The organism is Rhodococcus sp. IEGM 1406 (genome assembly GCF_030056745.1).
Lineage (GTDB): Bacteria > Actinomycetota > Actinomycetes > Mycobacteriales > Mycobacteriaceae > Rhodococcus_F > Rhodococcus_F erythropolis.
In genome coordinates this window covers 426,926-657,611 of the sequence record NZ_JASHKO010000002.1, presented here as the reverse complement: position 1 = coordinate 657,611, position 230,686 = coordinate 426,926, and the positions used below count along the sequence as shown (strand labels likewise).

The window sequence follows — 230,686 nt, the reverse complement described above, 5'->3', positions numbered from 1 at the left end:
GCGCTGCCCGGTTACGAGAAGGTTGGCCTGCGGCGGACCCTGCTGGGTTGTTGGGGATCGTTCCAAGACCCCGAGTACTGCAATTTCTCGTACAAGGACATGACCGACTGGGGCCGGAAGATGTTTGTCACTCCCGGTGTGGTTGTCGACGGAAAGTTGGTCACCACGGATCTGGTGGACATCAACCTCGGTATCCGAATCATGCTGGGGTCCTCGTATTACGAGGACTGGAGTGATCAGGAGATGTTCGTCAAGACCGATCCGCTGGGTAACCCGGTCGATCGCCGGCACCCGTGGAATCAACACACCAACCCTCACCCGCAGAAGCGGAACCTCGAGGACAAGTACAGCTGGGTCATGTCACCGCGATGGTTCGACGGAAAAGACAACCTCGCTCTGGATACCGGCGGGGGAGCATTGGCTCGTCTGTGGAGCACCGCTCTTGCCGGCCTGGTCGACATCGGATACCTGGAGTCGACCGGACACAGTGTGAAGATCAATCTTCCGAAAACAGCACTGAAGGGTCCTGTCTCGCTCGAGTGGAAGATTCCAGAGCATGGCAGCAATACTCTCGAAAGGAACCGTGCGCGAACGTATTTCCAGGCATACGCAGCAGCGGCTGCCCTTCACTTCGCAGAGAAGGCGCTTGTCGAGATCCGGGCAGGCCGTACCAAGACGTGGGAGTCGTTCGAGGTTCCGGACGAGGGAATCGGTTGCGGATTCACCGAAGCCGTCCGCGGAGTTCTCTCACATCACATGGTGATTCGTGACGGCAAGATCGCGAACTATCACCCGTACCCACCGACCCCGTGGAATGCGAGCCCGCGCGACAGCTACGGAACCCCCGGTCCGTACGAGGATGCCGTGCAGGGTCAGCCGATCTTCGAGGAGAACGATCGAGACCACTTCAAGGGCATCGACATCATGCGGACCGTGCGTAGTTTCGATCCCTGTCTGCCGTGTGGTGTTCACATGTATCTCGGCGGCGGTAAGACCCTGGAGAAGTTGCACTCACCGACGCAGTCCGTGACCGGGGAGTGATCGATGGAGCATTCGGCCGACTACTGGCGCGGAGCAGGGGAGCGCATCGAGACGTTGTTGCAGGCCAATGCCGGTGCAGGCCCGGTGGCCAGGGATCGCGCCGAGCAACTGGTGCGCGAGGTCGTGCAGTTGTACGGCGCCGCACTCGAACGCACCGTCGCGCTGGCGGATCCGGCCATGATGGATGCGATGGTTCGCGACGATCTGGTGTCGAGCCTCCTACTGGTGCACGGACTTCACCCGCACGACGTCGAGACCCGCGTACGCACTGCGCTCGACAGCGTGCGTCCGTACCTCGGCTCGCACGGCGGGGACGTCGAACTGATCGAGGTGGCGGACGGCGTGGTGCGGCTACGGCTTCTCGGAAGCTGTAACAGTTGCCCTTCGTCGTCGGTGACCCTCGAAACCGCGGTCCAGGACGCGGTGCAGGCGGCGGCACCCGAGACCACCGGAATCGACGTCGAAACACCGGATTCGCACGAGCTGAAGTCGGGTGTGATCTCGGTCGAGTCCCTGTTCTCGCACGTACACGCCGACGGGGGAGGCGCGCACTGGGTGGAGGTCCCCGAATTTGCCGAAGTCGACGCGGGTGAGGTCGCGGGCTTCCGGGTATCGGATACCGATCTGTTGGTCTGCCGCTCCGGTGACGATCTGTACGCGTATCGCGACCATTGCCCCGTATGTGAGCATTCGATGGCGGGGGCTGTGCTCGAACGCATGATGGGCCTTCCTGTCCGAGACGCCGCCGTCCTTACCTGTCCGACGTGCTCTGCCCACTTCAGCGTGTACGGAGCGGGAGCGCGGGTCGGCACCGGCTCCGAGCACCTGGCGCCTCTGCCGGTGCTTATTCGCGACGGTGTGCTCTCGGTCGCGCTTGCCGACGATTCCGTGTTGCCGGTGACCTAGCCGTGGACGAAGCCTGGTCATGAAAACCACTGTGGGAGAGGTACTCACGCGAATCGCCTCGACGCGCGCCGTTCCGACCGGGCCGCTGTGTGAGATGTGCGCGGCGGGCATAGGTGACGAACACCAACACGTCGTGGACGTACAGGTCCGGAGCCTGATGTGCGTGTGCCGTCCCTGCTATCTGCTCTTTGCGCCGGTCGACGCGGATCTCCGATACAAAGCGGTTCCCGATCGGTATCTCGAATTTCCGGGCTTCGAACTCGCCCCTGGCCGGTGGGAGTCCCTGGAAATTCCCGTCGGCCTGGCATTCTTCTTTCGGAACTCACTCCTCGACAAGTACATAGTCTTCTATCCGGGACCTGCCGGAGCTACCGAATCCGAGCTGCCCATCGACTCGTTCGAGACTGTGCTCGCGGAGAATCCGGGGCTCTCGCAGATGCGGGCCGACGTCGAGGCGTTGATTGTCTCGGTGCCCGCGTCAGGACAATCGCCGAGATGCTTCGTTGTTCCGATCGACGCCTGCTACGAGCTGGTGGGCAGGCTGCGCACCGTGTGGCGCGGATTCGACGGGGGCCAGGATGCCGCGCGCGCGGTGGACGAGTTCTTCGGGCGCGTCGAGGCGCGAAGCAGGTCGGCATGACCGTCCTCGACTTCTCGGTCGACAACGTGGAGGTGGAACCGTATGCGGTTACACCAAATCTGACGGTGAGATTGAGGATGTCGGAGACTACCGGCGCGACCGTCCGAGCAGTCGCTCTACGCGCACAGGTTCGAATCGAACCGCACCGCCGGCCGTACTCCGACGAGGAAGGCGACGCCCTGCGCGATTTGTTCGGTCCGCGGGAGCGTTGGTCGAGTACGCTGCGAACCTTCTTGTGGATGGAGTGTTCCGCGGTCGTTCAGGGATTCACGGAAACAACGGTCGCGGCCTTACCCATGGCGTGTACGTACGACTTCTCGGTGACGGCGTCGAAGTACATGCACGCACTCCGTGACGGAACGATTCCGATCGTGGTTCTACTGAGCGGAACCGTATTCACCGACGGGCAGCGCGGTTTCTCGGTACAGCAGATCCCGTGGGACAGATCTGCTGCCTACGAATTGCCGGTCGACGTGTGGAAACAGCTGATGGCCACGCATTATCCGGCCTCTGGTTGGGTACGCCTCGACCATGAGACGATTGCCGATCTCGTGCGATTCAAGGCAGCGCACGGCTTCACGGACCTCGAATCAGCCGTGCGGCAGTTGCTCACGGCGAGCGAGGTGCCCCGATGACCCGAACTGAGATGGATCACGACGTTCGGGCCGTGGCCGACGCTGTCCTGTACGAGGGATATCTTCTCTATCCTTACCGGGCCGGCTCGGCGAAGAATCAATCCCGTTGGCAGTTCGGGGTTCTCGGGCCGCCCGGCGCCGCCGGTGACGGAGTCGGCGAGGAACCGTCGATGTCCGCCCAATGTCTACTCGGCGAACTCGAGCGGAACGGCGCCGAAGTAACGGCGACGGTGAGATTTTTGCACCACCAGTCGCGGACGGTTGAACGACTCGGCGCCGGCGGCGCGTGGATTCCGGTGGATCGGTTGGTCGTCGACGGGCACGAGGCGATCTCGTGGGACGAAGCCACCGAATCCGAGATCGTCTTGGGTCCGTGGGGTCTGGACGAACTCGAGGCCGGCGTCGAAGAATCCTTCTGTGCGGCGGGAGTTGTCGACGGAGAGACTCTGGCGGATTCTCGGGGCCGGGTAGTCGGACGGGTCGTTCGGACACGGCTTCCGGTGACTGGCTGCTTGGAATTGAACGCCTCCGCAGGGGACAGACGCAGGGTGATCTCCGTGAGCATCATAAACGACACGAGCGTCGACATGAGGGACAAGGGCACGGCCACGGCGCAGTCGATGCTCGGCACTCACGTCATTTTGACCTGCGCAGGCTCGAGGTTCGTGTCGTTGTTCGACGAACCAGATCACTCGGAGCCGCTGCGCCAAAATCGCTGTTATCCAGTGCTTGCGGGGACCGAGGATCCGACTCACCCCGGTACATCGCCCACCGTTCTGGTGTCACCGATCATCTTGTACGACTTTCCCGAGATTGCGCCGCAGAGCGAAGGATCCCTGTTCGACTCGACGGAGATCGACGAAATTCTCACGCTGAGAATTCTGGCCATGACCGAAGAGGAAAAGGCGCGGGCGCGGGCGACCGACTCGAAAGCTGCCGACATCATCGACCGATGTGAAAGCTTGACGGCCGACGATCTAGCCGGCCTGCACGGCGTGCTGCGAGATTCGAATGCCGGTTCTGATCTGATACCCGAGGTGCCTGACGGCGTGGACTGGTGGACGCCGGAAGCCGACACCAGTGTTCAACCACGCACCGACGCAGTTTTGATCAACGGCGTCCGCGTCTGCGGTGGAAGTACGGTTCGGCTTCACCCCTCACGTCGCGCTGATGCTCAGGACCTGTTCTTCGACGGCCGGATCGCCCACGTCGCCACCATTCATGAAGACGTGGACGGCGACATTCATGTTGGGGTGACGCTCTTGGACGACCCGGCCGCCGATCTACATAACTGGTACGGCCGCTACCTGTACTTCGCGCCGGACGAGATAGAGCCGGTGCCGCGAGACGGCGCGAGTTGACGTACTTCACGCCGTCGGACTTCACAGCTGTCGGACTTCACAGCTATCGGACTTCACTGCTATCGAGAGGAGAACCCGCCATGAGGAGCATGGGATTGCTGTCGACGGCACTTCTCGGCGCCACCGCGATCGCAGCCGCGATCGTTCTGGTGGTGTCGATGCCGGACATCCAGCGCTATCTGCGAATGCGAAAGATGTAAAGCACTGTGCGCGTGCTGATTGCAGGCGTCGGAAACATATTTCTCGAAGACGACGGATTCGGCCCCGAAGTTGTTCGAGCGTTGCAGCATGAGAATCTCCCGACGGGGGTTCGCCTGGTCGACTACGGGATTCGTGGTGTGCATCTGGCATACGACTTGTTGGAGTCGTGGGACGCGCTGGTGCTGATCGACGCATTACCGGTGACCGGAGTGCCGGGGAAGCTTGCGATCATCGAAGTGGATCCCGAAAGTGAAGGTCCGCAAGGAGGTTTCGACGCACACTCGATGCATCCGAGTTCGGTGTTTGCCAGCCTCCAGGCCCTCGGCGGAGCACTCCCGCGGACGTTCGTGGTGGGGGCACACGCGAAATCGGTCGGCGACGGAATCGGATTGAGCACAGAGATGCGTGATTCGGTCAGGCAAGCCGCCTCTGCGGTGATGGCACTCGTCCGGTCGATCGACGTGGATTGTGATGCCACCACATTGGGGCCGGAGGTGTGAGTCATGTGTCTGGGGATTCCGGGACGGGTACGCGAACTACTGGACGGATACGGCGGTCAACTCGCCCTCGTCGACGTGGAAGGTGCACCGCGCAAGGTCAACATCGGGATGCTCGACGAAAGCACCGTCACGGCAGGTGACTGGGTGGTGATCCACATGGGCTTTGCAGTCGAGAAGGTCGACGAACAGGGAGCACAGCGCGCCCGGGCCGGCCTCGAACTGATGGGCCGTGGTCAAGACGGTGAGATCGACGAGTCCGATACTCGTACCGGCGAGGTCGGGACATGATGATCGCCAGCCGTGTCATCGTTCGTGGCGTAGTCCAGGGTGTGGGATTCCGGCCGTTCGTTCACGCGACTGCGACCGAACTGGGACTGTCGGGTTCGGTGGGAAATTCTGCTCTCGGGGTCGTGATCGACATCGAAGGCGACGGAGAGGCAATCGATGCGTTTGTCGCTCGGGTGCGAAACCGCCCCCCACCGCTGGCACGAGTGGAGTCGATAGAGCGCGAGGACTCGCCGCCGCTAGGTCGTCAGGGGTTTTGCATCATCGAGACGGATGCGGGGGCGGTCGGGCGAACCTTGGCGCCGGCCGATGTCGGGATCTGCGACGACTGCCTGCGGGAGCTGACTGATCCGAGCGATCGGCGATTTCGTCATCCCTTCATCACCTGCACCAATTGTGGTCCACGATTCACGATCATCGAGTCGATGCCCTACGACCGGGCCGCTACGACGATGAAGCGGTTCCCGTTGTGCGCGAACTGTGCGGCAGAGTACGTGGATCCCTCCGACCGCCGGTTTCATGCGCAACCGATTGCCTGCCCGGAGTGCGGTCCAACGCTTTCGTTCGTGGAAGGCGACGCGCCCGCGGTGACCGGCGAGGGCGCACTGCTACGAGCCCGATCGCTGCTACGAGACGGGAAGATTCTTGCTGTCAAGGGAATTGGAGGATTCCACTTGGCCTGCGATGCGCGTGATGATCGCGTGGTTCACGAATTGCGTGAACGCAAGCATCGACCGAGCAAGCCGTTGGCGGTGATGGTGCGCGATGTGAGAGAAGCCAGAGCGCTGGGTGTGGTCGGGGATGCCGAGGCTGATGCCATGTCCTCGCGCGAGCGTCCGATAGTGTTGGTTGCCAAAGCGTCTGGATACGCGCTGTCTCCCTCGATTGCCCCAGGCGTTCCGGACATCGGAATCATGCTGGCCTACAACCCGATTCAGCATCTCCTGCTCGGGTTGGCGGGAGACGCTGCGGGCCCGGCGGCGTTGGTGATGACGTCGGCGAACATCGGTGGCGAGCCAATTCTGTACTCCGACGACGATCTCGAACGGGTGGGTGACCTGGCCGACGGGGTGTTGACCCACAACCGTCCGATCTTGATGCCGTGTGACGACTCGGTGATGCGAATAGTCGGCAGTGGACGACAGTTGCTTCGTCGCTCGCGCGGATATGCACCGCTGCCCGTTGCGGCGCCGTTCGATCTACCGCCCACCTTGGCGGTCGGGGCCGATCTGAAGAACACCTTCTGTCTTGCCGAGGGTGCGTATGTCTGGCCGAGTCAGCACATCGGAGACATGGGCGACCTCGCTGTCATCGACAGTTTTGCTGCATCGGAGAGTCACTTCGAGTCGATCACCGGAGTAGTGCCGCACCAGATTGCCTGTGACGAGCATCCTCGGTATCGCTCGTCCTCGTGGGCTCGCAGTCGTAGTGGCGACCGACCGGTGCGCGTCGTCGGGCATCACCACGCACATGTGGCTTCCGTGATGGGGGAGAACGGCCGGGACGGGAGCGAACCGGTTCTCGGAATAGCGTTCGACGGCACCGGCTACGGGGCGGACGGCGCAGTGTGGGGAGGGGAATTGCTGCTGGCGACGTACAAGGGTTATCGCCGTCTCGCGAATCTGGGATACGTACCGCTGCCAGGGGGCGATGCCGGAGTGGAACGACCGTACCGAATGGCGCTCGCCCACCTCTGGCATGCCGGGTTGGACTGGGAATCCGACCTCGCGCCGGTGGCGGCCTGTCCGCCACGAGAGCAGTCGGTCCTACTTCACCAGTTGGAAACCGGTTTCGGGTGTGTGGACACCTCGAGCATGGGGCGGTTGTTCGACGCAGTCTCCTCGCTGACCGGGGTTCGTCAGAGCGTCGACTACGAAGCGCAGGCCGCCATCGAGTTGGAGGGCATTTCGAGGGGAGTCGACTGCGCCCCGTCGCGGTACACCTTCGACTGGGTGCAGTCGGACGACGATTCATGGACAGCTGATCCACGGTCGGTCATTCGGGCCGTTGTCCGTGATCTCCGGGCGAAGGTGCCCGCCGACGTGATCGGCGCGCGCTTCCACGAGTCTGTCGCTTACCTCGTAGTCGAGTGGGCAATCCGTGGCCGCGACCTGGCGGGAGTGGACGAGGTAGTTCTCACCGGAGGCGTCTTTCAGAACCCCCTCCTGCTCGTCCGGGCGTGTGCCCTGCTCGGAGAAGCCGGATTCACGCCGTTGACAGGACTGCAGTTACCACCGAACGACGGTGGTCTCGCCTACGGCCAAGTGCTGGTCGGGAGTTCGTCATGAGGTCAGGAGTTGTGCCATGTGCCTAGCCGTACCAGGACGTATCGAGTCCTTGGAGGAACGCGACGGAACGACGATGTCGGTGGTGAACTTCGGTGGCGTCCGAAAAGAAGTGTGCCTCGAATACATTCCGGGCGCCCGAGTCGGCGAGTACGTCGTGGTGCACGTCGGATTTGCCATCCAACGACTCGACGAGGAATCCGCACGCAGCACGCTGGCGGAATTCGAACACCTCGGCGTACTCGAAGAGGAGTTCGGTGACGGGTTCGCCAGGGCTGCCCGGGCCGCCGGGATCGAACCGAAGGAGACGGAATCATGAAGTATCTGGACGAGTTCTCCGATCCGGAACTGGCCGGCAAACTGCTGGATCAGATCCGCGCGCTGGCCACGCGCCGATGGGCGATCATGGAAGTGTGTGGTGGTCAGACACATTCGATCATCAGGCACGGCATCGATCAACTACTCCCAGAGCAGATCGAGATGATTCACGGACCTGGTTGCCCGGTCTGCGTCACGCCGCTCGAGATCATCGACAAAGCTCTCGAAATCGCGGCAAAGCCCGATGTCATTTTCTGTTCATTCGGGGACATGTTGCGAGTTCCGGGGAGTTCGTCGGATCTGTTCCGGATCAAGAGCGCCGGCGGCGACGTTCGCGTGGTGTACTCACCGTTGGATGCACTGACTATTGCCAAGGAGAATCCGGACCGGCAAGTCGTGTTCTTCGGGATCGGATTCGAGACCACAGCGCCGGCCAACGCCATGACCGTCTATCAGGCCAATCGCCTGGGTATCAAGAACTTCTCGCTGCTCGTCTCGCACGTTCTGGTCCCGCCGGCAATGGCCGCGATAATGGACTCGCCAGAGTGCCGCGTGCAGGCATTTCTGGCGGCCGGGCATGTGTGCAGTGTGATGGGAACGTCGGAGTACCCGGCCCTCGCCGAGAAGTACAAGGTCCCGATCGTCGTCACCGGATTCGAGCCGCTGGATCTCCTGGAGGGCATCAGAAAGACTGTGCTGCAGTTGGAATCGGGTCGACACGAGGTCGAAAATGCCTACGCCCGTGCTGTCACGGCGGAGGGCAACACCGCAGCGAAAGCGATGCTCGAGGATGTGTTCGCGGTGTCGGACCGGACGTGGCGCGGCATCGGATCGATCCCGGACAGTGGTTGGCAGCTGGCGCCGAAGTATGCGTATTTTGATGCGGAAGAACGTTTTTCGGTGACCGATATCCACACCGACGAGTCGAGTGTCTGCCGGTCCGGTGAAGTATTGCAAGGCTTGATCAAGCCACACGAGTGCAGTGCCTTTGGGAAGGAATGTACTCCGCGGAATCCACTCGGTGCCACGATGGTGTCGTCCGAGGGGGCGTGCGCTGCGTACTACCTGTACCGACGCCTGGAACTGCAGGAGGCGGGTCATGCCGGCTGAGGAGACCGCGGTCGTGGACCTGTCGGCATGGGTGTGCCCACTGCCGCTGCGTGATTCGCCGAACATCGTCATGGGACACGGCGGTGGGGGAGCGATGTCCGCCGAGCTCATCGAGCATCTGTTCCTGCCCTCGTTCGGAAGCGCTGCCGATGCCGAGCTCGGCGACTCGGCTGTATTCGACGTCGGCGGGGTGCGGCTCGCCTTCTCGACGGACTCGTACGTCGTGAAACCCATGGTGTTTCCCGGCGGAACGATCGGCGATCTTGCGGTCAACGGAACGGTGAACGACCTGGCGATGGCGGGAGCGCAACCCTTGGTGATGTCGACGGCATTCATCCTCGAAGAAGGGACCGCGTTGACCGACATCGCGGGGATCGCGAAGGCACTCGGGCGGGCTGCGCACGTTGCCGGCGTTCGACTGGTGACGGGTGATACCAAGGTTGTCGATGCCGGTCACGGCGACGGAGTCTTCATCAACACCGCGGGAATCGGGATTGTCGCCGACGGTGTGGACATCAACCCCACTCGCGCACAAGTGGGTGACGTCGTGATCGTCAGCGGCGACATCGGTGTTCACGGGGTGGCCGTGATGAGTTGTCGCGAAGGTCTCGAATTCGGGACCGAGGTGCGCAGTGATTGCGCGTCGCTCAACAGCGTGGTCGCCGACATGATTGCCACCGGCGTCGACATCCATGTCTTGCGCGACCCTACCCGGGGCGGAGTTGCCGCCACCCTCAACGAGATCGCTCAAGCGTCGAACATCGGTGTTGCGCTGGTGGAACGAGATCTGCCGATTCCCGCTGACGTGCGCGACGCCTGTGGGCTACTCGGTTTGGATCCTTTGTACGTCGCCAACGAGGGTAAGTTGATCGCCTTCGTTTCGCGAGAAGACTCCGACCGAATTCTGGAAGCGATGCGCGGTAATCCACTGAGTGCGGGAGCTGCCGTGATCGGGGAGTGCGTGGCCGAACATCGCGGAATGGTGGTGGCGCGTACGGCGTTGGGAGGCAATCGGGTAGTGGATTTGCCGGCAGGTGAACAACTTCCGCGGATCTGCTGATGACTGCCGTCGGTATGAACGGGCCGGCGTTGTTTGCCCGCTACGCGTATCCGCCGAACGAGTTGGGTTACTGCGGACCCGACGATCCTTCAATGCTGCTTCGTCTGGCCAGCGGCAACTCGGGCAGCGGCGACCGTGATCGCGCTCGTCAATTCGACGGTGCGTGGCCGTACCTCGAGGCATTGGCCGCAAGTGCGGGCATCGACGATCCTCTCGATCCGCGAGTGATCGAAGCCTATTGGGTAGGAGGTGATCTCCTCGACTCGCTTGATTCGGGGGCGTTGTTGCAGCACTTGAGGGGGGCATTCGGTGAACGCGAAAACACCGGGTTTCTCCCTGCCCTCGGGGATCGGGACCGCGCGCTCGCGCACCACAGTTTTCACGTATTTCTGGTGTATCCGTGGGTCAAGCTTCTTCGGAAGCGCGGTGCGGTCCCACTGTCCGTCCTCCAGAACTGCCGGATCAGATGGGGAGTGGTCGAGGACGTGAGTGAGGAGCACGCGTTGGTGGTTTCGTCCCCGCTCGAGTTCGACGGTGAGCAACTCGTACGCGGCACGCCGGTGACGCAGCGAGTGCGATGGAGCGTTGACGGCCGCTCACTCGCACCGACGCCAGTCCAGGGCGCCTTGGTGACGATGCACTGGGATTGGCTGTGTGACAACATCACGTCAGAGCAATCACGGGCATTGGATGCCGCGGAAGACTCGGCATTGCGGATCGCGACCCGGATGCTGTCGACGTGACAGGCCCTGTCAGAGCAGGGACCACGGTCTGGAGGATACGCAGGTGTCAGGGCACGAAAAAGGTTCCGAGGCCCGGTGTTCCGATCGCCTGGGGATCGACGTATGCGACGACCTGACCCGAGCCCGGACGAATCGTGACGGGTTGTGCATCCAGTGTCGGAAATGATGCGGATCCGTACGCTCCGGTGCCGAGACTGAGCCAGTGGACGACCGCGGAGTGGGGGTTTCCGTCTCCGGGTGCGCGTTGCACTTTCAGCACGGCGACGCCCGGTTCTTCGCCGACGATCGCTGCAAGGTGGGGAGTGGGCAAGTCGACGAGCGGGACGTAAGGGTCGACCTGGAACGGAACCGTGCTCGGCGCCGCTGCCGCGGTACCCGGCATCATCACGCCGGAGATCGCAAGGGCCGCAAAGACCGCGGCACCGGTACGTGCAAAAGCGTTGAGTGCAGTCATACGATTCGACGCTAGTCGCTTGACCGGCGATTCGGTGCCGTTTCGCGTTTCAATCGGTGGCGGGGTGACGTCGACGCCACCGCCCAGTGGTACGCGAAGGTATTCGGAATGACGATCGAGATATTCGGCCCCACGGCACGCACTGCACTGAAGTTCGGAGATCAGAAGATCGATCTGAGGCCTCTCGGATCGGCGGAGCAAGACCCGGCCTGGACCACCGGCGCCGTCGAGGCAGCAGGTTTCGAGGATTTGTGCTTATTGTCGCGACCCCGACGGAAACCTCATCGAGATCGCCGTCTACCCGTGAACCAACCACTCCGAGGAGAAATTACTCCAGATTCAATGTCGTTCAGTGCTGCCTCCTCCGGCTGTCGACATCTTTCCCGGCCGTGCACTTGGAATCCTCGTTCGTCACCGGACTTTGCGGGTCCCGCTTTCTCTGATCGTCGCCCGCGGTCCGCGTTCGTCGGACTCTTCTCTTCCAGATCGCTGATCGAACTGGTTTCGAGAAGGTGTCGGATCGGCGTCCGATGGCTTTCGAGGGGATCTAGCTACTTCCGCCGTCTATCGAGTGAGCGAGGGTGGAGACGGTGCGCTTTCGGTGGGTTGTTGCCGGTTGCACTGTGTCGGGCCAGTCAGCAGTTTCTTCCAGCGCCCAGTCGGCCCATTCTGCGATGTGGTTGAAGTGGCCGATCATGAACCGGTTGGCCAGTGCCATCAGATGATTCTGCTGGGGGAGTGTGCCGGCTTCGGGGGCCGAAATCCGTTGTGCGTGTGAGACGAACAGACTTCGGGACCGAGTTGCCTGTTCGCGCATGGTGGTCAGGTTGGTCCGCAGGTCGGCGATCGTGCCTTGGTTGGCGAAGATCACGCGGATCATGCCTTCGAACTGCAAGGCGGGGGGTGTGGCCTGGGTGGCGAGCCAGTCACTCAGCGCTGTGCGACCTTCGTCGGTGATGGAGTAGACCGTGCGCGAGCGCTGAGTGCCTTTCGTTACCGTGCTTGCCGTGACCAGACCGCGTTCAAGCAGTATTTTGGGGGCGTTGTATCGCTGTCGGTCGGCGCTGGGCCACAACTCGGCGACCCCGCGTCCGACCTGTTCGGCGATCTCGTATGCCGACCAGTCCTTGACCGTCAGCAGTCCCAGGATCATGTACGAGGTAGGTGTGAGATCACGCTGAGCCACATGGCTCCCTTCGTTCCGCGGTTACATCCGAGCCTACAAGTGCTACTTCCCTTCACCGTTTGCATCCTCGGTGTCGGCGATGTCGTCGGATGTGTCCTGAGCGGGCTTGCCGTAGATGAAGGGGACGAGCGCTGCAGCGACGGCAGAGGCCGGGGCGAAACCATCGGCCGTGGGGGCCAGATTTCCCCACACCACCAAGGTTACGTCGTTGACCGGGTCGTACCCCATGAACGAGTTGTAGCCGGGCAGTTCGCCGATGTGGCCGTACATCGGACCCATTTGAGCGATACCGTATCCGTATCCTGCGGATCCTTCGCCATCTGTGGGTTGCACACTGTTCAAACGCAACTCTTGTGTGGCGGGACTCAGGAGCGAACCGGTTCCCAGAGCTTTGACCCATGTCGCCATGTCGTTTGCAGTCGAAATTCCCTGACCTGCAGACCATGTCCACGAGGGATTGTGCCTAGTGGTGTTGGTCGGTTTTTCGGTGCCTGCGGCGATCGCGTCGAGGCGAGATTGTGGGAGAGCCTCTTTGCCTTCGCCGAGCGTTTCGACGTTGCCACTGTAGGTGTAGCCGTCTGCAAACGGAGTCGGGATGCTGGTGTCGGTGTTCGCAGGAAACGACGTCCCTGCGAGTGCGAGTGGCCCGAAGAATCGGTCCGCGAAGATCTGCTGAATCGGCTTGCCGTCCAGCTGCTCGGCGATCAAGCCGAGGAGAACGGTATTGGTGTTGGAGTAGTGATAACCGGTGTCGGGCGCGAAATACGGCGGCTGGCTCAGCCCCATTGCCAGCAGTTCCTCGGGTGTCCACACTCGCTCCGGTTGCTCGTCGAGCGCCCGGTTGAGTTCGAGGGTTTCGGTGTAGTTGTACAGGCCGCTACGCATGTCGAGTAGGTCGCCGATGGTGATGTTGTCGCCGTTGGGGACATCTGGGCGGAACTTGCTGACCGGATCGGTCACCGCAACCTTGCCTTCGTCGACCAACTGCAGGATGGCCGTACCGGTCCAGGTCTTGGTGTTCGAGCCCACGCGAACCTTGGTGTCCAGAGTGGGAGGCTCGTTCACGCCTTCCCTGACCGAACCCCATGTATTGACGTACTTCTGCGTCGGCGTCGTGATCATGACCACCATTGCGATCTCACGGAACTCTTCTGCCTTCTCGGAGACGACGGAATCCATTGCGGCGCTGTCGAAAGACAAGACGGCGCTGTCCGCAGACCCGGCGGAGGTCGGCGGGGACGACGAGGGGGACTCGGAATCGGTTGCGGACGAACAGGCTGAGAGCAGCAATGCCGTAGCGATGCAGGCCACAGCCACTTTGCTGGTCTTGACGTTGTGAAAGGACGTCGACTTCCCAAAAGGGTTCATAGAGGGACTTTAAGCGATACTGCACTCTGCATGCTGCACTTTGCAGTAAATTACGACAAATCAGTCATGCATCCTCAGGAGCGTCCATGCCGCACACCACATCAGTTCGCGCCGTCGCTGCGTTGATCAGCGTCGGAGTAGTCCTCACCGCATGTTCGGCGAAGCCGTCGAATTCCGATTCCGCATCGGCTCCGGCGCAACAGGTTCCCGAGGAGGCAGCCCGCATCATGGCCACCGATCCGTACGCTATGGCTCGGTGGTCCTATCTCTTGGTCGACCCCGCCACCGACGAGGTGGTTTACAGCAACAATGCTGATAGCTCTATGTTTTTGGCTTCCCAGACCAAACATTTCACCGTCGGCACCGCCTACGACACCCTTGGTGTAGACCACACTGTCACCACCCCCGTTTATGCCACTTCTCTCCCCGTCGAGGGCACCCTTACCGGTGATCTGGTGCTGGTCGGCTCCGGTGACCTCGCGCTCGGTGGGCGCAACGCCGCACAAGGCCGATTCGATTTCGCCACCGACGGCATCGACCACGTCTACGCCGATGCCCTGCCAGGAGCCGTTCTCGCGCCCGGTGATCCGCTGGCAGGCCTGAACGATCTCGCACGACAAGTAGCCGACGCCGGCATCACTCGGGTAAACGGCGACGTTCTGGTGGACCCTCGTCTGTGGGACACATACTCGACAGTCGAAGGCCTGGTCCCGTCGATTTTCGTCAACGACAACCTCGTCGATATCCAGGCGAGTCCGGGTGCGGTAGGTGAGCCCGCCGCCATCGACATGCTTCCCGGTAACGGCCTGTTCCGCGTCGATGCTCAGGTCACCACGGGTGAGGAAGGTAGCGACTCGACTCTGAAGGTTGCGGCCGATCCGTCCGATCCCACCCAGCTAGACGTAACCGGGTCGGTACCGGCTGGAAAGACATCACTGACTGTCTATCGCATTACCGACGCGCCGACGTGGGCGCGTCAGCTGTTCGTAGAAGCACTGCGACGCAATGGAATCGAGGTTGCATCGGTATCTCGTACGAACAGCACGGCTGCCCTGCCTGTCGATCGGACATATTCAGGAAGTCGACAGGTTGCGAGCCTGCAATCGGCACCAATTTCGGAGTCGGGAGGGATGATTCTCGCGACAAGCTACAACACGGGCGCGAACACTTTCTTGTGTCTGTTGGCAGTAGCGACAGGATCGTCGTCGTGCAGCGACGGTCTGCCCACCGTGCGGGCACTCGCCGAGAAGGCTGGTATTGCAGCATCCGACCTGGTGGTCATGGACGGTCAGGGCGGAGACCCGTCACAATCGACGCCCGCAGCCGTCCTCCAGTGGCTCGACTGGGTGGACCAGCAGCCATGGGCCGATACGTTCTGGGCAGGTCAACCCGTACTCGGTGAGCGAGGCTCGTTGTCGGGCGTGGGAACCGACAGTCCGGCAAAGGGGAAGGTCATCGGTAAGACGGGAACATCCGCCGACGTCGAATCTGACACCGGCAGGTTGATAGTCACTCTTCAAGCGTTGTCGGGTTACATGATCACCCCCGACGATCGCCGACTTCTGTTTGTCGTCGCCGTCAGCGATGCAGTGTTTCCCGACCTGCCTAGGGGCGTGTTCCAAGTCGGGGGAGACGTCGGTGGTGTTGCCGCTGCATTCCAACAAGCACAGACGAATTGACGGGGCGAGACGGAGGTCCGGCGTTCGGGCGCTCATCCCTTTCGAATGAGGCACGAACGAAGTAGGCGCACAGAGTGTCAGCATTGGCGCGCAGCGGTATCGACTGCGTCCCGATGAGAAACGAGTTTTGACATGGGTTCCGTTATCGGAGATCTCCTCCCCATAGCTGTCGGTGTCGCCGTGTCTCCGGTAGCCGTCATCGCCACGATCTTGATGTTGCTCTCCAAGCGCGCGGGTAGCACCAGCATCGGGTTCGCGTTGGGTTGGCTGCTCGGAATCTTCATTGCCACAGTTCTTTTTGTCACCCTGTCCAGTGCCCTCAGCACCTCGGACAATGGACCGTCTGCCACGGTATCGTGGATCAAACTCGCTCTCGGTGTCCTCCTGTTGGCCTTCGGGGTCAAGCAGTGGCGAGGGCGCAGCGGCGAACACGAAACACCGAAGTGGATGCAAGCCATCGACGAGATGACCGCGGTCAAGGGGTTGGGCCTAGGATTCGCGCTCGCCGCGATCAACCCGAAGAATCTGCTGATGTGCATCGCGGCGGGAGTGTCGATCGGCTCGGCGTCGCTGGCGACCAGTGGAGTGATCGCCTCTGTCCTTGTCTTCACGATCATCGCCAGTTCAACGGTCGCGATCCCGGTCATCGGATACCTGGTGTCTGCTGATCGTCTGCGCGAGCCGTTGGCCAAGCTCAAGGTCTGGCTCCAAGACAACAACACCACGGTGATGAGCGTGTTGATCTTGGTCGTCGGAGTTGTTCTGATCGGCAAAGGAATCGGCGGAATCTTCTGACAAGCCCTCTTTCACGTGGTGTGAACGCGGACCGCCGAGGTGGGTGTCCTATCAGGCCAAGTTCACCGCGTAGTCGCCATCGGCGTGGCTGATCAGTTGCCAGCCGCCCTCTATCGGGGACAGTCGGACGTCGGAGAGATTCGTGGTCTCGAGCTGTGGCCGGTCGGTGCCGGGGTACCAGGCTTCGACCTGTCCGGTACCCGTCCCGGTAAACCCGTTGCGCGACAACTCCGTCAGTGTGCCGGGCGCTGCTCGCGGATAAGCACGCGAGAGAGGCCCGGCAAATCCCTCTACGAGCCCGAGTGATTCGCCGGAAGGGCAGTCGATGCGATTCAAATTTCCTTGCGGCTGGTGGGTATTGCCGTCTCGAACCGGGTGGGGGTCACCGCACGCTTGTGTCCACGACCACCACGCGCCGCCCATCCGGTACTTGTCGGTGGCGTCGACGAAGCGGTCGACGTCTGCTCCCTGCTCGCCGGCATCCCCGAACCAACCCCATTCACCCGTCCACAACGGGGCGTCGTACCAGGCGGCAGCGCGGTCGGCGATCTTGAACCCGTCTTCGATTCCGGGGAATTCGCCACTGACTGTTATCGATTCGCTGTAGAGATGTGGCGAGAAGACCACCAGAGGATCGGTCAGGTACTGGCGTGGGGGCAGCGCGTCGAAGCCGAATGCCGACCAGATCGCGCTGGGCTCGAAGAACACGAGGTGCGGAAATCCGCCTGATTCGGCCTGTCTGATGGCGTCGGTGGCCCGCTTGTAGAACTGCCCGATCTGATCAGCGGCGGTGAATGGATCGCGCAGGCCGGGATTCGGTTCGTTCAACAGGTCGTATCCGGCCACCGCCGGTTCGTCTCTGAACTCGGCGGCCAACCGCGCCCACGTAGCCACGAGGCGACTCTGGATTCCTTGCTCGTCGTCGTAAAACGCCTGGAAGGCATGGGCGATCGCCGGTGCGGCTTCCCGGAGTCCACCGATGTTGCAGGTCGTCCATCCGCCGGTCAGGGTTGCCCACTCCGGTGCGCCGTCCCAGCCGACTCCCGGCTCCATGAAAGACGGGCACGACTGGTCACTCGGGGTGCCGACGTACGGGCCCCATGCGTCCTGATGCATGTCGAGAACGGTGTAGATGCCGTGGTCTTTCGCGTTCTGGACTGCGCCTCGAATCCGGTCGACATACGCAGTGTCGAATGCACCGCGGGTCGGTTCGAGGAGGGACCACGCGACGTTGAGTCGGACAACGTTGAAGCCCAGCGCGGCCATCTGTGCGAAGTCCGTTCTTCCCAGCGGCGTAACGGTGGGTAGACCGGTGCCGTTGGTTGCGTAGTCATTGAGACCGTTGGCGTTCACGCCGCGGAGCAACACCGTTCGTCCGTCGACGTCCTTGATCGTTCGATCTGCGACGGTCAGTTGGGGGAGAGTCCAGCCCGGATCCGGAGGTGAAGCGTTTGCCGCCGGGGCTGCAATCTGGATAGCCAGGATTGCAAGGGTGGCAAGCAACAGCGCACGCATCCGTCGACCTTTCTAGACAAACGTCCAATTCGGAGATGAGGGTAGCGTGAGAACGCCTTATTGCGGCGCGATTCGCACATACCCGTCACGTCTTCACTGCCTGGAATGCCCCGGCTCGAGGCTGCTGTACGGGGTGCGAGAATTGTCGACAAGTCGCGACCCGAGGGAGCATTTGTGAAGCTTGCACTGACTGATCTGGTCGAACAACTACCCGGCGACGATGTGACGATCACGCGAGCGTTCTATGCGTCGCGGCTTGCCGGTGTCGGTCCGAGTTCGCTGCAGGAACTGCTTGTGGCGCGAGCATCCAGGGTGGTTGAGCCCACGGCGACCCGGGCTGTTGAACACACACTCGACATCGAGGGTCGATCCGTTTCAGTGCGCGTAGTCACGCCGAAAGACGGCGTTGTCAACGGGGTCTATCTGTATCTTCCGGGTGGTGGTTTCTACATGAGTTCAGCGGCCAGCGCTGACGCCCGAAGTACGAGACTTGCCGACGCGGTCGGGGTGGCAGTGGTTACCGTCGATTACCGGCTTGCACCGGAATTCCCTTGGCCGGCAGCGCCGGACGATTGCGAGGCAGTCGCTTTGTGGCTACTTGATGTCGCTGCCGAACGGTTCGGGACAGCCAGGCTCGCCATCGGTGGCATGTCGGCGGGAGCAACCTTGGTGACGACGACATTGCTGCGCCTTCGTGATCGAGGTCTGGCCCACTCGTTTTCCGGTGCCGTGTTGGAAGCGGGCACGTACGACGTCAGTGCTCAGACTCCCGCGGGCCGCACCATCAGCGACGAATACTTCATCGAAGCCTATGTCGGGCATGTCGATGATCGCACTCTCCCGGATATTTCTCCGACATTCGGCGACCTCAGCGGCCTGCCGCCTACCCTGGTGGTGGTCGGGTCAGAAGACGTGGTTCTGGCTGAGAACCTCTCCATGGTGGCGCGGCTGTCGGCGGCCGGTAACGACGTCGACTTGCGTCTCTATCCTGTTGTCCCGCATGGATTTACAAACCATCCAACGCCTGTTGCCCGGCGCGCTGCGCTCGATATGGGTGCTTGGCTTCGGAATCGACTCGACTCCAACCCCGCGTGACAAGCACGGGCGCGGTTCAGTGTGCCGAGGAAAAGCGGACTGTGTTCGGTGTCAGATCTTGGCGAGCGTTTTACGATGAAACAATTCGAGGCTCACCATGGATTTCATCAGGCCGTCGAGGGTTCGCGCATCCCATCCAGTCAGATGCTGCCAGCGGTCGAGTCGATAGGTGACAGAGTTCGCATGTAGGTGGATGTCACGGGCGGCGGCGCTGACAGAGAACCCGCTTCGCGCGAAGGCGCGGACGGCGTCCATCAGATGTGAGTGCTCTTCGGCCACAGATGCCCCGGCCTGTAGAAGCGGCAGCAGCTCGTCCTGGTGGGTGGCAAGCGTGGCGATGAGCCATTCGTCGGCAAAACTGACCGTCGTGCCCGGCGCTGTCGCCAACTGCAATGTGCGCTCGGCGTCGGTGATGCTTTGAGCTGCGCCGACGAGCCCGACCCGGGGCATCCCGATACCTAGTGACGTTCGTGGATGATCTCGCATGATTGCGTGGATGACTTCGGTTGGTTCGCCCTGACACATCACGATTACTCGGGAGCCATGTCGACTGCAATGCGCGACAACATGCACGGAATCCAGGGTTCGTTGCAGGTGTTCGACTTGTGCTTCTGACCATTCGTCCTCGACGGCCGACAGTGCTTGGAACGATTTCTGTGTATCGAATCCGAGGGTTTGTGCCAGCTCTCGGGCGTTGCTCAGTTCCATATCCGTTGCACTGTGCAGTGTTTCGAAGAATCGGTATCGAACGCCGGCGCGGATGGCCTGCTCGCTGCGCGTTGCCTCGGAGTGTCCGACTGCGACTGCGCTCGTCGCGGCGTGAACGAGGTCCCAGAGTTTGCCGCCTGCTTGCAGCAGCTCGTGTGTTGGTTTCGTGGACCGCTGGACCATCGTGTCCCAGAGCTCACGAGATGCAATGTGATAGGTCTCGATGACATCGGAGAGGGGGAGCCCTTGCATCGCGCGACGGCGCCCGAGTTCGCGGTTTCGGTCGGTGTCTTCTGTGGTGATCGTTTCGTTCTCGGCGACGGCACACAGCATTGCGGACAACTGTTTGCGGATGTAGTTGCCTTGCTCGGCCACTGGTACCGCGGAGTAGGCCGGGAGTTCGCTGCGAATCTGTTGTACCGCGCGCTCGGTGAGCGCTTCGAGTTCGTCGGAAACCTCGCGACACAACCGTCGGATCGTGTCTTCTTCTTCGACGTCGATTACGTCCACGGGGTTACTCCTTTGTGCGTGCTTGGTCTTGCGTCCCGTGAATTTCACGAACGAGCGTCGTGGATTCCGGGGTTCACCCATGGTCCCGCCATAGTGACGGGAGGCACACTCAACGCTAGACCGGACGACGATTCGACGGCAAAACGCCCCTCGCCTCATCTGCTCCGGATCGATCAACGGCTAAGGAGCCACAATCATGTCCAACGAGGCGAAGAGTGCCTTGCTCGCAATCGGAGTTCCGTTCGTCGGGGTGCTGGGCGGGATAGTTGCGCTCTCCGGATCCGAACTGACTGTTCTCGGATTTCCCATTTTGTTCGCGTGGCTTTTCCTGTGGATGCCGCTGACCTCGTTGTGTCTCCACTTGGCATGGAAGTTCTTTGACCGCAAGGACTTCGAGGAAGCGGAACGAAACGAACTGGCTCAGGCCAAGACCGAGATCGGGGATCCGACATGATCGCTGCAACATTTACGCTCGTGCTACTCCTCGCGCTCGGCGCCGGAGTGCTTTCACGCCGTGGAAGCAAAAAAGAGATCTCCGACTACCTGGTGGGCGGGCGATCTTTCGGTCCCGTGCTGGTTTTCATCCTGGGAGCAGGTGAGGCCTACAGCATCGGCACGCTCATCGGATTTCCCGGGGGTGTGTACGCCCACGGGGCAAGCTACGGCGTCTGGTTCATCGGATACATCTTGCTTGCCTACCCGATCGGATACTTCTTTGCGCCCTATCTCTGGCGGGCAGGCAAGCGGTATAACGCGATGACTCTGCCCGATGTGGCAGGGCGGCACTTTCGGTCGCGCGGGTTGGAACTGACAATCGCGATTGCATCGGTAGTCTTCCTCATTCCCTGGGGTCAGTTGCAGCTTGCCGGCCTCCAGGTCGCACTGAGCGGACTTGGCATCACCATCAACCCGACGGTGGCGGTTTTTGTCGGCGCTGCGCTTGCTCTGCTCTTCCTCCTGCTTTCGGGTGTGCGTGCACCGGCGTTCGTGTCTTACGTCAAGGACGCAGCTCTGCTGTTGGGAGCGATCCTGATCGGACTGGCCGCCACGGCCAAATCGGGCGGTATCACGAAGCTCTTTGCCGATGCGGCATCCCATGGGGCCGGGCAGGCCTCGCAATCCACCGTCACCGGTTCGTCGCTGACCTTCGTTCTCACCACAATTGTGTTCCAGTCACTCGGTTTTTTCGTTTTCCCCTTCATCGTGCAAGCGGTGCTATCGGCGAAGTCCGAGGCAACCCTCAAGCGAGTCGCCCGATTCAACCCGCTGTACATGCTCATGTATCCCTTCCTCGTCGCTGCTGCCTTCGGCGCAATTTCATTGCTGCCCAACAAGCTCGAGGGCGCAGAGTCCAATGAGGTGCTCCTGCAACTGTCCCGTCTCGTGCTCCCGGACTGGCTGACCGGAGTGGTGGCGGGTGGTGCGGCACTGTGCGCGATCGTTGTTCTGTGTGGTTCGGCGCTGGGAATCGGCTCGATCGTCTCGCGAAACATCGTTCCGGGAATACCCGAATCACGTCAGAGAGTGTGGGTGCGCGGGGTCATCGTCGCCTACCTCGGCCTCTCGCTGATCCTCACCCTCGCCGCACCCCAATTGCTGCTGACGCTGGTGAATACCGCGTATTACGGGGTGACCCAGGCCGTGGTGGTATTCGCGACGATGATCTTCGGATGGAAGCTGCGACCGGCAGCGCTCGCGATGGGCGTGGTGCTCGGCGACGTGGTGGTGCTCTGGCTTTACCTCGACACACACGGCACGGTATCGATGTGGTTGGCGGATCAAGGCATAAACATCGGTGCCGCAGCCCTCGTTCTGAACGTGGTGTTCGTGTCCGCTACACGGGTGATGTGGCCTCCTGTCGAAGCGGTTTCGGGCCTCCGTGCAGAAAATCGATCGGCACCAGTGCCTTACCCCGCAGCCCCGACCGCGAAGGCGGATATCTGATGACCCGGACACTACTCACCGCAGATGCAATCCTCACCCAAGACATGGCGTCACCCCAGGTAGAGGCGCTCGTCCTTGACGGAGGCCTGGTTGTCGCCACCGGAAGTCGAAAGGACATGGCGGAGCACGCCGGACCGGAAACTCGTCGGCTCGATCTGGCTGGCGCAACTGTGATCCCGGGGCTGATCGAGTCGCACATTCACCCGACCTACGCCGGCTTGACTGGCGGATGGGCTGATTGCCGGACGCCACCGTGCGCCTCGATCACGGATATCCAAGGGGCTCTGCGGAACTCCACTCCCAGTCACGGCTGGATACGCGGATGGGGGTATGACGACACACAACTTCGAGAAGGTCGCCATCTCACACGCGATGACCTCGACGCAGTCTGCACCGACCGCCCGATCATCGTTCTGCACATCTCGGGGCACTTTGCGGTGGCAAACACTGTTGCGCTTGCAACTGCAGGCATCGACGAATCGACGGTGGATCCCGGGGACTCGCAGTTTCCGCGTGGGGCGGACGGGAGGCTCACAGGGATGGCCTGGGAAATCGACGCCGTGGCACGGTTGAGTGGCGCGATACCAGACCTGACACAGGCAGAGGTGCAGACCGCGTTGCTGCGTAGCTTGACCCTGGCGCGTTCGCGAGGAATCACGGCCGTCCACGATCTAGGGGTCGGCCTGTCGGCGGGCATGCAGGAGTTGGCCGCCTATCGTGCCCTGGACACCAAGGGCGAGATGCCCGTGCACACGGTTGGCTTCCTTCGGGGTGATCTCGCGATCGCAGAACTGGAGGAAGGGAACATTGCTTTCACGGCTGCACCGGCCCCAGGGTCACGCTTCCGCTTGGCCGGCGCCAAATTCTGGGCGGATGGGTCCATTCAAGGATTGTCTGCAGCCTTGCGAACTCCGTATACCTGCAGCCCGAACCATCACGGTGATCTGCTCTATCCGCAGGAGCAACTCGACGACATGGTTCTCCAGGTGCACCGCGAGGGAGGTCAGGTCGCGGTGCACGCCAACGGCGATGCGGCTGTAGCCGCCGCCATCGCGGCGCTGCGCAGTGCGCACCGCAGTGACGGACGTCGAGCGCGGCACCGTATCGAGCACTGCCAGGTGAGTAGGCCTGCGGATCTCGAGGCGATACGTGATGCCGAGATCGGGGTGAGCTTTTTCGTCAACCATGTTTTTCATTGGGGCGATCGTCACCGTGACCGTTTCCTCGGTCCTGAGAGAGCCGGCAACCTGGACCCGCTGGCGTGCGCCGATGACATCGGCTTGAAATTCGGGCTGCACTCGGATTGCCCGATAACGCCGATGGATCCCCTCCAGACGATTAGGACTGCTGTGAATCGGCTGACCATGGGCGGTGCCGTGCTTGGCGCCCACCAACGGATCGGAGTGCAGCGTGCAGTGCAGGCCATGACTGTGGACAGTGCGTACTTGGTCCATGACGAAGGACGGGTGGGGATCTTGGCGCCGGGTCGTCGTGCGGACCTTGTCGCCCTCGACGGCACTCTTGCTGCTCTCGCAGACGCTTCGTCCGACATTCCTCAGCCTGCACTGGTCATGGTCGACGGCCGGTAGCGCATGAGATTGATTTCGTCCCAACGGATACCAGCTCGAGGTGGAGATTCGTGCAGTTGCTCGACAGTGAAGTTGTTCGGCGCTGTGCAGTTACGGCTGCCGCCGCGGCCGCGGTCTGTCGTTCGAACGGGCCCGGCGTGGTCGATGGCGACGCAGTGACGGGCAAGAGTTTCTTCCTGCAGGATGGCGGCTGGCCGGGCACCTGAACACATGTCCGGTTTCTGGAGCAAAGTCGGGACGAGGAGCGCGCCACCCTTGTAATCTCGCACGGGAGTTTGCGGGGCGCGGGGTCTCCCGCACAGCGAATGAGAGGACGAAGGTGACAACTGCCTACACGCGCCGCCGAGGGGCGCGCCCTTTCGGAATCGCCCTCGCTGCGCTGGTCGCCATGGGTGCGGCCCTGACCGGCCCCACACTCGCCTCCGCCTCGAGCGGCGACCCGCAATCGGGTTCGAGCCAGCTCGGATCGTCCGGGGAGCAACCGCCGCTGCCGGAGATCCCACCGCCGTCCGCGGCCGAGATCAGGCTCGACGAGGCGCGGAACTTCCGCGACATCGGCGGCTATCGGACTACCGACGGCAGGACCGTCCGGACAGGCCTGGTGTTCCGTTCCAACAAGCTCAGCTCGCTCAATGAGACTGATCTGGCCAAACTCACCGCCGCGAACCTGACCCTCGACGTCGATCTGCGTAACACCTCCGAACGCACGGAGGATCCCGATCGGATCCCCGCCGGGGTCACCTACCAGGTCGCCGACGTCGTCAGCATCGACCATGGCATCGCGTTCCACGAGTTCGTTCCCCTGACCCTCGGTCGCGCGTTGATCGACGGCGCGGTCAACGGAACCTCGAACATCGGCCAGAGCATCGGCTACCCGTTCATGGTCAACTACCGTGGCTCCGATGTCGCCTTCCATGATCTGCTGACGGCGATCGCGAACAACTCCGACGGCGCAACCGTCTACCACTGCAGCGCAGGGAAGGATCGCACCGGTTGGGGTACCGCGATCCTGCTGACCATCCTCGGTGTCTCGCGTGAGGTCATCAGTGCCGACTTCATGGCGTCGAACACGTACCTGGGCCGGGACGACGCGGTGGACCTGTCGTGGCTCGATGCGGCGTACGCCCAGGTGGACCGACTCTACGGTGGTATGGATACTTACGTACGGGAGGGCCTCGGCGTCGACCAGGGCACTATCGACTCTCTGCGTGCCAAGCTTCTCCTCTAGGCGCGGCCCCAGACCTCGACTTCCTGCCCACTCGGACGCTCTGCTGTCCCAGTGCGACCAATGATTACGGGAACGCGCAATTGTGTGGCGCTGCTCCTGCGGTGGGCTAGAGGTTGCGGTCTCCATCATCAGGCCGCATGTCATCACCAAGTGGCGCAGGAACTTTGCTCACAAGAAGCACGCCTGATCATGCATTCGACGCTGGCCAATTGGTCAGCATCGAATCGAGAGCCTCGAGGATCCTGGACCAACTTTCGGCGCTGTCCGGTGCACTGTGGCTGAACGATCCACCTAACTCCAGGCTGGCATATCCATGGAAAACGCTGCCTAGCAACCGAACTGCGTGAGTCTGGTCGAGGTCGGTGAGGTTGTATCCGCGCAGAATCGATCGCATCATCTGCGAGTGTCTGAAGCCCGCGCTCGCTGCTGCGTCCTCCGGGGTGAGGCGCATCTGTGACGCGGCGTACCGGCCGGGGTGTGCCTTCGCGTAGTCGCGATAGACGTTCGCGAAGGCGGTCAAAGCGTCGCGGCCGGACCGACCGGCCACGGCGTCGGCAGCCTGGTCGGCCATCTCCTCCAAAGCGAGCAACGCGATTCTGGTTTTGAGGTCGTTCGAACTTTTCACGTGGGAGTACAGGCTTGCGACCTTGACGTCGAACTGCCTGGCGACTGCCGATACGGTCACGTGCTCGAAGCCGACCTCGTCGGCCAATTCCGCGCCCGCCATCGCGAGGCGGTCGGCTGTGAGTCCTGCGCGAGGCATGTCAATCGGTCCTGTTCGTTGGGAGGGTAAACCACTTGCCTAAAGAGTATAGGCAAATTACTATCAGCAGTAGCAAACTTCCGTAAACGATTTTCAGGTGAATGAAATGCACAGCCAGAGCAGCTGGATTACTACCGAAATTTCCGACGACATCGTGCGCGGAGCCCTCGAAATCGAACGGACCGAACGCGGTGTGCTGACGCACCGCCTACCTGCCAAGGCTCGCACGCAATTCGCTGACGGGCAGATGGCAATGGCGCAATCACAACCGTCCGGAGTGCGGCTAGTATTCCGAACCAGCGCCACGAGCATCGAACTCGATACTCTGCCCACGAAAATGATCTACACCGGCGCTCCGCCGAGGCCGCAAGGGGTGTACGACCTGCTCGTCGACGGCGAACTGGCCGGGCAAGCAAGCGCTACGGGCGGCAATACGGTGACGATCGACATGGCTACCGGTACCGCTCAGAGGCAGTCCGGACCTGTCAGTATCATCCGTTTCGCGGAGCTGCCCGCGCGATCCAAGACCGTCGAGATCTGGTTGCCACACAACGAGACCACCGAACTTGTCGCATTGCGAACCGACGCGCCACTCGAACTCGCGGTTGATACGAAGCGCCGCGTGTGGCTCCATCACGGAAGCTCGATCAGTCAAGGATCCGGCGCTGAAAGTCCCTCCGGCACTTGGCCTGCTCTTGCAGCCTCCGTCGGCGGCGTGGATCTGATCAACCTCGGGTTCAGTGGCAGTGCTCTGCTGGACCAGTACACCGCCCGCGCGATGCGCGACACTTCTGCTGACCTGATCAGCATCAAGATGGGCATCAATCTGGTCAACTCCGACGTGATGCGCCTACGGGCCTTCACATCTGCAATGCACGGCTTCCTCGACACGGTTCGCGACGGTCATCCAGTGGCTCCGCTGTTGGTCGTTTCGCCCGTCTATTGCCCGATCCACGAGGACACACCGGGGCCTGGTGCCTTCGACTTCGACGCTCTTGCCAGAGGCGAAATGCGATTCGTTGCCACCGGAGATCCCGCCGAGCGGGAATCCGGGAAGCTGACGCTGCGCTCGATTCGGGAAGAGTTGGCGCGCATCGTAACCCAGCGGTCAGTCGATGATCCCAATCTGCATTACATCGACGGGTGTGATCTCTACGGTGCCGCGGAGAACGAAGAGTTGCCGCTTCCCGATCAGCTCCATCCGGACGCTGCAACGCATCGTCTCATCGGCGAACGCTTTGCCCAACGTGTATTCGCAGACGGCGGTGTATTCGCCGGCGAGGTGTAATCGCGCAATCTGATTCGGCTCACACCACCACTCACATCACGGTGAGCCGAATCAGCGGGTACTTGCGATCGGACTTGCTCTGGTACTTGGCGATTCGGGGCTGGGCGGTGGCCACTTGGTGCCACGCTTGCTCGCGATCGTCGCCTTCGAGTTCGTGAGCTGTGACTGGTACGGCATTTCGGCCGGGCATCTCGATAGACACTCGATCGGGATGCGCCACCACATTCGAGTGCCAGTCCGGGTTTCGACCGCCGCCGCCCGAAGCCACGATCAACAGACCGCCCCTGCCGTCGGACAGGTGCATCAGCGGAGTCTCTCGGGGTTGCCCGCTGCGTCGGCCTACCGTGTGCAGGATGAGGACGTCCATTCCCATGAACGTGCCTTTCCCGCGCGGAATCTTGCGATTCGTGCAGGCGTTCGCGTTCCGCTGCATCCACCGTGACAGTGCGCCGGGACCGCCGGACTTCGGTTCGCAGTGATTCCCGATGGGATCTCTCGGTGTTGGATCCGTCTGTGCCATGGTCGGCTACCTCCAGTTTGTCGGCGTGAGCGTCGTTTCGACAAACCTATGAGGCTTCCGGGCTCGGTGCTTCTCGATTTCTGATCACTGTGTTTTCCGGTCACTGTGTTTTCTGATCGGAGTTCACACGATTTGACCCTGACGTAGCGTGAGGGCTCACGATGACTTCATGACCGACACCTACCCTGCATTCGACATCAGCCCTGTCCCTGTCCCTACGACCGATGCCGTGCCTCCGGAACAGTTCCGAGGTCTCTACGGTATGCCGATGTTCGTGTCTGTTCCGACTTCGGATCTGGCCGAATCGGCAGACTTCTGGATCCGCGGGCTCGGTTTCTTCGACCTCTTTTCGGTGCCTGATCGACTGACGCATCTGCGGCGCTGGGCATTTCAAGACGTTCTGCTCGTGCCCGGCGAGCGAGCAGATTCACCACCGTCCATCAGCGTGAGCTTTGCGTGTGTGCTGAGTCAGATCGACCAGATAGCAAAGGCGTGTGAGGAATTGCGGCCCGGATGCACCAGCGGTCCAGACCTGAAGCCGTGGAATTCACTGGAGTTGGAGATCGTGACACCGGAGAACGCGCGTGTGATCATGACGGCCGCTCGTCCGTACGACCCGAACAGTGCCGAGGCCGAGCATCTGCGAGGTATGGGAATTGACGGACCCGACGACTGAACAGAAGTCTGACGCGGTGGTCTCGCGCGCCGCGTCTGTCAAACTGGATGCCGTGACGGATCAACTCTTCGGAGACGAGGCAGACAATGCTCTTACCGTCGGTGCTGCCGCATCTCGGCTGGGCATAACTGTACGTACCCTTCATCATTGGGACGCAATCGGTTTGGTGTGCCCGTCCGGGCGCAGTGACGGAGGCTACCGGCTGTACACCGACGCCGACCTCGGCCGAATTGGTCGCGTACTTGTCTACCGCGACGTGGGCTTGTCGCTCGACGAGATCGGGATACTGCTCGAATCGCCCGCAGCCCACGTGGACGAAACACTGCGCGGGCAGCGCGCCGAGTTGCGACAACGGATTGCCGACTTGGAGCAACGGGGCGAGTCCTTGGATCGCATCATCGATGCCAGGAAGTCCGGTGTGCTGTTGCCGGCAGACGAGCAGGTGTCGATCTTCGGCCGACACTGGCAGCCGTCATGGGGACCGGAGGCGCACGAGCGTTGGGGTGACAGTGCGCAGTGGGCGCAGCACGCGGAACGGTCGGCAGGTAGGACCGCTGAGGATTGGCAGAAGATCGCCGACTGCGTCGAGACGCTCAACGAAGATCTGGCGTTGGCGTGCCGCGCGGGTGTCGAACCGGGAAGCGCCGAGGCGAATTCGCTGGCAGAACGCCACCGAGCGTCGATCGGGGTCTACTTCGACTGCACACACTCGATGCAGGTGTGTCTGGGACGGATGTACGTTGGCGATCCAGGCTTCTCCGAGTTCTACGACGCGCTGTTCTACGAGACGGTCGAGACCGTTCTGACCGTGTGGCTCCGCGCTGTCATCGATGCGAACGCTCTGGCCCATGGAGTTGTCCCCGAATCGGCGACATGGGTGTGAGTGAGCTGGTGGTCGCTCGTCAGTCCAAAGACGCGCAGGCAGTGCACCACGGTCGGCCGTCGACCCCGGGGGCACGATGGGGTACTGCGATGCGCGCGGCCAAAATGCAGCTTTCGTTGTCGTGATAGACGTCGAGGTCCGAAGGTTCCGTCGAGTGGAACGCCGGGACCTTCATGTCTACCTCCGTTGTCACTCGCCAGAGAGTTGGCTCGTTGCGGTAATCCTCCCACCCCAGCGATCATCTCGCCTGTCGGAAGAATTAGGAGTCCAGGCAGGGGCCGACACGGGCTGTCCTCGCCGCGCGATCATGGAGCCGCACAGCGGTTTACAGGTGTGAGAGCCTGATCACCCTTCCTGCCGAACCGATGCGCACTGCGCGCGCGGTGTGATCTTCGACGGCGCTCACCGCAGAGAATCGCACAGGGATAGGCTGGACGAATGCGTGGAGAGTACAAGGTTCCTGGTGGAAAACTGGTCGCGGTCGACGTCGAGGTGGCGGACGGTCGGCTGGCCGAAGTCGCAGTCTCGGGGGACTTCTTCCTCGAGCCCGACAGTGCGCTCGACGACATCAACGCGGCGTTGCGCGGAATGCCAGCCGACTCGGATGCAGAACAGTTGGCACAAGCTATCTCCAGCGCGCTCGACGAGTCCGTCTCGATGATCGGCTTCACGCCGCAGTCGGTCGGTATTGCGATCCGGCGCGCACTCGGTCACGCCACGAGTTGGGCGGATCACACGTTCGACCTCATCCCACCGGTGGTTCTGGACCCAGCGATGCACGTCGCGCTGGACGAGGTCATCGCGCGTGAGGTGGCATCGGGTGAGCGTCCGCCGACACTGCGATTCTGGGACTGGGACTCGCCCTTGGTCGTGATCGGATCGTTCCAATCCGTGCGTAACGAGGTCGACTCCGAGGCTGCTGCGCGGCACGGCATCGGCGTGGTGCGCCGAATCTCCGGTGGCGGCGCGATGTTCATGGAACCTGGCAACTGCATCACGTACTCGTTGGCAGTACCGGCGTCGTTGGTCGAAGGTTTGAGTTTCGAGCAGTCCTACGCGTTTCTCGATCAGTGGGTGATGGGAGCGCTGGCCGAGGTGGGTATCAACGCTCGGTACGTGCCGCTCAACGACATCGCCTCGGACAAGGGCAAGATAGCCGGCGCCGCTCAGAAGCGATTCGCGTCCGGCACCGTGCTCCATCACGTGACCATGGCCTACGACATCGATGCGGAGAAGATGACGCAGGTGCTGCGAATCGGGCGAGAGAAGATGTCGGACAAGGGAACCAAGAGCGCAGCCAAGCGGGTCGATCCGCTGCGTTCTCAAACCGGAATGACGCGTGCAGCGATCCTGGAGTCGTTTGCGCAGCACTTCCGCGGCCAGTACGACACCCGTGACAGCGACTACACGGACTCGGAGTTGGAGCAGGCGCGCAAGCTGGTGGACACGAAGTTCAGCACCGAAGCGTGGACTCACCGCGTCCCCTGACGCCGTTGTCTCGAGACACCGACAAACCGGGACGAGACCCGAGAGGTCTCGTCCCGGTCGACCTAGCTGGCCGGAGTCGTTGAGTTTGCCCCGAGAAGTTCAGCGTCGTCGTCGACGACGGAGTTCCTCTTCGGAATGGTGAAAGTTGCGCTCACACACAGGATTGCGATGACGAAGCACGCCAGTGTGTACCACAGGTTCCCGACTGGATCTCCAGCGCTGGTGGAACCGTCGACTGCGTCGAAGAAGTCCGGAAGCGCACTCGCCCACAGTACGGCCATGACAACCAGGTACACGACGCTGTAAATCTGGACGAACCTGTTGGTGTGTGCAAGAGCGTTCGATTCTGCCGAGCGCAGGTTTCTCCACTGGCGGACGAGAACCACGATCGCGACCACTGTGAGGACGGCGAGTTCCGCCGCATAGAGGAACCCACGAACGGTGTCACTGCCCATCCCGAAGACCGTCGCCGGGAGCGGGAGAATGAACGTACCCAGCGAGGCCAGCAGGCCGATCACGATGGTGCGCCAAACCAACTGAAGCCCGGAGAAGTGCTTGCCGGCATCGACATGCCGTCCGACGAAGTACTGGACGCAGAATGCCAACGACATCGGCCACAACGCGGCGAAGACGACCACGCTGGGGAGTGGAACCGCGTCGAACATGGGTTGGTTGATCGGGTTCGACGTCGACCACTCCCACCACCGCAACTGGGGTCCGAGGTGATCGAAGATTTCGTAGAATGCATGGTGGACGAAGCCGACGCAGACTGCGCCCAGCAGTGGACCGTATTTGCGGAAAACGCCGAGCATTCTGACTATTTCGAAGGCCAACGTCGCCATGAGCGGGTAGATGGCAATGATGTACAGCGGCAGTCGACCCCACATGAAGTCGACGGTGAACACGTTGTGCGCGAACATCGTGTCCACTTGTTCTTCGATGCCGAAGGCTGCCGGGAAGTACAGCGGAGGCTCGATGATGAACAGGTAGGCGGTGGCGCCGAACCAAAGGACCAGGTTGGTGGGGTCGCCGTTGCGGCGCAGTCGCACGATCGCCAAGACCAGTGCGAGTACCGAGCCGACGATGATCGTCCATTCGAGTACGGGCAGGGTCCAGTTCTCGAGGGCCGCCGGGTTACGGAACTCGACGAGTCCACCTGCTTCCTGACAGGAGAAACCGAGTTCTGTTGCCAGTTGGGCAAACGTGGGGGAGCAGTGCTCTGCCATCAGTTGGCCCCTGACGTGATCGATTCTTGTGCCTGAGATTCAGCGGTGTACCAGCGTGTGCAGTCGTAGCCGTCGTCGTAACGCTTGAACCACTGGTCGGCCAGTGCGGGGAGCTTCTCGTGGTCCGGGTTGTGATTGGGCATCTGGCTGCGGAAGACACCGCCGAGCGCGACGAGTTGTTCGCCGAGTTGTAGGTGATCGAAGGCGCGGGGCATGGTGCCCTTGGTCAGGTAGGGCGCAAACGACGTCAGAATCTTCTGCTTGGTGCGGTGCATGGCGAACATCGACAGTGAGTCGACTTGCCGTTCGGAGAGTGGAACGTGCTGGTTGAACCCTGCACAGGCGATGCGAATCACCTTCATGACGTGCGCGAAGATCGACGGCGCCATTCGCATCCGGTAAAGCTCGCTTCCGACAACGGAATTGAAGATGATCAGTGCCGAGCTGCGATGCTCGACCTCCTCGACGAAGTGCCAGATGAACAGTGATGCGACGCGGTCGTCTCCCGGACGGAACAAGGTCGCCTCGTTGTCGAGCATCAGTTTGAACACCGGTGTGAAGGTCGCCTCCAGATCTGCGGTGTACGCGAGCCGGTAGTTCAACGAGGTCGCCTCGGTGAGTAGATCGAATTCACCGATCACGGCGTCGAGGGTGTTCTGCAGTCCGGGGTATCGCCTGATCAGAGCTTTCACATGTTGGCGGTGGGCGGTCGAGTGGTGGCCTTCTTGACGCATGAATGCCACGGCTTCCTCGGCGACCTCCGGATCGCTGATCCGCGACTTGGTTTGCATGATCATCTTCACGATCATTTTCTCGAAACCGATGGCCAGGAACGAGACCGCGTTGGACATGCTCGACCAGGCCGGATTCTCCGGGTTCCACAGGAAGGGAACGTCATGATCCTCGAATCCGAAATCCATCTTTCGGGGCTGAAGGTTGGTCACTTGTCGAACCTCGTCTTTCGGAGGGGCTGGTCAGGTGGCCGCTCTGGCACTCGAAGCCACGTGTGGCGGTAATCATACATATTGGTGTGCAGTTGTATGTTCACTTTTCGATGACGGGAGTGGATTCGGGGAAAGCAGATGCAAAACCTGCCTGTGTTAGCCTGTGGCTCTTGGACTTCGAGCGCAAAGACATGGTTCGAGCCTCGTTCGAGCGAGGAAGTGGGCAGTGGCACGAAGGCGTGGGTGGGGCGGCAATCCACCGGACAACGACGAAGATGCGTCTCGTCGAATTGTCGAGGCCGCGGTCGAGCTGATCGGACGGACGAGTTCGGAAATCAGCATCGGCGACGTGGCGGAGTCACTGGGCGTGATCCGGCAGACCGTGTATCGATACTTCCCCAGCGCCGACGCTCTGATGCGGGCAGCGGCGATCGCGTCGGTGGACGGTTACCTCGATCGACTCACCACACACGTGAGCGGCATCGAAGATCCCGTCGAGGCGATGACCGAGGGTGTTCTCTACACACTGACTCAGGTCCACCGAACACCGCATCTCGGCATCCTTCTCACAAGCACGAATTCGAGTCTGCACCCGGAGGGTCTGACCTCTCAGGAGGCGCAAGCCTTCGGAATGGCGATGATCAACCGCTTCGACGTGGACTGGGTGCATTACGGCTACGACGACGCGTCACTTCAGGAACTGGTCGAATACGTCCTGCGGACGATGCAGTCGTTTTTCCTCGCGCCTGGCGACCCACCGCGGAGCGATGAGGAACTGCGGCGATACCTACGGCGCTGGATGGGTTCTGCGATCATCGCCCAGGCAAATTCTGTCAGCGATGACTCGATCAGCGCAGGACTATCGTCAAAGCAACGGCACTGACGCACGCGGCGATGACGACGGTCAGTGCGAACAGGTCGGCGAGCTGAGGGCGCTTGGGGTACGCCGCAATCAGTCCAGTGCCCCCGCGAGCGGAGATTGCTTCGCCCATTTCGGCAGACCGCCGAATTGCCACGGACATGGTTGTGGTGATCAGGTCGACTATCGAATTGTCGGCCGCGCTGTTCACCACAGCTTTCGGGCGCAGTCGTCGCGCCGCTACCAGGGTGAGCATCTCGTCGATCAACAGTGGAAGTGAACGAATGCAGAGGGCGGTCGCGATGGCCCACTCGTCGACCGGGATCTTGAATATTCGCAGCGGTCTACCGAGCGTTGCCAGTGCCGGCGCCACGTCGCTCATCGACGTGGTCCACGCCAACATCAGTGAGACGCAGAGCAATACAAGACCGAACGTCACAGCTTGCAGGTAGATGAACACCGCGTCGAGGCCGATCGGAAGGTTGATCAACGCGCCGAGCAGGATCAGCGCCCACAACCACCACGGAGGCCGGGGAACTGCAGTCGGGGGGATACGTCCGATCACCGCGGTCAGCAACAACAATCCCAGTACGACGCCGATCGCCGGCCAGGACGGCGCGGCCACGACCACGATGCTGACGAGAACGACGGCAACGATCTTCGTTCCGGCCCACAATCGGTGGATCGGCGATGAAGTCGGGACTTCGCGCAGAAGTGTTGTCACGTCGTCGATCCTTCCAAGGCACTGCTGGCGGCAGGGTCGAGGATGCGACCCTGCGACAGTCGAATTGTTCTGCTGCAGACGGCGTCCATGCCGTCGACATCGTGGGAGATGACGACTACTGCGGTTCCGTTCCGACGAATCCACCTGAGTACGTTCAGGATTTCGTGTCGGCCGGGTGGATCGAGACCGGCCAATGGTTCGTCGAGGATGAGTACTCGGGGTTGGCGGACGAGGAGACCGGCCAGTACGACGCGTCGCATCTGTCCGCCGCTCAACTCGTCGATACTGCGGCCGGCGATGTGACGGTCGAGTCCGACGGCGTCGAGCGCCCAGGAGACTTGCACCGATCCGATCTCCGGACCACCGGCGGCCTCGATGTCTTCGGCGACGGTTCGGCGTTGCAGCTGCAGCCTCGAGTGTTGGAACGTCAGACCGACAGTGCCGAGCTGACGCGAGACGGGTTTGCCGTCGAAGACCGCGGTTCCCCGGCTCGGTGCGATCAAGCCCGCCATGATCCAGGCCAGGGTCGATTTACCGGAACCGTTGCCGCCCAGGACCAGTAGTCCGTCCCCGTCTCCGATGGTCAGATTCACGTCCGAGAGTGCGCGCCGCGACCACGGAGTCCGGTCGTTGTAGGTGTGGGTGACATCGGTGAGTTGGAGGACAGTTCGAGTGCCGGCCGGCCACGGCGCAGACGGCGGACCCGCGAACGTCGACGTCATCCAACCGGGTTGGTGATCGATCTGCCGTCCGCGTTGTAGTTGAATCACCCGATCTGCGTTGCGGGTGTCGGCGTGGTGATGGGTGACCAGAACCACGGCCATCGGATGGCGCCGGGGCAGTTCGGCGAGGAGCGAGACCAATTCCTCCCGGCCGGCCTGATCGACCATCGCGGTGGCTTCGTCCGCGATCAGCAGAGCGGGGCGCCGCGCCAGCGCGGCAGCAACCGCCAGACGTTGCATCTCGCCGCCGGACAGCCCTGAGGTCTCGCGCATGCCCATGCCGGCGAGTCCCACCTCGGCCAGCAGTGCATCGACGTCGGGATGCGACTCGGGCGGAAGCCCCCAGACGACGTCATCGGCGACGCGGGTTCCGAGGATCTGGCTCTCGGGACGTTGGAGGACGACGGCGGTTCCTCCGTGTCGACCGAGACCGGCGGACCCGGGCCTCGTCAGGGTCCCGACGGTCGGTGCGCGACCGGCGAGCAACCGGGTGAGTGTGGACTTGCCCGAGCCGTTGTGGCCGACGACGGTGACGAACTCTCCTCGTCGGACCGTGAAGTTGACGTCGACGAGCGCAGGCGTCGATGCGCCCGGATAGGTGAAGCCCACGTGATCGAAAGTGACCGGTAGCGGATCGATCGGACGGTCGTCGGGTGCTGTCTGGAGCGGGTCGGCCGAGGGGAGTGCAGCCAATCGATCGAGGACGGCACCGAGGACAAAATAGGAGACGACGGTGCTGAGGACGATTCCGGAGATGATCGACACGCCGATCCACAACCACCAGTAGTCGATGATCGAGCCGATGCTGTTCTCGATCCATTCGGCTGCGCCGACCAGCGTGGGGGCACGCTTCAAGATTGCGGCCACGCCAAGCGCGGTGTTCTCCAGCGAGGTCAACAACAAGGTGCGCAGGGGCGCGAGAACAAGCAACAGGACTATGGAGAACAACGCCAGCGCGGGTCCGATGACAAGCGACGACAGCAACGCGGAGACGAAGCCGAGACCGCGCCGCTTGACCGTACCGATGATTCCGCCGAGGAGAGCGCTCAGCGCGACCGCCGCCGCAGATCCCGAACCCGCTGCGACGAAAGCGACCGCAGTAGCCGAGACGCCGGCCGTCATCACGGCGCGGACTCGAAAGCGCTGGGCAACAATTCCCATCGGAACGGCGGCCACGAGGTTGAGGGCGCTGGCCATGGGGATGACCGTGGCAATGACGGACAACGCGACCGTGAATCCGGCCATGACGGCACCCGTTGCCAACTCGAGTGGTCGAAGGTTGCCGGTTTCGCGGACTTGCGGACGGTTGCTCACTACGTCCAGTGTGCCAGTGGTGACATAACTCCTGCCCGACTGATGGTGAGCGCATCGGCACGATTGCGTAGGCTTCACCTCAAACAATGCATCGGACGGAGCGTGGAAGACGTGAGTGCAGCACCCATCAGGGTCGGGGTTCTGGGAGCCAAGGGCAAGGTCGGTCGAGCGATCTGCGAGGCAGTGGAAGCTGCTCCCGATCTGGAACTTGTCGCTCAGGTCGATACCGGTGATCGCATCGAGACGTTCGTCGACACCCGCACTCAGGTAGTCGTCGATTTCACGCACCCCGACGTCGTCATGGGAAATCTGGAATTCCTCGTGGCCAACGGAATTCACGCCGTGATCGGCACCACCGGTTTCGACGAGTCCAGGCTGGCGACTGTGCAGTCCTGGCTCGACGAGCAGCCTGCAACGGGTGTTCTGATCGCCCCGAACTTCGCCATCGGTGCCGTGTTGTTGATGCGCTTCTCGGCTGCCGCGGCGCGCTTCTTCGATTCCGTCGAGGTCATCGAACTTCACCACCCCAACAAGGCAGATGCTCCCTCGGGCACCGCATACCGAACGGCCGCCATGATCGCCGAGGCTCGCGCGGAAGCAGGCGTCGGACGCAGCCCTGACGCCACCACGACCGAGCTCGAGGGTGCGCGCGGCGCCGACGTCGACGGCGTCCGGGTTCACTCCGTGCGGATGGCCGGACTGGTCGCGCATCAGGAAGTGATTCTCGGAACTCAGGGCGAGACGCTGACCATTCGCCACGACTCGATCGACCGGAATTCGTTCGCGCCGGGCGTTCTGCTCGGTGTCCGCCAGATCGGGTCACGTCCGGGCCTGACGGTCGGTATCGATTCCTTCCTCGATCTATGAACAAGACCACCCGCACCCTCGCGCTGATCGTTGCGATCTGTATCGCGCTCGCGGTGTACTTCGTATTGCTCGGCCAGCGCGGAATCCAGCTCATCCAAGACGGAGGCGGCGCCGCGATCGGTCTCGGGATCGGCGTGCTGATCCTGCCGTTCCTGGGGCTGTGGCTCGTCATCGCCACCCTTCGTGCCGGCTTCACACACCAACGCCTCGCGCAGCAGATTCACGACGAGGGCCTCGCTGTCGATGCGTCTTCACTTCCGAAATTGCCTTCGGGCCGGATCGAGCGGGCGGCTGCCGACGAGTTGTTCGCTCAGATCAAGGTCGACTGGGAAGCAGACCCGGACAACTGGAAGCAGAACTTCCGACTCGCTCGCGCCTACGACTATGCCGGTGACCGAAGCCGGGCACGGGAAACCATGCGCCGCGCAGTGGAACTGGAACGTCGGTCGCGAGGTAAGTAGTTTCTCCCTGCTGTGAACAGGGGTCTGCTGGGATGCTACCGCTCCAGAACTGTTGCGGGAGAAGACGGATCCGGAGTGGTGGGGTCGAATGGCGGCGGGTTGTTCGGGTCGAAGCTAGTCATCGGCACCGAACACGTCGCGCCCACTTCGGGATACGTGTTCGGGTTGACTCGTAGCGCCGAGACGAATTGATCGATGCGAGCGTCCTCAGCGTTGTCGAGTTTGAGTTGACGGCCCCAGGACTGCAGCGAGATCGGCGAATCCAGGGTCGGATACGGCGACATCAAGGTGTAGCTCATGCCTTCGACTCGCTGTGCCAAGCGCGCCTGATCCTCACTCGAGACCAGGTCGGGGTTGTACGTGATCCACACTGCCCCGTGCTCGAGGGAATGGACCGCATTCTCGGTTCGAATGGCTTGCGGGTAGACAACTCCGGTGCAGTTTGCCCAGACCGAATCATGGCGACCACCGAAGGGCGGTGAATGTGTGTACGCCACACGTTCGTTCGGCCGTACGTGTTGAGCTGCCGGGTAGTCGACCGTGACAACTCCGTCGATGGATTCGGACGGATCCGGATTGTCTACGCTCGGAACAAACGCATCCGGTCGAGGTGTTCCTTCGAGAGAATTCGCGCACGAAGCCAGCGCGAGAACTGTCGAGATCGCCACTGTTGCTCGAAGTTGTTTGTTCACTCGGCCATGATAGCGGCGCCTGTCCGCTTTCCCGAGACGTGAATCGACTACGACCCGAGAGAGCTTGTGGTTCCGCCCGAGAGCGCGATGTCACTGGCGCCTCGAAGAATTCGGAGCGGAGGCAGCGGCCCTTGGTATGCCTCGGAGCCACTGATCAGATCACCGGCCGCGTCGAACGCGATCGCTTCACCTTGTGGCTCGTCGGGAAGGGGCACACGAATCGGCTTGGTGGTCAAGGCTTTCGCGAGATCACCGTCGGGAGCTGTGTAGAGGTAGACATCGGTGTAGGTGCGCAGCGCTACCACCGTGCCGTCTTTGCTCACGGCGCCTCCGGTGACAGCCATCGTTCCGGCGTGGGGGACCGGCCCACCGGAAGTGAGGGTGGGAGAAAATCTGAGCTGACCTACCTTGGCCAACATGGTCGGCGACGCCGCACTCAGATCCTGAACCTGCTGTCGCTCAGCGGTTGTGTAGACCACGCTTGCGCCCAGGTAATCCTTGGTGACGATGACGGGAAGCCCGTTGCTCTGGATCAGCAGTGTCTCGGCATCGTGCGCCCCGTCCGGATAAACCAGGGGGTAGGAGGTCGCGGCACCTGAAGTCGGATCGAGTTCGATCAGCCCGATCGACGTTCGTACCGCGTTGTTGTCGCCGATGTCTGCCAGCCACAGGTGGCCGTCGGGAGTCGACGAGAGATCCTCGACATCGACACGAGGGGTGCCCACGTTGATCCAGCGCTGAACGTGGCAGTTCGAATCGAGTTCGGCGACTCGATCATCGGAGCCGCTGTCGCCGATTGCGTATATCCCGGCCGCGGTGACGGTGAGTCCGGACAGCTCGGAAAGGCCTGCATCGGTGGGTGTGCACAGTACGTCGAAAACGCGCGGGGCCTGTTGCGCCGCCGCCGGAACAGTGTGAACGCCGACGACTGCGGCGGCGAGAAGAACCGATCCGGCAGCCGCAGCGACTGAATGGGCGAGCGGGCGATTCCACATCACGATGCAGTCCTCCGGGCCGAAGAATCGGGACTTAGTGCCCAGAGAATACTGGACGTCCGTCTCACTTTGTCCGAATTCCAAGAAATCGCGCTTGCCGAGACGTCGTGATGCGTCAGTGATTCGCTGAGTGAATGTTGGTGCAGGAGGGGATACTCGACTCACCGGAGATCGGCGGCAACGAGCAGGAAGTGACGAAGCGATGGCGAAGCGTGATTCCGAAAAGCAAGGCGCAGATTCCCCGTCTCAGTTGATCGACCAGCGAATCGAGGAACTCGGAGACTGGCGGGGCGAGATGCTCTCCCGGATACGAACTCTGATCAAAGAGGTGGATCCGGATGTGTTGGAGGAATGGAAGTGGCGAGGAGTTCCCGTGTGGTACCACGCCGGAATGATCTGTACCGGTGAGACTTACAAGAGTGCAGTGAAGGTGACTTTTGCCAAAGGCGCATCACTCGACGACGCCTCAGGTCTCTTCAACTCCAGCCTCGAGGGCAATACGAGACGGGCGATCGATTTTCACGAAGGTGAAGCCGTCGACGAAAAGGCGTTCAAGGCACTCGTTCACGCCGCGATTGCCCTGAACACCTCGAAGAAGTGGTGCCTGGTCAGAGCTGATGTTCAGCGAGGTCGAACGCACTGAGTAACGTGCGGAATTTTGTACTGGTCTCTCTCAGCTCGATTTCCGGATCGGAGGAAGCGACGATTCCGCCGCCGGCGTACGCCCGCGCCGAGAGGCCGTCTGCTGCGATCTCGGCGCAACGAATAGCCACCATCCACTCGCCGTCTCCGGTTCGGTCGCACCAGCCCACGGCACCGGCGTAGAACCCGCGGTCCCCTTCGGTCGCGGTGATGTGCTCGCGTGCGGCGCCCGTCGGTGTTCCGCAGATGGCGGGGGTCGGGTGCAGCGCCATTGCCAGCTCGAGCGAGGTCAGGCTCGGATCGGCCAGGACACCTTCGATCTTAGTCCCGAGGTGCCACAGTTGCGGTGTCCGAAGGAGTTCCGGTGCGCTGGGTGCATTGAATGATGTGCACAGTGGTCCGAGTATCGAGCTGATGGAGTCGACGACAAACGCGTGTTCGGCGAGATCTTTGGTCGACGCGCGGAGTTGCTCGGCATTCGCCTCGTCCTGATCCGAATTCGGGTGCCGTGCAATCGAGCCCGCCAACGGGTGGCAGGTGACGACGTCGCCTCGCCGTTCGATCAGAACCTCGGGCGTCGAGCCGACCAGCGAACGCCCGCGGTACTTTCCTCCGGCGGGGGACAAGTCGACGCAGAAACCGTTGTGCGCGTGATCGAGTGCAATCAGTTTCTCGGCCAGAGCGGCGGGAAAGATCGTGGACTCGGCCTCGATGGTCAGGGAGCGTGCGAGGACAACTTTGTCGAGTTCGCCTGCTCGAAGACGTTCGATGGCGCCGCGGACTCTGTCGGTGTGGATCTGCGCGCTGGGTTCGAATCCGGCTACCCGCGAAGTGGGTAGCGTCGGTACGTTCGAGTGATATAGATCACCGCGAACTCGTGTGAAACTCAGTGGCGCGGTGAGAGCGGACGGCGTCTCCGGGGAGAACGGCAGGGCGCCGACGACCGAGTCGATGCGGCCCGTTTTGAGGGCTTCAGCGGCGTCGAAGGCCGAGTCGAATTCTTCGACTACTCCCGAAGTGCGGATCGACGTTTGCCTACGTGAGAGCAGGAAAACGGATTCCGTTTCATCGTCAGTCCGGTTGTTGCGCAACGGGAATTCGGAGACTTCGGCGAGTGCTGACATGGACACCCTTCCAGTTCGACAGGATTACTTGCTATGTTGAGGCTAGCCTTAGTTCGGGTGAATTTGTGTCGTGAGCATCCGGGTTGTGTACTTCCGTACCGTTATGGTTAGGCTGGCCTAAAGTAAAGGCGTGCGGACGGGGTCGACACGAGGGGTGGGTTGGCTCGATCTGAGCGCGTCGACCACTACTCGAGGAGACCGATGAGCAACACCGTGGACCGTGACCAGATCGTGCGCGACGTCGCCGAGGTTCTGTCGATGAGGGCAGAACAACTCGGCGACGACGCGGACCTGGGTGACGAAGGACTGGACTCGGTTCGCTTGATGACGCTCGTCGAACGATGGCGAGGAGCGGGCGCGGATGCCGACTTCGCGGAGTTGGCAGAAGAACCGACGATCAATGCCTGGGTTCAGGTGCTGTGCCCGCAGTGAGCGATCGCCGAATTGCCGTGGTCACCGGTGCTGCGGCGGGGATCGGCGCCGCAGTTGCCCGGACTCTTGCGCGCGACGGGTATTCGCTGGCGCTTCTCGATCGCGACGACGTCGAACTGAAGCGGGCAACTGCGGAATTGGCAGAAACAATCGTCGAAGGCGCCGATATCGAGAGTCACGTCGTGGACGTGACCGATCGGCAGGCAGTCGACGCTGCAGTGGCCTCCACGATGGATACGTTCGGCCGGATCGACGCGCTCGCGCACGTCGCCGGAATTCTCGACACCGGATCGGTGCTTGACTCCGATCCAGACCAGTGGCGGAAGATATTCGGCGTCAACGTATTCGGATTGCTCAACGTGCTGCAAAGTGTGGGACTGGAAATGCGTCGCCGTCGGGCCGGGTCGATCGTGGTGGTCTCGTCCAACGCGGCCGGTGTCCCACGTATCGGGATGGGTGCTTACGGTTCGTCCAAAGCTGCTGCCACCATGTTGGTTCGAACCGCGGGCCTGGAGTTGGCTGTCGACGGGATTCGTGTCAACGTTGTCGCTCCGGGTTCCACAGACACAGCGATGCAGCGGTCATTGTGGTCGGACCCTTCCGACGATTCGGGTGCCGACGCGGTCATCGAAGGCAATCTGGCGGGCTATCGCCTGGGCATTCCGCTCGGAAAACTTGCCACCGCAGACGATATCGCGGACTCGGTGCACTTCCTGCTGTCCGACCGGGCGGCCCACATCACCATGCAGGCGCTGTACGTCGACGGCGGAGCGACGCTCAAAGCGTGAGATGTATTTGCTGACAGTACTTTCGAAGAGGAGTCACTTGCATGACATCGAGGATCGCTCGCGAGCCCTTGGCGCCCGTCGCACAGTATCCGCCCGAATTGGTGACGCATTATCGGGAACGAGGCTACTGGACTGACGAGACGCTGGCCGGATTCATCACAGCCGCGGCCGCACGGCATCCCGACAACGAAGCGGTAGTAGGCAGCGATGCCACCGGGGCACAAACACGGCTGACGTATTGCGACCTCGATCGTCGCAGCTCGGCAGTGGCCGGAGGCCTGTCCGGCTTGGGTGTTCGCGCCGGTGACCGGGTGCTTCTGCAGCTGCCGAACATCGTCGAATACGTCGAAGCATTGTTCGGTGTGTTGAAGCTCGGCGCCCTGCCGGTATTCGGGTTGCCGGCGCATCGCCGAACCGAAATCGGATACTTCTGCCAGTTCGCGGATGTCGCTGCCTATATCGTCGCCGACCGTCATGGCGGGTTCGACTACCGCGCGCTGGCGCGTGAGGTGAACGAAGGCCTCGAGACTCCGCCTTTTGTGATCGTGGCCGGTGACCCCGAAGAGTTTGTCGGTTTCGATTCGCTGCGCGGATACGAGATTCCCGTTCTTGCCGACGTCGATCCGTTGTCGGTCGCCTTTCTTCAGCTTTCCGGTGGCACGACCGGTGTTCCGAAGCTGATTCCGCGAACGCACGCCGACTACCTCTACTCGGTGCGGGCATCCAACCCGATCTGCGGCGTCGACGACTCGACGCGCATGTTGGTGGTTCTCCCTGCTGCGCACAATTTTCCGATGAGTTCGCCGGGCATCCTGGGTGTCTTCCACGCGGGCGGCACCGTGGTTCTGGCGCCGGACACCATGCCGTCCACAGCTTTCGGTCTGATCGAATCAGAGCGAGTCACGCACGCGTCGCTGGTTCCACCGATCGCATTGGCCTGGATGGCCGCCCCCAGCAAGGCAGATCACGACCTGTCGAGCTTGCGGGTTCTCGGCGTCGGCGGAGCGAAGTTCAGCGCCGAAGCTGCCGCACGCGTACCCAAGGAGCTGGGCTGCACCCTTCAGCAGGTGTTCGGCATGGCTGAGGGTCTGGTCAACTACACCCGCCTCGACGACACGCAAGAATTGATCGTCAGCACGCAGGGCCGGCCCATTTCACCGGACGACGAGGTTCGTGTAGTCGATGACGATGGCGCGCTCGTCGAGCCCGGAACCACGGGGCACTTACTGACTCGGGGGCCATACACGATCCGTGGCTATTACCGGGCGGATGCGCACAATGCCGAGGTCTTCGACGCCGAAGGTTTCTATCGCACCGGCGATCTGGTCAGCGTCACCGATACGGGACACCTGATTGTCGAGGGCCGCGCAAAGGACCAGATCAACCGCGGCGGCGAGAAGGTGGCCGCCGAGGAGATCGAGAACCACCTGCTCTCGCATCCTGCTGTCCACGATGCGGCCGTCGTCGCTGTTCCCGACGAGTACCTGGGCGAGCGAACCTGCGCCGTTCTGGTGATTTCCGGAGATGCACCGACCGTCGGCGAGATCAAGCGATACATACGAGGCCGAGGCGTTGCGGCGTACAAGGTTCCGGATCGAGTGGAGTTCGTGACCGAGTTCCCCGTCACCGGCGTCGGAAAGACCAGCAAGGCGGCCTTGCGCCGTGTTCTCAGCGAATCGATTGCCGCACAGACTCTGTCGAGTTGATCGGTTCCCACCCCCACATTTTCGAGGAGATTCATCATGGCGCTACCCACAGCAGTGCGATACGAGATGCCCACCGAGTTTCCGCAGAATCGGGTCGACTGGACTCTCGATCCTTCCCGAGCGGTGCTGCTTCTGCACGACATGCAGGAATATTTCGTGAACGCGTACGACCGAAGCGTCGACCCGCTCCAAACCGTGGTTCCGAACATCGACCGGCTTCGTTCGTCGGCGCGAGCTGCCGGAATCCCGATCGTCTACACCGCGCAACCCGGTGATCAGGATCCCGAGGAGCGTGCGTTGCTGTCGGATTTCTGGGGACCGGGTCTGAAGGCAGATCCCGCTCACACCGACGTGATCGCCGAGTTGGCTCCGCATCCGGACGACGTGATGCTCACAAAATGGCGCTACAGCGCCTTCATCAAAACGGATCTGCGTGAGCGGCTGCGCGAGAGCGGGCGTGACCAACTGATCATCACCGGAATCTATGCCCACATCGGTTGCCTGACTACCGCTTTGGACGGGTTCATGCAAGACGTGCAGATCTTCTTCGTGGGCGACGCGGTGGCCGACTTCTCCCTAGGCGAGCATGTCGGCGCCCTCGAGTACGCGGCCGGGCGCTGCGCCTCGGTCACCCGAACCGATGACCTGGTCAAGGCGATGAGCGCGGAAACGGTTTCGGCGTAGGCGTGAACGGCGACGGGTGCGCCACCCGTCGCCGTATTGTCAGGTGTGTGAAGACTTTGTTGGTGGTTCACCACTCGCCCTCGCCGACAACCCACGAATTGTTGGATGCAGTCCTTGCCGGTGCTCGCGATCCGGAGATCGAGGGCGTCGAGGTGAAGGTGGTGCCGGCGTTGGCGGCGACGGTGCCCGACGTACTCGCTGCTGACGGCTATCTTTTCGGTACCACCGCCAATTTCGGATACATGTCGGGTGCGCTCAAGTACTTCTTCGACACCACGTACTACCAATGTCTCGGTGCGGTGTCGGATCGGCCGTACGGCCTGTGGGTTCACGGCAACAACGACACTGCTGGTGCCGTGTCGTCGGTGCGCAAACTCGCGACAGGGCTCGGGTTGGTCGCGGTGGCGGATTCGCTCGAAGTGACTGTGAGCGTGGACAAATCTGTCCGCGATGGTTGTTATGAACTGGGCGGAACCGTCGCAGCAACGCTGATGGACTAGCCTTCCACTTTCTCGTTTCGGTTCACGAAAGAGACTGTCCCGCAAGTGGTTGTAGAAGCGCGTGTCCTCTGGTGAACGCGTCGGGAGCCGTCGGTTCTCGGGTCACCGGCGAGGCGGATTCCCCGATTCATCGACATTTAGTTTAGGCTACCCAAAACGACGTTAGGTCACCCTTGGGTGACGTGTGTCCACAGACGAGGGGATCAGTGTGAGCGTTCTTCCAGGTTCGAACTCCGGAGCGGCAAACGAAGCTACGTTTGCTCTCACAGGAGCTCAACTCGGGATTTGGAACGCACAGAGGCTTGATCCCGAATCTCGGAGCTATCTCGTCGGTGAGGTGCTCGAAATCTCGGGCGACGAACCGATCGACACCGAACGTCTGACGGCCGCCATCAGGGCGACGATCGGCGAAGCCGAAACCATGCGGCTGCGGATGATCGAGACGGCGGACGGCCCGCGTCAGTACATCTCCGACGAGCCGGTTGGCATCATCCCGATCACCGACGTCCGTGACGAGCGCGATCCCGTAGCCGTGGCGCACGCACTGGTCGACGCCGAGCGCAGCCGGGCGTCCGAGTACTGCCGCCTGATGGTGGAGCGCCCTCTGTACACGTACTCGCTGATCAGGCTGTCCGATCGCGAGATCTGGTGCATCCAGCTCTATCACCACCTGATCGTCGACGGATACAGCGCAGCAATGATTTCGCGTCGAGTCGCCGCGCACTACACGGCCGCGAAGAAGGGAACCGAGGTCGCGCCAACGCGATTCGGTTCTATGACAGATCTGGTCAGCGAGGACGAGGCGTACCGGGCTGGCGAGCAGTTCGCGGAAGATCGTGACTACTGGCGTGATGTCCTGACGCCGTTGCCCGCGTTGGACGGACGCGGCCGGCAGGTCACCGGTCCGGCGGAACGAACGATCCAGGTTCGCGAGGTCATTACCGCCGACGCCCTCAACCGCCTCAAAGAGGTGGCAGACGCGACGGGAACAACGTGGGCCGAGGCACTGATCGCCTGCTACGGCGCGTTTCTCCACCGGTTGCTCGGTGAGACGGATGTTGTCATCGCGATGCCACTCATGGCGCGCGTAGGCCGCACGGCACTCAAGACGCCGGCCATGGCAGTCAACGTTCTGCCTCTCCGGTTGACGATTCGCAGCCACGATCGACTCGGTGACCTGAGCAAGCAGGTGGCCGCCACGATGAAAAGCCTGCGCGCACACCAGCGCTACCGCGGTGAGAATCTTGCTCGGGACCTGGGCGTCGCCGGCACCGGCGCACTGCTTCACGGGATCGGAATCAATCTCAAGGCTTTCGACTTCGCCCTCGATTTCGCCGGCGCTGTGGGTGTACTACGTAACGTCGCCGGAGGTCCGCCCGAGGACCTGGGTTTGACGGTCACCCCCATCGCGGACGGCGAAGTTCTCCTCGGGTTCGAAGTGGACGCGCGCACCAACACTCGGGATTCGGTTCAGCGTCGCCTCGCTGGTTTCGTGAGCATCGTCATCGCGATGGTGGGGGAGGGAGACCCTGCCGTCGGACAGGTGCAGATGATGCCGGCACCCGAAGCTGCGCGGATCCTTGCCGGCCGTGAAATTGAACCTGTGCCTGGCTCCGTCGCCCTCGTCCCGGACGTCTTCGACCGCATCGTCGCCGATCATGCGGATGACACGGTCCTGGTGTGCGGTGAGGAACGTCTGACAGGCGCAGAACTCGGTGGCCGCGTCCACAAACTCGCCCGGTTGCTTCGGGCTCGCGATGTCGGCCCGGACGACATTGTCGGACTTGCGCTTCCGCGTACCTCCGAGATGGTGGTGGCTCTGCTCGCGACACTGAACGCGGGCGCAGCGTACGTGGCCCTGGATCCGCAGCACCCGGCCGAGCGGTTGCGGGATCTGATCGACGACGCGCAACCGAAGGTGGTGCTCACCACTTCCGCGCTGGCCGAGCAACTCGTCGGAGATTCTCGACCCGACCCGCTCGTACTCGATTCCGACGAAGTGCGCGAAGAACTCCGTGCCCATTCCGAGTTTCCACTCGAACTCGGTGAACTGGCGACGGCGCGGCATGGCGATCACCTGGCGTACGTCATCTACACCTCGGGATCGACAGGCAAGCCGAAGGGCGTGTTGGTCAGAAGCGGTGGATTGGCGCACCTGCTTCACCATCACCGCGCCACCATCTACCGGGACACGGCCGCGCGCGTCGGAAACCGGCAACTGCACACCGCGCATACGGCGTCGTTCGCCTTCGACGCGTCTCTCGATCAGCTGTTGTGGCTGCTGTGTGGTCATCGGGTGCACGTATACGACGAAGAACTGCAGAAGGACGCCGTTGCCCTGGTCGCGGCGTTCGAGCGAGATTGCGTCGACGTGGTCGACACGACGCCGTCGATGGCGGCAGCGATGGTGGACAACGGATTGCTGCGCACGCAGCGGCTGCACCTGCTTGTCGTGGGAGGCGAGGCGGCACCGCCCGCACTGTGGGACGCGATCATCGAATCCGGTGTTCCCGCTCGAAACCTGTACGGCCCCACCGAAACGACGGTCGACGCGATCGCGACCACGGTCGAAGGTGCCGGACCGCGTATCGGGTACCCGCTCGCGGGAACCCGCGCGTACCTGCTCGACAGCGCGCTCGAACCGGTCGCCGACGGCGAACGAGGTGAGCTCTATCTGGCCGGACCGCAATTGGCCAGGGGATACCTCGGTCGCGCCGGAGCGACCTCCGAGCGTTTTGTCGCAGATCCCTTCGGGGCTCCGGGAGATCTGATGTACCGCGCCGGGGACGTCGCGCGCTGGGTACCCGGGCGGGGATACGACTCCATCGGTCGTAGCGACAAGCAGGTGAAGATCCGCGGACATCGCGTCGAGTTGAGCGAGGTCGAGGCTGTTCTCGGATCGGTGCCCGGAATCGGCGCGGCCGCCGCGCTGATCCGTACGGATGGAGGACGGCCCAGCCTGGTCGGCTACGTTGTAGCCGCCGCCGGTACGACGCTTCCGCCGCAGGAAGAATTGCGCCGAGACCTCGCCGGTCGCGTACCGGATCATCTGGTTCCCGCCGCAATCGTCGTTCTGGACGAACTACCCGTCACGGTGAACGGAAAGCTCGATCGTGCGGCACTACCAGCCCCGGCCACCGAATCGGAAGGTCGCGCTGCATCCACACCACACGAGGAAATCCTCTGTGACGTGGTGGCCGAGGTGCTAGGCCGCGAGCGCGTCGGTGTGGACGAGGATTTCTTCGGCCTCGGTGGTGACAGCATCACGGCAATCAGTGTCAGCAGTCGCCTGCGGGTGCGCGGACTGGTCGTCGCTCCGAAAGAGCTACTGGCACAGCGAGATCTGGGAACCATCGCCGCTGCGGCGCGTGAGATTGCCGATGACGCCGACGCCGTAGCCTCGGTTGCGGACGTGGCGACCGGCACCGTGATCGCTCCGCCGATCGTTCGGGCACTGATCGACAAGAATCCGACAGACGAGGCAATTGCGGGCTACACGCAGTGGACCGCAGTGCGCATCGACGACGGCCTCTCGCTGGGCGACCTGCAGTCCGGCGTGCAGACGATCCTCGATCACCATGACGCTCTACGTCTGCTCCTGCGCCGTGACAACGACAGCGGCACTACCGAATTGATCGTCCGAGACGTCGGCGCGGTGCGCAGCGAGGGGCTCGTTCACGAGGTGTCCGACACCTCCGAGCCGTCCCGGATCAGAGAGCTCGCGGAGGCGTCGGCGGCGAGTCTCGACCCACGCGCCGGTGAACTCCTGCGAGTCGTACTGGTCAATACCGAGGCCGGTCGACCCGACCAATTGATCGTCGTGGCTCACCATTTGATCGTCGACGGTGTGTCCTGGCGAATTCTGCTTCCAGACCTCCACGAAGCTACCGATGCAGCGCGCGAGCGTAGGTCGGCCCGGCTGGGTGCTGGCGGAAGTTCGTGGCGCCGATACGCGGGGTTGCTCGCAGAATTCGGGACCTCGGGCAGCATGGCATCGGAGCTCGAGTACTGGAAGTCCGCGTCGGTACAGGCGGACGACGAGCCGATCGGCAGTCGTCGTCTCGACCCGAAAGTCGACCTCACCGCAACCGCCTCTCGCACGACAACTGTTGCACCCCCGGCTGTCACCGACGCGCTGTTGACCACGCTTCCGACGGCGTATCGAGCCAAGGCCGACGAAGTGCTTCTCGCGGGTTTGATGCTTGCCTTGCGCTCATGGCAGCACGGCCGCGGCCTCATCGGCCTGCCCGCGCAGACAGTCACCGTCGAAGGCCATGGCCGCGACGCGCTCACCAGCGACACCGACTTCGCCGGAACCATCGGGTGGTTCACCAGTGAGTTCCCCGTCCGGGTTCCCACCGATGCACTGCTCACCGCAGACGATCTTGCCGACGCACTGAGCGGCGGAGCAGCTGCCGGGCATCTGCTTCGTGCGGTGAAGGAAGCAAAACGCGCCGTACCCGGAGGTGGAGTCGGCTACGGAGTTCTGCGGCATCTGGATCGCGACACCGCACCTGACCTTTCCGCGTGCTCTACACCCGAACTGCTGCTCAACTATCTCGGCCGCTTCCCGTCCCTACCCGGAACCGGATGGCGATTGCCGGAGCAGGATCCATTCGCGGTCATCGAACCGGCGAGCAAGGCAATGTCGGAAGTGCTGGCGCTCAACGCATTTGTCCGAGAGGACGACTCGACGATGCTGGCAGTCGAATGGACTGCGGCGGGTTCAGTGCTCGACGCCGCGACGATCGTCGAGCTGCAAGAGCATTGGGAACGTGCGCTCGCTGCACTGACCGCGCATGCCGCGCTCTTCGAGGGTGGTTTGACGCCTTCCGATTGCTCGGCGACGATCTTCGGCCAGGGCGCGGTGGTCGATCAAGCCGGGATCAACGAACTCGAAGCCGTCCACGGACCGCTTGCCGATGTACTTCCGCTGTCGCCGCTACAAGAAGGCCTCCTGTTCCATGCGGTCCGTGACGGCGAAGCAGACGTCTACACACTTACTGCACGCTTCGACCTCTCCGGCCCGTTGGACGAGGTGAAGTTGGCCGACGCGTTCGAGACCGTGATCGACAGGCACCCGAACCTACGCGCAGCTTTCCACTACGAGCAGTTCGAACGGCCCGTTCAGATCATTCCGCGCGGTGCAAAAGTCGAGTGGCGTTCGGTCGACCTGACCTCCGTTCCAGCTGACACTGCATTCCGCTCTGCAGATCAGCTCGAGGACGAGGCCGCCGATTACGTCTTCGACGTCAGTACACCGCCTCTGCTGCGTGCGCTGCTGATTCGGCTGCCCGGCGGGGTGCACCGTTTGGTCCTCAATGCGCATCACCTGCTCACCGACGGGTGGTCGACTCCGATCGTCCTGCGCGAGCTGATGAACGTCTACCACGACGGCGATGCGCACCTTCCTGCGCCGACGCCGTATCGCGACTACTTGGCATGGATCGCCGGCCGTGATCAGGACTCTGCCCGCGCAGTGTGGAGTGAGCGTCTGCGTGGGCTCACCGCGCCGACTCTCGTTGCCGACGCAGGGGCGCCGCGAAGTGTGCCCGTCGCGCTCGAGGTTCCTCTCGCGACATCGGACGCCGAAGCGCTGATCGAACTCGGTCGTGCGCGAGCGCTGACGGTCAACACCCTGGTTCAGGGTGCGTGGGCAGCGGCGCTCGCCGAAGCGACGGGACAGTGGGAAGTCGTGTTCGGGGCCACGGTGTCCGGCCGACCTGCCGAACTCTCCGGGGTGGAGGGAATGGTCGGGTTGTTCAGCAACACGATTCCGGCCCGCCTCGACATCGTCGCGGATCAGCCCTTGCTGGATCAGTTCGTCGGTCTGCAGAACGCGCAGTTCGACATCGTGGACGTCGAGCACACCAGTTTGGCCGAGATCGAACGCATCGCCGGGATCGGTCAACTGTTCGACACGCTCCTGGTGTTCGAGAACTTCCCGAACTCCGGTGCGGGACAGCCTGCATCGCACACACTTCGAGTCGAGGGATTCACCAACCGCGGAGTCACGCACTATCCGATGACGTTGATGGCGCCGCCGAGCACCGGTCTGGATCTGGTCCTGTACCACGATCCGGCAGTTGTCTCCGAAGCCACGGCGCAGCGAATGGTCACACGGCTCGCGGAGATCCTGCGTGGGTTGCTGACCGAGCCGACAGCTCCCGCATCCGCGGTGCTCTCGGTTGTCCGACAGACCCGCCGCGTTGCCGATGCGGTGGCTGTCACAAAAATGGTGGCTGTCACGAAAAAGGCGGCCGCGTCTGATCAAGCGATCGATGTCGATCCAGCGGTCGTCGATGCAGTGTGCGCCTGTGTCGCAACGGTGTTGGAGATTCCCGACGTCGATCCGGGTGACAATTTCTTCACTCTCGGCGGTCACTCGCTCACAGCGATGCGGTTGGTGGGAAGTCTGCGGAAGCTGGGAATTCGCGTCGTCGTCTCGGATGTCTTCGACACCCCGACCCCCCTCGGTCTTGCCGTGGCCGCACGCGTCGATCAGAAGAAGTTCTCGCCGGATTCGGTTGCTGTCGTCGATCGACCCGCCGTGACCGTGGCGACGTTCCGCGCCCCGGCAGTGGCGGGAAATCCTGATCACGAGCGGTATTGGGTTCGCACGCTCGCGGGCTTGCCCCTCGAAACGGACCTTCCCTACGATCGCCCGCGCGGCGAAGAGTACCGCCCGCACACCTACGTTCGTCAGCTACGCGATGCTCGGTTCGGTGACGGATCAGGATTCGACGCGGTGCTGTTGGCCGCAGTGGCGGCGACGCTGAACGGCTTCGGTGGCGGTCGGGACCTTGCGGTCGGACTGTTCTCGGAAGGGACTGACAGCCTGATTCGGGTCGATCTGTCCGGTCGGCCGAGAATTGCCGATGTCGTTCGACGAGTCGAAAACGCTGTCTCTGAGGCACTTGCGCATTCCGATGTCAGCCTGGACCGAATCGCCGATCTACTCGGGCGTCCCACCAGCAGTCTGTTCGCTGCCCGTGTCGGTCACTCGCCCGGAGCGAGCGTCGACCTCGAATTCGTCCGAACCGCAACAGAACTTCGATTGACGGTTGATGCCGGGCTGTTCGACGCCGCGACTGCGGACGCATTGCTCGACGGTGTGATCGCGGTCCTCGGTCACGAAAACAGCACTGTCGTCGCGGATCTGCGACTGGCGGAAAACAAGTCGGATCGCGACCCGGGCCGACGCGCGACGCCGCCGTCGGGGATCTCGCAGTTGTTCGCTCGACACGTCAGCCGTCACCCCGACGACGTCGCGGTGATCTCCGGCGAGGTCGGAATTACCTATGGGGAACTGTCGGCGCGCGTCGACGAGCTGGCCCGCGAACTTCTCGCGACCGGCGCCGGACCCGAGAAGGTAGTCGCCGTCGCGCTCGATCGAGATGCGGATCTGGTGGCCGGACTGCTCGCGGTACTGCGTATTGGTGCGGCGTACCTGCCACTCGACGTCGACTACCCGAGTGAGCGGCTCGAGTTCATGATCGAGGACGCGGCCCCGGTGTGTGTCCTGACCAGTATCGACAGCGCCGGGCAACTTCCGTCGACGGTCGCCACGAGTGTCTTCGTGGACGGTGAGTTCACCAACTCGGGCGTTGTGCTTCCTTCACCGCCCGCGGCGGGTGATCACCTCGCCTACATGATCCACACCTCCGGTTCGACGGGTCGCCCCAAGGGAGTGATGGTCTCGACGGGCAACCTCGCGGCCTTCGCGGACACGGTACTCGAGGATTGCTGGATCAGGCCCGGCGATCGCATCGTCGCGGTGACAACGGTGTCGTTCGACATCGCCGCACTCGAGTTGCTGTGCCCGCTCGCAGCGGGCGCGACTGTCGTGATCGCAGACCGCAGGACGGTTCGCGATCCGGATGCGTTGTCGGCGTTGATCATCGCAAGCGATGCGACAGTGATGCAGGCAACGCCGGCTCTGTGGCGAGTGGTCACCGAACACGAGAACGCAGTCGGGCTCGCCATGGTGCGAGCCCTGGTGGGAGGGGAAGCCCTCCCGCAGGATCTGGCTGACGATCTGGTGGCCAACGCTGCTTCGGTCCGGAATGTCTACGGACCCACCGAGGCCACGGTGTGGGCGACATCTTCGGTCATCACGACCGGCGACCGAGTCACGATCGGTCAGCCCTGGACCGACGTGCACGTGCGAATCCTCGACGACGACCTGCGTGAGGTTCCGGAAGGCGTTGCGGGCGAGCTGTATCTGGGCGGTGCGCAGGTGGTCCGCGGATACCTGAATCGCCCCGATCTGACCGTAGCTCGGTTCGTTGCCGATCCTTCTCTGCCGGGGGCACGCCTCTACCGCACCGGCGATCTGGTCCGTCGCAGGCGAGGGGTTTTGCAGTTCCTTCGTCGTGCGGACGATCAGGTGAAGGTTCGCGGTTTCCGCATCGAGCTCGGCGAGGTCGAAGGCGCGCTCGGATCGGTGGCCGGTGTGTTCCGCGCGGCAGCCACCGTCCGTGTCGATGCGGCGGGTACCGGAAGTCTGCACGGATATGTGGTTCCCGAAGGTGGAACCACGCTCGATTCGGTACTGGTGCGCAAGGAGATTGCGCGGCTGCTCCCCGAGCACATGGTGCCGCAGAGCATCACGGTGCTCGAAGCACTCCCGCTCACCCTCAACGGCAAGGTGGACCGAAAGGCATTGCCCGACACCGCGCCGGATCGTGTGCCGAGCCCACTCGTAGCCGTCGATGCGGATCGTCGGGCACGGCTCGAGTCGCTGAGCCCGGGCTGGCAGGACGTGCTGCCACTCGGTCCCTTGCAGGAAGGCATGTACTTCCAGTCGGTTCTCGACGGCGCCGGCGGTACGGATGTCTATCACATGCAGCCGCGATTCGAGTTCTCCGCCGATGCTGCCGTCGACGTTCGCTCACTCCGAGCAGCGGGGGATGCGCTCTTGCGGCGCTATCCGAACCTGCGGGCCGGCTTCACACACGCCGGTTTCGATGCTCCGGTGCAGTTCGTGCCCAGGGCAGCCGAAATGCCTTTCCGCGAGATCGATCTGAGCGCAGTTGCGACCGAGGACATCGATCGCGAGGTTCGCGCCGTCGACGAGGCCGAATTCGGCACGCTCTTCGACTTGAGTGCACCACCACTCATTCGAATGGTGCTGGTCTGGTTACCGGGTGGGGGAGCGCATCTCGTCTTCACTCAGCACCACCTGCTGACCGACGGTTGGTCGCAGACCTTGATGTACGCGGAGTTGTTTGCGCTCTACGAGTTTGCTCGCACTCACGGCACGGACCCGGTTGGACTCGACGGCGCGCTCGACAAGCCTGCGGACTTCCGTGATCACCTGCGATGGATCGCCGAAGCGGATCGCACGGACGCCCTCTCGTCCTGGAAGGACTACCTCGCGGATCTCGAGCAACCCACACTCGTGGGTGGTACGGGATCAGGCGGACGCGCTCCGTTGCCGGTGTTCACCCGCGTTCAGCTCGAACAGAGCATCACCGAGCACGTTCGCGAGCTGGCCAGACGTAGCGGAGTGACGCTGTCCACCGTCGTCTCTGCGGCGTGGGGCCTGGCATTGCGCGCCGTGACGGGGCGTGACGACGTGGTCTTCGGATCGACGGTTTCGGGACGTTCACCCGAGGTCGAGGGCGCCGACCGCATGGTGGGCTTGGCGCTCAACACCATTCCCGTGCGTGTCCGGGTCCGGCCAGGCGAGGAGATCTCGGCGTTGCTCGGACGCCTGTTCCGTGAACAGGGTTCGCTGCTGGGGCATCACCATCTCGGGCTCGGCGACGTACAGCGAAGCGCTGGGTTCGCAACACTGTTCGACACGCTCTACGTCTTCCGCAACACGCCTCGTGACGAACAGGCACGTCGAGACACGTTCGGGCGCAGTGGAATCGTCGGGTTCGACGCAGTGGACGGCACCCACTATGCGCTCACGCTCGACGTGGATCCGGGGGTCGGGGATGCGCCGATGGCGCTCACTCTCGAAAATCGTCCCGACCTGATTCCCCACGACGTGGCTCGGGACGTTCTTTCACGCACCATCACGATCCTCGAAGTGATGGCGAATTCCGATACCGCCACGGTGGCGGACACGGCGGTTCCGCTTTCGCGCACCCCCGCGGAATTCGCTTCGGAGCACATTGTGATGCCGCGGCCGGACCAGGCCGGCGGTAGCGTGGACGCCTTGCTCCGCGAAAGGGCAGCGGCAACTCCGGACGAGACGGCGCTGGTCTTCGGAGACGTCACACTGAGCGCAGCCGAGATGAACACTCGAGTGGACAGGCTGGCACGGATACTCGCTTCGGCGCTGGGGCAGTCGGTGCCAGGCGCGGGATCGACCCGTGTTGTGGCGCTCGCACTTCCGCGTACCGCCGATCACGTCGTAGCGATCTTCGCGGTCATGAGAACCGGAGCGGCATACCTTCCCTTGGATCTGGCTCACCCGCCGGCACGCCTGCGCGAACTGATCCTCGACAGCGATGCGGCGCTGGTGATCACCACGACTCAGACGCGTGACCTTGTTGTTTCGGACGGACAGGTATGTCTGGTCCTCGACGACCCGGACGTAACCGGGGTACTCGACGGGCAGTCCCCGGCACCTGTAGTCGACGAGGCCGCGGTGTGCGGGCCGACCTCACCGGACCAGCCTGCCTACGTCATCTACACCTCGGGCAGTACCGGAAAACCCAAGGGCGTCGTGGTGGGTCACCGCGGGTTGACGACGATGTATCACAATCACAAGGCCGAGATCTTCACTCCGACCGAAAACAGTGTGGGTGGCCGACGTTTGCGCATCGCGCACACAGTCTCGTTCTCGTTCGACATGTCGTGGGAGGAACTGTTCTGGTTGCTCGCGGGGCATGAAGTTCACGTGATCGACGAGCAGGCGCGACTGGACCCCGCGTCTCTGGTGAAGCATTACCGCGAAGTCGGTATCGACGTCGTGAATGTAACCCCCTCGTATGCACGGGAACTGATGGCCGCCGGTCTCCTCGACGGGGAGCGGACGCCTGTGTTGGTGATGCTCGGAGGAGAAGCTGTACCTGCCGAACTGTGGTCGCGATTGCGCGATCAGGACGGTGTCGACGGGTACGACCTTTACGGGCCGACGGAGTTCACGATCAACGCGATGGGATCCCCGGTTCAGGGGAGCGAGACACCGTGCTTGGGTCGTCCGATTCTGAACGCGTCCGCGCGGGTACTCGATTCGGGGCTGCGGGAGGTTCCGATCGGAGCGGCGGGCGAGCTGTACATGTCCGGTGACGGAACGGCGATGGGTTACCTTCACCGGACCGCGCTGACATCTTCCGTATTCGTCGCTGATCCCTACTCGGTCGGTCACCGCATGTACCGCACGGGTGACGTCGTTCTGCGTCGCCGCGACGGCGAACTCGAATATCTGGGTCGCGCAGACCATCAGGTCAAGATCCGAGGCATTCGGATCGAATTGGGTGAAGTGGAATCCGCGCTGGCGTCGTTGCCGGGAGTGTTGAGAGCGGCAGCGTCAGTCCGTAGCGAAGGCGGTGGGCCGCCGCGACTGGTCGGGTACGTCATCGAAGAACCCGGCGCTGATTCAACCGATCTGCGAGCTGCGTTGCGGGAACGCGTACCGGCACACCTGGTTCCGTCGGACATCGTCGTCGTGGATTCGATTCCGCTGACGCCCAACGGAAAACTGGACCGCGGTGCGTTGCCGGCACCCCCCGCCCGAGCAGCGGCCCGAGCACCGCGAACCGAGATGGAAAGGCAACTGTGCCAGGTCTTTGCGCGGGTACTCGGCGTCGAGGCCGTCGATCCCGACGAGAGCTTCTTCGATCTCGGCGGCGACTCGCTTCGAGCCATGCGACTGGTGGGGGAGATGGAGCATGACCTGTCGGTGAGCGTCGGTGTGGGAACGCTGATGGCCCGTCCGACAGTTGCAGAACTTGCAGCACACCTTGGCGAGTCGGCGTCCGAAATCGATTTAAGTCGCGATCGCCTTCTGACACTCCGAGCCGAAGGCAGCGAAGAACCACTGTTCTGCGTGCATCCGGCCGGTGGATTCGCTTGGCCCTTTGCACCTTTGATCGGTGTCCTCGGGGCTGACCGTCCACTGTTCGGCCTGCAACTTCCCACAGTTGCCGGTGAGCCACTCGAACCGACGAACGTGGACCAACTGGCAGCGATGTACGTCGACACGATTCGGGGCGTTCAGCCGAGCGGGCCGTACCACCTGCTCGGCTACTCGTTCGGTGGCAACGTCGTTGCCGCGATGGCGGCTCAGCTGGTCGGTATCGGCGAGACGGTGGAGTTCGCCGGTCTGATCGATACTCATCCACTGGGAGATCGTGACGATCGCGGTCGCGACGATGCCGACGACCGAGATCTGGCCGCCGCCCTGCCACCCGAGATCCTCACTCAGGCACCGGGACTGGTCGAGGATGTTCGGGCGGGTTTTGATGCCACTCGTTTGCTCGTGGCCCGCTCGACTGACACAACCTACGACGGACCGGTTACTCTGATCACCGCCGACGCCGAGGCGTCCGGACAGCTGCTGGCCGATCGCTGGCGCAGAGCCCGCGGGGACCGGGACATGGCAGTACACCATCTGCCGTACGACCACGCCGGATTGGTGACCCCAGCCGGGTGGGCGGCAATTGCCCCGCTGCTCGACAGCCATTTGTCGAAACGCACGGCCACATAGTTTGAAAACCACACAGTTGAAACACAATGGGAGCTCAATGATGAAGTCCACACCGCCCCTCGCGATACGGAGTTGGCGACGATTCGTCGCCATCGCAGGGTTGCTGATCGTCGCACTCGTGGCGATGATCGGTTGCAGTAGCGATTCGAACGACGAACCGACCAAGGCTGCAGAGCCCACGACGCGCGTGATCGAAACCGAAAAGGGCTCGGTCACCGTGCCCGCGTCGGCGGAGCGCATCGTGGTTCTGAGCGGCGGTCTCGCCGGATACCTGTACGCCCTGGACGCACCGGTGGTTGCCACCGATACCCGCGTCCTCGGTGTCACGAACCTCGACGGTGGATTCCCGCCGGCATGGTCGGATGCCGCAAAGGCGCAGGGCACCAAGGAATTGCCGGCCGGCGAGCAGATCAACATCGAAGCCGTCGCGGCGGCTGAACCCGACCTGATCATCGGCGGTGGACAGGGCATCACCTCGGTTCAGGCCGAGGAACTCTACGACCAGCTGACTGCTATCGCACCCACCGTGTTGGTCCCCAAGACGGTTGCCAACTGGGACAAGCAGCTCGAGATCGTCGCCGATGCCGCAGGTCGTTCGGACAAGGTTCCGGCACTGATCAGCGCGTACGACGACAAGGTCAAAGAGGTCAAGGGCAAGATCAAGGTTCCCGAGGGCAACGTCGTCTACATTCTCTCGCTCGCCAACAACAAGCCGTACCTCGTGCCGCCGACGGCAGCGCTCCCCGCAATGCTCGCCGAGCTCGGTTTCAAGGCCGACGACGTCATGGCCAAGGCCGGCAACCCGCAGCTCTTCGGCTCGGGTGACTCGTTCGAGGTCAGCCCGGAACTGCTCTCGCAGGTCGCCGATGCTCCTGTCGCCTTTGTGATTCCGGTGTCCGGTCGCCCGATGGCCGAACTTGCCACCGATCCGCTCTACTCGCAGTTGCCGTCCTTCAAGGCAGGCACGACGTTCGAGCTCCCCGCCACCAGCTACCGTCCTGACTACGACGGCGCAATGGCTACGCTCGACCTGATCGGCCAGACCTTCGCATGACTCGATTCGGTGGGCTGCTGATCGATGTTTCACCGTTGCGGACCAGCCGTCCATTCAGGTACGCGTTTTCCGCGCGATTGATCTCGCTGCTCGGGATCGGACTGCTCGTCGTAGCCGTTCCCGCACAGACGTACCAGCTCACCGGCTCGACCTTGCAGGTTGCCGGAGTGTCCACGGCGATGGCCATCGCCATGTTCTTCGGCAGCCTGTTCGGCGGTGTGCTCGCTGATCGTTACGACCGGCGACGCACCATCCAGTTGGCCCGCAGTGCTGCGGGTCTCGGCTTTGTCATTCTCGGGTGCAATGCGCTCTTGCCACACCCGTCGATGTGGGTCATCTACGTCGCGGCAGCCGTCGACGGCTTGGCCGGCGGTGTCAGCAGCTCGGCCTTGATGGCTTTGATGCCGACGTTGTTGCCGCGCAACAAGATGGCTGCGGCCGGCGCTTTGGTAGCGCTGACCACCGACATCGGGACGATGATCTCGCCGGCAATCGCCGGCGTGATCATCGCCTCCGGCGGCATCCCCGCGACATACTTTGTTGCTGCGGTGGCCACCGCAGCAACTGTCACGTTGTTCCAAGCCATCGGCCCTTCCCCTGCACCGGGCACGAATCACGAAAGCCCAATGCGCGCGCTTGTGACCGGCGTGAAATTCGCCGGCACGCACACAGTCATTCGCGGCATCCTGATCAGCGGACTGTTGGTCATGTTCGTCAGCGGGCCTATGGTGTTGCTGCCTGCCTTCGTCGACCAGGTTCTCGGCGGCGGACCCACCATGCTCGGTCTGCTCTACGGCGCCCCCGCTGTCGGCGCTGTGGTCGGTTCCCTCACCAGCGGGTGGACGGGACGAGTCCACCGCAACGGCGCCGCGATGTTGATCTCTGTTGCGCTGATGCCTCTCGGCCTGGTGGTACTGGGTGCGTCGGGAGCAGCGATTGTCGCGTTCCTGGGCCTGGCCGGATTCGGCCTCGGCCGCGCACTCAACGACATTCTGAGATTTGCAGTCCTTCAACAGAACACGCCGGACGAATTGCGCGGACGCGTGTCCAGTCTGTGGATGGTGCAAGCCGTCACGGGTACGGCGATCGGTTCGATGGCAGCCGGGTTCCTCGGGCAGTGGCTCGAGCCTGGCGCCGCGCTACTGGTCTTGGGGCTCGCCGGTGTGACACTGGGCCTGGTGCTCCTGGCAGCATTGGGTTCGGTGCGCCGGGTAACTTCGGAGATCAACGAAGTCGATCTCTCCGAAAACACTGTGCCGGTGGGGAATGCTCCGCCGGAAAAGGAAGGTAGTTCATGAACCGAGGAGACCACCTCGCGACCATCGCCGAAGTTCTGGCGGGAACCACCGGCGCAAAAGTGCCGTACCCCATCGGCATTCGCGAACTCGAAGTTGTTCGCAGCGAAATGGTCGGGACCGGACTGTTGCGTCTGACCTTGGGTGGACCGGAGTTGGAGGGCTTCGAATCGCACGCTCCCGACGAGCATGTCCGCCTGGTGTACCCGGATGCAGACGGAACTTTGCGTCTACCCGAACGCGACGGATTCAGCCTGAAGTGGCCTCGTCCATTGCCGATCTCGCGTGAGTACACCGTCCGTCGATACGACGCCGAGGCGGGGGAGCTGGACCTCGACTTCGCGCTCCACGAAGGTGGGTACGCCTCTGATTGGGCTCAGGCGGCCACCGTCGGCACTCGGGTGCACGTGGCAGGTCCGCCCGGCGGCGTCGTAGTTCCATGGACTTACGACCGCTATCTGCTGGCCGGTGACATCACCGCCCTTCCTGCCATTGCTCGTTGGCTCGAGATGATGCCCGCTGCTGCCGCCGGGTGGGTGTTCGTCGAGATCACCGACCCTTCACAGGAAATCGAACTCACTGTTCCGGAAGGAGTCGAGGTGCGATGGCTGCACCGCGGTGACGTCCCAGCCGGTCACTCGGATCTGCTCGAGCAGGCAGTCCGGACGGTCACCGTGCCCGAAGGTGAGCGCGTCTACGCCTGGATCTCCGGTGAGGCCACCAGTCTCAAGCCGATTCGCAGATTCGTGCGCGACGAACTCGGCCTGAGTTCGGGCGACCACCTGATCACGGGCTACTGGAAGCGCGGAGTCGCAGACTTCGACGAGGACGACGACGACCACTGAACATCGGTTGACGCCGGTTTCGGCATCGTCACCGCGACAACGAGTCCGACAATCGCAACGATTGCCGCCACTCCGAAATCCGTGGCGAATGCCGAGTGCTGGGGAAGGCCGCCGGATGAAGTCGCGCTCGCGATGATCCCGGCGGCAATTTGGGTTCCCACAGCAGAACCCAGCGATCTGGCGATCGTGACTATTGCCGTCGTGACACCTACGCGGTCTGCCGGTGCGCTGTCGGCGGAGATGACGAACACTGCCGTCGACGCGGCGGCAACGCCGGTACCCGCAAGGATCAGCACCACAACGATCTGCCACATCGTGGTTGCAAAGACCCCGACGGCGCCGCTGAGGCCGAGAAAGGCAACTCCCGCTACTGCAATGGCTTTCGTGCCGACCCGTTGCGCGAGCTTTCCGGAGATCACCGACGCGATGACCGCTGCGCCGTAGCCGACGCACAGCAGGAAGCCGATGGCGCTGGTCGACGCACCGCGGCCGAATCCGCTCTCTGCCGGCACGGCGAGTTGCTGCGGAAGTAGATAGACAACAGCGCCGTAAGTGAACCCGAAAACCACGCCGACGACCACGGCGCTCCACATCGAACGATGCCGCATCATCGTCAGGTCGACCATCGGCTCGGTTGTCCGGCTCTGATACCTGGCCCAGATCGTGAACACGGCAGCGGAAGCGAGAAGCAGCAGCATCGACGTCGGTGCGCCCCACCCGTTGCTCGATGCGCTCGCCAGCCACGCCGTCAGCGTCAACAAGCCCAGGGCCAATCCGGCAGCTCCCGGCCAATCGAGTCGGCCGCCGACGTTCGACCTGTGATCTCGGGGTGTGCTCACGGCAAAAGCAATTGCGCCGAGCAAAACGAACGCGGTCGGAACTGCATACATCGCGGTGCGTGAGACGTTTTCCGCGACGGGTCCCGCCAGCACGACTCCCAGAGCGCCGCCGGCCACGACGACAGCCCCGAGCAAACCCGTGGCCGTCTTGAGTCGGTCCGAGGACAAAGTGCGTCGTAGGACCACGAAGCTCACGGGAAGCAACCCGAGCCCGAATCCCTGGAGAAACTGGCCGAGGACGAACAGCGGGAAGATCGTTGCAAGAGCGGACACGCTGCCGCCCAGGACGACGATTGTCGTGATCGCGAGCAAGGTGGGGCGGGCGCCGTACACGTCGGCTATTCGCCCGGCCATCGGCGTGACGAGAACAGTGCTCAACGTCAGAGCGACGGATGCGAGCGCTCCGACGTCGGCCGTCACTCCGAAGTCTCTCTGTATCAGGGGGAGTGCGGGGACGATGATGCTTTCGAGCGCGGCGACGGCAGCGATCAGCAGGGTCAGGCTTGCGATAGTTGCTACCGGTCGCGGCTGATTTCCGGAGATGCTCTCTGTGGTCATCGTGCTCTCTTTCGATCGGGGAGTGAGGGGCTTCTGGACACGACGAAGCGCCGCCCCAGCAAGAGTCCGGAAGGGTTGTGGCACTGGGTATATAGGTCAGTGCGGTAGAGCGTCTTGTTATTTCGTTACGCGTACCGTTATTGTGGAGAAATGTAATCGGATTCAGCGCACAAAGCAAGAGCCGGATGGGGCGGAATTGGCGCGAAGTATCGCGAGACCACAACCGGCAGACTTTCGCTGTTGTGGTCGGTCAGGGTCAGGTGATGTGACGATGAGGCGTATTTCTCGTCGAACATGACGCTGGTCACCAAAAGGGCTCTGCCAGCAGGGAGTTCATCTGCCGGACACATCCAAGGTCCCCGTTTGAATGCCGGGTTTGTTAGCTTTCTGCCTGTGACGCGACGTCACGGAAAGTTCACGAATCACGGAGGATCATCATGGGTTCTATTTCAACGATCATCGGCATCTTCGAGCTCTACAAGCTGCTCGAGCCGCTGCTGAGTTCGCTGAGCTGATTCAGGTGTGATTTCGCTGTCGAGCCGGGGCGCCGAGGGACTCGGCTCGGCAGCGGATCTCGAGGATCCGGCGCGATCAGGACCCGTGGAACGGATGTCGGCACCGGCAGAATTCCATCGCTCCGGTGTAGTGGTCCATCACCAGGATTTCTGCGCACCGAGCGGGCTGCGGTGCGAACCTGAGGCAGCGCTCGATCCAGCCGCGCTCGAGCGAAGGGGCCGGGTGCGCGCAGTTCCCGCATCGGCCGGGACGTTCGGCGACACGTACGGAACCGTGGTGCTCCGGGGGCATGCCAAACATCTTGGTGGTGCGATGTTTCCAGGGCAATGGTTCGGCTCGAGCGGAAGCTATGTCACGAAAGCGCGACGGCGATATGCGAGGACCGAACCCGATGAGGCTGCCCTACCTAGCTACCTGATAGATCCGATTGTCCATACTGAGTTTTTTGGTGCAAGCTGCGGCTACTGCGCTGACGCCCAGAAATTCTCGGACTATCTGGGCAACGATCATGTGGTGGTAACCGCGAACAGAATCCGATCCGGCTCGCGTTGCATACGGGTGATCGCGACGCGGCCCCCGATCCAAGCACCAAGTGCACCAATCGCAACAGCGACAGGGATGGCGAAATAGTTCACCGGGTTTGGTAGCAGCGCCCCGAGTAGAACGCCGGGCGCCGTTGTCGCGGCGAAGATGACGATGGCGAGGATGATCAGTCCGAAGGACGAGCCGTTGAAGGACCCGCGGGTGTTGAAGGAGAACGTCTTCTTCATCTCCGGAACCGGGTAGGGCGCTTTGGCGGATATCGCCACTACCAATCCTGCACCGACTCCCATCATCGAAATGCCGACGGCGATCGGCACGGCCAGTCGGTCGGTCCCGAGGTCCCCGAAGATCCGTACAGCAGCTGTTGCGACGACCACGAAGGGTGTCATCACGATTGCCCACGCGATTTGTCGGCCCCGGACATCAGCGGCAGCGGCTTCGGGGATCATCACCAGATGCCAGATCGATGCGCCGTCGAATCCGTACAGATTCGATCCGGCTGCCATTGCCAGGTAGATCAGGAACCAGGCACCCCATGCGGCGGAGAAGGGGATCGATGACGAGATCAGCGGTCCGAAGCCGGAGACCAAGGTCATGATGGCAACGGAGAGCAGTTGTGTTCGTCGGCGCATGTCTCCGTGCCAGAGCGAAAGCTCGCGAGAGATGACGGTGCCCAGTCGGGATGCGCGCCAACCGGTTCGAATGTCGCGGCCCTGGTTCTTCAATTGCACGGAAGTGGCGCCCGCTGATTCTGCGACCTTCCCGTTGAAGTAGCGAACGACCAGGCGTTGCCATGACCACAGCAGTGCGAGATCGACCAGCACCAGGGCGAGGACTGCTCCGGCGGCGAGGAGCCAGGCGCCTCCTGCTGCTGCGTCGACACTGGTGATTCCCCACGCGAACGGTATCGAATGCGCGACCGTGAGCGGCCACGTGACGTCGCCGTCCACGACCGTGCCGAGGCGACTCTGCAGCGGAAATTGCAGCAGATACAGTCCGCCGAAGAACGTGCCGAATACCAACAGTCCCAGTTCGCGGCTGCGACGACTCCGCAGGAGCTGCGACATCGCCAGCATCGCGACCCGTGAGGTGCCGACAATGAGCAGGACCGTTGCGGGCCAAGCGATAATGGCCAATGGCAGTGCGGCAGGGTGGTGTGTAGCGGCATAAATTGGAATCGCTGCTGCAGCCAACGCGGTAATCGGCACGGTCATACCGACCAGTGACGTCGAGAACAGTGCTCTGGCGAGTCGGACGGGTTCCAGGGGGAGTAGTTGGAACTGTCTGGGGTGAAGATTGTCATCTGACAGACCAGACATGATCGGCATCAAGATCCACATCACGCCGATAGCCGACAGTGCGAGACTGGTTGTGCCGCTGACGATTTCGGAAGAGCCCGCGCTCGTCCCCGAGGCTTGCAGGCACAGCAGAGCCGCCCCCAGAACCCCGAAGAGTGCTGCCACGACTTTGATGACGGCTCTGCCGCCGGTGAATTGACGTTTGTAGAGGGTCATGCGCATTCGAAGGACCGTGCGCCACACAGAGTCCGACGTGTTCCAGTGTGTCGGTGAAAAGCTGGTGGTGGTCATGCGCGCATCCATGACAGTCCGTCGGGATTGGGACTGCGGCTGCCGACAAGACGAACGAATGCCTCGTCGAGTGTGTTGCCTGCGCGCACCTCGTCGACCGTTCCTGAAGCCACGACGCGCCCGTCTGCGATGACTCCGATGTGAGTACACAGTTGTTCGACAAGGGCCATCACGTGACTGGAAAGAATGACCGAGCCACCTGAGTGGACGAACGAGAGCAGAATGCTCCGAATTCCGGCCGAAGAAATGGGGTCGACAGCTTCGAACGGCTCATCCAGTACCAGTAAGCGAGGGCCGTGCAACAAGGCCGAGGCCAACCCGATTTTCTTCGTCATACCCGCTGAATAGTCGGCGATGACCGTTCCACCTGCATCGGCGAGATCGAGCGCGGCCAACAGTTCGTCGCGTCGTGACGCGATGACGTCCTCTGGCATGCCGCGCAGTCGCCCGAAATAGGTGAGTAGTTCATGACCGGTGAACTGGGCGGGTAGCGCCAGACCGTCGGGTAGAACGCCGAGCAGACTCTTCGCTGCCACAGGGTCGTTCCACACGTCGTAGCCGTACACCAGGCTGCGACCGTAGTGCGGGCGAAGCAATCCGACAGCCATCGACAGTGTGGTCGTTTTTCCCGCACCGTTAGGGCCCACCAGGCCGAACAACGAACCTGAGGGCACCGCGAGGGAAAGGTCGTTCACAGCAACTTTCGCGCCGAACGCCATGCAGAGGTGTTCCACCTGTAAGGCCATCGGTCCGGGAGGCAACTGGCCTGTCTCGGGGAGAGGGTGCATCGATCGAGGGTAACTGTCCGGAGCCCTGTGCGCGGAGACAGAGCGGAGCGATGCAGGCTGCGTGCACCGAATGTCATTGGTAGGTGGTTGGTCGCGGCATGAGTCGCTGGTTCGCAAGCTGAGCGGATGGCAGGAGTCGAACCTGCGTGGACGGTTTTGCAGACCGCTGCCTTGCCGCTCGGCCACACCCGCATTGATCCAATTATGTTCGTAGTGAACAACAGTCGCCAGGATTGTGATCAGGGTGAATTGATCGCCATGTGACGGATTGTGGGGAAGGCGGTGAACTGGCGGGCTAGGCGCGGGAGAACACCGCGACCAGGAATTCGGAATTGTCCTTGAACGGGCGCAGGTCCCACGTGGACAGCAGCAGATCAGCCTCGAGGCCACTCGCGGCCGCGTCGGCGAGAAACTCGGGGAACTCGTAGCCACGGCCGGCACCGAATCCGATGACCACTCGGCCGCTCGGAGCGAGATGACGAGCAAATCCTGACAATACTGCGTGCCTGGTTGACGGAGCGAGAAACGCCATCACGTTGCCTGCCGACACGATGACGTCGAAATTCGCCTCGACACCGCGGGCCGGTAGATCGAGCTCGGAGAGATCGCCGACAAGCCACGTCGGGCCGGGGTGGTCCTCCTCCGCGGCAGCGATGAGAACCGGGTCAACGTCGACTCCGACAACCACATGCCCGACGTCGTGCAGATAACCGCCGAGTCGGCCCGGCCCGCACCCTGCATCGAGAACCCGGCCACCGCGTCCGAGCATCGCGTCGATCAAACGTGCTTCCCCGACAATGTCCTTGCCGTCCGCTCTCATGGAACGGAAACGCTCGACATATCGTGTGGAATGCGTCGAGTCGGCTGCAGTGATCTCTTCCCACTGGCTGGGGATGCGCTCGTTCGGGGCCTGTGCAGTCATCTTTCGAGGGTACCGACAGCTCACCGGGTGCCGACGACCGTCCCGTCTGCGGCATATCCGACGAGAGTTGGACGCGGGAAGGTGAGCGAGAGGGGAATCCATCCGTAGAAGCGGTCTTCGGCAAGAATTGTCGGATAGATTTGGCCGTCTGCGGTGTGAAGTTCGGCCCGAACGGCACCTCCCGCCCCTGCGTCGTAGGTCGCCTCGTGCGAACCGGCCTCGTACCCGGCGCCGCCCCCGAATGAATCTGCGCCGTACAAGTCGTCGTTCGATCTGCAGCCGTGTCCGAGGCTGATGAATTTCGACGGACCAACCTTGTCGGTCTCGGATGACGTCTCGAAAACCGGGGCGACGCACCTCCAGCCATCAGCGCCGTGGGCAACGAAGACGCTGAACACGGTTCCGTCAGGTCCGGGGATGGACCCGACCCGCTCGGCGGTGGACGGATCTATTCCGCCGTTGGTTCCCGGCATGGTCTGCCAACCCGAGTACATATCCGTAAACGGTTTAGGCATCATCGCCGTGGCAGCGGCGCAGCCCACCATTCCCGCTGCACAGAGCATCGCGACGAGAGCTACGGCGCCTACCCGGCGGCGTGGAACTCTGGGTGTTCCAATGTTGTTTTCGTCAGCGATGATTCGGATGCGAGCGGCAACCTGGACGTTCTCGGGCCAGAGTTCGGCGGAAAGAGAATCGGTCGGCCGCAGCTTCTCGAGGGTGGTCAGCAAATCTTTGCTCATGGAGTACTCCCGTGTTCGGCGGCAGCGCAAGGTCGGGCGGTGTTCATCGGGATCGCGGTGTCAGGTTCTGAAGCCAACCCGGTGCTCAATCGACGCCGAGCGCGAAAGAGTCGAACATGCATGGCTGGAACCGAACACCCGGCGACCCGCGCTGCTTCGGTGGCGGTCAATCCGTCCCAGGCAGTCAGGAGTAGGGCTTCACGCTCGGTGACGGTGAGTGTTGCCAGTGCTTCGAGCAGTTCTGTGCGGTCGGTGACAGTAACGTCGGCGCCCGGCGTCGATGCCGCGATCTGCTCGATTCGTCGCATCTTCTCGGTCAACGCATCATGGCGCCGAACGCTTCGACGGTTGTTGTTCACGGTGTTTCGAGCCACCACCAACAGCCATGGAAGTGCCTGTTCGGGCACGTCGTCCAAGCGTCGCCAGGCAACGAGGAACGTCTCGGAGACAACTTCCTGTGCGCTGTGATGATCGACGTGGCGGCAGGTATAGGCGAACACCCGACCGGCGTAGGCGTCCCACAGGACGGTGAAACGCTCTTCGTCGCTCGGTGGTGGCCCGTCCTCGGATTTCGGCGTCATAAGAAGAGATGTCCGGCTGGTTGCTGATCCTTACAGCGTGGGCGCCTATGGACGGTTTGCCGTGTTACTCCGGCCGAGGATTCCGACGGTCAGGAGCAACAACGCAAGGATGTACAGCGTCATGATCCAGATGCCGGCAGCGGCAGGCTGCCACTTGTTCGCCTGACCGAGCAGGATCAGGGCGTCAGAGGTGAGGAACAGTGCGCCGCCGATACCGGTGGTCGTGTTGTAGGCCAGTGCGGTGGACGCGGTTCCCACCAGGATTGCGGCGTACACAGGGACGGCAATCCGAAGTGCCGGTTCGAGACCGGTCCAGGCGTACGACACAAGGGCAATTCCGGCAACGGCGTACGCGCACAAAAACCATGGCCGCCTTCGTATCTCCCGAAGAGCGCCGTGCGAGAGAAAGAATCGGATGAAACAGACGTGACCGATCGCGAAGGCGGCCATCCCGATGACAAACGTGGAGTCCCAGATCAGGAACAGGTCTCCGACAGCGCAGGCAATCAGCGCAGCAGCAACAATCCTCGGTCCGCCTTGGTCGACAACCCAGGCAGCCAGAATCGGCGCGAGCATGACCTTGGTGATCCCGTCCCAGGGCGCAGCATCAGCGGCATTCAGGATCAGATGAAGAATCGCCACCGCGGAAAACCCGACAAACCATGGCGACCGGAAGGTACTCGGCAGTCCGGCGTCGCCAACAGATTCACGCATCGGCTCAGTGCACGAAGTCCGCTGCACGCTCGGCGAGATCGAGCGCCGGCTGGGGGAGTATGCCGAGGATGAGCGTTACACCGGCGCCGAGGCCGATCACACTGCTGGTCAGTGCACTTGGCACCACGACGGTCGGTGCGTCTTCCGCCGATTCGGTGAAGAACATCAACACGATCACTCGCACGTAGAAGTAGGCGGCGATCGCGCTACACAGGACGCCGACGATCACGAGAGGCGCGGCCCCACCCTCGGCGGCCGCGCTGAACACCGCGAACTTTCCGATGAACCCACTGGTCAACGGAATCCCGGCGAAAGCCAACAGGAAAAGTGCAAACACAACGCCGACCAATGGTGAGCGTCTGCCCAATCCGGCCCAGCGCGACAGTGCGGCGACCTCACCGTCAGCGTCCCGGACCACACTGACGACGGCGAACGCACCCACGGTGCTGAATCCGTAAGCCAGAAGATAGAACATCGACGAGGCGAGGCCGGCATCCGAGTCGGCCACCACGGCGGTCAGAATGAATCCGGTGTGCGCGATAGCCGAATAGGCCAGCATTCGCTTCATATCCGTCTGCGTCACGGCAACGATCGATCCGACAACCATCGTGAGAATCGCGACCGCCCACATCAGAGGGCGCCAGTTCACGTATTCATTGGGCAGGGCCACGTAGAAGACGCGAAGGATGGCGCCGAACGCGGCAATCTTGGTTGCAGTCGCCATGAAACTGGTGATCGGCGTCGGCGCCCCTTGATAGACGTCGGGAATCCACGAATGAAACGGCACTGCACCGACTTTGAACAGCAACCCCACTGCCACCAGGGCCGTTCCGAGCCAGAGGAAGGCGTCGGTGCCCGACCCGATGCGTGCTGCGTCGGCGATACCGGAGAGCGTGACCGTCCCGGCATAGCCGTACAGCAACGCAATTCCGAAAACGAAGAACGCCGACGAAAATGCCCCGAGCAGAAAGTACTTGAGCGCAGCTTCCTGAGAGAGCAGGCGACGTCTGCGTGCCAGACCGCACAGGAGATACAGAGGCAGTGAGAACACTTCGAGCGCAACGAACATCGTCAGTAGATCGTTCGAAGCCGGAAACAACAACATACCGCCGACCGCAAAGAGCGTGAGCGGAAAGACTTCGGTCTGGGCGATACCGACCTTCACTGCTTCTTGCTCCGCAACACTTCCCGGGACGCTCGACGCTTGAGGGGTGAAACTGCCGAGCGCGTCATGTTGCGCAATCACTTCGGCGGTGTTGCCCGAGCCTCGCTCGGCAATCAGCAGTACCGCGGGGATCGACACAAGAAGGATCGTGGCCTGCAAGAACAGCGTCGGTCCGTCGACCGCAACAGAACCCATCATCGCCGTCGACCGCGTGCCGGCGAGCAGAAGCACTGCCACGAACGCAGCCGCCAAACCTCCGACACCGAGAACGAGTTGCACTGGGTACCGAATACGCCGGGGTGCAAAGGCTTCGATGAGTACCCCGACCACCGCAACACCGAACACGATCAACATCGGCGCGAGCAGGCTGTATTCGATACTGGGTGATGCCGCGTCGGCCGAGCCGAGGATGGTCACGTCGTTGAAGGAACTCATTTGTGGGCACCTCCTTCGTGGTCGGCGACGAGCGGCGTTGGTGCCTCGTAGACGACCGTGTGGCTCACTGCAGGAGTGATGACGTCCAAGGCAGGCTTGGGGTAGATGCCGAGGAGCAGGAGGAGTGCGATCAGAGGGGCGACCACCACGAGTTCGCGTCGCGCGAGGTCGCGGATCGTTCCCTGCCCTTCCTTCACCGGTCCGCCCATCATGCGCTGATAGAGCCAGAGTATGTAGATCGCGGACAGTACAAGCGCGACAGTCGCCGCGATAGCGGCCACGTGGTAGCGCGAGTACGTTCCGATCAGCACCAGGAACTCACTGACGAACGGCGCGAGACCCGGCAGCGACAGTGTTGCCAACCCCGCAACGAGGAATGTGCCGGCCAGGACGGGTGCGACTTTCTGGACGCCGCCGTACGCCGAGATAGATCGTGTACCTCGCTGCGAGACCAGGAAGCCCGCAATCAAGAACAGCGCGGCGGTGGAGATTCCGTGATTGACCATGTACAGTGCGGAACCTGCCTGGCTCTGGCTGGTCATCGCGAAGATTCCGAGAATGATGAAGCCGAAGTGTGAAATCGACGTGTAGGCGATCAGTCGCATGACGTCTGTCTGCGCGATCGCCAGTATTGCGCCGTAGACGATCCCGATCACGGCGAGCGTGATGATCCACGGTGCAAAAGTCGACGACGACTCCGGGAACAGTTGCAGGCAGTAGCGAATCATCGCGAAGGTGCCTACCTTGTCCACGACCGCCATCATCAACACTGCTGTCGACGGAGTCGATTCCACTGCGGAGTCCGGCAACCAACTGTGTAGCGGCCAGAGCGGTGCCTTGACCGCGAACGCGAACATGAATCCGAGGAACAAGGCATTGAGCACCCCGGGTCCGACGCCGAGTTCACCGCTGCTCGCCGCGGACGCGATCGCTCGGAAGTCGAAAGTGCCGCTGGTGAAGGGACTCTCGTCGCGCGTGGTGACCACGTACAGGCCGATGACCGCAGCGAGCATAACCAGGCCGCCGAGGAGGTTGTAGAGCAGAAACTTCACGGCGGCCCGCGATCGGCCAACTCCACCGAACCCGCCGATGAGGAAATACATCGGTATCAGCATTGCCTCGAAGAAAATATAGAACAGGAGAATATCCAAGGCGCTGAACGAAATCATCACCATGGACTCGACAACAAGGATCAGCGCGAAATAGGTGTGCGGCATCCGCTTGGGTGATGCCGGGTCCGCGGGGACGTCGTTCCAGCCCGCGATCAGTAGTAATGGCACCAGCACTGCGGTGAGAAGAACCAGAACGAGTGCGATGCCGTCAAGTCCGAGTGTGTAGCTGGTACCGAAAGCCGGTATCCAGCTGTGGCTTTCGACGAACTGAAACTGCTCGCCGCCGCGGTCGAACGCAATTCCGAGACCGCCGGCGATCACCAGGACTGCCACGGACACTGCCAGTGCGAGAGATTTGGCAAATTGGTACGACCGTGCAGGCAGAGCGAGGACAACACCCGCTCCGATGAGCGGAAGCAGCCAGAGCGCCGTCAGTGCAGGGAAGCCGGCATTGGTCACAGAGTCGCTCACCGCCGCTTCGATCACCACAGTGTCACCGCCATCATTGTCGCGACCACGAGTGTTGCTCCGACAAACATCACCAGCGCGTACGAACGAACGAACCCGGTCTGCAGCTTCCGCGTGAGCGTGGACAACCCGGTGACGACCACCGCAAAGCTACCCACGACGCCGCCTATTCCCTTGGTGTCGACCACTTCCAGCGACTTGGTGAGTTGTTGTCCCGGCTTCATGAACACCGCCTCGTTGAAGGCGTCACCGTACAGATCACGGCGAGCCGCAACGGTCAACGGAGAAACCGGAGTCGGTGCCACCACGGGAATCTCCCGTGTGGCGTACTCGCGATAAGCAATCGCGACGCCGGCGGCGACTGCGAGCAGCGCCAGCGCGGTGATCGACCACGCGGGTATCGGCGGTTCGACGTGATGGGAGCCGACTACCGGTTCCAGCCAGTTCTGCAAGCTGGACCCGATGGTCAGGAGCATGCCGGCCCCGACGGATCCCACCGCCAGAATGATCATCGGAGACGTCATCACCGCCGGAGATTCGTGAGGTTTCTGGTTCTCCCAGCGGGCCTTCCCGAAGAAGGTCATCAGCATCACGCGGCTCATGTAGAAGGCAGTGAGCGCCGCACCCAAGAGCGTGACGATGCCAAGCACAACGCCCTTGACGCCGCCCTCGCCGATTGCAACCTCGATGATCTTGTCCTTGGAGAAGAACCCGGCAAACGGCGGAACACCGATGATGGCAAGATATCCGAGCCCGAACGTGACAAAAGTCAGTGGCATGAACGCTCGGAGTCCGCCGTAGCGCCGCATGTCGGTTTCGTCGTTCATCGCGTGCATCACGGAGCCGGCGCCGAGGAACAGGCCCGCCTTGAAGAATCCGTGGGTGATCAGATGAAGGATTGCGAAGGCGTATCCGGCTGGTCCGAGACCCGCGGCCAGGACCATGTATCCGATCTGACTCATGGTCGATGCGGCGAGCGCTTTCTTGATGTCGTCCTTCGCACAGCCGATGATCGCACCGAACAGGAGCGTCACGGCACCGACGATGACAACCACGAGTTGAGCGTCGGGCGCGAGATCGAAGATCGGATTGGAGCGCACGATCAGGTAGACGCCGGCGGTGACCATCGTGGCCGCGTGAATCAGAGCCGAAACGGGGGTGGGGCCCTCCATCGCGTCGCCGAGCCACGACTGCAGCGGCACTTGCGCCGACTTCGCGCACGCAGCGAGGAGGAGCATCAGACCGATCGCCGTCAGGACACCTTCGCTTGCGCCGGACGCGTCGCCGAAGACATTGCTGAACGAGAGCGAGCCGAATGTGCTGAACATCAACATCATTGCGATCATCAATCCGATGTCGCCCACCCGATTGACGACAAAAGCCTTCTTGGCAGCAGTCGCCGCCGACGGCTTGTGCTGCCAGAAGCCGATCAGCAGGTATGACGCCAACCCGACGCCTTCCCAGCCGACGTAGAGTCCGAGGAAGTTGTCGGCGAGCACCAGAAGCAGCATTGCAGCGAGGAAAAGATTGAGGTACGCGAAGAACTTACGACGCTCGGGGTCGTGCGCCATGTATCCGACCGAGTAGATGTGGATCAGCGAACCTACACCGGTGATGAGCAGAACGAAACACATCGACAGTTGGTCCAGTTGCAGTCCGAACTCGACCTGAAGACTGTCGACCGGGACCCAGCTGAACAGGTGCTCGGTGACGGTGCGGTCGGCGGTGTCACGGCCGAGCATGGCGATGAAAAACACCACTGCGACGACAAACGACGCGATAGCCATGACGCAGGCAAGCAGGTGGCCCCACGCGTTCGTGCGACGACCGGCCAGCAAAAGGACAGCGGAGCCGCACAGCGGCAGGGCGGGGAGCAACCAGATGGCGGACGTGATTCCTCCTGACATATCAGTACTTCAGCAGGTCTGCGTCGTCGACGGATACAGAACGCCGAGATCGGAAGATGATCATGATGATTGCCAGGCCGACGACTACTTCGGCCGCAGCGACCACCATCGTGAAGAAGGCGAAGATCTGGCCGTCCAGATTGCCGTGCATGCGCGCGAAGGTCACGAACGCCAGGTTGGCGGCGTTGAGCATCAATTCGATACACATGAACACCACGATGGCGTTGCGGCGCAGGAGGACTCCTGCAGCTCCGATCGTGAACAACAGGACGGACAGATACAGATAGTTCTCGGGATTCATCGCTGAGTCTCCTCACCGGTGCTCGGATCCGGGGAACGTGGAGTGAGCGCGCTGCTGACAGAGAGCGTCGAGAACGTTCCGTCCGGCAACAAGGCCGGCATGTCCACTGCGTTGTGACGTGCGTACACGCCGGGACTGGGGAGTGGAGTGGCCGAGCCCTTTTCGGGATTGTCTTCATCGCTGCCCAGGTACGCGAATCGTTGCTGCGAGAGTTCGCGTTGGCTGAGTGTGGCTCCGATCTTCTCCCGGTGTGCGAGCATCATTGCGCCGAGTGTCGCCGTGATCAGCAGTGCGCCGGTCAGTTCGAAGGCCCAGACGTAGCGGATGAAGATTAGATCGGCGAGTGCGTCGATGTTGCCCTGGTCGAGTCCGGTGAATCCGGTGAAGCCCGAGATCGACGCATTTCCGAGGCCGCCGATAAGGAGTAGCCCGAATCCGACGCCGATCACGATCGCGCTGACTTGTTGTCCGCGTAGCGTTTCGACCAGGGAGTCCGAAGAATCCACGCCCACCAGCATCAGGACGAACAAGAACAACATCATCACCGCGCCGGTATAGACGACGATCTGGACGACACCCAGGAAGAGTGCGCCCTGGACGATGTAGAACACGGCCAGAATGATCATCGTCATCGCAAGGAAGAGTGCAGAGTAGACGGCCTTGGGAGCGGCGACGACACCCAAAGCGCTGATCACCGCAAGGGTTCCGAGGATCCAGAACTGCACCGCCTCGCCGGTGGAGGTCGATGTCATCGTTCCCTCCGCCAGGATCGTGGTCGTGACCGCCGCGATCATTTCTCGGTCTCCGGGTTCGGCTCTCGCTCGGATACTGCTTGTTCGGGTGCTGCTTGTTCGGGTACTGCTGTGATGTCGCCGCGGTAGTAGTCGTCCTGAGTTGTGCCGGGACGCAGCGCGTGTGGTGGCGCTGTCATGTCGGGTTTCAGGGGCGCGAGCAGTCGGTCCTTCTCGTAGATCAATCCAGCTCGATTGTCGTCGACCATCTCGTACTCGTTGGTCATCGTGAGGGCCCGAGTGGGGCAGGCCTCGACGCAGAGGCCGCAGCCGATGCACCGCAGGTAGTTGATCTGATACACCTGCCCGTAGCGCTCTCCGGGGGAGAACCGTTCTTCTTCGGTGTTGTCAGCACCCTCGACATAGATCGCGTCGGCGGGGCAGGCCCAGGCACACAGTTCGCAACCGATGCACTTCTCGAGTCCGTCCGCATACCGGTTGAGTTGATGGCGACCGTGGTATCCGGGCGCGGTGGGGCGCTTCTCCTCCGGATAGAACTCGGTCTCGGGTTTCTTGAACATGGTCGAGAGCGTCACTCCGAAACCCGCGATAGGTCCGAGGAATTCAGGCATGGGAGTCCTCCGATGTGTCGGAAACATCTGTGCGTCGCGGCGGTGGCACGTTCTGACCAGGCAGTTTTTGACCAGGCAGTTTTTGACGAGGCAGTTTTTGACCAGGCAGCGGTGGAACCGGGAAGCCGCCCGACATTGCATCGAAAGGCAAGGTCCCCGAAGCGGTGACCAACGCGGCAGTTCGGCGTCGGCCGCGGTAAGTCCCGGCCAACACGATCAGGAGCGCAGCTCCGAGAACCAGTGCGACGCAGAGAAGTACGACCCAGGTGTTGTAGCCCTCGTTGCGGAACGCACGAACGGTCGCGATCACCATCACCCATACCAAAGCTGCTGGGATCAGAACCTTCCAGCCGAGATTCATGAACTGGTCGTAGCGCAATCGAGGAAGCGTGCTGCGCAACCAGATGAAGACGAAGAGGAAGCCCCACACTTTCGCGACAAACCACAGCACCGGCCACCAACCGGAATTGGCGCCGTCCCAAAGATTGAACGGGAACGGTGCGTGCCACCCGCCCAGAAACAGCGTGGTGGCCAGAGCGGACACCGTCACCATGTTCACGTACTCGGCCAGCATGAACATCGCGAACTTGAGGGAGGAGTACTCGGTGTGGAACCCACCTACCAGCTCACCTTCGGCCTCGGGAAGGTCGAAGGGAGCCCTGTTGGTTTCGCCGACCATGGCTGTCACGTAGATCAGGAAGGACGGCAGGAGGAGAAAGACGTACCAGGCTCCCTGTTGGGCGTCGACGATGCCGGACGTGGACATCGTGCCGGCGTAGAGGAAAACGGCAGCGAAAGACAGGCCCATCGCTACCTCGTACGAGATGACCTGCGCGGTCGATCGAAGTGCGCCCAGCAGGGGATACGTCGATCCCGAAGACCAGCCGGCAAGGACGATCCCGTACACACCAATAGAAGTGACGGCCAGGATGTACAGAACGCCGACCGGTAGATCGGTCAGTTGCAGGGGTGACCAGGTTCCGAAAATCGACACCTGTGGACCGAACGGGATGACAGCAAAAGCCATGAAGGCGGGCACGACCGCGATGACGGGCGCGAGGAGGTAAAGCGGTTTGTCGGCGCCGGTCGGTGTGATGCCCTCCTTGAGGGCGAGCTTGATTCCGTCAGCGAGGCTCTGGAGCATTCCACGGGGGCCGACGCGGTTCGGTCCGACACGCATCTGCATGCGTGCCATGACCTTTCGTTCCGCGTAGATCGCCACCAGCGGGGTGAGTACGAGGAACACGAAGATTGCGAGAGCCTTGCCGATCACCAACCACCACGGGTCGTGCCCGAACGCCGACAGGTCGACCGGAGCTGCGACCGTCCCGTACTCGTGGGTGTTCATTGCGCTCCCGCCTTCGCAATCTTCACCACGGACCCCGCGGTGACGCAGAGCGTTTCGTAGATCGTGCTACCCGGTGAATTGAGCGGGAGCCAGACTGTTCGAGGCGGGAGGTCGGTGATCTCCAACGGTAATGTGATGGAACCGGATTCAGTCGACACCGCAACGTGATCGCCGTTGTCGGCGCCGATCTCGGCAGCGGTCTCGGCCGACAAACGCACGAGCGACGGCCGTGCCGTACCCGCCAGGTTGGGCTCGCCGTCTTGCAATCGGCCGTTGTCGAGCAACATTCGCCAACTCGACAACACTGCCTCGCCCAGTGCCGGTGTGGGCATGGTGCCTGACGGGACCTGAGGCGAGGTGGGGCGCGATCCGGACCAAGCGCCGAGGCGGTGTATCTCCGAGCGTGCGGAATCTGCGTCGGGTAGGCCCAGATCGATGCCCATCTCGGCTGCGATCGCGTGGAGAACGCGCTGATCCGGCATTACTCCTGTCGTTCTCAACGCGGTGTCGAACACGCGCTCGCGGCCTTCCCAGTCGAGGAAGGTTCCGGGCTTCTCGGCGACCGGTGCCACCGGGAAGACGACGTCGGCGAGTTCGGTGACTCCGCTGTGACGGATCTCCAAACTCACAACGAACCCTGCGGCTTCGATCGCGGCCCTTGCCCTCGCCGGGTTCGGGAGATCACTCAACTCGACGCCGCCGACAAGAAGCGCAGCAGTCGTCTGCCCCGGATCCAGCAGACTCGCGGCGTCGCGACCGTCGGATGCCGGGATGGAGGCCCCCCACACTGATTCCACCTCCTGACGTGCTGCCGGGTCCGCAACGGGGCGTCCGCCGGGAAGCAATCCCGGTAGCGCGCCGGCCTCGACGGCGCCGCGATCACCAGCGCGGCGTGGTACCCAGGCCAAAGAAGCTCCCGTCGATTCGGCGAGTCGCAGCGCCGCGGCGAAGCCGCCTGCTACCGCACTCAGTCGCTCACCCAGCAGGATCACAGCACCGGGCTGCCGGAGGAGCTGACCCTCCTCACTGCCGGGGTGGGACAACGAATCCATCAGAGCTGCTTCACTTCCGGGTACGGTCCGAAGTAGACCACCGCCCATCTTCTGCAGGCCGCGCGTAGCGAATGGCGCGCTGGAGAGCACAGTCGTCTTGCCGAAACGTGCGGCCTTGCGCAGTCGCAGGAAGATGATCGGTGACTCCTCCTCAGGCTCGAGAGCTACCAGCAACGCGGTCGGGGCAGATTCGAGGTCCTGGTAAGTCACCGACTCTTCGAGTGTGCGGCCAGCGACGTGAGCTGAGAGGAAACCTTCCTCTTCGGCTGAGTGAGCGCGGATTCGGAAATCGATGTTGTTGGTAGCGAGAGCAATTCGCGCGAACTTACCGTAGGCGTAGGCGTCCTCCAAGGTAGAGCGTCCGCCGACGAGTACGGCTGCGTCACCGCGGGCCTGCGCGAAGGATCGCGCAACGAGGTCGAGTGCCATGGGCCACGACGCCGGAATCAATTCGCCGTCAGCGTTGCGGATCAGGGGAGTGGTGATCCGATCACCTTGGGTCGTGTACGTGAAAGCGAAGCGCCCCTTGTCGCAGTTCCATTCCTCGTTGACGTCGGGGTCGTCCCCGGCGAGACGACGGAGAACCTTTCCGCGACGGTGGTCGGTGCGCTGAGCACATCCGTCGGCGCAGTGTTCACACACGCTGGGGCTGGACACCAGATCGAACGGTCGCGCCCGGAATCGGTATGCCGTACTGGTGAGCGCGCCGACCGGGCAAACCTGGATCGTGTTGCCCGAGAAGTAGGACTCGAAGGGCTCGTTGGCGTAGATTCCGACCTGTTGAAGCGCGCCGCGCTCGAGGAGATCGATGAACGGGTCGCCGGCGATCTGACTCGAGAATCGCGTGCACCTGGCGCAGAGGACACAACGCTCGCGGTCGAGGAGGATCTCGGACGAGAGGGGGATGGGCTTGGGGTAGGTCCTTTTCTCCTCACCGAACCGGGATTCGGTGCGACCGGTCGACATCGCCTGGTTCTGGAGCGGACACTCGCCGCCCTTGTCGCACACGGGGCAGTCCAGAGGGTGGTTGATGAGCAGGAGTTCCATCACCCCGCGTTGCGCCTTCTCGGCCACAGGCGACGTGAGCTGTGTGGTGACGACCATTCCGTCCGCAACCGGTGTCGTGCAGGACGCCACCGGCTTGCGTTGACCTTCGACTTCCACGATGCACTGGCGGCAAGCACCGACCGGGTCCAGTAGAGGATGATCGCAGAACCGCGGAATCTGGGTGCCGATCATCTCCGCAGCGCGAATGATCAACGTGCCCTGGGGGACCTGGAGTTCCCGGCCGTCGATGGTGAGGTTGACGAGATCAATCGGCGGTGCCGCATCGGTTCCAGTGGTGGCGTCGGCTGCAGTCATGAGACGAACGCTCCTGTCGCGAGAACGGACCGGTGAGGATCGAACGGGCATCCGTTCCCGTCGAAATGCGCTACGTATTCCTCGCGGAAGTACTTCAAGGAAGACATGATCGGGCTGGTCGCTCCATCACCCAACGCGCAGAAGGACTTTCCGAGGATCGTGTCCGAGATATCGAGAAGTTTGGTGAGATCGGCCTCGGTTCCTGTTCCACCTTCGAGCCGACGCAGGATCTGCACCAGCCAGTACGTGCCCTCGCGGCACGGCGTGCATTTACCGCAGGATTCGTGAGCGTAGAACTCGGTCCATCGCAACACCGCACGCACGATGCAGGTTGTCTCGTCGAATATCTGCAAGGCCTTGGTACCGAGCATGGATCCCGCGGCGCCGACGCCCTCGTAGTCGAGTGGGACATCGAGATGTTCGTCGGTGAAGATCGGTGTCGAGGATCCGCCGGGAGTCCAGAATTTGAGGGTGTGTCCAGCGCGGACCCCGCCTGCGTATTCGAGCAGCTCGCGCAAGGTGATCCCGAGTTCAGCCTCGTACTGGCCGGGGGTGGTGACATGACCCGAGAGCGAATACAGCGTGAATCCCGGTGACTTCTCACTTCCCATCGACCGGAACCACTCCGGGCCGCCCAGGACGATCGACGGAACACTCGCGATGGACTCGACGTTGTTGACGACGGTCGGGCAGGCATAGAGACCGGCGACAGCGGGGAACGGCGGCCGCAGTCGAGGCTGACCGCGTCGTCCCTCCAACGAATCGAGGAGGGCCGTCTCTTCCCCACAGATATAGGCGCCGGCTCCGGCATGGACGACGAGATCCAGATCGAAACCCGAACCGAGGACGTTGCGGCCCAGATATCCGGCCGCGTAAGCCTCGGCGACAGCGGTCTGCAGGCGTCGCAGAACCGGGACAACCTCACCTCTGACGTAGATGAACGCCTTCGCTGCTCGAATTGCGTACGCCGCGATGATCACTCCCTCCACCAACGTGTGTGGGGTCGCCATCATCAACGGCATGTCCTTGCATGTGCCCGGTTCGGACTCGTCGGCATTGACGACGAGGTAGTGAGGCTTGCCGTCTCCTGGCTTGTCTTCGGAGACCTGGGGGATGAAGCTCCACTTGAGGCCTGTCGGGAAGCCCGCGCCGCCACGTCCGCGCAGGCCCGCGTCCTTGACGGTTTCGATCACGGCGTCGGGGGGCGTGGCCAGCGCTTTGCGCAGCGCCTGGTAGCCGTCGCGGCGAAGGTAGCTGTCGAGGGTCCATGAATTCGGTTGATCCCAGTATCGACTCAGGACGGGGGCGAGTGTCATGTCACTTCCCTTCGCCGGGAGCGTCGGCCGCGGAAGCCGAGCCGGGTGGATTGTCGTCGAGAGATCGGCTGATACGTAGTCCGGCAAGAGTTGCATCGCCGACGGTCTGCGCTTCGGCTGCCTCGATTCGCGTATCCGGAAAACCAGCCAGAGTGCGCGCAGTCTGCCGGAACGAGCACAGCGTGGCACCGCGATCGGGTGTCACGCGCTCTCCGGCGCGGAGCGCATCGACGAGTGAGCGCGCCGATTCCGGGGTCTGATTGTCGAAGAACTCCCAGTTGATCATCATGACGGGGGCGTAGTCGCACGCCGCATTGCACTCGATGTGTTCGAGGGTGATCTTACCGTCGGACGTCGAGATGGAGTGTCCACCTTCATCTCTGGAGCCTGTCGAGCCCAGATGCTCTTCGAGTGCCGCGAGGATGTCGTCGCCGCCCATGATCGCGCACAGCGTGTTGGTGCAGACTCCGACCAGATACTCACCCGTCGGCCCCCGGCGATACATGGAGTAGAAGGTGGAAACTGCGGCGACCTCGGCGCCCGTCAAACCCAGCTTGGCACTGCAGAAATCGATCCCGGCCGGGGTGATGTACCCGTCCTCGGATTGCACGAGATGAAGGAGCGGCAAGAGGGCGGATCGACTGGTGGTCGCGGCGGCGTCAGGCTCACGGTAGCGAGCGATGACGGTTTCGGCGTCGGCGTCGAGTCGGGCGAGTACGTCGGGTGGATAGCTCGATCGTGCGCCAGGGCGTACCAATTGCGTGGGCTCCTCCGGGCGCGGCCCGAGTTCGATGAACACGCGTGACGAGCCGTTCGGGCCGGTCATCGGTCCACTCCGCCCATGACGGGATCGATACTGGCAACCGAAGCGATCACGTCGGACACCATGCCTCCCTCACACATCGCGGCTACTGCCTGAAGGTTGGTGAACGACGGGTCCCGGAAATGGACGCGGTAGGGCCGGGTTCCCCCGTCGCTGACCATGTGCACCCCCAGTTCGCCACGCGGAGACTCGACGGCGACGTACACCTGACCTGGCGGCACGCGGATACCCTCGGTGACCAGTTTGAAATGGTGAATCAGACCTTCCATGGAGGACTCCATGATCTTGGCGATGTGCTTCTGCGAGTTGCCGAGGCCATCCGGTCCCACAGCGAGATCGGCAGGCCAGGCGATCTTCTTGTCGTCCACCATGACCGGGCCCGGTTGTAGCTTGTCGAGGCACTGCTCCACGATCTTGAGGGACTCCTTCATCTCCTCGACGCGGATGACGTACCTTCCGTAGCAATCGGATCCGTCGTGTGTCACTACGTCGAACTCGTAGTTCTCGTAGCCGCAGTACGGCTGCGCTCGACGCTGATCGTGGGGGAGACCTGTGGCGCGAAGGACCGGCCCCGTCACCCCGAGCGCCATACAGCCGGTGAGATCGAGATATCCGATTCCCTGGGTACGTGCTTTCCAGATGGAGTTGTCGCTGAGCATCAGTTCGACGTCACGTAACCGTTTCGGTAGGACCTTCAACAATTCCCGAACCTTCGCGACCGACCCGTCGGGTAGATCCTGAGCGAGACCACCAGGCCTGATGTAGGCGTGATTCATCCGCAGTCCGGTGATCGTCTCGAACACGTCCAGAATCAATTCGCGTTCGCGGAATCCGAACAGCATCGCCGTTACGGCGCCGAGTTCCATTCCGCCGGTCGCCAGGGCCACGAGATGTGAGGAGATCCGATTGAGTTCCATCATCATCACGCGAACGACGGTGGCTCGCTCGGGAATGTCGTCGGTGATGTCGAGAAGTTTCTCGACTCCGAGGCAGTACGCGGTTTCGTTGAAGAACGGTGACAGGTAGTCCATTCGAGTAACGAAAGTGACGCCCTGCGTCCAGTTCCGGAATTCGAGATTCTTCTCGATTCCGGTGTGCAGGTAGCCGATTCCACATCGAGCTTCCACGACCGTCTCACCCTCGATCTCGAGAATGAGGCGCAAGACCCCGTGAGTGGACGGATGCTGTGGGCCCATGTTGACCACGATCCGTTCCGCCTCGCCGGTGCGCTGGCGGGCGGCCGCGGTGACGATGTCGTCCCAGTCCTGACCCGATGCCGTGACGACGGTTTCCGTCGTGGCACCGGAGTTGCTTCCGGTCGTCTCGTTCATCAGTTGTACGACCTACGCTCGTCGGGAGGCGGAGTCTGGGCGCCCTTGTACTCGACCGGGATACCGCCGAGCGGATAGTCCTTCCGCTGGGGGTGGCCTTTCCAGTCGTCGGGCATCTCGATGCGGGTCAGGGCCGGATGACCGTCGAAGACGATCCCGAAGAAGTCGTACGTCTCGCGTTCATGCCAGTCATTGGTCGGGTAGATCCCGACGATCGACGGAATATGCGGATCGGAATCCGGCACAGATACTTCCAGCCTGATTCGGCGGTTGTGCGTAATCGAGGCAAGTGGATACACGGCGTGCAGTTCACGACCGGTGTCCTGCGGGTAGTGCACTCCGTCGACACCCAGGCAGAGCTCGAAGCGAAGGTCCGGTTCGTCGCGCAGTCTTCGCGCAACCTGCGGCAAGTGGGAGCGTTCGACGTGCAGCGTCATCTCGTCTCGAAAGATCACCACACGCTCGACTGCAGCGGTGAAAGTGCCACCCGCGCTGCTCAATGCCGCGTCCAACGAATCCGCGACTGCATCGAAATAACCGCCGAAGGGTCGAGAAGCCTTGTCCTCTAGAGAGATCGGAGGGGCAAGCCTGCTGTAGCCCGAGGTGTCGCCAGTGCCGCGGACCCCGAACATCCCTCTCGCGCCGGTGTTACCCGAGGTCATCGCAGCAGCCCCTTCATGTCGATGGTGGGGGTGGATGCCAGTGCGGCGCGCTCGGCTGCCGCGCGTGCCTCTTCGCGGTTCACGCCGAGGGGCATTTCCTGGATCTTTCGGTGCAGTTCGATGATCGCGTTCAGGAGCATCTCCGGCCGCGGCGGACAGCCGGGCAAGTAGATGTCGACCGGCACGATGTGGTCGACGCCCTGAACCACTGCGTAGTTGTTGAACATTCCGCCGGACGACGCGCATACACCCATGGCCAGAACCCATTTCGGCTCGGCCATCTGGTCGTAGACCTGACGAAGTACCGGGCCCATCTTTTGGCTGACCCGCCCGGCCACGATCAGAAGGTCTGCCTGTCGCGGCGACGCGCGGAATGCCTCCATACCGAACCGCGCCAGGTCGAAGCGACCCGACGTGGTTGCCATCATCTCGATGGCGCAGCACGCGAGCCCGAAGGTGGCAGGCCACAGTGATCCTTTGCGGGCATAACCTGCCAGGCCCTCGACCGTGGTCAGTAGAAATCCGCTGGGGAGCTTTTCTTCGAGACCCATATCCGACTCTTTTCAGTCGTAACAGCTGCGGTGTGACCGGTTTTGTCTGACTCGTGTGTGCTGTTCCTGTGTTCGCTGAGCTAGTCCCAACCGAGACCGCCTCGTCGCCATTCGTATGCGTATGCCACCGAGACGTTGACTATGAAAAGGCCCATCGCCGCGAGGCCGAACAAGCCGAGCGAATCGAAATGCACCGCCCACGGATAGAGGAAAACGATCTCGATGTCGAAGATGATGAACAGCATTGCCGTCAGATAGAACTTGACGGGAAACCGTCCGCCACCAGCGGTACGGGGTGCCGGTTCGATTCCGCATTCGTAGGCTTCGAGTTTCGCCCTGTTGTACCGCTTCGGGCCGACCACGGACGCGAGAACAACCGACACCACAGCGAAGGCCATCGCGATGACCCCGAGAACGAGAATGGGGATGTAAGCGTTCATCTCACCCGAACTCCTCTCCGCTGTGCGGATGTCCGCCTAGCCCGAAGGTGCCGTTAACCCGAAGGTGCCGTTAACCCGAAGGTGCCGTTCGATTTCGATACTGCCAGCAATTCGACACTTATGTGACCTGCGACACCCACACTAGGGGAGGCCTCCGACATTGGGTTGATTTTCGAGGTGCCGAGTTTCGCTCTCGAAAGTCCGAAGTAGTCGGCGCCGCAACGAATCACCGCTGCAACGGGTGCTCACCGGCTCAGTTGCCGACGCAGAAGCGCGATGACGGTGGAAGAGAGTTCCATCGGATCTATCGGCTGCGGCACTGAGGCTTCCGCTCGCGACCACGACGCCAGCCACGCATCGTCGGGTCGACCGGTCAGTACGAGGATCGGTGGACAGTCGACGATCTCGTCCTTGAGTTGTTTCGCGACGCCCATGCCGCCCGCCGGACTCGCCTCGCCGTCGAGGATGGCGAGATCGATTCCGCCGGCATCGAGCTTGTCGACGACGATCGGCGCGGTCGCGACCTCGACGTAGTCGATGGTGGGCATCGAAGGATGTGGGCGCTCTCCGAGAGCGAGCCGAACTTGCTCGCGGGTGTGTGCGTCGTCGCTGTAGACGAGGATGCGCACGGGTGCCATGGAGTTGGGCTCTGCGGTCTCGGCGGACACGCGGCCGACGTTACTCCGGGCGGTCCCCGGCTACCGGCGAATGTTCAACATCGGCAAGAACTTCCGAGAAATCGCAGCTGGGCTTCACGGCAAACGGCCCCTACCCGGCGATGAACGCCGAAGTAAGGGCCGCCTGAATTGCGTGTGCGCTCAGAAGTTTTCGACGAACTTCGTCAGGCCCTTGCTCGCTGTTTCCAGGGCCGTCTTCTGCGCCTTCTTCACCAGGAAGCCCGGCAGCGGGATCTTGGGATCGATGGTCAGTTCGAAGGTGACTTTGGTTCCACCGTCGGTGGGAGTCAAGACGTACGAGCCGTCCTGCTGGTTCTGCTGGCCGCTCTCGACGAGGGTCCAGGTCACCTTCTCGTCGCCCTCGAAGGTGTAGTCGACTACCTGCTCGTCGTTGATTCCCAGAATGGACACGGCCATGCGAACGCGATGGGGGCGACCGTCGTCGTGGGTGCTCTCGATGGTGATCTTCTTGTGCGCAGACGACCACTCCGGCAGCCGATCGACTGCAGCTACGGCCTTCATCACCGTCGCCGGATCAGCCTTGATCTCGAATTCCTTGACGCCCGAAACGGCCATGAACGTGCTCCTTCTCGCCTTGCGGCAACGGTTCGTGATTACTGCAGTTGCGCAATTAGATCATCGGCGATCAGGGTGGCGTCGAACTAGTCCATGCCGTTCTTGCGCATCTGGTCCCGCAATGCGCCCTGAACGGCTTGTGAAACCCACGAGTTGAGGGAGACTCCGTTCTGATTGGCTGCCTCCTCGGCGCGGGCTTTGATCTGCTCCATCATCCTCAACGTCACTCGGCTGATATCGCCGCTGACGTCGTCGAACGAGTAAGTGGAGTCCTTCTTCTCGTCGTCTGCCTTCTCGTTTCCGCCCTCGCCGCCGGTCGAATTCGTCGGGCGGACGACGTCGGTCACGATCTCGTTGCCGTCGAGATTGACCCTGACCTCGCGGCCGTCGAGTTTGGTCCCGATCTCCTTGGCCAACTCCGTCGCCGCGGCCAACAAGACCAGGCGGACCGAGGGTTCGATGGCGGCGGACAACGACGCCGCAATCCGGCGCGTGTGATCGTCGCCGAGTTCGGCTGCGGTGACGAGGTCATTCTGCAGCTTCGCGGTGTACTCCGAAATGTCCATGACACCAGAGTGACGTCAAAAGTGACGTCAGTCAAGGATGTGATGACGTCACTCGATCTCGGGGGTGGTTGACCGCTATAGAGTTGCCCAGCACCTGAGGCGAACGGCGCCCGGGTTTCGTGCTGGTCGTTTCGTGCTTGTCGAGGAGTGGGTTGTGCCGAACACGGTGTCGCTGAAAGTGCAGTTGGTGGCGAAGTCCGAGTTCTTCCCGCCCGAGGACATTCCGTGGGAGACGGACGCGGATGGCGGCGAAGCGCTCGTCGAGTTCTCCGGCCGAGCCTGTTACCAGAGTTGGTCCAAGCCGAATCCGCGAACCGCAACCAACGCCGGCTATCTGAGACATCTGCTCGAGGTCGGACACGTTTCGGTGCTCGAGCATGCGACGGTGAGCTTCTACATCACTGGTATCTCGCGCTCGTGCACTCACGAATTGATTCGTCACCGGCACTTCTCGTACTCGCAACTCTCGCAGCGATTCGTTCGCGAGAATGATGCGAACGTTGTCGTGCCTCCCGCGGTCGAAGGTGATCCCGAGCTCGAAGCACTGTTTCTGTCTGCCACCGACGAGAGCCGTCGCGCTTACGGCGAACTGCTGACCGCCCTCGAGGGGAAATTGCAATCAGTGCCCGGTGCCCCGATGCGTGGGAAGCAAGCCAGGCAAGCTGCGCGCTCGGTGCTGCCCAACGCAACCGAGACGCGCTTGGTCGTGACCGGGAACTATCGGGCCTGGCGGCACTTCGTCGAGATGCGCGCCACCGAACATGCCGACGTCGAGATCCGGCGAGTCGCGATCGAGTGCCTACGTCAGCTTCGTGACGTCGCCCCAAATGTGTTCGGGGACTACGAGATTCTCCGCGGAAGCGACGGATCGGAAATCGCCGTCAGTGCATTTGCGGCCGAGTCGTGACTCGTGTGCAGAAGTAAGAGCTGAACCGGGTAACCTTCTGACCATGACCTACGGTGATTCCGCTTCTCTTGTCGAGCGTCCGTTCGGCACCATTTCCGTTGCGATGGTGACCCCGTTCACTGCCGACGGGAAGTTGGACGTCGACGCGGGAGTGCGCCTCGCAGCCCATCTCGTCGACAACGGCTGCGACGGCCTCGTTCTTGCCGGCACGACCGGTGAGTCTCCCACCACCACCGAGTCCGAGAAGCTCGACCTGCTCCGCGCAGTGATCGACGCCGTCGGCAACCGCGCGAAGATCGTCGCAGGCGCCGGGAGCAACGACACCGCCCACAGTGTCGAACTCGCCCGTGACGCGGCTCGCGCCGGAGCGCACGGTCTGCTCGTCGTCACCCCGTACTACTCGCGTCCGCCCCAGGCCGGACTCTTTGCACACTTCACCGCCGTCGCCAACGCGACCGACCTGCCCGTCATGTTGTACGACATTCCGCCCCGCTCCGTCGTCCCCATCGAGACCGAGACGATCCGCCGACTCGCCGAGCACCCGCGGATCAAGGCCGTCAAGGATGCCAAGGGTGACCTCAACGCCGGCGCAGAGTTGATCGGCACCACCGAGCTTCAGTTCTTCTCCGGTGACGACCCGCTGAACCTGCCGTGGCTCGCTGTCGGTGCTACCGGCTTCGTCAGCGTCATCGGCCATCTCGTTCCGGGTCGCCTCCGCGACCTCCACACCGCGTTCGTGTCCGGCGACATCGCCCGCGCACGCGAAATAAACCTCAGTTTGATCCCTGTGATTCGTTCCGTTGCCCGCCTCGGCGGTGTCAGCGCTTCGAAGGCGGGTCTGCGACTCATCGGAATCGATGTCGGAGAACCACGCCTTCCGCAGGTTGCACCCACTAAAGAGCAGATCGACGGTCTTGCCGCCGATCTGCATGCGGCAGGAGTTTTGTAAATGACCCGTCCCCCCCGACGTCGTAGTGCCAGTCGTCAAGCCGGTCCGCCTTCGCCTCCGGCTCCCGAAACGGCCGCGAAGGCCGCACCGGTAGAGGCACCAGCTGCGCCGGCGGCAGAAGCGGCCCCCGCCGCAGCCGCCCCGCCCAAGAAGGCCGCAGCAGCCAAATCTGCAGCGACCAAGTCCGCAGCCACCAAATCTGCTGCACCCAAGAAATCGACCGAAGACAGGTCGCCACGCAAATCTGCCGGCGGCAACCGTCCGGCAGCGTCGAAGGCGGGCAACGGGCGCGGAAACAAGCGCCCCGAGAACCGTCCGGCCGTCGATCCCACCGGTCGCCTCGGAACACCCCCGAAGGCGCCGGCATCAGGTCTGCGCATCGTTGCTCTCGGCGGCATCGGCGAAATCGGTCGCAACATGACGGTATTCGAGCACCGCGGCAAGTTGCTGATCGTCGACTGCGGTGTGCTGTTCCCCGAGGACCAGCAGCCCGGCGTCGACCTGATCCTCCCGGACTTCCGCTACATCGAAGACCGTATGGACGACGTCGAAGCCGTCATCTTGACTCACGGCCACGAGGACCACATCGGTGCTCTGCCGTTCTTGCTGCGCCTGCGCGCGGACATTCCGGTCATCGGCGCGAAGTTCACTCTCGCCCTCGTTGCCGCCAAGTGCCGCGAGCATCGCCTGCGACCGAACCTCGTCGAGGTCGTCGAAGGAAACACCACCACTCACGGCCCGTTCGACTGCGAGTACTTCGCCGTCAACCACTCGATTCCCGACGCGCTCGCGATCGCGATTCGCACCGACGCCGGAGTTGTACTGCACACCGGTGACATCAAGCTCGACCAGCTGCCTCTCGACGGCCGCCTGACCGACCTCGCCGGTTTCTCCCGCCTGGGCGACGAGGGTGTCGACCTGTTCCTCGTGGACTCGACCAACGCCGAGGTCCCGGGATTCGTCACGCCCGAGCGTGAAATCGGGGGAGTGCTCGACAACGTCATCGGCAAGGCGAAGCAGCGCGTCATCGTGGCATCGTTCGCCAGCCACGTGCACCGCATCCAGCAGGTCGTCGACGTTGCCGCTCGATACAACCGTCGAATCGTCTTCGTCGGCCGCTCGATGGTCCGCAACATGCAGATCGCCCAGGATCTCGGCTACCTCACGGTGCCAGACGGCCTGGTCGTCGACATCGACACCGCCGCCACCCTTCCCGACGATCGCCTCGTTCTCATCTCCACGGGTTCGCAGGGTGAGCCGTTGGCAGCGCTCTCGAGGATGGCACGCGGCGAACACCGCCAGATCAACATCCGTGCCAACGACCTGGTCGTTCTTGCATCCTCGCTGATTCCGGGTAACGAGAACTCAGTTTTTGCCGTGGTCAACGGCTTGGCCAAGCGCGGTGCCACCGTCGTGACCCAGCAGAGCGCCAAGGTTCACGTCTCGGGCCACGCGTCCGCCGGTGAGTTGCTCTACCTGTACAACGCGGTTCGGCCCACCAACGCCATGCCCGTCCACGGTGAATGGCGGCACCTGCGTGCCAACGCCGCCCTTGCCAAGGCCACCGGCGTTCCGGAAGAGCGCATCGTGCTGGCCGAGGACGGCGTCGTGGTCGACATGGTCGACGGCCTCGCCGAGATCGTCGGACGCGTACCGGTCGGACACGTGTACGTCGACGGTCTGTCCGTCGGTGACGTCGGCGAGCCGACGCTCTCCGATCGACTCGTACTCGGTGAAGGTGGCTTCATCGCCATCACCATCGTCATCAACGAGTCGACAGGACGCGCAGTCAGCACTCCCGAGGTGTCCGGCCGCGGTTTCTCCGACGATCCGACGGCACTCAAGGCCGCCGCGGATCTCGTGGAATCGGACCTGGCCCGGTTGGCGAGCGAAGGCGTCATCGACGCTCATCGCATCGCGCAGTCCGTGCGCCGCGTCGTCGGACGCTGGGTCGCGGACAAGTACCGCCGCCGTCCGATGATCATTCCGACGGTCATCGCGGTTCCGTAGATTCGGCACAGCAGGTCGCTTCCGCTCGAACCCGGTCCGGTTCGAGTACTTTGGCGAAGGTGACCTTCGCTCATGACGAACGACTCGCCCTGGTGGACAGCATGGTCGAGTTCGGCCCCGATGCTCCGACACTGTGTGGGGAGTGGACCAATCGTGACCTGGCAGCACATCTGATTGTCCGGGAGCGGCGTCTCGACGCCGCTCCCGGAATCATGTTGAGCCCTCTTGCCGGTCACACCGAGAGCGTTCGAAAGGCCGCAGCGGCGCGTCCGTGGGAGGAGATCCTCGACGACGTTCGGAGCGGGCCGCCGCGATGGTCGCCGATGTACTGGCTCGACGCGCAGGTCAACACCACCGAGATGTTCGTTCACCACGAAGACGTACGCCGCGCACATCTGAACTGGGCGCCGCGACCGTTGTCGGAGGGTCGGCAGGCTCAGCTGTGGAAGTACGCACGCCAGATCGGCAAGATGGGCTACCGCAAGGCTGCTGTCGAGGTAATTTTCGAACTTCCCTCCGGCGAGAGTGCGGTCGTCCACAAATCCGGCTCTCGCAGTGTTGTCTTGCAGGGCGAACCCGCCGAGTTGCTGCTGCACGCATTCGGTCGCAACGAAGTGAAGATCGAAGCCAAAGGTGAACTGGCCGACGTCCAATCGGTGATGTCGCTCGATCGCAGTTTCTGATTGCCTTTTTCTACCTGAGTGGCGCTCGAACGACGGGTTGCGAAGATCACGTTTCGCACTCGCGACCAGTGTTGCTGGTGTTGCGGATGGTCCAGATGGGGTCGCACAGACTAGCCTGAACTCCATGGCAGGTAAGTCGAGCGCCCGGGGATCCAGTACAAGCACGTCCACGTCCAGGGCATCGACCAGGTCGTCAGCCTCCACTCCGAGTGCGCGCACGACCGCAAAACCTCGCACCTCGCGCACCACACGGACCGTGTCGACTCCTCGGAACGTCACGACTTCGGCCAGGGCTGGTGGGCGCCCGGCCTCGGGCAAAGGCTCCAAGCCAGCGCCCAAGAAGGCCTCCGGTACGTCGTCGGCCGCGCGCCGCCCGGTATCGAAAACGTCTCAGCGGGCCAGCCCGTTGGCGGCTGTCGGCAAGGGAATCGGAGCCGGGTGGTCCCTGGCTGCCCGCGGCGTCGGCGCCACCACACGCACCGTCGGTAAGGTCGGCGAGATCGAAGCCGGCCACCGCCGCGACGGAATAGCGCTCGGCCTGATCGCATTCAGCGTCGTCATCGCCGGCGGCGTCTGGTTCAAGGCCGGTGGTCCGATCGGCGGCGGCATCGACACCCTTGTGCGCGCTATCTTCGGCGCGGCCTCGGCCGTGCTCCCCATCGTCGGCGTCGGCCTCGCGATCCTGTTGATGCGCACAGAACCGAAACCTGAGATCCGCCCCCGACTGATCATGGGATCGTTGCTGGTCGGTCTGCCGGCGCTCGGCCTCTGGCACATCATCTCGGGTTCACCGACAGACTCCACCGGTCGCTCCAACGGAGCAGGGTTCGTCGGGTACGTCGTGGGCGGCCCGCTCACCAACGGGCTCACCGTCTGGCTGTCTGCGCCGCTGCTGGTCATCGCCGCCGGATTCGGAATCCTCCTTCTGACCGGAACCACGCTGCGTGAGGTGCCGAGCAAGTTCCAGTCCTTCTTCGGTGCCTCGTATCGCTCGGACGAATACGGCGACTACGGATCCGAATTCGACGAGGACGGCGAGCACCACTACGGCGAATCTGCTTACGATCCTTCACTGTTCGACGCCGACGGCTACCCGGTCGACACCTACGCCGAGCCACCGCTCAAGCCCGCCAAGCGGACCAGCCGACGCGCACCGATCGACAACTACCCGACGGACGAGTTCGAATCCGGCGACAAGAAGACCGAAGTACTCGGTCTGTGGAACGCCGACGACACCGCAGTACCCGACGAGCCCGTCGTGGCTGCTGCCGCGCCCGTCGTGGAGACTCCGGCGCCGCGCCCCAAGGTGCCGGCCCGTTCCGTCCCTATCGCCAAGCCTGTGCCGAAACCCGAACCGGAGCCGGAGGAGAAGGAACACTTCGTCACCGATCGGGTCACCGACGGCGACTACAACCTCCCTCCGACGACGTTGCTGATCGAAGGGGACCCGCCCAAGCTCCGCAGTTCTGCGAACGACGCGATGATCGAAGCGATCAGCGAGGTCCTCGAACAGTTCAAGATCGACGCCGCCGTTACCGGATTCACCCGAGGCCCGACAGTGACGCGGTACGAGGTCGAACTCGGCCCGGGCGTCAAGGTCGAGAAGATCACCGCGCTCGCCCGCAACATCGCCTATGCAGTGGCTACCGACAACGTCCGCCTCCTGGCCCCCATTCCGGGTAAGTCCGCGGTGGGCATCGAGGTACCGAACTCCGACCGCGAAATGGTTCGCCTCGCCGACGTGCTGAACGCGCCGAGCACCCGACGCGATCACCACCCACTGGTGATCGGTCTGGGCAAGGACATCGAAGGTGACTTCGTCAGTGCCAACCTCGCGAAGATGCCCCACCTTCTGGTGGCAGGTTCGACCGGCTCGGGTAAGTCGAGCTTCGTGAACTCGATGCTCGTCTCGTTGCTCACCCGAGCAACGCCGGAAGAAGTACGGATGATCCTCATCGACCCGAAGATGGTCGAGCTCACGCCGTACGAAGGTATTCCGCACCTGATCACGCCGATCATCACTCAGCCGAAGAAGGCCGCGGCAGCGCTGGCCTGGTTGGTCGAGGAGATGGAACAGCGTTACCAGGACATGCAGGCCAACCGGGTGCGTCATATCGACGACTTCAACTCCAAGGTCAAGTCCGGCGAAATCACCGCCCCGCTGGGCAGCGAGCGCGTCTACCGTCCGTACCCGTACATCCTGGCAATTGTGGACGAGCTGGCCGACCTCATGATGACCGCTCCCCGCGACGTCGAAGAAGCGATTGTCCGCATCACGCAGAAAGCCCGTGCTGCCGGTATCCACCTGGTGCTGGCAACGCAGCGCCCGTCCGTCGACGTCGTCACCGGCCTGATCAAGACCAACGTGCCGTCTCGTCTGGCGTTCGCGACGTCTTCACTGACGGACTCGCGAGTCATCCTCGATCAGCCAGGCGCCGAGAAGCTCATCGGTATGGGTGACGGCCTCTTCCTGCCCATGGGTGCGGGTAAGCCGACCCGTATGCAGGGCGCGTTCATCACCGACGAAGAAATCTCGGCGGTCGTCGACTTCGCGAAGAACCAGGCGGAGCCCGAGTACACCGAAGGTGTCACCGCGCAGAAGGCCGGGGAGAAGAAGGACGTCGACCCCGACATCGGCGACGACATGGATGTCCTCTTGCAGGCCGTGGAATTGGTGATCACCAGCCAGTTCGGTTCGACGTCGATGCTTCAGCGCAAGCTGCGAGTCGGGTTCGCCAAGGCCGGCCGACTGATGGACCTCATGGAAAATCGTGGCGTCGTCGGACCCAGCGAGGGCTCGAAGGCCCGCGAGGTACTCATGAAGCCTGAGGAACTCGACGGTCTGCTGTGGTCGATTCGCGGCGGCGACCCGGATGAGGCACCCGCAGACGAGTAGGGACACCTCGGCGGACAAGCCGTCGACAGACGACCGGAGGAACCCGTGCATGTGACGCCGTTGGCTTGGGGAATCACGATCGTGGTGATCCTCGGCCTGTTCGTCTTCGACTTCTTCGCCCACGTCCGCACTCCGCATGCGCCGACCTTCCGGGAGTCCGCATTCTGGTCGACGGTCTACATTTCGATCGCCATCGTCTTCGGCCTTGTTGTGATGTGGATCTGGGGCACCACGTACGGCGGTGAGTACTTCGCCGGCTATGTCACGGAAAAGGCGCTCTCGGTCGACAATCTGTTCGTCTTCGTGATCATCATGTCGACCTTCGCGGTGCCACGAGAGTTCCAGCAGAAGGTATTGCTGATCGGTATCGTCCTCGCGTTGGTGATGCGCGGAATCTTCATCGGTGTCGGTGCCGCCGCCATCAACGCATACAGCTGGGTGTTCTACCTCTTCGGTGCGTTCTTGATCTACACCGCGTACACCCTGATCCGCGATCACGGGCATGAGAAGGAAGCCGAGGAGAAGCGCGACAGTCGCATCATCTCGCTCGTGAAACGGGTGCTGCCGACTACCGAGGAATACGACGGCGACAAGTTGATTACCCGGATCGACGGCAAGCGCGTCGTGACTCCGTTGTTGTTGGCGCTCATCGCAATCGGCTTTGCCGACGTGCTCTTCGCGCTCGATTCGATTCCGGCGATCTACGGTCTGACCCAGGAACCGTATCTGGTGTTCACCGCCAACGCCTTCGCACTGATGGGCCTACGGCAGCTGTACTTCCTGATCGGTGGGTTGCTCGAACGGCTGGTCTATCTCTCGTACGGGCTCTCGATAATCTTGGCGTTCATCGGTGTGAAACTGGTACTTCACGCGTTGCACGAGAACACCCTCTCGTTCGTCAACGGAGGTGAACACGTCTCCGTGCCGGAAATCTCCACGGCACTCTCACTCGGAGTGATCATCGGAGTATTGGCGGTGACGACGGTCGCGAGCCTGTTGAAGACTCGCGACCGGGCCGGGGAGTAGGCCGACGCTCTCAGGCGCTGAACTGACCCAACACCGGAACCCACTCGGTGATCCGGACCTTCTCGATCAAATCGGCGATCGCGAACGGATCGTGGGTGAAGAGGAGTGAAACGGTGTCGGCGTCAGCGGCGTCGACGATGATCAGCGCGCCGTTTCCATCTGCAAACGGGCCAGATGACAGAACGATCGAGCGGGAAACCAGATCCGCGAGCCAGGCGCGGTGATCGCTGCGGACTTCGTCGCGCTGAGGGGTCTTCTCGGGTGCGTAGGTGTATTCGACGAGGAACAACGACATCGTGAACCGCTTTCGGAGGCTGGTGATCGAGACAGGTGTGTTTGAAGAGTCTGAACGGTTCAGAGAGTCAGGAGCATGCGAGTATTGCCGAGTGTGTTGGGTTTCACATAGCTCAGATCGAGGAACTCGGCGACGCCGGCGTCGTAGGACCGACACATTTCCGCATAGACCTCGGCGGTGACGGGAGTGCCGTCGATCTCCGCGAATCCGTGACGGTGGAAGAACTCGGTCTCGAACGTCAAAACGAACAACCGTTCCAACTCCAATTCCTTGGCGACCTCGATGAGTTTGTCGACGACGTGGAAACCTGCGCCCTGCCCTTTCGCAGTCGGATCGACTGCGACGGTGCGGATCTCACCCAGGTCCGCCCACAGCACATGCAGTGCGCCGCAAGCGATTACCTGGTCGCCCCGCTCGGCGACCCAGAACTCCTGGACTGCCTCGTACAGCGTCACGAGATTCTTCTCGAGCAGGATCTTGCCGGCGTAGATGTCGATCAGACGCTTGATTTCGGGGATGTCCGACGTTCGCGCGCGACGCACGATCAACTGGCTCTCGGTATAGGTCGGCGCGGTCGAAGTCATGTGGTGCACATTAGTCAATGGCCCTACCGATATTCTAAGTCGCGTGCCTGTCCGCCCCACGCAATTCCCGCGCCGCTCGGCTGTATCCCGGGTTCGGCTCACCGCCTGTGCGGTGATCCGATGAGTACCCCGCGCGATCAGACCGACGCCCATCGCGCCGCCGTCGGCCCGTCCGACGGCACACCTGTCGCGGACAACCCGGTTCCGTTGCTGAACATCGCGAACATTCTCACGATGATCCGAATGGTTCTCGTTCCGGTGTTTCTCGTTGTTCTGTTCGTCGACGGCGGACACTCGACGTGGTGGCGTCTCGGGGCGATGGGCGTGTTCATCGTCGCCGCGATCACGGATCGGATCGACGGCCAATTGGCTCGGAAGTACGGTCTGGTCACCGATTTCGGGAAACTCATGGACCCGATCGCGGACAAGGCGCTGATCGGAGCCGCGCTGATCGGGCTCTCGGTTCTCGGTGACCTGTCGTGGTGGGTGACCGGAGTGATCATCGCCAGGGAACTCGGAATCACGCTGCTGCGGTTCGCGGTTCTGCGGCACGCGGTCATCCCGGCGGGCAAGGGCGGCAAGCTCAAGACCCTCGTGCAGGCCGTTGCGATCGGGTTCTACCTCTGCCCGCTGCCGAGCAGTTGGGACATCGTCAGCGGGCTGCTGATGGCTGCTGCCGTCGTGCTGACGGTGGCGACGGGAATCGAATACATCGTGCAGGCGATCAGGCTTCGCGCCGGAGTTCGCGCAGTCGAGTCATGACCGACCCGCTGCTCGGACTCGGAGTGGTCGAACTTGTCGAGGCCCTCGGCGCCGCGAAGCAGACTGTCGCCGCCGCCGAATCTCTGACAGCAGGGTTGTTCACGGCTGCAGTCGCGTCGGTGCCGGGGTCGAGCGCGGTGCTGCGTGGGGGTCTGGTCGTGTACGCGACCGACCTGAAAGCAACACTGGCTGGTGTGGATCCAGGCCGCCTGGCAACGGACGGCCCCGTGTCCGAGAGCACGGCGGTGGCATTGGCGCTCGGTGCCCGGACGAAGTGCGGTGCGGACTGGGGTATCGGTCTGACCGGAGTCGCCGGTCCGAGTGAGCAGGACGGACACCCGGTCGGAACAGTGTTTCTCGGTATCGCCGGCCCTGACGGAACCGAATGCGAACCGCTCGCGCTCGGCGGCGAACGGTGGGAGATTCGGACAACCGCGGTCGCGACTGCCGTGTCGCGGTTGCGTGATCGTGTCGTAGAGCGTGCGGCACGATAGGCTCGGGAACCAATCGGATGTGTTCGGACGTTGACGATTGTGAAGACGTACGACCATGCACGATGAGGTCACGGATGAAGGAGGAGCGAGATGGCGCTGCTATTGCGTGAGGCAATCGGTGACAGTCTCCGGCGTACGCGCGTTTCGCAGAGCCGCACGCTACGTGAGGTGTCGAACAGCGCGCGTGTGAGCTTGGGCTATCTGTCCGAAGTGGAACGTGGACGTAAGGAAGCATCGAGCGAATTGTTGGCAGCGATCTGTGATGCGCTCGCAGTCCCACTGTCCGACGTGCTGGTCGACGTGAGCGAGACCCTGGCCACGAAGAAGAGCGCTCCGGTAGCTGGTCGGCAGGTTGCCGAACCTGCCGTGTCGGCTTCCGGCTCTGTCTCGGCTTCCGGTTCGCCGACTATCGCACGCGACACCCGCGTCGTGATTCCGGCACCGAACGCTCGAAGGTTGGCGGCGGCGTAGCCACTACCGGCCGTAACCGATAGATTTTGTACGTAACCGCCGGTTTCCAGCAGGTGGGGTCAGAGCAGATAGGGCGCAGCCCTTGTTTCGGTGCGCGACGGTCGCGCTCCGGGTCGCGTTCGGCGCGGCGCATCAGATGGAGGCAGGATCAAACCAATGGCTAATCCTTTCGTCAAGGGCTGGAAGTACCTGATGGCGCTCTTCAATTCGAAGATCGATGAGAAGGCAGATCCAAAGGTTCAGATTCAGCAGGCGATCGAGGACGCACAGCGCCAGCATCAGGCGTTGTCCCAGCAGGCTGCGTCGGTGATCGGTAATCAGCGTCAACTCGAGATGAAGCTCAGCCGTCAACTCGACGAGGTCGAAAAGCTCAACGCCAACGCGCGCCAGGCAGTCAACCTCGCCGATCAGGCCGCTGCTGCCGGCGACAACGACAAGGCGATTCAGTACACCAACGCTGCAGAAGCTTTTGCGGCCCAGTTGGTGACGGCCGAGCAGGGCGTCGAGGATCTGAAAGCACTGCACGACCAGTCCTTGCAGGCAGCCGCTCAGGCCAAGAAGGCCGTCGAGCAGAACGCGATGACACTGCAGGCAAAGGTTGCCGAGCGCACCAAGCTGCTCAGCCAGCTCGAGCAGGCCAAGATGCAGGAGCGCGTGAGCGAGTCCCTTCGTTCCATGGACAGCACGCTGTCGGCTCCGGGCAACACACCCAGCCTCGATGCTGTGCGCGACAAGATCGAACGTCGCTACGCTGACGCACTCGGCTCTGCCGAGCTCGCCCAGAACTCCGTTCAGGGCCGCATGATGGAGGTCCAGCAGGCCTCGGTCCAGATGGCAGGGCACAGTCGCCTCGAGCAGATTCGGGCATCCATGAAGGGCGAGGCGCTGCCGTCCGGCGGCGCAGCAGCCACTCCCGCGACTCCGTCCGTCGAGAAGCAGCCCCCGGCTGCCGGTCAGACCGGGCAGTAGCCGAATCCTCGATGTCGGCAGTGATGCTCTGATGTTTTCTTCACGAGACGGTCGATCTGGGCGTGAGCCCCGGTCGGCCGTTCCCGTTTCCGTATCCGGCGCTTTCGGAGCCTTGGGACGCACCGCGGATACATTGCGCGAGGTCGGGCTTTCGGCGGCGGATGCCGCTCGGCGATGGCAGGACCCGCGGGCCAAGTTCGAGCGCAAGCGTGCCCGTGCGCGCCGACGCGCTCAGCGTTGGGGTTTCATGTCCGGGGGATCCGTGGTCGGCACGGCCGGCCTCGCCGTCGCGTCGGCTCCAGAGTGGTCGGTGGTCGTGGCAGGCGGGGGAGCGGCACTGTTCGCGGTTCCCGCCGTGATCGCGGTCAGCCGCTACCGTTCGATGAGTTCCGGCCCACCGCCGTCAGCGCCGATTCGCCGGCGGTTGCCACCGTCGTCGTCTCGCGCGTTCATCCCGATGTCGCGCCTCATCGGCGCCGAGACTTCGCTGTTCGAGATCTTGAGTGTGCTCAGACGCGCCGACACCATCGACCCCGGTGAGTTGGACGAAATCACTGTTACCGCCGATTCGGCACTGAGAGCGATGTTCGCGGTGTCTTCGGATGTCGTCGCGATGGAACGCGCCGTGGCCGCGACGCCGAAGGTAACCGAACCTCTTGATCCCACCATCGACGGCGCAGTCCGTGAGTTGCAGTCGGGGTTGGATCAGTACGAGGATCTGGTGACTTCGGCAGCTGCTCTGACAGCGCCTCACAGCCCGTCGGCGCTCGTGGGATTCAACCGAGAGCTTTCGGCGCTGCACGCGGCCGCCGAGCGGCTCTCGGCGCTTGCCGACGCCATCGGCGAGGTGGACGACATCACCCGCAAGTACAACTGATCGGCCCTCGCGCCGATCAATGCTCCCTGTTCGACATCTCAGTCGTCGGCGCCGCGTGCCGCCAATGCTTCGCCCATTGCGTCCGCGGTCATCAGGGTGCCGACGATGACCGGCACTGCGAAGGATCGCAGCGAGAATCCGAGCCCTCGCGCCTTGCGTGCCTCGGACACCTGTGTGATGACCTCGAACATCAGCGGGATACACCGGATCGTCATTGCGAGGAGCAAGGCGATCCGTTCGGGATTGACGCCGAAGCGTCGCAAGGGTGTCAGAAATCTGGTGATCGCGTCGAGCATCTCGGAGATCCGTGTGGTCAGACCCATGATCGCCGCGAAGGCGATCGAAATGATCAGAACCCCGCAAACGACGGCCGCTCGCTGCCATCCCGCGACTACCAGCTGGAACGCCCCGATGAAGAGCAACATCCACAGCGCCGGACGCAGCTGCCGGATCGCAGTCATCGGAGGAATGCGCGCAATCGCGTACAGGGTCACAACGACGATCGTGGGAGCTGCCAGTTGCCACGGCTCACGCACGAAGATCGAGACGGCGAGAATGGCCACGACCAAGGCGAAGAGCTTGATCCCCGTCGGCATCCGGTGCAGGAGTGAGCAGCCCGGACGGTAGACGCCGAGAGTGGTCACGAGACCAACGACCGGTAGTGATCGATGGAGTCGGCGGGGGAGCCGTCAGCGACGACGCGTCCTTGGTCGACGACCAACACCCGTTCGAAGGATTCGAGGAGATCGAGTTGGTGGGTCACGACGATCAGTTGCTGATCGAGTGACTCGAATACCGAGCTGATCAGCCGAGAGTTGCGAAGGTCGAGGAGCGTGGTGGGTTCGTCGGCGACCAGTACGTTCGGTTCCGTCACCATGATGGCTGCGAGCGCGAGGAGCTGTTTCTGCCCGCCCGAAAGCTGGTGGGTGGGATGGTCGGCGTGCCCGGCGAGGCCGTAGCGTTCGAGCACCGAGGCCACCTTTGCGGCGCGCTCGGCTTTGCCCAATCCGCTACGGCGGAGCGAGAATTCGATGTCCTCTGCAACCGTCGGCATCACGATCTGGTGGTTGGGATCGGTGAAGACGAATCCGACCTGCTTGCGTACGTCGCGGCCCTTCTTCGCCGTGTCCAAGCCGTTGACGTGGACGTGTCCTTCCGTCGGAACGACCAGTCCGTTGATCATGCGAGCGAGGGTCGACTTTCCGCTTCCGTTCGCACCCACGATTCCGATTCGCTGCTCGCTCAGTCGCAGATTTATCTGCTGCAGGACCGTTCGTTCACCGAAGCTGTGTCCGACGTTCTCGAAGACGATCTCACTCATCGGAGATTAATTCGCCACCACGGTCTTGTTCGACGAGATCACCGAGTCGCGCAGCAGTGCTGGGTATGCCCGATGAACCTGGGACGCGACCAACGCGGTGACGACCGCTTTTGCGGCGTCGAGAGGAATGAAGGCGGCGTTGGCCGACCATGCGGCAACGAAGCTCATGTGTCCGCGGACCATCATTCCGACGATGCCGAACGCGTAGAGAATGACCACGCCGCCGAGAAGGTTGATGCCGATGCCCGCGATGATCCGGTACTTGGGCAGCATCTTGGCAGTCAGCCATCCGATGACAAACGCCGTCGGGATCCAACCGATGAGGAATCCGGCCGTCGGGCTGGAGAGAGACACGAGTGCGGTGCGACCGCCGGCAAGGACCGGTAGACCGACCAATCCCAGGGCAATGACCGTCAGGACGGCGAGAACACCCTTGCGCGGTCCGAGTAGAGCGCCGGCCATCATGACGCCCATGGACTGAAGTGTGATCGGTACACCGGAGATGCCGATGTTGATCGACCCGGGGAGGCCCAGCGCGATGATGAGTGCGGCGAAGACGGCTACATGCGCGAGATCGCGAGCGGGGAAACGGGTCGTAGACACTGCGGACGTGCTCCTTCGGCATACGGGATCGAACTTCGCGAGTTTACGCCAGGAGCAAGCTCCGATGGGTTGGACACCTGACCTGCGTGAGGGCCGGTCTCGGGGTGAACCCTGATCTTTACCTGAACTTGCCGCTGAGCTGCTGCTTTGTCACGCCAGACCTGTCAGGCTGGTTCTACGGACGACGCAGCACCTGTCCGATTCGACTGATTATTCAACGGCACGTTGGAGGCAAGCATGTTTTGGAAGATCGTTTTGGCCGTCGTACTGGTGTGGGTCGCACTCGCGGTGGTCGGTGCGCTGATCAAGGGGCTTTTCTGGGTTCTGGTGGTCGGCGCTGTCGGCTTCGGAATCTATTTCCTGGTGAAGGCGATGTCGGGAAGTGACGACAATTCGCCCGCTTCGCGGTTCTGACGGGCAAAATCTGCCCTATGGAAAACTTCCCCGAGGACTGGCAGCGCGCGATTGTCATCGTGGCGCATCCCGATGACATCGAATACGGCGCAGCCGCAGCAGTGGCGCAGTGGACCGATCGCGGCAAAGACGTGCGATATGTCCTGGCCACGCGCGGCGAGGCCGGAATCGCCGGTCTGTCGCCCGAGGAGTCCGGCCCGGTCCGCGAGGAAGAAGAGCGTCGCTCGGCCGCGATCGTCGGTGTCAGTGAGGTGGAGTTCCTGGGCCTGCCCGACGGTCGTCTCGTGGAAGGCTTGGAGTTGCGCTCGACTCTCGCCGCAGCAATTCGTCGTCACCGCCCGGAATTGGTGGTGACGATGAACTTCTCCCATACCTGGGGACCTGGCTACCTCAACAGCGCGGATCACCGAGCGCTCGGGATCAGCGTCCTGGACGCGACCGCTGATGCGGCGAACGAATGGATCTTTCCGTCATTGACGGCGCAGGGACTGGCGCCGTGGTCCGGCGTTCGGTGGGTTGCGGTCAACACGATGACTCCTACACACTGCGTCGACGTGACGTCGACGGTCGATCGCGCCGTGGATTCGCTCGCGGAACATGCGCGATATCTGGCGGCGTTGAGTTCCACGCCGATCCGGGAACAGGCGCGCGCACAGATCGACATGGTCAGCGGACCGAAGCCTGGATTCGACGCCGAGCGCGCAGTTGGTTTCGAGTTGTACTATTTCTGATGATCTCTGAGCGAGAGAACTCGCAAGTCCCGACGGGATTACCGGTGACTTGTCCGGTATTGTGTTACACACGATGGTAATCCGTAACGCAGATGGCCCAATTGTCCCTCGCAAGACAGACGGTCAGCGCATCCCCAGCCGCGAGATCGACGACGTGATTCTCGACGCAGCAAGGTCGTGTGTCCTCGATTTCGGAATGCAGCGAACCACACTTGCGGAGATTTCGCGTCGCGCCGGCGTGAGCCGGCCGACCGTCTACCGGCGATGGCCGGACACGCGAGCCGTCGTCGCGGATCTGCTCACCCGGGAGATTCGATCGGTGCTGCCCGAGGTGACCTTCACCGGGTCTGCGGCCACATTGCTCGTGGAAGCGATCGGGGACGTCGTCGGCCAGATTCGCGACCATCCGCTCTTCGTGAAGATTCGGCACGCTGATCAAGAGTTGCTCACCACCTACATCGTGGACCGACTCGGCGCGAGCCAGAAGTCGATTCTCGAACTGATCACTTCCGTCGTCGCTGCCGGTCAACAAGACGGTTCGATTCGCGAGGGAAGCGTCAACGCGATTGCGGCGATGGTTCTACTGATGGCTCAGTCCGTCGTCATCTCCGCACCGACTCTCGAGCCGGAACTTTCCGCCGACGCGTCGGTCGAGCAACTCAGACATGCGGTCGCTGCGTATCTGGCACCTGCAAAGAATTCGGGAGAATAGCTGTGGACCCTCGAGATTCAGCAGGCAGTGATTCAGCAGGCGGCGATTCAGCTCTCAATGCACAGCGGCGTACTCGTGAGCTCGAGCAGTTGGCGAACGGCGATTCGGTTGACGTCCTGGTCATCGGCGGCGGAATCACCGGTGTCGGTGTCGCTCTCGACGCCGTGACTCGTGGGCTCAGTGTTGCGCTGGTCGAAAAGCACGACCTCGCGTTCGGCACCAGCCGCTGGAGTTCGAAACTGGCACACGGCGGCCTTCGGTACCTGGCTTCCGGCAATGTCGGTATAGCGCGTGAAAGTGCGGTCGAGCGCGGCATTCTCATGACGCGCACCGCGCCGCACCTCGTTCGCGCCATGCCTCAACTCGTACCGCTGTTGCCCGAAACGTCGTTCTTCGGGAAGGCCCTGGTGCGTACCGGTTTCCTGGCCGGTGACGCTCTGCGCATGTCGGCGCGAACCCCGGCTTCGGTTTTACCCAGATCACGGACGGTCAGCGCTGCGCGGGCGCGCGAATTGGCTCCCGCGGTCAAGCAGGAGAACCTACGAGGCGCCTTGACCGCGTTCGACGGGCAGCTCATCGACGACGCCCGGCTCGTCGTCGGCATCGCCCGAACCGCAGCGTCCTACGGCGCGCGAATCCTGACCCGCGTCGGTGCATACGACGTATCCGGAACGTCGGCCACCTTGCGCGACGAGTTGACCGGGTCCGAGTTCTTGATGCGTGCCCGCGTCGTGGTCAATGCGACCGGTGTCTGGGCTGATCAGGTCGACTCCAGCATCACCCTGCGCCCCAGCCGCGGGACGCACCTGGTGCTCGATGCAGCGCGATTGGGGAACCCCACGGCAGCACTGACCGTGCCGATTCCCGGCGAGACCAACCGTTTCGTCTTCGCCCTGCCCGCGCAGCTCGGCCGGATCTACCTCGGGTTGACCGACGAAGCAGCGCCGGGGCCGGTACCCGACGTACCGACGGCGTCCGAGGACGAGATCGAGTTCCTGCTCGACACCGTGAACACGGCGTTGGAAGTTCCGCTGACCCGTGAGGACGTCTTGGGGACCTTCGCGGGTCTGCGTCCGCTGCTGGACACCGGTGAAGGCTCGACGGCCGACCTCTCGCGCAATCACGCTGTAGTCCGTTCGGACTCGGGCTTGGTCACGGTGGTGGGCGGAAAACTCACGACGTACCGCAAGATGGCCGAAGACGCCGTCGACGCCGCGGTCGAGGTCGGATCGCTGAGCGCCGGGGCGTGTCGGACACGCGCGTTGCCGCTGGTAGGCGCTGCATCACCGGTGGAATTGAAAAAGATCAAGGCACCGGCGTCGTTGGTGGCGCGATACGGCACAGAGGCCGAGGTCGTGGCCGCGGCGAGCAGCGATCGACTCCGATCGGTTGCGGACTTGGAGATCTGCGGCGCCGAGTTCGATTTCGCGGTATCGCATGAAGGCGCACTCGACGTCGACGACGTCCTTGATCGCAGGACGAGAATCGGATTGGTGGCTTCGGATCGCGAACGCGCACTGGGTGCGGCGGAACAGGCCTTTCACTCGGTGTGACACTCTGATCCGGTGCGTGTAGCCGTTGTTGCCGGGCCGGACCCGGGTCATGCTTTTCCCGCAATAGCGTTGTCGCTGGCGTTGATCCAGGCCGGCGACGACCCGATTCTGTACACGGGGACCCGGTGGGTCGAGGCAGCGCGAGCGGCCGGCGTGGAATCCGAGCCTCTCAAGGGCTTGGCCCCGCGGCCGGGAGACGACGATCTTGATGCAGGCGCTCGGATTCATTCGCGCGCCGCCTATATTTCCACCGAACTGCTTCCCGACCTGAAATCCGTCTCCCCGGATCTCGTCGTCTCCGACATCCTCACTGCCGGAGGCGGATTGGCCGCCGAACGACTCGGCATCCCCTGGGTGGAACTTTCGCCTCACCCGCTGTACTCACCGTCGCGGGGGTTACCGCCGATCGGCAGTGGGCTCGCGCCCGGCATCGGAATTCGTGGTCGACTTCGCGACACCCTGATGCGCGCCGCAACAGGACGTTCGATCAAGCAAGGGTTGGCGCAGCGCTCGCAGGCCCGTGTCGGCATCGGGCTACCCGCCCTGGATCCAGGCCCGCATGCTCGCCTGATCGCAACACTTCCGGCACTGGAAGTGCCACGTCCCGACTGGCCGGAGCACGCTCACGTCGTCGGCCCGCTTCTCTGGGAGCCGACCGAGGTGATTCTGGATCCACCGCCAGGTGACGAACCGCTGGTTATGGTGGCGCCCTCCACGGCGCACACCGGCGCAGTGGGAATGTTCGAGGGCACGGTCGAAGGACTCGGCGGAGCCGGTGTGCGGCTGATCGCGTCGATGCTCGACGGAGCCGAAGGCGAGCATCCCGATTGGGTTCGTGCAGGTCTCGGACGCCAGGACGCGATGCTGCGTGACGCGTCGGTGTTGGTGTGCGGCGGCGGGCACGGCATGTTAGCGAAGGCCTTGCTGGCCGGCGTGCCGACGGTCGTCGTTCCCGGGGGTGGGGACCAGTGGGAGTTGGCCAATCGCGCTGCGCGGGCAGGGACGTCGGTGATCGTGCGGCCCGCAGATGCCCGCTCGATTCGCGATGCCGTACTGCAGGTGCTCTCCGACAAACGATTCGCGGAAGCTGCGATGTCCGCTGCCGCGACTGCGTCGCAGGTCACCGATCCGGTGGCGGTGTGCCGACAGGTGGTCAACGGCGGTGTGACGGCGTGAGCATGTTGCGCCTGAATGCAGGTGCACCGTTCTGTGGACTACGGTGGCGGCTGTGCGGTTGACCGAATTTCATGAAATGGTGCGCGAAGAGTTCGGGCAGGTACGAGGCGACTCGATGCTGATCGACCATGTACTCCAGAGTCTCGACGGAATGACTGCTGCGGAGGCCGTCGAAGCAGGTTGGGAGCCTCGCGAAGTGTGGCGTGCGCTCTGTGTGGAGTTCGACGTACCGCCCGCCCGCCGCTGATTTTTTCGGCGTGTCGAACGTCTCCCATCTTCTGTTCGAACACGTGTTCGTCTATGCTGAAGCTGTTCGGTGGTGACGCTCCTTTCGTAACTGCGAACTTTCGGTTATCGACAAGCACGGTTATCGACAAGCACAGTGATCGACAAGCACAGTGATCGACAAGCGCGAAAGCAAGATCGAAAAGTCTGTCGGTGGCCGGATCTACTCTGATCGCAACACACCAACAGGGTCGGCTCAGGCAGGCGCTGAAGAGACGGAGTCTGCTCAGGCAGGCACTGAAGACTGAAACAAGGATGGGGATCACGATGGCACCACAGGCACCTGATCGGGACAAGGCACTCGACCTCGCGTTGGCGCAGATCGACAAGAACTTCGGCAAGGGTTCGGTGATGCGCCTGGGCGAGGGTGTTCGTCAGCCCATCGCCGTCATTCCCACCGGTTCCATCGCGCTCGACGTCGCGCTGGGTATCGGCGGACTGCCGCGTGGCCGCGTCATCGAGATCTACGGCCCGGAATCTTCGGGTAAGACCACCGTGGCACTGCACGCAGTTGCCAATGCTCAGGCCAACGGCGGCATCGCGGCGTTCATCGACGCGGAGCACGCACTCGATCCCGACTATGCAGCCAAGCTGGGCGTCGACACCGATGCACTCCTGGTCTCGCAGCCCGATACGGGTGAGCAGGCTCTCGAAATCACCGACATGCTGATCCGTTCGGGCGCCCTCGACATCGTCGTGATCGACTCCGTGGCCGCTCTTGTTCCTCGCGCCGAGATCGAAGGCGAGATGGGTGACAGCCACGTCGGTTTGCAGGCTCGACTGATGAGTCAGGCACTGCGCAAGATCACCGGTGCCATGAACAACTCGGGCACCACCGTCATCTTCATCAACCAGCTTCGCGAGAAGATCGGCGTGATGTTCGGTTCTCCCGAAACCACCACCGGTGGTAAGGCACTGAAGTTCTACGCTTCGGTCCGCCTCGACATCCGTCGTATCGAAACTCTCAAGGACGGTACCGACGCAGTCGGTAACCGCACTCGAGTCAAGGTCGTCAAGAACAAGGTCGCGCCGCCGTTCAAGCAGGCCGAGTTCGATATTCTCTACGGCCAGGGCATCAGCAAGGAAGGCTCGCTCATCGATATGGGTGTCGAGCACGGGTTCATCCGCAAGTCCGGCTCCTGGTACACCTACGAAGGTGACCAGTTGGGTCAGGGCAAGGAAAATGCTCGTAAGTTCTTGCTGGAGAACACCGATATCCGTGACGAGATCGAGAAGAAGATCAAGGAAAAGCTCGGTATCGGTGCTGACGTCACTGCAACCGACGAAGCTCCCGCCGACTTCTGAGTTCAGTCATGAGCTTCGACGACGGTGACAACGGCGAGAATGCTCGTGAAGAGTACGGCGCTCCTCGGCGTCGATCCCGTCAACGATCCGAGAAGCCGTCGCAACGCGCAGAAGGTGGGACAGAGGCGCAGGCCAAAGATGCTTGCCTGCGCCTTCTGACCGACCGGGCGCGCAGCCGCTCCGAACTGGAAACCAAGCTGAGCGGACGCGGCTTCGAACCCGAGATCATTACCAAGGTCCTCGATCGACTCCAGGAAATCGGGTTGATCGACGACGCGGACTTCGCGAACCAATGGGTTCATTCGCGGCATACGTACTCGGGCAAGGGAAAGCGTGCGCTTGCAGTCGAGTTGCGGCTCAAAGGAATCGACCAGGACGTCGCTTCCGAAGCGTTGTCGCAGATCGATCCGGAAGATGAGCGCGAGCGAGCAGCGGAGCTGGTTCGGCGGAAGCTGAAGAACAAGCCCGTCGATGATCGTGACAAGGTCACGCGTCGACTGGTCTCGATGCTGGCACGCAAGGGATATTCAGCTGGGATGTCGTACGAGGTGGTCAAAGCCGAGATGGCGGCGGTCACCGACTTGTAGCGAAGTGCAGCATTCAGAACAACAGGGCGGGGGTACCACCGAATTTCGGTGGTACCCCCGCCCTGTTGTGTATTCGCGCTAACGCGGCTGGATTCGACTCACGGCTCCATCTGATTCACGGCTTGGTCAGGTCCATGCCCGGAACCGAAACGGCTGGGTCGGCGGACGGAGCCGCGATGGGGCCCTTGCCCTTTCGCTTTCCGGAACGCAGGCGCTTCTCCACCTTGGTTGCCAGGAAGGTCAGAGCCGAGTTGAGAGCGATCATAATCGCGGCGACCACGATGAGCGCCGGCAGGAAGTTTCCGTAGAAGGTGCCGAGCTGTTGGGCCTGACGCACCAGCTCGACATACCCGATCAGGTAACCGAGGGCGGAGTCCTTCAACGCCACGACCATCTGTGAAATCAGTGCCGGGAGCATGGCGGTAACCGCCTGGGGGAGCAGGATCGTCACCATGATCTGCGTCTTGCGCATGCCCAGTGCCTTGGCGGCCTCACTTTGCCCTCGTGGGAGTGAGTTGATTCCGGCACGGACGATCTCGGCGATCACTGACCCGTTGTACAGAGTCAGACCCACGACGACTGCCGCGAGTGCGAGGTACTTGGACTTGAAGACCTCGTATTCGGCGAACACCTGATACGAGAAGATCATCAGAATCAGAACCGGTACTGCTCGGAACAATTCGACGATGACGCCGCAAATCTTCCGAATGATGTTGTGCTCGGAGAGTCGGCCGATACCCAGGGCAGAACCGAGGATGAGCGCGAAGACGATGGACATCGCAGCCGCGATCAGCGTTCCCCGGATGCCGGGTATCAGATACGTTGTCCACGACGTGGATTCGAGGAACGGATCCCACTTCGCTGCTGTCAGCTGGCCCTTTTCGTCGAGTGCGCGGTAGATGACGTAACCGATTGCGACCATGAGTGCAGCGACGACAAGGGATGCGAATCGGTAGAGATTTCGCGCTCTGGGACCTGGCGCGTCGTAGAGGACTGTTGCGCGGTTGCTCATCGTGAAACCTCGAATCGCTTGCTCAGCTTGCCGAAGATCAAGCCCATGGGAAGTGTCAGGATCACGAAACCGACAGCGAAGATTCCACCGACGACGAAGATCGCCGCTTCGTTTTCGATCATCTTCTTCATCAGCGCTGACGCTTCGGATACGCCGATCACCGCGGCGATGGTCGAGTTCTTGGTCAGTGCGATCAGCACGCTACCCAGCGGTGCTGTGACCGCGCGAAATGCCTGAGGCAGGACGATCAGCCGAAGATTTTGTGCAAACGACAGACCGAGTGATCGGCCCGCTTCGGCCTGGCCGACCGGAACGGTATTGATTCCCGATCGAAGTGACTCACACACGAACGCGGCGGTATAGACACTGAGGCCGAGTACTGCGAGTCGGAAGTTGTTGTCTGTCAAGAACGTCGGTGAGTCCGACTTGGCGAGATTGACTCCGAGCGTCTGCGACAGACCGAACAGACAGAACAGCAGAATCAGTGTCAGGGGGGTGTTGCGGAACACGGTCACGTACGCGGTACCCAGGAATCGGGCGACCGGAACCGGTGACACGCGCATGGCCGCGATCAGGACACCGATGATGACGGCGCCGATCGCGGAGAAGAACGTCAGCTGGATCGTGGTCCAGAAGGCTTCCAGAATCTGGTCGCCGTACTTGCTCAGAAGGTTCACTTGCCGTCTCCCCAGATCACGGGATCTCCGTTGGTGGCGTCACGCGCTGCGGCTCCCGAAGGGGGGAGCCGCAGCGAGATTGACGGTGAAAAAAGCAGGTCAGTAACGATCAACGGTGGGCGGGGCCGGGATGGGGTAGCCCGAAGCACCAACGGTGTTGTTGAAGGCTTCTTCCCACGCGCCGGTGGAGATCATCTTCTCGATGGCATCGTTGATCTTGCCGCGACCCTCGGAATCGTCCTTGGCCAGGCCGACACCGTACTTTTCGGTCGTGAACGGTTCTCCGACGACCTTCAGCTCGCCCGGGTACTGGGCAGCGTAGCCGGCGAGGATGATGTCGTCGGTGGTGACAGCGTCGACAGCGCCGTTGCGCAGAGCCTCGACACAAGCGGAGTAGGTGTCGAGCGGCTGGAGCTGGACGTCCTTGGCGTAGTTGTCCTGGATGTTCTGCGCCGGAGTCGAACCCGACACCGAGCAGAGCTTCTTGCCGCCGGTCAGGGAATCGGGGCCGGTGATGTCGGTGTTGTCGGAGCGAACGAGCAGCGACTGGCCTGCGATGAAGTACGGGCCGCCGAAGCTGACCTTTTCCTTGCGCGTGTCGGTGATCGAGTATGTCGCGACGATGTAGTCGACCTCGCCGTTCTGGATCAGGGTCTCGCGCTGGGCTGACGGAGATTCCTTGAAGGTGATGCCTTCGGGCTTTACGCCCAGTTCGTTTGCGATGTAACGGGCTACCTCGACGTCGAAGCCGGAGAAGGTGCCGTCAGGGTTGCGCTGACCGAGGCCGGGCTGATCGAACTTGATGCCGACGGTGAGAGTGCCGTCGGAAGCGCTCTCGGTGATCGACTTGTTCTCCTCGCCGCCGCCACAGGCCGTGGCAGCGAACGCGATGGCCATGATTCCGATTCCGAAACGGACGGAACGATTGATCTTCATGAAGATCCTCTCAGTTGTCGACACACGAACAGTGCAGTCGAGATGAACGGTGCAGCCGAGGTGAACGGTGCAGTCGAGCAAGTTGTCTTGTGGACGAGGACAGGACTGTCGGAGGGGAGACTGTAATCAGTGCGTGAGGATCTTGCCGAGGAAGTCCTTGGCCCGATCCGACTTGGGATGGGTGAAGAACTCTTCGGGCGTGGTGTCTTCGACGACCTGGCCGTCAGCCATGAACAGCACACGATCGCCGGCTTTGCGCGCGAAGCCCATCTCGTGCGTGACCACGAGCATGGTCATGCCTTCCTTCGCGAGGGAGGTCATGACGTCGAGGACTTCGTTGACCATCTCGGGGTCGAGAGCGGAGGTGGGCTCGTCGAACAACATCACCTTCGGCTGCATCGCAAGAGCGCGAGCAATGGCGACACGCTGTTGCTGACCGCCGGAAAGCTGCGCCGGGTACTTGTCGGCCTGATTGGCGATACCGACACGTTCGAGCAACGCCTGCGCGGTCTTCTTGGCTTCGTCCTTTTTTGCCTTGCGGACCTTCATCGGTGCGAGCATGACGTTCTCGAGGATCGTCTTGTGCGCGAACAGGTTGAAAGACTGAAAGACCATCCCGACGTCGGCACGAAGTGCGGCAAGTGCTTTGCCCTCTTCGGGGAGCGTCTTGCCGTCGACGGCGATGGTGCCGGAGTCGATGGGTTCGAGGCGATTGATGGTGCGGCACAGAGTCGACTTACCGGAGCCCGACGGACCGAGGACGATCACCACTTGGCCCTTGGGTACCTCGAGATTGACCTCTTGCAGGACGTGAAGTTCCCCGAAGTGTTTGTTCACCGAGGTCATCGAAATCATGGATGTGGAATCGCCGGAGGTGGTCGGCGTCGTCGCATCGTCGGCTTGGGTCATAAACGAGAACCTTAGGCGTAGTTTGCGTCGACGCCCGTGATTTCGCCATGGTTCTTGCCATATGTAATGGAAATTTTACTGTGACGACGTTTATGTCGCGTTTCGGCTGTTTATCAGGGCGTTATTACACGTCGTAGTGGACGTGAGCTAGGCTGAAGCGTGTCACTGATCGACGAAATGTCCCCTGCACTTCCGGAGCCGACTGCAGTTCCGGAGGCAACTGCTACGCCTGTTCGCACCTACGAGGTGCGGACGTACGGCTGTCAGATGAACGTCCACGATTCCGAGCGACTGTCCGGTCTGCTCGAGGACGCCGGGTATTCGAAGGCGGAGACCGGAACCGATCCTGATCTTGTCGTCTTCAATACGTGTGCGGTCCGCGAGAACGCGGACAACAAGTTGTACGGCAACCTCAGCCAGCTCGCCCCGAACAAGGAGGCGAACCCCGACATGCAGATCGCGGTCGGTGGGTGCCTGGCGCAGAAGGATCGTGACACCGTCGTCAAGAAGGCGCCGTTCGTCGATGTCGTCTTCGGCACTCACAACATCGGCTCGCTTCCCGCGCTGCTCGACCGTGCGCGCCACAATCAGCGCGCCGAAGTCGAAATCCTCGACGCGCTGGAGGCATTTCCGTCGACACTGCCCGCCAAGCGCGAATCCGCCTACGCGGGTTGGGTTTCCATCTCGGTGGGCTGTAACAACACGTGCACGTTCTGCATCGTTCCAGCTTTGCGTGGCAAGGAAGTGGATCGACGTCCCGGCGACATTCTGGCCGAGGTGCAGGCACTCGTCGACGAGGGTGTCTCGGAAGTGACCCTGCTCGGACAGAACGTCAACGCCTACGGCGTGTCGTTCGCCGATCCGGAACAACCGCGCGATCGCGGAGCCTTCGCCTCCCTCTTGAAGGCATGTGGACACATCGACGGCCTCGAACGGGTCAGGTTCACATCGCCGCACCCGGCAGAGTTCACCGATGACGTCATCGAAGCTATGGCAACCACTCCCAACGTCTGCCCGCAACTGCACATGCCGTTGCAGTCCGGTTCGGACAAGGTTCTCAAGGCGATGAAGCGCTCGTACCGCAAGTCGAAGTACCTCGGGATCATCGAGAAGGTGCGCGCCGCAATGCCGCACGCCGCCATCACCACGGACATCATCGTCGGGTTCCCGGGGGAGACGGAAGAGGATTTCGAGGAGACGCTGGACGTCGTGCGTAAGGCGCGATTCTCCAACGCCTACACCTTCCAGTACTCCAAGCGCCCGGGCACGCCGGCGGCGGAGATGGCTGATCAACTTCCCAAAGAGGTTGTCCAGGAACGCTACATGCGATTGCTCGCGGTTCAGGAAGAAGTGAACATCGAGGAAAATCGCAAACTCGTCGGCACCGAGGTAGAACTACTGGTGGCCGCGGGGGAGGGCCGCAAGAACGCAGCGACTCACCGTCTCAGTGGTCGCGCGCGAGACGGCCGCCTGGTGCATTTCCGACCCGAAGGAAACCTCGACGGCACAATCCGACCCGGCGACGTGGTGACGGTCGTCGTCACCCACGGAGCCCCCCATCACCTCGTGGCAGATGACGGAGTGCTCACACACCGTCGGACCCGCGCCGGTGATTCGTTCGAAAAGGGCATCACACCCAAGACCCCGCCCATCGGCGTAGGTCTCGGACTACCGAAGATCGGTGCCCCAGCCCCACAACCCGTCCAGATGGGATGCAACGCATGACCTCGCAACACGAGAACAAGACACCTCAGCCGGGCGACGACGCCTTCGAGGGCTACCGCAAGGACCTCGACGACGCGGAACGCAAGGTCGCGGGAGAAATCGATCCGGGTGCGCGCGCCATGGTTGTCGCGGTTGCGGTGCTCGTGCTGGTCGGCACCCTTGCACTGCCCCATGCGGGAGTGGCGAACGGTTGGGATGTGCTCGCGTACAACCAGGACGCCGAAAGTGAACGGATTGCACTGTTCTCACGCTTGTTCGTGTGGTTCGTTGTCATCTTCGGCATCGGATTCTCGATGCTCGCGCTCGTGACGCGGCGCTGGAGTCTGGCGTGGGTCGCGCTGGCCGGTAGTGCCGTGGCGAGTGCGCTGGGAATGATGGCCGTCTGGTCACGTCAGACCATTCCCGCCGGATTCAACGTGGCAGGACCGTCGATCGGGCTGGTCATCGGATGGTTTGCCGTCGTGTTCTTGACGTTCCATTGGCTCAAGGTGGTCTGGACGCGAACCAACATTCAGCTCGCCGCCGAGGAGCAACGCCGGATCGCTGCGGCTGAAGCCGAGAAGCATCAGGAATGGAACGTCGGCTGACACGGAAGTTCTCTTAGCCAATAGCGCAAGACAACGCCGGCTGACTCCTTTCGGAGTCAGCCGGCGTTGTTGTCAAAGCAGCTCGTCGTCGATTACTCGCTGACAGCGCTCTCGGCTGCTTCGGCCCACTCACGCCACTGCTTTGCCTGAGCGAGAGCCTTCTCGGCGTCCTTCGTCTTGCCGGCAGCCTGAGCCTTGGCGGCCTGCTCCTCGAACTGGCTGACCCGCTCCTTGAACTGCGCGACCCGGGCAAGTGCTTCCGGATCGGTACGACGCCACTCGGCGTCGACGGCGTCGCGCACCTTGGTTTCGATGGCCCGAAGCTTCGCTTCGAGTTCCTGCATCCGGTCGCGCGGCACCTTGCCGATCGCGTCCCACTTCTCCTGCAGGTCGCGCAGCGCTGCACGAGCGTTTTCGAGTCCGTGTGCCGGATCGATGTTCGCGTTCGCAGCGAGCAGCTCTTCCTTTGCAACCGCGTTCTGCTCGAATTCGGCGTCGCGCTCGGATGCAGCAGCGTTGCGTGCGGCGAAGAACACGTCCTGAGCGCCCTTGAAGCGCTTCCACAGGTTGTCGTCGGCCTCGCGCGGTGCGCGGCCGGCAGCCTTCCACTCGCTGAGTAGATCGCGGAATTCTCCAGCGGTCTGTCCCCATTCAGTGGAGGTCGACAGCTTCTCGGCGCGCTCGACCAGTTCTTCCTTCGTCGAACGGGCGCTCGCACGATCACGATCGAGTTCGGCGAAATGCGCTCCACGCCGTCGGTTGAAGGACTCGCGAGCCTTGGAGTACCGCTTCCACAGTGCGTCGTCGACCTTGCGGTCGATTCCGCGAATCGTCTTCCACTCGTCGAGAATCTCGCGCAGACGATCACCCGCGGTCTTCCACTGGGTCGACTCCGAACCGATCTGTTCGGCCTCGACTGCGAGGGCCTCCTTGCGGGCGGTGCTCGCGGCGCGAGACTGTTCCTTCTCTTCCTTCGCGTGCGCTGCGGCCTCGTCGGACCCGGCAACGATCACGTCGAGTCGGCGGGCCAAAGCGTCGAGGTCCCCGATCACGGCAGCGGTGGAGAGGGATTCGGATAGAGCGATGGCGGCAGCCTTGGTCTTCTTGGCGTCTCCGGCGCCCGACGTCAGACGAGCCTCGAGTAGTGAGACCTCGGTCGCGAGGTCGTCGTAGCGACGACCGAAATGGGCGAGGCCCTCGGTGGCGTCGCCGGCCTGCCACGAACCGATCTGGCGTTCACCGTCAGCGGTCTTCACCCAGGCGGTTCCGTCTTCCTCGACGCGGCCGAACTTGCTCGGGTCGCTGGCCGGCGCGGCGGTGACGGCATGCGAGGCTGCCGGGCCGGGGCGAGGTGCTCCGGGGCGGGGCGCACCGGGGCGTGGTCCACCAGGTTTGGGAGCACCGGGTTTGGGTGCTGCCGGGCTCGGGCTGGCCGAACTGCTGTCGGCGCCGGTGGTGGGTTCACTGTTCTCGGTCATCGGTCCTCGTCTCTGCCGCGCGTCACGGCTGCCTGATCGCATTCCTGGTTCCATTGAACCCGGTACTCACGTTCTCCGACTATTGAATCAGGTAAGAGGGTGTGAGGTCGCCACCTCGGGGTCGACTAGCGTGGCAACTGTGTTGACTTCCGCTGTTCTCGTCCCCTCGGCGCCGTTACTCGTGCCGGAATTGTCCGGTGATTCGGCCGAGTCTGCTCAGGTGCGCGCCGCGGCGACGGCCGCCGTGCGCCGGCTCTCTCACGAGGCGGTTCACTGGGTGGGCGTCGGTGTCGGCCCCGAGAATGCAGAACCCGAGAATGCAGCAGGCGAACGCTGGCGATCGGGCGTCGGACGTGGGCAGATCGGTACTTTCGCGGGATTCGGCGCCGATGTCCGGACGTCCCTGGACGCGGATGCGGCAGGTGAACCGATGCCATCTCTCGAACTGTGCGCCCTTGTTGCCGGCTGGCTGCGTGCCCGAGCGGACGTGGAGATCACCGTCGACATGCACGTCGTCAGTGCAGAGGCGTCGGCGAATGAATGTCGTGAATTCGGGCAGCAGTTGCGCAAGCAACTCGACAGCGACAACCGACCGCAAGGGCTTCTGATCGTGGCTGACGGTGCGTCCACGCTGACGGCAAAGGCGCCCGGAAGCTTCGACGAGCGCGCCGCTGGCGTGCAATCGGCCATCGACGATGCCCTGACCGCCGGTGACCCGGAGGCGCTTCTTGCTCTCGATCCGCAGCTCTGCCGGAGTGTCGGAGCCCAGGGACGCGCGGCGTGGCAGGTCCTGGCCGGTGTCTTCATGGACTCGTCTCGGTCAACCACGACACGTTCGGTGGTCGACTACAGTGATGCGCCGTTCGGCGTCGCTTACCACGTCGGGACGTGGCGGCCGTGAACGTCCCTGAAGAACTTCGCCCGATCGCAGTTGTCGGTCCGACCGCGTCGGGAAAGTCCGATCTCGCGTTGGCACTGGCCGAGGAATTCGGCGGTGAGATCATCAACATCGACGCGATGCAGCTCTATCGCGGCATGGATATCGGGACCGCCAAACTGACGCCGGCCGAGCGTCGTGGGATTCCGCATCACCTGCTCGACGTTCTCGACGTGAAGGAGACCGCCACCGTCGCGCGTTATCAAAGCGACGCGATCGCGATCGCCGAGAATCTGATCGCGGCGGGCAAGGTTCCGGTGATCGTCGGCGGATCCATGATGTACGTCCAGTCTCTACTCGACGAATGGTCCTTTCCGGCAACGGATCCCGAAGTTCGTGCAAAGTGGGAGGCAGTGCTGGCCGACGGCGGGGTCGGTGCGGTGCGTACGGCGCTTGTTGCTGCTGATCCGGTAGCGGCGGCGTCGATACTGCCGACGGACGGTCGGCGGATGGTTCGGGCGCTCGAGGTCGTCGAGCTGACAGGTCTGCCGTTCGCGGCCTCAGCTCCGCAGATCGGTGACCCTCGTTGGGGAACCCGCATTCTCGGCGTGGATCGGGATACGGAAGAACTTGACGCCCGGATTCGGTTGCGAACCGAGCTGATGTTTTCAGGCGGACTTGTCGACGAAGTTGCCGACCTCGTCGAGCAAGGATTGCGTGAGGGCGTCACAGCGCCGCGAGCCATCGGCTATGCGCAGGTGCTCGCACATTTCGACGGTGAATACGATCTGGCCGAGGCACTCGAACGGACGTTCATCGGGACGCGGCGCTACGTTCGCCGCCAACGATCATGGTTCCGTCGTGACGCACGCGTGCACTGGCTCGACGGTGCCGATCCGGAGCTGGCTCGCTCGGCCTTCGCTGCCCTTGCAGATCGCGGCCTGTAACACGATCGCGCCGATCAGCTATCTTACAGTTAGCTCTTTCGCGATCCATTCGTTTCGCGATCGACGGACTGGAGGACAACGAACATGGCGCAGACCGGGACACACGCGCGACCGAGAGGCCGACGCGCGGGTCGGCTGCCGCTTCTCCTACTGCTCGTCACATTTCTCGCGGTCGGCGGGGTGCTCGTCTATTTTGCGGTGAGTGCGGCCGGGAAGCCCATCAGCGCACCTGTTCCCGAAGCACCCTTCGACGTGGGAGCTCCAACCGATCCAGGGGCGAGTTGGGCGCCTGCGCCAACGGATCTACCGCCGAACACGCTCGCGATTCCCGATCTCGATGTGCGAGCCGACATCGTGACCAGTGGGTTCGGCGCCAACCGCGGAATGATCCTTCCGCATCCTGACAAGGTTTCGCATTTCACCAACGGTGTGCAGTTCGGATCTTCGGAGGGCACCAATCTTGTTGCCGGCCACGTCGACGACGGTGATCGCACGCACGGCGCCTTGTGGGCGCTGCACCAGATGAAGCCCGGAACACCGATCTACGTGAGCGACGACACCGGAACGATGTTCACCTATCACGCAGCGAGCCTGAAGCTGTACGAAAAGGTGGCTTTGCCGGCCGAGTTCTTTTCCGAAACGGGTGCGCCCAGGCTGGTCCTCGTGACCTGCGGCGGCGCAACCGTGCCCGACCCCTCGTTGCCGTCCGGATTCACGTACGAACAGAACGTCGTGGTCACCGCGTCACCTGCGTGAGTCGGTCGGTAGGTCCGGATAGGATGGCGACCATGGATTTCAGTAAGGGCCACGGCACGCAGAACGACTTCGTTGTTCTCCCTGACCTCGACGTTCGGGTCGATCTCGAGCCGGCGCGAGTTTCAGCGTTGTGTGATCGTCAGCGTGGCCTCGGCGCCGACGGCATCCTTCGTGTCGCCCGGGCAGGCGCACTTGCGGACGCGGGCGTGCTCGGTGCGCTGCCCGACGGCGTCGCTGCCGAAGACTGGTTCATGGACTACCGCAACAGCGACGGCTCCATCGCGGAGATGTGCGGAAACGGAGTTCGCGTATTCGCCCACTATCTCAAGGCCTCGGGCTTGGAGAGCAAGGACGAGTTCGTGGTCGGCAGTCGTGCCGGAGCGCGTCCGGTCGTGGTGCACGGCTACGACGCCACACATGGTGACGTGACCGTGGCGATGGGCCCGATCAAGGACCTCGGCACCAGTTCGGCAACAATCGACGGCCGCGTCTTCGCCGGCGTCGGCATCGACGTCGGTAATCCGCATTTGGCGTGTGTCGACGAGCACGTGACGGCAGAAGTTTTGAGTGCGCTCGATTTGAGTGTTTCTCCGGGCTTCGATCCCGGGTTCTTCCCGCACGGGGTCAACATCGAGATCGTGACGCCGATCCACGACGGTGGGGTCCACATGCGCGTACACGAGCGTGGTGTGGGCGAGACTCGTTCCTGCGGAACCGGAACGGTCGCAGCTGCGGCCGCGGCGCTGAAGTTCGACGGCCGCGACGAAGGCTCGGTGCTGGTGCGCGTGCTCGGCGGCGAAGTGCAGGTCACCGTCGAAGGCGGCGAAGGGTCGTTGCGGGGGCCCTCGGTTCTGGTGGCGAACGGGACGATCAGCGATGTCTGGTGGCAATCGCTCGTGTGATATCGCCCGCGGGAAATACGCCTGCAGGAAATACGGATGCACCGTGGCCAGGTTTCGTGGGACCATGGATCTTGTATGACGAACACACATGAAAACGAAGAGTCCACCGCTCACGAGCAGTCCGAGTACGCGCAAGCCGAATACACGGCAGCGTCCGCATCGGGCAACCCGTCGACCGGTGAGATGCAACTCGCAGATCGCGGCGCCCTGCGCCGCGTGGCCGGTCTGTCGACCGAGCTCGAGGACGTCACCGAAGTCGAGTACCGCCAGCTTCGACTCGAAAGAGTTGTCCTGGTCGGCGTCTGGACGCAGGGAACTGCCGAGCAGGCCGAGGCGAGCATGACCGAGCTGGCCGCACTGGCCGAGACGGCCGGCTCCGAGGTCCTCGAAGGACTGGTTCAGCGCCGCGACAAACCCGACGCTGCCACCTACATCGGTTCCGGCAAGGCCCAGGAACTGCGCGAAGTAGTCCTGGCGACCGGCGCCGACACCGTCGTCTGCGACGGTGAGCTGACGCCGGCGCAGCTCACGGCGCTGGAGAAGATCGTCAAGGTCAAGGTCATCGACCGGACGGCTCTGATTCTCGACATCTTTGCTCAGCACGCCACGTCTCGTGAGGGTAAAGCCCAGGTGGCTTTCGCTCAGATGGAGTACATGCTCCCGCGTCTGCGTGGTTGGGGCGAGTCGATGTCGCGCCAGGCCGGTGGTCGTGCCGGCAGTAACGGCGGTGTGGGCCTGCGTGGTCCCGGTGAGACGAAAATCGAGACGGACCGTCGCCGTATTCGTGAGCGCATGGCAAAACTGCGCCGCGAGATCAAGGGCATGAAGGCCGCCCGCGACACCAAGCGGACCCGTCGACTGCAGAGCGACATCCCGTCGATCGCCATCGTCGGATACACGAACGCGGGCAAATCGAGTCTTCTCAATTCGCTCACCGGATCCGGTGTGCTCGTGGAGAACGCGTTGTTCGCCACCTTGGACCCGACAACTCGCCGCGCCGCACTCGACGACGGCCGCGAGTACGTACTCACCGACACGGTCGGCTTCGTGCGACACCTTCCGACTCAGTTGGTCGAGGCATTCCGGTCGACTCTCGAGGAAGTGACCGACGCGGATCTGCTTCTGCACGTCGTCGACGGTTCGGATCCGTTGCCGACAGAACAGATCAAGGCTGTGCGGGAAGTCGTCACCGATGTTCTGCGCGAGACGGATTCGAAGGCTCCGCCGGAGTTGATCGTGGTCAACAAGATCGACGCGGCAGATCCGGTTACCTTGACGCAACTACGTGGTCTGTTGCCTGGTGCCGTGTTCGTCTCGGCGCGGACCGGTGAAGGAATCGCTGAACTACGAGCACATCTCAGCGAGGTGCTGGTTCGGCCGGAGGTCGAGGTCGACGTGCTGGTGCCGTACACGCGCGGTGATCTGATGGCTCGAATCCACTCGGACGGAACGATTTTGGAATCGACTCACGAAGAGGCGGGAACGCGGGTGCACGCACGCGTGCCACAGATGTTGGCCTCGGCATTGGTGGAGTACGCACCTAGTGCGTAGTTTCGGGGCCGTGGTCGCGGTGCTTGCTGCGACTACGGCAACCGCACTGCTTCCCGGAGCGCTCGCACAGGCGTTGTCGTTCGAACCGAGCGAGTTCGCCCCACTCTGTACACCTACCGATCCTGCGCTCCAGGAGTTGTCGGGGATGGTCGTCGTCGACGATCGGATCTACGCGATGGGTGACGGCGGCAGTGACGACTTCGTATTCGAAATGGACCTGAACTGTGTTGTCCAGAAACAGATTCCGGTCCCGATCGATCCATACGACGTCGAAGATCTTGCGGTGAGTGGTCGAACGCTCGTTCTGTCGGATACCGGCGACAACCTCCGAACCCGCGACACGGTGGCGTTCATCACGATGGACCTCGATTCCGGTAACGGTACGTTGCACCGCCTCACGTACCCGGACGGCGCGCACGACACCGAATCGATTCTGCTCGACCCTGACGGCCATGTGTTTGTCGTGACCAAGGAATTGTTCGGCTCCAGCAGTGTCTACACACCCGTCGGGGATCAGAAACTGAGTGACTTGGCGCAACCCGGCCCGACGCCGCTCGAGCGCGTCGGAGCCGTATCTCTCGGACCGGAGAAGCCCGTGTCGGTGATGTTCACCGGGGGAGCGGTGTCGTCGGACGGTTCGGCGATCGCGCTTCGGAGTTACTCCGATCTGTACCTGTACGAGGTCGTGGACGGCGGAATCGGCGCGACGCTCACCGATACCGAACCCCTGCGGATCCCGCTCCCGACGGAGCCTCAGGGCGAGGCCGTGGCATTCAACGACGCGGGCGATGTTCTGATCGGATCGGAATCTGCCGGCGGAGCTTTGCCGCCGGTTCACGTGATGCGCGCGCTCGTGGAAGCGACCGAATCGACGGCTGACTCGTCTGCCGGTTCAGTCGGCGTCGGGGTCGATCCATGGACATTCGTGTGGGCCGGATTGGTCGCGGCAGGATGCGCGCTCGGAGGCGCGGCGTTCGTGAGATCTCGACGACGCCGCTGATTCCCACCAATTCCACGAATTCGCAGACTGCCGGTAGATGTGGATACTGGAACGAATGCACGGGCATCAACTCCTGACGCGGCTCTCGCGTATGTCACTCGAGCACGGACACATCACCGCAGCGCTGCTCGTTGGTTCCGTCCTCGTCGGCGTCGGCACGCTGCTTTTGCTTCGTTGGTTGCCGCGTCGGGCCGTGCTTGTCGCACTGGGCTTGTCAGTGGTCGGGTCCGCCGGCGGCGCGATGTTCGTGTGGCTCAGTTATCGACCGTTGCCCGCGCAGCTACCCCTGTCGAGTTTTGTGTGGATAGCGTTGGCGATATTCGGAGTCATCGGCGCGGCGCTTGTTCTCCTTCGGCGTCCAGGACTGGCCCGCGGCCTTTCCGTGACGGTGTTGGCCGGTCTGGCCGCGATCGTCGCGGTGGGTCAGGTCAATGCCCAGACCGGCACTTACCCCACGCTCGGATCACTGGTCGGGCACTGGCCGGTCGGCTCGGTCGAGCACGTTGCTTTCGATTCGCTCCCCGGGGCCGAACCTTGGCTACAGCGGGGACTCCCCACCGAAACTCATTGGGAGGTTCCGGTGCGGATGCCGAGCAACGGCGTCGTGACGGAAGCGTCGATTCCGGGAAACATCTCGGGTTTCGACGCGAGGCCGGCGACGTTGTATCTCCCGCCTGCCTATCTTGCCGATCCGCGTGCCGAGTTGCCCGTACTGGTGTTGGTGGCGGGTGAGCCCGGCAGCCCCAGCGACTGGCTGGACAGTGGCCGTCTCGCGACCACAGTCGACGCCTATGCGTCGAGGCATTCCGGGCTTGCTCCCGTCGTGGTGGTGCCCGACGCGTTGGGGGACTACGACGCCAACCCCGGCTGCATGGATTCTGCGCTCGGCAACGTCGCGACGTATCTGGACCAGGACGTCCCGAACTGGATCGAATCGAACCTTCAAGTGAATCCGGACGCTGCGCAATGGGCTATCGGTGGGTTCTCCTACGGCGGGACGTGCGCGATCGAGATGGCCGTGAACTTCCCGGACCGATACCCGTCGTTCCTGGACTTCTCCGGGCAGGACGAACCGTCGACCGGTGATCACGAGGACACCGTGGCGGCCATGTTCGACGGTGACGAAAGCGCGTTCGACGCGGTCAACGCCCGAGACCTGATGGCGCAGAATCGGTATCCGCAGTTGTCTGGTGTATTTGTCGCGGGTGAAGACGACGACATCTACCGCCCTCAGCAGGAGATCATGTTCGAGGCTGCGCGCGCCGCCGACATGAACGTGGACTACTACACCCTTCCCGGCGGGCACTCGGGTGATGTGTGGGGCACTGCTGTGGAACTCGAAATGGACTGGCTGGGCCGGACACTCGCACTGACTCCGTGAGAGTGTCCGGCCCGCTACACAGCACCGACTGACATCAGGTCAGGCGTCGAGATCAGCGGCTACCAGTTCGGCGACCTTGGCGAGTGCGTCGGCGTCGTCGGACTCGATGGTGACTTCGGTGTCCTTGGCGGCTCCGAGCGTCATGATCATCAGTGCCGAACCTGCATCCACCGGTTCGCCGTCGGCGACTGCGAGGGTGACCGTGGCGCCGGAGGCTCCGACTGCTTCGGCGATGAGAGCGGCGGGGCGGGCGTGGAGGCCGACTGCGGAACCGACGGCAACTGTCTTGCTGGGCATGGGATCTCCTCGTTGTGAATCTATCGGTGCGGACGTTGTGGGGTCTTTGGGCGGATTTGGTGACAACAGTGGTGACTGCAGTGTTGCTTGCTGTCGATCATGCCGCAGCGGGCACGATTTCGGGGTCGAGTTCGGCATCGGACGGACCCTTGCGGAAGAACTCCTTGGCTCCGACGACGGCGAGCGCAGCTACCACGGTTCCCGCGGCGAGCGAGACCAGGAACCAGCCGATTCCGCCGACTGCGAAGAAGACGAAGATCCCGCCGTGCGGGGCGCTGAGAGTGACGTCGAAAGCCATGATCAGCGCACCGGTGACGGCGCCGCCCGCCATCATCGAGGGGATCACGCGAAGCGGGTCGGCAGCGGCGAACGGAATCGCGCCCTCGGAGATGAATGCCGAACCCAGCAACCAGGCAGCCTTTCCGTTCTCACGTTCGGCTTCGCTGAAGAGCTTGGGACGCAGCACCGTCGAGGCAAGTGCCATGGCCAGTGGCGGAACCATACCGGCAGCCATGACTGCCGCCATGATGCGCAAAGTGGCCGGGTCGTTGACGTTGAGTCCGGCTACAGCGAAGGCGTAAGCCGCCTTGTTGACCGGTCCGCCGAGGTCGAAGCACATCATCAGGCCGAGAATGATGCCGAGGAAGATGGCCGAGCTGCCGGACAATCCGTTGAGCCAGTCGGTGAGACCGGAGGTGATCGCGGCGAGCGGACGACCGAGGACGATGAACATCAGTGCTCCGACAACCAGCGTCGCGAACAGCGGAATGATCACCACCGGCATCAGGCCCCGCAGCCACTGCGGGACGGCGATCCGGCCGATGTAGAGCGCGACGACACCGGCGATGAGACCACCGACCAGGCCGCCGATGAATCCGGCACCGACAAACACGGCGACCGCGCCGGCTGTGAAGCCGGGAGCGATGCCAGGCCGGTCGGCGATAGCGAAGGCGATGTAGCCGGCCAACGCGGGCACCAGGAAGCTGAATGCCAACGAACCGATCTGGAACAGCACTGCGCCGAGATAGGTGGCCAGACCACCGTCGGGAAGGTTGGTGATCGAGTTGTTGAGAACGATGTCCTTGGCAGGACCGGAGATCTCGTACCCGCCGAGCAGGAAGCCGAGTGCGATCAGCAGACCGCCGGCCGCGACGAACGGGATCATGTAGCTGACACCGGTCAGGAGGACCTGACGGAGGTGGGTGCCGAACCCTACGGAACCGGCATCGGAATCCGCGGCCGCGGCGGCGGTGCCGTCCACGGTGGCGGCGGCGGGATTCTCGGAGGCGCGCAACGCTTCTGCAAGCATCTTGTCCGGCTCGTTGATCGCCCGCTTCACACCGGAAGCGACAACGGGTTTGCCGGCGAACCGTTCGCGGCCCTTCACTCCGACGTCGGTGGCGAAGATGACCGCGGCGGCTCCGGCGATGACCGAAGGGTCAAGGGGGGTGCTTCCGCTCGAGCCCTGCGTTTCGACGTGAACCTTGACCCCGGCGCGTTCACCCGCGGCGACGAGTGAGTCCGCAGCCATGTAGGTATGAGCGATTCCGGTCGGGCACGCGGTGACCGCGACGATGTGACGCTCCGCGGGCGTTGGGGCCTCCTCGGTGGAGTGTTTCCCAGTGGAAACAGGAGGAGTGGGTGTGGCTGCCGCAGCCTTTGCTGGAGCATCCTTCGGCGCGGGATTGAGTACCTCGTCGACCAGTCGCACGATCTCGTCCGGCGTCGACGCCTCACGAAGCGACGTGACAAACGCGGGTCGGACGAGCGCTCGGGCCAAGGACGAGAGCAGCTTCATGTGCTCGGCTCCGGCGCCTTCGGGTGCCGCGATCAGGAACACCAGATCGGCGGGGCCGTCGGGTGCCCCGAAATCGACCTTCGGATCCAGTCGAGCAAATCCCAGGGACGCGGACGAGACGGCCTCGGCGCGGCAGTGGGGAATGGCGATTCCGCCCGGCAGTCCGGTCGCGGACTGCGCTTCGCGAGCGAGTGCGGCAGCGACCAGCCCCGCGGCGTCGCTCGCCCGTCCCGCTGCAGTCAATCGCGCTGCGAGAGAACGAATGACATCTTCCTTGGTCGTACCCAGGTCGGTGTCGAGTGAGATCAGTTCGGGACTGATGATCTCGGGGCCGGAACCGCCGGCTGCGTTGGTATCGGACATGTCAGGTTCCTTAGGGCGTCAGGCGAGTTCGGTGGGGACGGGGATGGGAGAGGAGGCATCGGCTGCAGATACCGAAACCGCTGCCAGATCGATCTGTTCGGGCGTGGGAAGAGTTGTGCCGGGAAGGGAGGCAGCGGCGCTTCCGTAGGCGACCGCGTGACGTAACCGCTCGGATTCCGAGCCGCCTCCCGCTTCGGCGAGGATGTAGCCGGCCAGCGAAGAATCGCCTGCGCCGACGGTACTGACTGCGACAATCGGGGGAGCGGTGGCGATCCACGCGCCGTCGGCGGTGACGAGGACAGCACCTGCTGCGCCGAGCGTGGCGAGCACACTGCCGACGCCGCGGTCGACCAATCGCTGCGCCGCCGTGATCGCAGGCCCGGGATCACCGTTCTCGGCAGCACGTTCGAGGACGTGGCCGTCGACGCCGGTCAGTTGTGCGAGTTCCTCGCCGTTGGGTTTGAGCAGGTCGGGTGCCGAGTCGGGGAACGCTTCGGCGAGTGCCGTCAGCGGGGCGTCCGAGGTGTCGACCGCCACCTTGCACGGGTGATCGCGCAGTGCCGCGACGAGTTCGCCGTACCACCCGAGCGGAACGCCGGGGGGCAGTGAGCCGGACAGCGCGAACCACAGTGCGGTATCGGCGCGAACAATCAACTCCTGTGCCAGGGCGTCGAGCGTCGAACCGGACAGCGTTGCGCCGGGTTCGTTGATCTTCGTCGTTGTCCCGTCCGGTTCCGCAATGGTGATGTTGGTGCGAGCCAGACCCGTTGTGGCGACACCGATGTGGGGAATCCCACCGGCTGCCAGCGCCGAGAGCAGAGGGTCACCACCGTTTCCCGGTAGAACCGCGAGCACGTCGAGGTCGGCTGCGGCGAGAACACGCGCGACGTTGACCCCCTTGCCGCCGGGGTCGCTGCGAGTGGAGTGGGCGCGTAGGACGGAGCCTCGTTCGAGCCGTTGCTCGAGTTGCACGGTCCGATCGATACTCGGGTTGGCTGTCAGTGTGACGATCATGCGATCACCACCTCGATTCCGTGGTCGTGGAACTCGGATGTGTCTGTGGGACTGATCTCTTCGTCGGTGATGAGGACGTCGATGCTGTCGAGTGGGGCGAAGCTGATCAAGTGCTCGCGGCCGACTTTGGTGGAATCGGCCACCACCACAACGTGATTGGCGGCTTTGACCATTGCTCGTTTGACGGCGGCCTCTTCGCTGTCCGGAGTGGAGAGTCCGTGCCCGACGCTGATCGCGTTCGTTCCGATGAAGGCGACGTCGACTCGCAACGTGCTCAGCAGGCGTAGGGCGTCCTCGCCGACCACGGCTTGAGTCACCCCGCGTACTCGACCGCCGAGCAGTATCAGGGAAATCGAGTTCATCGATGCCAGGCGTGCGCCGATCGGGACGGAATTGGTGACGGCTGTGAAGTCGTTCTCGGTCGGCAGTTCGGGGATCATGCGGCCCGTGGTCGTGCCCGCGTCGAAGATCACGCTGCCGCCGGTGGGAGGGAGGTAGGTGACCGCGCAGCGGGCGATCCGGTCCTTCTGTTGCGCGCGGGTCTGATCGCGTTCCGCCATGCCCGGTTCGGTGACGTGGAGGGATCCGGTCGGAACGGCGCCGCCGTGTACACGCCTGATCTGTCCGATCCGCTCGAGGAAGGCCAGATCGCGACGCACGGTCTCGGTGGTCACACCGAAGGTCTCCGACAGAGCCGCCACGGACATGCGTCCGCGCTGCGACACCATGGTGCCGATCGCTTGTTGGCGTTCTTCCGCGTACACGTGCTCTCCGATTCCGAAGTGTGATCCGACGGTGCGTTGTGGATCACAGTGAATGTTGCTTTATGTTGTTTTACGCCCGAGTGTGTTGACATGTCAAGACTTGGGAGTAATCTTCGTCACAACGAAGGTGAGGGCTTTACGCGCTCGAGGTGATCCGGTGTGACACCGGGCCCATCGCTCAAGGAGGACAGATGACCGAACAGCTCAACCGAATCACCGTGCACGGCACCCCCGTGGTGCCTGGAATCGCCTACGGCCCGGCGATCTGGCCGTCCAGCCGACCAGAACTCGTCACCGATGCGCCGGCACTCGACGAGGCCGATCGAGAGGCCGCCGTGGACGCCTTCGTCGCAGCGGCGAAGGCTGTCGAGAACCGCCTTCTCGGACGGGCCGCCGAAGCTACGGGCGCGGCCGCAGAGGTTTTGCAGGCCAACGCGGCGATGGCAGCTGATCGTGGCTGGATCGGGGCGGCCAAGAAGTCGATCGCCGGCGGAGTGCCCCCGGTGCAGGCTGCGATCGCGGCGACGGAGCAGTTCGTGGTGCTGTTCACCAAGGTCGGCGGTTTGATGGCCGAGCGCGTCACCGACCTCGAGGACATCCGCGACCGCGTGATCGCCGAACTCTCCGGATTACCCGAACCTGGAGTTCCCATGCCAGAGACACCGTCGGTGCTGTGCGCGGACGATCTGGCTCCTGCAGACACCGCGGGCCTCGATGCATCCAAGATCATCGGACTCGTGACCATTTACGGCGGCCCGACCAGCCATACGGCAATCATCGCGAGGCAGTTGGGCATCCCGTGCATCGTCGCCGCGAAGGAATTGGAATCCATCTCGGCAGGAATACCGATTCTGATCGACGGAACAACCGGCGACGTGATCGCGGAGCCGGATCCCGGGCACGCGCGTGAACTGGTCGAACAATCCCGGATCGATCGCGAACGCGTCAGCACCTGGACCGGACCGGGCCAGACGGCGGACGGCCGGCCGGTAGACGTTCTCGCCAACGTTCAAGACGGCGCGGGCGCTCGCGCCGCGGCGTCGACTGCTGCGGGGGGCATCGGGCTCTTTCGGACCGAACTCTGCTTCCTCGGCCGTGAGACCGAACCGACCGTAGACGAGCAGGCGGCGATCTACGCCGAGGTTCTCGAGGCCTTCGCAGGAAAGAAGGTCATCATTCGCACGTTGGACGCGGGTTCGGACAAGCCGCTCAAATTCGCCAACCATCAAGAGGAAGCGAATCCGGCACTCGGCGTTCGTGGGGTCCGTATCGCCTGGCAGGACATGGGAATTCTCGACCGCCAGCTCGACGCGATCGCGGCAGCCGCGGCGTCGACCAACTCGTCCCCGTGGGTCATGGCACCGATGATCGCCACCCCGGCCGAGGCGAAACGTTTTGCCGATGCGGTGCGGGCACGCGATCTTGTTCCCGGTGTGATGGTGGAGATCCCGGCGGCGGCGCTGTTGGCCGACCAGATTCTCGAACACGTCGAATTCCTCTCGATCGGTACCAACGACCTCGCTCAGTACACGATGGCCGCTGATCGGATGTCCTCCGAACTCGCCGACCTGACCGATCCGTGGCAGCCCGCGGTGCTCGCCCTTGTCGCACGTACGGCCCAGGCCGGTCAGGCGGCAGGCAAGCGCGTCGGCGTCTGCGGTGAGGCGGCCGCCGATCCGCTGTTGGCCTGCGTGCTTGCCGGTCTCGGCGTTTCGTCGCTGTCGTGCGCTGCGGCGTCGGTCGCGGGTGTGGGAGCGAAGGTCGGATCCGTCACCATGGCGCAATGTGAGGCGGCTGCGGCGGCGGTGCTGGCAACCGGTGATCCGGTGGCAGCGCGCAAAGCGGCTGCCGACGCAATCAGCTGAACTGGTTTCGTTGGTCTCGGTCGGAGACCGAGCGCCTGACCTCTAGTATTTCGACCTGTGATCGAACGAGAAACAATGACCGGGGCCGGCGGAATCGGCTGGACTGTCCACGGAGACGGCAAGCGGATCGCCGACGGAGCCGTCGTGGCGCCGGACGAACGACTGAGTTGGCCGCGCACCATCGGAATCGGGATGCAACACGTCATCGCGATGTTCGGAGCGACACTGCTCGTTCCGACCATCACCGGCTTCCCCGTCACGACGACGCTGCTGTTCTCGGGTATCGGCACCGCGCTGTTCCTGCTCATCACCCGGGGCCGGATCCCCAGCTATCTCGGTTCGTCCTTCGCGTTCATCGCCCCGCTGACAGCGTCGGCAGGATCGGGCCCGGCCGCGCAACTCGGTGCCGTCATGGCCGTCGGCATCGTGTTGATGTTGATCGGCGTCGCCGTACGTCTGATCGGCAGCCGGGTCATCGACGCCGTCATGCCGCCGGTGGTGACGGGCGCTGTCGTCGCGCTGATCGGTCTCAACCTCGCTCCGACGGCGGTCGGCTCCTTCGAATCGCAGCCGCTGATCGCCACGGTGACGCTCGTTTCGATCCTGCTGGTCACGGTCGTCGGTCCCGGGTTGCTCGGCCGGCTGGGCATTCTGGTCGGCGTCGTGATCGGCTGGGTCTTCGCCGCGGTCATCGGCGGACTCGACAGTGAACGAGTGTCCGCTCTGCGCGAAGCGGACTGGTTCGGGCTGCCGAGTCTGCACGGACCGTCGTTCGACTGGTCGGTGATCGTGCTCGCGCTCCCCGTGGTGATCGTTCTGGTCGCCGAAAACGTCGGACATGTCAAAGCGGTGTCCGCTATGACGGGTAAGTCCCTCGACGATCTGGCCGGCAATGCACTGTTTGCCGACGGTCTCGCCACTACCTTGGCGGGCGCCGGTGGCGGATCCGGAACCACCACGTATGCCGAGAACATCGGTGTCATGGCAGCGACGCGTGTGTACTCGACCGCCGCGTACTGGGTAGCCGCCGCTACCGCTGTGATCCTGGCATTTTCGCCCAAATTCGGCGCACTGGTCTTCACGGTGCCGAACGGCGTCATCGGCGGCGCAACGATGGTTCTCTACGGCCTCATCGGCATTCTCGGTGTGCGCATCTGGATGGAAGCGAAGGTCGACTTCACCGATCCGGTCAACCTGACGGTCGCTGCGGCGGCGTTGGTCGCCGGCATCGGGAACTTGACGCTGACCATCGGTTCGGTCGAGTTGGGCGGCATCGCCTGGGGATCGATCGGCATCCTCGTCGCGTACCCGATCATGCGATATCTCGCCAAATTCCGTACTTCGAGTAACAGATAACCGCTACAGTCACGAATCGTGATCGTTCGGGTCATCGACGGGTATCGCAACAGGTTCTACCGTCGGAGGCAGTGACGTGGGCCCGCGCACTTCGGCGTGCCCAGTCTCAGCGAATACACCCCAGCGGGTATATCCCCAGCGGGTACATCACTGAAGTGCCATATATCGAATTGCAAGGAGTCGGCGTGGAGCGCACCCTGTTCGAACCGGAACATGAACTCTTCCGGGAGTCGTACCAGAAGTTCTTGGCACAGCACGTGGCACCGAACCACGAGAAGTGGGAAGAGCAGAACATCGTCGATCGTGACGTCTGGGTCGAGGCCGGAAAGCAGGGCTTCCTGGGAACTGCGGTCCCTGAGGAATTCGGCGGCGGCGGTGTCAAGGATTTCCGCTACAACGCGATCATCACCGAGGAAACCACCAAGGGTGGGTTCAGCGGTATCGGCTTCACGCTGCACAACGACGTCGTGGCACCGTACCTCCTGGAGTTGAGCAACGAGGAGCAGAAGCAGCGTTGGCTACCCGGATTCGCGTCGGGTGAGCTGATCTCGGCGATCGCGATGACCGAACCGGGTACCGGTAGCGACCTGCAGGGCATCAAGACGAAAGCGGTTCGCGACGGGGACCACTGGGTCCTCAACGGTTCGAAGACCTTCATCACCAACGGAATCAACGCCGACATCATCATCGTTGTCGCGTGCACCGACCCGGACAAGGGTGCTCAGGGCTTCAGCCTCCTCGTGGTCGAGCGGGACATGCCTGGCTTCGAGCGTGGACGCAACCTCGACAAGATCGGCATGAAGGCTCAGGACACCGCCGAACTCAGCTTCACCGACGTACGCGTTCCCGCTGCCAACCTGCTGGGCGAAGAGGGAATGGGCTTCTTCTACTTGATGAAGAACCTTCCCCAGGAACGACTCTCGATCGCCGTCGTTGCCGCTGCCGCAATGGAATCGGTTCTCGAGAGCACGATCCAGTACTGCCGCGACCGCAAGGCATTCGGCAAGTCGATCGGTAGCTTCCAGAACACCCGATTCGTACTGGCCGAATTGGCAACGGAGACCACGGCAGTGCGCATCCTGGTGGACAAGTTCATCGAGCAGCTCAATGCCGAGAAGCTGACCGTGCAGGAAGCTGCGATGGCGAAGTGGTGGACCACCGAAGCTCAGGTCAAGCTCATCGACCGCTGCCTCCAGCTGCACGGAGGCTACGGCTACATGAAGGAATACCCGGTTGCAAAGGCGTACATGGACTCTCGTGTGCAGACCATCTACGGTGGCACAACCGAGATCATGAAGGAGATCATCGGACGTTCGCTGAATCTCTGATTCGGGTGATGGACCGCTGATCGTCACGAAAAGACTCTGGGCCCCAGCTGATGCCGGGGCCCAGAGTTTTGTGATCGAGGTGCGAGCGAACTCAGATCTTCCGCATGACGGTGACAACCTTGCCCAGGATGACGGCGTTGTTGCCGGGAATCGGCTCGAAGAGTTCGTTGTGCGGCATCAGCCACACCTCCTTCTTCGTACGCTTGAACGTCTTCACGGTGGCTTCGCCGTCGATCATGGCGGCCACGATGTCACCGTTCTCCGCGACGTTCTGCTGACGGACGACAACCCAGTCGCCATCGCAGATCGCTGCATCGATCATCGACTCGCCGACAACCTTGAGCATGAAGAGCGAACCCTGGCCGACGAGTTCGCGGGGGAGTGGGAACACGTCCTCTACCGCTTCCTCGGCAAGGATCGGTCCGCCGGCAGCGATGCGACCCAGGATGGGGACGAACGCCGGCTCCGGTAGCGGGTCGGCACTGTTGTACTCGCCGGAATGCTTTGACACCGACGCGATGGCGGTATCGGCCGCAACCTCGTCGAGACCTCGAACATCGACTGCGCGAGGGCGATTGGGATCGCGTCGAAGGAAGCCCTTGCGCTCCAACGTTCGCAGTTGATGTGCGACCGACGACGTGGAGGTGAGCCCCACCGCATCACCGATCTCGCGAATGCTCGGCGGATACCCGCGCTCCGTCACCGAATCGCGGATGACTTCGAGAACGCGCCGCTGACGCTCGGTGAGCGTCTCGCTCGACGGAGACGGAACTGCAGAAGCTCCTGCCTCCGCGGCTGTGCTGGAGCGATCGTCCTTCATGGCCTGTTGCCTCCGTGTCTGAAGAAGTCGTGTCTGAAGAAGTCGTGTCTGAAGAAGTCGTGTCTGAAAAAGCTGTGTCTGAAAAAGTGCCTGGTGCAAATCGCGCAGAAACCTGTCGGTGCCTCCTGCCAACATTCGAGCTGTCGACAAACACGGAGGCTTTCGCAATTCCCGCTGTGTGGTCTGACACGAATCTAGCCGGATTTGCTCGCGGTTTCAAACATCTGTTCGATTCGTGTCGCTTGAAGTAGAGACATTGTCGGCCAGGCGTGGTAGAAATTCGAACATGCGTTCCATCGAACGCATGATCGAACACATCGATCGGTGTCGACCAGCGGAGGTCACGATGGGTAACGCAGCACTGAGAAGCAACAGGGTTTTCGACGACGCGATTGGTGATGACGCGATTGGTGATGACGCGATTGGTTTCGACGGCACGTCGGCGTTGAAGTACCACCCCTCGTTCTATGGGCCCGATGGTGGATCCGACGCTGACGGTGTGTCGTTCGAACGGCGCGGCACGGCCGAAATGCGGGGCGTGGCCAGGTATGTCGACAACGAACCGCAGGCGGCCGTCGTTCGTCGTGTTCCGGCGGTGGGCGCGGTTTCAGGTTCGCGTTCATTGCGTGAATCTCCTCGCCGGTGGGACGGCGAGCACGATTCGTCACGCCCGTACGGAGGAAGTTTCGCGCACCGAAACAGAGTCGGTGTCTCACGGGTCGAACATGAAGTGGCTGCCGAGGACGTCAGTTGGAAGACAGTGTTCCTTGGCGCCGTATTCACTGCACTGGCAGTGTTGGCGTTGGTGGGGATCGGCGCTTTGTCGAGTGGTGATGTCGCTGCGACAAACGGTGCGACCGAAGTGGTTCGTGTTGCTGCGGGTGAATCCCTCAGTGATATTGCTGCCAAGGTTGCGCCTGGCCAGGCTGTCGGCTCGGTGATCGAGCAGATCATGGATCTCAATGCGATGTCGAGTTCCGGACTGTCCGTTGGGCAAACGCTGATCGTGCCGGCCTCGGGCCGCTGACCGTACCCCGTGCCAGGCGGGGGCGTACCGAGCGTGAGAGCAGTCGGTTCACAGCGAGTAAGCTGTCCACTTGACAGTCCCACCACCTCGGGTGGTCGCGTTGAGTACGTGGATCTGCTCTGTAAATCGTCGGAGGATTTGCAGTCGGTAGTGAATCTGAGTTGCGGCCATTTCGGCGACAACGAAGGAACCCCGATGCATTGCCCGTTCTGCCGGCACCCTGATTCCCGAGTGGTCGATTCGCGCGAGGCCGACGAGGGCCAGGCGATCAGGCGGCGCCGTTCGTGCCCCGAGTGTGGCCGCCGATTCACCACGGTTGAGACGGCAGTTCTCTCGGTTGTGAAGCGCAGCGGCGTGACGGAGCCGTTCAGCCGAGAAAAGGTGGTCAAAGGAGTGCGTCGCGCATGCCAGGGCCGCCAAGTGGACAACGATTCGCTGAATTTGCTGGCCCAACAGGTCGAAGATGCCGTACGTGCTTCGGGTTCTGCCGAAATTCCCAGCAACGAGGTAGGGCTCGCGATTCTCGATCCGCTTCGAAATCTCGACGAGGTTGCATACCTGCGATTCGCATCGGTGTACAAGTCCTTCAGTTCTGCCGCGGATTTCGAACGTGAGATCACCGACATGCGCGAACATGCCGAGACCCGTGCTGCCGACAAGGCTTCCGGCGCCGAGACCGTTTCCGTCGACTGAGGCCTTTGCCTTAGATAACGCTGAGAGCACAAAGCGGCCGTAGGTAACGCTGAGAACACAAAGCGAACAATCGAACAAATCGGGCAAGTTATTCGCTTAGTGTCGACCAAGTACGTTCGTCCGCATCTCGGATCTTCACGGAGGCGTTATGAACTTAGTTGCAGTTCTCGGAGTCGTGAACAGCCTGGTAACCCTCGGGTTCGCCAACACTGTTGCCACCTTTGGTGGTTTCCTCACCAACGTCAACATTCAGACAATCTACTGATCGCGCAATTCTCGCCGAACGTCAACGCTTGATCGCTTCGATAGCTTTCAGGACTCGCTTTTCGGAAATCGGTGTGGGTGTACCGAGGGACTGCGCAAACAGGCTCACGCGCAGTTCTTCGATCATCCAGCTGATCGAGTCGACATCTCGAGCAGTGCGACGCTCTTCGGGAAGTGAACTCAACAACCGGTCGTACGCTGCGTACACCCGGTCGAGGACGTCCATCGCCTGCTGATCTCGTTGTGCACTTGCGGGTAGAGCTTCGAGACGGAATTTTGCTGCGGCAAGATACCGCGGCAAATCGCGTAGGCGGGCCGAGCCCAATTCGGCGACAAATCCCGGAAACAGCAGTGAGGTCAACTGTTCTCGGACGTCGTCTGCTGCTTCGCCGCGTGAGCGGTCCAGAACGACGCTCAGTTGGTGTGCTTGTTCGAGGATCGGAACAATCATGCGCAGGATCGCGGAGACGCGTCCGGCCAGTTCGGAGCGTGCGATCTTCACCAGGGCGTCGAACGCCTCAGGCGTGCGTACCGGTCCGCCGTGGGCAGCTATCACTTCGTTGGCAGCTGCCACCCGGCAATCTTCGACGAGTGCCTCCAAGCCGCCGTCCGGATTCTGGCCGAGAGCCAGACGCTGAGTGTTCGACAAGCCGGCGGTCACGGCCTTGAGCTGGGTGGGAACGGCCGCGAGAAGAAGCGCCCGAGTGCCTTCCCGCATCGCCTGCGCCTGCGCAGCCGGCGTACTCAGGACACGAACGGCAACTCCGCCGTTTTCCGGCACCAGTGCTGGGTACCCGGTTACCTGCTGTCCGCCGATGGAGCGAGTGATGGTCGGTTCCAGTGCGCCGAGCGTTTCGGATGTCCAGACGGTTGCCGCTGCCCGTTCGGTACCGGTTGCCGCCTTGGCCACTTCCTTCTGTACGCGCGGGGCGAGCGTGCGTCGTAGCTGCGCCAGATCCTTACCCTTCGCGAGAACCGTGCCCGATTCGTCCTCGACGACAAATGTCATCCGAAGATGGTCGGGCAGCGCGGCGGGATCGAAGTCCTTGGCGTCGATCTGGATCCCGCCCAAGTGCGAGAGTTCGCGGGCCATTGCGGTCATCAACGGCTCGGATCGAGGTTTGACTGCTGCCAATGCTGCGGCGGCGTAGTCAGGTGCGGGTACGACAGCGCGTCGGATGTTCTTGGGCAACGTCTTGATCAGAGCAGTAACCAGATCGACGCGCATACCGGGGACCAACCAGTCGAAGCCGACCGGCTGAAGTTGCGCTAGCAGGCCGACCGGGATGTGCGCGCTGACGCCGTCGTCGTCCTTTCCGGGCTCGAATTGGTAAGTGAGTGGAAACTGCATGTCGCCCTGGCGCCAGGCGTCCGGGTACTCGCCGCCCAGTACTGCAGCTGCGTCGGAGTTGACCACCGTTTCCGGTGTGAAAGTCAGCAGACTCGGATTCTTGCGCCGCTCGGTCTTCCACCACTGGTCGAAATGCTTGGCGGATACGGCTTCCTGGCCGATACGTTCGTCGTAGAACTCGTAGAGAGTTTCGTCGTCGACGAGGATGTCGCGTCGGCGCGCGCGGTTCTCGAGTTCCTCGACGTTGTCGAGGAGTGCGCGGTTCTCGTGGAAGAACTTGTGGTTCGTCTGCCATTCGCCCTGCACGAGCGCATGGCGGATGAAGAGATCGCGAGAGGCCTCGGGATCGATTCGTGAGTACGTCACTGCGCGGCCCGTCACCAGGGGAACTCCGTAGAGAGTGACCCGCTCGTATGCCATCGCCGAGCCGCGCTTGGAGGACCAGTGCGGTTCGGAATAGGTGCGTTTCACCAGGTGCGGGGCGAGTTTTTCAGCCCACTCAGGTTCGATGCGCGCGGACATGCGCGCCCACAGCCTCGACGTTTCCACGAGTTCGGCGGCCATGACCCAGCGTGGTGGCTTCTTGAAAAGTCCCGATCCGGGGAAAATCGCGAAGTGGCTGCCCCTGGCGCCCAGGTAGTCCCGCTTCTCGCCCTCGCGTAGCCCGATGTGTGAGAGCAAACCGGCGAGGAGTGACTGATGGATCGCGTTCTCGCTTGCGGGTGTCTCACCCACGGTCCAGCCGAGGCCGCGGGTGATCTGCCGGAGTTGCCCGTGCAGATCCTGCCATTCGCGGATGCGGAGCCAGTGCAGAAACTCGTTCCGGCACATCTTGCGAAACTGGTTGGAGGACAGGTCGTTACGTTGTTCGCGTAAGTAGTCCCACAGTTTCAGGTATGCCAGGAAGTCGGAGTTCTCGACATTGAACCTGGCGTGCTTTTCGTCGGCGGCCTGCTGGAACTCGGCGGGCCGTTCGCGAACGTCCTGGATGGACAACGCCGCGACGATGACAAGGGTTTCGTGAAGGCAACCGTTGTTCTTGGCTTCCACCAGCATTCGTGCCATCCGCGGATCCACCGGAATCTGGGCCAGCTCGCGGCCGACCGGCGTCAGTTCGGGGTGGCTTGCCTCGGAACCTCGCGCGATCGCGCCGAGTTCTTCGAGCAGTCCGATTCCGTCCTTGACGGCGCGCTGGTCCGGCGGTTCGACGAAGGGGAAGGCGGCGATGTCGCCCAGACCGAGGGCCGTCATCTGCAAGATGACGGATGCGAGATTGGTCCGCAGGATCTCCGGCTCGGTGAACGCCGGCCGTGACTCGAAGTCCTCCTCGGAATACAGGCGGATGCAGATTCCTTCGGCGACGCGGCCGCAACGCCCGGACCGCTGACGAGCTGACGCCTGCGAAATGGGTTCGATCGGCAACCGTTGTACCTTGGTGCGCACCGAATATCGCGAAATGCGCGCGGTTCCCGGATCGACGACGTACCGAATGCCGGGAACGGTCAACGAGGTCTCGGCCACGTTGGTGGCAAGGACGACGCGTCGGCCGGTGTGCGGCGAGAACACTTTGTGTTGCTCGGCAGCAGACAGCCGCGCGTACAGCGGGACGATTTCGGTGTTGCGAAGACGCCGATCGCGTAAAGCGTCTGCGGTGTCGCGAATTTCGCGTTCGCCGGAGAGGAAGACCAAGATGTCGCCTTCGCCCTCCGCGCTCAGCTCGTCGACCGCCTCGCAGACCGCGTCGACGGGATCACGGTCGAAGGTGATGTCGCCGGACTCGACGGTCAGCGGCCGGTAACGCATTTCGACGGGGAATGTTCGACCGGATACCTCCACGATCGGCGCGGGATTACCGTCGACAGCGAAGTGCTTGGCGAAGCGTTCGGGATCGATGGTCGCCGACGTGATGATGACCTTGAGGTCGGGTCGGCGGGGGAGCAGCTGAGCCAGGTAACCGAGGATGAAGTCGATGTTGAGGCTGCGTTCGTGCGCTTCGTCGATGATCAGCGTGTCGTAGCGTCGGAGCATACGGTCGCGCTGAATTTCGGCGAGGAGAATGCCGTCGGTCATGAGCTTGACGTAGGTGCGGTCCGAGACCTGGTCGGTGAACCGCACGGTGTATCCGACGGCGTCGCCGAGTTCGGTGTCGAGTTCTTCGGCGATACGTTCGGCAACGGTGCGTGCTGCCAGTCGGCGAGGCTGTGTATGTCCGATCAGGCCGCGGACGCCACGTCCGAGTTCGAGACAGATCTTCGGGATCTGAGTTGTCTTACCCGAGCCGGTCTCGCCGGCGACGATGACAACCTGATTCTCCGAGATCGCAGTCGCGATGTCGTCCTTGCGCTGACTGACGGGCAGAGCTTCCGGATACGAGACTGCGGGAACATTGGCGGAGCGTGCCGCCAACCGTGCGCGCGCCGTTTCAATTTCCTCGGCCAGCGCCACCAAAGCGTCTGGTGTGCGGGCACGGTCGAGTTTGCGACGGAGTCGACTCTCGTCGCGGAGTGAGACCTGCGCCAGCGCGCTCTTCAGGTCACTCCGCTTGGGGGAGAGTGGGGCCGGTGGTGTTGTAGACATGCTGATGACAGCCTATCGAACGCGTTCACAACTACCGCTCGCAGATCGTTTTGATGTGCAAATATCGACCAGTGACGACAAATACCGCAAATGAGGCAGCTACACCGGTCGCGTCGACGCCTGTTGCCGTGCGAGTACTTCGCTTGTTGTTCGCGATTTACGGACTCACGGCGCTGCTGTGGATTCCGATTCGAAACGCCGACGGATTCTCGTTGTCGAACTATCTGAGCTACTTCACCATCGAGAGCAACATCCTTGCGGTGATCGTATTGCTGGTCGGCGCCCTTCGGGATCCGCAGTCTCGGACATGGCAGTCGGTTCGCGGTGCGGTGACGCTCTACATGGTGATCACCGGAATCATCTACGCCGTTCTACTGGCGAATATCGACGTCAATTTGAACGACGCGTGGATCAACTCGGCGCTCCACCGCATTCTTCCGCTGGTGATGCTCCTCGACTGGGTGTTCTTCGCTTCGAGGCACAGGATCTCCGAAATCCGCTCGCTGCAGTGGCTGCTGTTTCCAGTGATCTACGCGGTGTACACGTTGATTCGAGGGCCGATCGTCCACTGGTATCCGTATCCGTTCATGGATCCTCGCCACCAGGGCTATGTGGCCCTGTTCATCGGATTTGTCGTACTGGGCATCGCGATGGCCCTGATGGCGTTGGCGGTCAATGCCGTCGGACGGCTGGGAGCCGGGCTACGCGGACGGAACGCTGCGAAGTCCTAGTGGATTGCCGGAGGCGAGCACCTGCTCGAGGCGGTCCACGTTCGGGTGCTTACCGGGGTTGGCCCGCGCGTCCTCGGTGTGTTCGGCAAAGATCGTCAGTCCTGCCGAGGCGGCTTCGGGTGTGAGCGCGCCGTAGACCTGAGCGAGATGGTTGTACACCTTGACCGAGCCGGACTTTCCGGGCTTGTTCTCGACGGTGTCGATGACGGTTCCGTCGGCGTCGAGTACCTCGATGGCGGCCAGATGATCGATGGTGGGCAGTGCGGCGAGATTGTCGGCAAAAGTCATGGTCGACAGATTACGTGTGTACCCGGAAATGCCGGTGCCCGGCGAGCGCCGTCGTCCGCCGATTCCCGGTGTCGATATAGTCGCAGCACATCGTTTGCACACCAGCATCGTTTGTATTCGAAGGGGACAATGATGGCTTCGGCATTGTGGCACGGGTTCGCGGACATGGGCGCTGTGGAGAAGAACGGCGCGTTTGTCGTCTCTCGCGGTGAGGGCGCGTACATCTGGGACCGCGAGGGCACTCGGTATCTGGATGCGACGGCGGGCCTGTGGTTCACCAATGTCGGGCACGGGCGCACGGAGATCGCGGATGCGGTGGCGGCTCAGTTGTCGAAGATCGCTCATTTCTCGAATTTCGGTGATTTTGTTCCCGAGACCACGCAGGTGTTGGCGGAGCGGTTGGCGACGATCGCGCCGGTTGCCGGGAGCAAGATCTTCTTCACTTCGGGTGGTTCGGATTCGGTGGACACTGCGGCGAAGCTCGCTCGCCGGTACTGGCACGAGGTGGGGCAGCCGGAGAAGGCGATCATCGTCGGTCGTCAGAAGGCGTACCACGGAATGCATGTTGCGGGAACGGCTCTGGCGGGTATTCCGGTGAACCGTGAGGGTTACGGCGAGCTGATGGCGGATGCGGCCACGGTCGGCTGGGATGATGCGAAGAGTCTGCTCGAGTTGATCGAGAGGATCGGTGCGAACAAGATCGCCGCGTTCTTCGCGGAGCCGATCATCGGTGCCGGTGGGGTGTATCTTCCGCCGGAGGGGTACCTGGCCGAGGTGCGCGACATCTGCCGCGAGCACGACATTCTGTTTGTCGTCGACGAGGTCGTGACCGGTTTCGGTCGTATCGGCGGCGAGTGGTTCGCGTCTACTCGTTTCGATTTGCAGCCCGACATGATGACCACGGCAAAGGGTTTGACGTCCGGTTACGTTCCGATGGGTGCGGTGTTCATCGCGCCGCGGGTGGCGGAGCCGTTCTATGCGGGTTCGTGGTGGCGTCATGGTTACACGTATGGCGGGCATGCCGGTGCTGCTGCGGCGGCGATGGCGAACCTCGACATTCTCGAGCGTGAGAATTTGCTTGGGGAGTCGAAGCGTCTGGAGGCGTCGTTGCATACGCATCTGCAGCCGTTGGCCGAGCATCCGCGGGTGGCGGAGGTTCGTAGTGGACTGGGTGCGGTCGCTGCGGTGCAGTTGGCTGATCCGGCGGAGGCGTTGCCGTTCGTGAAGACGTTGCGTGAGCACGGTATTTCGGGTCGCGCGGCGGGTCAGGGTGCGATGCAGATTTCGCCGACGTTCGTCATGACCGACGATCAGGTCGCGGAGATGGCAGCAGGGATCCTCGCAGCTCTCGGATGAGTTCAGTTGCGGCGCCGGAAGAGTTTCTCGATTCGGCGCCGCACAGCGTTGGGTGCAGGTTCGAGTTCCAGAACCTCTTGTTCCGACTGCTTGGCGTAGGCCTGGGTGTACCGCTCGTGCAGTACCGAGCGAATTTCGTCCGGAGAGTAGGCCCGACGCTGGCGTTCGCCGCGCGCAACGAGAACCCCGGTGGCGGCAACGCCCATTGCACCGGCGAGGCCGACCAGTTTCCAAACGTGCGAGGCGCGCAGAGGAGTAGGGAGTTTCATCCCTCTACGCTAGAGGCATGGACCGACGATTGCTTTCGCAGGTGAGTCTCGAGGAGGCCGCCGCGGCGACCCGCACGGGCGACATCTGGATCTTCCGCGGAGAGTCGACGGCGGACCGGGCCATCCAGACGCTGACCAACAGCCCGGTCAACCACGTCGGAATGTCGGTCGTGATCGACGACCTTCCGCCGCTGATGTGGCATGCGGAGCTCGGTCACTCGCTGCAGGACATGTGGACCGGACGCTTCCAGCGTGGTGTCCAACTGCACGATCTGCGATCGGCGGTTCAGGTCTGGGGCGCCAAGTACGGGCAGCGTGGATGGTTGCGCCAGCTCGACCACGAAGTCACCCGGGAGCAGGAAGACGCTCTGCTCAAGACGATCGCACGGCTGGACGGTACGCCGTTCCCGTCGACGGCGAAGCTTGCTTCACGCTGGTTCGGAGGCCGAATCCCGAAGCTGCGCAAGAAGTCCGACGTGTCCGCAGTGGCCGTCGAGAGCGCCTATTGCGCCGAAGTGGTTGCCAAGACCTATGAGGCGATGGGTCTGCTTGTCGGTAATCGTCGTATCAACTGGTTCGATCCGGGCAAGTTCTGGAGTGGAGATCAGTTGCCCCTCGCGCCGGGAGTTGCGCTCGGTGACGAGATCTCGGTGTCACTCAGCGCACGTGACCTCGAGGCCGGACGCAATCCCGCCGGGTACTCACAAGGTTCGTGACGGCTCGGCGACGACGCGGCCGCCGACTTCGAGCCACCCTTCCGGAGAGAAGGTGGTGTGAAGCACCGATCCGCGTCCCTGGGTGATGAGCAGTGATTTCCTCAACCGGTCCGTGATGCGCAGCGCTGCAGATCCGGTCGCCTCGTCCTCGGCGATTCCCATCACCGGTGCGAACATGCGTGCGCGGATGGCAGCTTCGAGCTTGTCCTGCCATGCCCACAGATACGAATGATCCGCCTCGTAGTCGGACGGATCTGCGTCGATGACGTCGTCGACCGTGTCCATCGGATAGATCGCGAATTCCGGTGCCCATTCGGCACGCGCGCGTACCCACGTCAAAGCGCCGGATTGGCGGACGTCGACACTGCCGGCAGGAACGTCGAGGGCGCTCACGCGACGGCCCTGTTCGCCCAGCCACCACGTGGCACCGACGGTCGGGTGTCCGGCGAAGGGGAGTTCTGCTGCCGGAGTGAAGATCTGGACCCGCGCACGTGAGGCGCCGTCATCCGGAACGTCGATGAAGATGGTCTCGCTGTAGTCGAGTTCCTTCGCGACGGCTTGTCGATCCGATTCTGCAACCGTGGACGCGTCGACGATTCCCAACGGATTCCCGTGCTTGCCGTTCTCGTCCGTGAAGACCCGGACCACACTCACCTCGATACCCATCGGTCCACCCTAGCGCGCGAAAAGCCCTCCCCACCTTCACGGTGGGGAGGGCTCGTCGAACTGCACTCAGGTCCGAGTGATCAGACCTGTGCGGCAGAGAGGATCTCGTTGGCTTCGACAGCCTGTGCGACGCCCGCGACGATGGAACCGGCGCGGATCGCTTCGAAGATGACCTCGCGGTCGACACCTTCCTGGCGGAGGGTGTTCTCGTGAGCTTCGAGGCAGTGGTTGCAGCCGTTGATCGCGGACACTGCAAGCGACCACAATTCGAAGTCGGCCTTGTCGACGCCCGGGTTGCCGATGATGTTCATCCGCAGGCCGGCACGAAGGTCGTCGTACTTACCGTCGAGGTAGCCCTTGGTGCGGTAGAAGACGTTGTTCATGCCCATGATCGACGCTGCGCCGAGAGCGGCGTTGTATGCCTCTGCCGACAGGTTGTCGGCAGCCTCGGAAGCAATCTCCTTGAGCGTGGACGCAGACTTGGTGGCTGCGGCCGTTGCGAGGAGCGTTCCCCACAACTGCTGCTCGTTCAGGACCGTCGTGCGCGCAATGGAACTCAGGTTGAGCTTGAGGTCCTTCGCGTACTCGGGAAGCGAGTTCTTGAGGTTCTCGACGCTCATACTCAGACGCTCGCAGTCAGAAGCTCGCCGGCGTTGATGGTCGGGTCGCCCTTCTTCCAGTTGCATGCGCACAGCTCGTCGCTCTGGAGAGCGTCGAGGACGCGGAGAACCTCGTCGACGTTACGGCCGACGGAACCGGCTGTGACGGAGACGAACTGGATCTCGTTGTTGGGGTCGACGATGAACGTCGCGCGGTCTGCAACGCCGTCGGCGTTGAGGACGCCGGTGGCCTCGGCAAGCTCACGCTTGAGGTCCGAGAGCATCGGGAAGGGGAGGGTCTTGAGCTCTTCGTGCTGTGCACGCCACTGGAAGTGCACGAACTCGTTGTCGACGGAAGCGCCGAGAACCTGAGCGTCACGGTCTGCGAACTCTTCGTTGAGCTTGCCGAATGCAGCAATCTCGGTGGGGCACACGAAGGTGAAGTCCTTGGGCCAGAAGAAGACGATGCGCCACTTGCCTGCGTAGTCGTCACTGGTGACGGTGGTGAAGTAGTCATCGGGCTGCTGGGCATCGACCTTGGACAGGTCGCCGCCGATGACAGCCGTGAGGTTGTAAGCGGGGAACTGGTCGCCGATTGTGAGCAGAGCCATGTGTCTCATTCTCCTACGTGTCTCGTGAACAGGAATTTCTTGCGCACACGATCCGGCTGTTCGGACTGTGACGGCCGAACGTGCTGGATCGAGAGGGTTTGTCACCGTCAGCGGGTCGGACGGTTTCGACTGGAGTGTCGAGGTTGTGACCGGCGCTTTTTGGTATGAGTCCATTCTGCATCAAACCGTTCAAAAGGTAAAGGTGATGGGTGGCACTACACTGATAGGCATGTCTGATCAGACTTATCAACCTTCCTTGTCACAGCTGCGTGCCTTTGTGTCGGTGGCCGAATACCGGCACTTCGGTACTGCCGCAGCACGTTCCGGTGTGAGCCAACCCACACTGTCGCAGGCGCTGGCGGCTCTCGAGGCGGGGCTAGGGGTCAAACTGATCGAACGAAGTACGCGGCGCGTGCTCGTGACCGCGGACGGACAGCGCTTGCTCGGTCAGGCGAAGCAAATCCTCGAGGCTGCCGACGGTTTCGTCGCGAGCGCGGCCGGCTCCGGCGACTCTCTGACCGGACCGCTACGCATCGGGTTGATCCCGACCGTTGCGCCGTACATTCTTCCGGGGTTGTTGCCGGAGCTGCGCGAGAAGCTGCCGTCGTTGGCGCCGCAAATAGTCGAGGATCAAACGGCGCGCTTGCTTGATGCCCTGCGATCGGGAGCGCTCGACGTCGCGGTGTTGGCGCTTCCTGCCGGAACACCTGGCCTGGTGGAAGTTCCTGTGTACGAAGAGGATTTTGTGATGGTCGTGCCGAACGATCATTCCTTGGCCGGACGTGTCGATCTCACGGCGGACGTGCTCGACGCGCTGCCGTTGCTCTTGCTCGACGACGGCCACTGCCTGCGTGACCAGACGTTGGATCTGTGCCGTTCGGTAGACGCCCATCCGCTTGCCGGTGACACGCGGGCTACCTCTCTCGCGACAGTCGTGCAATGTGTGGCCGGGGGACTCGGGGTGACTTTGGTCCCGGAATCGGCTGTTGCCGTGGAGGTTCGACGCGGGGACTTGTCGACGGCGCATTTCGCCGCGCCGGCTCCAGGTCGCACGATCGGCGTCGTGTTCCGCTCGTCGAGTGGCCGAGCAGAAGGATTCCGTCAGCTGGCCGAGCTGGTCCGTTCGGTCAGCCCGACAGTTCCTCGATGACGTAACTCGTTCGACGTCGACGTGAAAGCTAGTCGAGAGAGCCTTCTTTCACGGCAATGACGGCTCCGGGATTGAGAATTCCCAGCGGGTCGAGCGCATCCTTGACCTTGCGATTGAGGGCCATGACGTCTTCACCCAACTGTGACGGCAGCCAGTCGCGCTTGAGTCGACCGACCCCGTGTTCGCCGGTGATCGTGCCGCCGAGCGCGATGGCGAGATCCATCACCCGTCCGAATGCGATCTGTGCGCGTTCGGACATGTCCGGGTCTGCGGGGTCGAAGACGATGAGCGGGTGTGTGTTTCCGTCTCCGGCGTGCGCCACCGTGCAGATCAGGACGTCGAGGTCGTCGGCGATGGCTTCGACCCCGGTTACCAGCTGGGGGAGTGCGCGCATGGGAACGCCCACGTCTTCGAGAAGCAGACTTCCCATCGCGAGCACTGCCGGGAACACTGCCCGCCGTGCCGCCGCAAAAGCGTCACCTTCGGCCTGGTCATCGGTGGCGAATACTTCGGTGGCTCCGTTGTTTTCGCACGCCTGAACAATCGTCTCGATTTCCAGCACGCCTGCCGCGCCGGGTGCGTCGGACTGCGCGAGCAGCAGTGCGTGAGCCTTGCGGTTCAGACCCATGCGTACCGCATCCTCGACGGCATTGATGCTGGCATGATCCATGAACTCGAGCATCGCCGGACGCATGTTGCTGGTGATCGCCAAGACCGCGTCCGCAGCTTCTTGTACCGAGTCGAACGACGCGACGACGGTTGATGCGGGCGGCTGCGCGGGAATCAAACGCAACGTGATTTCGGTGATGATGCCGAGAGTTCCCTCACTGCCCACGAACAGTTTGGTGAGGGAGAGTCCGGCGACGTCCTTGAGAAGGGGACCTCCGAGGCTGACCGCTGTCCCGTCTGCCAGCACGACCCGGAGTCCGAGAACGTAGTCGGTGGTAACTCCGTACTTGACGCAGCAGAGTCCGCCGGCGTTGGTGGCTGCATTGCCGCCGATGGAACAGATCTCGAAGGACGACGGGTCAGGTGGGTACCAGAGTCCGTGCTCTGCGGCGGCTTTCTTGACCTCCGCATTCATCAAGCCGGGCTGAGTAACCGCCACACGGGCGACCGGGTCGATCGTGATCTGTCGCATTCGCTCGGTGCTGACCACTATGCAACCGTCGACGGCGCTGGATCCACCGGAAAGGCCCGAGCCTGCACCTCTGGGAACCACCGGCACGCGGTTGGCGGTTGCCCAGCGCATCACTGTTTGGATGTCTTCGGTGCACGTTGCGCGAACCACGGCAGCGGGGTGGCCTGCGGCCGGGTCGGCGGCCCAGTCCTGGCGGTAGCCCGCGGTCACATCCGGATCCAGCAGGACGGCTCCCTCGGGAAGCGCTGCTACAAGTTCGTCCAAGGCGTGCGAATTTTCGACCGTCATCACTCCATCATGCGTCCGGCAGCGCCGCTGAGGTCCTGACTTGGTCAGATTTGGGCGCGGCACCGTTGCCCTGGCCCCTACCGGGCCGCATCTTCTGGCCAGCCGGGGTAGTTGGGGAGGACGAGGGGTGGGGCGAAGTCGGTGCTCATCCGGAGTCGATTCCCGTCGTGACGCGATTTGAACCAGTCAGAGCAAGTCTCCTGTTGCACACGGTCGCTGGTGGAGCTGGTGAATTTGTCGACGATCCAGCCGCCGAAGACGTCCCCTTCCGGTGCATTGCGGGGCCCTTCGAATCGAGGGTAGGGGGTAGCTGTAGAAGCGGTGTTGTGCATCCAGATCTCGTAACTACTGCTCGGGAGTCGCGACGAATCCGGTTTGCGGCCGTCGTAATCGGTATCGTAGGCGTCGGAGCAGGCGTAAGCGACGACGGTCGAATCGCCAGGGTATCCGGCGGGAATTGTTTGAATACTCAAGATCCGGTTGATGCTGGTACCTCGGTAGACGCGTGGTGGTGTGTCTGCGGGTTCTCCGTAGCGGCGATCGCTCGAGACCGTTCCACGAGTGTTCGCAGTGATTCTCGAGAACCCGTGGTAGGCGTCGCTGCGATCGCCACCACTGTCAACGATGTAGTCGGATTCTATGAATGCTCGGATTATGGTGGCCTCTTCGCTGAAGAGGTCGATGCCGGGGTCTGCGAGCCATTGGTTGTGATAGTCGGTCATGTAGCTCGGTAGTACATAGACGTTTGACGCGGCGGGCGTGGTTGTGGCGCTGACGTTTTCGGTTGAGTTGGGTGCCGCGCAACCCGCGATACATGATCCCATGCTGAATGCCAGTGCAAGAGCGGTTGCGGCGCGGTGGTTTCGCCTTGTAAACGCAGGAAATCTATCCGACATCGTCGAGTCCGTCTCTCATGTTGGTCATGAACGTATCGCGATTGAATCCCCGAAACGTCAAATAGTCCTGCAGTGTGCTGTCGAATTTGCCGTTTAGACCCAGGGTCTCCAGATCGACTGGTCTGAGGGATTCGCTCGGATCGCCATTGACTCGAAAACCGTTCAGTTGCTCGAAGTGTTCTCTTCCGTAGGCGTTGTCGAGTGCCTGAACCAATCGGTAATCGAGAAGGGTCGTCGAAGCCGAACTCTGGTGTGTGAAGTTGAGTTGTGCCGGAGGAACTTCGACCGGGGAGCCCAGGACGTGATCTTTGAGTTCGACTCCCAGCATGCTGACTGCAACGCTGGTCGGTGGTCCGAAGCCTGGGATCATGGCGGCACCGCCGGAAATCAGCCAACCGAGTTCGTCGTATGTTTTCCCACGTCTGCTGATGATGTCCTGTTGCGCCGCCGCAGCGTCACCGGTTCGGTTGAGGGCTTCTTCCTCGAGAGCACCGTCCATCAGTGCCTGGACGCGTCCCGCATATATTGCATATTGCGAAGAACCCGCGGCGATGTCTCCGCTCATGCTGGTTTCGACGAAGGTCCCTTGGAGTTGGCCCGCGGCTCCGAGCATGTTCGCATTGAAACTTGCGGCTGCGTGGGGGTCGCTGTCGATGATCGCGATCACCGATTTTGCATTGGCGAATCTGTCGTCGTAGGCATCGAGATTTTCGAAACCGAGGGTACCGGTTTGATCGGGTTCCAATCCGACGAGATTCCCGATGTACGGGGTCACCGCGGAACCAATGGATTGCGTCAACGCGGGATTCACTTCTCCGATGGATCTGTTGTCCAGGCCGGCGATGTCGAGGTAGGCACCTTTGTTGCCGGCGAGATTGTGGGCGAGTGCAAGGGCAGAGGCGCCGGCCCGTTCGGCAACAGCTGGGTTGGAGTTGGTGGCGTCGGGTCCGATCCAATCGGTGAGGCCGCTGACGGCTCGTCCGTCATCGTTCCATTCGCGGGTGAACAGATTCACCACGTCGTCCTGATGAGCAGGGGTGGTGAGGAAGTCGGCGTTCGAAGGTATGTCCCGAGTGGCAACGTCGAGGGCTTTGGTGAGGCTGGAGTCGAGCTCATCGTTGCTGACGGGCTGGCCGTCGTCGTCGAAGACCAATCGCATCGGGGCGCTCGATGAAGTTTGCGATTGGAGAGGGGCGAGATCTGCGCTGCGATCGAGCAGTGCAGAACTCAAAGCGCTGCCGGATTGTGTCGCCGGGTCTGCATTTCGAAGTATGTCCGTGAGTGCATTCGAATCGTCGAAATGGTTGACGTTCACGGTGGTGGAGTACCCACCGGGTTGGAGTTGCGAGCTGTACGCGGGGTCGCTGAAGATTCTGCGGACGTCTGGCGGAAGGTTGTCGAGGCTGCCCGCGTTGCCGTTGCCGTCGGTGACGTTGGGATTGGAGACGGTGAACATGCCCGAGGCGAGGGCGCTGGGGATTCGCGCGTCGGCGGGGACATTCGCATCGGCGAAGTTGACCGTGCGGAATCCTTCGGCTCCTGCACCGATATTCTTCAGCTCGTCGAGGTTGGTATCGGCGTAGAACTCACGTAGGTAGGCGAGTTGTTCCGGGTCGACGACCACGGGCCCGCCGGCAGCAAGTTGCGCTTGTTGTTCCGGAGTGAAAGTCGTCGCGGCGATCAACCGTTGCTTGGCCGCCTCGCTCTCGGGTGTTGCGCCCGGGGACTGCGCGAGAATGTCGGAGTCGTGGGCTCCCTGACCATCGAACCGAACGTGATGTGAAGGGGTGGTCGACGCTGCATCGGGGATCCCGAAATCGGCCTTGCGGTCGATGAGCGAGGTGCCTGCGGCGGTGATCTCCGTAAGGATTCTGGCGGCGCTCGCGTCAGTCTCGTCGACGTCCGTGAGTGCCGTGCCGATGCGCCACGAGTGATATTCGAGGCGGGCTTCTACCCCGCGCGGATCTGTGCTCGCCAGAGTTGCGGGCGTCGCGGTGACGGAACCGTCGTCAGAGACGGTGAAACCGTCGGCGCTCGCGTCGTCGACGCGGCTGACCAGTGTTTCGCGGGTGTACCGGAGGTTTGCCGATTGCGCTGCGACACAGCGCCCGGCGTCTCCGACTATCGCGACGGCGTCTCGCCCGAAGGCATGCTGCTGGGTTGCCGAATCCCATGCTGCGGTCGCCGCGCTGCCGCTCCAATCGCTGGTTGCGGTGTCCATGATGCGGTGCGCGATGTCGACGTTGCTGTCGAATACGTCATGTCCGCGGCCCAGGGAGCCGGCGTAGTTGTCGAGGGCGTCCAGATTCCAGGATCGGATCTGCGAGATCGACAGTGTCATCGCACGTCTCCCGAATCCTCGATCCGTGCGCCGTTGGCGATGTCGACCCGGGCGAACACTCGTGCGGAGTTTTCCAGTTTCGTGCGGGTAGCAGTGATCCCCGCACCGATCGCGCGGCCGAGTTCGTCGACGGTGACGACGTTGTCGGCTATGGCTGCAGCGAACGCCGACCCGGCGGCTCCGGCCGATGCGGCGGTAGCGGCCTCCGAAGCCGAGAATCCACCGAGTTCCTCGGCAGATGCCGTCAGCCCCTCCGCAGCACTTGCCAATTCGGCTGGATCAGCTGAAAAAGTATCCACACCCATGAACGAATCCCCCCGAATTCATCTGCGAGATCACAGTGAATCGAGGATAGAGCATGCCAGATGACCCGACCTCGAGGGCTGCGTCATCGTCCTCGCGGTCGAGGGGGTTGTGTGAAAGCCCTAGCGGCCCTTCTGCTTTCCGGAGAACCGGCCACCCGAACTCTTGGTCCCACCGGACTTGCCGCTGCCTGATTTGCCGCCCGCCTTGGCCTTACCGGAACCGGCGTTGCGTCCGGATATGTTCTTTGCGGTGCCGGCGCCCTTAGCTTTCTGCCCGTTCTTGGCAGCTTCTGCGCGACGCTCGCGTGCCGCGATCTTGGCCTTGACGGAGCCCTTGATCTTCTCCGCCGGCTCACCGTTTCGGCCGCGGGAACTCTGCGCCGTTCGGCCCCGCACGATGCCGATAAGTTCCTCGACCAGATCTGTGGTCTTGGACTCCATCCATGCCAAAGCCACAGGAGCCTCGGGCGCACCGTCCACCGGACGGAAGGTCAGGTCCTTGCGATGGTGGAACCGCGCCAGCGAATGGGGAACCACGACAACTCCGACGCCGGCGGCCACCAACTCGATGGCGTCGGCGATGGTCGCGGGTCGCTCGGCGGCGGTCTTTCCGGGACGGGTCGGCCAGTCGAGTCTGTCGTCGAGCGGATCGAGCACTATCTCGTCGGCCAGATCGTCGACGGAAATCTGATCGACAGTAGTGAACACGTGATCTTTCGGCACCACCACCACCGGGGTTTCCGCATACAGCGAGATGGCGCTGATGCCGGTCCGGTCGATCGGCAGGCGAACCAACCCTGCATCTGCTTCACCTGCGCGAAGTGCAGCTTCGAGTTCGAGAACCGGGAACTGAACAAGTTCCAGACGCACCTCGGGGAGCCGCTCGTGCCACACCCGGACCCACTTGGTGGGCGTCACCCCCGGGGCGTACGCGAGTCGAAAAATTGCCTGACTATCCGCGTCTGTCACCAGGCAAGGCTACCGCCTTGGTAAAAGCACCCGTATCGGCTGGTTACTCTTGTTGCATGACGTCGAACAAAACTCCCCAGACGATGAAGCCGACGACGGCTGCCAAGAAGCTGGGTGTGTACCTGGAAGCAACACCTGCGCAGTTCCAGGAAGGCGACGTGACTCGTGACGAGCTGACCGCTCTGCAGACCGATCCGCCGGAGTGGCTGCTGGAGCTGCGACGCACCGGACCGCACCCTCGCCCGGTCATCGCCGCCAAGCTGGGTGTATCGATCGCCGGCCTGGCCCGCGGCGGCGTCGAAGAAGCACTCACCACGGATCAGATCGCCGCACTCCTCGAAGAGAAGCCTGATTGGCTCGAAAAGGAACGCGCTGTTCAGGCCGACGTGCGGGCCGAAAACGTTCGCATCAAGGAAAAGCGCGCTGCGCGTCGTAACCAGCCGCGGAAGGCTCGAAGGGGCTGACGCCCCCTGTGCGCCTTTCCGGTAGCGATGACTACCGGAAAGGCGCACAGGCGCTAGCCTTCTACGACGCTCAGCTCGTCGAACACGATTTCACCCGCGGCATCCGATTCCGGGATGTCGACGACGGCAAGCAGCGCCCATCCGTGATCGCCCTCCGGATCCTCGAGCACCTGCCGCACCCGCCAGAACTCTCCGTCCTCAGTGACCTGGAAGAGCGCCGGACCGCGCGCCGACGGCCCGGTTCCGATGGTTGCGTACTCCTCGAAGTACGGCAGTAGTTGCTCTTCCCACTCGGCGGCCTCGATACCGTCCTCGAGGTTTTCCAGCTCGTTCCACTGTCGACGCGACGCGAGATCGATGCGTCGGAACATCGCATTGCGCACCATGACGCGGAATGCGCGCGGGTTCGCCGAGATGGGACGGGGAATGTCGGCGCCGAACGCAACCTCTTCCGTGTCTGCCTCGGCTCCGGGGTCGGTGAGTGACTCCCACTCGTCGAGCAGGCTCGAGTCGACCTGACGGATCAGCTCGCCCAACCACTCGATGATGTCTTCGAGTTCCTCGGTGCGCGCTTCGGTCGGGACGGTTTGCCTCAGCGCGCGGTAGGCGTCGGCGAGGTAGCGCAGGACGAGGCCCTCGGACCGGGTAAGTCCGTAATGGCTGATCAATTCGGCAAACGTCATGGCGCGTTCGATCATGTCGCGCACCACGGACTTGGGGGAGAGGGCGAACTCGGTTATCCACGGGTGGCCACCCCGGTACATTTCGAAAGCCGGGAACAGCAAGTCCGACAACGGTTTCGGCCAGGTGACCTCTTCGAGAAGCTCCATACGCTCCTCGTACTCGATGCCGTCCGCCTTCATCTGCGCCACCGCTTCGCCGCGTGCGAAGTGCTGCTGCGCCATCAGAACCTGACGCGGATCGTCGAGCGTCGACTCGATGATCGAGACGACATCGAGTGCGTAACTGTCGGATTCGACGTCGAGCAGTTCGAATGCCGCCAAGGCGAACGGTGAGAGTGGCTGGTTCAAGGCGAAGTCGCGTTGCAGGTCCATGGTCAACCGAGCCATGCGGCCGTACTCGTCGGGTTCGTCGAGGCGTTCCACGATCCCGGCGCTGAGCAATCCGCGATACAGCGAGATCGCTTTGAGGATGTGCTTGCGTTGCGCCGGACGCGATTCGTGGTTGTCCTCCAACAGATGCCGCATCGCGTCGAAGCAGTTGCCCGGGCGGGCAATGACATTGAGCAGCATCGAGTTGCTGACCGAGAATCGCGATACCAACGGTTCGGGCGATGCCGCGACCAAGCGGTCGAACGTCGCTTCGCTCCAGGACACAAACCCCTCGGGAGCCTTCTTGCGTTGAATCTTCTTGATCTTCTTCGGATCGTCGCCGGCCTTGGCGACTGCCCGCAGATTCTCCACTTCGTGTTCCGGTGCCTGGACGACAACGGTGCCCATCGTGTCGTAGCCTGCACGACCCGCGCGGCCGGCGATCTGATGGAACTCGCGGGCCTTCAGATGCCGTGTGCGGACGCCGTCGTACTTGGCGAGACCGGTGAGCAGCACTGTGCGGATCGGGACGTTGATTCCGACGCCCAGAGTGTCGGTACCGCAGATCACCTTGAGAAGCCCGTCCTGCGCGAGAACTTCGATGAGCCGTCGGTACTTGGGCAACATGCCCGCATGGTGAACGCCGATGCCGTGCCGGACCAGGCGCGAGAGTGTCTTTCCGAACCCCGTGGTGAAGCGGAAACCGCCCAGCGCTTCGGCGATCGCTTCCTTCTCGGCCTTGGAACAGAAGTTGACGCTCGTCAGTGCCTGGGCGCGCTCGAGCGCGGCCGCCTGCGTGAAATGCACGATGTAGACGGGGGACTGGTTGGTGGTCACCAGATCTTCGATGGTTTCGCCGACCGGCGTGGTCGCGTAGGAGAACATCAAAGGCACAGGGCGTTCCGTGCCGGAGACGACGGTGGTGGGCTTCCCGGTGCGACGCGTCAGATCCTCGGAGAAGAAGTCGACCTCACCGAGAGTTGCCGACATCAAGAGGAACTGCGCGTGCGGCAACTCTATGAGCGGAACCTGCCACGCCCAACCTCGATCGGGTTCGGAGTAGAAATGGAACTCGTCCATCACGACTTGGCCGATATCGGAGTTCGGGCCCTCTCGCAGTGCGAGATTCGCGACGATCTCTGCCGTCGCACAAATGATCGGCGCCGACGAGTTCACGGCGGCGTCGCCGGTCATCATGCCGACGTTCTCGGCACCGAAGACCTCACACAGCGCAAAGAACTTCTCACTCACCAAGGCCTTGATCGGCGCTGTGTAATAGGTGCGCTTGCCGAGCGACATCGCATAGAAATGCGCGCCGATCGCTACCATCGATTTGCCGGACCCGGTCGGCGTCGCAAGGATCACGTTTGCACCCGAGACCAACTCCATGACGGCCTCTTCCTGGGCAGGATAGAGCGTCAAACCTCGTTCGAGGGTCCACGAAGAGAAGGCGTCGAAAACGGAATCAGGATCCGCGTTGTCGGGGAGAAGTTCCGTCAGCAGCACTCGTACAGGCTAGCCGCAACCGCGGATCAGGTTGCGCTTCGCTCGTCCGAGCCCATGGCGTCGAGCACTGCCATGCGGGTGGACGACGTTCCGGTGATGGTGTTCTCGCCGACGCCGGAGATCAGCATGTGACGCCAGCGGGCCTCGTCGAAGACGAGTGGTGCGGTGCTGGAAAGAAAATCTTCGACGATCTGCAGGAAACGCATCGGATCGTCGCGGAACGGGAAGTGGCCCGAGCCGCGGAAGATTTCGAGACGTGAGTTCGGCATCGCCGCATGCGCGAGGTGAGCGTGGGAGACGGGAATGACGGAGTCGTCGTCGCCCCAGATCAGTTGAACCGGCAGATTCTCGGTCAGATAACAGCGGTCGAGCATCGTGACGACCTGCCCGCGCCAGTCCACGACTGCCCGCAGCGTACGAAGGTAAGCCTCGTAGGCAGTGGGGTCGGGGAGATCAGCGAGCACTCGAATCAGGTCTGGCGTGTCGTGCAGCATGGTGCCGGGGCGCAGATTCGAACCGTGGACGACACCGGCAAGGTTTCCGGCCATCCGGACGAGCGGCATCGCGCCAGGTATCCGGAGCAGTTTGACGACCTCGTTGACCACCGGAACGGACATGAGCCGCAGCAGCGGGTGGACGTCCTTGGTGACGCCACCGGCCGAGACCAGCACGAGGCGATCGACCATGTGCGGGAACTGATACGAGAACTGCATCGCGACGCCGCCGCCGAGCGAATGCCCGATGACGGTGACGTGCTCGATACCGAGCGTCGACAGAAGATCACGCATGCCGTTGGCGTACGCGGCTACCGAGTAATCTGCGCGCGGCTTGTCGGAGCGGCCGTGACCCAACAGGTCAGGTGCGATGACGGTGTACTTCTTGGCGAGGTGGGGAATGATCTCGGTCCACGTCGACGAGTTGTCGCCGATTCCGTGCAGGAGCAGTACTGCCGGACCCTCGCCGGCTATCCGAAATGCGCGTCGGTAGCCGTGAATCGTCCGGAACATCATCCGCGGTTCCTCGTCGGGGACCGGTCGGAGCTGACGGTTCCGTGGTCTGCTCATGTCGCCTCCTGGCTCGGCGTGTGACCACGTTGACTGTCTGCTCCAGTTGTTGAGCCGTCAACGAAAATCACACAGAGTTTGAGGCTATCCGACGGATGTGTCCTGAACAACAGCCCAGGTAACGGAGGGGTTGCGGAATGCGCACAATGTCGAATTATGCGCCCCGCCTGTCACATTTTCGTCAGTTGTCGCCTCGATCGAGGTCTCCAGCTGAGCCGAAGTCGTCATTTCCTGCCTGTTCGGCCAGGAACTTTTCGAACTCTGCGCCGATCTCGTCACCGCTGGGAAGGTCGGCCTCGCCGGCCAGAAGGGACGACTGTTGTTCCTGAGCGGCGACAAAAGTGTCGTATTGACGCTCCAAAGCGTGGACTACAGTCTGAACTTCTTCGTTCCCGGCTATGTGCTCGTTAACCTGTTCCCGAACGCGCGCCGCGGCCTCACCCAGTGCAACCAAGGGCAATTCCAGATCCGAAACCTCGGAAACGTTTTCGAGCAAAGTCTCTGCGGCGCCCGGGTAGTCCGTTTGCGCGAGGTAGTGGGGGACATGCACCGAAAAGCCCATCGCCTCGTGCCCGTGCTGAGACATACGAAGCTCGAGGAGTGACGATGCGCTGCCGGGAACCTGCAGTTCACCTGACCAACGCTGATGGTCCTGGATCAGGTCCTTGTTGGTCGAATGTGCTGTCACACCCAGCGGTCGGGTGTGCGGGATTGCCATCGGAATCGCGTTGAGCCCGATGGTTCGACGCACTCCCAGCTGTTCGGACAACAGACGAACGGCTGTGGTGAACCGCTCCCACTTGAGGTCCGGTTCCATCCCTGCGAGCAGCAGGAACGGCGTGCCGGCCGTATCGCGCAGTGCGTACAGATTGAGCGCCGGAGCGTCGTAATCGGAGAAATGATCGGCCTTGAACGTCATCGTTGGTCGACGTGAGCGGTAGTCGATCAGCTCGTCGACAGCAAACGACGCGACAAGCTCGGTTTCCAGGCTTTCCCGCAGATGCGTCGTCGCCAACTTCACGGCGTGACCGGCGTCGGAGTAACCCTCGAGTCCGTGAATCAGGATCGGTCCCTGGCCGTCGGCAGCCGCCAACTGGGGCGCCGGAAATTCCAGCTCGTACATCCTCGACTGTTCGTCCATCGCAGTCCCCTTCGCTCTTCGGTCTTGATCTCAAGTGTCCACTATCGGCGCACGCTCGACAGCATCGGAGTCAGGTGCCCGACAGCACTGGATCAGACGTTCATCGGTAAGAACACCGAGTCGGTGACCGATCATTCCCGATCCGACGAGACGGACGTTCGCCGAGAGCGAAGCCGAGCGGTATCTTTCGACACTTGGCCTGGGCGTTCGCTAGATGTCGGGTGCGCGGCTTCGGACATGGCAGAGTGGAAGACAAGGTCGGCACGGCCGATTTGTCCGAAATGCATTGGTCGATTGTCGGGATCGGTCGAGGTCGAGTGCGGAGGCTTACATGCGGGTGTGTCCACGATCGTCCAGGCGAGTGGCCGCATGCTCCCTTGCTGCGGTGGCCGCCGTTGCACTACTCGCGGGCTGCTCCGGGTCGGTCCAAGGTGCACCCGTTCCGGACTCCGCGCCGGCGACTGCCGGTGCGACCGACAGCGGCTCGGCGGCGCCGAGTACGACGACTGCACCCAAATCCTCGACGCCGAAATCCACCTCTCCGAAAACGGCGGCACCGTTGTCCGAACTGCTGCTGACTCCCGAGGAATTTCCCGAGCCCTTCGGCGCTGTTGTGCTGCCCCCGCAGGCCGTTCCGATGGCAGCGCCGGATCTAGTCGGCGTCCCACGCGGTGCCACCGTCGATCCATCCGAATGTGAGCCACCGGAACAGGATTACGGTCCGAACGGGACCGTGATGGCGGTCGGGACCGACAATGCGACGAGGGCAACGATTTCGGTCGAACTCACGAAGGTCGATGCACCACTGGACGAGTTGGAAGCGCAAACGCGCCAGTGCCCGTCCATGACGGTCACTGCGAACGGCGTCACCACTACAGTGACGACGGAAATTCTTCCGCCGTCGCCGATCGATGCCGACAAGACGATGTCACTTCGCCGCACCGTCGTGTCCCCCAAAGCCGCAGCCGGCGATCAGACGATGCTGACATTGATCGCGCAGGTCGGCGACGTACGGGTAGCAACAACACTGATGACGTTCGGTTCTGCGACGCCCTCGACGGCACCTCTGGATCAAGCGTTCACCGCAGCCGTACAGAAGGTCAAAGCAGGCAAGTGATTTCGCAACACACGGGTCCGACACAGAGCGGACCTTTTCGGTGCGGCGCGATCATTCGTCCCCAACTGACTCGATAATCCACAGACGAATTCGGCGTCGCTGTTTTCCCTGGTCGAGCGGATGGCGGCATCGGGGCGATCGACGAGGGTCTGTGCATGACCACATCACCTCTTCCAGGAGAATTCGAATTCTCCGACGACGACCTGGCCCTTTTCGGACGCGTTGAACGTGTTTCCGATCCAGGCGAATTGATCGCGGCAATACCCGCCCTCCTGGGATTCCATCCGTCCAACTCCGTCGTTGCGCTGTCTTTGATGGGCGCTTCCGCCTCGACGCTCGGCCCGGTAATGCGACACGACTACTTTCCCAGCGTCAAGGGAAAGCCTGCGAGGCAGATGAGCGCGGCGCTGCGCCAGTTCGCCGCCGTGTGTGACGGGGAAGGGGCGCGTGCGGTCGTTCTCGTGGTGATCGCCGATTGCTCGACAGCTGAAACTCTCATCGACGAAACCATCGAGCTGGCCGAGGTATTCGAAGACATGCTCGGCGGAACCTGCGTCGAGCTGGCTGACGTATTGTGCACGGCCGCAATAGAATCTGGCCAGCCGTGGACGAGCGTCACGCGTTCGATTCACCGCGGCACCGTGCCAGACCCGGCATCTTCGTCGGTCGCGGCGGCGCAGGTGTTGGGCGGGAGGGTCATTCGCCGTTCGCGTGAGGAACTGGTCCGGTGGGTACACGGTGCCGCTCGCAATCACGACGCGATTGCCCGACTGATCGCGAGCCGCCGAGAATCGAGTGAGTACAGCGGGGGATCAGGCCGTGATGCCGCAGTTCAGCGCCGGGTCGATCTGGTGTTGGAACATGTCCGCCGTGTGGAGGCGGGCACTTACTACCCTGACCCGCAGGAATGCGCCGATCTGGTGGTCGCTTTGACGGACGTTCACGTGCGCGACGTGGTGTTGGGTCTGGCGATCACGTCGGTTGCCGCACATGCCGAGCACTTGTGGCTCGTACTTACCCATGAAGTACCGTCTCCCGAACGAGCTTGGCCGGCAACACTTCTCGGGTTCTTTGCATACGTGTGCGGCGACGGCCCCCTGGCAGGTGTTGCGCTGTCGGCCGCACTGTCGGCCGATTCGGAACACACCTTGGCCGGATTGCTGGATTTATCGCTGCAATCCGGTGTGCACCCCGATGGGATCCGTGAGCTTGCGGCCGTCGGATTGTCCATCGGGGAATCGCTCGGAATTGCCGGTTTGCCGCCGGCACTGCCGAGTGGAAGCTAGCGAGCAGCGTGTGAGCGGTCGCCCAGATCCTGGAGGAACTGCCATGCATCGGCGACTATGACGTCGAGATCGGTACGCGTGGGCGTCCAACCCAACTCGGCAATCGCCTTGTCGCTCGATGCGATCAGTACTGCCGGATCACCCAGCCGTCGTGACGCGTCTTCGGCGTTGATCGGCAGGCCGGTGACCCGCGCACAGGCAGCGATCACCTCGCGCACGCTGAAGCCGGCACCACTTCCGAGGTTGTAGATGCGGTGCTCGCCGGGAACCGAGGATTCGAGCGCCAGCAGATGCGCTTCGGCGAGGTCAAGCACGTGTATGTAGTCGCGTACCGCGGTGCCGTCCGGCGTGGGCCAGTCGGTTCCGAATACCGAGATCTTGTCTCGCTGCTCGAGTGCGACCTGAAGGACGAGCGGAATCAGGTGGGTTTCGATCACCCGGTTCTCGCCGGCGGACTTGTACGCACCCGCGACGTTGAAGTAGCGCAAGCTGGTAGCGCCGAGGCCGTGGGCGATCGAGTACGAGGTGATCGCATGATCGATCGCGAGCTTGGTCGCGCCGTACGGATTCGTAGGGCGGGTCGGAGCGGTTTCCACGATGGGGGACTGCTCCGGCTCGCCGTACGTCGCGGCGGTGGAAGAGAACACGAGCCGGGGAGTGCCGGAGACACGAATCGCCTCGAGCAGCTCGATGGTCGTGACGACGTTTCCGCGCCAGTACTTTTCGGGGTGCAGCACGGATTCGCCGACCAGCGACTGCGCAGCGAAGTGAAGTACGCCGTCGAAAACCGGAGAACCCGCATTGCCGAGGATGTCGGCGGCCAGCGCCCCCACATCCCCTTCGATGAACTCGGCACCGGCAGGCACCGCGTCGGCATTTCCGGTGGAGAGGTCGTCGATGACGACAACTTCGTGTCCACGCTCGAGCAACACAGTGCTGCACACACTGCCGACGTAACCGGCGCCGCCGGTGACCAGGAGTTTCATCTAGTTCCTCAGACCTGCTTGACCTGAACGGCGTGAGCCATTTCCTCGGACAGGTCGAACCCGCTGTGACCCGGCACGATGATGGTCACCGAGCCCGGACGGGTTTCGACCGTCACCCTGGCGTCGGGAACGACGCCGGCGTCACGCAGCTGCGCGATTACCTCGGGATCGGACTGCACGTGCTCGGCGAGTCGCCGAACGACCACAGCTGTCTGTGCGCCGTGCGGAATATCGGTCAGGCGCACCAACGTTTCGGTGGTGGCAACCGGGCCGTCGAGTCCCAACTGGTCCAAGCCCGGAATCGGGTTGCCGTATGGCGACGTCGTGGGGTTGTTCAGAACGACGACGAGCCGACGCTCGACCTCCTCGCTCATCACGTGCTCCCAACGGCATGCCTCGGCATGTACGTCTTCCCATTTGAGACCGATGACGTCCACCAGTAGGCGCTCTGCCAACCGGTGCTTACGCATGACAGAGATCGCGAGATCGCGACCCTTGTCGGTGAGTTCCAGATGTCGATCGCCGGCGACCATCAGCAAGCCGTCGCGCTCCATACGCGCAACTGTCTGGCTGACGGTGGGTCCGCTCTGTTCGAGCCGTTCGGCGATCCGCGCCCGGAGTGGGACTACGCCCTCTTCTTCCAAGTCGTAGATCGTCCGGAGATACATCTCCGTGGTGTCGACTAGATCCTTCACACTCAACCCCTTCGTCAGTTGATCATTCTACCGTTCAGTTCGTGGTTCCGGTGCCGCCTCCACTGCGGCGAGTCCAGCGCGTGTCCGAATTGGATTCGTGTCACTCGATCTCGGTCTCCGAAGCGGGCCGCGAGTGTGGTGTGCGGCACGAAACGAGAAGGAAGTAGCGTGATCCCATGACCGCGTCGATCAGATCTGACGGGGACCCCGCGGCGTCTCGAGCGAATCGAGTCGTGGTGTGGAGTCCGGAGTACCTGAGCTATCGGTGGAGCGCCGATCACCCGATGAATCCCACTCGCCTCGATCTCACGATGGCACTCTCGCGAAGCCTCGGACTTCTCGAGGGCATCGAATTTCTCGAACCGAGCGCCGCGTCCGATGCCGACCTCCTCAGAATCCACACACCGGCATATCTTGCAGCGGTCAAAGACGCGGGTAACTCTGCGAACAACGGTGTGAGCGGCCAGGATGTTCCCCACGGGCTCGGTACCGAGGACAACCCGGTCTTCCCGCACATGCACGAAGCCAGTGCGATCCTCGCCGGCGGCTCGCTGGCCGCAGCGCAGGAAATCGCTTCGGGACGTACGAGGCGCGCGGTCAGCATCGGCGGCGGCATGCACCATGCGATGGCGGATTGGGCCTCTGGATTCTGCGTCTACAACGATGCGGCGGTTGCGATTTCGTGGCTGCTCGACAACGGCTACGACCGCATCGCCTACATCGACGTCGACGCTCACCACGGCGACGGAGTGCAACATGCGTTCCTCGGGGACCCGCGGGTGCTCACGGTCTCGCTGCATCAGCACCCGGCAACCTTGTGGCCGAACACCGGATGGTCGAGCGAGGTCGGCGACGGGGCCGCCGAAGGCACTGCAGTGAACATCCCGGTGCTTCCCGGAACCGTCGACGCGTTGTGGCTGCGCGCATTTCACGCCGTCGTACCGGGGGCCATTGCTGCCTTCCGCCCGCAGATCATCATCAGCCAGTGTGGAGTCGACTCGCACCGCGAGGACCCGCTCGCGGACCTCGCTCTGACCGTCGACGGCCAGCGCGCAGCGTTCCTGGCAATGCGCGATCTTGCCGACCGCTACTCCGAGGGCCGGTGGCTGGCAGTCGGCGGCGGCGGATACGGACTGGTTCGCGTCGTGCCGAGGGCATGGACTCACCTGATCGCTGCCGCGCTCGATCGCGAGGTCGACGTCGACACAGCTGTGCCTGACGAGTGGAAGGAATCGACGAAGCTGCGAGCGCCGAGCGTCGACCTCCCGCCGACCATGGGCGACGGCGGAGATGTCGCATACACCCCGTGGGACGGCCCGGGTGGTACACCGGAGACAGGTGTCGCCTCGGTAGATCGTGCACTCACCCGAATCGACTCGGCGATCATCGCCACACGCCGCGCTTCGTTCCCGCTACTCGGACTCGACCCGGAGGATCCCCGTGACTGAACAGTCCGATACCGATGCCGGCGGCGCGAGCGACCAGGCGCCGAAGACCGACCCCGCTCACACCTATCCCCATTCGTGGGTAGTCGACGTTCTCGCCTCCGACGGCGGCGCGGTGGCGTTGCGACCCATCGTTCCCGAGGACGCGGACAAGCTCGTCGAATTCCACGGCAAACTCTCCGAGCGCACTCGGTACCTGCGCTACTTCGGCCCGTATCCCACGATGTCGGCGCGCGACGTGAAGAACTTCACGACGGTCGACCACCACAACCGCGTCGCCTTCGTGATGATGCTCGGAGACGAGATCATCGCGGTGGGTCGCTACGAGCGACTCCTCGACGTCGGTGACGGAAAGTCTGCCGAGGTCGCCTTCGTCGTCGCCGACGCACACCAGGGGCGCGGCCTCGGCCCGATCCTGCTCGAATACCTGGCAGCAGCAGCGGCTGAGAACGGCCTGACGATGTTCGTCGCCGAGGTCCTGTCCGAGAACCGCAACATGGTGACGGTGTTCCGTGAGGCGGGGTATCAGGTGAGCCGCTCGTTCGACGGTGGCGTGCTGCGACTCGAATTCGCGATCGACCCGACGGAAGCGCTTGTTTCAGTGCGTAATTCGCGTGAGCGGGCAGCTGAGGCCCGCAGCATGGGAAACGTGCTGAGTCCACGATCGGTGGCAGTGATCGGCGCATCAGCGGACCCCGCCAAGGTGGGTAACGCGGTGTTGACCAACCTGCTGCGCGGCGGATTCACCGGACCGGTCTACCCCGTCAACGCTGAGCATCGTTCGGTTCACGGGGTGCGGGCGTACCCAACTGTTCGTGACATTCCTGACGACGTCGATCTCGCCGTCGTGGCTGTACCTGCGGAATCGATCAATTCGGTACTCGACGACTGCCTCGACAAGGGCGTCAAAGCGCTGGTGGTGGTCTCGTCGGGCTTCAGTGAGAGCGGTCCGGACGGACGCTCGTCCGAACGCAAACTGGTCCATGCAGCACGCGCTCACGGAATGCGCCTCATCGGTCCGAATGCGCTGGGTGTCGCGAACAACGACCCCGCGATCTCGTTGAATGCGACTCTCGCGCCGGTCTTGCCGGTGGCAGGCAACGTGGGTTTCTTCTGTCAGTCCGGCGCGCTCGGTATCGCCATTCTCGACGAAGCCGCGCGCAGCCGAATCGGGTTGTCCGCCTTCGTTTCTGCCGGCAACCGTGCGGACGTCTCGGGCAACGACCTTCTGCAGTACTGGGATTCCGACCAGTCCACCGAAGTGGTCCTTCTCTACCTGGAGAGCTTCGGCAACCCGCGAAAGTTCTCCCGGATCGCCCGCCGAGTTGCGCGGAAGAAGCCGATCGTCGCGGTCAAGAGCGGTCGGCACGCGGTTCCGCCGGTTCTCGCCGCCACCGGAGTCGAGATCGACGATTCGATCGTCCGCGCCCTCTTCGAACAGGCGGGCGTCATCCAGGTCGGCTCCATTTCACAATTGTTCGACTGTGCCTTGCTCTTCGGATACCAGCCGTTGCCGGCGGGTCCGCGGCTTGCTGTCATCGGCAACTCGACCGCGCTCGGTGTCCTTGCCGCGGACGCCGCCCGCAGTGAAGGTTTGCAGGTCAGCGACCCGGTCGACCTTGGTGCCCAGGCGAGTCCGGAACTGTTCGCCGCTGCCGTGCGCGACGCGTTGGCGTCGTTCGACGTCGATGCCGTCATCGCCGTCTTCGTTCCTCCGGTTGCCATTCCGGTCGAGCCGTTCGCGAAAGCACTCAAAGACGCCGTCGCCGGCTCGGACAAGCCGATTCTCACGACGTTCCTCGCAGCCGAGGGTGTGCCGGACGTCCTGGCGGTCCGCGACGAAGTCGGAAACCCGACCCGCGGTTCGGTGCCGTCCTACCCAGGGCCGGAGCGCGCCGCACTGGCGTTGGCGAGGGCCTGGCGTTACGCGGAGTGGCGTAGCAAGCCTGCGTCGAAGGTTGTTCGCCCCGCGGGAATCGACTCCGAACGAGCCCAGAAGATGGTGGCCGCCTGGCTTGAAAACTCGCCTGGCCGTTGGCTTTCGGACGTCGAAGCAGCAGCTCTTCTCGAGTGCTACGGGGTTGCAGTCGTCGAATTCCGTTCGGTCCTGAGCGAAGACGAAGCTGTAGAGGCAGCGGATGCTGTCGGCTACCCGGTCGCGGTCAAGGCAACCGGCGAAATGTGGCGCCACCGACCGGATCTGGGCGGCGTCAGGCTGGATCTGAGTGGGCCGGAATCGGTGCGCCTCGCTTACCGAGATCTTGCGGCCGCATCGGGTGAACCGCTGCTGCACGTGCAGAAAATGGCAACCAAGGGCATCGGGTGTGTGGTTGGTGTCCAAGACGACCCGTCGTTCGGTTCGCTGATCTCATTCGGTCTCGCCGGTGTGATCTCCGATCTCCTCGGGGACCGTGCCTATCGCGTACTGCCGCTCACGGAAGACGCTGCTACGGAGTTGATCGACGCACCCAAGGCAGCGCCGCTGCTCTCCGGATATCGCAACGCCGTTCCGGTCAACAAGGGTGCCTTGGTCGATCTGGTCCAGCGGATCTCGGCGCTGGCCGACGACATTCCGGAAGTCCGCGAACTGGCCTGTGAGCCGGTACTTGCTTCGGCTACCGGCGCGGAGATCACCGATTCGCGAGTACGCATCGGGCCAGAGCCGAGCGCAATCGACCTGGGGCCCAGGCGTCTGCGGTAGGTACAACGAACAACGCCGGCCATCGCACATTCCCGAGGGGGAGGGAATAAGCGGTGGCCGGTGCTTTGTGCGGTGCGTCAGCGCGAGTGGTGTGGCGCGCTGACGCACGTGCTGTGTTGTTTGATCAGCTCGCGTAGGAACGCAGTTTCTCGGCGCGATCGCCGACGCGGAGCTTGCCCATGACCTCACGCTCGATCTGACGAACCCGCTCACGCGAGAGGCCGAAGAGCTTGCCGATCTGATCGAGGGTGCGAGGCTGGCCGTCGTCGAGACCGTAGCGAAGTCGGATGACCTGCTGCTCGCGCTCGTCGAGCGTCCCGAGCACGCTGCGCACATCGCTGTGCAGCAGACCGGCGATGACGGCGTTCTCCGCCGAAGTTGCCTCGGAATCTTCGATGAAGTCGCCCAAGGGAGCTTCTTCGTCGTTGCCGACTGGCATGTCCAGGCTTACCGGGTCGCGGCTGTGGTCGAGCAGGTCCGCGATCTTGTGGGCGGGAATGCCCGACTCTTCGGCCAACTCGTCGTCCGTCGCTTCGCGCCCGAGCTGCTGGTGCAGTTCACGCTTGATGCGGGCGAGCTTGTTGACCTGTTCCACGAGGTGGACTGGGAGCCGGATGGTGCGGCTCTGATCAGCCATTCCGCGGGTGATCGCCTGACGGATCCACCAGGTGGCGTACGTCGAGAACTTGAAGCCCTTGGCGTAGTCGAACTTCTCCATGGCACGGATGAGTCCGAGGTTGCCTTCTTGAATGAGATCGAGGAGCGGCATTCCACGGCCGGTGTAGCGCTTGGCCAGCGACACGACGAGTCGCAGGTTCGCTTCCAGGAGGTGGCTACGCGCCGACTGTCCCTCGCGAACGATCGTTGCGAGATCCCTCTTCTTGGCGACTGTCAGGCGCTTTCCCGTGGCAAGGACGTGGCTGGCGTACAGCCCCGCTTCGATTCGCTTCGCCAGTTCGACCTCGTCTGCTGCTGTCAGCAGTGCAGTACGACCGATCCCGTTCAGGTAGACGCGGACCAGGTCTGCGGCCGGGCTCTGGGCGTCCAGATCTGCGGCGCTCGGACGAATGCGAGTAGTGGTGCTGGGGCTTGTCATGACTTGCCTCCCTATCGGCGGTCTCTCACACAGTTCAACGTGTGAGAGTTCCGGGAAAGTTCCCGCGCCGATTTCCGCTAAAACGCCGTGACCTGCAGTTATTTCCCAGTCGTCCTGAGAAGTTGCTGAGAACACAAAAATCTGCAACTCACCGGGAACTCAGTTCGTGACGGGAAGCACCAACCCGTGCCGGACAAGCGAGACCAGCAATGTGACGACGGCCTCACGTAGCTGGTCCGGGTCTTCGCCGTTCGCCGCGGCGAGAAGTTCGACCAGTTCGTCGACCACCAGTCCGTCCGCTCGGAGCCCGGCCAGCAGCGCAGCACCGAGCTCGTCGATCTCGTGCTGCCAGTGCGGTCCGTTGCCGCGGTGCACACGCGTGACCACTTGCTGCCATCCCTCGTCGCCGGGGAGGTAGACGCGTTCGAGAGCCGTGTCCGGATCGAGGACGAATCGCTCCTCGAGGACGTCGTGTTCACGCAACCAGGCAAGACGGTCGAAGTAAGCGAGCGCCTCTGCCCCGAGCGGGTCCGAGAAGCCGTGCATGAGGTCCTCGGCCATCAGGTCGGTGGGGGAGTCGGTGCGGCGAAGGAACACGAAACCGAAGCCGACGCCCTCGACATCGGCTTCTTCGAGGTGATCCAGCCAGGCGTTAGCTCTCGATGCCGATTCCGGATCTCGCGGATCCTGCCCGCCGTCCTTGAGCCACGTGCCGACGTACAGAGCTGGGTCCGCCACGTCGCGCTGCACCACCCAGGCGTCGACGCCGTGCGCCGGCAGCCACGACGCGATCCGCGAACGCCAGTCCTGTCCTTCGATGTGCACCCACGAGGCCAACAGTGCTGCCGTGCCGCCGGGGTTCAGATAGTCAATCGAGCGCGAGATCATCAATTCGCTCGCACCGTCGAGATCGAGGCCGGAATCGCGGTACGTGTGATGGACGCGTGCCTCGCCGACGACAAACGGGGGATTGGCGACCACCTGGTCGAAGGTTCGACCCTCGACGGGTTCGAACCAGGACCCTTGAAGCAGTTCGACGTCCAGCCCGTTGAGCGCCATGGTTGCGGCCGTGAGGTCGACGGCGCGTTGATTGATGTCGGTTGCGGTGACCGAATCCGCGTATGTGTTCGCGTGCAGGGCTTGGATGCCGCATCCCGTACCGAGGTCGAGCACGCTGCCGACCTTCGCGGTGGGCGTGGCCTGCAGCAAGGACAGTGACGCATGTCCGACGCCCAGCACGTGATCGGCCGTGGCCTTCTTGGGACGGATTCCGCCGTCGAGATCCGAGATCACCCAACGGTCGCCGTCGCCGACGTCGATGGGGCGAAGATCGACCGCGGCCCGCACGAGCGGATTCTCACTGTCGAAGTTTTCACCTTCGAGCAGGCCGGCGTCGACGCACTGCGCAATTGTCAGCGGAGTCAACGCCGCGGCGACGTCGCCTGCCGGGCAATCATCGGCGAGAAGGAACAGTCTGATGAGAACGCCCAGGTCCCCGAGTTCTCGGGTGGCGCGGCGCACGGGTACCGGCTCACTTCGGCCGAGAGCGGCGTGAACTTCGGGACCCAATGCCTCGAGCATGGTTCCCGTGTCGAATCGATTGCGAAGCAGGGCCTCACGCAGCGCAGGGGTGATGGACAGGAGCGTTTCGCTTCTCACCCCGTCATTCTCGCAGGCGGAACTTGTCAGCCTTCGATGGTGTGGTGCGTCGCGGATTCGATCTCGCCTGCGGTCTTCTTTCGTCCGTCGTATCGGCTCGGTTCGTCCTTGGTGCGCGGTGGTCGGTCGTTGGCGATCAGGACGGCGATCCAGGGAAGCGGAATGGATGCACCGATGATGAGCATCGAAATCCAGGCGTTGGCCCAGATGCCGTACGCGATCGCCGCGAGGATCAACGCCGGGAACCGGAAGGACATGATGATCATGTACTTGCGCACTCGGGCTTTGTGCTGTTCTTCGACGGACTTCTGCGCTTCGGTGATCAGTACGGGATTATCGGGAGTCCCGGCCTCGTCGGACCTGCCGAACGCGCCATTTCGTGCCATGACTCCACTGTTCCACTCTCGGCCGACAATTGCACACGACCCGTGGGTCGCACCGCTGTGACGGAGACGGCATTATTGGAGGGGTGAGCACTCAAACCAAGGAACGTCCCGACGTCTCCACCGACGAAACGACCGACGACGACACCCCGAAGTTCTTCCACTACGTGAAGAAGAACAAGATCGCCGAGAGCGCCGTCATGGGAACCCATGTCGTCGCGCTGTGCGGCGAGGTGTTTCCCGTGACGAAGTCCGCCAAGCCGGGATCGCCGGTGTGCCCGGACTGCAAGAAGATTTACGAAGGACTCCGTAAGGGCGACTGACCTCGGGTCACGCGCGCGGGAGTACTTCCGGAGCTCGGCGGATCGACAGCCTCGACGCAGTCGGCCGCCGGGCTCTTCGCGTCTGCCTGCGGTTCATCGCAGGGATCTTGGTCGACGCACGAGTTCTGGCGCGACTCTGTTTGTCTGCTGCGGGGCCGCCCGTACGAGGGGACTGTGGCCGGATCCGCTTTGTCGCCCGAGATGCGGATCGGGCTGGTGGCCAGGTGCCAGGTCAGGTTGGTGACCGGACCGGTCTCGTCGTCGGTGTTCTGAGCCGCAAGCCACTCTCGCATCTGCTCCATCCGAGTGGCACGAGCCGGCCAGAACTCCTGAACCGTCGCGTTGAACTCGGCGCCCAGGACGACGGCAAAACCGAGGAAGAACGTGAAGAGCAGAAATGCGATCGGCGTTGCCAGTGCGCCGTACGTGTAGCCGGTGCTGGTGACAAATCCCAGGTACCAGCGCAATCCTGTGCTGGCGGCCATGAAGAACACACCGGCGACCAGCGCGCCCGCGAGCAGCCGATGCCACGGCAGCGACTTCGGCAGAGCGACCTTGTAGAGCGTCGTGAGGCCGATGATCACCAGCAGACCGACAGCGGGGTAGTAGAACGTGTCGACCAGATTCGATCCGACCACGTACCAGGAGGCCGGCAGTGCTCGCCCGACGAGCGTCGGTCCGAGAGCTACCAGCGGCAGGATGAACACCGCCATCACCAGGAACATCACGTAGAGCAGCAGGGCGAAGATGCGCTGCCAGATGGGATTGCGCGCATCCTGCTGACCGTGTGCTTCCACGATCGAGTCGACGAACGTACTGATCGCCGATGATCCCGCCCACAGGGAGAGCAGGAAGCCCACCGAGATGATCTCCGGTCGTCCGCGCTGAAGGACGTCCGTCACCGTCGGGCGGATGATCTGGTCGACGACGCTTTCGCTGAAGATCGTTCCGCTGAACGTGACGATCTTGGATTCGATGATCTCTACGGTGTTGGGTCCGAACCACCCACCGATGTAGCCGATCATTCCGAGAAGGCCCAGAAGCAGGGGAGCCAGTGACAGCGTTTGCCAGAACGCGGCCGTAGCCGCCTTTCCGAAGATGGAATCGTCCCAGGCCTTGCTCAGTGTGCGACCGATCAACTGCCCGGTGCGGCGTAGCGGATGCCATCTGCGGTGGTGCAGATCACTTCCGCTCGACTTCTCGCCTCGCGCTTCACTCATGATGTCTCCAGCATCCCTGACGACACACCCGGTTGCCCAACCATGGCGCCGACGTGTCGCACATTTCTGAGACAATTCGCGTGCAGGTCGGCAGGATGCGAGAACAGCGAAACCTCGCCGGCCGGAGTGAGAACGGCCATGAGTACGCGCTTCGAGTGCGGCTTTCGTCGGTGGCGGCGGCTAGGCTCGTCGCCGGACATTGATGAAAATTCGAGGAGCGCGAGACAACAGTGCGATTCCAGTGGAGGCGCGGCCTATGACGTCTGAGACCGTGGCAGCCGAGTTCGGCAATTCGCCCGAACCCGCCGGAGCTCAATCCGCGGGAACCCAACCTGGCGCCCCTACCGGTTCCCTTCGTGCATGGCAGCGCCGTGCACTGACCAAGTACCTTTCCAGCAGTCCGCGTGACTTCCTGGCGGTCGCAACGCCTGGAGCAGGTAAGACCACCTTCGCTCTGCGGGTAGCTTCGGAATTGCTCCGTGACCGGACGGTCGACCAGATAACCGTCGTGGCGCCGACCGAGCACCTCAAGCACCAGTGGGCGGAGTCCGCTCAGCGATCCGGCCTGGCATTGGACTCGCGGTTCTCCAACTCGACCGGCCAGACCTCGAGTGACTATCACGGCGTCGTGCTGACCTACGCCCAGGTTGCCTCGCACCCGTCGAAGCACCGTGTGCGCACCGAGGGCCGCAAGACGCTGGTCATCCTCGACGAGATCCACCACGGCGGCGACGCCAAGAGCTGGGGCGACGCCATTCGTGAGGCGTTCGGCGACGCGACCAGGCGTCTCGCACTGACCGGAACTCCGTTCCGCAGTGACGACAGTGCCATTCCTTTTGTCGAGTACGAGCCGGACAAGGAAGGTCTGCTCCGCTCGAAAGCCGATCACTCCTACGGATATTCGGATGCCCTCAAGGACGGCGTGGTTCGCCCCGTCGTGTTTCTCGCCTACTCGGGCGAGGCGCGGTGGCGAAACAACGCCGGCGAGGAATTCACCGCTCGGCTCGGCGAGCCGCTGAGCGCCGAGCAGACGACTCGGGCATGGCGTACGGCCTTGGACCCTGCCGGCGACTGGATTCCTGCCGTGCTGCAAGCAGCAGACACCCGTTTGGCGCAGCTGCGCAGTACGGGTATGCCCGATGCCGGCGGACTTGTCATCGCGACGGACCAGACAGTGGCCCGCGAGTACGCGAAGGCGTTGACAGCGATCACCGGCGAACAGCCGGCCGTCGTGCTGTCCGACGACCCCACCGCGTCCAAGCGAATCGCCGAATTCGGTGCGAGCGACCAGAAATGGATGGTCGCGGTGCGCATGGTGTCCGAGGGCGTCGACGTTCCCCGTCTGGCGGTCGGTGTGTACGCGACCAGCGCGTCGACCCCGCTGTACTTCGCTCAGGCGATCGGGCGCTTCGTGCGTTCGCGTCGTAAGGGCGAAACTGCCAGCGTCTTCCTGCCGTCGGTGCCGGTGCTTCTCGACCTTGCTGCACAGCTCGAGGCTCAGCGTGACCACGTACTCGGCAAGCCGCATCGTGAGAAGGACGGCCTCGAAGACGACCTGCTCGCCGATGCGAACAAGCAGAAGGACGAGCTGGGCGAGGAGGAGAAGGCGTTCACGTCCCTGGGCGCCGATGCCGAACTCGACCAGGTGATCTACGACGGATCGTCCTTCGGTACCGCGACATTCGCCGGAAGTGACGAGGAAGCCGACTACCTCGGTCTGCCAGGCCTACTCGACGCCGATCAGATGCGGGCATTGCTGCGTCAACGCCAGCAGACACAGGTCGAGGCCAACTCGGCCAAGGCCGCCGCACCGCAACCCACGGCGGCAGTGGTATCCGATCGAGCGGCCACGGCAGATCAGCTCGGAGCGCTCCGCAAGGAGCTGAACGGGTTGGTGGCGATGAACGTTCACCGCACCGGCAAACCACACGGCATCATTCACGCGGAACTTCGCCGAGTGTGCGGAGGCCCGCCGACGGCCATCGCGACTGTCGATCAGCTGACCGAGCGCATCGCGATCCTACGCAGCTGGTAGCAGCCGATACCGGTCCCGTACGCTTCGCGTGCTTGCGGCCCCGGAACGGCAGAACGGGCGATCACAGTAACTGTGATCGCCCGTTCTGGCGTTCATGGCGCGCCTCGTGAAGAGGCCACCCCCGGCTGACAGGTCAGATTGCGGGTTCGCTTTCGGAGACGACGGCATTCATCTCGCGAAGTCGATCCGCGTGTTCGGTTGCGTGGTGTCCGCAGAAGAGAAGCTCGCCGCCGGTGGGAAGCACGGCGCGTACGCGTGCTCCGGCACCGCACCGGTCGCACCGGTCGGCAGCGGTCAACTGTGGGCTGGTCAGTGTTCCGGGCATGACTCCTCCGTACTGGCTTTGCGGCATTCGGGCCGCGTGCCTGGGGCCTGGTCCGCCGCGTCGGAATGGCGCGGTAGATCCACTCTTACAGACGTTTGGGGTTTACGGGTTGTTCCCGAAGGCGTTTCTTAGTGTTGTGTCTCACTGGAAATGCGCTGGACAGGCATTCTCGGGTGAAGATTGTTCGCTGACAGCTGATTCGAATCGCCGACCTCAGCCCGATATTCTGGGCGGATGAACCCGGGACGCGAACCACTTGTCGACGAGAGCGTCGAGTTGCTCCACATGTGCACGCGCGAGGAATGGGCGCGGGCACAACAGCACGGCGAACGTATCCCCGACGGATTCGAGGCGGAGGGATTTGTTCACATGTCGACTCCGGCGCAAGTTCATCTCCCGGCGAATCGGATCTTCGCCGGCCGCGACGACATAGTCCTTCTCGCCATCGATCCGGCCCTGCTCGGTGGTCAGGTCAAGTACGAACCGGGCGTCCCTTCTGACCCGGAATCGATGCGATTCCCGCATCTGTACGCCCCGATTCCGGTCGCAGCCGTCACCGCTGTCGTCGAGTATCTTCCGGACGAGAACGGCGTGTTTTCGCCGGTTCGGTAGGTCGCCGGTTCGCTCGCCGCGAAGTGCTCCCGGCGGATTGTGGCCCTCACGCGATGCAGGTCGCCGATCGGCGCTACCGTTGGTATATGAACGTAGAAGTCACCCCACTACCGGGGATCGGGACGCGCAAGGATTTTGTTCTGTCTTCCGGTCGTCGCGTGGGTGTCGTCACCCATCGGGACGGTCATACCGACCTCATCGTGTCCAAGGCAGACGACCCTGACGCGTGTGCTGCCTCGCTGCCTCTGACCACAGAGGAAGCGGCAGCGCTCAGCAATCTCCTGGGTGCCCCACAGCTCGTTGCGCAGCTCGAAGAAGAGCACCGTGACCTTCCGGGCATTCGAACCAAACAGCTCTACATCAAGGACGGTTCGCGCTACGACGGGCAGACCCTCGGGGACACCGGCATGCGCACGCGTACCGGAGTCTCCATCGTCGCCGTCATGCGTGCCGGACAGGTCAGCCCGTCCCCGAACCCCGACTTCACCTTCACCGGGGGAGATCTTCTCGTAGCAGTCGGAACGCCGGACGGTTTGGCCGCAGCGGCAAAAATCTTGGCCAACGGCTGACTGGCGCGTGGACACAACCACCCTCGCACTGATCGAACTCGGCGCGGTCTTCTTCGCGCTCGGACTGCTCGGACGACTCGCTGCTCGCGTGGGGATGTCGCCGATCCCGTTCTACCTGATCGGCGGCCTGTGCTTCGGACAGGGCGGTTTCATCCAACTCGGAGACATCGGCGAGTTCTCCCATCTGGCAAGTGAGATCGGGATCGTCCTGCTCTTGTTGCTGTTGGGGCTCGAATACACCGCGGCCGAGCTCGTGACCGGTCTCAAACGCTCACGCGTAGCGGGCATCGTCGACATCGTCCTCAACGCGACTCCCGGCGCGTTGGTCGGCTTGATTCTCGGCTGGGGCGTCGTGGGGGCGACGGTCATGGCCGGCGTCACCTACATCTCGTCTTCGGGCATCATCGCCAAGGTGCTCAGCGACCTGGGGCGCCTCGGTAACCGCGAAACACCGGTCGTGCTGTCGATTCTGGTGTTCGAAGACCTGGCGATGGCGCTGTATCTGCCGATTCTGACCGCGATGCTTGCGGGCGTCAGCTTCATGGGCGGGCTCGAAGCGGTCGGGATCTCGTTGTTGGTCATCACCGTGGTTCTTGTTGTGGCCCTGCGATACGGGCGGTACGTCTCCGCGCTCCTGGACAGTCCCGACAGCGAGACGCTCCTGCTCAAGCTGCTCGGTGCCGCACTGTTGGTTGCCGGCATCAGTTCGGCGATGCAGGTGTCGGCGGCTGTGGGCGCGTTCCTCCTCGGGATCGCGATCTCGGGGTCGACGGCGCACAATGCCAGTCGCGTGCTCGAGCCCCTTCGAGATCTGTTCGCTGCAATGTTCTTCGTGGTCTTCGGTCTCAACACCGATCCCAGTTCCATTCCGCCCGTCCTCGGGTGGGCTGCGATCCTGGCCGTCGTCACCGCGATCACGAAGCTGATCACCGGCGCCTGGGCGGCCAGACGTCAGGGTGTCGCGCGAATGGGTCAAGCGCGCGCCGGTGCCGCCCTGATCGCCCGCGGTGAGTTCTCCATCATCATCGCCGGGCTGGCGGTGTCCGCGGGTGCGGTCGACGCCGAACTGGCGGCATTGGCAACGGCTTACGTGCTCCTGATGGCGGTCATCGGTCCAGTGGCGGCAAGAGTTATCGAACCGGTTGCCTCGTTGTACATCAAGGTTCGTACGAAGTCCTGATTGCGGCCCTATTCTGTCCGGATGTCGAACAGAATCGCCCGTCCCGCCGCGACAGTCCTGTGCGCGGTGATCCTCTCGTGCGGTCCGGTGCCGGCGCTCGCCGGGGGAATACCCGCGCTCGAACAAGCCGGACCTGCAGCTGCGCAGGTTGCCGCAGACCGATCGCTGCATCTCGAGGGTGCGTCGAACGCGCGTGACATCGGCGGTTACGTCACCGAGGAGGGGCGGACCGTTCGGTGGGGGAAGGTGTTTCGCTCGAATGCCCTCGACAAGCTGACGCCGTCGGATCTCGCGTCGTTGAGCGAACGCGGAGTGGAATCGGTGGACGACTTCCGCACGGTCGTCGAACGGACGCTCTCGCAGGACCGCATTCCGAACGGGGCACGAACCAACTGGTTCGACGTCATCGGAACCAACCCCGCCAACCTCCCGGCTCTGGTGGACATGCCCACGATGTACGCGTTGATGGCGACCGATCCGGGGGCGAGCCGCGCATTCCACGATGCTCTGGTGAACGTCGCGAACACCGAGGGTGCAGTCCTCTACCACTGCTCGGCGGGCAAGGACCGTACCGGCTGGATGACTGCGGTTCTTCTGACCCTCCTCGGCGTGAGCCGCGCCGACGTGAACGCCGACTACATGCTCAGCAACCAGTACCTCACCGGACCTCGCACCGGGAGTGCGTTCATCGACGGCGTCGAACAGTCGTGGCTGGACACGTCTTTCGCCACGGTGGATCGGGTGTACGGCAACTTCGACAACTACGTCCGGGACGGCCTGCAGTTGAGCGACGGGGACATCGCACAACTCCGGGACACACTCTTGGCCTGAGGCGGCAAACGAAGAAGAGCCGCTCTCCGGAAATCCGGAGAGCGGCTCTTCTGCGTATAGCTGGTGTGACTAGTCGAGGTAGTCGCGCAGAACCTGCGAACGCGACGGGTGGCGCAGCTTCGACATCGTCTTCGATTCGATCTGACGGATACGCTCACGCGTGACGCCGTAGACCTGTCCGATTTCGTCTAAAGTCCTCGGCTGGCCGTCGGTGAGGCCGAAGCGCAGGCGAACCACGCCGGCTTCGCGCTCGGACAGCGTCTCGAGTACCGACTGCAGCTGATCCTGCAGCAAAGTGAACGAGACGGCGTCGACTGCGACAACAGCTTCGGAGTCCTCGATGAAGTCACCGAGCTGGCTGTCGCCCTCGTCGCCGATGGTCTGGTCGAGAGAGATCGGCTCACGCGCGTACTGCTGGATTTCCAGCACCTTCTCCGGCGTGATGTCCATTTCCTTGGCAAGCTCTTCCGGCGTGGGCTCACGGCCCAGGTCCTGGAGCAGCTCACGCTGGATACGGCCGAGCTTGTTGATGACCTCGACCATGTGCACCGGGATGCGGATGGTGCGAGCCTGGTCGGCCATTGCGCGGGTGATGGCCTGTCGGATCCACCACGTGGCGTAGGTCGAGAACTTGTAACCCTTGGTGTAGTCGAACTTCTCGACTGCACGGATCAGACCGAGGTTGCCTTCCTGGATGAGGTCCAGGAACGCCATGCCGCGGCCCGTGTAGCGCTTGGCCAGCGAGACGACCAGGCGAAGGTTGGCCTCGAGGAGGTGGTTCTTGGCGCGGTTGCCGTCGCGGCAGATCCAGCTCATGTCGCGTCGCTGAGCTGCAGGCAACTTCTCGCCCTTGTCAGCAAGATCCTGCATGATCTGCACGGCGTAGAGGCCGGCCTCGATGCGCTTGGCCAGTTCGACTTCCTCTTCGGCGTTGAGGAGTGCGACCTTGCCGATCTGCTTGAGGTAAGCGCGAACCGAGTCGGCGGACGCCGTCAGTTCGGCGTCCTTGCGTGCCTGGCGAAGAGCCTCGGACTCTTCCTCGTCCCAGACGAAGTCGCCGGAAGCCTTGTCCTTCTCGGACGGCTCTGCAGCGGTCTCTTCGTCTTCGCCGACTGCTACGACCTCGACGACATCGGACTCGACCTCGGCAAGGTCGCCGTCCGTGATGTCGATGTCTTCCAACTCGACATCGCCGTCTTCGGCATCAGGATCGCCGGCCTTCTTGGGGCTGGCCTTCTTAGCTGCTGCCTTCTTGGCCGGAGCTTTCTTGGCCGGAGCCTTCTTTGCTGCTGCCTTCTTGGCGGGAGCCTTTTTCGCCGGAGCCTTCTTGGCTGCCGGAGCGGTGACGGTGGCCGCCTCCACGGCTGGAGATTGTGGCTCTGACTCTGATGGAGAATCAGCAGTCTGACGTGTATCGGTGGCTGCCACGTACGCCCTTTCGTGACGGTGTCGTGCGGCGTCACGCCAGAGTGGTGATCCGGCGGAGAGGTCAATGGTTGTTGGCCGGCGCGCAGCCGGACTTCACCATTGTAACGACTCTCAGGAAACTCTTACGTCACGGCGGGCCGTAACAGGTAGATTTTCCGCTTTTCACGTGCAGGTTTTCTCATCCGGCGACGGGGGCCGGCCTGGTCAGTCCGACCGACGCGAGCGCAGCTCCGGCGATTCCAGCGGTGTTGAGGAGGGTGGCGGGGACGACCTTCGTGCGGTTGGTCAGGTGCGGAATCCACTTCTCGTGCTTGCGGCTGATTCCGCCTCCGGCGATGAAGAGATCAGGCCACAGCAGGTTCTCGAAGGTGGTTAGAACTCGGGAGACCTCGACCGCCCACTCCTTGTAGCTCCAGTCCTTTTTTTCCTTCACCGACGACGCCGCTCGATGCTCGGCTTCCTTGCCGTCGACCTCGAGGTGGCCGAACTCGGTGTTGGGCAACAGAACTCCGTTGTGCAACACGGCAGATCCGATTCCGGTGCCGAAGGTCAAGAGGATCACGACGCCGGAGGTGTCCTTGCCCGCGCCGAACGAGTCCTCGGCAATTCCGGCGGCGTCGGCGTCGTTGAGGACGGTGACTTCGCGCCCGCCCAGGGCCTTGCCGAAGAGCGAGGCCGCGTCGGTGTCGATCCAGGACTTGTCGATGTTCGCGGCGCTGCGCGCGACGCCGCCGGTCACGACAGCGGGCAACGTGATGCCGACCGGCCCGGTCCACTTTGCTTGCTCGACGATCTCGGCCACAGTGCCCGCGATCGCATCGGGAGTGGACGGCTGCGGGGTCAGGATCTTGATGCGGTCACCGATCATTTCCCCGGTGCTCAGGTCGATCGTGCCGCCCTTGACGCCGCTGCCGCCGACGTCGATCCCGAAACCTGTGGTTGTCATCGTCCTGCGCTCCTGAGTGTCGAATTCGAGGTCACGATCTACCGTTGCAAACACTAACCCGAACAAGGACTCGGGCGCGTGCGACTCCAGGCGTTCGAGTGGTGCCCCTCGGTAGAGATGTGTTGCGATGGTCCGGTGCGCCCTTCAGAAAGAACGTTGCCCGACTTTTCCGCCGATTCTCTGGACCCCGCACAATTGCGGGCAGTTGCCGTAGCCGTCGCCGAACGCGCAGCCGAACACGTCCGCGTGCGTCGGCCCGAGGTATTCGGCCTGGTGGGTTCCGGTGCCTCCGAGGGTGGTTCGGTTGCTGCGAAGAGCACGCCGACCGATCCCGTCACGGTGGTCGATACCGAAACCGAACAGGTGATTCGCGACCTTCTGGCGCAATTGCGCCCTGCAGATTCGATCTTGGGTGAGGAAGGTGGCGGAGACACCGACGATTCCGCGGGAGTTCGATGGGTTGTCGATCCCATCGACGGCACGGTGAATTTTCTCTACGGAATCCCCGCATTCGCCATTTCGGTGGCCGTACAGATCGACGGGATCTCAGTGGCCGGGGCTGTCGTCGACGTGTCGCTGGAAACAACGTATTCCGCGCACCGGGGCGGCGGCGCAACCATGGCCACGGCCGACGGCGTCGTCAGCGAACTGCACGCCAATGAGGTGACCGAACTGTCAATGGCTCTGTTGGCCACCGGTTTCGGCTACGGAGCGGATCGCCGAAAGGTGCAGGGCACCTTGATCGGGCAGATCCTGCCGCAGGTTCGCGACATCCGACGCATAGGTTCGGCTGCTTTGGATCTGTGCATGGTTGCCACCGGCCGGGTCGACGCTCACTTCGAGCACGGGCTGAGTCCGTGGGACTGGGCCGCGGGCTCCCTGATCGCTTCCGAAGCGGGCGCCGTGATCAACGTCCCGGCGCCCAATTCCACGTCGGCCGACGGCGATGTCGTCTATGCGGTGGCTCCGGCGATCGCCGAGCAGTTCGCGCACATGCTCAGTTCGATCGGCGCAGATCAGCCGATTCCGAGCTGAGGCCGAACCGGGTTTGTCAGCAGCGCGCCGTGCGCGCTGCTTTGAGCAGTGCGATGTCCATCGGAGCGACTTCGGCGTTTGCGGGCTGCTCGGCCAGAGCATGCAGGATCGCGGTGGCGTCGGTGTTGGGGGTCAGGGCGCCCTTGTTGTAGGTGCCGAGAGCCAGGTCGACGGTGTCGTCGCCGCGGCCGTCCTGAACCAGTTCGGCGCAGGGGGCGACCAGCCAGACGGAACTGGCGGCGGCGAGGCCGTTCGCTCCGAAGCGGATCTGACCCTGGCACTCCATGTTCTGGTCGACGTAGACGGGGTCGTTTCCGACCTGGACGTCCGGCGCGCTGGAGAAGCCGAACTCGCTCAGTTGCGCTGCCACCTGGGCGGCCTGACCGTGTTCGCCGTTGGCGTTGAACACACGAACCTTGGTGGCCGCCAGGGGAGCGGGATCCACGTCGAGCAGCTTCGAGCGGTCGACGACGGTTCCCAGCGGTAGTGGCGCCGCTGCCGAGGGATCGGAGGAAGGCTGCGGGAGGTTGCAGGCGACGGTGTCACTGACTTCTGCCTCGGCGCTCAGGATGCGGACCCACAAGACACTGCCGATCAATGCGAGTACCGCGAACACGGCGATCACCGGCCACGCGCGCCGACGGCGGAACGGACGTCCCTGGTCATCGGTAGAGCTGCCTTCGGTGATCAGAGAAACCACGGTATCCCTCGACTTTCTTGACGAAACTTCTACTTCGCCATCGGGCCGAGCGGCGCCGGCATGACGTTCGGTGCCTACCTTAGAGGGCTTGTGTGACGACACAGCCGAGGCGCGGCTCGACGCGTCGACACGTTGTCGATCGCCCAACGGTAGTTGGGCAACTAGCGGGCAGTTTCTACCCGGATCCGGTCTGAAAATGTCGCCGAAAGGTCACAGCTTGCTCTTGCCTTGGTGACAATTCGCAGTCATTTTTCGGAAATTTCCGATTCGGTTACTACTTTCGTGCTCACGTCGGCTACTGTCTGGCGGCCCAGGTCGTTCAACTGGGCATCGGCCGGACGCCGAAATGACAACCAAATGAGGCGCAGATCACGTTCTCGGAAGGAACTTCCGGGCACTAATTCCAGTCCTGCAGCGTTATGCAGCGACAGGGAATGATCTGGATGCCACGGCGGTTTCCATGCGCATCAAGGATCTACCGGATTCTCGGCGCACACGGGACCGGGATACACGAAGAGGATGGGGTAGACGAGATGGCAACTGACTACGACGCACCGAGGCGTACAGAGTCCGACGAGGTTTCGGAGGACTCTCTCGAGGAGCTGAAGGCGCGACGCAACGAAGCGCAGTCAGCCGTCGTCGACATCGACGAGACGGACACCGCGGAGTCCTTCGAGCTGCCGGGTGCCGACCTTTCCGGCGAGGAACTCTCGGTTCGAGTTGTTCCGAAGCAGGCAGACGAGTTCACGTGTTCGAGCTGCTTCCTGGTTCATCACCGCAGCCGCCTGGCCAGTGATGCCAACGGACAGCTCGTATGCATGGACTGCGCTGCCTGATCTCCCTTCCCGGTGGTCGACCCGTCAGCTCGCGGGTCGACCAAGGGTCGGGAAGTACTGCTTTGGTGTGACCGCGCTGGTCAGCGATCCAGCGCAGCCAGCAGATCAGCGGGACGACGTGTGCTCACCAGCCAGTACGGCGTGGGATCCTCCGGGTCGTCGAGCACGATCAACACCATTGTCTTGACCCATGGGCGATGTTGGACGAACGCCGACGGATCGAGTTGGCGCCCCATCGCCGCACTCTTTGCGGAAGCCGGCACTGCTGCAGCCCGCGAAATCAGTTCGACCGGCAGGTGGGCTCGACCCACGTGCAGTTCTTTCACCCCTGCTGTCTCCACCACCTCGACGCGCATCCGGCTGAGCCAGAATGCCGCCCAGATCGGGATGGGGAGCAGCACGACGTACGCCAGGTACGAAAGAAGCCCCGGGCGGCCCATGTGGACCTCGGCCGCGAGGAGTCCGGCTACGGCCAGCCCGGCGATCCACCACCAGATCGGCACCCACAGGCGCTCGGAGAACAGCGTCGTGGACGGGGGCGTTGTGGTGGCGACGTCAGGTCGAGATGTTTCGGGCACCTGTCAAGGATAGTCCGTCGCTACGAGTAGTCTTGGCCCACGTGAGCGACCATCTCTCCATCGCCTTGAAGCGACTGGATCCAGACCTGCCCGTTCCACAGCGTGCGCATCCCGGAGATGCGGGTGTGGATCTGTGCTCCACCAGCGATGTCACCATCGAACCCGGCCACCGAACACTGGTCGGAACGGGGATCGCGATCGCTTTGCCGGTGGGCACCGTCGGGTTGATCCATCCGCGTTCCGGACTTGCCGCAAAATCGGGACTGTCGATCGTGAACGCGCCCGGAACCGTGGACGCGGGATACCGGGGCGAACTCAAGGTCTGCTTGATCAATCTCGATCCGGCCACAGCCATCGACATCCGCCGCGGTGACCGAATCGCTCAGCTCGTGGTTCAACGAGTCGAACTTCCGGTTTTCGAGGAAGTCGAGTCGCTGGACGACACGACCAGAGGAACCGGAGGCTACGGTTCCAGCGGCGGTCACGCGATACTCGATACCGATGCGCCTGGCGCGGTCGTCGGAGAGGGAGTCTGAATCATGTTCGGACGCAAGAAGAAGACAGACGTCGACGAGGAAACCACCAGCTTCTTCGGTGACGAGAACGACGAGTCGGTGGAGATCGACGAGGTCGAAGACGATCTCGACGTCGCCGGCGACGAGTTCGGTGACGAATCGGAAGGCCCTTACGACATCACGGAGATCGATTCCGACGATCCGACGGCAGGCCGTGACGGTCAGCGCCTCGATCTCGGTTCCGTTCTGGTGCCGATGCCGACCGGCGGACAGTTGCAGGTCGAGATGGCACCCAACGGTTCGCCGCAGGCCGTGCACCTGGTCACCGAATATGGCCGCATCACGGTTGCTGCATACGCCGCCCCGAAATCACCCGGTCAGTGGCGTGAGGTCGTTGCCGAGCTCGCGCAGTCGCTTCGCGACGACAATTCTGCGGTGAGCGTCGAGAACGGCCCTTGGGGCCGGGAACTGGCTGCCGTGACGGCCAACATGGACCTGCGGTTCATCGGCGCCGACGGTCCGCGGTGGATGGTCCGCTGCGTGGTTGCGGGTCCGAGCGGATCCACCGCCGCGAACACCCCTTTGGTGGCAATCGCACGCGACATCCTGCGCGACACCGTCGTCAACCGAGGATCAGAGCCGCATCCGGTGCGGACACCGCTGCCCGTCGTGCTCCCGCAGGTACTCGCCGAGCAGCTGGCGGCCGCACACGAGCAGCAGTTGGCAACAGCGCAGCAGCAACAAGTCGCCGCCCAGCAGCAACAGCAGTCAGCTCCGCCCGCTCCGCCGTCACCTCCAGCGCGACCGACCCCGCCGCCGCGTAGCGGCGAATCCGGTTCTGCCATGCAGCAATTGGGTCAATAGCAGGTTTTCTTTCAGGCGCTCGCGGTGGTATCGGATTCGATCGCCGCGAGCGCTTTGATGCAGGTGGACCCGAGAACCGCGGGGTCGCGCCCGATCATGTCGAGCGTCGTCGTGGCGACTGCGCCGCGGGGGAGTGCATTCGCCCAGGCCTGCGCCACTGCCGCGGGATGAACCGGATCGTCCACCGCCGAAGCGATGCCGACCGGAATGCCCACCGCCTGTAACGCGCTCTCGCTGAGCGAGTGGTACGACGCCGCCTCGTCGAGCGCGGCCGGGAGATCGGGCCATTGAGAGCGCCAGGAGCGCTCGAGTTCGGCTCCGAGCCACGCCGGACTCGACGCGAGCATCGCTGCGATCACCGCCTCCAATCCTTCGGAGCGCAGTTGTGCTGCGGTGAACCTCGCGCTCGCTGCAGCGGGTGCGTCGTCCGCCGACCCGATCCAGGCCGGAAGCGCTGCCAACACACTCACGGTTCTATCGGGGTTCTCGGCGGCCCACTGGAGCGCCACGGCGGCCCCGATCGAGACGCCCCCGACGATGATTCGGCCGTGCGTGTCCGCGGCTCGGTCCATCGCGTCCAGATAGCCGTCCACGACACGCCGAGGGTCCGGTTCAATTGCGACGATGCGCACACCCAGAGCCGCTAGCGGCGCCCGGAATGCGCGGTCTGCGAAGTGGGCGTCAGAGCCTGTACCTGGGAGAACGACGGCAACGGTCGCCGATTCTGAGTTCTGCATCTTTTGATCTTGCCCGGTGCCCCCGAGACGCGGACTGACCGGTGTGGTTACACGCTCGTAATGGGTCTACAGTGGCGATCACACAGCCCTTCACGTGACGCGAAACCCTTGCGTCATACATGTTCGCAGGAGCGCGCAATGGCACCCGCCGCCGCAGGATATTTTCGTCGACTGACCCAGCGTCTGACCGAGGACGTCGACCAGTTGGACGCCCAGGAGATGGCCGAGTCCAACAAGGCTTCCGGAGGTCAGAAGGCCTGCGATTGTCGTCGCGGTGAAGAAGTCACGATGGTGGGCCGACTCCGCAGCGTCGACGCGTGTCCCAAGTCGGGAAATGCCAGCATCGAGGCCGAGTTCTTCGACGGCACCGAGGTGATCAATCTCGTCTGGATCGGGCGTCGCCGGATCCCGGGAATCGAGACCGGTAAGACCCTGCTGATCCGCGGTCGTGTGGGCGAGCGTGACGGTCGCAAGGCGATCTTCAACCCTTACTACGAACTGCGCGGCGAATAGGCGCGTTTCCCGCATTTACCGTGCAACTCGGTGACTGTGGCACCCTCGACAGGTGACTGAAACACAACAGCGATCGGTAATCGACCAACTCGGCGGGCTGAGTGGTCTGATCTATTCGTCTTTGCCGATTCTGATTTTTGTCCCGGTCAACAGTATCTGGAACCTCACCGCGGCAATCTGGGCCGCATTGGGCGTCGCTGTCGCTATCGCGGCCTGGCGCCTTTTCCGCAAGGATTCCCTCCAACCCGCAATTTCCGGGTTTCTCGGAGTCGGAGTTTCCGCGTTCATCGCCTATCGCACCGGCGATGCCAAAGGATATTTCCTCTTCGGTATCTACACGAGCCTCGCCTACGGTGCGGTCTTCCTGATTTCCATCCTCGTGCGCTGGCCCCTCGTCGGAATCATCTGGGGTTATCTCAACGGGCACGGCAATCTCTGGCGCAAGCACAGCTCCGCCGTCCGGCTCTACGACATCGCGACGGCGGCGTGGGCGCTGGTCTTCGGTGCACGGTATCTCGTTCAGTCACAGCTCTACGACACCGACCACACTGGATGGCTCGCAGTCGCGCGTATCGGCATGGGTTGGCCATTGACCGGTTTGGTGCTGCTCGTGACGGTCTGGGCTGTGCGGAAGGCCGATCGCATCGTCGAGCCGGAACCGGTTGTGGAGCCCGAAAGCAGCGAGCCCACCGCAACGGACGCAGGGTCCGAAGAGGTGGGCTCGGTGAATTTGACGAAGCCGCGCGAAGACCGCGATCTCAGCTGATCAGGTCCTGGTACTCGGGGTGCTTGTCGAGAAACTTCACGACGTACGGGCAGACCGGGTGAACCTTGAGGCCACGGGCGCGTAGGTCGTCCAGAGCCTGGCGGACCAGAATCGCGGCCAGCCCGAAACCTTCGAAGGCCGGGTAGATCTCGGTGTGGTTGAACGAGACGACGTCACCGGACGTGGTGTAGTCCTCGATGCCGGCGAGGTCGCCGTCTGCATGGATCTCGTACCGGCTCTGGGCTGGATTGTCGGTGACTACGGTGTTTTCGGGTGCTTGTGCCATGTGATTCCCTTTCGTCGTCAGTGTGTTCGTCGGTCAATTCTCCAGGCGGAGTGCAACGCGCAACTGATCCTCGGCGTCGACGGCCGCGACGAACAGGAGTTCGTCTCCACCTTCGATGGGATCGTCCATCTGCGGGACGATCACACGCCCACCCCGCAGAATGGTGACCAGTGCGCAGTCCCGCGGAAGTTCGAGCTTCTTGACGGCTTTTCCGGCAAGAGGTGTGTTGTCGGGCAACGTGATCTCGACGAGATTGGCCTGCCCCTGCCGCAGTGTCATCAGTTTGACCAGGTCACCGACGGAGACGGCTTCTTCGACGAGCGAAGCGAGCATCCGCGGTGTCGAGACGGCGACGTCGACGCCCCACGACTCGTCGAAGAGCCATTCGTTGCGGGGATCATTGACGCGGGCGACAACTCGGCGAACGCCGAACTCGGTTTTCGCGAGCAGACTGAGGACCAGGTTGGCCTTGTCGTCTCCGGTTGCGGCGATCACGACCTCGTAGGACTCCATCGACGCGTCCTCGAGGCGGCTGAGTTCGCACGCGTCCGCGTGTACCCACTTCGCCTCGGGCACCGACTCCGGTTCGATGTGATCGAGTTTGCGCTCGATCAGCATGACGTCGTGTGAGCTTCGAATCAGCTCTCGCGCAATGGAGCGGCCTACGGCGCCGGCTCCGGCGATGGCGACCTTCATCGAGAACTTCCAATCACGTTGTAGTGCAACACAGTCGCAGGCTTGTTGTGAGGGGCGGCGTTCGGATCAGTCATCTGCGGCCTCCGTCAGTCGTCACTCGGCGGCGGGTTGCCGGCCAGTGCGATCGCTTCGGCGACAGTTCCCGATACCGCGGCGATGTAGACCTGGTCGTCGGCCTGGATGACGGTCTTGCGATCGGGGAGCACGCCGGTTCCGAATCGGATGATGAAGGCGACTCTCGAACTGGTCGCGCTCTCGAGTAGTGCGATCGGCTTGCCGGCCCAATCCTCGTGCAGGGCAAGTTCGGTAATCGCAACAGTGCCCGAAGGATCGCGCCACTTCGCGGTCTGACTTTCCTTGGTCAGCGTGTGCAGGAAGCGATCCGTCGACCACGGCACGGTCGCGACGGTGGGGATGCCGAGGCGCTCGTAAACGGCGGCACGCTTGGCGTCGTAAATACGCGCGACGACGCGTTCGACGCCGAAAGTCTCGCGTGCGACTCGCGCCGCGATGATGTTGGAGTTGTCTCCCGAGGACACCGCAGCGAAGGCGTCGGCCCGCTCGATGCCCGCCCGGACCAGCACGTCACGGTCGAACCCCATTCCCAGAACCTTGGTTCCCGGGAAGTCGAGATCGAGACGCAGAAACGCACTCTGATCGCGGTCGATGACGGCGACCTCGTGTCCGATCCTGGTCAGAGACGCGGCGAGGGAAGAACCCACTCGACCGCACCCCATGATGACGACATACACGCCCTACTCCGTTCATGGACCCTCATGGCGCGATTGCACGCCGAATCGAACGGTACAGCCCCTCACGGGAAGAGCAAGTACAACGGTCGCCTGCGTGCCGGGTGTCACGACAAAAGGTGAAGTTGGGGCTCTGATGACTCCGAATCGGGCGAGACGGCTTACGCTTTGCACGTGTCTAAGCTCTCGACCGCTACCAAGCGGCTCCTGCTCGGTCGGCCGTTCCGAAGCGACAAACTCGGGCACACGCTGCTACCCAAGCGAATTGCACTACCGGTCTTCGCGTCCGACGCGATGTCGTCCGTCGCGTATGCCCCCGAAGAAATCTTCCTGGTTCTCTCCGTCGCGGGTATTTCCGCGTATGCGTACACGCCCTGGATCGGATTGTCCGTCGCCATCGTCATGGCTGTGGTGGTGGCGAGCTACCGCCAGAACGTCCATGCATACCCGTCCGGTGGCGGCGACTACGAGGTTGCAACGGTCAACCTCGGCCCGACCGCCGGTCTCACCGTCGGTAGTGCGCTGATGGTCGACTACGTGCTGACGGTCGCCGTGTCGATCTCGTCGGCGGCGTCGAACATCGGCTCGGCTCTGCCGTTCGTCGCACAGCACAAGGTGTTGTTCGCGGTTGCGGCGATCGTGTTGCTGACCGCGGTCAACCTTCGCGGTATCCGTGAATCGGGGACCGCGTTCGCTATTCCGACCTATGCATTCATCGTCGGCATGTTCCTGATGCTCGGGTGGGGGTTCTTCCGGATCTACGTTCTCGGCGAGGACGTGCACGCGGAATCGTCGTCGTTCACGCTCAACGCCGAGGATTCGCATCTGTACGGAATTGCCTTCGCGTTCCTGATCGCGCGCGCCTTCTCCTCGGGCTGTGCTGCCTTGACCGGCGTCGAGGCCATCAGTAACGGCGTACCGGCGTTCCAGAAGCCGAAATCGCGCAACGCGGCCACGACCTTGCTGCTGCTCGGGTCGATCGCCATCGTCCTGTTGATGGGCATCATCATCCTGGCTCAGAAGATCGGCATCGTCTACGCACACAATCCGCAGGAACAGCTGGTCGGTGCGCCGGAGGGTTACCACCAGAAGACCTTGATCGCGCAGATCGCCGAAGCCGTGTTCAGTGGTTTCCCGATCGGATTCTTCTTCATGGCGATCGTCACGGCACTGATCTTGGTTCTGGCCGCGAACACCGCGTTCAACGGATTCCCGGTACTCGGATCGATCCTGGCGCAGGACCGGTACCTACCGCGTCAGCTGCACACGCGCGGCGACCGACTGGCATTCAGCAACGGAATCCTCTTCCTCTCCGGTGCTGCGATCGCATTCGTCGTGGTGTTCGGCGCCGAGGTCACCAAGCTCATCCAGCTGTACATCGTCGGCGTCTTCGTCTCGTTCGTGCTCAGCCAGACGGGCATGATCAAGCACTGGACTCGGCATCTGAAGTCCGAGACCGACAAGGCACAGCGGGCCCGGATGCAGCGCTCGCGAGTGATCAATTCGATCGGTCTCGCAATGACCGCCACCGTCCTGATCATCGTTCTGATCACCAAGTTCGCTGCCGGCGCCTGGATCGCCATCGTCGCGATGGTCGCGATCTTCATCGTGATGAAGATGATCCGCAAGCACTACGACAGCGTCGCAGCCGAGCTCGAGGAGCAGGAGTGGGACGGCGTACTTCCCAGCCGCACGCACTCGATCGTGCTCGTCTCGAAGTTGCACATGCCGACGATGCGAGCTCTCGCCTACGCGCGAGCCACGCGACCGGACACCCTCGAAGCCATCACGGTCAACGTCGACGAGCCCGACACCCGTGCACTCGTGCGTGAGTGGGAGAAGAGCGACGTGACGGTTCCGCTCAAGGTGATCGAGTCGCCGTACCGCGAAATCACCAAGCCGGTTCTCGATTACGTCAAGCGTGTACGACGCGATGCTCCGCGTGATGTCGTCACCGTCTTCATTCCCGAGTACGTCGTCGGACACTGGTGGGAGCAGATCCTGCACAATCAGAGCGCGCTTCGTCTGAAGAGTCGTCTGCTCTTCCAGCCCGGCGTGATGGTGACCAGCGTTCCGTGGCAGCTGAGTTCGTCGGCAAAGGCAAAGCCGCTGGACATCGAGAAGACCGCAGGCGCCACGCGTCGCGGTTACGACACCGGCGAGAAATGATCACCGGCGAAAAATGATCGGCAACATCGAAATGGCAGGCGTAGTTCGTTGAGTGAGAATTGGACCGGGCAGACCTTCGAGGTCGATCTGGGCAACCCCGGTCACGGCGGGTTCGTCGTCGCCCGGCACGAGGGACGGGTCGTGTTCGTCCGTCACGGTTTGCCGGGGGAGCGGGCGCTGGTCCGGGTGACGGAGGACAAGGGTGGATCGTTCTGCCGCGCCGACGCGATCACAGTTCTCGACGCATCTCCGCATCGCATCGATCCGACATGCCCGATCTCCGGCCCGGGCGGGGCGGGCTGCTGCGACTACTCGCATGCGGATCTGAGTGTCCAACGTGAGATGAAGACCTCGGTCGTGCGTGAGCAGCTTCTGCGACTCGCTCGTGTCGAATCGGACGTCGCGGTAGAGGAACTACCTGGAACCGGAGACGGAACGGGTTGGCGCACGCGAGTCCGGTTGGCGGTGGACGGGCACGGGGTCGCGGGATACCACGCGTACCGGAGCAACCGGATCGTCACGGACCTGCGCTGCACCCAGATCGATCAGAGCGCGTACGACGGTCTCGGCGGTGCGCAATGGGCGCCAGGGAGCGAGCTGCAGGTCGTTCTCGACGCTGCCGGTCAGCGGCACGTCGTGGAAATTGCCGCACCCGCGGTGTCCAAGACGGGACGGCGGACGCCGGGGCGTCGCGGCGCGATGGCACGCCGAGCGGCGAGCGGCGGCCCGCGAAAGACCCGAGTGGCCATCGGATCGGACACAGTGATCGAGCGCGTCGGCAATCGAGAATGGGCGCTGGCCGCGACCGGTTTCTGGCAGGCCCATCGCGGCGCTGCGAACGCGTACTCACAGGTGGTCGGGGAGTGGGCCGGAGCCGCTACCGCGGACACGGCGTGGGATCTCTACGGCGGAGTCGGGGTTTTCGCATCCGTGCTCGCCGACCTTGTCGGGCCGTCCGGCGTGGTGGAGTCAGTCGAATCTTCGGCGCGCGCAGTCGCGGACGGGCGGGCAGCTCTGTCCGATCTCGGTCAGGTGCGCTTCCACAGCGCCCGCGTCGAGAACGTCATCGCGGATCTGGAGCGTTCGCCTGCCGTCGTCGTGCTCGACCCGCCACGTGCGGGAGCCGGCCGTCCGGTCGTGGAAGCTCTCGCCGCAACGGGCGCCGAACGGATCGTGCACATCGGGTGCGACCCGGCGTCGTTCGGCCGCGATATCGGTCTCTACCTGGAGCAGGGCTTCAGAATCGGCGGCCTCCGAGCGTTCGACGCCTTCCCTCAGACACACCACATGGAGTGCATCGCGCTCCTCGAACGCTGACGCGTCCCGAAATCTTTCCCTGAAACGGTGTGACGCTTCTCGCGTTCAGAACAGTTGCTTGCATTACGCAACTAATCGTATAGTTTCGTTCTGCAAGTAGTTTTCCGTTTTCAAGTCACGGCTCGTTCGGGCCACTCGAATTCAGGGGTAGGCAATGTCGGTACAGCCGGAGACGGCCCAGGCGCTCGTCGACACGATCTTCATGTTCGGCAGATCGCTGCGAGCCGCGGTCACCACCGGTGCAGACAGCCTGCTGCCGCCTGCGCTGGTCAGTGTGTTGTTCATGCTGGCAGCGCGTGGGGAGTGCCGACAGAACGAATTGGCCGTCGATCTATGTGTCAGTCAGTCGTCGCTCAGCCGACAAATGTCGGATCTGGTCGACGCGGGGTATGTCGAGAGAAATCCCGATCCGGCTGACAAGCGGGCGTTCCGCATCCGAGTATCTGAAGAGGGACACGACGTTTTACGGAGAACCACGCAGCGGCGTGCGGCGCGTTTGCGCAACATGCTCGAAGACTGGAGCCAGGAAGAGGCCATGGCCGCAGTGACATCGCTGCAACGTCTCAACGAGACGTTCGGCGCATCGAATCGGCAGGCCTCGCCGGCAGTTCCGCACACGGGCGTAGAAAGTATTGGGAGATAAGGCACATGGCAGCAACAGTAGGAGAAACCCGGGCAAGTACCGGAGGTGACGGATCGGCTCGCGAAGCGGGCGCGATGACTCACCGCGAAATTCTCGAAGCACTCACCGGACTCATCGCAGCGCTGTTCACCGCGCTGCTCAGCAGCACCATCGTTTCGACAGCGCTTCCCACGATCATCGGTGAACTGCACGGAACTCAGACGCAGTACGCCTGGATCATCACCACGGCACTGCTCGCCACTGCGGCATCGACGCCGATCTGGGGCAAACTGGCCGACCTTTACAACAAGAAGGTCCTGGTCCAGACCGCGATCGTCATCTTCGTGATCGGCTCGGTCATCGCCGGCGCGGCGCACAATGTTCCGTTGCTGCTCGGTGCACGTGTCATCCAGGGCATCGGCATGGGCGGCCTGACCGCTCTCGTCGTAGCCATCATCGGCACGATCATCCCGCCGCGAGATCGCGGTCGCTACTCCGGATACATGGGTGCGGCAATGGCCGTCTCGATGTCCGGTGGACCGATCCTCGGCGGCGTCCTCGTGGACACTGCCGGCTGGCGCTGGTGCTTCTACGTGTGTGTTCCGTTGGCAGTCATCGCACTGTTCCTGCTTCAGCGCACACTGCACGTCGAGACCGTGAAGAAGGACAACGTCTCCATCGACTGGATGGGCGCCACCTTGCTCACCGCCGGTGTCAGCGTCCTGCTGATCTGGGTTTCGTTTGCCGGTCAGGACGACTACTACGCCTGGTTCTCGAAGGAGTCGGCCTTCTTCGTCATCGGTGGTCTGGCCCTGCTCGGCCTGACGATGTTCGTCGAATCCAAGGTCAAGGATCCGATCCTGCCGATCAAGATCATCACCGAGCGCACAACTGCTCTCGCGATCATCGCCTCGATCGCAGTCGGTGTCGGCCTCTTCGGTGCGACGACCTTCCTGACGCAGTACTTCCAGACCGCACGCGGATTCGATCCCACCGAAGCCGGATTGCTCACCATTCCGATGGTCGCAGGCATGCTCGTCGCCTCCGTCGGCTCGGGACAGCTGATCACCAAGTTCGGTCAGTGGAAGCCCTTCATCGTCGCCGGCGCAGTACTGCTGCTGGTCGGTTTCGGGCTGCTGTCGACGATCGACCACGCCACCAGCCTGTGGACCATCGGAATCTTCATCGCCATCGTCGGTCTGGGTACCGGCATGTTGATGCAGAACATCGTGCTCGCGGTGCAGAACACGGTCAGCGTCGAGAACATCGGTGCGGCCAGCAGTATCGTGGCGTTCTTCCGCACGTTCGGCGGCGCGATCGGCGTGTCGGTGCTCGGTTCGATTCTTGCGACCCGCGTCAAGACACTGACAGTCGATTCGGTCTCCACCTTGCCGCCCGAGCAGCAGGCAGTAGCTGGAAAGAGCCTCCAGGATGGCCTCGACCTGAGCAATATGCCTGACTTCGTCTCGCAGATCGTTCGGTTCGCCTACGGCGACGCAACAGGACGGATCTTCCTGGTCGCAGCCGTCGTCGCTGTGGTCACGCTCGTGTCGGTCATCTTCATCCCGAACCGTCCGCTGCGCACCACGATCGACATCGCGACTCCTGACGCCGAGCAGAAGTACGAAGAAGAGCGCGAAGAGAAGAACCTCACTCGCTGATCCGCATGCCCGGCTGGTCTACCGCAGGCCGCGTCTTCTGAACAGTTATGTCACGCCATAGCCCATCGAACGCGGACAGAGATCGATTCTTCGATCTCTCCGCGTTCGACGGCTATCGGGGCCGAATCCGCTTTCATCGCCGCGACACGTCCGCGCATCGGCACGATCTGGTCGAAGTCCTCGAGCACCTCGAGAACTTCGACCAGATCTTTGTCTGCCAGGTCCGCGAACTGTCTGGCTTTCGATTCGGCTGCCGTCCATGCCAATTCGCGTGCTTTTGTCGCCAGATCGCTGCGGTCGTCGAGGTCGAACTCGAGCCCGTCGAGCCGAATCGCGTCGCCGCCCACCGATACACACGCCGCGATGACGGCGGCGGGGGAGTTCGCCGCTTCCGGCTCCAGCTCTCGCAGTACGACTCGGAAAGTTGTCGATGCGGTGAATCCTGTTGTCTCCTGGCGGCCTCCGTCACTCCAGTGAGTCTGCGGATGGACGCTCAGCCCGGCGGTGGTGAGGTCCGCTCCGCGCACACCGCGCGCGTGCAGGGTCTCGGTCAGAGCAGTGGACAGACGCGCGACGGCGTCGAATGCGTCGGAAACGGCCGTCTGTGTCACCGATACTCCGATCGTCAGCCGCACGATGTCGGGAACAGCTGTTGCAGTGGCAGTTCCGGTCACCGTGACAGTGGACGGTTCCGAGGTGAGGGCGGTGGTCGGCATGTGTACTTCCTATCCGATTCGTCCGGCGGATATGACACTCCGCAACATCAGGTCCAATTGCTCGTAGGCGCCCGCAGCCAGTCGTTCGAGAAGCGCAAGTTTCAACTCGGGTGCCTGTGCGGTCAGTTCTGCATATCGCTCCGGAGTCAGCACGGCCACGGTGACCGTGGAATCGGCGCGGATGTCGTTGAGGAACGGAGTGTCGAGGAACATCGTCATCTCGCCGAACGTCATTCCGGCGGAGAGCGTCGTGATGCGGTGCTCGACCCCGTGCGCGTCGGTGAACATGGTGCTGACCTGGCCACTGAGAATCAGGTAGAAGCCAGACGCCGATTCACCTCGGCGGGCGATCTTCTCGCCGCGGGCATAGGTACGAGTCTCCAACTCTGCCGAGAATCCCTCGATCTGTGCCGCGGACAGAGCATCGAGAACTGGGTGGTCCTCGATCGAGATCGTCGACGCCTGCCGTTCGGCCTCACAATGCACCGCAAGCAACGTGTCTTCGCACCACTGCATGGCGGAATCGAGATCCGCAAAAACCCGACCACTTCTTCTGGCGGGGTCGATGCTCGAACTTCGTTGTCCCAGCAGTCCTTGCGGATCGACGACGGCCACCGCACAAGCCTGCTCGGCCAGTTGAACCTGCAGCGCAGTGATCATGCGTACTGCGACGTCGCTGGCGTCGTCGACACGGCGGACGTCGATGACGACAACTTCGAGGCCCTCGTCCACCGAGCCGATTTCGCGGACCGCCGATTCGGCACCGGTGAAGAGGAGATCGCCGTGCAGTTCGTAGACCCGGCTGCGCTTGCCGACGTCGTCGAGCACAGCCTGTTCGGTCGGGGTGCGTCGTACTCGCGACGGTGCTTCGATGACGCTGTATCTGGCCCGGATCGACGAGCGTGACGCCCGCGTCACGTGGAGGAAGTGCAGTTCGAGTTCCTTCGACAGTGCCCGGGCAGACGCAACTCCGCGAACGCTGTTTCCGTGAACGTCGAGCCTGGGGGAGTACACCGCGATGCCGATCTGGCCGGGCAGAACCGCCAGGACTCCGCCGCCGACGCCGCTCTTGGCCGGCAATCCGACCTCCACCAGCCACTTTCCGGCGCCGTCGTACATGCCGCACGTCGCCATGACGCTGAGGACCTGTTCGACGCCCGCGGGGGCCAGCGCGCGCTCGTGGGTGAGCGGATTGACACCGTTGTTCGCCATCGTCGCAGCCATCAGACTCAGGTCGCGGCAGGTCACGTCGATCGAGCATTGACGGAAATACAGGTCGACGGCCTCGTCGGGATTGCCGGTGATGACGTCGAAGGATCGCAGCATGTGTCCGATCGCGCGGTTGCGGTGACCGGTGCGCGCCTCGGAGGTGTAGACCGACTCGTTGAATGCCAGTTCGCGGCCCGCGTACCTCGAGTACGCCGAGCGGATGCGCTCGAAGCGGGCCTCGGGATTCGGGCCGGCGACCAGTGATGCAGCGGTGATCGCCCCGGCATTGATCATGGGGTTTCGTGGCCGTTCGGTGAGCGGGTCGAGGCTGATTTCGTTGAACGGCTCGCCGGATGGTTCGACGTCGATTTTCGCGGCAACCGCCTCGCTTCCCCGATCGGCGAGAGCCAAGGCGTAGGTGAAGGGTTTCGAGATCGACTGAATGGTGAACGGGATTCGCGAGTCGCCGATCTCGTAGACGTAACCGTCGACGGTGGCGATGCAGATTCCGAACGAATCGGGGGCGACCGCCGCGAGTTCGGGGATGTAGTCGGCCAACTCGCCCTCGTCGAGTGATCGGACTTCGTCGAACACTCGCGTTATCAGGTCTTCGACCACAGTTCCCATATGTCGACCTTAAGCCGACATGGCGGTCGTTTTGTGGAACAAGAGTTGTCGAGTCGATTGCGACGGATCCCATTTGTCTGTGATTGCGATCACGAGCGATCCGTGGGATTTCGCTGTTACGCGAAGTCACACCGGATTCGGGCCGAGTCCGCGTGTCGGTTCGCCGGAACGCTCCGTAGACTGGCAGCACTGTCGCGAAGACAGCCGCGGCGCGCACCGGTGCAGCTGTGAAGCACGGAGGGAGCGATCTCGTTGGGTGTTCTTGCCCGCATTCAGGGTCCTGACGATCTACGTCAGTTGAGCCACGCCGAGATGACGGAGTTGGCCGACGAGATTCGTGAGTTCCTCGTGCTGAAGGTCGCTGCGACCGGTGGTCACCTCGGGCCCAACTTGGGCGTCGTGGAGTTGACCCTCGCACTGCACCGAATTTTCGACTCGCCGCAGGACGCGATCATCTTCGACACGGGCCATCAGGCCTACGTGCACAAGATCCTCACCGGTCGTCAGGATCAGTTCGACACTCTGCGTAAGCAGGGCGGACTGTCCGGGTATCCGTGCCGCGCCGAGAGCGAACACGACTGGGTCGAGTCCTCTCACGCTTCCGCCGCGTTGTCCTATGCCGACGGCCTCGCGAAGGCCTTCGCGCTCACGGGCCAGAATCGCCACGTTGTCGCCGTCGTCGGTGACGGCGCCCTGACCGGCGGAATGTGTTGGGAAGCCCTCAACAACATCGCAGCCGGAAAAGACCGTTCGGTGGTGATCGTCGTCAACGACAACGGCCGCTCGTACGCGCCGACCATCGGCGGCCTCGCCGACCATCTTTCGGCACTGCGCACCGCGCCGAGTTACGAGCGCGCCCTCGACAGTGGCCGACGCATGGTCAAGAGACTGCCCTGGGTGGGGCGCACCGCGTACTCCGTCCTGCACGGAATGAAGGCGGGTCTCAAGGACGCTGTCAGCCCTCAGGTCATGTTCACCGATCTGGGTATCAAGTACCTCGGACCGGTCGACGGTCACGACGAAGCCGCCATGGAATCGGCGTTGCGCCGGGCGAAGGCCTACGGCGGACCGGTCATCGTTCATGCCGTCACTCGTAAGGGCAACGGTTACGCACACGCCGAGAACGACGTGGCCGACCAGATGCATGCCACCGGCGTCATCGATCCCGTCACCGGTCGCGGCACCAAGTCGTCCGCGCCGGACTGGACGTCGGTCTTCTCGGCCGCATTGATCGAGCAGGCTTCGCGTCGTGAGGACATCGTCGCCATCACCGCGGCGATGGCCGGGCCCACCGGCCTCGCGGCCTTCGGGGAGAAGTTCCCCGATCGGATTTTCGACGTCGGTATCGCCGAGCAGCATGCGATGACCTCGGCCGCCGGTCTTGCACTTGGCGGACTTCACCCCGTCGTTGCTATCTACTCGACCTTCCTCAATCGGGCTTTCGACCAGTTGTTGATGGACGTCGCACTGCTCAAACAACCGGTGACAGTCGTGCTCGACCGCGCCGGGGTCACCGGAGTCGACGGCGCCAGCCACAACGGCGTCTGGGATCTTTCGCTGCTCGGAATCATCCCGGGGATTCGCGTCGCGGCACCGCGTGATGCAGACACACTGCGGGAAGAACTGGACGAGGCGCTTCTCGTCGACGACGGCCCAACGGTCGTACGGTTCCCGAAGGGTGCTGTACCCGAAGCGATTCCGGCAGTGAAGCGACTCGACGGAATGGTCGACGTTCTCAAGGCCAGCGAGGGTGAGCGCGGCGACGTGCTCCTCGTCGCGGTGGGCCCGTTTGCATCCTTGGCACTGGAGATTGCCGAGCGGCTCGACAAGCAGGGCATCTCGGTTGCCGTCGTTGATCCGCGATGGGTTCTGCCGGTCGCGGATTCGCTGGTGAAGATGGCGGACAAGTACGCCCTTGTGGTCACCATCGAAGACGGCGGTCTGCACGGCGGCATCGGTTCGACGGTCTCGGCCGCGATGCGTGCCGCCGGAGTGCACACGTCGTGCCGCGACATGGGCGTTCCCCAGCAGTTCCTCGATCACGCCAGCCGCGAAGCCATCCACAAGGAACTCGGACTCACGGCTCAGGACCTCTCCCGCAAGATCACCGGCTGGGTGGCGGGGATGGGCAGCGTCGGCGTCCACGTCCAGGAAGACGCGTCGTCGGCTTCGGCTCAGGGCGAAGTCGCGCAAGGCTGACGGCTCGTCTCACGATAATCTCGAAAAGCGGTGGCCCTCGGATCAATCCGAGGGCCACCGCTTTTCGGTGTGAAACCGTGAGATCTCGCTACTGGACGGATTCGAGTGTGCTGCCTCGCGTTTCCTTCACGAATCGCAGGACGACGAACAGTGACAACGCTGCCATGACGGCGTAGCCGGCGTAGGTGTACGACAGATTCCAATCGGCCAGTGCCGGGAACGTCCAGGAGACCAGGAAGTTCGCGACCCAGTTGGTGGCGGTCGCAATTCCTACTGCAGCAGCACGCACGCGATTGGGGAACATTTCGGAGATCAACACCCAGACCACCGGGCCCCAGGACAGAGCGAAGAAGAACACGAATGCGTTCGCACCGATAAGTGCGATAGTCGCGTTGGCTCCGGTCAGCGTGGCCACCGATTCGCCGATCTCGTTCTTGGTCACTGTTGCCGAATGGAAACAGAATGCCGCGGTGCCCAGTGAGATGGCCATACCGGCGGAACCGACCAACAACAGCGGTTTTCGACCGACCCGGTCGATGACGGCGATGGCGACAAACGTACCGACGATGTTGACCAAGGCGCTCACGACGCTGATCAGAAGGGAGCGGTCGGCGCCGAATCCCACTGCCTGCCACAGGGTGCTGGAGTAGTAGAAGATCACATTGATACCGACCAGCTGCTGCAGTGCGGCCAACGCGATACCGACCCACACGAGGTGGGAGACGCCGAGCCGCTTCGAGAAGAGTTGGCGGACCGTGGTTTTGGCCTGCTTCTCGCTGAGCGAGTCGCGGATCTCGTTCATCCGCTCGGTGACGGCGTCGTGATCGCCGCCTTCCAGGTCGGAGATGATCTTGCGAGCGCGATCGTCCTTGCCCTGCGCTACGAGGAATCGCGGCGACTCGGGAATCGTGGTCGTCATGATCAGATACAGAACTGCGGGAACGGCTTCGAGCATCAACATCCACTGCCAGGCCTCGAGGCCCGCGATCTGATTGCGATCGCCACCGGCCGCGGCCTGGAGTGCGTAGTTGACCAACTGCGACACGGCGATTCCGAGAACGATCGCCAATTGGTACATCGAACCGAGACGGCCGCGAATCGCAGCGGGAGAGATCTCCGCGATGTACGCCGGAGCGATGACCGATGCGAAACCGACGGCCAGGCCGCCGACCACGCGCCAGAACGTGAGGTCGTAGACGCTGAACGGAACTGCGGAACCGACGGCGCCGATTATGAACAACACCGCGGCTATTTGCATGACGCGGATGCGGCCGAGGCGATCTGCGAGTGTGCCTGCGATCCAGGCGCCGAGTGCTGCGCCGAGCAGAGTCAGTGAGACCGTGAGCCCGGTGCCCGAGGCGCCGATGTCGTACTTGTCTCGGATCGCACCGACTGCCCCGTTGATGACGGCGGTGTCGTATCCGAACAGAAAACCGCCGAGCGCGGCGGCGCCGGCGAAGAGCACTGCATGTCCGACGTCGGCGCGAGTAGCGCCGGATCCACCGCCGGAGGCGGTTCCGCTGAATGCCATTCCTGCCCCCTCAAAGGCCCTACGGTCGACACCCCGATGCGTCGATCCATCCGCGAGCACTCTGCACGCTACGCCCACCGGACGAGATTTGGCGGGGACTCACGCGCCGTTATCCAGCTGAGTCCATTCCCAGGTCGAAACAACCGGACGCAGAGACAAGGTATTGATTGCAGTCATTATGCACACAATAATGTCGGTGCAGGTGAGGGTGGTTTACTTACCCGCGAGACTCTCGGCTTTGGCTGCGATGTCCTCGAAATCCTTTGCCATGAATTTCCGGGTCACCCGCGCGCCCAATCGACCGAATACCGCTGTGAAGATCTTCGAGATACGTGAAGTGGATTCGGATTCCCCGGAGAAGTGCATCTCGAGGATCATGCCTGTGGCGTCAGGCTTCAGAGTGAACCCACTCGTGTAGTTCCTGCCGTGGGAGTTGGCTTTGAGGGTGTCGTGAAAATCCCGTTTCTAGGCGGTCGCGCGCTTTGCGGCTTCACTCAACGTCGGTGTGATCTGGCCGAGGACCCAAGGCGTGCTCAGGACGTTGACGTTGCTCAGTCCGCCGATGACGCGGGTGTCGCTGAGGAATGCGGTGGATCCGCGTTTGACCGCGTCGAGTCCACCGACTGCGGGTATGCCGGACGGATCACCGGAGCCGTCGGTGAAGCCGACGATCACGTCGGCGTCGATGTCGGCGATGTTCTCGTAGGAGATCGTCTTGAAGAACGATCCACCTGCATTGTCCGCGGCGAGCTTCTCGACGCCCGGCGCGTTGACGAATCCGAGTTCCGTCAGCACCTGGACCCGCGGGTCGGTGGGCAGATAGACGTTGATGTTGCTCGAATCGGTGTCGAAGTTGACCACTGCCAATGTACTTCCGGCGAACTCCGGGTGGGCTGCGGCGGTATCGGCGAGAGTCGCGTCGAGGCCGTCGACGAGCTTCTCGGCCTCTTCGCTCTTGCCGACTGCCTTGCCGACGATGCGGGTCTGGTCCTGCCAGGACGTCTGCCACGCTGCGCCGGGATAAGCGGCCGTCGGTGCGATCTTGCTCAGTTGGTTGTAGACGGATTCCTCGAAGCCCTCGTACGGCGCCAGGATGACGTCGGGGGTCAACGATGCGATGGACTCGATCGGCGGTTCTCCGCTGGCCGGCATGTCGAAGAGCGTTGTCTTGTCCGCGTCGAAGTAGTCCTGGGCCCAGGGCATGACGCCGTTGTCGTCCGCACCGTAGGTGTACTTGGGCTGTCCGACCGGAGTCAGATCGAGTGCGTACAGGATGTCCTGCGCGTTCCATCCGAGGGTGACGAGGCGCTCGGGCTTCGAGTCGATGGTCGTGGTGCCGAAGGTGTTCTCGATGCTGACGGGGAATCCGTCCGTACCTTGGGATGCCGTGGATGTGCCTGAATCCGAGGAGCACGAGACAAGTGCGGTGACCGCGATTGCAGCCGCACCGAGGGCAGTGAAGCCCCGAACAGAAGTTTTCATGAAGGGCAGCCTAACCTACTGAATTTCGGCAGCCAAACGAAACCGATTGTGCCGTTTATGCAGGTGGGAGTCGGATCTGGACCGCGTTTCTCAGGGCGCCGTTTCGGTGGGCGATACTTTCCTCGTGCGATCACAGCAGAAGATTCTCGGCGCCGCCCTCGGACTGATCGAAGGTGGCGGATTCGAGGCTGTGAACATTGCCGCAGTTGCCACCGCGGCCGGTGTCTCGCGCCAGACGGTGTACTCGATTTTCGGTACACGTGAAGAGGTCGTCTCCCAGGCGATGGGCGGTCTCGCTGTCGAGGTTCTCGGGGAGATCACGGCACAGGTGGAGTCGGTTGACACGGCGTGCGACTACGTCGTCGAATTCATCGTTGCCGCGCGAACTGCCGTGCGTGCTCACCCGGTGCTCGCGACTCTGCTCCTCGCCGAGCGGGGAAACCCTGTCTTCGATCTCGAAATGATGAGTCGAGCAATACCTTTCGCTGGTCAGATGCTCGCCCCTATGGTCGAACGTGGCCTCGCCACGGAGGCGGAGTTGGATGAGATAGTGGAAATTGCCGTGCGACTGGGGCTTTCGGTTGTTGCATTCGACAGTGACCTCGTCCATTCCGATGACTCCTTGCGGGCCTTTCTCTCGAGGTGGCTCGGGCCCGCAATCCGGTCGACCTCGTAGTTCCTCGCCTGCTCCGCCAAAACCTTGACACTCGAGCGTCAGAGTGTCTAGTTTTGGCGTGCCCGGAATTCTCTGGCGACATTCTTCGAGGGAGCACCAGTCATGTCCGGAGTGAAACGTAGATCGTTCTTGGCCGGTACGGCCGCCGTGGGAGTCGCGATGATGGCGCCACGCACTGCCAAGGCTGCAACAGGGATTCCGCTGACACGTGAAGTGCACCGTGTCGTGGTTATCGGTTCGGGGTTCGGCGGAGGGGTGACGGCACTTCGCTTGGCCGAGGCCGGGGTTCCGGTCACCCTGCTGGAGAGAGGGATTCGGTGGCAGACCGGGCCGAATGCCGAAACTTTTCCGCATCCCGCCAGTCCGGACAAGCGTATCCTCTGGCATCAGTCCAACCCGACTCTGTTCGGCAGGCCGGCGATCTTCGAGCCATACGCGGGTTTGTTGGAGACGGTGACCGGTGAGAACATGACCGCGATCTGCGCAGCCGGGGTGGGCGGCGGATCGCTTGTGTACCAAGGGATGACGCTGCAACCGGAAGAAGCGGTCTTCAACACGCACTTTCCGGAGGAGCTCGATTACGCACGAATGGACCGCGTCCATTACCCGCGGGTGGCGCGGATGTTGCAAGTGGAAACTGCACCCGACGAACTGATTTTCAGCCCGAACTACGAGGCGGCACGTGTATTCGCGCGTAACGCAACGCGTTCCGGTCTACCGGTGTCGAAAATTCCGATGCCGATCGACTGGAACTACGCGTTGGCCGAACTGCGGGGTGAGATGAAGCCGTCGTACACCAACGGTGACGGCGCGCTCGGTGTCAACAACGGGGGCAAACATTCGGTGGATGTCACCTACATTGCGGCAGCGGAAGCGACCGGATTGGTGAATGTGGAGACTCTGCACCAGGTCACCGATGTCGAGCGGGCGGCCGACGGACGGTGGCGTGTGTACGTGGACCGGACCGACATTTCCGGCAACATTCTCGAGAACAAGATTTTGACGACGGATGCGCTCGTGATGGCTGCCGGCAGCATGAACACCACCAAACTCCTGGTCCGCGCCGCGGCAACGGGGCGGATCACGGATCTGCCCGACGAACTCGGCGCGGGGTGGGGGACCAATGCCGACCGGATCTACATCTGGTCGGATCTCGCGGAGAATTTCGGTGCGACGCAGGGCGGGCCGGTCGTCTACGGCAGCCGGAACTGGGACGACCCGCATAACGCGTTCACCGTCATTCAGGCGTCGTTCCCGCCGGTGGCGTTCGACGCTCACAGCACGGTGATGGTCGGATTCGGGGTCAGCAGCGACCGAGGTCGGTTCGTGTACGACTCAGCGCGAGGCGAGGCGGTGCTCCGTTGGCCGAGGGATGGCGACTCTGCGATCCAGCAAGGCCACATCGGACCTGCGGCCCAGCGGATCGCGGCAGGAGGACTGCTCACCGACACCAACGCGTTACTGCCGTCCACCTGGCATCCCCTTGGCGGTGCCTGCATGAACTCGGTGTGCGATCTTGATGGTCGGGTTCTGGGCCAGCGGGGGTTGTACGTGCTCGACGGCGCTCTGTTGCCGGGGAACTCCGCTGCGTGCAATCCGTCGATGACTATCGCCGCCGTCGCGGAGCGTGCGCTCGAGAACATCGTGAAAGACGATGTGGGAACCCTATTCTGAACCTGCCCAAACGCCACGGACGGCGTACCCGAAGGCACGCCTCCGTGACGGGTCGATCGACTGACTCAGACGCTGGCAACACCAGGCGCGAGGAAGCGCTTGCCGTTGACAGCCTCGGAGGTACCGGTCCGGTCCAGGTACGGCGTGATGCCGCCGTTCCAGAATCCGAACCCGCCGCCGAGCAGCAGGCAGAGGTCGATGTCCTCGGCTGCCGCTACGACGCCCTCGTCGAGCATGATCTGAATTTCCTCGGCAAATGCACGACGTGTGCGCTCGAGGACCTCTTCCGAAGTGGACACCTTGTCACCCTGCGGCCACAGTGCGGCGACCTCGGGGTCGACGGCCTGACCGTTCTCGCCCCAGGTCCACACGCCGGGCTTGCGGGCCTCGACGAGTGCTTCGAGTCCGGGTGAGCTCTTGAACCGGTCCGGGTACGACTCCTGCAGGGTCTCGCCGGTGTGCAGTGCCACTGCGGGTCCGACGAGTGCCAGCAAGGTGAACGGCGACATGGGCATGCCGAGTTCGGCGATGGCATTGTCCGCGACGTCGAAGGGGGTGCCTTCGTCGACGGCGGACATGACCTCACCCAAGGTGCGGGTGACGAGGCGGTTGAAGACGAAGCCTGCCTTGTCGCCGCAGAGGACGGCGGACTTCTTCAGGGATTTCGCGGTGGCGAAAGCCGTTGCGAGAGTGGCATCGTCGGTCTTGCTGCCCTTGATGATCTCGAGGAGGGGAAGAACGGCAACCGGGTTGAAGAAGTGGAAGCCGACCACACGCTCGGGATGCTCGAGGCCGGACGCCATCTCCGTGATGGAGAGCGAGGAGGTGTTGGTGGCCAGGATGGTTTCGGGAGCGATGAACTGCTCGAGTTCCGCGAAGACCTTCTTCTTGACGTCCATGTTCTCGAAGACGGCTTCGATGACGAAGTCGGTCTTGGCGAACGCGGCCTTGTCGAGGGAACCGGATACGAGCGCCTTGAGGCGGTTCGCAGCGTCGGGGGACAGGCGTCCCTTGCCCTGGAGCTTCTCGATCTCGGTGTGGACGTAGCCGACACCCTTGTCGATGCGCTCCTGGTCGATGTCAGTCAGGATGACCGGCACCTTGAGCTGGCGGACGAAGAGCAGCGCGAGCTGGCTGGCCATGAGACCGGCACCGACGATGCCGACGCCGCTGACCTTGCGAGCGAGCGAGCGGTCGGGTGCTCCGGCGGGGCGCTTGGCGCGCTTGTTCACCAGATCGAAGGCGTACAGACCTGCACGGAGTTCGTCGGTCAGGAGGAGATCGGCAAGAGCCTCGTCCTCGGCCGCGAAGCCCTTGTCGAGCGAAGCGGCATCGGTGATGTCGGTACTGCGAGCCAGTTCGAGCAGCTCGACGGCCTTGACGGCGCCGGGAGCGTTGCCCTTGGTCTTGCCGTCGACGATCGCCTTCGCACGAGCGATCGCGTCGTCCCAGCCCTGGCCACGGTCGATCTCGGGGCGAGCGGGGGTCACTGTGCCGGCGAGGACCTGCGACGCCCAGGCGAGGGACTGCTCGATGAAGTCGGCAGAATCGAGAACGACGTCGACGACGCCGAGTTCGAGTGCCTTCTTGGGGGAGAGAACCTTGTTCTGGTTCAGCGAGTTCTCGATCACCACGGTGACGGCGTTCGACGGGCCGACGAGGTTGGGGAGCAACTGCGTTCCGCCCCAACCGGGGACCAGACCGAGGAATGCTTCCGGAAGACCCAGTGCGCCCGCATTGGCGGCAACCGTGCGGTAGTGGCTGTGCAGGCCGACCTCGAGGCCGCCGCCCAGAGCGACACCGTTGATGAAGGCGAACGTGGGAACGGACGACTCACGCAGGCGTCGGAACACCTTGTGACCCAAGCGGCCCAGCTCGAGTCCCTGCTCGCGAGAGGTGATCGCGGGAACACCCTTGAGGTCCGCGCCGGCGGCGAAGATGAACGGCTTGCCGGTGACGGCGATGGCAACCGGGTTGGCTGCGAAGGCTTCGTCGAGGGCGGCGTCGAATGCTGCGAGTCCGCCGGGACCGAATGACGACGGCTTGGTGTGGTCGAAGCCGTTGTCGAGGGTGATCAGTGCAAACGGGCCCTCGATGCCGGGGACCGAGATGATCTTCGTGTAGGCGTTCGTCACGACCTCGTCGGCGAATGCTGTTGCAATATCAGACATTTAGTTAACCCCTGCCTGGTAGTCAGCGTGGTTCGGGTTCTCCCAGATGACGGTGCCGCCCATGCCGAGGCCGATGCACATGGTGGTCAAGCCGTAGCGCACGTCGGGACGCGTCGCGAACTGGCGGGAGAGCTGCGTCATCAGGCGAACGCCCGAGGAAGCGAGGGGGTGGCCACACGCGATGGCGCCGCCCCACTGGTTGACGCGCGGGTCGTCGTCGGCGATTCCGTAGTGCTCGAGGAACGCGAGGACCTGAACGGCGAACGCCTCGTTGATCTCGAAGAGTCCGATGTCCTCGATCTTCAGGCCGGTGCGTGCCAGGAGCTTCTCGGTGGCGGGAACCGGACCGATGCCCATGACGGCGGGGTCGACGCCCTGGTAGGCGAAGCCCACCATGCGCATGCCGACCGGCAGGCCGAGCTCGGCTGCGGTGTCCTCACCGGCGAGCAGTGCTGCGGTGGCACCGTCGTTGAGTCCGGCGGCGTTACCGGCGGTGATGCGTCCGGCCGGGCGGAACGGCGTCTTGAGCTTCGCGAGATCTTCGACGGTGGTTCCGGGGCGCGGCGGCTCGTCTTCGGTGGCCAGACCCCAGCCCGCGGAACTGCGGGTGGCGACGGGGACCAGGGTGTCGGCGATGAAGCCGGCCTTCTTGGCAGCGTCGTACTTGTTCTGGCTGTTGACGGCGTAGGCGTCCGTGCGGTCCTTGGTGATGGTCGGGAACCGGTCGTGCAGGTTCTCGGCGGTGTTACCCATCACGAGGGCGCTCGGGTCGACCAGGCGGTCGGCGAGGAAGCGCGGGTTGGGGTCTGCGCCCTCACCCATCGGGTGGTGGCCCATGTGCTCGACGCCACCGGCGATCACGACGTCGTACTGGCCGAAGCCGATGCCCGACGCGGTGGTGGTGACGGCGGTCATCGCGCCGGCGCACATGCGGTCGATGGCGAATCCGGGAACGGTTTCGGGGAGACCGGCGAGGATCGCAGCGGTGCGGCCGATGGTCAGGCCCTGGTCACCGGTCTGCGTGGTGGCTGCGACAGCCACTTCGTCGATCCGTGCGGGATCGAGCTGCGGGTTACGGCGAAGCAGCTCACGAATCGCCTTGACGACGAGATCGTCTGCGCGCGTGTCGGCGTACATGCCTTTCGGGCCGGCCTTGCCGAACGGGGTGCGAATGCCGTCGACGAAGACGACGTTGCGTTGGTTGTTTGTGGATGGAGCCACGCGAATTCCTCCTGATGGAGCTGCCCACCACTCCGAAGTGCGGTGAGACGTTGGTTCGGCGATCACGGCCAGGCGTCCGGCCTCGTATCGAGCGTACTACTGCCCATTACTGACCGGTAACTTAACGTGCCGAATTGCTCCAACCTCACACCGGGGTCAGGTCAGGATTCAGGCTCCTCCGCTTCGGGCTCGGCCGGGACCACGGAGTTCAGTGCCTCGGCGAGGACGGGAACCGTCAAAGTGCGTTGCCAGCCACGTGCGCCACCGGAAGTGAGCTTGGTCTCGATTGCGCTCTCGACCTCGGCGATGTCGGAGTCGGGTTCCAACTTCCAGTCCCAGCACAGGCGCCTGACCAGGTCGGGTTGGAGCAGATTCTCCACGGGCACCGACACTTCCTTGCTCAGGTCCGACAGTGCGGCCCGAGCCGCCGTCAGTCGGTCGGCCGCCGCCGGGTCCTGGCGAGCCCAGCGGCCGGCGGCAGGGGGTCCGACGATCGGCGGGGTCTTCGGCGGAAGCTCGCTGTCCGGGAGCCTGCGCGCAGCTTCCAGTGCGTCCATCCAAATACGCGAATACCGGCGTTGACGTGGTCCGCCGAAGACGGGAAGCGAGCGGAGCGCATCCAGCGACCGAGGATCTTTGAGAGCGGCATCGATGATCGCGGAGTCAGGAAGAACCCGACTCGGAGACACGTCGCGCTTGCGTGCGAGATCCTCGCGCGCCTGCCACAGCGCCCGTACTGCCGCCAACTGACGGGTGGTCTTGAGTGAGGTGATGTGCGACGTACGACGCCAGCGGTCCGGTTTGGGCTTGGGCGGGCCGGCCAGACGGATGTACTCGAACTCTTCCTTCGCCCACTCGAGCTTGCCTTGGGATTCGAGTTCGGCTTCCATTGCGTCGCGCAGTTCGAGAAGCACTTCGACGTCGAGGGCGGCGTAGTTCAACCAGGCGTCCGGCAGCGGACGTGTCGACCAGTCCGCAGCCCCGTGACCCTTGCGAAGTTCCACTCGCAGGGTTCGTTCCACGATCGCGGCGAGTCCGACTCGCTCGAACCCGGCCAGTCGACCGGCCAGTTCGGTGTCGAACAGCTCGGCCGGTGTCAGGCCCAGTTCGGCGAGGCCGGGGAGATCCTGATCGGCCGAGTGCAGCACCCATTGCAACGGGTTGATCGCCTCGGCCAACGGCTGCAGGTCCTGCGCTGTCGGGATCGGGTCGAGCAGGAACGATCCCGCTCCTTCGCGTCGGAGCTGGATCAGGTACGCCCGTGCCGAATAACGGAATCCGGATGCCCGCTCGGCGTCCACGGCGAGCGGGCCGTGGCCGGAGGCCAGCGCGGCCGCGGCGTCGGCGACACCGGCGGCAGTGGTGATGACGTCCGGAACTCCGTCACGCGGAACGAGCAGCGGAACTACGTCGGAGGTGGGCTCGGTTGCATCATCGGTGACTTCGGACATGGTCACTGACTCTACGTCGCAGTCGGGGCCGGGGTTGTCACCTCAGCGTCGAACAGTTCGTCGAGTGCGGCTCCGAAACCTTGCGCGAGCTGGTCCAATTCGGGTGCCAGATCGGAGCAACTGACGATGCCGACGTCGAGTTTTCCGTCGAGTGACATCACCGTCACGTTGAGTCCTGCCCCGTGAAAGATCGGGCCGAGCGGGAACATTCCCTTGATCTGGGCGCCGAGGAAGTAGAGCGGGACCGGCGGCCCGGGCACGTTCGAGACGACCAGGTTGGACACGACGGGGTGACGCTCGGCGAGTTTGAGCGACGAGTACACCCGCATGGCGGCGCCGAACACCGCTGGTGATGCGAACTGGGACCAGTCCTGGAGCATGTTCGCACCCAGAGCCTCGTTGTGGTTCTTCGAGGTGGCGTTGTAATCGCTGATCGCGTGCAGACGCTCGACCGGATCGCCGATCTGGGTGCCCAGCTGCGTGAACATGCCCGAGATCTGGTTTGTGCCCGGCCGATCGGATTTACCGTGGACCGATACGGGGACCATCGCGACGAGTGAGTCCTCCGGCAGTTCGTCGCGGTCCTCGAGGTAGGTCCGCAAAGCACCCGCGCACAGCGCGAGAACCACATCGTTGACCTTGACGCCGTGGCGATCTTTGACGGCCTTGACCTTCGCGAGATCGAGCTGGCTGAAGGCGACGTTGCGGTGACCGGTGATAGCGCCGTTGAACGAGGTCCGCGGCGCGGTGAACGGAGCAGGCATCGCTTCACCCTTTCGTGCACGCGTCACCCACTTGGGGAGCATGGCGATTCCGCCGGGGACCAGACGGGCAATTCTTGCGGGTCGGGCGATGACGGCCATGAGTCCGCCGATGGCGATGTCCAGCGTTCCCGCGTCGCCCGCACCCTGTGCGGTGGGATCCACGAGCGCCGGTGAATCCGGTTCGAGACTGCACAGCTGAGCAAGGATGTTCGCGCCGGTGACGCCGTCGGCAGCGCTGTGATGAATCTTCGACATGACGGCGATCTGTCCGTCGGCAAGTCCCTCGATGACCCACATCTCCCATAGTGGGCGGGAACGATCCAGCGGTTGGCTCGCGATGTGTCCGGCGAGTTCTGCCAGTTCCGCGTGTGTGCCCGGAGCAGGTACCGCGGTCCGGTGGCAGTGCCGCTCGATGTCGAAATCGTGATCGTCGACCCACACGGGGTAGTCGAGATTGAGGCGGGAATCCTTGAGTTTGCGCCGGAAGGTCGGCATCGTGGCCATCCGCGAGTCCAACTCGCGAAGCAGCTTCCGGTAGTCGTAACCGCCCGGAATGGTCGAGGGGTCGAGCAGTACGAGTCCACAAACGTGCAATAGCTGGGTCGGTGTTTCCAAGTAGAGGAAGGTCGCGTCGAGTCCGCTGAGACGTTGCATGACTCATTTTAGAACAGGTTCTAGTATTTTTCCGGGGGAATGCGTAAACGAGTAGTGGAGTTAGTCGCCCTGCCGCGACAGCGTGGTTATCCCGGCAGGCGGAAGTCCTGCCGCGTACGCGAGAACTTCACAGAAAGCCTCGACATGGTGAGCCAATTCTGATGACGTTGCAGTCCAGGATGCACGTAACTCGAGTTGGTGGGCTCGCGGCGGACCCGCGATGTCGCCGTATCGCACGGAAGTTGTGGCTGTGACCGTACCGCCCAGGGCCACAAAAGGTTCCGGTCCGGCTTCGAGTGCGTCCACCAGCCAACTCCAGGCTACTTCGGGAAGTAGTGGATCCGCGGCGACGGCTTCGTCGAGATCGGCCTGGATGTAGGCCACCAACCGCATGGTGCCGTTCCATGCCTCGTCGCCGTCCGGATCGAACAACAGGATCAGGCGGCCGAAAGCGTCGCCTTCGGACTGTTCGGCCACGACGTCGGAGTCCGGGTGCAGAACCTCGGCTCCCACTGCGTGGCTGTACGGAGCGAGACGCTGCGGCGGACGGATGGGACCGACCTCTATCTCGGGCCGAACCCGCGCAGCGGTCATCGCCTCCACGGCGGCACGGAACTCGGCCGGGTCGGCTGTCGATCCGGATGTCGTCACAGGTCAGGACGTTAGTCGGGGATAAGGGCGGGTAGGTGGAGGCGCGCCGACCGAGTGTGGTTCGGGTGTGTGGCCGCTCACGAACCGCTCGGGTGTCCGATCCCGAGTGTGGGACATGGCAGCATTGAGTCGATCGAAGACACACGTTGGCGGAGAGCGCGAGGACTGATGAGCGGGTTGGACAACATGAATTCAGGCATGACCGGGTCGGCGGAATACAGCGCTCGGCGAGTTTTGCCCGACGCACCGTTGCTCGCCGCGGCGACCGGACGCACTCCGAGTCGACGGCCGGTGTGGTTCATGCGCCAGGCCGGACGTTCGTTGCCGGAGTATCGCGAGATCCGCGCGGGGATCGGCATGTTGGAGTCGTGTTTCGATCCGGCGCTGGTCTGTGAGATCACGATGCAGCCGGTGCGCCGTCACGACGTGGACGCGGCAATCCTGTTCTCGGACATCGTTGTTCCGCTCAAGGCTGCGGGAATCGATCTCGACATCGTTGCCGGCGTCGGACCGGTGGTTGCCAATCCGATTCGCTCCATCGCCGACGTCGCAGCCCTCCCGCGGTTGGTCCCCGAAGAGGTCGGGGCGATCGCGCAGGCCGTTCGACTTCTCACCACCGAGTTGGGCTCGACTCCGCTGATCGGCTTTGCCGGAGCGCCGTTCACCTTGGCGTCGTATCTGGTCGAGGGTGGTCCGAGCCGGAACCACGAGAAGACCAAGGCGCTCATGCACTCCGATCCGAAGACCTGGCACGCGTTGCTGGGAAGCCTGGCAGACACCACGATCTGCTTCCTGCAGACGCAGCTCAAGGCGGGTGTCGACGCGGTTCAGCTGTTCGACTCGTGGGCCGGCGCGCTCTCGCTGGCCGATTACCGGGAATTTGTTCTCCCGCATTCCGAACGGGTGTTTGCCGAGGTTGCCGCTGCCGGCGTTCCGCGTATCCACTTCGGTGTCGGAACCGGTGAACTTCTCGGCGCGATGGGGGAGGCAGGTGCCGACGTCGTGGGTGTCGACTGGCGGATTCCGCTCGACCTCGCGGCCGGTCGTGTCGGTCCGGGCAAGGCGCTGCAAGGCAATCTCGATCCCGCTGTACTGTTCGCGGGCCCCGAGGTGATCGATCGTGAGGTGCGCCGGATCGCCGCTGAAGGTGACCGCGCGATCGAGGCCGGTGCCATCGGCCACATCTTCAACCTCGGCCATGGAGTTCTTCCCGACACCGATCCCACGGCGATCACCTCGGCGGTGGAGCTGGTGCACTCGCTGTGACAACCACTCGGCCGTCGGTCGCGGTGATCGGAGGCGGAATCTCCGGTCTGGTTGCCGCGTACCGGCTTCGGCGCAGTCTGGGCTCCGTTGCCGACATCACGGTCGTCGACGACTCTCCGCGACTGGGCGGGAAGCTGCGAACGATTGATCTGGGTGGTGGCCCGATCGACATCGGCGCCGAGGCGTTCATCGCCCGTCGGCCCGAAGTCCCTGCGCTTCTCGCCGAGCTGGGACTGACCGATCAGATCGTTTATCCAGCGGGGTTGAGCCCGTTGATCTGGTCCCAGGGCTCACTGAATCGACTTCCTGCCGGAACCCTGATGGGAATCCCGGCATCGTCCGAGTCGGTGAGAGATCTAGTCGACGAGCAGACGCTGTCGCGCATAGCTGCCGAACCAGGCGTCCCGTTCGAGTGGACCCGCGGTTCCGATTGCAGTGTTGCCGAACTGGTTTCAGGGCGATTCGGTGATCAGGTGGTCAGCCGATCGGTGGATCCCCTTCTCGGCGGGGTGTACTCGGGCCTGGCGGAGACCATCGGAGTGCGTGCAGCTTTGCCGACACTCGCTGCGGCGCTCGATGCGGGCGCTCAGAGCCTCACGGATGCAGTTGCAGCCGCAGTGCCGACACCTGCACCCGGACCAGTGTTCGGAGCGCTCAGGGACGGTTACGGCATCTTGCTCGATGCGCTGCGGCAGGCCGCCGACGCGACGTTCGTCCGCGGCGAGGCTTCCGGGTTACGCAGGGACGGGACGGGGTGGAACGTCGATCCGCTCGGCAGCGTCGACGCGGTGATTCTGGCTGTTCCGGCGCCGCGCGCAGCGGTGCTGTTGGCCGGCGTCGATGCGGATATTGCGCGTATCGCGTCGCGGATCGAACTGGCGTCGTCCGCGGTGGTGGCGCTCCGCTTGCCCGGTCAGGTCGACCTTCCGCAGAATTCGGGGATCCTGGTTGCCACCGACTCCGACCTGACCGCCAAGGCGTTCACGCTGTCGAGCCGAAAGTGGACGCACCTCGCTGATCGCGGCGAGCATCTCGTTCGGGTGTCGTTCGGTCGATTCGGTGCATCGGAGATCGTCGACCGGCCGGATGGTGAACTGATCGAACTTGCGCGCGCCGATCTCGAGACCGTGACCGGAATCACCGAGGAGCCAGGAGCGAGCTTCGTACAGCGGTGGCACGGCGGTCTTCCCCAGTACTCCCCAGGTCACACGGAAATCGTGGCTGAAATCGAGTCCGGGATGACGCAGTTCGACGGCCTCGAAGTGGCCGGGTCGTGGCTGCACGGCGTCGGGGTTCCGGCGTGTGTCGCAGTCGGCACGACGGCGGCTACACGGATATTCGAGCGAGTGGCACGATAGACCCATGGCACGCCTTGATTTCGACAAACTGAACTCTGAAATCCGTTACCTCATGTTCTCCGTGTTCCAGGTGGAACCCGGTGTGCTGGGCGATGATCGGGAAGCTGCGGTCAAGGACGCCCGCTTGTTCTTCGAGGGTCTCGAAGACAAGGGCGTCGTGGTTCGCGGCATCTACGACGTCGCCGGCTTGCGCGCCGACGCGGACTTCATGATCTGGACCCACGCGGCCAGCATCGAGGAACTTCAGGCCGCGTACGCGGATTTCCGCCGCACCACCGTCCTCGGACAGGCCAGTGCTCCCATCTGGAGCAACTCGGCGGTGCACCGCCCCGCGGAGTTCAACAAGAGCCACGTGCCCTCGTTCATCGCGGGTGAGGATCCGGGCGACTACATCTGCGTTTACCCGTTCGTCCGCTCGTACGAGTGGTACCTGCTCCCCGACGAGGAGCGTCGCAAGATGCTCGCCGATCACGGTATGGCTGCTCGTTCGTACAAGGACGTTCGCGCCAACACGGTCCCGGCCTTCGCTCTGGGGGACTACGAGTGGATTCTCGCGTTCGAAGCGCCTGAGCTCATCCGTATCGTCGATCTGATGCGCGATCTGCGTGCCACCGAAGCTCGCTTGCACGTTCGCGAAGAGGTGCCGTTCTTCACCGGGCCGCGCGTGGACATCGAGAAGCTGGTCCTTTCCCTACCCTGATCTACTTCGAAAGTAGTTTCTGTGACAACTGCACCGAACCGGCGTCGTCAACACATGTCCCATTGGGGAATGTTCACCGCCGAATCGGTCGCCGGCGAGGTGACCGCCGTGCATCCCTACGAGGGTGATTCGAATCCCTCGCCGATGCTCGGGAACCTCGCCGGTTCGGTGCGCAGTCGGGCTCGCGTTTCGGGCCCGGCGGTGCGCCGCGGTTGGCTCGAGACCGGACCTGGTCCCAGTGACCGACGTGGCGCGGACGAGTTCGTCTCGGTCTCGTGGGACGAACTGACCGAACTCCTCTCCCGCGAGTTGCGTCGCGTGGTCGACACGCACGGGAACAACGCGATCTTCGGCGGCTCGTACGGCTGGGCCAGCGCCGGTCGATTCCATCACGCGCAGAGCCAAGTTCACCGATTTCTGAATCAGCTGGGTGGATACACCAAGTCGGTCCACAGCTACTCGCTCGGTGCCACCGGTGTCATCATGCCGCGTGTGGTCGGAACTCACTGGAAGTTGTTCGCGCGCTCCACGTCGTGGGACGTCATCGCCAAGCGCTCCGATCTTCTCGTCTCGTTCGGGGGAGTGCCGATCAAGAACACCGGCGTCAATGCCGGTGGTACGAGCGATCATCCGACGCGCGGGGCGCTCGACGCATTTCGTACCCGCGGCGGAAAGATCGTCTCCTTCAGTCCGTTGCGCGACGACGTCGATGGTGACTGCGAGTGGATCGCACCCGTTCCGGGAACCGACGTGGCAATCATGCTTGCCCTGGCGTTTGTCCTGGCGTCGGAGGACCTGCACGATCGCGATTTCCTGAACCGCTTCTGCGTCGGCTACGAACGCTTCGAGGATTACCTGCTCGGACGTGCCGACGGTGTACCGAAGGATCCGCGCTGGGCGCAGAAGATCTCCGGGGTGCCGGCGGAGTTCATCACCGACCTGGCCCGGAGAATGGCGTCCGGCCGGACGCTAGTGACCGTCACGTGGTCGTTGCAACGCATCAAACACGGTGAACAGGCTCCGTGGATGGGCGTGACACTCGCCGCGATGCTCGGCCAATTCGGGCTTCCGGGTGGCGGTTTCGGCCACGGCTACGGTTCGATGAACGAGCCGGGTCTGGCTCCGGTGCCGTATCCGTTGCCGACCTTCTCACAAGGTGTGAATCCGGTGCCCGATTTCATTCCGGTGGCCGCGATCTCCGATCTCTTGCTCTCGCCCGGCGAGGAGTTCGACTACGACGGCAGGCGCCTGACCTATCCGGATATTCGGTTGGTCTACTGGGCCGGTGGCAATCCGTTTCATCACCACCAGGATCTCCCGAGGCTGCGACGGGCATTTGCGCGTCCGGACACGATCGTCGTTCACGATCCCTACTGGACGCCGATGGCTCGCAATGCCGACATCGTTGTCCCGTCGACAACGTCGCTCGAACGAAATGACCTGAGCTGCACACGAAATGATCCACTTCTGGTCGCGATGCAGCAAGTAGTTCCACCTTTCGCGAACTCGCGAGACGACTACGACACGTTTGCCGCTCTGGCTTCTGCGCTCGGATTCGGGGAGCAGTTCACCGAGGGGAGATCCTCACAGGAGTGGATCGAGCATCTCTACGGTCAATGGCGGCCGTTCGTCGATGCCGACGGCGGCAACACACCGACGTTCGAGGATTTCTGGTCGGACGGGCACTACCGGATGCGAACCGAAGACAACCTCGTGCTCTTCGGTGACTTCCGCGAGGACCCCGAGAAGTATCCGCTCTCGACTCCGAGTGGGAAGATCGAGATCTTCTCCGAGACCATCGAGTCTTTCGGCTACGACGACTGCGCCGGCCATCCGCGCTGGTACGAGCCCGACGAGTGGCTGGGTGGGCCCCGGGCCACGCAATTCCCGCTTCACTTGATCGCCAACCAGCCCAAGACGCGGCTGCACAGCCAACTCGATCACGGCGCTGCGAGCCAGGCATCGAAGATTCAGGGACGCGAGCCGATTCGTATGCACCCCGATGCAGCGGCCCAGCGCGGCGTGTCGGCTGGGGACGTGGTGCGCGTATTCAACGATCGCGGGGCGTGCCTGGCTGGTGTGATCGTCGATTCGGATTTGCGGAGCGATGTCGTCCAGTTGTCGACCGGGGCGTGGTACGACCCGCTCGATCCCGCCGATCCCGATTCGCTGTGTGTTCACGGAAATCCCAACGTTCTTACGCCGGACGACGGCACGTCTTCGCTTTCGCACGGGTGCACCGGCCAGCACGTTCTGGTGCAGATCGAGAAATTCGAAGGGGTTCTGCCGCCGGTCAAGGCGTTCGATCCGCCCGTGCTTCGTTCGCGCTGACGGAACCGATCGGCCACCTCCCGCGTCGAACCTCGTGAGCGCCTGAATCAGGTGTCACGATCTATCGGAGGTGGGGGCCATCGTGAGTGGGGCGGATGTTGGTTCGATGAGGGGACAGGTCGAAGTTCTTCGGGCTCAGATCGATTCGATGCAGGTTGATCTGTTGGAGCGAACGCGATCGCTGGCGGATATGCAGGAGAAGATCGCACGAGCGACGGCGAGCGCGCGCTCGAGTGATGGCAGTGTGGAAGTCGTCGTAGACGCTTCGGGGGCGACCGTGGGAGTCACCCTCTCCGGGAGCGCTTACGGCAAGCATTCGCCGGTAGCGTTGGGAAATCTGATCCTGGCCACGGCTACATCTGCGGCGGAGGACATGCGCCGACAGGTTGCCGAGATATCGAGGCCGTTCACCGAAGCGGCCAGGATCGATTTGCCCGACCTCGTTCCCGGTGTGCTCGGATTGCGTGAGATTCTCGCGCCTCGTCCGGCGTCGGTGCCGGTCGGCGGCGACGAGCACTGGGACCGCACCGTTCTGAGGAGCTCCGGCAATGTCTGAACTGGACGTGGACGTGGCCGCGATGGGAAGTGCTGCACCAGCATTCGAGGTGGTCGCTGCCGATCTCGACGAGGCGCGGAGTGCTCTGGAAACAGTGGCCGGCGCCGAAGAGGGGTGCTGGGGCGCTGACCAGTTCGGAACCGCATTCTCGGACGCGTATGTTCCCGGTGCGGAGTCAGCAGTCGGCGGGATGACACTGGTCGCGGGCGCGCTCCGCGAATTGACTGCCACGCTGATTGAGATCACCGATCGTTTCGAATCGATCGACACCTCGCTTGCCGACGACATGGCGGGTGGGCTCTGATGGGACTCGAGATTCCAGGCTGGTTACAGGCGGTTGCGTCGGTTGCGGTGGGCAGTGACTGGCCGCAAGGAGACGAAACGGCACTGTGGAGGTTGGGTGATGCCTGGTCAGGCGCGGCTGATCGGATCGAGGCTTCGGCCGCTGCCGGTGGTTACGGATTGCAAACAGTACTGGCATCGATCGACGGTCGAGCCGGCGACTCGTTGTCTCGGTATTGGTCGGAGGCCGGGGGAGTTGCGGAGGTCTTCGAGCGGTTGTCCTCTGCCGCGGCCGAACTGGGTCAGTCATGCACCGATACCGGCACGGACATCGAGTACACCAAACTGTCGATCCTCGCGGCGCTGGGCGCACTGGCGCTCGAGATTGCCGCCATGGTGGCGGCCGCTGTCCCGACACTGGGTGCGAGTACCGCCGGAATCGTGGCGGCTGAGGTGGCAACAACACTCACGGTCCGAATGCTGTTGCAGCAATTGTTGATACGAGTGATCGAGGCTGCAGCAGTGGAAGCTGCCGCTGCCGTCTTCTCCGGCCTCGCCATTCAACTCGGGCAGATGACGATGGATCATCGCCAGTCGATCGACGGTGGCAAGGTCGTGACCGAGGGCCGCGACGGTTTCATCAAGGGACTTGCGAACGGAGGGTTGAAGACGACGCCGGATCGTGTCGGGCCTGACCCGAACCCGCTCCCGACCGGTTCGAGATTGCAGCAGATCGCGCGGGGGGCTTTCGACGATGCGGTATCGGGAGCGTCCGCTGCGATCGTGACGAAGGAAGTCACGGGCGGCGATGCCTCGTTGACGGACATCACTTCCGGCGCGATCGGTGGTGGGATCGGGTCAGTCAAGGACGGTCTTGTCGCTCGAAACGAGGACCTGAACGCTGCTGGTCTGAGCCCGACTGCGCTGAACTGGGACTTCTGAGTTGAAGTCTCGAATCGTGGGCTACCAGTGACACGGGGTAGCCCACGACCTGGCTACTGAGCGACACGGGGCAGCCCACGACCTGGCTACTGAGCGGGCTTGAGAACCAGCGAGATCGAGTTGATGCAGTACCGCTGATCGGTCGGCGTCGGGTATCCCTCGCCCTCGAAGACGTGACCGAGGTGGCTGTGGCACTTCTTGCAGATGACCTCGACACGGCGCATCCCGAGTGAGCTGTCTTCCTTCAGGATCACGGCATCCGAATCCGCCGGATCGAAGAAGGACGGCCACCCGCAGTGCGATTCGAACTTTTCGGTGCTGCGGAACAGTTCGGCTCCGCACGCACGGCAGGAGTAAACGCCTTCCGTGGTGGTGTCGGTGTACTCGCCGACGAAGGGACGTTCGGTGCCGGCTTGGCGCAGGACGGCGAACTCCTCCGGAGTCAGCTTTTCGCGCCACTCGCTCTCGGTGTACGTGACCTCAGGTGTGCTGTCGATGCCATCGTGTGAAGAACTCATGCCTCCACGCTAATGCTTTGTCGCCGTTTCGGCTTCGTCGGCAGGTGAGACGGTATCGAGCGGGGGATCGAGGAGGTAGGCGGGATCGATTCCGCGATCCAAGCGGCCCTCGCGACGCGCGACCAGATACCGGTATCCGAGGACACAGAAGATCACGATCAGCAGAAGGCTCCAGCCGAGGGTGCTCTTGGTGTATTCGGCTGCCCGGCCGAAGGTCGGCCAGCGGTTCGACCACCAGCTGTCGAACGTCATGAAGCCGTAGACGGCGAGCCACGCCGGCCAGTTCCGCATGACCGAGTTCTTGAGCACCACGGACATCAACAGCGGCAACAGCATCATCGAGTAGTACATCTGGCCGAGCGATGGCAGCAGGAACGACGCGGTCATGATGACACCGGTCGCGGTGGTGAGGAAGAAGAGTTCGTCGTTGCGGTAATAGCGGAAAAGAAGCCACAGAGAGACGACGACCATGGCGGCCAACACGACGCGCAACAGCAGGATCAACCATTCGGGCAGACCGAAGTAAGCGCCGTTTCCGACAATCGAACTGTTGAAGTAGTCACGAGATTCGAGCAGGTACGGCACGGTGCGGCGGACGAAGTCCATCGGATCCGACGCAAGCGGCCATGCCACGACCGTGAGAATGAACGGGATGCCCAGGGCGGTGACGAGCACCTTCCACTGACCGCGAACGAGCGGCAGCAGGAGCAGTGGCGCGAGAGTGGGTTTCACTGCGATGGTGAGACCGATCGCGGCGCCGGCCCACAGATCCTTCTTGCGCATCAGCAGCAGGAGGAAGGCAACTTCGCCGAGTAGTACGAGGCCGTTGATGTTGGTGAACACCAACGTGTTGGTGACCGTCTCCGACATGAAAGCGCCGAGCACCAGAATCGGCGCCGCGATGGAACTGATCGTCAGGTCGAACAAGCGCAACAGCAGGTAGAGAGCCACGAGAATGGCGACGGCATTGACACCGATGAACAGCCACCGCGAGCGCTCGGGATCGAGGATCGCCAGGGGTGCCATCAACAAGGAACCCGATGGTGGGTACAGATAATGGGGGTCTACGGAGTTGAAATCTGCGGTGTAGACGTCGCGCCCGTTCCAGAACGCCAGCGCGGCGTTGTAGACCGGTCGGAAGTCATCGGTGATGGCGCCGTTGACTGCTGTGACGATGACACGATTGAGCACGGTCATCACGGCGATCGGCCACAAAACGAAGTTGACGACTTGTTGGGTTGTCCGCCCGGTACGCGGCTCGAGCTGTCGAAGGAACACTTCGGCACGGTACACCGGAGCAGGGTGTGATCGGGGGATGCACCCCTTTTCCGTCGTGGTGGACAAGCGCCCGAGTCAGGCCGGGCACACGCTTCCGTTGCTGGGCAGGGAGGCATCGGTGAGGTATGCCCTCATCGCCTGCTGCGCGCAGGTGGATTGTGCCGCGGGGTGACCCGCACCCTGCCAGTCCAGGGTTGCGAAGCGCGACCCCGCGTTGGTCACGACGCCGGTGACGGTCGAGAGTCCGGAGTTCCCGACGGCCGGGTCGCCCTGACCGCTCAGCACGAGGACGGCGGGCTTCAACTGATTCGGCAGGGGAGAGTTGGCGGTCGACGGCCAGCTGGCGCATGCGAGCAAACCGAGCGCGGCTTCTCGACCGAATACCGGATAGTTGGTGCCCCAGGTGTCCGCCAGTTCGCGGACGCGCCCGATCCCCGGCCACTGCATGCCGTCGGTGCATCGTCCGATGAACTGGCCGTCACCGTCCACCTCGTTCTCTGCCCGGGCGGCGCGCTCTCGAATCGGCGAAGCATTGCCGGTACCGAGCGCGGACAGAGCGTCTGAGAGCGAGCGGGTCTCCTGCTCACGGTTGGTTCCGGCAGTCCACAGGCTCGCCGAAATCGCGTTCGACACCGCAGCGGCGGACAGCGGCTGGAATTCATCGGCCCGAGCGCGCTCCATCAAGTCCGTGACCGCTTTCTTCGGATCAGGTCCGAGCGAGCACCCCAGCGCCACACATCGCTGAGCGAATGCGGTCAACGCCGCTTCCTCGCCCTGCACGCGGCTCTCTGCCTCGGTGGCAGCGTCCGTGGCCACCGGAGCGGGAGAATCGAGGATCAACCTCGCGAGGTTCTCGGGGTGGGCTGCCGCGTAGCTCAGCGCGATGTCCGAGCCGGACCCTGCCGACCACAGAGCGATGGTCTCGACGCCCCACCGCGTACGTAGAGCGTCGATGTCCTCGGCAGCGGAGTCCGCGCCGAACTTCAGTTCTTGAGGATCGAGATAGTCGGTACAGGCGATGGTTGCATCGTGACCGAGAGCGGCGACCGCGTCGGCGGCGTCGCCGGTGGAGTCCGCGTCGAACTGGCCCAGATCGTGAAGGCCGCGCCGAATCTCCGGCGTCATGCAGTCGATTGCGGTGGACCTGTCGATTCCGCGTCGATCCAGGGCAACGACGGGGTGATCCGCGAGTACCGTCGTCAAGCCGGACGTAGCGAGCATGGCCAGAGAGTTTCCCGACGAACGGTCGGTGCCGGACGTGAACACGATCGGATACGCGTTGGCAGGCGTCGACGACGTCCGAGCGCGGGTCAAGCCGGCAGTGAAGTTGCCGTCGATGGCGCCGGTCACGTCGATGGGGGCACTGAATTCCGCGCATTCGAGGATGACGCCGGCGCTCGACGCTGCGAGAGCCTGGTCGGCGAGTGACGTGCCGGTGCAGTCTCGCCACGGTATGTCGTCGGTCGGGACGCCGGGGTCGACCGGCGGCGCATCGGGTGACGGTCCCTCGCTCTGGGCAGGGCTGCCGTCGGTGCGGCCTTCGACCGCGACGGCGGGCCGAAGCGACGGCCCGGCGCCGCACGCACAACACGTCGCGAGGACGACGGCCATCAAAGCAACTCTGCGCATGCCGACCAGAGTGCCAGGTTCACCGACGTGGCTGCTGACGAACCCATCGAGTGAGGATCGTGCCGTCCGAGTCGCCGAGAATGTGAGCGGGACGCATCGACGTGGGCATTGCATTGGGGGAGAGCGAGATTCGGCCGACTTTGCTCCCCACCAGTTGAGGTGAAGTGGTGATGCAGAGTTCGTCGACGGCATTGTCCTCGATCAACTGCCCGAAAAGTGACGGCCCGCCCTCGCACAGCGCGCGACGGAGCTTGCGAGCCGACAAGGCCCTGTCGATGTCGCCGCTGCTGACATTCGGTGAGTCCGTCACCTCCACCTGCGCTCCGGCCGATCTCAGCGCTGCAATCGCTGCGCTGTCCGCGGCGCTACCGACAACAAGAATCGGCGGAATTTCGGTATCTCGTAGGAGCCGGCTTTCAGGGTCGATCGACGCGTGCGCCGAGACGACGAGGATCGGTGGGACCGGAGCGAGGCCGCCCGCCTTTCGTCGCGCCTGGCCTGCGTCCGAGATCTGCACACCCCCGTAGTTCTCGGCTCGCGCTGTGCCTGCGCCGACCACGACGACGTCACAAAGTTCGCGCAAGATCCCGAATACCGACTTGTCTGCAGGTGTGCCCAGTCCATGGCTCACTCCGTCGACGGAGACGCACCCGTCGATGCTGGAAACGAAGTTCACGCGCATCCAGGGTTGGGAGAGGTTCGCCGGATAGGCGTACATGCCGCGGAGTTCGTCTTCGTGGCCTGGTGTGAAGTAGGTCGCAATATCCATACGGTGCACATGAGAGATCACATCACGTAGATACCCTTGACGGATGCATGAACGTCTTGTCGATCGCAGCCCGGTGGTACCCGCCGATCAACTGGTAGCTCAAATGGTGCCTCCCGCAATGTTCGACGAGGTGAGTTTTGCGTCCTACATTCCTGATCCGAAGGAACCGAGCCAGGCAGCTGCTGTCGCCAAGGCCGAGGAATTCTCCAAGCGCGTAACCAAGATCCGTAGTGGTGGACGCCGCGGACTGTTCGGCAAGAAGACCCAGGCGACCGGCGCCGGCCTGTACCTCGACGGCGGGTTCGGTGTCGGTAAGACTCACTTGCTGGCGTCGATCTTCCACAGCGTTCCGTCGCCGAAGGCCTTCGGAACCTTCGTCGAGCTGACACACGTCGTCGGCGCTCTCGGCTTCAACAAAGCGGTCGAAGCGCTCGCCGACCACAGCGTTCTCTGCATCGACGAGTTCGAGCTCGACGATCCGGGCGACACCATGCTCGTCTCTCGCCTCCTTTCGGAGCTTTCCGCGCGCGGCGTGTCCATCGTCGCGACGTCGAACACGCTTCCCGGCCAGCTCGGTGAGGGTCGCTTCGCGGCTCAGGACTTCCTGCGTGAGATCAAGAAGCTCGGCTCGATCTTCGAGACGATTCGCGTCGACGGCCCCGACTACCGTCACCGCGATCTCCCGCCCGCACCGGAGCCCATCTCCTCGGAGGAATTGGTCTCTCGGGCCGAGGCGATCGACGGCGCCACGCTCGACAACTTCGACGAGCTGTGCAAGCACCTCAGCACACTGCATCCGTCGCGCTACAACAAGTTGGTCGAGGGGGTGAAGGCGGTCTTCATCGACGGCGTTCACCCGGCCACGGATCAGTCCGTTGCACTGCGCATCGTGGTTCTCGCCGACCGCCTGTACGACGCGAGCATCCCGGTCACCGTTTCCGGCGCACGCCTCGACGAGATCTTCACCCCCGAGATGCTTGCCGGTGGGTACAAGAAGAAGTACCTGCGCGCGACCTCGCGTCTGCTCGCACTTTCTCGTTTCGAGGTCGCGGCCGGCTGATCAGCAGGCCTGTCAGGTGACGGGACGCTCCATCACGAAATCGTGGTGGAGTTGTGCCCCCACGAGAAACGTCTTTGTGCCGACCTGGGTGAAGCCGTGTTTGGCGTAGAACTTCTGGGCGCGCAGATTTTCCTGATTGACACCCAGCCAGATCCCGGCACTTCCGCTGCGTCGTGCATGGTCGACAACCGCGTCCATCAGGGATGCTGCCGCGCCGGTTCCGTGGTTTCCCGGAAGCACGTACAACTTGCTCAGTTCCGTCGTCGGGCGAAGTGTCACAGCAGCTTTGACGTCCGGGTCGGCGGGCTCGTCGTCGACGAGCATCGCGTAGCCGACGATCGCGCCGTCGCGAATGACCTTGAGAACGGTTCGTGTCGGGTCCGTCAGATACTCGGAGAACTTGTCGACGGATAGGACGTTGTCGATGAAGGCACTGATGTCGTCGTCGGATGCGCCCGGCGGACAAGCCAGCGGAAACGTCACCGCTGCCACGTCGGCGATTGCTTCGGAATCCCAGATTCCGGCCCGGTCAACGGTGATCGTCACGTCAGTTTCTACCTCTCGCGCACATGATTCGGTTGATCAAGTACACCACCTTCGTCGAGCGTGATGCTCAAGCGGCGTTCTCGGCGACCGGCGTCGTGGCTCGTTTCGGTGCGAACGCGGGAGCAAGAACTATCAAGATCGCGCAGAACGCCAGCGGAATCAGGAACCCGATTCGAAGGTCACTGAAGGCAGCGACCGCGCCGACGATGCCGCCGCCGACCACCGTGCCGACGTAGTTGAAGAGATTGATGCGTGCGATCACCGCGTCGACCTGATCCGGGGGAGCCATCCGTCCGGCCGCGCTGAAGCAAATCGGGGCGATCACCGGTACGCCGAGGCCGACGATCAGGAAGCCGGCGATGGCAACGGCGGGAGATTGCGCTAGGACAACGATCGTCATGCCGACCACGCCGATGAGAGAGCCGATCCGCACGACGGTGGTCTCACCGAACTTGCCGACCCAGTAGTCGCCGGTCAGTCGTGCGACCAGTGCCGCGATTTGGTACGCCGCCACGGAAAGGGCGGCCGTCCCGGCGTCGGCGAGCAGTTCGTCCTTGACGTACAGCGTCGACCAGTTTCCGACGCTGAAGTCGACCGCATAGAACAATGCCATCGCGACGCCGAGGAGGACGAACGCGCGGGTGGGTACGGTGAATTTCGCGGTGCTCGTGATGTTTGCATCGGCAACCGGAGACTCGGAGCGATCGAGCAGTTGCGGGCCGAAGGCCAGAAGTATCAGTCCGACAACAACTCCCGCGATCACCTGTGTGATGCGGATCGAGATGTCGAGGCTTGCGGTAGCAGAGATGAACAGAGCGCCGACAATCGCTCCGACGCTCCAGGAAGCATGGAACGAGGAGAGGATGAAGCGGCCCTTGGCGTGTTGGATCGAGACTGCCTGCATGTTGGCGGCGGCGTCGACCATGCCGAGTCCGATGCCGTAGATCGCCAGGAAGACGAAAAACATCGCCGCGTTGGGCGCAATTCCGGTTGCCCCGCCGAAGACTGCGATGACGGCGAGTCCGGTTCGCAGAGTCATCTTGCTCGACGTTCTCACGGCCAGAATCTCGGCGAGCACGCTGCCGAGCCCGGCGATGACGGACACGGTGACAACCGCAACCACAACCAGTGTCTCGCTCAGCTCGAACAAATCCTTGTACTGCGGCAGCTGCGTCAGAATGGCGGCGAGCAGAAATCCTTGAAGTCCGAAGGCCACCGAAGTGGCGATCCGAGCCCTCGTCAGGGTGCGGGTGTTATCCGTCATCAAGCAGGGCCTTTGTCTCGTTCGTTCGGTTAGGCCGAACGGTACTGGATCTTGATACTGGTCGAGTGTCCAACAAAGCTGCGTGTTTTGCACGGTTCTTTGATTAACTGACCGACATGACTCGGCAGCCGACACCAGAATTTCCGTCTTCCTTCGTCTGGGGAACCGCCACCGCGGCCTACCAAATCGAAGGAGCTGTGGCCGAAGACGGTCGCGGACCGTCGATTTGGGACGAGTTCTGTGACCGCCCCGGTGTAGTCGTCGGGGGCGACACCGGAGCGGTTGCTGCCGATCATTATCACCGCTGGGAATCGGATATCGAGTTGATGAAAGACCTCGGGCTCGACGCTTATCGGCTGTCCCTGTCGTGGTCGCGAATTCTGCCCACCGGATCGGGAGCCGTGAATGCGAAAGGGCTCGACTTCTACGACCGCCTGATCGATCGACTGTGTTCGGTGGGAATTACTCCTGCCGTCACTCTCTTTCACTGGGATCTGCCCCTCGCACTGCAAGAGCAGGGCGGCTGGATGAACCGAGACACGTCGTACCGGCTGGGGGAGTACGCCCAGGTCGTCGGCGAACGGTTGTCCGATCGAGTCGGAATGTGGATGCCGCTCAACGAACCGGTAGTGCACACGCTCTACGGTCATGCCCTGGGAGTTCATGCCCCCGGCCTGGCCTTGGGGTTCGAGGCTTTCCAAGCCGCACATCACCAGCTGCTCGGGCACGGCCTCGCTGTCGAAGCGCTTCGGGCAACCGGATGCACGAACATCGGAATCGCCTCGAACCATGCACCGGTGCGGGCCGCTTCCGATTCCCCGGAAGACGGGATGGCTGCCGACATCTACGACCACGTCGTCAATTGGATGTTCGCCGACCCGGTATTGGTCGGAAAGTACCCCGCCGACGAATTCGCCCAGCTGCTCAGCGGTCCCGTCGACGAGGACTTGAAAATCATCGGGGCGCCGCTCGACTGGTACGGGATCAACTACTACGAGCCGACGATGATTGCCGCTCCGGTGGAAGGCCAGGGGACCGAAGGTGTGCTCGAGGTCGACCTACCGCCGGGCCTGCCCTTTGCGCCTGTCGCGATTACCGGTTATCCCACAACCGATTTCGGATGGCCGATCGTTCCCGAAGGGCTGGGTGAGATCCTGCGGACGTTCCAGGCTCGGTTCGGTGACGCACTGCCGCCGATCTACATCACGGAAAGCGGATGTTCATTCCACGACGCACCGGATGCCGCAGGCGTCGTCGAGGACGAAGCGCGAATCGACTACCACGATGCGCACCTTCGCGCCCTCCGATCGGCAATGGACGACGGTGTCGACGTCCGTGGCTATTTTGTGTGGTCACTCCTCGACAACTTCGAGTGGGCAGCCGGCTACCAGGAACGATTCGGCCTGGTCCACGTCGATTTCGATACCCAGAAGCGCACACCGAAGACCTCGTTCGAGTGGTATCGCGCCCTGATCGCCGGGCACAAATCGGCTCAGGTCTGACCTGTGCGGAGGCGGTCCGGGTTGCATTCTCGAACCGGGCCGCCTAGCCTCGTCTCTCATGAAGCGAATTCTCGTAGTAAGCCGCCGTAGCGGGGTCTGAATCGGACCGACCCCTCGCTGCGGGTCGTCTTGCTACCAGTTGGTCCTCCACTTCATTCCAGGAAGACCACGATCATGACTTACAACTTCGCCTTCGCTTCTGATTCTGCCTTCGCTTCTGATTCTTCTTCTACCGCTGCTGATCCTTTCGCGACGCGTCACGGAAAATCTCTGCCAGCCGGCCTGCGCGCCGAATGCTCAGCGATGTCTTGGACCGAGTTCGAGTCCACGTATGCGGCTATGAGCGGCCCGATCCGTTTGGGCGCGTGGTCCTCCGAGAAGATTGCGCCGGGTCGTTGGACTTTCGAAGCGACTCTCGGTCTGGGGGAGCGCATCCAGAAGGCTTCCGCCACCTCGACTGGCGCGATCTCGGCCATGACGTCGATGCTGCACGACGCGGGAATCTCGCTCGAGATCCTGTCTTTCCATCAGCACCAGATCGGCCACCGCACTGCGACGTTCATCTTCACCGAGTGCGACGGCCGTCGGAGCTGGGCGATGGGGATTGCGGAGTCGTCGACTGAGTCCTCGCTGCGCGCGATGACTTCGGCAGCGAACCGCTTCTCTCACTGATCAGTTACAACAATCTGATCAGCTACATCAACCGCAGTACTGACGTGGATTCCCGAGAGGGCTTGCGTCTGTACTGCGGTTGATGTGTTCGGCGCTCGAACGCAAAAAGCCGGAACCCTGAGGTTCCGGCTTCTTGCAATTTCAAATGGTGCGCGATACTGGGATTGAACCAGTGACCTCTTCCGTGTCAGGGAAGCGCTCTCCCGCTGAGCTAATCGCGCGGGTTCTGGAGAAAAATGGAGCGGACGACGGGATTCGAACCCGCGACCCCAACCTTGGCAAGGTTGTGCGCTACCAGCTGCGCCACGTCCGCATGAGCAATGAACTCCGTTACCGGAACTCAGTACTTTTCTAACTTATCAGACCTGCAAGCAGGTCTTGACCATCAGGCCCGAGGGCCTGACGTGGTGCGCGATACTGGGATTGAACCAGTGACCTCTTCCGTGTCAGGGAAGCGCTCTCCCGCTGAGCTAATCGCGCGAGGTGGAGACGGGAATCGAACCCGTGTGCACGGCTTTGCAGGCCGTTGCCTCACCACTCGGCCACTCCACCGTAAAAGGTTGAGTCACACCTCTCGAGCGGACGACGGGATTCGAACCCGCGACCCCAACCTTGGCAAGGTTGTGCGCTACCAGCTGCGCCACGTCCGCATCGCACCGTGTTGCTTGGGGAGCTGCTCGCTCTCCTCGGTGCGTTGGAAACATTAGCCGACCGTGTCGGATACACACAAATCACCAGCTCAGTGGCGTGTTCGGAGTCGAATCGGCCCGTCGCGCGCGTTGCAACTGTCCGTCTTGGCGATGAATACGGTCTGAAATCAGCTCGAATTCGTAGATTTCGGGGTCGCCTGGAGCAAAACGAATGCCAACCTGGTGATTCGTATTCATCGCGCAGCCGTGTTAATGTTCCAACTCGTTCGAGCGCATGCGTTCGGATGACTTACGGTCCCGTGGCTCAGTGGGAGAGCGTCCGCTTCACACGCGGAAGGTCGCTGGTTCGATCCCAGCCGGGACCACAGAAAACACTGAAGGCGTTCCCGATCATCGGGGACGCCTTCAGTCGTTTGAGAGCACAGCTGTTCGAGGGCACGGTTGTTTCGGCATGCAGACCGTCGTCGCAGGTCGCCGGCCGATGATTTCGGTAGCCTGGTCGAAGAGACATTTCGCGACCGAAAAGGTGACCGACTTGAGTACCGAAAAGGTCGATTCTCCCGTCGACGATTCAGACCTGTCCGTCTTCCAAGACGCAGAGTCCCGCTGGGAGCGGTGGCGCGCTGGAATCGCCGCGCGGCCCACCCTCAATCTTGCGTACCGCATCGGTGTGGGAGTCGTGGGCACGATCGTGTTCGCCGCAGGCATCGTGGCTATTCCGTACCCCGGGCCCGGTTGGCTCATCGTCTTCGCCGGCCTCGGCATACTGGCGTCGGAGTTCGCGTGGGCACATCGACTCCTTCATTTCGCGAAGGCTCGATACGACAGGTTCATGGAATGGTTCGGCAAGCAGTCGCTGTTCGTCAAGGGGTTGGGCGTTCTGTTCACCACATTGATCGTCCTGGCGACGTTGTGGGTGCTCGGCACCTTCGGCCTGATCGGGACATGGGTGGGCCTGGACTACTCGTGGCTCGAGTCGCCACTGTGAGCTGAACGCGGCCCGGTTTCCTTCACTCGGTTGTCTCACCATGTCGGTAGGGCCGATAACATGATCGTGCGCGTGCTCGCAGTGGGTACGACGCCTGTCTAACTTGTCGCAATACCTTTAGGAGCACATCGCCGTGACCAGTCCCGCGCCAGAGCACTCAGCCGCCCCACTTCGGGTGCCCGCGGGGACGACCGCCGGGACTGCAGTGCGCGAAGCCGGATACCCCACGAAGGGGCCCGACGTGATCGTCGTTGTCCGCGATGGCGAGGGAACGCTCAAGGATCTGTCGTGGACACCTGAGGTCGATGTCGACGTCGAGCCGGTGGCAGCATCCACCGAGGACGGCCGCAGCGTCATCCGGCACTCCGCGGCCCACGTCCTCGCGCAGGCGGTCCAGAAGGAATTCCCCGACGCGAAGCTCGGCATCGGTCCGCCGATCAAGGACGGCTTCTACTACGACTTCGCAGTGGATCGTCCGTTCACTCCGGAGGATCTGGCCAAGCTCGAAAAGCGTATGAAGCAGATCATCAAGGGATCGCAGCGTTTCTCGCGTCGAGTGGTCGATTCGATCGAGGACGCTCGGGTCGAGTTGGCCGACGAGCCCTTCAAGCTCGAACTGATCGACGACAAGTCCGGTATCGACGATCCCGAGATCATGGAGGTGGGCGGCAACGAGCTGACCATCTACGACAATCTCGATCCGCGCACTGGCGACAAGATATGGTCCGATCTGTGCCGCGGCCCGCATATTCCGACCACGAAGCACATTCCGGCCTTCAAGTTGACCCGAAGCTCCGCCGCCTACTGGCGTGGCAACCAGGACAACGCCGATCTTCAGCGTGTCTACGGCACCGCGTGGGAGTCCACCGAGGCTCAGGACGAGTACCTCGAACTGCTCGCCGAGGCCGAGCGTCGTGATCACCGCAAGCTCGGTACCGAACTGGACCTCTTCAGCTTCCCCGACGAGCTCGGTTCGGGTCTGCCGGTGTTCCACCCCAAGGGCGGCATCATCCGCACCGAGATGGAGAACTACTCGCGCAGCCGCCACATCGAGGCGGGCTACGAGTTCGTCAACACTCCGCACATCACCAAGGGACATCTGTACGAGGTTTCCGGTCACCTCGACTGGTACCGCGACGGCATGTTCCCGGCGATGCACGTCGACGAGGAACTGAACGAGGACGGCACCGTGCGCAAGCCGGGCCAGGACTACTACCTCAAGCCGATGAACTGCCCGATGCACAACCTGATCTTCCGTGCTCGCGGACGCTCGTACCGTGAATTGCCGTTGCGGCTCTTCGAATTCGGCTCGGTCTACCGCTACGAGAAGTCCGGCGTCATCCACGGCCTGACCCGCGTGCGCGGCATGACCCAGGACGACGCTCACATCTACTGCACCCGTGAGCAGATGCGCGACGAGCTGACCACCACCCTGCAGTTCGTTCTGAACCTGCTCAAGGACTACGGCCTCGACGACTTCTACCTCGAACTGTCCACCAAGAACCCGGACAAGTTCGTCGGTAGCGACGACGTCTGGGAAGAGGCGACCGCAACGCTCGCCGAGGTCGGCGAAGCTTCTGGCCTGACTCTGGTGCCGGATCCGGGTGGAGCCGCGTTCTACGGTCCCAAGATCTCCGTTCAGGTCAAGGACGCACTCGGCCGCACCTGGCAGATGTCGACCATCCAGCTCGACTTCAACCTGCCCGAGCGGTTCGAGCTCGAATACACCGGCAACGACGGCGTCAAGACTCGTCCGGTCATGATCCACCGCGCGCTGTTCGGCTCGATCGAGCGGTTCTTCGGTGTCCTGACCGAGCACTACGCGGGCGCTTTCCCGGCGTGGCTGGCGCCGGTGCAGGTCGTCGGAATCCCAGTGGCCGAGGCGTTCGCCGATCACCTGTTCGACGTCACGAAGAAGCTCAAGGCAGCCGGTGTTCGCGCCGAGGTCGATTTCAGTGACGACCGGATGCAGAAGAAGATCCGTAACCACACCACGCAAAAGGTCCCGTTCATGCTCCTCGCGGGCGAGCGTGACGTGGAGGCCGGCGCGGTCAGCTTCCGTTTCCGTGACGGCACCCAGATCAACGGAATTCCCGTCGACGACGCCGTCCGGATCATCACCGAGTGGATCGGCCGCCGCGAGAATGCCTCGCCGACAGCCGAACTGGTGCAGCCAAGTGTGGCGCAGTGAGCGCCCCCGGTGACGAGGGTCCGGGTTCGCTGATCGACCACGGCGTCGGCGATCCTGATCATTTGCAGCGTATTTGGTCGCCACATCGGATGTCGTACATCACCGAGGCGCCCAACACCCCGGGTACGACGGGTGAACCGTTCATCGACATTCCGAAAATGTCGGACGAGGAAGGGTTGATCGTCGCCCGCGGTGAACACGTCTACGCGGTCTTGAACCTGTACCCGTACAACCCGGGTCACCTGATGGTGGTGCCGTACCGAAAGGTCGCGGCCCTCGAAGACCTCACGCCGGAGGAGAGCGCCGAGTTGATGGCGTTCACCCAGCGTGCGTTGCGGGTGATCAAGAGCGTGTCGAATCCGCACGGATTCAACGTCGGTCTGAATCTCGGAGCTGCCGCGGGCGGTTCGCTGTCCGAGCACCTTCACCAACACGTAGTCCCACGTTGGGGCGGCGACGCCAACTTCATCACCGTGCTCGGTGGGGTCAAGGTGATGCCGCAATTGCTGCGGGAGACCAGGGGACTACTCGCCGGTGCCTGGCAACAATAGGTTGATGCATCCGGCTTCATGGCAGGATGCATTGCTGCAACGAGTTCCGAACCGGAACTCACGACGGGGAGGGTTCCTGCGGTGTTGAGCTTCTTCGGGCGCGCATCGGTGTCCAAGGTGACGGCACCTATGGGGAAGGCGCTGGTCAAGACCGGTCTGACGCCGGACTCGGTGACGGTGATCGGCACGGTGGCAAGCGTCGCCGGTGCGGTGACGCTGTTTCCGTCCGGACATCTGTTCTGGGGAACCTTGTTCATCTGGTTCTTCGTCATGTTCGACATGCTCGACGGCGCAATGGCTCGTGCTCGCGGCGGCGGAACGCGGTACGGGGCGGTACTGGACGCGACCTGCGACCGCGTGGCCGACGGCGCGATTTTTGCCGGCCTGGCCTGGTGGGCGGTCTACCACGAGAACAGCAAGTGGCTGCTCGTCGCGACGCTCATCTGCCTCGTCACCTCGCAGGTCATCTCGTACGCGAAGGCGCGCGCGGAGGCGAGCGGGCTGACTGCGGACGGCGGGTGGATCGAGCGCCCGGACCGACTGATCATCGTGTTGGTCGGATCTGGCCTGACAGGTATGGGTCTACCGTGGGCGATTCACATCGCGATGTGGGTACTTGCCGCCGGAAGTATCGTGACGGTCTTCCAACGAGTGCTCGCGGTGCGCAATTCGCCTGGCGCCCGGGAACTTCTGCCGATCGCCCCGGCGGCATCGACGGTCGAAGGCGCGCCGAACACCGACGGCGAGCCTAAAACGGACGGCGAGGCAGAGAAATGAGCTTTGCCGAGCGTGCAACCGATCTGGGGTACGCCGCGGGTTGGCGTCTGGTACGAAGCCTGCCGGAATCGGTGGCGGTCAAGCTGTTCGACGCCGGAGCGGATTTCGCGGTACGCAAGGGCGGACCCGAACAACTCAGGAAGAACCTCGCGAGAGTTCTGGGCACGACGCCGGCGGAAGTTCCGGATCAGTTGATCAAGGATTCGATGCGCTCGTACGCCCGGTACTGGCGTGAGGCATTCCGTCTACCGTCGATGGACCTGGTCGCGACAGGTAAGGCGTTGCATGCGCTGGTCGAGGGCCAGGAACATCTGGAAAAAGCAATGGCAGCAGGTCATGGCGCGGTATTGGCGCTGCCCCACAGCGGTAATTGGGACATGGCCGGCGTGTGGTGTGTTCAGCAATGGGGTGGGTTGACCTCCGTTGCCGAGCGACTCAAGCCCGAATCCCTGTACGAACGGTTTGTCGAATACCGCGAGAGTCTCGGTTTCGAGATCTTTCCGCTCAGCGGCGGGGAGCATCCTCCGTTCGTCGAACTGTCCAAGCATCTGCGCGAGAACAAGATCGTGTGCCTGCTGGGGGAGCGCGATCTGGCGAAGAAGGGTGTGCCCGTCACATTCTTCGGAGAACCCACTCGCATGCCCGCCGGCCCGGCGAAGCTCGCGATCGATACCGGCGCGCCGCTACTTCCGGTCCACTGCTGGTTCACTCCCGACGGTTGGGGTTTCAAGATCGACCCGCCGATCGACGTATCCGGCGGAGTCGGCCCGGCCACGCAGGCGCTTGCCGACCGTTTCGCGGTCAACATCGCAGCGCACCCCGCTGACTGGCACATGCTTCAGCCGCTGTGGCGCTCCGACCTCTCCGAATCGCGGCTCGCCCGCATGGAGGGTGAATGAAAATCGGCATGATCTGCCCGTACTCCTTCGACGTCCCCGGCGGCGTGCAGGCGCACGTGGTGGATCTGG

The 230,686-nt window shown here is 62.9% G+C and carries 214 protein-coding genes, 7 tRNA genes and 1 pseudogene (2 of these 222 cut by a window edge); 117 read left to right on the top strand and 105 right to left on the bottom strand.

The annotated features are described in order from the left end of the window. The 13 genes from QM596_RS12385 to QM596_RS12330 all read left to right on the top strand — a co-directional run. Positions 1–1,041, top strand: the 3' portion of a protein-coding gene (locus QM596_RS12385; protein WP_020907450.1) for a nickel-dependent hydrogenase large subunit. Its footprint begins 753 nt before the window's first position; only the last 1,041 of its 1,794 coding nucleotides appear in the window; its start codon lies beyond the left edge, outside the window; its stop codon occupies positions 1,039–1,041. Positions 1,042–1,044: 3 nt separating this feature from the next. After that, the gene (locus QM596_RS12380) at positions 1,045–1,947 is read left to right on the top strand and encodes a NifU family protein (RefSeq protein ID WP_283309147.1); all 903 of its coding nucleotides are present in this window, start codon (positions 1,045–1,047) and stop codon (positions 1,945–1,947) included. 19 nt (positions 1,948–1,966) lie between these two features. Continuing rightward, positions 1,967–2,587 carry a DUF5947 family protein gene (locus QM596_RS12375; RefSeq protein ID WP_166655195.1) on the top strand — a complete coding sequence of 207 codons (621 nt, stop codon included), beginning with the start codon at positions 1,967–1,969 and terminating at the stop codon, positions 2,585–2,587. After that, positions 2,584–3,222 (top strand): DUF6084 family protein, encoded by a 639-nt coding sequence (locus tag QM596_RS12370; RefSeq protein WP_021344000.1) that lies wholly within the window; start codon positions 2,584–2,586, stop codon positions 3,220–3,222. The genes QM596_RS12375 and QM596_RS12370 overlap by 4 nt, the downstream gene beginning before the upstream one ends. Continuing rightward, the gene (locus QM596_RS12365; protein ID WP_283309146.1) at positions 3,219–4,583 is read left to right on the top strand and encodes a hypothetical protein; all 1,365 of its coding nucleotides are present in this window, start codon (positions 3,219–3,221) and stop codon (positions 4,581–4,583) included. Before QM596_RS12370 ends, QM596_RS12365 begins: the two co-directional genes overlap by 4 nt. 80 nt (positions 4,584–4,663) lie before the next feature. Further along, a complete protein-coding gene (locus tag QM596_RS29790; RefSeq protein ID WP_003942178.1) occupies positions 4,664–4,783 on the top strand; it encodes a DUF6893 family small protein in 120 nt (39 codons plus the stop codon). Between the two features lie 6 nt (positions 4,784–4,789). After that, entirely contained in the window at positions 4,790–5,284 is a 495-nt protein-coding gene (locus tag QM596_RS12360) for a hydrogenase maturation protease (protein ID WP_070797177.1), read from the top strand. 3 nt (positions 5,285–5,287) lie between these two features. Then, positions 5,288–5,572, top strand: a complete 285-nt coding sequence (locus tag QM596_RS12355) for a HypC/HybG/HupF family hydrogenase formation chaperone (RefSeq protein ID WP_070797178.1) — start codon at positions 5,288–5,290, stop codon at positions 5,570–5,572. Beyond that, positions 5,569–7,857, top strand: a complete 2,289-nt coding sequence (gene hypF, locus QM596_RS12350) for a carbamoyltransferase HypF (RefSeq protein ID WP_283309145.1) — start codon at positions 5,569–5,571, stop codon at positions 7,855–7,857. Before QM596_RS12355 ends, hypF begins: the two co-directional genes overlap by 4 nt. 16 nt (positions 7,858–7,873) lie before the next feature. Continuing rightward, positions 7,874–8,173, top strand: coding sequence for a HypC/HybG/HupF family hydrogenase formation chaperone (locus tag QM596_RS12345; protein WP_020907459.1), 300 nt, complete (start codon positions 7,874–7,876; stop codon positions 8,171–8,173). Beyond that, positions 8,170–9,282: a hydrogenase formation protein HypD gene (hypD, locus tag QM596_RS12340; RefSeq protein ID WP_020969419.1), complete on the top strand. Its 1,113-nt coding sequence runs from the start codon at positions 8,170–8,172 to the stop codon at positions 9,280–9,282. The genes QM596_RS12345 and hypD overlap by 4 nt, the downstream gene beginning before the upstream one ends. Next, positions 9,272–10,342, top strand: coding sequence for a hydrogenase expression/formation protein HypE (hypE, locus tag QM596_RS12335; RefSeq protein WP_264614431.1), 1,071 nt, complete (start codon positions 9,272–9,274; stop codon positions 10,340–10,342). The genes hypD and hypE overlap by 11 nt, the downstream gene beginning before the upstream one ends. Then, the gene (locus tag QM596_RS12330; protein WP_264614432.1) at positions 10,342–11,085 is read left to right on the top strand and encodes a DUF6390 family protein; all 744 of its coding nucleotides are present in this window, start codon (positions 10,342–10,344) and stop codon (positions 11,083–11,085) included. The genes hypE and QM596_RS12330 overlap by 1 nt, the downstream gene beginning before the upstream one ends. A 46-nt stretch (positions 11,086–11,131) precedes the next feature. On the opposite strand, the gene QM596_RS12325 is transcribed toward QM596_RS12330, so the two are convergent. Beyond that, positions 11,132–11,539 carry a hypothetical protein gene (locus tag QM596_RS12325; RefSeq protein WP_264614433.1) on the bottom strand — a complete coding sequence of 136 codons (408 nt, stop codon included), beginning with the start codon at positions 11,537–11,539 and terminating at the stop codon, positions 11,132–11,134. 66 nt (positions 11,540–11,605) lie between these two features. Here QM596_RS12325 and QM596_RS12320 point away from each other — a divergent pair. Then, positions 11,606–11,846 (top strand): annotated as a pseudogene (locus QM596_RS12320) (VOC family protein); the annotation flags it as partial. Between the two features lie 240 nt (positions 11,847–12,086). On the opposite strand, the gene QM596_RS12315 reads toward QM596_RS12320, so the two are convergent. Further along, the gene (locus tag QM596_RS12315; RefSeq protein WP_021333542.1) at positions 12,087–12,725 is read right to left on the bottom strand and encodes a PadR family transcriptional regulator; all 639 of its coding nucleotides are present in this window, start codon (positions 12,723–12,725) and stop codon (positions 12,087–12,089) included. 42 nt (positions 12,726–12,767) lie between these two features. Beyond that, positions 12,768–14,093 carry a serine hydrolase domain-containing protein gene (locus QM596_RS12310; RefSeq protein WP_060939615.1) on the bottom strand — a complete coding sequence of 442 codons (1,326 nt, stop codon included), beginning with the start codon at positions 14,091–14,093 and terminating at the stop codon, positions 12,768–12,770. Between the two features lie 86 nt (positions 14,094–14,179). Between QM596_RS12310 and QM596_RS12305 the strand changes: the two genes are divergently transcribed. Together QM596_RS12305 and QM596_RS12300 are read left to right on the top strand one after the other, a co-directional pair. Continuing rightward, positions 14,180–15,772 carry a D-alanyl-D-alanine carboxypeptidase/D-alanyl-D-alanine-endopeptidase gene (locus QM596_RS12305; protein WP_153211273.1) on the top strand — a complete coding sequence of 531 codons (1,593 nt, stop codon included), beginning with the start codon at positions 14,180–14,182 and terminating at the stop codon, positions 15,770–15,772. A gap of 132 nt (positions 15,773–15,904) precedes the next feature. Beyond that, on the top strand, positions 15,905–16,567 hold the full coding sequence (locus QM596_RS12300; protein ID WP_019748097.1) for a GAP family protein: 663 nt from the start codon (positions 15,905–15,907) through the stop codon (positions 16,565–16,567). 51 nt (positions 16,568–16,618) lie between these two features. On the opposite strand, the gene QM596_RS12295 is transcribed toward QM596_RS12300, so the two are convergent. Further along, positions 16,619–18,082: a glycoside hydrolase family 5 protein gene (locus QM596_RS12295; protein WP_019748098.1), complete on the bottom strand. Its 1,464-nt coding sequence runs from the start codon at positions 18,080–18,082 to the stop codon at positions 16,619–16,621. Between the two features lie 174 nt (positions 18,083–18,256). Here QM596_RS12295 and QM596_RS12290 point away from each other — a divergent pair, with 174 nt between their 5' ends. Continuing rightward, positions 18,257–19,177 (top strand): alpha/beta hydrolase, encoded by a 921-nt coding sequence (locus tag QM596_RS12290; RefSeq protein ID WP_031331564.1) that lies wholly within the window; start codon positions 18,257–18,259, stop codon positions 19,175–19,177. Positions 19,178–19,228: 51 nt separating this feature from the next. On the opposite strand, the gene QM596_RS12285 is transcribed toward QM596_RS12290, so the two are convergent. After that, entirely contained in the window at positions 19,229–20,395 is a 1,167-nt protein-coding gene (locus QM596_RS12285; RefSeq protein ID WP_029538023.1) for a PucR family transcriptional regulator, read from the bottom strand. 196 nt (positions 20,396–20,591) lie between these two features. Here QM596_RS12285 and QM596_RS12280 point away from each other — a divergent pair, with 196 nt between their 5' ends. The 5 genes from QM596_RS12280 to QM596_RS12260 all read left to right on the top strand — a co-directional run bounded on the left by QM596_RS12280 (position 20,592) and on the right by QM596_RS12260 (position 25,156). Further along, positions 20,592–20,849 (top strand): DUF3311 domain-containing protein, encoded by a 258-nt coding sequence (locus QM596_RS12280; RefSeq protein ID WP_019748101.1) that lies wholly within the window; start codon positions 20,592–20,594, stop codon positions 20,847–20,849. Then, positions 20,846–22,339, top strand: a complete 1,494-nt coding sequence (locus tag QM596_RS12275) for a sodium:solute symporter family protein (RefSeq protein ID WP_021333546.1) — start codon at positions 20,846–20,848, stop codon at positions 22,337–22,339. The genes QM596_RS12280 and QM596_RS12275 overlap by 4 nt, the downstream gene beginning before the upstream one ends. Next, a complete protein-coding gene (locus QM596_RS12270) occupies positions 22,339–23,928 on the top strand; it encodes an amidohydrolase (protein WP_020907467.1) in 1,590 nt (529 codons plus the stop codon). Before QM596_RS12275 ends, QM596_RS12270 begins: the two co-directional genes overlap by 1 nt. Positions 23,929–23,978: 50 nt before the next feature. Continuing rightward, positions 23,979–24,134, top strand: a complete 156-nt coding sequence (locus QM596_RS12265; RefSeq protein WP_157770401.1) for a hypothetical protein — start codon at positions 23,979–23,981, stop codon at positions 24,132–24,134. A 113-nt stretch (positions 24,135–24,247) separates the two neighbouring features. Continuing rightward, positions 24,248–25,156 carry a tyrosine-protein phosphatase gene (locus QM596_RS12260; protein WP_283309144.1) on the top strand — a complete coding sequence of 303 codons (909 nt, stop codon included), beginning with the start codon at positions 24,248–24,250 and terminating at the stop codon, positions 25,154–25,156. 187 nt (positions 25,157–25,343) lie between these two features. On the opposite strand, the gene QM596_RS12255 is transcribed toward QM596_RS12260, so the two are convergent. Continuing rightward, positions 25,344–25,919 carry a TetR/AcrR family transcriptional regulator gene (locus QM596_RS12255; RefSeq protein ID WP_021333562.1) on the bottom strand — a complete coding sequence of 192 codons (576 nt, stop codon included), beginning with the start codon at positions 25,917–25,919 and terminating at the stop codon, positions 25,344–25,346. 106 nt (positions 25,920–26,025) lie between these two features. Between QM596_RS12255 and QM596_RS12250 the strand changes: the two genes are divergently transcribed. Next, positions 26,026–27,207 carry a GDSL-type esterase/lipase family protein gene (locus QM596_RS12250; protein ID WP_283309143.1) on the top strand — a complete coding sequence of 394 codons (1,182 nt, stop codon included), beginning with the start codon at positions 26,026–26,028 and terminating at the stop codon, positions 27,205–27,207. 31 nt (positions 27,208–27,238) lie between these two features. Here QM596_RS12250 and QM596_RS12245 read toward each other — a convergent pair whose 3' ends face one another. Further along, a complete protein-coding gene (locus QM596_RS12245) occupies positions 27,239–27,727 on the bottom strand; it encodes a nitroreductase family deazaflavin-dependent oxidoreductase (RefSeq protein ID WP_283309142.1) in 489 nt (162 codons plus the stop codon). 169 nt (positions 27,728–27,896) lie between these two features. Between QM596_RS12245 and QM596_RS12240 the strand changes: the two genes are divergently transcribed. Next, complete coding sequence (locus QM596_RS12240; RefSeq protein WP_070797188.1) at positions 27,897–28,403, top strand: VOC family protein; 507 nt, start codon at positions 27,897–27,899, stop codon at positions 28,401–28,403. Between the two features lie 52 nt (positions 28,404–28,455). Further along, complete coding sequence (locus QM596_RS12235) at positions 28,456–29,286, top strand: MerR family transcriptional regulator (protein ID WP_283309141.1); 831 nt, start codon at positions 28,456–28,458, stop codon at positions 29,284–29,286. 19 nt (positions 29,287–29,305) lie between these two features. Here QM596_RS12235 and QM596_RS12230 read toward each other — a convergent pair whose 3' ends face one another. Next, positions 29,306–29,479, bottom strand: a complete 174-nt coding sequence (locus tag QM596_RS12230; protein WP_155404261.1) for a hypothetical protein — start codon at positions 29,477–29,479, stop codon at positions 29,306–29,308. 245 nt (positions 29,480–29,724) lie between these two features. Between QM596_RS12230 and lplAB the strand changes: the two genes are divergently transcribed. Next, a complete protein-coding gene (gene lplAB / locus QM596_RS12225; RefSeq protein WP_019748138.1) occupies positions 29,725–30,774 on the top strand; it encodes a lipoate-protein ligase LplAB in 1,050 nt (349 codons plus the stop codon). A gap of 62 nt (positions 30,775–30,836) precedes the next feature. Here lplAB and QM596_RS12220 read toward each other — a convergent pair whose 3' ends face one another. After that, entirely contained in the window at positions 30,837–32,000 is a 1,164-nt protein-coding gene (locus QM596_RS12220; RefSeq protein ID WP_283309140.1) for a DUF7802 domain-containing protein, read from the bottom strand. Then, positions 32,000–32,944, bottom strand: coding sequence for a metal-dependent hydrolase (locus QM596_RS12215; RefSeq protein ID WP_029255210.1), 945 nt, complete (start codon positions 32,942–32,944; stop codon positions 32,000–32,002). The genes QM596_RS12220 and QM596_RS12215 overlap by 1 nt, the downstream gene beginning before the upstream one ends. Before the next feature lie 226 nt (positions 32,945–33,170). Between QM596_RS12215 and QM596_RS12210 the strand changes: the two genes are divergently transcribed. Continuing rightward, entirely contained in the window at positions 33,171–33,827 is a 657-nt protein-coding gene (locus tag QM596_RS12210; RefSeq protein ID WP_046378446.1) for a TetR/AcrR family transcriptional regulator, read from the top strand. Here the strand turns inward: QM596_RS12210 and QM596_RS12205 are convergent. Both QM596_RS12205 and QM596_RS12200 read right to left on the bottom strand, forming a co-directional pair. After that, entirely contained in the window at positions 33,793–34,527 is a 735-nt protein-coding gene (locus tag QM596_RS12205) for an energy-coupling factor transporter transmembrane component T family protein (protein WP_046378447.1), read from the bottom strand. The two genes, QM596_RS12210 and QM596_RS12205, sit on opposite strands and share 35 nt — an antisense overlap. Beyond that, positions 34,524–36,563 carry an ATP-binding cassette domain-containing protein gene (locus tag QM596_RS12200; RefSeq protein WP_084326598.1) on the bottom strand — a complete coding sequence of 680 codons (2,040 nt, stop codon included), beginning with the start codon at positions 36,561–36,563 and terminating at the stop codon, positions 34,524–34,526. The genes QM596_RS12205 and QM596_RS12200 overlap by 4 nt, the downstream gene beginning before the upstream one ends. Before the next feature lie 102 nt (positions 36,564–36,665). On the opposite strand from QM596_RS12200, the gene dapB reads away from it, so the two are divergent. Both dapB and QM596_RS12190 read left to right on the top strand, forming a co-directional pair. After that, a complete protein-coding gene (gene dapB / locus QM596_RS12195; protein ID WP_019748144.1) occupies positions 36,666–37,430 on the top strand; it encodes a 4-hydroxy-tetrahydrodipicolinate reductase in 765 nt (254 codons plus the stop codon). Further along, a complete protein-coding gene (locus tag QM596_RS12190) occupies positions 37,427–37,891 on the top strand; it encodes a hypothetical protein (RefSeq protein WP_020907483.1) in 465 nt (154 codons plus the stop codon). The genes dapB and QM596_RS12190 overlap by 4 nt, the downstream gene beginning before the upstream one ends. Positions 37,892–37,926: 35 nt before the next feature. Here QM596_RS12190 and QM596_RS12185 read toward each other — a convergent pair whose 3' ends face one another. Beyond that, complete coding sequence (locus tag QM596_RS12185) at positions 37,927–38,583, bottom strand: thioredoxin-like domain-containing protein (RefSeq protein ID WP_283309139.1); 657 nt, start codon at positions 38,581–38,583, stop codon at positions 37,927–37,929. A 47-nt stretch (positions 38,584–38,630) separates the two neighbouring features. Beyond that, a complete protein-coding gene (locus QM596_RS12180) occupies positions 38,631–39,578 on the bottom strand; it encodes a hypothetical protein (protein ID WP_283309311.1) in 948 nt (315 codons plus the stop codon). 202 nt (positions 39,579–39,780) lie between these two features. Between QM596_RS12180 and QM596_RS12175 the strand changes: the two genes are divergently transcribed. Beyond that, positions 39,781–40,221, top strand: coding sequence for a DUF1801 domain-containing protein (locus tag QM596_RS12175; RefSeq protein ID WP_283309138.1), 441 nt, complete (start codon positions 39,781–39,783; stop codon positions 40,219–40,221). Here QM596_RS12175 and QM596_RS12170 read toward each other — a convergent pair. Then, positions 40,187–41,344 (bottom strand): isochorismate synthase, encoded by a 1,158-nt coding sequence (locus QM596_RS12170; protein ID WP_283309137.1) that lies wholly within the window; start codon positions 41,342–41,344, stop codon positions 40,187–40,189. The two genes, QM596_RS12175 and QM596_RS12170, sit on opposite strands and share 35 nt — an antisense overlap. Before the next feature lie 201 nt (positions 41,345–41,545). Here QM596_RS12170 and QM596_RS12165 point away from each other — a divergent pair, with 201 nt between their 5' ends. The 9 genes from QM596_RS12165 (at position 41,546) to QM596_RS12125 (ending at position 61,318) form a co-directional block, all read left to right on the top strand. Continuing rightward, positions 41,546–41,776: a phosphopantetheine-binding protein gene (locus QM596_RS12165; RefSeq protein WP_003942230.1), complete on the top strand. Its 231-nt coding sequence runs from the start codon at positions 41,546–41,548 to the stop codon at positions 41,774–41,776. Continuing rightward, a complete protein-coding gene (locus tag QM596_RS12160) occupies positions 41,764–42,564 on the top strand; it encodes a 2,3-dihydro-2,3-dihydroxybenzoate dehydrogenase (RefSeq protein ID WP_019748150.1) in 801 nt (266 codons plus the stop codon). The genes QM596_RS12165 and QM596_RS12160 overlap by 13 nt, the downstream gene beginning before the upstream one ends. Positions 42,565–42,605: 41 nt before the next feature. Continuing rightward, positions 42,606–44,270, top strand: a complete 1,665-nt coding sequence (locus QM596_RS12155; protein WP_283309136.1) for a (2,3-dihydroxybenzoyl)adenylate synthase — start codon at positions 42,606–42,608, stop codon at positions 44,268–44,270. A gap of 36 nt (positions 44,271–44,306) precedes the next feature. Next, positions 44,307–44,954, top strand: a complete 648-nt coding sequence (locus tag QM596_RS12150) for an isochorismatase family protein (RefSeq protein WP_019748152.1) — start codon at positions 44,307–44,309, stop codon at positions 44,952–44,954. 47 nt (positions 44,955–45,001) lie between these two features. Beyond that, positions 45,002–45,454, top strand: a complete 453-nt coding sequence (locus QM596_RS12145) for a flavodoxin family protein (protein ID WP_283309135.1) — start codon at positions 45,002–45,004, stop codon at positions 45,452–45,454. A gap of 208 nt (positions 45,455–45,662) precedes the next feature. Then, positions 45,663–58,124: a non-ribosomal peptide synthetase gene (locus QM596_RS12140; protein ID WP_283309134.1), complete on the top strand. Its 12,462-nt coding sequence runs from the start codon at positions 45,663–45,665 to the stop codon at positions 58,122–58,124. A 40-nt stretch (positions 58,125–58,164) separates the two neighbouring features. Next, entirely contained in the window at positions 58,165–59,178 is a 1,014-nt protein-coding gene (locus QM596_RS12135) for a Fe2+-enterobactin ABC transporter substrate-binding protein (RefSeq protein WP_283309309.1), read from the top strand. Further along, a complete protein-coding gene (entS, locus tag QM596_RS12130) occupies positions 59,175–60,476 on the top strand; it encodes an enterobactin transporter EntS (RefSeq protein ID WP_283309133.1) in 1,302 nt (433 codons plus the stop codon). The genes QM596_RS12135 and entS overlap by 4 nt, the downstream gene beginning before the upstream one ends. Continuing rightward, on the top strand, positions 60,473–61,318 hold the full coding sequence (locus QM596_RS12125; RefSeq protein ID WP_070385277.1) for a siderophore-interacting protein: 846 nt from the start codon (positions 60,473–60,475) through the stop codon (positions 61,316–61,318). The genes entS and QM596_RS12125 overlap by 4 nt, the downstream gene beginning before the upstream one ends. On the opposite strand, the gene QM596_RS12120 is transcribed toward QM596_RS12125, so the two are convergent. From QM596_RS12120 to QM596_RS12000, 25 genes are all read right to left on the bottom strand, one after another. Next, positions 61,267–62,715 carry an MFS transporter gene (locus tag QM596_RS12120; RefSeq protein WP_283309132.1) on the bottom strand — a complete coding sequence of 483 codons (1,449 nt, stop codon included), beginning with the start codon at positions 62,713–62,715 and terminating at the stop codon, positions 61,267–61,269. The two genes, QM596_RS12125 and QM596_RS12120, sit on opposite strands and share 52 nt — an antisense overlap. Positions 62,716–63,737: 1,022 nt before the next feature. Then, complete coding sequence (locus QM596_RS12115; RefSeq protein ID WP_283309131.1) at positions 63,738–65,363, bottom strand: ABC transporter permease; 1,626 nt, start codon at positions 65,361–65,363, stop codon at positions 63,738–63,740. Beyond that, a complete protein-coding gene (locus QM596_RS12110; RefSeq protein ID WP_019748159.1) occupies positions 65,360–66,151 on the bottom strand; it encodes an ABC transporter ATP-binding protein in 792 nt (263 codons plus the stop codon). Before QM596_RS12110 ends, QM596_RS12115 begins: the two co-directional genes overlap by 4 nt. Positions 66,152–66,272: 121 nt before the next feature. Further along, positions 66,273–66,343 (bottom strand) — tRNA-Cys (locus tag QM596_RS12105). Positions 66,344–66,446: 103 nt separating this feature from the next. Then, complete coding sequence (locus QM596_RS12100) at positions 66,447–67,073, bottom strand: class I SAM-dependent methyltransferase (protein ID WP_133729298.1); 627 nt, start codon at positions 67,071–67,073, stop codon at positions 66,447–66,449. Between the two features lie 20 nt (positions 67,074–67,093). Next, positions 67,094–67,813: a hypothetical protein gene (locus QM596_RS12095; protein WP_080910511.1), complete on the bottom strand. Its 720-nt coding sequence runs from the start codon at positions 67,811–67,813 to the stop codon at positions 67,094–67,096. Next, the gene (locus QM596_RS12090) at positions 67,810–68,394 is read right to left on the bottom strand and encodes an RNA polymerase sigma factor (RefSeq protein ID WP_070385273.1); all 585 of its coding nucleotides are present in this window, start codon (positions 68,392–68,394) and stop codon (positions 67,810–67,812) included. Before QM596_RS12090 ends, QM596_RS12095 begins: the two co-directional genes overlap by 4 nt. A gap of 45 nt (positions 68,395–68,439) precedes the next feature. Further along, positions 68,440–69,108: a lysoplasmalogenase family protein gene (locus QM596_RS12085; protein ID WP_283309130.1), complete on the bottom strand. Its 669-nt coding sequence runs from the start codon at positions 69,106–69,108 to the stop codon at positions 68,440–68,442. A gap of 4 nt (positions 69,109–69,112) precedes the next feature. Beyond that, the gene (nuoN, locus tag QM596_RS12080) at positions 69,113–70,708 is read right to left on the bottom strand and encodes an NADH-quinone oxidoreductase subunit NuoN (protein WP_020969452.1); all 1,596 of its coding nucleotides are present in this window, start codon (positions 70,706–70,708) and stop codon (positions 69,113–69,115) included. Continuing rightward, entirely contained in the window at positions 70,705–72,309 is a 1,605-nt protein-coding gene (locus tag QM596_RS12075; protein WP_283309129.1) for an NADH-quinone oxidoreductase subunit M, read from the bottom strand. Before QM596_RS12075 ends, nuoN begins: the two co-directional genes overlap by 4 nt. Continuing rightward, complete coding sequence (nuoL, locus tag QM596_RS12070) at positions 72,303–74,195, bottom strand: NADH-quinone oxidoreductase subunit L (protein WP_283309128.1); 1,893 nt, start codon at positions 74,193–74,195, stop codon at positions 72,303–72,305. Before nuoL ends, QM596_RS12075 begins: the two co-directional genes overlap by 7 nt. Before the next feature lies 1 nt (position 74,196). Beyond that, on the bottom strand, positions 74,197–74,496 hold the full coding sequence (nuoK, locus tag QM596_RS12065) for an NADH-quinone oxidoreductase subunit NuoK (RefSeq protein ID WP_003942238.1): 300 nt from the start codon (positions 74,494–74,496) through the stop codon (positions 74,197–74,199). Continuing rightward, positions 74,493–75,290, bottom strand: coding sequence for an NADH-quinone oxidoreductase subunit J (locus tag QM596_RS12060; RefSeq protein ID WP_283309127.1), 798 nt, complete (start codon positions 75,288–75,290; stop codon positions 74,493–74,495). The genes nuoK and QM596_RS12060 overlap by 4 nt, the downstream gene beginning before the upstream one ends. Continuing rightward, positions 75,287–75,859, bottom strand: a complete 573-nt coding sequence (gene nuoI / locus QM596_RS12055) for an NADH-quinone oxidoreductase subunit NuoI (RefSeq protein WP_021333589.1) — start codon at positions 75,857–75,859, stop codon at positions 75,287–75,289. Before nuoI ends, QM596_RS12060 begins: the two co-directional genes overlap by 4 nt. Further along, complete coding sequence (gene nuoH / locus QM596_RS12050) at positions 75,852–77,207, bottom strand: NADH-quinone oxidoreductase subunit NuoH (RefSeq protein WP_283309126.1); 1,356 nt, start codon at positions 77,205–77,207, stop codon at positions 75,852–75,854. The genes nuoI and nuoH overlap by 8 nt, the downstream gene beginning before the upstream one ends. Beyond that, positions 77,204–79,621 carry an NADH-quinone oxidoreductase subunit G gene (locus QM596_RS12045; RefSeq protein ID WP_283309125.1) on the bottom strand — a complete coding sequence of 806 codons (2,418 nt, stop codon included), beginning with the start codon at positions 79,619–79,621 and terminating at the stop codon, positions 77,204–77,206. Before QM596_RS12045 ends, nuoH begins: the two co-directional genes overlap by 4 nt. Beyond that, the gene (nuoF, locus tag QM596_RS12040) at positions 79,618–80,937 is read right to left on the bottom strand and encodes an NADH-quinone oxidoreductase subunit NuoF (protein WP_019748171.1); all 1,320 of its coding nucleotides are present in this window, start codon (positions 80,935–80,937) and stop codon (positions 79,618–79,620) included. The genes QM596_RS12045 and nuoF overlap by 4 nt, the downstream gene beginning before the upstream one ends. A gap of 1 nt (position 80,938) precedes the next feature. Further along, a complete protein-coding gene (gene nuoE, locus QM596_RS12035) occupies positions 80,939–81,763 on the bottom strand; it encodes an NADH-quinone oxidoreductase subunit NuoE (protein WP_020969458.1) in 825 nt (274 codons plus the stop codon). Then, positions 81,760–83,091: an NADH dehydrogenase (quinone) subunit D gene (nuoD, locus tag QM596_RS12030; RefSeq protein ID WP_046378468.1), complete on the bottom strand. Its 1,332-nt coding sequence runs from the start codon at positions 83,089–83,091 to the stop codon at positions 81,760–81,762. The genes nuoE and nuoD overlap by 4 nt, the downstream gene beginning before the upstream one ends. Continuing rightward, positions 83,091–83,753 carry an NADH-quinone oxidoreductase subunit C gene (locus QM596_RS12025; RefSeq protein WP_019748174.1) on the bottom strand — a complete coding sequence of 221 codons (663 nt, stop codon included), beginning with the start codon at positions 83,751–83,753 and terminating at the stop codon, positions 83,091–83,093. Before QM596_RS12025 ends, nuoD begins: the two co-directional genes overlap by 1 nt. Further along, a complete protein-coding gene (locus QM596_RS12020) occupies positions 83,750–84,304 on the bottom strand; it encodes a NuoB/complex I 20 kDa subunit family protein (protein ID WP_003942234.1) in 555 nt (184 codons plus the stop codon). Before QM596_RS12020 ends, QM596_RS12025 begins: the two co-directional genes overlap by 4 nt. Positions 84,305–84,384: 80 nt before the next feature. Next, on the bottom strand, positions 84,385–84,744 hold the full coding sequence (locus QM596_RS12015) for an NADH-quinone oxidoreductase subunit A (protein WP_003942165.1): 360 nt from the start codon (positions 84,742–84,744) through the stop codon (positions 84,385–84,387). Positions 84,745–84,989: 245 nt separating this feature from the next. Next, entirely contained in the window at positions 84,990–85,382 is a 393-nt protein-coding gene (locus tag QM596_RS12010) for an Rv3143 family two-component system response regulator (RefSeq protein WP_044480360.1), read from the bottom strand. Positions 85,383–85,562: 180 nt separating this feature from the next. Continuing rightward, positions 85,563–85,997, bottom strand: coding sequence for an SRPBCC family protein (locus QM596_RS12005; RefSeq protein ID WP_046378469.1), 435 nt, complete (start codon positions 85,995–85,997; stop codon positions 85,563–85,565). 86 nt (positions 85,998–86,083) lie between these two features. Then, on the bottom strand, positions 86,084–86,563 hold the full coding sequence (locus tag QM596_RS12000; RefSeq protein WP_019748177.1) for a toxin-antitoxin system HicB family antitoxin: 480 nt from the start codon (positions 86,561–86,563) through the stop codon (positions 86,084–86,086). Positions 86,564–86,717: 154 nt separating this feature from the next. Here QM596_RS12000 and thyX point away from each other — a divergent pair, with 154 nt between their 5' ends. The 6 genes from thyX (at position 86,718) to QM596_RS11970 (ending at position 95,034) form a co-directional block, all read left to right on the top strand. Beyond that, positions 86,718–87,470, top strand: coding sequence for an FAD-dependent thymidylate synthase (gene thyX / locus QM596_RS11995; protein ID WP_020907513.1), 753 nt, complete (start codon positions 86,718–86,720; stop codon positions 87,468–87,470). A gap of 43 nt (positions 87,471–87,513) precedes the next feature. Continuing rightward, the gene (dapA, locus tag QM596_RS11990) at positions 87,514–88,419 is read left to right on the top strand and encodes a 4-hydroxy-tetrahydrodipicolinate synthase (RefSeq protein WP_003942142.1); all 906 of its coding nucleotides are present in this window, start codon (positions 87,514–87,516) and stop codon (positions 88,417–88,419) included. Continuing rightward, a complete protein-coding gene (locus QM596_RS11985) occupies positions 88,420–90,429 on the top strand; it encodes a ribonuclease J (RefSeq protein WP_019748179.1) in 2,010 nt (669 codons plus the stop codon). It begins immediately after the preceding gene. A gap of 59 nt (positions 90,430–90,488) precedes the next feature. Next, positions 90,489–91,112 carry a TIGR03085 family metal-binding protein gene (locus QM596_RS11980; RefSeq protein WP_211916829.1) on the top strand — a complete coding sequence of 208 codons (624 nt, stop codon included), beginning with the start codon at positions 90,489–90,491 and terminating at the stop codon, positions 91,110–91,112. 124 nt (positions 91,113–91,236) lie between these two features. Then, on the top strand, positions 91,237–94,008 hold the full coding sequence (locus QM596_RS11975; protein ID WP_283309124.1) for a DNA translocase FtsK: 2,772 nt from the start codon (positions 91,237–91,239) through the stop codon (positions 94,006–94,008). 45 nt (positions 94,009–94,053) lie between these two features. Then, the gene (locus QM596_RS11970) at positions 94,054–95,034 is read left to right on the top strand and encodes a TerC family protein (RefSeq protein WP_019748181.1); all 981 of its coding nucleotides are present in this window, start codon (positions 94,054–94,056) and stop codon (positions 95,032–95,034) included. A gap of 10 nt (positions 95,035–95,044) precedes the next feature. On the opposite strand, the gene QM596_RS11965 is transcribed toward QM596_RS11970, so the two are convergent. Both QM596_RS11965 and QM596_RS11960 read right to left on the bottom strand, forming a co-directional pair. Then, the gene (locus QM596_RS11965; RefSeq protein ID WP_019748182.1) at positions 95,045–95,329 is read right to left on the bottom strand and encodes a YciI family protein; all 285 of its coding nucleotides are present in this window, start codon (positions 95,327–95,329) and stop codon (positions 95,045–95,047) included. 59 nt (positions 95,330–95,388) lie between these two features. Continuing rightward, complete coding sequence (locus QM596_RS11960) at positions 95,389–95,913, bottom strand: amino-acid N-acetyltransferase (RefSeq protein WP_019748183.1); 525 nt, start codon at positions 95,911–95,913, stop codon at positions 95,389–95,391. A gap of 120 nt (positions 95,914–96,033) precedes the next feature. Here QM596_RS11960 and pgsA (QM596_RS11955) point away from each other — a divergent pair, with 120 nt between their 5' ends. The 5 genes from pgsA (QM596_RS11955) to pspM all read left to right on the top strand — a co-directional run bounded on the left by pgsA (QM596_RS11955) (position 96,034) and on the right by pspM (position 99,486). Beyond that, complete coding sequence (gene pgsA, locus QM596_RS11955) at positions 96,034–96,675, top strand: CDP-diacylglycerol--glycerol-3-phosphate 3-phosphatidyltransferase (RefSeq protein ID WP_019748184.1); 642 nt, start codon at positions 96,034–96,036, stop codon at positions 96,673–96,675. Continuing rightward, positions 96,672–97,169 carry a CinA family protein gene (locus QM596_RS11950; protein ID WP_019748185.1) on the top strand — a complete coding sequence of 166 codons (498 nt, stop codon included), beginning with the start codon at positions 96,672–96,674 and terminating at the stop codon, positions 97,167–97,169. Before pgsA (QM596_RS11955) ends, QM596_RS11950 begins: the two co-directional genes overlap by 4 nt. Before the next feature lie 90 nt (positions 97,170–97,259). Next, complete coding sequence (locus tag QM596_RS11945; RefSeq protein WP_003942191.1) at positions 97,260–97,640, top strand: helix-turn-helix domain-containing protein; 381 nt, start codon at positions 97,260–97,262, stop codon at positions 97,638–97,640. Between the two features lie 156 nt (positions 97,641–97,796). Next, on the top strand, positions 97,797–98,609 hold the full coding sequence (gene pspA, locus QM596_RS11940) for a phage shock protein PspA (RefSeq protein ID WP_003942098.1): 813 nt from the start codon (positions 97,797–97,799) through the stop codon (positions 98,607–98,609). Between the two features lie 31 nt (positions 98,610–98,640). After that, entirely contained in the window at positions 98,641–99,486 is an 846-nt protein-coding gene (gene pspM, locus QM596_RS11935; RefSeq protein WP_283309123.1) for a phage shock envelope stress response protein PspM, read from the top strand. Positions 99,487–99,524: 38 nt separating this feature from the next. On the opposite strand, the gene QM596_RS11930 is transcribed toward pspM, so the two are convergent. The 3 genes from QM596_RS11930 to QM596_RS11920 are packed head-to-tail and all read right to left on the bottom strand — an operon-like array spanning position 99,525 to position 101,410. Next, positions 99,525–100,130, bottom strand: coding sequence for an energy-coupling factor transporter transmembrane component T family protein (locus tag QM596_RS11930; RefSeq protein WP_283309121.1), 606 nt, complete (start codon positions 100,128–100,130; stop codon positions 99,525–99,527). Beyond that, positions 100,127–100,807: an energy-coupling factor ABC transporter ATP-binding protein gene (locus QM596_RS11925; protein ID WP_019748188.1), complete on the bottom strand. Its 681-nt coding sequence runs from the start codon at positions 100,805–100,807 to the stop codon at positions 100,127–100,129. The genes QM596_RS11930 and QM596_RS11925 overlap by 4 nt, the downstream gene beginning before the upstream one ends. A 6-nt stretch (positions 100,808–100,813) precedes the next feature. Beyond that, a complete protein-coding gene (locus QM596_RS11920; protein ID WP_019748189.1) occupies positions 100,814–101,410 on the bottom strand; it encodes a biotin transporter BioY in 597 nt (198 codons plus the stop codon). A gap of 225 nt (positions 101,411–101,635) precedes the next feature. Here QM596_RS11920 and QM596_RS11915 point away from each other — a divergent pair, with 225 nt between their 5' ends. From QM596_RS11915 to recX, 8 genes are all read left to right on the top strand, one after another. Beyond that, positions 101,636–101,824 carry a hypothetical protein gene (locus QM596_RS11915; protein ID WP_019748190.1) on the top strand — a complete coding sequence of 63 codons (189 nt, stop codon included), beginning with the start codon at positions 101,636–101,638 and terminating at the stop codon, positions 101,822–101,824. A 17-nt stretch (positions 101,825–101,841) separates the two neighbouring features. Next, positions 101,842–102,555 carry a PIG-L deacetylase family protein gene (locus QM596_RS11910; protein WP_019748191.1) on the top strand — a complete coding sequence of 238 codons (714 nt, stop codon included), beginning with the start codon at positions 101,842–101,844 and terminating at the stop codon, positions 102,553–102,555. A gap of 73 nt (positions 102,556–102,628) precedes the next feature. Next, positions 102,629–103,267, top strand: a complete 639-nt coding sequence (locus QM596_RS11905) for a TetR/AcrR family transcriptional regulator (RefSeq protein ID WP_283309117.1) — start codon at positions 102,629–102,631, stop codon at positions 103,265–103,267. Positions 103,268–103,269: 2 nt separating this feature from the next. Next, entirely contained in the window at positions 103,270–104,820 is a 1,551-nt protein-coding gene (locus tag QM596_RS11900; RefSeq protein WP_020907520.1) for a glycerol-3-phosphate dehydrogenase/oxidase, read from the top strand. Positions 104,821–104,832: 12 nt separating this feature from the next. After that, positions 104,833–105,996, top strand: a complete 1,164-nt coding sequence (locus QM596_RS11895; RefSeq protein WP_070797202.1) for a glycosyltransferase — start codon at positions 104,833–104,835, stop codon at positions 105,994–105,996. A 52-nt stretch (positions 105,997–106,048) separates the two neighbouring features. Next, positions 106,049–106,243, top strand: a complete 195-nt coding sequence (locus QM596_RS11890; RefSeq protein ID WP_003942185.1) for a DUF3046 domain-containing protein — start codon at positions 106,049–106,051, stop codon at positions 106,241–106,243. Positions 106,244–106,548: 305 nt separating this feature from the next. Then, positions 106,549–107,586: a recombinase RecA gene (gene recA / locus QM596_RS11885; protein ID WP_007735170.1), complete on the top strand. Its 1,038-nt coding sequence runs from the start codon at positions 106,549–106,551 to the stop codon at positions 107,584–107,586. 8 nt (positions 107,587–107,594) lie between these two features. Further along, positions 107,595–108,173 carry a recombination regulator RecX gene (gene recX / locus QM596_RS11880; protein WP_020969471.1) on the top strand — a complete coding sequence of 193 codons (579 nt, stop codon included), beginning with the start codon at positions 107,595–107,597 and terminating at the stop codon, positions 108,171–108,173. 115 nt (positions 108,174–108,288) lie between these two features. Here the strand turns inward: recX and QM596_RS11875 are convergent, their stop codons facing one another. From QM596_RS11875 to gluA, 4 genes are all read right to left on the bottom strand, one after another. Next, positions 108,289–109,185: an amino acid ABC transporter permease gene (locus QM596_RS11875; protein ID WP_007735172.1), complete on the bottom strand. Its 897-nt coding sequence runs from the start codon at positions 109,183–109,185 to the stop codon at positions 108,289–108,291. Continuing rightward, positions 109,182–109,862, bottom strand: coding sequence for an amino acid ABC transporter permease (locus QM596_RS11870; RefSeq protein ID WP_019748198.1), 681 nt, complete (start codon positions 109,860–109,862; stop codon positions 109,182–109,184). Before QM596_RS11870 ends, QM596_RS11875 begins: the two co-directional genes overlap by 4 nt. Before the next feature lie 99 nt (positions 109,863–109,961). Further along, positions 109,962–110,798, bottom strand: a complete 837-nt coding sequence (locus QM596_RS11865; RefSeq protein ID WP_020907523.1) for a glutamate ABC transporter substrate-binding protein — start codon at positions 110,796–110,798, stop codon at positions 109,962–109,964. A 126-nt stretch (positions 110,799–110,924) separates the two neighbouring features. Continuing rightward, positions 110,925–111,653 (bottom strand): glutamate ABC transporter ATP-binding protein GluA, encoded by a 729-nt coding sequence (gene gluA / locus QM596_RS11860; RefSeq protein WP_007735175.1) that lies wholly within the window; start codon positions 111,651–111,653, stop codon positions 110,925–110,927. A gap of 231 nt (positions 111,654–111,884) precedes the next feature. On the opposite strand from gluA, the gene miaB reads away from it, so the two are divergent. Together miaB and QM596_RS11850 are read left to right on the top strand one after the other, a co-directional pair. Continuing rightward, positions 111,885–113,432: a tRNA (N6-isopentenyl adenosine(37)-C2)-methylthiotransferase MiaB gene (gene miaB / locus QM596_RS11855; RefSeq protein WP_044480362.1), complete on the top strand. Its 1,548-nt coding sequence runs from the start codon at positions 111,885–111,887 to the stop codon at positions 113,430–113,432. Next, on the top strand, positions 113,429–114,019 hold the full coding sequence (locus tag QM596_RS11850; protein WP_020907525.1) for an Rv2732c family membrane protein: 591 nt from the start codon (positions 113,429–113,431) through the stop codon (positions 114,017–114,019). The genes miaB and QM596_RS11850 overlap by 4 nt, the downstream gene beginning before the upstream one ends. Before the next feature lie 92 nt (positions 114,020–114,111). On the opposite strand, the gene QM596_RS11845 is transcribed toward QM596_RS11850, so the two are convergent. Continuing rightward, on the bottom strand, positions 114,112–115,497 hold the full coding sequence (locus QM596_RS11845; RefSeq protein WP_019748202.1) for a DUF349 domain-containing protein: 1,386 nt from the start codon (positions 115,495–115,497) through the stop codon (positions 114,112–114,114). A 139-nt stretch (positions 115,498–115,636) separates the two neighbouring features. On the opposite strand from QM596_RS11845, the gene QM596_RS11840 reads away from it, so the two are divergent. The 7 genes from QM596_RS11840 to QM596_RS11810 all read left to right on the top strand — a co-directional run bounded on the left by QM596_RS11840 (position 115,637) and on the right by QM596_RS11810 (position 122,911). Next, a complete protein-coding gene (locus tag QM596_RS11840) occupies positions 115,637–116,398 on the top strand; it encodes a class III extradiol dioxygenase subunit B-like domain-containing protein (RefSeq protein ID WP_283309114.1) in 762 nt (253 codons plus the stop codon). Next, complete coding sequence (miaA, locus tag QM596_RS11835; protein ID WP_283309111.1) at positions 116,386–117,321, top strand: tRNA (adenosine(37)-N6)-dimethylallyltransferase MiaA; 936 nt, start codon at positions 116,386–116,388, stop codon at positions 117,319–117,321. The genes QM596_RS11840 and miaA overlap by 13 nt, the downstream gene beginning before the upstream one ends. A gap of 84 nt (positions 117,322–117,405) precedes the next feature. Then, a complete protein-coding gene (locus tag QM596_RS11830) occupies positions 117,406–118,077 on the top strand; it encodes a class F sortase (protein WP_020907529.1) in 672 nt (223 codons plus the stop codon). 32 nt (positions 118,078–118,109) lie between these two features. Then, positions 118,110–118,979 (top strand): diaminopimelate epimerase, encoded by an 870-nt coding sequence (gene dapF / locus QM596_RS11825; RefSeq protein ID WP_097388192.1) that lies wholly within the window; start codon positions 118,110–118,112, stop codon positions 118,977–118,979. Between the two features lie 75 nt (positions 118,980–119,054). Beyond that, entirely contained in the window at positions 119,055–120,530 is a 1,476-nt protein-coding gene (hflX, locus tag QM596_RS11820) for a GTPase HflX (RefSeq protein ID WP_003942213.1), read from the top strand. Further along, a complete protein-coding gene (locus QM596_RS11815; protein WP_029255243.1) occupies positions 120,523–121,530 on the top strand; it encodes a hypothetical protein in 1,008 nt (335 codons plus the stop codon). Before hflX ends, QM596_RS11815 begins: the two co-directional genes overlap by 8 nt. Positions 121,531–121,585: 55 nt before the next feature. Next, positions 121,586–122,911 (top strand): alpha/beta hydrolase, encoded by a 1,326-nt coding sequence (locus QM596_RS11810; RefSeq protein WP_283309105.1) that lies wholly within the window; start codon positions 121,586–121,588, stop codon positions 122,909–122,911. Between the two features lie 39 nt (positions 122,912–122,950). Here QM596_RS11810 and QM596_RS11805 read toward each other — a convergent pair whose 3' ends face one another. From QM596_RS11805 to QM596_RS11790, 4 genes are all read right to left on the bottom strand, one after another. Then, positions 122,951–123,208, bottom strand: coding sequence for an HPr family phosphocarrier protein (locus QM596_RS11805; protein WP_003942144.1), 258 nt, complete (start codon positions 123,206–123,208; stop codon positions 122,951–122,953). Positions 123,209–123,305: 97 nt separating this feature from the next. After that, positions 123,306–125,369 carry a PTS fructose transporter subunit IIABC gene (locus tag QM596_RS11800; protein WP_021344069.1) on the bottom strand — a complete coding sequence of 688 codons (2,064 nt, stop codon included), beginning with the start codon at positions 125,367–125,369 and terminating at the stop codon, positions 123,306–123,308. 18 nt (positions 125,370–125,387) lie between these two features. Continuing rightward, on the bottom strand, positions 125,388–126,383 hold the full coding sequence (locus QM596_RS11795; protein WP_021344070.1) for a 1-phosphofructokinase family hexose kinase: 996 nt from the start codon (positions 126,381–126,383) through the stop codon (positions 125,388–125,390). Next, positions 126,380–127,147 (bottom strand): DeoR/GlpR family DNA-binding transcription regulator, encoded by a 768-nt coding sequence (locus QM596_RS11790; RefSeq protein ID WP_020969481.1) that lies wholly within the window; start codon positions 127,145–127,147, stop codon positions 126,380–126,382. Before QM596_RS11790 ends, QM596_RS11795 begins: the two co-directional genes overlap by 4 nt. Before the next feature lie 191 nt (positions 127,148–127,338). Between QM596_RS11790 and QM596_RS11785 the strand changes: the two genes are divergently transcribed. From QM596_RS11785 to QM596_RS11775, 3 genes are all read left to right on the top strand, one after another. Further along, positions 127,339–129,012 (top strand): putative PEP-binding protein, encoded by a 1,674-nt coding sequence (locus QM596_RS11785; protein ID WP_019748212.1) that lies wholly within the window; start codon positions 127,339–127,341, stop codon positions 129,010–129,012. Between the two features lie 75 nt (positions 129,013–129,087). Further along, positions 129,088–130,368: a uracil-xanthine permease family protein gene (locus QM596_RS11780; protein WP_020907537.1), complete on the top strand. Its 1,281-nt coding sequence runs from the start codon at positions 129,088–129,090 to the stop codon at positions 130,366–130,368. Positions 130,369–130,553: 185 nt separating this feature from the next. Beyond that, positions 130,554–131,696 (top strand): acyl-CoA dehydrogenase family protein, encoded by a 1,143-nt coding sequence (locus QM596_RS11775; RefSeq protein ID WP_019748214.1) that lies wholly within the window; start codon positions 130,554–130,556, stop codon positions 131,694–131,696. 91 nt (positions 131,697–131,787) lie between these two features. Here QM596_RS11775 and lexA read toward each other — a convergent pair whose 3' ends face one another. Then, complete coding sequence (gene lexA, locus QM596_RS11770) at positions 131,788–132,516, bottom strand: transcriptional repressor LexA (protein WP_020723648.1); 729 nt, start codon at positions 132,514–132,516, stop codon at positions 131,788–131,790. A gap of 286 nt (positions 132,517–132,802) precedes the next feature. Between lexA and QM596_RS11765 the strand changes: the two genes are divergently transcribed. Both QM596_RS11765 and nrdR read left to right on the top strand, forming a co-directional pair. Next, positions 132,803–133,543 (top strand): LysM peptidoglycan-binding domain-containing protein, encoded by a 741-nt coding sequence (locus QM596_RS11765; protein ID WP_047889278.1) that lies wholly within the window; start codon positions 132,803–132,805, stop codon positions 133,541–133,543. Between the two features lie 195 nt (positions 133,544–133,738). Next, complete coding sequence (gene nrdR / locus QM596_RS11760) at positions 133,739–134,236, top strand: transcriptional regulator NrdR (protein WP_020907539.1); 498 nt, start codon at positions 133,739–133,741, stop codon at positions 134,234–134,236. 286 nt (positions 134,237–134,522) lie between these two features. Here nrdR and hrpA read toward each other — a convergent pair whose 3' ends face one another. Further along, positions 134,523–138,428 carry an ATP-dependent RNA helicase HrpA gene (gene hrpA / locus QM596_RS11755; protein WP_283309101.1) on the bottom strand — a complete coding sequence of 1,302 codons (3,906 nt, stop codon included), beginning with the start codon at positions 138,426–138,428 and terminating at the stop codon, positions 134,523–134,525. Positions 138,429–138,481: 53 nt separating this feature from the next. On the opposite strand from hrpA, the gene QM596_RS11750 reads away from it, so the two are divergent. Beyond that, positions 138,482–139,159 carry a Pr6Pr family membrane protein gene (locus tag QM596_RS11750; protein ID WP_283309099.1) on the top strand — a complete coding sequence of 226 codons (678 nt, stop codon included), beginning with the start codon at positions 138,482–138,484 and terminating at the stop codon, positions 139,157–139,159. On the opposite strand, the gene QM596_RS11745 is transcribed toward QM596_RS11750, so the two are convergent. Continuing rightward, entirely contained in the window at positions 139,130–139,447 is a 318-nt protein-coding gene (locus QM596_RS11745; protein ID WP_020907542.1) for a DUF2322 family protein, read from the bottom strand. The two genes, QM596_RS11750 and QM596_RS11745, sit on opposite strands and share 30 nt — an antisense overlap. Before the next feature lie 132 nt (positions 139,448–139,579). Here QM596_RS11745 and QM596_RS11740 point away from each other — a divergent pair, with 132 nt between their 5' ends. Beyond that, a complete protein-coding gene (locus QM596_RS11740) occupies positions 139,580–140,803 on the top strand; it encodes an aminotransferase family protein (protein ID WP_020907543.1) in 1,224 nt (407 codons plus the stop codon). Between the two features lie 2 nt (positions 140,804–140,805). On the opposite strand, the gene QM596_RS11735 is transcribed toward QM596_RS11740, so the two are convergent. Continuing rightward, the gene (locus QM596_RS11735; protein ID WP_007732799.1) at positions 140,806–141,072 is read right to left on the bottom strand and encodes a hypothetical protein; all 267 of its coding nucleotides are present in this window, start codon (positions 141,070–141,072) and stop codon (positions 140,806–140,808) included. Positions 141,073–141,089: 17 nt separating this feature from the next. On the opposite strand from QM596_RS11735, the gene QM596_RS11730 reads away from it, so the two are divergent. Further along, positions 141,090–141,788, top strand: coding sequence for a hypothetical protein (locus QM596_RS11730; RefSeq protein ID WP_019748222.1), 699 nt, complete (start codon positions 141,090–141,092; stop codon positions 141,786–141,788). On the opposite strand, the gene QM596_RS11725 is transcribed toward QM596_RS11730, so the two are convergent. The 3 genes from QM596_RS11725 to QM596_RS11715 form a co-directional block, all read right to left on the bottom strand. Next, on the bottom strand, positions 141,774–142,454 hold the full coding sequence (locus tag QM596_RS11725; RefSeq protein ID WP_003942237.1) for a PhzF family phenazine biosynthesis protein: 681 nt from the start codon (positions 142,452–142,454) through the stop codon (positions 141,774–141,776). The two genes, QM596_RS11730 and QM596_RS11725, sit on opposite strands and share 15 nt — an antisense overlap. Before the next feature lie 80 nt (positions 142,455–142,534). Next, complete coding sequence (gene ahpD / locus QM596_RS11720) at positions 142,535–143,074, bottom strand: alkylhydroperoxidase, AhpD family (RefSeq protein ID WP_003942122.1); 540 nt, start codon at positions 143,072–143,074, stop codon at positions 142,535–142,537. Positions 143,075–143,076: 2 nt separating this feature from the next. Continuing rightward, a complete protein-coding gene (locus QM596_RS11715) occupies positions 143,077–143,664 on the bottom strand; it encodes a peroxiredoxin (protein ID WP_003942119.1) in 588 nt (195 codons plus the stop codon). Positions 143,665–143,893: 229 nt separating this feature from the next. Between QM596_RS11715 and QM596_RS11710 the strand changes: the two genes are divergently transcribed. Continuing rightward, positions 143,894–144,814, top strand: coding sequence for a hydrogen peroxide-inducible genes activator (locus QM596_RS11710; protein ID WP_024487432.1), 921 nt, complete (start codon positions 143,894–143,896; stop codon positions 144,812–144,814). A gap of 28 nt (positions 144,815–144,842) precedes the next feature. Here the strand turns inward: QM596_RS11710 and QM596_RS11705 are convergent, their stop codons facing one another. From QM596_RS11705 to QM596_RS11685, 5 genes are all read right to left on the bottom strand, one after another. Further along, entirely contained in the window at positions 144,843–146,243 is a 1,401-nt protein-coding gene (locus tag QM596_RS11705) for an FAD-binding oxidoreductase (protein ID WP_024487431.1), read from the bottom strand. A 77-nt stretch (positions 146,244–146,320) separates the two neighbouring features. Beyond that, on the bottom strand, positions 146,321–146,965 hold the full coding sequence (locus QM596_RS11700) for a hypothetical protein (RefSeq protein WP_029255252.1): 645 nt from the start codon (positions 146,963–146,965) through the stop codon (positions 146,321–146,323). A gap of 163 nt (positions 146,966–147,128) precedes the next feature. Next, complete coding sequence (locus QM596_RS11695; RefSeq protein ID WP_283309094.1) at positions 147,129–149,480, bottom strand: TPR repeat domain-containing protein; 2,352 nt, start codon at positions 149,478–149,480, stop codon at positions 147,129–147,131. Continuing rightward, positions 149,477–149,785 (bottom strand): type VII secretion target, encoded by a 309-nt coding sequence (locus QM596_RS11690; RefSeq protein WP_021334291.1) that lies wholly within the window; start codon positions 149,783–149,785, stop codon positions 149,477–149,479. Before QM596_RS11690 ends, QM596_RS11695 begins: the two co-directional genes overlap by 4 nt. Positions 149,786–149,905: 120 nt before the next feature. Next, positions 149,906–150,754, bottom strand: a complete 849-nt coding sequence (locus tag QM596_RS11685; RefSeq protein WP_003942255.1) for a LysR substrate-binding domain-containing protein — start codon at positions 150,752–150,754, stop codon at positions 149,906–149,908. A gap of 56 nt (positions 150,755–150,810) precedes the next feature. Between QM596_RS11685 and QM596_RS11680 the strand changes: the two genes are divergently transcribed. Continuing rightward, positions 150,811–151,218 carry a DUF5997 family protein gene (locus tag QM596_RS11680; RefSeq protein ID WP_019748228.1) on the top strand — a complete coding sequence of 136 codons (408 nt, stop codon included), beginning with the start codon at positions 150,811–150,813 and terminating at the stop codon, positions 151,216–151,218. Between the two features lie 53 nt (positions 151,219–151,271). Here the strand turns inward: QM596_RS11680 and QM596_RS11675 are convergent, their stop codons facing one another. The 3 genes from QM596_RS11675 to QM596_RS11665 all read right to left on the bottom strand — a co-directional run bounded on the left by QM596_RS11675 (position 151,272) and on the right by QM596_RS11665 (position 155,981). Then, positions 151,272–153,776, bottom strand: coding sequence for a DEAD/DEAH box helicase (locus QM596_RS11675; RefSeq protein WP_020907550.1), 2,505 nt, complete (start codon positions 153,774–153,776; stop codon positions 151,272–151,274). A 26-nt stretch (positions 153,777–153,802) separates the two neighbouring features. Then, complete coding sequence (locus QM596_RS11670; protein ID WP_019748230.1) at positions 153,803–154,840, bottom strand: alpha/beta fold hydrolase; 1,038 nt, start codon at positions 154,838–154,840, stop codon at positions 153,803–153,805. 181 nt (positions 154,841–155,021) lie between these two features. After that, a complete protein-coding gene (locus tag QM596_RS11665; protein ID WP_003942198.1) occupies positions 155,022–155,981 on the bottom strand; it encodes a proteasome assembly chaperone family protein in 960 nt (319 codons plus the stop codon). A gap of 361 nt (positions 155,982–156,342) precedes the next feature. Between QM596_RS11665 and QM596_RS11660 the strand changes: the two genes are divergently transcribed. Both QM596_RS11660 and QM596_RS11655 read left to right on the top strand, forming a co-directional pair. After that, positions 156,343–157,098: a sensor domain-containing protein gene (locus tag QM596_RS11660; protein ID WP_029255254.1), complete on the top strand. Its 756-nt coding sequence runs from the start codon at positions 156,343–156,345 to the stop codon at positions 157,096–157,098. A 155-nt stretch (positions 157,099–157,253) separates the two neighbouring features. Continuing rightward, positions 157,254–158,384, top strand: a complete 1,131-nt coding sequence (locus QM596_RS11655; RefSeq protein ID WP_283309090.1) for a DUF4192 domain-containing protein — start codon at positions 157,254–157,256, stop codon at positions 158,382–158,384. Here QM596_RS11655 and galE read toward each other — a convergent pair. Together galE and QM596_RS11645 are read right to left on the bottom strand one after the other, a co-directional pair. Next, positions 158,381–159,370, bottom strand: a complete 990-nt coding sequence (gene galE, locus QM596_RS11650) for a UDP-glucose 4-epimerase GalE (RefSeq protein ID WP_283309088.1) — start codon at positions 159,368–159,370, stop codon at positions 158,381–158,383. The genes QM596_RS11655 and galE overlap by 4 nt on opposite strands. Before the next feature lie 8 nt (positions 159,371–159,378). Beyond that, positions 159,379–160,065 carry an iron-dependent transcriptional repressor DtxR gene (locus QM596_RS11645; protein ID WP_003942150.1) on the bottom strand — a complete coding sequence of 229 codons (687 nt, stop codon included), beginning with the start codon at positions 160,063–160,065 and terminating at the stop codon, positions 159,379–159,381. Between the two features lie 176 nt (positions 160,066–160,241). On the opposite strand from QM596_RS11645, the gene QM596_RS11640 reads away from it, so the two are divergent. Continuing rightward, on the top strand, positions 160,242–161,513 hold the full coding sequence (locus tag QM596_RS11640) for an acetoin utilization protein AcuC (RefSeq protein WP_019748234.1): 1,272 nt from the start codon (positions 160,242–160,244) through the stop codon (positions 161,511–161,513). Beyond that, positions 161,506–164,211: a bifunctional acetate--CoA ligase family protein/GNAT family N-acetyltransferase gene (locus QM596_RS11635; protein WP_020969494.1), complete on the top strand. Its 2,706-nt coding sequence runs from the start codon at positions 161,506–161,508 to the stop codon at positions 164,209–164,211. The genes QM596_RS11640 and QM596_RS11635 overlap by 8 nt, the downstream gene beginning before the upstream one ends. 124 nt (positions 164,212–164,335) lie before the next feature. Here QM596_RS11635 and QM596_RS11630 read toward each other — a convergent pair whose 3' ends face one another. From QM596_RS11630 to QM596_RS11620, 3 genes are all read right to left on the bottom strand, one after another. Continuing rightward, entirely contained in the window at positions 164,336–165,307 is a 972-nt protein-coding gene (locus QM596_RS11630) for a sigma-70 family RNA polymerase sigma factor (protein ID WP_003942639.1), read from the bottom strand. Positions 165,308–165,466: 159 nt separating this feature from the next. Continuing rightward, entirely contained in the window at positions 165,467–166,966 is a 1,500-nt protein-coding gene (locus tag QM596_RS11625; protein ID WP_019748236.1) for a DUF7782 domain-containing protein, read from the bottom strand. 26 nt (positions 166,967–166,992) lie between these two features. Further along, positions 166,993–167,352 carry a DUF3099 domain-containing protein gene (locus QM596_RS11620; protein ID WP_019748237.1) on the bottom strand — a complete coding sequence of 120 codons (360 nt, stop codon included), beginning with the start codon at positions 167,350–167,352 and terminating at the stop codon, positions 166,993–166,995. 83 nt (positions 167,353–167,435) lie between these two features. On the opposite strand from QM596_RS11620, the gene QM596_RS11615 reads away from it, so the two are divergent. Further along, complete coding sequence (locus QM596_RS11615) at positions 167,436–167,672, top strand: DUF3039 domain-containing protein (protein WP_003942602.1); 237 nt, start codon at positions 167,436–167,438, stop codon at positions 167,670–167,672. Here QM596_RS11615 and QM596_RS11610 read toward each other — a convergent pair. After that, complete coding sequence (locus tag QM596_RS11610; protein ID WP_021344113.1) at positions 167,645–168,892, bottom strand: YihY/virulence factor BrkB family protein; 1,248 nt, start codon at positions 168,890–168,892, stop codon at positions 167,645–167,647. The two genes, QM596_RS11615 and QM596_RS11610, sit on opposite strands and share 28 nt — an antisense overlap. A 256-nt stretch (positions 168,893–169,148) precedes the next feature. Between QM596_RS11610 and QM596_RS11605 the strand changes: the two genes are divergently transcribed. Next, positions 169,149–170,927, top strand: a complete 1,779-nt coding sequence (locus QM596_RS11605) for a DEAD/DEAH box helicase (protein ID WP_020907558.1) — start codon at positions 169,149–169,151, stop codon at positions 170,925–170,927. A 133-nt stretch (positions 170,928–171,060) separates the two neighbouring features. On the opposite strand, the gene QM596_RS11600 is transcribed toward QM596_RS11605, so the two are convergent. Beyond that, the gene (locus QM596_RS11600) at positions 171,061–171,252 is read right to left on the bottom strand and encodes a DUF7455 domain-containing protein (RefSeq protein ID WP_003942643.1); all 192 of its coding nucleotides are present in this window, start codon (positions 171,250–171,252) and stop codon (positions 171,061–171,063) included. A gap of 234 nt (positions 171,253–171,486) precedes the next feature. On the opposite strand from QM596_RS11600, the gene QM596_RS11595 reads away from it, so the two are divergent. The 4 genes from QM596_RS11595 (at position 171,487) to QM596_RS11580 (ending at position 174,444) form a co-directional block, all read left to right on the top strand. Further along, positions 171,487–171,864: a DUF952 domain-containing protein gene (locus QM596_RS11595; RefSeq protein WP_020969495.1), complete on the top strand. Its 378-nt coding sequence runs from the start codon at positions 171,487–171,489 to the stop codon at positions 171,862–171,864. 86 nt (positions 171,865–171,950) lie between these two features. Continuing rightward, positions 171,951–172,433, top strand: a complete 483-nt coding sequence (locus QM596_RS11590; protein ID WP_021344116.1) for a cation:proton antiporter regulatory subunit — start codon at positions 171,951–171,953, stop codon at positions 172,431–172,433. Between the two features lie 7 nt (positions 172,434–172,440). After that, complete coding sequence (locus QM596_RS11585) at positions 172,441–173,613, top strand: cation:proton antiporter (protein ID WP_283309083.1); 1,173 nt, start codon at positions 172,441–172,443, stop codon at positions 173,611–173,613. Positions 173,614–173,634: 21 nt separating this feature from the next. Continuing rightward, positions 173,635–174,444, top strand: a complete 810-nt coding sequence (locus QM596_RS11580) for a tyrosine-protein phosphatase (RefSeq protein ID WP_047888402.1) — start codon at positions 173,635–173,637, stop codon at positions 174,442–174,444. A gap of 69 nt (positions 174,445–174,513) precedes the next feature. On the opposite strand, the gene QM596_RS11575 is transcribed toward QM596_RS11580, so the two are convergent. Together QM596_RS11575 and ppgK are read right to left on the bottom strand one after the other, a co-directional pair. Continuing rightward, positions 174,514–175,938: an RNA polymerase sigma factor gene (locus tag QM596_RS11575; RefSeq protein WP_370333980.1), complete on the bottom strand. Its 1,425-nt coding sequence runs from the start codon at positions 175,936–175,938 to the stop codon at positions 174,514–174,516. Positions 175,939–176,050: 112 nt separating this feature from the next. Then, complete coding sequence (gene ppgK, locus QM596_RS11570; RefSeq protein WP_037120333.1) at positions 176,051–176,818, bottom strand: polyphosphate--glucose phosphotransferase; 768 nt, start codon at positions 176,816–176,818, stop codon at positions 176,051–176,053. Between the two features lie 156 nt (positions 176,819–176,974). Between ppgK and QM596_RS11565 the strand changes: the two genes are divergently transcribed. Further along, positions 176,975–177,853, top strand: coding sequence for an inositol monophosphatase family protein (locus QM596_RS11565; RefSeq protein WP_021344118.1), 879 nt, complete (start codon positions 176,975–176,977; stop codon positions 177,851–177,853). Positions 177,854–177,869: 16 nt separating this feature from the next. Here the strand turns inward: QM596_RS11565 and cei are convergent, their stop codons facing one another. Further along, positions 177,870–178,553: an envelope integrity protein Cei gene (cei, locus tag QM596_RS11560; protein WP_003942618.1), complete on the bottom strand. Its 684-nt coding sequence runs from the start codon at positions 178,551–178,553 to the stop codon at positions 177,870–177,872. 533 nt (positions 178,554–179,086) lie between these two features. Between cei and QM596_RS11555 the strand changes: the two genes are divergently transcribed. Continuing rightward, entirely contained in the window at positions 179,087–179,389 is a 303-nt protein-coding gene (locus QM596_RS11555) for a DUF4193 domain-containing protein (RefSeq protein WP_003942593.1), read from the top strand. Between the two features lie 80 nt (positions 179,390–179,469). Here QM596_RS11555 and QM596_RS11550 read toward each other — a convergent pair whose 3' ends face one another. Then, positions 179,470–179,967: a DUF3093 domain-containing protein gene (locus tag QM596_RS11550; protein WP_019748248.1), complete on the bottom strand. Its 498-nt coding sequence runs from the start codon at positions 179,965–179,967 to the stop codon at positions 179,470–179,472. A 41-nt stretch (positions 179,968–180,008) separates the two neighbouring features. Here QM596_RS11550 and dut point away from each other — a divergent pair, with 41 nt between their 5' ends. Beyond that, complete coding sequence (dut, locus tag QM596_RS11545) at positions 180,009–180,503, top strand: dUTP diphosphatase (protein ID WP_003942635.1); 495 nt, start codon at positions 180,009–180,011, stop codon at positions 180,501–180,503. Positions 180,504–180,506: 3 nt separating this feature from the next. Beyond that, entirely contained in the window at positions 180,507–181,346 is an 840-nt protein-coding gene (locus QM596_RS11540) for a DUF3710 domain-containing protein (protein WP_283309075.1), read from the top strand. 11 nt (positions 181,347–181,357) lie between these two features. On the opposite strand, the gene QM596_RS11535 is transcribed toward QM596_RS11540, so the two are convergent. After that, positions 181,358–182,083, bottom strand: a complete 726-nt coding sequence (locus QM596_RS11535; protein ID WP_042951781.1) for an alpha/beta fold hydrolase — start codon at positions 182,081–182,083, stop codon at positions 181,358–181,360. 138 nt (positions 182,084–182,221) lie between these two features. Here QM596_RS11535 and QM596_RS11530 point away from each other — a divergent pair, with 138 nt between their 5' ends. Together QM596_RS11530 and QM596_RS11525 are read left to right on the top strand one after the other, a co-directional pair. Next, a complete protein-coding gene (locus QM596_RS11530; protein WP_003942613.1) occupies positions 182,222–182,596 on the top strand; it encodes an OB-fold nucleic acid binding domain-containing protein in 375 nt (124 codons plus the stop codon). Positions 182,597–182,648: 52 nt separating this feature from the next. Continuing rightward, the gene (locus QM596_RS11525; protein WP_019748252.1) at positions 182,649–183,362 is read left to right on the top strand and encodes a DUF3159 domain-containing protein; all 714 of its coding nucleotides are present in this window, start codon (positions 182,649–182,651) and stop codon (positions 183,360–183,362) included. Here the strand turns inward: QM596_RS11525 and QM596_RS11520 are convergent. The 3 genes from QM596_RS11520 to QM596_RS11510 form a co-directional block, all read right to left on the bottom strand. Further along, entirely contained in the window at positions 183,355–183,648 is a 294-nt protein-coding gene (locus QM596_RS11520; protein WP_019748253.1) for a GNAT family N-acetyltransferase, read from the bottom strand. The two genes, QM596_RS11525 and QM596_RS11520, sit on opposite strands and share 8 nt — an antisense overlap. A 33-nt stretch (positions 183,649–183,681) precedes the next feature. Next, positions 183,682–184,344, bottom strand: coding sequence for a potassium channel family protein (locus QM596_RS11515; RefSeq protein WP_003942632.1), 663 nt, complete (start codon positions 184,342–184,344; stop codon positions 183,682–183,684). 86 nt (positions 184,345–184,430) lie between these two features. After that, positions 184,431–185,096 (bottom strand): potassium channel family protein, encoded by a 666-nt coding sequence (locus tag QM596_RS11510; RefSeq protein WP_019748254.1) that lies wholly within the window; start codon positions 185,094–185,096, stop codon positions 184,431–184,433. A gap of 171 nt (positions 185,097–185,267) precedes the next feature. Between QM596_RS11510 and QM596_RS11505 the strand changes: the two genes are divergently transcribed. The 4 genes from QM596_RS11505 (at position 185,268) to QM596_RS11490 (ending at position 190,862) form a co-directional block, all read left to right on the top strand. Continuing rightward, positions 185,268–187,262, top strand: coding sequence for an APC family permease (locus QM596_RS11505; protein WP_007732857.1), 1,995 nt, complete (start codon positions 185,268–185,270; stop codon positions 187,260–187,262). Positions 187,263–187,310: 48 nt separating this feature from the next. After that, on the top strand, positions 187,311–188,579 hold the full coding sequence (locus QM596_RS11500) for a class I SAM-dependent RNA methyltransferase (RefSeq protein ID WP_020907565.1): 1,269 nt from the start codon (positions 187,311–187,313) through the stop codon (positions 188,577–188,579). Between the two features lie 154 nt (positions 188,580–188,733). Then, complete coding sequence (locus tag QM596_RS11495) at positions 188,734–189,222, top strand: MarR family winged helix-turn-helix transcriptional regulator (protein WP_003942624.1); 489 nt, start codon at positions 188,734–188,736, stop codon at positions 189,220–189,222. A gap of 5 nt (positions 189,223–189,227) precedes the next feature. Then, a complete protein-coding gene (locus QM596_RS11490) occupies positions 189,228–190,862 on the top strand; it encodes an MDR family MFS transporter (protein ID WP_021334295.1) in 1,635 nt (544 codons plus the stop codon). Positions 190,863–190,912: 50 nt separating this feature from the next. Here the strand turns inward: QM596_RS11490 and QM596_RS11485 are convergent, their stop codons facing one another. Together QM596_RS11485 and glsA are read right to left on the bottom strand one after the other, a co-directional pair. Further along, on the bottom strand, positions 190,913–191,578 hold the full coding sequence (locus QM596_RS11485; RefSeq protein ID WP_019748257.1) for an SIMPL domain-containing protein: 666 nt from the start codon (positions 191,576–191,578) through the stop codon (positions 190,913–190,915). Between the two features lie 9 nt (positions 191,579–191,587). Then, complete coding sequence (gene glsA / locus QM596_RS11480; RefSeq protein ID WP_019748258.1) at positions 191,588–193,414, bottom strand: glutaminase A; 1,827 nt, start codon at positions 193,412–193,414, stop codon at positions 191,588–191,590. 252 nt (positions 193,415–193,666) lie between these two features. On the opposite strand from glsA, the gene dxs reads away from it, so the two are divergent. Then, the gene (dxs, locus tag QM596_RS11475; protein WP_019748259.1) at positions 193,667–195,613 is read left to right on the top strand and encodes a 1-deoxy-D-xylulose-5-phosphate synthase; all 1,947 of its coding nucleotides are present in this window, start codon (positions 193,667–193,669) and stop codon (positions 195,611–195,613) included. An 88-nt stretch (positions 195,614–195,701) separates the two neighbouring features. On the opposite strand, the gene QM596_RS11470 is transcribed toward dxs, so the two are convergent. The 3 genes from QM596_RS11470 to QM596_RS11460 form a co-directional block, all read right to left on the bottom strand. Next, positions 195,702–197,144 carry a sugar porter family MFS transporter gene (locus tag QM596_RS11470; RefSeq protein ID WP_020907569.1) on the bottom strand — a complete coding sequence of 481 codons (1,443 nt, stop codon included), beginning with the start codon at positions 197,142–197,144 and terminating at the stop codon, positions 195,702–195,704. 213 nt (positions 197,145–197,357) lie between these two features. Continuing rightward, positions 197,358–197,522 carry a hypothetical protein gene (locus QM596_RS11465; RefSeq protein WP_283309069.1) on the bottom strand — a complete coding sequence of 55 codons (165 nt, stop codon included), beginning with the start codon at positions 197,520–197,522 and terminating at the stop codon, positions 197,358–197,360. Between the two features lie 87 nt (positions 197,523–197,609). After that, entirely contained in the window at positions 197,610–198,626 is a 1,017-nt protein-coding gene (locus QM596_RS11460) for an iron-siderophore ABC transporter substrate-binding protein (RefSeq protein ID WP_283309068.1), read from the bottom strand. Between the two features lie 124 nt (positions 198,627–198,750). Between QM596_RS11460 and QM596_RS11455 the strand changes: the two genes are divergently transcribed. Both QM596_RS11455 and QM596_RS11450 read left to right on the top strand, forming a co-directional pair. Beyond that, on the top strand, positions 198,751–199,302 hold the full coding sequence (locus tag QM596_RS11455) for a TetR/AcrR family transcriptional regulator (protein ID WP_029255269.1): 552 nt from the start codon (positions 198,751–198,753) through the stop codon (positions 199,300–199,302). A gap of 102 nt (positions 199,303–199,404) precedes the next feature. Beyond that, positions 199,405–200,976: a GMC oxidoreductase gene (locus tag QM596_RS11450; protein ID WP_283309067.1), complete on the top strand. Its 1,572-nt coding sequence runs from the start codon at positions 199,405–199,407 to the stop codon at positions 200,974–200,976. A 65-nt stretch (positions 200,977–201,041) separates the two neighbouring features. On the opposite strand, the gene QM596_RS11445 is transcribed toward QM596_RS11450, so the two are convergent. The 5 genes from QM596_RS11445 to QM596_RS11425 form a co-directional block, all read right to left on the bottom strand. Further along, positions 201,042–203,147, bottom strand: coding sequence for a 3-hydroxyacyl-CoA dehydrogenase NAD-binding domain-containing protein (locus tag QM596_RS11445; RefSeq protein WP_007732875.1), 2,106 nt, complete (start codon positions 203,145–203,147; stop codon positions 201,042–201,044). Next, positions 203,148–204,368 carry a thiolase family protein gene (locus QM596_RS11440; RefSeq protein WP_003942598.1) on the bottom strand — a complete coding sequence of 407 codons (1,221 nt, stop codon included), beginning with the start codon at positions 204,366–204,368 and terminating at the stop codon, positions 203,148–203,150. Positions 204,369–204,529: 161 nt separating this feature from the next. Next, complete coding sequence (locus tag QM596_RS11435) at positions 204,530–205,819, bottom strand: HRDC domain-containing protein (protein WP_283309065.1); 1,290 nt, start codon at positions 205,817–205,819, stop codon at positions 204,530–204,532. Between the two features lie 11 nt (positions 205,820–205,830). After that, positions 205,831–207,237, bottom strand: coding sequence for a WS/DGAT/MGAT family O-acyltransferase (locus QM596_RS11430; protein WP_019748265.1), 1,407 nt, complete (start codon positions 207,235–207,237; stop codon positions 205,831–205,833). Positions 207,238–207,297: 60 nt separating this feature from the next. Beyond that, positions 207,298–207,888: a DUF3000 domain-containing protein gene (locus QM596_RS11425; protein WP_019748266.1), complete on the bottom strand. Its 591-nt coding sequence runs from the start codon at positions 207,886–207,888 to the stop codon at positions 207,298–207,300. A gap of 168 nt (positions 207,889–208,056) precedes the next feature. Between QM596_RS11425 and hemE the strand changes: the two genes are divergently transcribed. From hemE to QM596_RS11390, 7 genes are all read left to right on the top strand, one after another. After that, on the top strand, positions 208,057–209,154 hold the full coding sequence (gene hemE, locus QM596_RS11420) for a uroporphyrinogen decarboxylase (RefSeq protein WP_502943374.1): 1,098 nt from the start codon (positions 208,057–208,059) through the stop codon (positions 209,152–209,154). Then, on the top strand, positions 209,151–210,512 hold the full coding sequence (locus QM596_RS11415; protein ID WP_070796891.1) for a protoporphyrinogen oxidase: 1,362 nt from the start codon (positions 209,151–209,153) through the stop codon (positions 210,510–210,512). Before hemE ends, QM596_RS11415 begins: the two co-directional genes overlap by 4 nt. A gap of 4 nt (positions 210,513–210,516) precedes the next feature. After that, positions 210,517–211,212: a hydrogen peroxide-dependent heme synthase gene (gene hemQ, locus QM596_RS11410; RefSeq protein ID WP_019748269.1), complete on the top strand. Its 696-nt coding sequence runs from the start codon at positions 210,517–210,519 to the stop codon at positions 211,210–211,212. A gap of 54 nt (positions 211,213–211,266) precedes the next feature. Beyond that, positions 211,267–213,543, top strand: coding sequence for a molybdopterin guanine dinucleotide-containing S/N-oxide reductase (locus QM596_RS11405; RefSeq protein WP_283309304.1), 2,277 nt, complete (start codon positions 211,267–211,269; stop codon positions 213,541–213,543). A gap of 106 nt (positions 213,544–213,649) precedes the next feature. Further along, a complete protein-coding gene (locus QM596_RS11400; RefSeq protein WP_283309057.1) occupies positions 213,650–214,099 on the top strand; it encodes a YbaB/EbfC family nucleoid-associated protein in 450 nt (149 codons plus the stop codon). After that, complete coding sequence (locus QM596_RS11395; protein WP_019748272.1) at positions 214,092–214,403, top strand: hypothetical protein; 312 nt, start codon at positions 214,092–214,094, stop codon at positions 214,401–214,403. The genes QM596_RS11400 and QM596_RS11395 overlap by 8 nt, the downstream gene beginning before the upstream one ends. Then, positions 214,403–215,323: a WXG100-like domain-containing protein gene (locus QM596_RS11390; protein ID WP_019748273.1), complete on the top strand. Its 921-nt coding sequence runs from the start codon at positions 214,403–214,405 to the stop codon at positions 215,321–215,323. The genes QM596_RS11395 and QM596_RS11390 overlap by 1 nt, the downstream gene beginning before the upstream one ends. 86 nt (positions 215,324–215,409) lie before the next feature. On the opposite strand, the gene msrB is transcribed toward QM596_RS11390, so the two are convergent. The 4 genes from msrB to QM596_RS11370 are packed head-to-tail and all read right to left on the bottom strand — an operon-like array spanning position 215,410 to position 219,517. Next, positions 215,410–215,841, bottom strand: a complete 432-nt coding sequence (msrB, locus tag QM596_RS11385) for a peptide-methionine (R)-S-oxide reductase MsrB (protein WP_003942631.1) — start codon at positions 215,839–215,841, stop codon at positions 215,410–215,412. Between the two features lie 9 nt (positions 215,842–215,850). Further along, positions 215,851–217,134, bottom strand: a complete 1,284-nt coding sequence (locus QM596_RS11380) for a glycosyltransferase family 87 protein (protein WP_283309054.1) — start codon at positions 217,132–217,134, stop codon at positions 215,851–215,853. Between the two features lie 60 nt (positions 217,135–217,194). Further along, complete coding sequence (locus QM596_RS11375) at positions 217,195–218,748, bottom strand: alpha/beta fold hydrolase (protein WP_020907584.1); 1,554 nt, start codon at positions 218,746–218,748, stop codon at positions 217,195–217,197. A 19-nt stretch (positions 218,749–218,767) separates the two neighbouring features. Beyond that, entirely contained in the window at positions 218,768–219,517 is a 750-nt protein-coding gene (locus QM596_RS11370; protein WP_205907891.1) for a pyrimidine reductase family protein, read from the bottom strand. Positions 219,518–219,560: 43 nt separating this feature from the next. On the opposite strand from QM596_RS11370, the gene zapE reads away from it, so the two are divergent. Beyond that, complete coding sequence (gene zapE, locus QM596_RS11365) at positions 219,561–220,577, top strand: cell division protein ZapE (RefSeq protein ID WP_019748277.1); 1,017 nt, start codon at positions 219,561–219,563, stop codon at positions 220,575–220,577. Positions 220,578–220,589: 12 nt separating this feature from the next. Here zapE and QM596_RS11360 read toward each other — a convergent pair whose 3' ends face one another. Continuing rightward, positions 220,590–221,123 (bottom strand): GNAT family N-acetyltransferase, encoded by a 534-nt coding sequence (locus QM596_RS11360; protein WP_279219003.1) that lies wholly within the window; start codon positions 221,121–221,123, stop codon positions 220,590–220,592. Between the two features lie 67 nt (positions 221,124–221,190). After that, positions 221,191–222,387 (bottom strand): MFS transporter, encoded by a 1,197-nt coding sequence (locus QM596_RS11355; RefSeq protein WP_113683580.1) that lies wholly within the window; start codon positions 222,385–222,387, stop codon positions 221,191–221,193. Between the two features lie 116 nt (positions 222,388–222,503). Between QM596_RS11355 and QM596_RS11350 the strand changes: the two genes are divergently transcribed. Both QM596_RS11350 and QM596_RS11345 read left to right on the top strand, forming a co-directional pair. After that, on the top strand, positions 222,504–223,889 hold the full coding sequence (locus QM596_RS11350) for a GH1 family beta-glucosidase (RefSeq protein ID WP_283309015.1): 1,386 nt from the start codon (positions 222,504–222,506) through the stop codon (positions 223,887–223,889). A gap of 174 nt (positions 223,890–224,063) precedes the next feature. Beyond that, positions 224,064–224,561 (top strand): alpha-isopropylmalate synthase regulatory domain-containing protein, encoded by a 498-nt coding sequence (locus QM596_RS11345; RefSeq protein WP_070385159.1) that lies wholly within the window; start codon positions 224,064–224,066, stop codon positions 224,559–224,561. A gap of 146 nt (positions 224,562–224,707) precedes the next feature. Here QM596_RS11345 and QM596_RS11340 read toward each other — a convergent pair. The 5 genes from QM596_RS11340 to QM596_RS11320 form a co-directional block, all read right to left on the bottom strand. Beyond that, a tRNA-Val gene (locus QM596_RS11340) sits at positions 224,708–224,782 on the bottom strand. Positions 224,783–224,798: 16 nt separating this feature from the next. Then, positions 224,799–224,874 (bottom strand) — tRNA-Gly (locus tag QM596_RS11335). Positions 224,875–224,966: 92 nt separating this feature from the next. Continuing rightward, positions 224,967–225,041: transfer RNA gene (locus QM596_RS11330), tRNA-Val, on the bottom strand. A 1-nt stretch (position 225,042) separates the two neighbouring features. Then, positions 225,043–225,113 (bottom strand) — tRNA-Cys (locus QM596_RS11325). Positions 225,114–225,138: 25 nt separating this feature from the next. Then, a tRNA-Gly gene (locus QM596_RS11320) sits at positions 225,139–225,211 on the bottom strand. A gap of 293 nt (positions 225,212–225,504) precedes the next feature. On the opposite strand from QM596_RS11320, the gene QM596_RS11315 reads away from it, so the two are divergent. The 7 genes from QM596_RS11315 to QM596_RS11285 form a co-directional block, all read left to right on the top strand. After that, positions 225,505–225,576 (top strand) — tRNA-Val (locus tag QM596_RS11315). A gap of 170 nt (positions 225,577–225,746) precedes the next feature. After that, a complete protein-coding gene (locus QM596_RS11310; RefSeq protein WP_438473284.1) occupies positions 225,747–226,199 on the top strand; it encodes a TIGR02611 family protein in 453 nt (150 codons plus the stop codon). A 133-nt stretch (positions 226,200–226,332) separates the two neighbouring features. Next, positions 226,333–228,390: a threonine--tRNA ligase gene (gene thrS, locus QM596_RS11305; protein WP_007732914.1), complete on the top strand. Its 2,058-nt coding sequence runs from the start codon at positions 226,333–226,335 to the stop codon at positions 228,388–228,390. Further along, a complete protein-coding gene (locus tag QM596_RS11300) occupies positions 228,387–228,941 on the top strand; it encodes an ATP adenylyltransferase (RefSeq protein ID WP_264614478.1) in 555 nt (184 codons plus the stop codon). The genes thrS and QM596_RS11300 overlap by 4 nt, the downstream gene beginning before the upstream one ends. Before the next feature lie 81 nt (positions 228,942–229,022). Further along, positions 229,023–229,718, top strand: coding sequence for a phosphatidylinositol phosphate synthase (gene pgsA / locus QM596_RS11295; RefSeq protein ID WP_042951804.1), 696 nt, complete (start codon positions 229,023–229,025; stop codon positions 229,716–229,718). Further along, positions 229,715–230,617 (top strand): phosphatidylinositol mannoside acyltransferase, encoded by a 903-nt coding sequence (locus QM596_RS11290; RefSeq protein ID WP_283309012.1) that lies wholly within the window; start codon positions 229,715–229,717, stop codon positions 230,615–230,617. Before pgsA (QM596_RS11295) ends, QM596_RS11290 begins: the two co-directional genes overlap by 4 nt. After that, positions 230,614–230,686 carry the 5' portion of a glycosyltransferase family 4 protein gene (locus QM596_RS11285; protein WP_003943332.1) on the top strand. It continues 1,055 nt past the right edge of the window, so 73 of the gene's 1,128 nt are visible here — the first part of the coding sequence; it begins with the start codon at positions 230,614–230,616; the stop codon falls past the right edge of the window. The genes QM596_RS11290 and QM596_RS11285 overlap by 4 nt, the downstream gene beginning before the upstream one ends.

Bases quoted from the DNA above. Each gene is read 5' to 3' on its own strand.
- QM596_RS11665 (WP_003942198.1), bottom strand. From the start codon at position 155,981: ATGGACGAACAGTCGAGGATGTACGAGCTGGAATTTCCGGCGCCCCAG.
- QM596_RS12110 (WP_019748159.1), bottom strand. From the start codon at position 66,151: ATGCACCCTCTCCCCGAGACAGGCCAGTTGCCTCCCGGACCGATGGCC.
- nrdR (WP_020907539.1), top strand. From the start codon at position 133,739: ATGCATTGCCCGTTCTGCCGGCACCCTGATTCCCGAGTGGTCGATTCG.
- QM596_RS12175 (WP_283309138.1), top strand. From the start codon at position 39,781: ATGGCGAAGCGTGATTCCGAAAAGCAAGGCGCAGATTCCCCGTCTCAG.
- QM596_RS11580 (WP_047888402.1), top strand. From the start codon at position 173,635: ATGTCGAACAGAATCGCCCGTCCCGCCGCGACAGTCCTGTGCGCGGTG.
- QM596_RS12170 (WP_283309137.1), bottom strand. From the start codon at position 41,344: ATGTCAGCACTCGCCGAAGTCTCCGAATTCCCGTTGCGCAACAACCGG.
- QM596_RS11590 (WP_021344116.1), top strand. From the start codon at position 171,951: ATGAACGTAGAAGTCACCCCACTACCGGGGATCGGGACGCGCAAGGAT.
- nuoN (WP_020969452.1), bottom strand. From the start codon at position 70,708: ATGAGTTCCTTCAACGACGTGACCATCCTCGGCTCGGCCGACGCGGCA.
- QM596_RS12005 (WP_046378469.1), bottom strand. From the start codon at position 85,997: ATGGCCGTTTCGGGCGTCAAGGAATTCGAGATCAAGGCTGATCCGGCG.
- QM596_RS11845 (WP_019748202.1), bottom strand. From the start codon at position 115,497: ATGACCGAGAACAGTGAACCCACCACCGGCGCCGACAGCAGTTCGGCC.
- lplAB (WP_019748138.1), top strand. From the start codon at position 29,725: ATGCGTGGAGAGTACAAGGTTCCTGGTGGAAAACTGGTCGCGGTCGAC.
- QM596_RS11450 (WP_283309067.1), top strand. From the start codon at position 199,405: ATGTCCGGAGTGAAACGTAGATCGTTCTTGGCCGGTACGGCCGCCGTG.
- QM596_RS12155 (WP_283309136.1), top strand. From the start codon at position 42,606: ATGACATCGAGGATCGCTCGCGAGCCCTTGGCGCCCGTCGCACAGTAT.
- QM596_RS12305 (WP_153211273.1), top strand. From the start codon at position 14,180: ATGCCGCACACCACATCAGTTCGCGCCGTCGCTGCGTTGATCAGCGTC.
- QM596_RS12370 (WP_021344000.1), top strand. From the start codon at position 2,584: ATGACCGTCCTCGACTTCTCGGTCGACAACGTGGAGGTGGAACCGTAT.
- QM596_RS11690 (WP_021334291.1), bottom strand. From the start codon at position 149,785: ATGGGTGTGGATACTTTTTCAGCTGATCCAGCCGAATTGGCAAGTGCT.
- QM596_RS11805 (WP_003942144.1), bottom strand. From the start codon at position 123,208: ATGCCCAGCAAGACAGTTGCCGTCGGTTCCGCAGTCGGCCTCCACGCC.
- QM596_RS12190 (WP_020907483.1), top strand. From the start codon at position 37,427: ATGAACAAGACCACCCGCACCCTCGCGCTGATCGTTGCGATCTGTATC.
- glsA (WP_019748258.1), bottom strand. From the start codon at position 193,414: ATGGGAACTGTGGTCGAAGACCTGATAACGCGAGTGTTCGACGAAGTC.
- QM596_RS11715 (WP_003942119.1), bottom strand. From the start codon at position 143,664: ATGGCTCTGCTCACAATCGGCGACCAGTTCCCCGCTTACAACCTCACG.
- pgsA (WP_019748184.1), top strand. From the start codon at position 96,034: ATGAGTACCCCGCGCGATCAGACCGACGCCCATCGCGCCGCCGTCGGC.
- QM596_RS12270 (WP_020907467.1), top strand. From the start codon at position 22,339: ATGACCCGGACACTACTCACCGCAGATGCAATCCTCACCCAAGACATG.
- nuoD (WP_046378468.1), bottom strand. From the start codon at position 83,091: ATGAACGAGACGACCGGAAGCAACTCCGGTGCCACGACGGAAACCGTC.
- QM596_RS11435 (WP_283309065.1), bottom strand. From the start codon at position 205,819: ATGTCCGAAGTCACCGATGATGCAACCGAGCCCACCTCCGACGTAGTT.
- hrpA (WP_283309101.1), bottom strand. From the start codon at position 138,428: ATGTCTACAACACCACCGGCCCCACTCTCCCCCAAGCGGAGTGACCTG.
- QM596_RS12015 (WP_003942165.1), bottom strand. From the start codon at position 84,744: ATGAACGCTTACATCCCCATTCTCGTTCTCGGGGTCATCGCGATGGCC.
- QM596_RS11535 (WP_042951781.1), bottom strand. From the start codon at position 182,083: ATGCAGAACTCAGAATCGGCGACCGTTGCCGTCGTTCTCCCAGGTACA.
- entS (WP_283309133.1), top strand. From the start codon at position 59,175: ATGACTCGATTCGGTGGGCTGCTGATCGATGTTTCACCGTTGCGGACC.
- QM596_RS11725 (WP_003942237.1), bottom strand. From the start codon at position 142,454: ATGGGTATCGAGGTGAGTGTGGTCCGGGTCTTCACGGACGAGAACGGC.
- QM596_RS12025 (WP_019748174.1), bottom strand. From the start codon at position 83,753: ATGACCTCGGGTAACACCGGCGCGAGAGGGATGTTCGGGGTCCGCGGC.
- recX (WP_020969471.1), top strand. From the start codon at position 107,595: ATGAGCTTCGACGACGGTGACAACGGCGAGAATGCTCGTGAAGAGTAC.
- QM596_RS11515 (WP_003942632.1), bottom strand. From the start codon at position 184,344: ATGAAGGTCGCCATCGCCGGAGCCGGCGCCGTAGGCCGCTCCATTGCG.
- QM596_RS11395 (WP_019748272.1), top strand. From the start codon at position 214,092: ATGTCTGAACTGGACGTGGACGTGGCCGCGATGGGAAGTGCTGCACCA.
- QM596_RS12325 (WP_264614433.1), bottom strand. From the start codon at position 11,539: ATGACTGCACTCAACGCTTTTGCACGTACCGGTGCCGCGGTCTTTGCG.
- QM596_RS12355 (WP_070797178.1), top strand. From the start codon at position 5,288: ATGTGTCTGGGGATTCCGGGACGGGTACGCGAACTACTGGACGGATAC.
- QM596_RS12100 (WP_133729298.1), bottom strand. From the start codon at position 67,073: ATGACTGCACAGGCCCCGAACGAGCGCATCCCCAGCCAGTGGGAAGAG.
- QM596_RS12010 (WP_044480360.1), bottom strand. From the start codon at position 85,382: ATGGCACCCGTGCGCATCCTCGTCTACAGCGACGACGCACACACCCGC.
- hypE (WP_264614431.1), top strand. From the start codon at position 9,272: ATGCCGGCTGAGGAGACCGCGGTCGTGGACCTGTCGGCATGGGTGTGC.
- QM596_RS11405 (WP_283309304.1), top strand. From the start codon at position 211,267: ATGTCCCATTGGGGAATGTTCACCGCCGAATCGGTCGCCGGCGAGGTG.
- QM596_RS11945 (WP_003942191.1), top strand. From the start codon at position 97,260: ATGGCGCTGCTATTGCGTGAGGCAATCGGTGACAGTCTCCGGCGTACG.
- QM596_RS11740 (WP_020907543.1), top strand. From the start codon at position 139,580: ATGGCTTCGGCATTGTGGCACGGGTTCGCGGACATGGGCGCTGTGGAG.
- QM596_RS11390 (WP_019748273.1), top strand. From the start codon at position 214,403: ATGGGACTCGAGATTCCAGGCTGGTTACAGGCGGTTGCGTCGGTTGCG.
- QM596_RS12220 (WP_283309140.1), bottom strand. From the start codon at position 32,000: ATGGCAGAGCACTGCTCCCCCACGTTTGCCCAACTGGCAACAGAACTC.
- QM596_RS11345 (WP_070385159.1), top strand. From the start codon at position 224,064: ATGACTTACAACTTCGCCTTCGCTTCTGATTCTGCCTTCGCTTCTGAT.
- QM596_RS11965 (WP_019748182.1), bottom strand. From the start codon at position 95,329: ATGTCGTTGTTCCTCGTCGAATACACCTACGCACCCGAGAAGACCCCT.
- QM596_RS11465 (WP_283309069.1), bottom strand. From the start codon at position 197,522: ATGATCCTCGAGATGCACTTCTCCGGGGAATCCGAATCCACTTCACGT.
- QM596_RS11695 (WP_283309094.1), bottom strand. From the start codon at position 149,480: ATGACACTGTCGATCTCGCAGATCCGATCCTGGAATCTGGACGCCCTC.
- QM596_RS11430 (WP_019748265.1), bottom strand. From the start codon at position 207,237: ATGCAACGTCTCAGCGGACTCGACGCGACCTTCCTCTACTTGGAAACA.
- QM596_RS11910 (WP_019748191.1), top strand. From the start codon at position 101,842: ATGGAAAACTTCCCCGAGGACTGGCAGCGCGCGATTGTCATCGTGGCG.
- QM596_RS12255 (WP_021333562.1), bottom strand. From the start codon at position 25,919: ATGCCTCGCGCAGGACTCACAGCCGACCGCCTCGCGATGGCGGGCGCG.
- QM596_RS11710 (WP_024487432.1), top strand. From the start codon at position 143,894: ATGTCTGATCAGACTTATCAACCTTCCTTGTCACAGCTGCGTGCCTTT.
- QM596_RS11905 (WP_283309117.1), top strand. From the start codon at position 102,629: ATGGTAATCCGTAACGCAGATGGCCCAATTGTCCCTCGCAAGACAGAC.
- QM596_RS11290 (WP_283309012.1), top strand. From the start codon at position 229,715: ATGAGCTTTGCCGAGCGTGCAACCGATCTGGGGTACGCCGCGGGTTGG.
- QM596_RS11495 (WP_003942624.1), top strand. From the start codon at position 188,734: ATGTCGGTACAGCCGGAGACGGCCCAGGCGCTCGTCGACACGATCTTC.
- QM596_RS11765 (WP_047889278.1), top strand. From the start codon at position 132,803: ATGCGTTCCATCGAACGCATGATCGAACACATCGATCGGTGTCGACCA.
- QM596_RS11735 (WP_007732799.1), bottom strand. From the start codon at position 141,072: ATGAAACTCCCTACTCCTCTGCGCGCCTCGCACGTTTGGAAACTGGTC.
- nuoK (WP_003942238.1), bottom strand. From the start codon at position 74,496: ATGAATCCCGAGAACTATCTGTATCTGTCCGTCCTGTTGTTCACGATC.
- QM596_RS11375 (WP_020907584.1), bottom strand. From the start codon at position 218,748: ATGCGCAGAGTTGCTTTGATGGCCGTCGTCCTCGCGACGTGTTGTGCG.
- QM596_RS11595 (WP_020969495.1), top strand. From the start codon at position 171,487: ATGAACCCGGGACGCGAACCACTTGTCGACGAGAGCGTCGAGTTGCTC.
- QM596_RS12310 (WP_060939615.1), bottom strand. From the start codon at position 14,093: ATGAACCCTTTTGGGAAGTCGACGTCCTTTCACAACGTCAAGACCAGC.
- QM596_RS11400 (WP_283309057.1), top strand. From the start codon at position 213,650: ATGAGGGGACAGGTCGAAGTTCTTCGGGCTCAGATCGATTCGATGCAG.
- QM596_RS12300 (WP_019748097.1), top strand. From the start codon at position 15,905: ATGGGTTCCGTTATCGGAGATCTCCTCCCCATAGCTGTCGGTGTCGCC.
- QM596_RS11785 (WP_019748212.1), top strand. From the start codon at position 127,339: ATGACCGAACAGCTCAACCGAATCACCGTGCACGGCACCCCCGTGGTG.
- QM596_RS11600 (WP_003942643.1), bottom strand. From the start codon at position 171,252: ATGCCCGGAACACTGACCAGCCCACAGTTGACCGCTGCCGACCGGTGC.
- QM596_RS12275 (WP_021333546.1), top strand. From the start codon at position 20,846: ATGATCGCTGCAACATTTACGCTCGTGCTACTCCTCGCGCTCGGCGCC.
- QM596_RS11350 (WP_283309015.1), top strand. From the start codon at position 222,504: ATGACTCGGCAGCCGACACCAGAATTTCCGTCTTCCTTCGTCTGGGGA.
- QM596_RS11960 (WP_019748183.1), bottom strand. From the start codon at position 95,913: ATGACTTCGACCGCGCCGACCTATACCGAGAGCCAGTTGATCGTGCGT.
- QM596_RS11680 (WP_019748228.1), top strand. From the start codon at position 150,811: ATGACGTCGAACAAAACTCCCCAGACGATGAAGCCGACGACGGCTGCC.
- hemE (WP_502943374.1), top strand. From the start codon at position 208,057: ATGAGCGGGTTGGACAACATGAATTCAGGCATGACCGGGTCGGCGGAA.
- galE (WP_283309088.1), bottom strand. From the start codon at position 159,370: ATGAAACTCCTGGTCACCGGCGGCGCCGGTTACGTCGGCAGTGTGTGC.
- QM596_RS12165 (WP_003942230.1), top strand. From the start codon at position 41,546: ATGAGCAACACCGTGGACCGTGACCAGATCGTGCGCGACGTCGCCGAG.
- QM596_RS12345 (WP_020907459.1), top strand. From the start codon at position 7,874: ATGTGCCTAGCCGTACCAGGACGTATCGAGTCCTTGGAGGAACGCGAC.
- QM596_RS12280 (WP_019748101.1), top strand. From the start codon at position 20,592: ATGTCCAACGAGGCGAAGAGTGCCTTGCTCGCAATCGGAGTTCCGTTC.
- msrB (WP_003942631.1), bottom strand. From the start codon at position 215,841: ATGAGTTCTTCACACGATGGCATCGACAGCACACCTGAGGTCACGTAC.
- QM596_RS12375 (WP_166655195.1), top strand. From the start codon at position 1,967: ATGAAAACCACTGTGGGAGAGGTACTCACGCGAATCGCCTCGACGCGC.
- QM596_RS12120 (WP_283309132.1), bottom strand. From the start codon at position 62,715: ATGACCACAGAGAGCATCTCCGGAAATCAGCCGCGACCGGTAGCAACT.
- QM596_RS11730 (WP_019748222.1), top strand. From the start codon at position 141,090: ATGGACCGACGATTGCTTTCGCAGGTGAGTCTCGAGGAGGCCGCCGCG.
- dapA (WP_003942142.1), top strand. From the start codon at position 87,514: ATGACCTACGGTGATTCCGCTTCTCTTGTCGAGCGTCCGTTCGGCACC.
- hypF (WP_283309145.1), top strand. From the start codon at position 5,569: ATGATGATCGCCAGCCGTGTCATCGTTCGTGGCGTAGTCCAGGGTGTG.
- dapF (WP_097388192.1), top strand. From the start codon at position 118,110: ATGGATTTCAGTAAGGGCCACGGCACGCAGAACGACTTCGTTGTTCTC.
- QM596_RS12060 (WP_283309127.1), bottom strand. From the start codon at position 75,290: ATGATCGCGGCGGTCACGACCACGATCCTGGCGGAGGGAACGATGACA.
- QM596_RS11620 (WP_019748237.1), bottom strand. From the start codon at position 167,352: ATGGCACGAAATGGCGCGTTCGGCAGGTCCGACGAGGCCGGGACTCCC.
- QM596_RS11800 (WP_021344069.1), bottom strand. From the start codon at position 125,369: ATGTCCGATACCAACGCAGCCGGCGGTTCCGGCCCCGAGATCATCAGT.
- QM596_RS12000 (WP_019748177.1), bottom strand. From the start codon at position 86,563: ATGGACATTTCGGAGTACACCGCGAAGCTGCAGAATGACCTCGTCACC.
- ppgK (WP_037120333.1), bottom strand. From the start codon at position 176,818: ATGACAACCACAGGTTTCGGGATCGACGTCGGCGGCAGCGGCGTCAAG.
- QM596_RS12240 (WP_070797188.1), top strand. From the start codon at position 27,897: ATGACCGACACCTACCCTGCATTCGACATCAGCCCTGTCCCTGTCCCT.
- QM596_RS12020 (WP_003942234.1), bottom strand. From the start codon at position 84,304: ATGGGTCTCGAAGAAAAGCTCCCCAGCGGATTTCTACTGACCACGGTC.
- QM596_RS11605 (WP_020907558.1), top strand. From the start codon at position 169,149: ATGACGTCTGAGACCGTGGCAGCCGAGTTCGGCAATTCGCCCGAACCC.
- lexA (WP_020723648.1), bottom strand. From the start codon at position 132,516: ATGAAGGACGATCGCTCCAGCACAGCCGCGGAGGCAGGAGCTTCTGCA.
- QM596_RS11705 (WP_024487431.1), bottom strand. From the start codon at position 146,243: ATGACGGTCGAAAATTCGCACGCCTTGGACGAACTTGTAGCAGCGCTT.
- QM596_RS12180 (WP_283309311.1), bottom strand. From the start codon at position 39,578: ATGTGGAATCGCCCGCTCGCCCATTCAGTCGCTGCGGCTGCCGGATCG.
- nuoF (WP_019748171.1), bottom strand. From the start codon at position 80,937: ATGACACTCGCCCCCGTCCTGAGTCGATACTGGGATCAACCGAATTCA.
- hemQ (WP_019748269.1), top strand. From the start codon at position 210,517: ATGGCACGCCTTGATTTCGACAAACTGAACTCTGAAATCCGTTACCTC.
- QM596_RS11750 (WP_283309099.1), top strand. From the start codon at position 138,482: ATGTGCAAATATCGACCAGTGACGACAAATACCGCAAATGAGGCAGCT.
- QM596_RS11520 (WP_019748253.1), bottom strand. From the start codon at position 183,648: ATGGCACAAGCACCCGAAAACACCGTAGTCACCGACAATCCAGCCCAG.
- QM596_RS11865 (WP_020907523.1), bottom strand. From the start codon at position 110,798: ATGAAGATCAATCGTTCCGTCCGTTTCGGAATCGGAATCATGGCCATC.
- QM596_RS11555 (WP_003942593.1), top strand. From the start codon at position 179,087: ATGGCAACTGACTACGACGCACCGAGGCGTACAGAGTCCGACGAGGTT.
- QM596_RS12085 (WP_283309130.1), bottom strand. From the start codon at position 69,108: ATGCGTGAATCTGTTGGCGACGCCGGACTGCCGAGTACCTTCCGGTCG.
- QM596_RS11670 (WP_019748230.1), bottom strand. From the start codon at position 154,840: ATGAGCAGACCACGGAACCGTCAGCTCCGACCGGTCCCCGACGAGGAA.
- pspA (WP_003942098.1), top strand. From the start codon at position 97,797: ATGGCTAATCCTTTCGTCAAGGGCTGGAAGTACCTGATGGCGCTCTTC.
- gluA (WP_007735175.1), bottom strand. From the start codon at position 111,653: ATGATTTCGATGACCTCGGTGAACAAACACTTCGGGGAACTTCACGTC.
- QM596_RS11830 (WP_020907529.1), top strand. From the start codon at position 117,406: ATGGCGCAGACCGGGACACACGCGCGACCGAGAGGCCGACGCGCGGGT.
- QM596_RS12245 (WP_283309142.1), bottom strand. From the start codon at position 27,727: ATGGCACAGACGGATCCAACACCGAGAGATCCCATCGGGAATCACTGC.
- QM596_RS12045 (WP_283309125.1), bottom strand. From the start codon at position 79,621: ATGACTGCAGCCGACGCCACCACTGGAACCGATGCGGCACCGCCGATT.
- QM596_RS12250 (WP_283309143.1), top strand. From the start codon at position 26,026: ATGCACAGCCAGAGCAGCTGGATTACTACCGAAATTTCCGACGACATC.
- QM596_RS12115 (WP_283309131.1), bottom strand. From the start codon at position 65,363: ATGACCACCACCAGCTTTTCACCGACACACTGGAACACGTCGGACTCT.
- QM596_RS11460 (WP_283309068.1), bottom strand. From the start codon at position 198,626: ATGAAAACTTCTGTTCGGGGCTTCACTGCCCTCGGTGCGGCTGCAATC.
- QM596_RS11470 (WP_020907569.1), bottom strand. From the start codon at position 197,144: ATGGCATTCAGCGGAACCGCCTCCGGCGGTGGATCCGGCGCTACTCGC.
- pspM (WP_283309123.1), top strand. From the start codon at position 98,641: ATGTTTTCTTCACGAGACGGTCGATCTGGGCGTGAGCCCCGGTCGGCC.
- QM596_RS11850 (WP_020907525.1), top strand. From the start codon at position 113,429: ATGACCTCGCAACACGAGAACAAGACACCTCAGCCGGGCGACGACGCC.
- QM596_RS12095 (WP_080910511.1), bottom strand. From the start codon at position 67,813: ATGAGCAAAGATTTGCTGACCACCCTCGAGAAGCTGCGGCCGACCGAT.
- QM596_RS11975 (WP_283309124.1), top strand. From the start codon at position 91,237: ATGGCAGGTAAGTCGAGCGCCCGGGGATCCAGTACAAGCACGTCCACG.
- ahpD (WP_003942122.1), bottom strand. From the start codon at position 143,074: ATGAGCGTCGAGAACCTCAAGAACTCGCTTCCCGAGTACGCGAAGGAC.
- QM596_RS12365 (WP_283309146.1), top strand. From the start codon at position 3,219: ATGACCCGAACTGAGATGGATCACGACGTTCGGGCCGTGGCCGACGCT.
- QM596_RS11540 (WP_283309075.1), top strand. From the start codon at position 180,507: ATGTTCGGACGCAAGAAGAAGACAGACGTCGACGAGGAAACCACCAGC.
- zapE (WP_019748277.1), top strand. From the start codon at position 219,561: ATGCATGAACGTCTTGTCGATCGCAGCCCGGTGGTACCCGCCGATCAA.
- QM596_RS11795 (WP_021344070.1), bottom strand. From the start codon at position 126,383: ATGATCGTCACACTGACAGCCAACCCGAGTATCGATCGGACCGTGCAA.
- QM596_RS12090 (WP_070385273.1), bottom strand. From the start codon at position 68,394: ATGACGCCGAAATCCGAGGACGGGCCACCACCGAGCGACGAAGAGCGT.
- hypD (WP_020969419.1), top strand. From the start codon at position 8,170: ATGAAGTATCTGGACGAGTTCTCCGATCCGGAACTGGCCGGCAAACTG.
- nuoI (WP_021333589.1), bottom strand. From the start codon at position 75,859: ATGCCTGAATTCCTCGGACCTATCGCGGGTTTCGGAGTGACGCTCTCG.
- QM596_RS11530 (WP_003942613.1), top strand. From the start codon at position 182,222: ATGGCACCCGCCGCCGCAGGATATTTTCGTCGACTGACCCAGCGTCTG.
- QM596_RS11640 (WP_019748234.1), top strand. From the start codon at position 160,242: ATGACCGCGTCGATCAGATCTGACGGGGACCCCGCGGCGTCTCGAGCG.
- nuoL (WP_283309128.1), bottom strand. From the start codon at position 74,195: ATGTCAGGAGGAATCACGTCCGCCATCTGGTTGCTCCCCGCCCTGCCG.
- QM596_RS12150 (WP_019748152.1), top strand. From the start codon at position 44,307: ATGGCGCTACCCACAGCAGTGCGATACGAGATGCCCACCGAGTTTCCG.
- QM596_RS11985 (WP_019748179.1), top strand. From the start codon at position 88,420: ATGACCCGTCCCCCCCGACGTCGTAGTGCCAGTCGTCAAGCCGGTCCG.
- QM596_RS11925 (WP_019748188.1), bottom strand. From the start codon at position 100,807: ATGAGTGAGATCGTCTTCGAGAACGTCGGACACAGCTTCGGTGAACGA.
- QM596_RS11810 (WP_283309105.1), top strand. From the start codon at position 121,586: ATGCACGGGCATCAACTCCTGACGCGGCTCTCGCGTATGTCACTCGAG.
- QM596_RS11780 (WP_020907537.1), top strand. From the start codon at position 129,088: ATGACCGGGGCCGGCGGAATCGGCTGGACTGTCCACGGAGACGGCAAG.
- QM596_RS12380 (WP_283309147.1), top strand. From the start codon at position 1,045: ATGGAGCATTCGGCCGACTACTGGCGCGGAGCAGGGGAGCGCATCGAG.
- QM596_RS11700 (WP_029255252.1), bottom strand. From the start codon at position 146,965: ATGACCGACTATCACAACCAATGGCTCGCAGACCCCGGCATCGACCTC.
- QM596_RS11875 (WP_007735172.1), bottom strand. From the start codon at position 109,185: ATGAGCAACCGCGCAACAGTCCTCTACGACGCGCCAGGTCCCAGAGCG.
- nuoE (WP_020969458.1), bottom strand. From the start codon at position 81,763: ATGACCGGCCCGAACGGCTCGTCACGCGTGTTCATCGAACTCGGGCCG.
- QM596_RS29790 (WP_003942178.1), top strand. From the start codon at position 4,664: ATGAGGAGCATGGGATTGCTGTCGACGGCACTTCTCGGCGCCACCGCG.
- hflX (WP_003942213.1), top strand. From the start codon at position 119,055: ATGACGAACACACATGAAAACGAAGAGTCCACCGCTCACGAGCAGTCC.
- QM596_RS12295 (WP_019748098.1), bottom strand. From the start codon at position 18,082: ATGCGTGCGCTGTTGCTTGCCACCCTTGCAATCCTGGCTATCCAGATT.
- QM596_RS12135 (WP_283309309.1), top strand. From the start codon at position 58,165: ATGAAGTCCACACCGCCCCTCGCGATACGGAGTTGGCGACGATTCGTC.
- QM596_RS12125 (WP_070385277.1), top strand. From the start codon at position 60,473: ATGAACCGAGGAGACCACCTCGCGACCATCGCCGAAGTTCTGGCGGGA.
- QM596_RS11445 (WP_007732875.1), bottom strand. From the start codon at position 203,147: ATGTCTGATATTGCAACAGCATTCGCCGACGAGGTCGTGACGAACGCC.
- QM596_RS11485 (WP_019748257.1), bottom strand. From the start codon at position 191,578: ATGCCGACCACCGCCCTCACCTCGGAACCGTCCACTGTCACGGTGACC.
- miaB (WP_044480362.1), top strand. From the start codon at position 111,885: ATGTCCCCTGCACTTCCGGAGCCGACTGCAGTTCCGGAGGCAACTGCT.
- QM596_RS11950 (WP_019748185.1), top strand. From the start codon at position 96,672: ATGACCGACCCGCTGCTCGGACTCGGAGTGGTCGAACTTGTCGAGGCC.
- QM596_RS11355 (WP_113683580.1), bottom strand. From the start codon at position 222,387: ATGACGGATAACACCCGCACCCTGACGAGGGCTCGGATCGCCACTTCG.
- nuoH (WP_283309126.1), bottom strand. From the start codon at position 77,207: ATGAACACCCACGAGTACGGGACGGTCGCAGCTCCGGTCGACCTGTCG.
- QM596_RS11610 (WP_021344113.1), bottom strand. From the start codon at position 168,892: ATGAGTGAAGCGCGAGGCGAGAAGTCGAGCGGAAGTGATCTGCACCAC.
- QM596_RS12330 (WP_264614432.1), top strand. From the start codon at position 10,342: ATGACTGCCGTCGGTATGAACGGGCCGGCGTTGTTTGCCCGCTACGCG.
- QM596_RS11745 (WP_020907542.1), bottom strand. From the start codon at position 139,447: ATGACTTTTGCCGACAATCTCGCCGCACTGCCCACCATCGATCATCTG.
- recA (WP_007735170.1), top strand. From the start codon at position 106,549: ATGGCACCACAGGCACCTGATCGGGACAAGGCACTCGACCTCGCGTTG.
- QM596_RS11370 (WP_205907891.1), bottom strand. From the start codon at position 219,517: ATGGATATTGCGACCTACTTCACACCAGGCCACGAAGACGAACTCCGC.
- QM596_RS11490 (WP_021334295.1), top strand. From the start codon at position 189,228: ATGGCAGCAACAGTAGGAGAAACCCGGGCAAGTACCGGAGGTGACGGA.
- QM596_RS11630 (WP_003942639.1), bottom strand. From the start codon at position 165,307: ATGACAAGCCCCAGCACCACTACTCGCATTCGTCCGAGCGCCGCAGAT.
- QM596_RS11655 (WP_283309090.1), top strand. From the start codon at position 157,254: ATGACCACATCACCTCTTCCAGGAGAATTCGAATTCTCCGACGACGAC.